General features: G+C 74.1%; 197 protein-coding genes, 3 tRNA genes and 3 pseudogenes (2 of these 203 running past the window's edge). 65 read left to right on the top strand and 138 right to left on the bottom strand.

Going from position 1 to position 230,686, the window contains the following annotated elements; translation table 11 throughout:
* Positions 1–1,059: the 5' portion of a DNA polymerase IV gene (gene dinB / locus AC3AQ1_RS15195; protein ID WP_234417555.1), read on the bottom strand. It extends 315 nt beyond the left edge of the window; 1,059 of the gene's 1,374 nt are visible here — the first part of the coding sequence; it begins with the start codon at positions 1,057–1,059; its stop codon lies off the left edge, out of view.
* A gap of 117 nt (positions 1,060–1,176) precedes the next feature.
* Positions 1,177–1,695, bottom strand: a complete 519-nt coding sequence (locus tag AC3AQ1_RS15190; RefSeq protein WP_108719680.1) for a DinB family protein — start codon at positions 1,693–1,695, stop codon at positions 1,177–1,179.
* Between the two features lie 98 nt (positions 1,696–1,793).
* On the opposite strand from AC3AQ1_RS15190, the gene AC3AQ1_RS15185 reads away from it, so the two are divergent.
* Positions 1,794–2,645 (top strand): spermidine synthase, encoded by an 852-nt coding sequence (locus AC3AQ1_RS15185; RefSeq protein ID WP_108719679.1) that lies wholly within the window; start codon positions 1,794–1,796, stop codon positions 2,643–2,645.
* 51 nt (positions 2,646–2,696) lie between these two features.
* On the opposite strand, the gene AC3AQ1_RS15180 is transcribed toward AC3AQ1_RS15185, so the two are convergent.
* On the bottom strand, positions 2,697–2,900 hold the full coding sequence (locus AC3AQ1_RS15180; RefSeq protein ID WP_098468506.1) for a cold-shock protein: 204 nt from the start codon (positions 2,898–2,900) through the stop codon (positions 2,697–2,699).
* Between the two features lie 230 nt (positions 2,901–3,130).
* Positions 3,131–4,318, bottom strand: coding sequence for a proteasome assembly chaperone family protein (locus AC3AQ1_RS15175; RefSeq protein WP_234417554.1), 1,188 nt, complete (start codon positions 4,316–4,318; stop codon positions 3,131–3,133).
* A 207-nt stretch (positions 4,319–4,525) separates the two neighbouring features.
* Between AC3AQ1_RS15175 and AC3AQ1_RS15170 the strand changes: the two genes are divergently transcribed.
* Both AC3AQ1_RS15170 and serA read left to right on the top strand, forming a co-directional pair.
* The gene (locus tag AC3AQ1_RS15170) at positions 4,526–6,853 is read left to right on the top strand and encodes a HelD family protein (protein ID WP_234417553.1); all 2,328 of its coding nucleotides are present in this window, start codon (positions 4,526–4,528) and stop codon (positions 6,851–6,853) included.
* Positions 6,854–6,939: 86 nt separating this feature from the next.
* Positions 6,940–8,142, top strand: coding sequence for a phosphoglycerate dehydrogenase (gene serA, locus AC3AQ1_RS15165; RefSeq protein ID WP_108719678.1), 1,203 nt, complete (start codon positions 6,940–6,942; stop codon positions 8,140–8,142).
* A gap of 159 nt (positions 8,143–8,301) precedes the next feature.
* Here serA and AC3AQ1_RS15160 read toward each other — a convergent pair whose 3' ends face one another.
* From AC3AQ1_RS15160 to AC3AQ1_RS15150, 3 genes and pseudogenes are all read right to left on the bottom strand, one after another.
* Positions 8,302–8,490, bottom strand: coding sequence for a DUF5302 domain-containing protein (locus AC3AQ1_RS15160; RefSeq protein WP_108719677.1), 189 nt, complete (start codon positions 8,488–8,490; stop codon positions 8,302–8,304).
* Between the two features lie 424 nt (positions 8,491–8,914).
* A pseudogene (gene nrdR, locus AC3AQ1_RS15155) lies at positions 8,915–9,385 on the bottom strand (transcriptional regulator NrdR); the annotation flags it as partial.
* Between the two features lie 267 nt (positions 9,386–9,652).
* The gene (locus AC3AQ1_RS15150; protein WP_159096591.1) at positions 9,653–10,045 is read right to left on the bottom strand and encodes a LysM peptidoglycan-binding domain-containing protein; all 393 of its coding nucleotides are present in this window, start codon (positions 10,043–10,045) and stop codon (positions 9,653–9,655) included.
* A 236-nt stretch (positions 10,046–10,281) separates the two neighbouring features.
* On the opposite strand from AC3AQ1_RS15150, the gene lexA reads away from it, so the two are divergent.
* Positions 10,282–11,037 (top strand): transcriptional repressor LexA, encoded by a 756-nt coding sequence (gene lexA, locus AC3AQ1_RS15145; protein ID WP_108719674.1) that lies wholly within the window; start codon positions 10,282–10,284, stop codon positions 11,035–11,037.
* A 124-nt stretch (positions 11,038–11,161) separates the two neighbouring features.
* On the opposite strand, the gene AC3AQ1_RS15140 is transcribed toward lexA, so the two are convergent.
* The 3 genes from AC3AQ1_RS15140 to hflX form a co-directional block, all read right to left on the bottom strand.
* Positions 11,162–12,199, bottom strand: a complete 1,038-nt coding sequence (locus AC3AQ1_RS15140; RefSeq protein WP_108719673.1) for an L-lactate dehydrogenase — start codon at positions 12,197–12,199, stop codon at positions 11,162–11,164.
* Positions 12,200–12,208: 9 nt separating this feature from the next.
* Positions 12,209–14,212, bottom strand: coding sequence for an ATP-dependent DNA helicase (locus tag AC3AQ1_RS15135; RefSeq protein ID WP_370445363.1), 2,004 nt, complete (start codon positions 14,210–14,212; stop codon positions 12,209–12,211).
* A gap of 156 nt (positions 14,213–14,368) precedes the next feature.
* A complete protein-coding gene (gene hflX / locus AC3AQ1_RS15130; protein ID WP_108719672.1) occupies positions 14,369–15,889 on the bottom strand; it encodes a GTPase HflX in 1,521 nt (506 codons plus the stop codon).
* Positions 15,890–16,107: 218 nt separating this feature from the next.
* Between hflX and AC3AQ1_RS15125 the strand changes: the two genes are divergently transcribed.
* Positions 16,108–16,719, top strand: coding sequence for a class I SAM-dependent methyltransferase (locus tag AC3AQ1_RS15125; protein ID WP_108719671.1), 612 nt, complete (start codon positions 16,108–16,110; stop codon positions 16,717–16,719).
* A 67-nt stretch (positions 16,720–16,786) separates the two neighbouring features.
* Here the strand turns inward: AC3AQ1_RS15125 and dapF are convergent, their stop codons facing one another.
* The 3 genes from dapF to AC3AQ1_RS15110 all read right to left on the bottom strand — a co-directional run bounded on the left by dapF (position 16,787) and on the right by AC3AQ1_RS15110 (position 19,701).
* A complete protein-coding gene (gene dapF, locus AC3AQ1_RS15120) occupies positions 16,787–17,785 on the bottom strand; it encodes a diaminopimelate epimerase (protein ID WP_108719670.1) in 999 nt (332 codons plus the stop codon).
* Between the two features lie 276 nt (positions 17,786–18,061).
* Complete coding sequence (gene miaA, locus AC3AQ1_RS15115; RefSeq protein ID WP_108719669.1) at positions 18,062–18,997, bottom strand: tRNA (adenosine(37)-N6)-dimethylallyltransferase MiaA; 936 nt, start codon at positions 18,995–18,997, stop codon at positions 18,062–18,064.
* 11 nt (positions 18,998–19,008) lie between these two features.
* On the bottom strand, positions 19,009–19,701 hold the full coding sequence (locus tag AC3AQ1_RS15110; protein WP_108719668.1) for an endonuclease/exonuclease/phosphatase family protein: 693 nt from the start codon (positions 19,699–19,701) through the stop codon (positions 19,009–19,011).
* Between the two features lie 493 nt (positions 19,702–20,194).
* Between AC3AQ1_RS15110 and AC3AQ1_RS15105 the strand changes: the two genes are divergently transcribed.
* Together AC3AQ1_RS15105 and AC3AQ1_RS15100 are read left to right on the top strand one after the other, a co-directional pair.
* On the top strand, positions 20,195–20,611 hold the full coding sequence (locus AC3AQ1_RS15105; protein WP_159096590.1) for a YbjN domain-containing protein: 417 nt from the start codon (positions 20,195–20,197) through the stop codon (positions 20,609–20,611).
* Between the two features lie 8 nt (positions 20,612–20,619).
* A complete protein-coding gene (locus AC3AQ1_RS15100; protein ID WP_108719666.1) occupies positions 20,620–21,333 on the top strand; it encodes a type III secretion system chaperone family protein in 714 nt (237 codons plus the stop codon).
* Here the strand turns inward: AC3AQ1_RS15100 and miaB are convergent.
* Positions 21,330–22,904 (bottom strand): tRNA (N6-isopentenyl adenosine(37)-C2)-methylthiotransferase MiaB, encoded by a 1,575-nt coding sequence (miaB, locus tag AC3AQ1_RS15095; RefSeq protein WP_108720272.1) that lies wholly within the window; start codon positions 22,902–22,904, stop codon positions 21,330–21,332. The genes AC3AQ1_RS15100 and miaB overlap by 4 nt on opposite strands.
* A 279-nt stretch (positions 22,905–23,183) precedes the next feature.
* Between miaB and AC3AQ1_RS15090 the strand changes: the two genes are divergently transcribed.
* From AC3AQ1_RS15090 to AC3AQ1_RS15070, 5 genes are all read left to right on the top strand, one after another.
* A complete protein-coding gene (locus AC3AQ1_RS15090; protein ID WP_108719665.1) occupies positions 23,184–24,017 on the top strand; it encodes an amino acid ABC transporter ATP-binding protein in 834 nt (277 codons plus the stop codon).
* Between the two features lie 91 nt (positions 24,018–24,108).
* On the top strand, positions 24,109–25,023 hold the full coding sequence (locus AC3AQ1_RS15085) for a glutamate ABC transporter substrate-binding protein (RefSeq protein ID WP_108720271.1): 915 nt from the start codon (positions 24,109–24,111) through the stop codon (positions 25,021–25,023).
* An 82-nt stretch (positions 25,024–25,105) separates the two neighbouring features.
* The gene (locus AC3AQ1_RS15080; protein WP_108719664.1) at positions 25,106–25,792 is read left to right on the top strand and encodes an amino acid ABC transporter permease; all 687 of its coding nucleotides are present in this window, start codon (positions 25,106–25,108) and stop codon (positions 25,790–25,792) included.
* Positions 25,789–26,667: an amino acid ABC transporter permease gene (locus AC3AQ1_RS15075; RefSeq protein WP_108719663.1), complete on the top strand. Its 879-nt coding sequence runs from the start codon at positions 25,789–25,791 to the stop codon at positions 26,665–26,667. The genes AC3AQ1_RS15080 and AC3AQ1_RS15075 overlap by 4 nt, the downstream gene beginning before the upstream one ends.
* Positions 26,668–27,098: 431 nt before the next feature.
* On the top strand, positions 27,099–27,524 hold the full coding sequence (locus AC3AQ1_RS15070) for a hypothetical protein (protein ID WP_108719662.1): 426 nt from the start codon (positions 27,099–27,101) through the stop codon (positions 27,522–27,524).
* 82 nt (positions 27,525–27,606) lie between these two features.
* On the opposite strand, the gene AC3AQ1_RS15065 is transcribed toward AC3AQ1_RS15070, so the two are convergent.
* The 3 genes from AC3AQ1_RS15065 to AC3AQ1_RS15055 form a co-directional block, all read right to left on the bottom strand.
* The gene (locus tag AC3AQ1_RS15065; protein WP_108719661.1) at positions 27,607–28,341 is read right to left on the bottom strand and encodes a regulatory protein RecX; all 735 of its coding nucleotides are present in this window, start codon (positions 28,339–28,341) and stop codon (positions 27,607–27,609) included.
* Complete coding sequence (gene recA, locus AC3AQ1_RS15060; RefSeq protein WP_108719660.1) at positions 28,322–29,389, bottom strand: recombinase RecA; 1,068 nt, start codon at positions 29,387–29,389, stop codon at positions 28,322–28,324. Before recA ends, AC3AQ1_RS15065 begins: the two co-directional genes overlap by 20 nt.
* A gap of 238 nt (positions 29,390–29,627) precedes the next feature.
* Positions 29,628–29,867, bottom strand: a complete 240-nt coding sequence (locus tag AC3AQ1_RS15055; RefSeq protein ID WP_108719659.1) for a DUF3046 domain-containing protein — start codon at positions 29,865–29,867, stop codon at positions 29,628–29,630.
* 54 nt (positions 29,868–29,921) lie between these two features.
* Between AC3AQ1_RS15055 and AC3AQ1_RS15050 the strand changes: the two genes are divergently transcribed.
* On the top strand, positions 29,922–35,027 hold the full coding sequence (locus tag AC3AQ1_RS15050; RefSeq protein WP_108719658.1) for an Lhr family ATP-dependent helicase: 5,106 nt from the start codon (positions 29,922–29,924) through the stop codon (positions 35,025–35,027).
* Entirely contained in the window at positions 35,014–35,802 is a 789-nt protein-coding gene (locus AC3AQ1_RS15045) for a DNA-formamidopyrimidine glycosylase family protein (RefSeq protein WP_108719657.1), read from the top strand. Before AC3AQ1_RS15050 ends, AC3AQ1_RS15045 begins: the two co-directional genes overlap by 14 nt.
* Positions 35,803–35,898: 96 nt before the next feature.
* On the opposite strand, the gene AC3AQ1_RS15040 is transcribed toward AC3AQ1_RS15045, so the two are convergent.
* Complete coding sequence (locus AC3AQ1_RS15040) at positions 35,899–36,213, bottom strand: helix-turn-helix domain-containing protein (RefSeq protein ID WP_108719656.1); 315 nt, start codon at positions 36,211–36,213, stop codon at positions 35,899–35,901.
* 370 nt (positions 36,214–36,583) lie between these two features.
* Between AC3AQ1_RS15040 and AC3AQ1_RS15035 the strand changes: the two genes are divergently transcribed.
* The gene (locus AC3AQ1_RS15035; protein WP_234417551.1) at positions 36,584–37,918 is read left to right on the top strand and encodes a CapA family protein; all 1,335 of its coding nucleotides are present in this window, start codon (positions 36,584–36,586) and stop codon (positions 37,916–37,918) included.
* 13 nt (positions 37,919–37,931) lie between these two features.
* Here the strand turns inward: AC3AQ1_RS15035 and AC3AQ1_RS15030 are convergent, their stop codons facing one another.
* The 6 genes from AC3AQ1_RS15030 to AC3AQ1_RS15005 form a co-directional block, all read right to left on the bottom strand.
* Complete coding sequence (locus AC3AQ1_RS15030; protein ID WP_234417550.1) at positions 37,932–38,495, bottom strand: CinA family protein; 564 nt, start codon at positions 38,493–38,495, stop codon at positions 37,932–37,934.
* The gene (gene pgsA, locus AC3AQ1_RS15025) at positions 38,492–39,079 is read right to left on the bottom strand and encodes a CDP-diacylglycerol--glycerol-3-phosphate 3-phosphatidyltransferase (protein ID WP_234417549.1); all 588 of its coding nucleotides are present in this window, start codon (positions 39,077–39,079) and stop codon (positions 38,492–38,494) included. Before pgsA ends, AC3AQ1_RS15030 begins: the two co-directional genes overlap by 4 nt.
* Before the next feature lie 65 nt (positions 39,080–39,144).
* Positions 39,145–42,174, bottom strand: a complete 3,030-nt coding sequence (locus AC3AQ1_RS15020; RefSeq protein WP_108719654.1) for an FtsK/SpoIIIE family DNA translocase — start codon at positions 42,172–42,174, stop codon at positions 39,145–39,147.
* Between the two features lie 157 nt (positions 42,175–42,331).
* Positions 42,332–44,017 carry a ribonuclease J gene (locus AC3AQ1_RS15015; RefSeq protein ID WP_108719653.1) on the bottom strand — a complete coding sequence of 562 codons (1,686 nt, stop codon included), beginning with the start codon at positions 44,015–44,017 and terminating at the stop codon, positions 42,332–42,334.
* Between the two features lie 59 nt (positions 44,018–44,076).
* Entirely contained in the window at positions 44,077–44,985 is a 909-nt protein-coding gene (gene dapA / locus AC3AQ1_RS15010) for a 4-hydroxy-tetrahydrodipicolinate synthase (RefSeq protein WP_108719652.1), read from the bottom strand.
* 76 nt (positions 44,986–45,061) lie between these two features.
* Positions 45,062–46,117 (bottom strand): M15 family metallopeptidase, encoded by a 1,056-nt coding sequence (locus AC3AQ1_RS15005; RefSeq protein ID WP_159096589.1) that lies wholly within the window; start codon positions 46,115–46,117, stop codon positions 45,062–45,064.
* Between the two features lie 163 nt (positions 46,118–46,280).
* Here AC3AQ1_RS15005 and AC3AQ1_RS15000 point away from each other — a divergent pair, with 163 nt between their 5' ends.
* Positions 46,281–46,925 carry a GNAT family N-acetyltransferase gene (locus AC3AQ1_RS15000; protein ID WP_199916483.1) on the top strand — a complete coding sequence of 215 codons (645 nt, stop codon included), beginning with the start codon at positions 46,281–46,283 and terminating at the stop codon, positions 46,923–46,925.
* A 95-nt stretch (positions 46,926–47,020) separates the two neighbouring features.
* Positions 47,021–47,650 (top strand): TIGR00645 family protein, encoded by a 630-nt coding sequence (locus tag AC3AQ1_RS14995; protein WP_108719649.1) that lies wholly within the window; start codon positions 47,021–47,023, stop codon positions 47,648–47,650.
* A 61-nt stretch (positions 47,651–47,711) separates the two neighbouring features.
* Here the strand turns inward: AC3AQ1_RS14995 and AC3AQ1_RS14990 are convergent, their stop codons facing one another.
* From AC3AQ1_RS14990 to AC3AQ1_RS14930, 13 genes are all read right to left on the bottom strand, one after another.
* Positions 47,712–48,182, bottom strand: a complete 471-nt coding sequence (locus AC3AQ1_RS14990; protein ID WP_108719648.1) for a tetratricopeptide repeat protein — start codon at positions 48,180–48,182, stop codon at positions 47,712–47,714.
* Entirely contained in the window at positions 48,179–48,922 is a 744-nt protein-coding gene (gene dapB, locus AC3AQ1_RS14985) for a 4-hydroxy-tetrahydrodipicolinate reductase (RefSeq protein ID WP_108719647.1), read from the bottom strand. The genes AC3AQ1_RS14990 and dapB overlap by 4 nt, the downstream gene beginning before the upstream one ends.
* Before the next feature lie 9 nt (positions 48,923–48,931).
* Positions 48,932–50,269, bottom strand: coding sequence for a M16 family metallopeptidase (locus AC3AQ1_RS14980; protein WP_108719646.1), 1,338 nt, complete (start codon positions 50,267–50,269; stop codon positions 48,932–48,934).
* Positions 50,270–50,271: 2 nt separating this feature from the next.
* Positions 50,272–52,500 (bottom strand): polyribonucleotide nucleotidyltransferase, encoded by a 2,229-nt coding sequence (locus AC3AQ1_RS14975; RefSeq protein ID WP_108719645.1) that lies wholly within the window; start codon positions 52,498–52,500, stop codon positions 50,272–50,274.
* 246 nt (positions 52,501–52,746) lie between these two features.
* A complete protein-coding gene (rpsO, locus tag AC3AQ1_RS14970) occupies positions 52,747–53,016 on the bottom strand; it encodes a 30S ribosomal protein S15 (protein WP_108719644.1) in 270 nt (89 codons plus the stop codon).
* A 123-nt stretch (positions 53,017–53,139) separates the two neighbouring features.
* Entirely contained in the window at positions 53,140–54,090 is a 951-nt protein-coding gene (locus AC3AQ1_RS14965) for a bifunctional riboflavin kinase/FAD synthetase (RefSeq protein ID WP_108720268.1), read from the bottom strand.
* 45 nt (positions 54,091–54,135) lie between these two features.
* Entirely contained in the window at positions 54,136–54,864 is a 729-nt protein-coding gene (locus AC3AQ1_RS14960; RefSeq protein ID WP_159096588.1) for an alpha/beta fold hydrolase, read from the bottom strand.
* 457 nt (positions 54,865–55,321) lie between these two features.
* A complete protein-coding gene (truB, locus tag AC3AQ1_RS14955) occupies positions 55,322–56,281 on the bottom strand; it encodes a tRNA pseudouridine(55) synthase TruB (protein WP_370445295.1) in 960 nt (319 codons plus the stop codon).
* Between the two features lie 62 nt (positions 56,282–56,343).
* Complete coding sequence (gene rbfA / locus AC3AQ1_RS14950; RefSeq protein WP_108719641.1) at positions 56,344–56,859, bottom strand: 30S ribosome-binding factor RbfA; 516 nt, start codon at positions 56,857–56,859, stop codon at positions 56,344–56,346.
* Positions 56,856–59,906 carry a translation initiation factor IF-2 gene (gene infB / locus AC3AQ1_RS14945; RefSeq protein ID WP_108719640.1) on the bottom strand — a complete coding sequence of 1,017 codons (3,051 nt, stop codon included), beginning with the start codon at positions 59,904–59,906 and terminating at the stop codon, positions 56,856–56,858. Before infB ends, rbfA begins: the two co-directional genes overlap by 4 nt.
* Positions 59,907–59,976: 70 nt before the next feature.
* A complete protein-coding gene (locus AC3AQ1_RS14940; protein WP_108719639.1) occupies positions 59,977–60,435 on the bottom strand; it encodes a YlxR family protein in 459 nt (152 codons plus the stop codon).
* A 4-nt stretch (positions 60,436–60,439) separates the two neighbouring features.
* A complete protein-coding gene (gene nusA, locus AC3AQ1_RS14935; protein ID WP_108719638.1) occupies positions 60,440–61,480 on the bottom strand; it encodes a transcription termination factor NusA in 1,041 nt (346 codons plus the stop codon).
* Positions 61,480–61,977, bottom strand: a complete 498-nt coding sequence (locus AC3AQ1_RS14930; protein WP_108719637.1) for a ribosome maturation factor RimP — start codon at positions 61,975–61,977, stop codon at positions 61,480–61,482. The genes nusA and AC3AQ1_RS14930 overlap by 1 nt, the downstream gene beginning before the upstream one ends.
* A 136-nt stretch (positions 61,978–62,113) precedes the next feature.
* On the opposite strand from AC3AQ1_RS14930, the gene AC3AQ1_RS14925 reads away from it, so the two are divergent.
* Complete coding sequence (locus AC3AQ1_RS14925; RefSeq protein WP_108719636.1) at positions 62,114–63,133, top strand: hypothetical protein; 1,020 nt, start codon at positions 62,114–62,116, stop codon at positions 63,131–63,133.
* Positions 63,134–63,161: 28 nt separating this feature from the next.
* On the opposite strand, the gene AC3AQ1_RS14920 is transcribed toward AC3AQ1_RS14925, so the two are convergent.
* The 10 genes from AC3AQ1_RS14920 to rpsB all read right to left on the bottom strand — a co-directional run bounded on the left by AC3AQ1_RS14920 (position 63,162) and on the right by rpsB (position 73,983).
* Positions 63,162–64,964 (bottom strand): proline--tRNA ligase, encoded by a 1,803-nt coding sequence (locus AC3AQ1_RS14920; protein ID WP_108719635.1) that lies wholly within the window; start codon positions 64,962–64,964, stop codon positions 63,162–63,164.
* Between the two features lie 288 nt (positions 64,965–65,252).
* Positions 65,253–66,101 carry a GNAT family N-acetyltransferase gene (locus AC3AQ1_RS14915; protein ID WP_234417548.1) on the bottom strand — a complete coding sequence of 283 codons (849 nt, stop codon included), beginning with the start codon at positions 66,099–66,101 and terminating at the stop codon, positions 65,253–65,255.
* Positions 66,102–66,116: 15 nt separating this feature from the next.
* Positions 66,117–67,424 carry a M50 family metallopeptidase gene (locus tag AC3AQ1_RS14910; RefSeq protein ID WP_108719633.1) on the bottom strand — a complete coding sequence of 436 codons (1,308 nt, stop codon included), beginning with the start codon at positions 67,422–67,424 and terminating at the stop codon, positions 66,117–66,119.
* Positions 67,424–67,978 carry a DivIVA domain-containing protein gene (locus AC3AQ1_RS14905; RefSeq protein ID WP_108719632.1) on the bottom strand — a complete coding sequence of 185 codons (555 nt, stop codon included), beginning with the start codon at positions 67,976–67,978 and terminating at the stop codon, positions 67,424–67,426. Before AC3AQ1_RS14905 ends, AC3AQ1_RS14910 begins: the two co-directional genes overlap by 1 nt.
* Positions 67,975–69,231 (bottom strand): dual-specificity RNA methyltransferase RlmN, encoded by a 1,257-nt coding sequence (gene rlmN / locus AC3AQ1_RS14900; RefSeq protein ID WP_108719631.1) that lies wholly within the window; start codon positions 69,229–69,231, stop codon positions 67,975–67,977. Before rlmN ends, AC3AQ1_RS14905 begins: the two co-directional genes overlap by 4 nt.
* Positions 69,232–69,242: 11 nt before the next feature.
* Positions 69,243–70,496, bottom strand: coding sequence for a phosphatidate cytidylyltransferase (locus AC3AQ1_RS14895; protein ID WP_488301219.1), 1,254 nt, complete (start codon positions 70,494–70,496; stop codon positions 69,243–69,245).
* An 8-nt stretch (positions 70,497–70,504) separates the two neighbouring features.
* The gene (frr, locus tag AC3AQ1_RS14890) at positions 70,505–71,062 is read right to left on the bottom strand and encodes a ribosome recycling factor (protein ID WP_108719630.1); all 558 of its coding nucleotides are present in this window, start codon (positions 71,060–71,062) and stop codon (positions 70,505–70,507) included.
* Positions 71,063–71,159: 97 nt separating this feature from the next.
* On the bottom strand, positions 71,160–71,879 hold the full coding sequence (gene pyrH, locus AC3AQ1_RS14885; protein WP_108719629.1) for a UMP kinase: 720 nt from the start codon (positions 71,877–71,879) through the stop codon (positions 71,160–71,162).
* Positions 71,880–72,027: 148 nt separating this feature from the next.
* On the bottom strand, positions 72,028–72,873 hold the full coding sequence (gene tsf, locus AC3AQ1_RS14880) for a translation elongation factor Ts (RefSeq protein WP_108719628.1): 846 nt from the start codon (positions 72,871–72,873) through the stop codon (positions 72,028–72,030).
* Positions 72,874–73,002: 129 nt separating this feature from the next.
* A complete protein-coding gene (rpsB, locus tag AC3AQ1_RS14875; RefSeq protein WP_108719627.1) occupies positions 73,003–73,983 on the bottom strand; it encodes a 30S ribosomal protein S2 in 981 nt (326 codons plus the stop codon).
* A 368-nt stretch (positions 73,984–74,351) separates the two neighbouring features.
* Between rpsB and AC3AQ1_RS14870 the strand changes: the two genes are divergently transcribed.
* Together AC3AQ1_RS14870 and AC3AQ1_RS14865 are read left to right on the top strand one after the other, a co-directional pair.
* Complete coding sequence (locus AC3AQ1_RS14870) at positions 74,352–75,020, top strand: M23 family metallopeptidase (protein WP_108719626.1); 669 nt, start codon at positions 74,352–74,354, stop codon at positions 75,018–75,020.
* Positions 75,021–75,127: 107 nt separating this feature from the next.
* Entirely contained in the window at positions 75,128–75,322 is a 195-nt protein-coding gene (locus tag AC3AQ1_RS14865) for a hypothetical protein (protein WP_108719625.1), read from the top strand.
* A 174-nt stretch (positions 75,323–75,496) separates the two neighbouring features.
* Here the strand turns inward: AC3AQ1_RS14865 and AC3AQ1_RS14860 are convergent, their stop codons facing one another.
* From AC3AQ1_RS14860 to AC3AQ1_RS14840, 5 genes are all read right to left on the bottom strand, one after another.
* Complete coding sequence (locus tag AC3AQ1_RS14860; RefSeq protein WP_304595667.1) at positions 75,497–76,618, bottom strand: tyrosine recombinase XerC; 1,122 nt, start codon at positions 76,616–76,618, stop codon at positions 75,497–75,499.
* 81 nt (positions 76,619–76,699) lie between these two features.
* Positions 76,700–77,878 (bottom strand): DNA-processing protein DprA, encoded by a 1,179-nt coding sequence (dprA, locus tag AC3AQ1_RS14855; RefSeq protein WP_108719624.1) that lies wholly within the window; start codon positions 77,876–77,878, stop codon positions 76,700–76,702.
* Positions 77,871–79,397, bottom strand: coding sequence for a YifB family Mg chelatase-like AAA ATPase (locus AC3AQ1_RS14850; RefSeq protein ID WP_108719623.1), 1,527 nt, complete (start codon positions 79,395–79,397; stop codon positions 77,871–77,873). The genes dprA and AC3AQ1_RS14850 overlap by 8 nt, the downstream gene beginning before the upstream one ends.
* Positions 79,397–79,753, bottom strand: coding sequence for a YraN family protein (locus tag AC3AQ1_RS14845; protein ID WP_108719622.1), 357 nt, complete (start codon positions 79,751–79,753; stop codon positions 79,397–79,399). The genes AC3AQ1_RS14850 and AC3AQ1_RS14845 overlap by 1 nt, the downstream gene beginning before the upstream one ends.
* A gap of 175 nt (positions 79,754–79,928) precedes the next feature.
* Positions 79,929–80,510 (bottom strand): CGNR zinc finger domain-containing protein, encoded by a 582-nt coding sequence (locus tag AC3AQ1_RS14840; protein ID WP_108719621.1) that lies wholly within the window; start codon positions 80,508–80,510, stop codon positions 79,929–79,931.
* A gap of 117 nt (positions 80,511–80,627) precedes the next feature.
* Here AC3AQ1_RS14840 and AC3AQ1_RS14835 point away from each other — a divergent pair, with 117 nt between their 5' ends.
* A complete protein-coding gene (locus AC3AQ1_RS14835; protein WP_108719620.1) occupies positions 80,628–81,776 on the top strand; it encodes an EamA family transporter in 1,149 nt (382 codons plus the stop codon).
* On the opposite strand, the gene AC3AQ1_RS14830 is transcribed toward AC3AQ1_RS14835, so the two are convergent.
* The 23 genes from AC3AQ1_RS14830 to ileS all read right to left on the bottom strand — a co-directional run bounded on the left by AC3AQ1_RS14830 (position 81,733) and on the right by ileS (position 107,571).
* Positions 81,733–82,035 carry a DUF2469 domain-containing protein gene (locus tag AC3AQ1_RS14830; RefSeq protein WP_108719619.1) on the bottom strand — a complete coding sequence of 101 codons (303 nt, stop codon included), beginning with the start codon at positions 82,033–82,035 and terminating at the stop codon, positions 81,733–81,735. The genes AC3AQ1_RS14835 and AC3AQ1_RS14830 overlap by 44 nt on opposite strands.
* On the bottom strand, positions 82,032–82,874 hold the full coding sequence (gene rnhB, locus AC3AQ1_RS14825; protein ID WP_370445294.1) for a ribonuclease HII: 843 nt from the start codon (positions 82,872–82,874) through the stop codon (positions 82,032–82,034). The genes AC3AQ1_RS14830 and rnhB overlap by 4 nt, the downstream gene beginning before the upstream one ends.
* A gap of 35 nt (positions 82,875–82,909) precedes the next feature.
* On the bottom strand, positions 82,910–83,713 hold the full coding sequence (gene lepB / locus AC3AQ1_RS14820) for a signal peptidase I (RefSeq protein WP_108719618.1): 804 nt from the start codon (positions 83,711–83,713) through the stop codon (positions 82,910–82,912).
* A 58-nt stretch (positions 83,714–83,771) separates the two neighbouring features.
* Positions 83,772–84,113 carry a 50S ribosomal protein L19 gene (rplS, locus tag AC3AQ1_RS14815; protein ID WP_108719617.1) on the bottom strand — a complete coding sequence of 114 codons (342 nt, stop codon included), beginning with the start codon at positions 84,111–84,113 and terminating at the stop codon, positions 83,772–83,774.
* Between the two features lie 156 nt (positions 84,114–84,269).
* Positions 84,270–85,667, bottom strand: a complete 1,398-nt coding sequence (gene trmD / locus AC3AQ1_RS14810; protein ID WP_108719616.1) for a tRNA (guanosine(37)-N1)-methyltransferase TrmD — start codon at positions 85,665–85,667, stop codon at positions 84,270–84,272.
* Entirely contained in the window at positions 85,664–86,269 is a 606-nt protein-coding gene (rimM, locus tag AC3AQ1_RS14805; RefSeq protein WP_108720264.1) for a ribosome maturation factor RimM, read from the bottom strand. Before rimM ends, trmD begins: the two co-directional genes overlap by 4 nt.
* Before the next feature lie 133 nt (positions 86,270–86,402).
* Positions 86,403–86,639: an RNA-binding protein gene (locus AC3AQ1_RS14800; protein WP_108719615.1), complete on the bottom strand. Its 237-nt coding sequence runs from the start codon at positions 86,637–86,639 to the stop codon at positions 86,403–86,405.
* Positions 86,640–86,644: 5 nt separating this feature from the next.
* Positions 86,645–87,091 carry a 30S ribosomal protein S16 gene (rpsP, locus tag AC3AQ1_RS14795; protein WP_108719614.1) on the bottom strand — a complete coding sequence of 149 codons (447 nt, stop codon included), beginning with the start codon at positions 87,089–87,091 and terminating at the stop codon, positions 86,645–86,647.
* A gap of 223 nt (positions 87,092–87,314) precedes the next feature.
* Positions 87,315–88,880 (bottom strand): signal recognition particle protein, encoded by a 1,566-nt coding sequence (ffh, locus tag AC3AQ1_RS14790; protein WP_108719613.1) that lies wholly within the window; start codon positions 88,878–88,880, stop codon positions 87,315–87,317.
* A gap of 47 nt (positions 88,881–88,927) precedes the next feature.
* Complete coding sequence (locus AC3AQ1_RS14785) at positions 88,928–90,847, bottom strand: [protein-PII] uridylyltransferase (RefSeq protein WP_234417546.1); 1,920 nt, start codon at positions 90,845–90,847, stop codon at positions 88,928–88,930.
* A 6-nt stretch (positions 90,848–90,853) separates the two neighbouring features.
* Positions 90,854–91,192, bottom strand: a complete 339-nt coding sequence (locus AC3AQ1_RS14780) for a P-II family nitrogen regulator (protein WP_108719612.1) — start codon at positions 91,190–91,192, stop codon at positions 90,854–90,856.
* 2 nt (positions 91,193–91,194) lie between these two features.
* Positions 91,195–92,505 carry an ammonium transporter gene (locus tag AC3AQ1_RS14775; RefSeq protein ID WP_108719611.1) on the bottom strand — a complete coding sequence of 437 codons (1,311 nt, stop codon included), beginning with the start codon at positions 92,503–92,505 and terminating at the stop codon, positions 91,195–91,197.
* Positions 92,506–92,749: 244 nt separating this feature from the next.
* Positions 92,750–93,916, bottom strand: coding sequence for a signal recognition particle-docking protein FtsY (gene ftsY, locus AC3AQ1_RS14770; RefSeq protein WP_108719610.1), 1,167 nt, complete (start codon positions 93,914–93,916; stop codon positions 92,750–92,752).
* Positions 93,916–94,263: a hypothetical protein gene (locus AC3AQ1_RS14765; RefSeq protein ID WP_108719609.1), complete on the bottom strand. Its 348-nt coding sequence runs from the start codon at positions 94,261–94,263 to the stop codon at positions 93,916–93,918. Before AC3AQ1_RS14765 ends, ftsY begins: the two co-directional genes overlap by 1 nt.
* Positions 94,264–94,373: 110 nt before the next feature.
* Positions 94,374–98,018 (bottom strand): chromosome segregation protein SMC, encoded by a 3,645-nt coding sequence (gene smc, locus AC3AQ1_RS14760; RefSeq protein WP_108719608.1) that lies wholly within the window; start codon positions 98,016–98,018, stop codon positions 94,374–94,376.
* 165 nt (positions 98,019–98,183) lie between these two features.
* Positions 98,184–98,606, bottom strand: a complete 423-nt coding sequence (ndk, locus tag AC3AQ1_RS14755; protein ID WP_108719607.1) for a nucleoside-diphosphate kinase — start codon at positions 98,604–98,606, stop codon at positions 98,184–98,186.
* Between the two features lie 11 nt (positions 98,607–98,617).
* Positions 98,618–99,166 (bottom strand): DUF4233 domain-containing protein, encoded by a 549-nt coding sequence (locus AC3AQ1_RS14750; RefSeq protein ID WP_159096587.1) that lies wholly within the window; start codon positions 99,164–99,166, stop codon positions 98,618–98,620.
* A gap of 25 nt (positions 99,167–99,191) precedes the next feature.
* Positions 99,192–99,953 carry a dihydroxyacetone kinase phosphoryl donor subunit DhaM gene (dhaM, locus tag AC3AQ1_RS14745; RefSeq protein WP_108719605.1) on the bottom strand — a complete coding sequence of 254 codons (762 nt, stop codon included), beginning with the start codon at positions 99,951–99,953 and terminating at the stop codon, positions 99,192–99,194.
* Complete coding sequence (dhaL, locus tag AC3AQ1_RS14740) at positions 99,950–100,588, bottom strand: dihydroxyacetone kinase subunit DhaL (protein WP_108719604.1); 639 nt, start codon at positions 100,586–100,588, stop codon at positions 99,950–99,952. Before dhaL ends, dhaM begins: the two co-directional genes overlap by 4 nt.
* Positions 100,585–101,583 carry a dihydroxyacetone kinase subunit DhaK gene (gene dhaK / locus AC3AQ1_RS14735; protein WP_108719603.1) on the bottom strand — a complete coding sequence of 333 codons (999 nt, stop codon included), beginning with the start codon at positions 101,581–101,583 and terminating at the stop codon, positions 100,585–100,587. The genes dhaL and dhaK overlap by 4 nt, the downstream gene beginning before the upstream one ends.
* A 277-nt stretch (positions 101,584–101,860) precedes the next feature.
* Positions 101,861–102,505 carry a nucleoside/nucleotide kinase family protein gene (locus AC3AQ1_RS14730; RefSeq protein WP_108719602.1) on the bottom strand — a complete coding sequence of 215 codons (645 nt, stop codon included), beginning with the start codon at positions 102,503–102,505 and terminating at the stop codon, positions 101,861–101,863.
* Positions 102,506–102,643: 138 nt separating this feature from the next.
* Positions 102,644–104,077 carry a bifunctional folylpolyglutamate synthase/dihydrofolate synthase gene (locus AC3AQ1_RS14725; protein WP_108719601.1) on the bottom strand — a complete coding sequence of 478 codons (1,434 nt, stop codon included), beginning with the start codon at positions 104,075–104,077 and terminating at the stop codon, positions 102,644–102,646.
* Positions 104,074–107,571, bottom strand: a complete 3,498-nt coding sequence (gene ileS, locus AC3AQ1_RS14720; protein WP_108719600.1) for an isoleucine--tRNA ligase — start codon at positions 107,569–107,571, stop codon at positions 104,074–104,076. Before ileS ends, AC3AQ1_RS14725 begins: the two co-directional genes overlap by 4 nt.
* Before the next feature lie 428 nt (positions 107,572–107,999).
* Here ileS and AC3AQ1_RS14715 point away from each other — a divergent pair, with 428 nt between their 5' ends.
* From AC3AQ1_RS14715 to AC3AQ1_RS14705, 3 genes are all read left to right on the top strand, one after another.
* Positions 108,000–108,680: an HAD hydrolase-like protein gene (locus tag AC3AQ1_RS14715; protein WP_108719598.1), complete on the top strand. Its 681-nt coding sequence runs from the start codon at positions 108,000–108,002 to the stop codon at positions 108,678–108,680.
* 156 nt (positions 108,681–108,836) lie between these two features.
* Positions 108,837–110,888, top strand: coding sequence for an ABC transporter ATP-binding protein (locus AC3AQ1_RS14710; protein ID WP_108719597.1), 2,052 nt, complete (start codon positions 108,837–108,839; stop codon positions 110,886–110,888).
* The gene (locus tag AC3AQ1_RS14705) at positions 110,885–112,699 is read left to right on the top strand and encodes an ABC transporter ATP-binding protein (RefSeq protein ID WP_108719596.1); all 1,815 of its coding nucleotides are present in this window, start codon (positions 110,885–110,887) and stop codon (positions 112,697–112,699) included. Before AC3AQ1_RS14710 ends, AC3AQ1_RS14705 begins: the two co-directional genes overlap by 4 nt.
* Before the next feature lie 30 nt (positions 112,700–112,729).
* On the opposite strand, the gene AC3AQ1_RS14700 is transcribed toward AC3AQ1_RS14705, so the two are convergent.
* The 4 genes from AC3AQ1_RS14700 to AC3AQ1_RS14685 form a co-directional block, all read right to left on the bottom strand.
* On the bottom strand, positions 112,730–114,712 hold the full coding sequence (locus AC3AQ1_RS14700) for a YhgE/Pip domain-containing protein (RefSeq protein WP_108719595.1): 1,983 nt from the start codon (positions 114,710–114,712) through the stop codon (positions 112,730–112,732).
* A complete protein-coding gene (locus AC3AQ1_RS14695) occupies positions 114,709–115,797 on the bottom strand; it encodes an ABC transporter ATP-binding protein (RefSeq protein WP_159096586.1) in 1,089 nt (362 codons plus the stop codon). Before AC3AQ1_RS14695 ends, AC3AQ1_RS14700 begins: the two co-directional genes overlap by 4 nt.
* A gap of 19 nt (positions 115,798–115,816) precedes the next feature.
* Positions 115,817–116,584: an SDR family NAD(P)-dependent oxidoreductase gene (locus tag AC3AQ1_RS14690; RefSeq protein ID WP_108720262.1), complete on the bottom strand. Its 768-nt coding sequence runs from the start codon at positions 116,582–116,584 to the stop codon at positions 115,817–115,819.
* 94 nt (positions 116,585–116,678) lie between these two features.
* Positions 116,679–118,037, bottom strand: coding sequence for an aspartate aminotransferase family protein (locus tag AC3AQ1_RS14685; RefSeq protein ID WP_370445293.1), 1,359 nt, complete (start codon positions 118,035–118,037; stop codon positions 116,679–116,681).
* A gap of 271 nt (positions 118,038–118,308) precedes the next feature.
* Between AC3AQ1_RS14685 and AC3AQ1_RS14680 the strand changes: the two genes are divergently transcribed.
* Genes AC3AQ1_RS14680 through AC3AQ1_RS14670 form a run of 3 tightly spaced genes read left to right on the top strand, consistent with a single transcriptional unit; the run spans position 118,309 to position 121,444 of the window.
* Entirely contained in the window at positions 118,309–119,442 is a 1,134-nt protein-coding gene (locus AC3AQ1_RS14680) for an ABC transporter substrate-binding protein (protein WP_108719592.1), read from the top strand.
* A gap of 50 nt (positions 119,443–119,492) precedes the next feature.
* Positions 119,493–120,572, top strand: a complete 1,080-nt coding sequence (locus AC3AQ1_RS14675) for a putative F420-0 ABC transporter permease subunit (protein ID WP_370445292.1) — start codon at positions 119,493–119,495, stop codon at positions 120,570–120,572.
* Complete coding sequence (locus tag AC3AQ1_RS14670; RefSeq protein WP_234417545.1) at positions 120,569–121,444, top strand: ABC transporter ATP-binding protein; 876 nt, start codon at positions 120,569–120,571, stop codon at positions 121,442–121,444. Before AC3AQ1_RS14675 ends, AC3AQ1_RS14670 begins: the two co-directional genes overlap by 4 nt.
* 177 nt (positions 121,445–121,621) lie before the next feature.
* On the opposite strand, the gene cofE is transcribed toward AC3AQ1_RS14670, so the two are convergent.
* Both cofE and AC3AQ1_RS14660 read right to left on the bottom strand, forming a co-directional pair.
* Positions 121,622–122,428, bottom strand: a complete 807-nt coding sequence (gene cofE, locus AC3AQ1_RS14665; protein WP_234417544.1) for a coenzyme F420-0:L-glutamate ligase — start codon at positions 122,426–122,428, stop codon at positions 121,622–121,624.
* Entirely contained in the window at positions 122,425–123,432 is a 1,008-nt protein-coding gene (locus AC3AQ1_RS14660) for a TIGR03557 family F420-dependent LLM class oxidoreductase (protein ID WP_108719590.1), read from the bottom strand. The genes cofE and AC3AQ1_RS14660 overlap by 4 nt, the downstream gene beginning before the upstream one ends.
* Positions 123,433–123,500: 68 nt before the next feature.
* Between AC3AQ1_RS14660 and AC3AQ1_RS14655 the strand changes: the two genes are divergently transcribed.
* On the top strand, positions 123,501–124,109 hold the full coding sequence (locus AC3AQ1_RS14655) for a helix-turn-helix domain-containing protein (RefSeq protein WP_108719589.1): 609 nt from the start codon (positions 123,501–123,503) through the stop codon (positions 124,107–124,109).
* Here the strand turns inward: AC3AQ1_RS14655 and AC3AQ1_RS14650 are convergent.
* Entirely contained in the window at positions 124,022–124,837 is an 816-nt protein-coding gene (locus AC3AQ1_RS14650) for a DUF1028 domain-containing protein (RefSeq protein ID WP_108719588.1), read from the bottom strand. The two genes, AC3AQ1_RS14655 and AC3AQ1_RS14650, sit on opposite strands and share 88 nt — an antisense overlap.
* Before the next feature lie 119 nt (positions 124,838–124,956).
* Here AC3AQ1_RS14650 and AC3AQ1_RS14645 point away from each other — a divergent pair, with 119 nt between their 5' ends.
* The 4 genes from AC3AQ1_RS14645 (at position 124,957) to AC3AQ1_RS14630 (ending at position 130,169) form a co-directional block, all read left to right on the top strand.
* Positions 124,957–126,528 carry an ABC transporter substrate-binding protein gene (locus AC3AQ1_RS14645; RefSeq protein ID WP_108719587.1) on the top strand — a complete coding sequence of 524 codons (1,572 nt, stop codon included), beginning with the start codon at positions 124,957–124,959 and terminating at the stop codon, positions 126,526–126,528.
* A gap of 97 nt (positions 126,529–126,625) precedes the next feature.
* Positions 126,626–127,594: an ABC transporter permease gene (locus AC3AQ1_RS14640; RefSeq protein ID WP_234417543.1), complete on the top strand. Its 969-nt coding sequence runs from the start codon at positions 126,626–126,628 to the stop codon at positions 127,592–127,594.
* Positions 127,591–128,544, top strand: a complete 954-nt coding sequence (locus tag AC3AQ1_RS14635) for an ABC transporter permease (protein ID WP_108719586.1) — start codon at positions 127,591–127,593, stop codon at positions 128,542–128,544. The genes AC3AQ1_RS14640 and AC3AQ1_RS14635 overlap by 4 nt, the downstream gene beginning before the upstream one ends.
* Positions 128,541–130,169 (top strand): ABC transporter ATP-binding protein, encoded by a 1,629-nt coding sequence (locus AC3AQ1_RS14630; RefSeq protein ID WP_108719585.1) that lies wholly within the window; start codon positions 128,541–128,543, stop codon positions 130,167–130,169. The genes AC3AQ1_RS14635 and AC3AQ1_RS14630 overlap by 4 nt, the downstream gene beginning before the upstream one ends.
* A gap of 49 nt (positions 130,170–130,218) precedes the next feature.
* On the opposite strand, the gene lysX is transcribed toward AC3AQ1_RS14630, so the two are convergent.
* The 9 genes from lysX to pnuC form a co-directional block, all read right to left on the bottom strand.
* Positions 130,219–133,593 (bottom strand): bifunctional lysylphosphatidylglycerol synthetase/lysine--tRNA ligase LysX, encoded by a 3,375-nt coding sequence (lysX, locus tag AC3AQ1_RS14625; protein ID WP_108719584.1) that lies wholly within the window; start codon positions 133,591–133,593, stop codon positions 130,219–130,221.
* Between the two features lie 64 nt (positions 133,594–133,657).
* Positions 133,658–135,379, bottom strand: coding sequence for an AMP-binding protein (locus AC3AQ1_RS14620; RefSeq protein WP_108719583.1), 1,722 nt, complete (start codon positions 135,377–135,379; stop codon positions 133,658–133,660).
* Positions 135,366–135,989 (bottom strand): hypothetical protein, encoded by a 624-nt coding sequence (locus AC3AQ1_RS14615; protein WP_159096585.1) that lies wholly within the window; start codon positions 135,987–135,989, stop codon positions 135,366–135,368. The genes AC3AQ1_RS14620 and AC3AQ1_RS14615 overlap by 14 nt, the downstream gene beginning before the upstream one ends.
* Positions 135,986–137,734 (bottom strand): DUF58 domain-containing protein, encoded by a 1,749-nt coding sequence (locus AC3AQ1_RS14610; protein WP_159096584.1) that lies wholly within the window; start codon positions 137,732–137,734, stop codon positions 135,986–135,988. The genes AC3AQ1_RS14615 and AC3AQ1_RS14610 overlap by 4 nt, the downstream gene beginning before the upstream one ends.
* Positions 137,731–138,996 (bottom strand): hypothetical protein, encoded by a 1,266-nt coding sequence (locus tag AC3AQ1_RS14605; protein WP_139985455.1) that lies wholly within the window; start codon positions 138,994–138,996, stop codon positions 137,731–137,733. The genes AC3AQ1_RS14610 and AC3AQ1_RS14605 overlap by 4 nt, the downstream gene beginning before the upstream one ends.
* Before the next feature lies 1 nt (position 138,997).
* Complete coding sequence (locus tag AC3AQ1_RS14600) at positions 138,998–140,593, bottom strand: AAA family ATPase (protein ID WP_234417542.1); 1,596 nt, start codon at positions 140,591–140,593, stop codon at positions 138,998–139,000.
* An 88-nt stretch (positions 140,594–140,681) separates the two neighbouring features.
* The gene (locus tag AC3AQ1_RS14595; RefSeq protein ID WP_159096583.1) at positions 140,682–140,819 is read right to left on the bottom strand and encodes a hypothetical protein; all 138 of its coding nucleotides are present in this window, start codon (positions 140,817–140,819) and stop codon (positions 140,682–140,684) included.
* Positions 140,820–140,969: 150 nt separating this feature from the next.
* Complete coding sequence (locus AC3AQ1_RS14590) at positions 140,970–142,058, bottom strand: AAA family ATPase (RefSeq protein WP_108719580.1); 1,089 nt, start codon at positions 142,056–142,058, stop codon at positions 140,970–140,972.
* A complete protein-coding gene (gene pnuC / locus AC3AQ1_RS14585) occupies positions 142,055–142,696 on the bottom strand; it encodes a nicotinamide riboside transporter PnuC (protein WP_108720257.1) in 642 nt (213 codons plus the stop codon). The genes AC3AQ1_RS14590 and pnuC overlap by 4 nt, the downstream gene beginning before the upstream one ends.
* A gap of 68 nt (positions 142,697–142,764) precedes the next feature.
* Between pnuC and valS the strand changes: the two genes are divergently transcribed.
* Both valS and AC3AQ1_RS14575 read left to right on the top strand, forming a co-directional pair.
* Entirely contained in the window at positions 142,765–145,563 is a 2,799-nt protein-coding gene (gene valS / locus AC3AQ1_RS14580) for a valine--tRNA ligase (RefSeq protein WP_108720256.1), read from the top strand.
* A 124-nt stretch (positions 145,564–145,687) separates the two neighbouring features.
* Positions 145,688–147,511 carry an AMP-dependent synthetase/ligase gene (locus tag AC3AQ1_RS14575; protein ID WP_108720255.1) on the top strand — a complete coding sequence of 608 codons (1,824 nt, stop codon included), beginning with the start codon at positions 145,688–145,690 and terminating at the stop codon, positions 147,509–147,511.
* Between the two features lie 6 nt (positions 147,512–147,517).
* Here AC3AQ1_RS14575 and AC3AQ1_RS14570 read toward each other — a convergent pair whose 3' ends face one another.
* The 3 genes from AC3AQ1_RS14570 to AC3AQ1_RS14560 are packed head-to-tail and all read right to left on the bottom strand — an operon-like array spanning position 147,518 to position 149,393.
* Positions 147,518–148,636, bottom strand: coding sequence for a CU044_5270 family protein (locus AC3AQ1_RS14570; protein ID WP_108719579.1), 1,119 nt, complete (start codon positions 148,634–148,636; stop codon positions 147,518–147,520).
* Positions 148,633–149,169, bottom strand: a complete 537-nt coding sequence (locus AC3AQ1_RS14565) for an RNA polymerase sigma factor (RefSeq protein ID WP_159096582.1) — start codon at positions 149,167–149,169, stop codon at positions 148,633–148,635. The genes AC3AQ1_RS14570 and AC3AQ1_RS14565 overlap by 4 nt, the downstream gene beginning before the upstream one ends.
* The gene (locus tag AC3AQ1_RS14560; protein WP_370445362.1) at positions 149,163–149,393 is read right to left on the bottom strand and encodes a peptidase inhibitor family I36 protein; all 231 of its coding nucleotides are present in this window, start codon (positions 149,391–149,393) and stop codon (positions 149,163–149,165) included. The genes AC3AQ1_RS14565 and AC3AQ1_RS14560 overlap by 7 nt, the downstream gene beginning before the upstream one ends.
* A 349-nt stretch (positions 149,394–149,742) precedes the next feature.
* Here AC3AQ1_RS14560 and AC3AQ1_RS14555 point away from each other — a divergent pair, with 349 nt between their 5' ends.
* Genes AC3AQ1_RS14555 through AC3AQ1_RS14545 form a run of 3 tightly spaced genes read left to right on the top strand, consistent with a single transcriptional unit; the run spans position 149,743 to position 153,278 of the window.
* Positions 149,743–150,138 (top strand): hypothetical protein, encoded by a 396-nt coding sequence (locus tag AC3AQ1_RS14555; RefSeq protein ID WP_159096581.1) that lies wholly within the window; start codon positions 149,743–149,745, stop codon positions 150,136–150,138.
* Positions 150,139–150,177: 39 nt separating this feature from the next.
* On the top strand, positions 150,178–150,861 hold the full coding sequence (locus tag AC3AQ1_RS14550; RefSeq protein ID WP_108719575.1) for an ABC transporter ATP-binding protein: 684 nt from the start codon (positions 150,178–150,180) through the stop codon (positions 150,859–150,861).
* On the top strand, positions 150,858–153,278 hold the full coding sequence (locus AC3AQ1_RS14545) for a hypothetical protein (protein WP_108719574.1): 2,421 nt from the start codon (positions 150,858–150,860) through the stop codon (positions 153,276–153,278). Before AC3AQ1_RS14550 ends, AC3AQ1_RS14545 begins: the two co-directional genes overlap by 4 nt.
* A gap of 149 nt (positions 153,279–153,427) precedes the next feature.
* On the opposite strand, the gene AC3AQ1_RS14540 is transcribed toward AC3AQ1_RS14545, so the two are convergent.
* The 6 genes from AC3AQ1_RS14540 to AC3AQ1_RS14515 form a co-directional block, all read right to left on the bottom strand.
* Complete coding sequence (locus tag AC3AQ1_RS14540; protein WP_108720254.1) at positions 153,428–153,709, bottom strand: chorismate mutase; 282 nt, start codon at positions 153,707–153,709, stop codon at positions 153,428–153,430.
* A gap of 107 nt (positions 153,710–153,816) precedes the next feature.
* Positions 153,817–155,109, bottom strand: coding sequence for an ATP-dependent Clp protease ATP-binding subunit ClpX (gene clpX, locus AC3AQ1_RS14535; RefSeq protein WP_108719573.1), 1,293 nt, complete (start codon positions 155,107–155,109; stop codon positions 153,817–153,819).
* 206 nt (positions 155,110–155,315) lie between these two features.
* The gene (locus tag AC3AQ1_RS14530; protein ID WP_281285377.1) at positions 155,316–155,981 is read right to left on the bottom strand and encodes an ATP-dependent Clp protease proteolytic subunit; all 666 of its coding nucleotides are present in this window, start codon (positions 155,979–155,981) and stop codon (positions 155,316–155,318) included.
* A 17-nt stretch (positions 155,982–155,998) separates the two neighbouring features.
* Entirely contained in the window at positions 155,999–156,604 is a 606-nt protein-coding gene (locus AC3AQ1_RS14525) for an ATP-dependent Clp protease proteolytic subunit (protein WP_108720252.1), read from the bottom strand.
* A 261-nt stretch (positions 156,605–156,865) separates the two neighbouring features.
* Positions 156,866–158,476: a trigger factor gene (gene tig / locus AC3AQ1_RS14520; RefSeq protein ID WP_108719572.1), complete on the bottom strand. Its 1,611-nt coding sequence runs from the start codon at positions 158,474–158,476 to the stop codon at positions 156,866–156,868.
* Between the two features lie 595 nt (positions 158,477–159,071).
* Positions 159,072–159,145: transfer RNA gene (locus AC3AQ1_RS14515), tRNA-Pro, on the bottom strand.
* Positions 159,146–159,285: 140 nt separating this feature from the next.
* On the opposite strand from AC3AQ1_RS14515, the gene AC3AQ1_RS14510 reads away from it, so the two are divergent.
* Positions 159,286–159,359 (top strand) — tRNA-Gly (locus AC3AQ1_RS14510).
* 140 nt (positions 159,360–159,499) lie between these two features.
* Here AC3AQ1_RS14510 and AC3AQ1_RS14505 read toward each other — a convergent pair.
* Together AC3AQ1_RS14505 and AC3AQ1_RS14500 are read right to left on the bottom strand one after the other, a co-directional pair.
* Positions 159,500–160,579, bottom strand: a complete 1,080-nt coding sequence (locus AC3AQ1_RS14505) for a ScyD/ScyE family protein (protein ID WP_108719571.1) — start codon at positions 160,577–160,579, stop codon at positions 159,500–159,502.
* 101 nt (positions 160,580–160,680) lie between these two features.
* Positions 160,681–161,442: an AfsR/SARP family transcriptional regulator gene (locus AC3AQ1_RS14500; protein ID WP_108719570.1), complete on the bottom strand. Its 762-nt coding sequence runs from the start codon at positions 161,440–161,442 to the stop codon at positions 160,681–160,683.
* Between the two features lie 388 nt (positions 161,443–161,830).
* On the opposite strand from AC3AQ1_RS14500, the gene cysK reads away from it, so the two are divergent.
* Together cysK and epsC are read left to right on the top strand one after the other, a co-directional pair.
* Positions 161,831–162,766: a cysteine synthase A gene (gene cysK / locus AC3AQ1_RS14495; RefSeq protein ID WP_108719569.1), complete on the top strand. Its 936-nt coding sequence runs from the start codon at positions 161,831–161,833 to the stop codon at positions 162,764–162,766.
* Positions 162,767–162,913: 147 nt separating this feature from the next.
* On the top strand, positions 162,914–163,513 hold the full coding sequence (gene epsC, locus AC3AQ1_RS14490) for a serine O-acetyltransferase EpsC (protein ID WP_108719568.1): 600 nt from the start codon (positions 162,914–162,916) through the stop codon (positions 163,511–163,513).
* A gap of 8 nt (positions 163,514–163,521) precedes the next feature.
* Here epsC and AC3AQ1_RS14485 read toward each other — a convergent pair whose 3' ends face one another.
* Complete coding sequence (locus tag AC3AQ1_RS14485) at positions 163,522–163,962, bottom strand: hypothetical protein (protein WP_159096580.1); 441 nt, start codon at positions 163,960–163,962, stop codon at positions 163,522–163,524.
* 258 nt (positions 163,963–164,220) lie between these two features.
* Between AC3AQ1_RS14485 and AC3AQ1_RS14480 the strand changes: the two genes are divergently transcribed.
* The 6 genes from AC3AQ1_RS14480 to AC3AQ1_RS14455 all read left to right on the top strand — a co-directional run bounded on the left by AC3AQ1_RS14480 (position 164,221) and on the right by AC3AQ1_RS14455 (position 171,298).
* On the top strand, positions 164,221–165,123 hold the full coding sequence (locus AC3AQ1_RS14480; RefSeq protein WP_108719566.1) for an ABC transporter ATP-binding protein: 903 nt from the start codon (positions 164,221–164,223) through the stop codon (positions 165,121–165,123).
* Between the two features lie 129 nt (positions 165,124–165,252).
* Positions 165,253–166,356 carry an aliphatic sulfonate ABC transporter substrate-binding protein gene (locus AC3AQ1_RS14475; RefSeq protein WP_108719565.1) on the top strand — a complete coding sequence of 368 codons (1,104 nt, stop codon included), beginning with the start codon at positions 165,253–165,255 and terminating at the stop codon, positions 166,354–166,356.
* Entirely contained in the window at positions 166,353–167,195 is an 843-nt protein-coding gene (locus AC3AQ1_RS14470) for an ABC transporter permease (RefSeq protein WP_108719564.1), read from the top strand. The genes AC3AQ1_RS14475 and AC3AQ1_RS14470 overlap by 4 nt, the downstream gene beginning before the upstream one ends.
* A 79-nt stretch (positions 167,196–167,274) precedes the next feature.
* Positions 167,275–169,443 carry an acetate--CoA ligase gene (gene acs / locus AC3AQ1_RS14465; protein ID WP_370445291.1) on the top strand — a complete coding sequence of 723 codons (2,169 nt, stop codon included), beginning with the start codon at positions 167,275–167,277 and terminating at the stop codon, positions 169,441–169,443.
* Positions 169,440–170,813 (top strand): O-acetylhomoserine aminocarboxypropyltransferase/cysteine synthase family protein, encoded by a 1,374-nt coding sequence (locus tag AC3AQ1_RS14460; RefSeq protein WP_108719563.1) that lies wholly within the window; start codon positions 169,440–169,442, stop codon positions 170,811–170,813. The genes acs and AC3AQ1_RS14460 overlap by 4 nt, the downstream gene beginning before the upstream one ends.
* On the top strand, positions 170,810–171,298 hold the full coding sequence (locus AC3AQ1_RS14455; protein WP_108719562.1) for a CoA-binding protein: 489 nt from the start codon (positions 170,810–170,812) through the stop codon (positions 171,296–171,298). The genes AC3AQ1_RS14460 and AC3AQ1_RS14455 overlap by 4 nt, the downstream gene beginning before the upstream one ends.
* Positions 171,299–171,329: 31 nt before the next feature.
* Here the strand turns inward: AC3AQ1_RS14455 and AC3AQ1_RS14450 are convergent, their stop codons facing one another.
* The 3 genes from AC3AQ1_RS14450 to AC3AQ1_RS14440 all read right to left on the bottom strand — a co-directional run bounded on the left by AC3AQ1_RS14450 (position 171,330) and on the right by AC3AQ1_RS14440 (position 173,386).
* On the bottom strand, positions 171,330–171,845 hold the full coding sequence (locus AC3AQ1_RS14450; RefSeq protein WP_159096579.1) for a GyrI-like domain-containing protein: 516 nt from the start codon (positions 171,843–171,845) through the stop codon (positions 171,330–171,332).
* A gap of 124 nt (positions 171,846–171,969) precedes the next feature.
* Positions 171,970–173,022 (bottom strand): Fpg/Nei family DNA glycosylase, encoded by a 1,053-nt coding sequence (locus AC3AQ1_RS14445; RefSeq protein WP_108719560.1) that lies wholly within the window; start codon positions 173,020–173,022, stop codon positions 171,970–171,972.
* Positions 173,015–173,386, bottom strand: coding sequence for an MGMT family protein (locus tag AC3AQ1_RS14440; protein ID WP_108719559.1), 372 nt, complete (start codon positions 173,384–173,386; stop codon positions 173,015–173,017). Before AC3AQ1_RS14440 ends, AC3AQ1_RS14445 begins: the two co-directional genes overlap by 8 nt.
* A 123-nt stretch (positions 173,387–173,509) precedes the next feature.
* Here AC3AQ1_RS14440 and AC3AQ1_RS14435 point away from each other — a divergent pair, with 123 nt between their 5' ends.
* Positions 173,510–174,358 carry a hypothetical protein gene (locus AC3AQ1_RS14435; protein WP_108719558.1) on the top strand — a complete coding sequence of 283 codons (849 nt, stop codon included), beginning with the start codon at positions 173,510–173,512 and terminating at the stop codon, positions 174,356–174,358.
* A gap of 198 nt (positions 174,359–174,556) precedes the next feature.
* Here the strand turns inward: AC3AQ1_RS14435 and AC3AQ1_RS14430 are convergent, their stop codons facing one another.
* From AC3AQ1_RS14430 to AC3AQ1_RS14415, 4 genes are all read right to left on the bottom strand, one after another.
* Positions 174,557–175,720 carry an HNH endonuclease signature motif containing protein gene (locus tag AC3AQ1_RS14430; RefSeq protein ID WP_234417540.1) on the bottom strand — a complete coding sequence of 388 codons (1,164 nt, stop codon included), beginning with the start codon at positions 175,718–175,720 and terminating at the stop codon, positions 174,557–174,559.
* Complete coding sequence (locus AC3AQ1_RS14425) at positions 175,717–176,517, bottom strand: DUF222 domain-containing protein (RefSeq protein WP_108719557.1); 801 nt, start codon at positions 176,515–176,517, stop codon at positions 175,717–175,719. Before AC3AQ1_RS14425 ends, AC3AQ1_RS14430 begins: the two co-directional genes overlap by 4 nt.
* Positions 176,518–176,877: 360 nt before the next feature.
* Complete coding sequence (locus AC3AQ1_RS14420; RefSeq protein WP_108719556.1) at positions 176,878–177,354, bottom strand: ribose-5-phosphate isomerase; 477 nt, start codon at positions 177,352–177,354, stop codon at positions 176,878–176,880.
* Positions 177,355–177,454: 100 nt separating this feature from the next.
* Positions 177,455–178,477, bottom strand: coding sequence for a GNAT family N-acetyltransferase (locus AC3AQ1_RS14415; protein ID WP_159096578.1), 1,023 nt, complete (start codon positions 178,475–178,477; stop codon positions 177,455–177,457).
* A gap of 238 nt (positions 178,478–178,715) precedes the next feature.
* Here AC3AQ1_RS14415 and AC3AQ1_RS14410 point away from each other — a divergent pair, with 238 nt between their 5' ends.
* Positions 178,716–180,761, top strand: coding sequence for a M13 family metallopeptidase (locus tag AC3AQ1_RS14410; protein WP_370445290.1), 2,046 nt, complete (start codon positions 178,716–178,718; stop codon positions 180,759–180,761).
* 77 nt (positions 180,762–180,838) lie between these two features.
* Positions 180,839–182,203 (top strand): GNAT family N-acetyltransferase, encoded by a 1,365-nt coding sequence (locus AC3AQ1_RS14405; RefSeq protein WP_108720249.1) that lies wholly within the window; start codon positions 180,839–180,841, stop codon positions 182,201–182,203.
* 7 nt (positions 182,204–182,210) lie between these two features.
* Here AC3AQ1_RS14405 and AC3AQ1_RS14400 read toward each other — a convergent pair whose 3' ends face one another.
* From AC3AQ1_RS14400 to AC3AQ1_RS14390, 3 genes are all read right to left on the bottom strand, one after another.
* Positions 182,211–182,816 carry a hypothetical protein gene (locus tag AC3AQ1_RS14400; RefSeq protein ID WP_108719553.1) on the bottom strand — a complete coding sequence of 202 codons (606 nt, stop codon included), beginning with the start codon at positions 182,814–182,816 and terminating at the stop codon, positions 182,211–182,213.
* Positions 182,817–182,826: 10 nt separating this feature from the next.
* Positions 182,827–183,375 carry a mycothiol-dependent nitroreductase Rv2466c family protein gene (locus tag AC3AQ1_RS14395; RefSeq protein ID WP_234417980.1) on the bottom strand — a complete coding sequence of 183 codons (549 nt, stop codon included), beginning with the start codon at positions 183,373–183,375 and terminating at the stop codon, positions 182,827–182,829.
* A 250-nt stretch (positions 183,376–183,625) separates the two neighbouring features.
* Positions 183,626–184,210, bottom strand: coding sequence for a MarR family winged helix-turn-helix transcriptional regulator (locus AC3AQ1_RS14390; protein WP_108719551.1), 585 nt, complete (start codon positions 184,208–184,210; stop codon positions 183,626–183,628).
* Between the two features lie 78 nt (positions 184,211–184,288).
* Here AC3AQ1_RS14390 and AC3AQ1_RS14385 point away from each other — a divergent pair, with 78 nt between their 5' ends.
* From AC3AQ1_RS14385 to pepN, 5 genes are all read left to right on the top strand, one after another.
* On the top strand, positions 184,289–185,149 hold the full coding sequence (locus AC3AQ1_RS14385; RefSeq protein WP_108719550.1) for a VOC family protein: 861 nt from the start codon (positions 184,289–184,291) through the stop codon (positions 185,147–185,149).
* Between the two features lie 29 nt (positions 185,150–185,178).
* Positions 185,179–185,742: a hypothetical protein gene (locus AC3AQ1_RS14380; RefSeq protein WP_159096577.1), complete on the top strand. Its 564-nt coding sequence runs from the start codon at positions 185,179–185,181 to the stop codon at positions 185,740–185,742.
* Between the two features lie 28 nt (positions 185,743–185,770).
* Entirely contained in the window at positions 185,771–186,415 is a 645-nt protein-coding gene (locus AC3AQ1_RS14375) for an alpha/beta hydrolase (protein ID WP_108719548.1), read from the top strand.
* Positions 186,416–186,457: 42 nt separating this feature from the next.
* A complete protein-coding gene (locus AC3AQ1_RS14370; protein ID WP_159096576.1) occupies positions 186,458–188,701 on the top strand; it encodes a DUF7507 domain-containing protein in 2,244 nt (747 codons plus the stop codon).
* Positions 188,702–188,986: 285 nt separating this feature from the next.
* Complete coding sequence (gene pepN / locus AC3AQ1_RS14365; protein ID WP_108719546.1) at positions 188,987–191,644, top strand: aminopeptidase N; 2,658 nt, start codon at positions 188,987–188,989, stop codon at positions 191,642–191,644.
* Positions 191,645–191,911: 267 nt separating this feature from the next.
* Here pepN and AC3AQ1_RS14360 read toward each other — a convergent pair whose 3' ends face one another.
* Both AC3AQ1_RS14360 and malQ read right to left on the bottom strand, forming a co-directional pair.
* Positions 191,912–192,373, bottom strand: coding sequence for a PTS sugar transporter subunit IIA (locus AC3AQ1_RS14360; RefSeq protein ID WP_108719545.1), 462 nt, complete (start codon positions 192,371–192,373; stop codon positions 191,912–191,914).
* Entirely contained in the window at positions 192,370–194,577 is a 2,208-nt protein-coding gene (gene malQ, locus AC3AQ1_RS14355) for a 4-alpha-glucanotransferase (RefSeq protein ID WP_108719544.1), read from the bottom strand. Before malQ ends, AC3AQ1_RS14360 begins: the two co-directional genes overlap by 4 nt.
* 59 nt (positions 194,578–194,636) lie before the next feature.
* Here malQ and AC3AQ1_RS14350 point away from each other — a divergent pair, with 59 nt between their 5' ends.
* Entirely contained in the window at positions 194,637–195,515 is an 879-nt protein-coding gene (locus AC3AQ1_RS14350; protein ID WP_108719543.1) for a mechanosensitive ion channel family protein, read from the top strand.
* Between the two features lie 9 nt (positions 195,516–195,524).
* Here the strand turns inward: AC3AQ1_RS14350 and AC3AQ1_RS14345 are convergent, their stop codons facing one another.
* Positions 195,525–195,755: a PTS sugar transporter subunit IIB gene (locus AC3AQ1_RS14345; protein ID WP_108719542.1), complete on the bottom strand. Its 231-nt coding sequence runs from the start codon at positions 195,753–195,755 to the stop codon at positions 195,525–195,527.
* Between the two features lie 114 nt (positions 195,756–195,869).
* On the opposite strand from AC3AQ1_RS14345, the gene AC3AQ1_RS14340 reads away from it, so the two are divergent.
* Positions 195,870–196,340 carry a globin gene (locus AC3AQ1_RS14340; RefSeq protein ID WP_108719541.1) on the top strand — a complete coding sequence of 157 codons (471 nt, stop codon included), beginning with the start codon at positions 195,870–195,872 and terminating at the stop codon, positions 196,338–196,340.
* Positions 196,337–197,266, top strand: coding sequence for an acyl-CoA thioesterase (locus AC3AQ1_RS14335; protein WP_234417539.1), 930 nt, complete (start codon positions 196,337–196,339; stop codon positions 197,264–197,266). Before AC3AQ1_RS14340 ends, AC3AQ1_RS14335 begins: the two co-directional genes overlap by 4 nt.
* Positions 197,267–197,371: 105 nt before the next feature.
* Here the strand turns inward: AC3AQ1_RS14335 and AC3AQ1_RS14330 are convergent, their stop codons facing one another.
* Positions 197,372–198,928 carry an Hsp70 family protein gene (locus tag AC3AQ1_RS14330; RefSeq protein WP_108719540.1) on the bottom strand — a complete coding sequence of 519 codons (1,557 nt, stop codon included), beginning with the start codon at positions 198,926–198,928 and terminating at the stop codon, positions 197,372–197,374.
* Between the two features lie 114 nt (positions 198,929–199,042).
* Here AC3AQ1_RS14330 and AC3AQ1_RS14325 point away from each other — a divergent pair, with 114 nt between their 5' ends.
* Entirely contained in the window at positions 199,043–199,534 is a 492-nt protein-coding gene (locus AC3AQ1_RS14325) for an acyl-CoA thioesterase (protein ID WP_108719539.1), read from the top strand.
* 80 nt (positions 199,535–199,614) lie between these two features.
* Here AC3AQ1_RS14325 and AC3AQ1_RS14320 read toward each other — a convergent pair whose 3' ends face one another.
* From AC3AQ1_RS14320 to AC3AQ1_RS14275, 10 genes and pseudogenes are all read right to left on the bottom strand, one after another.
* Entirely contained in the window at positions 199,615–201,285 is a 1,671-nt protein-coding gene (locus AC3AQ1_RS14320; protein ID WP_108719538.1) for a GTPase family protein, read from the bottom strand.
* Positions 201,282–203,546, bottom strand: a complete 2,265-nt coding sequence (locus tag AC3AQ1_RS14315) for a dynamin family protein (RefSeq protein ID WP_159096575.1) — start codon at positions 203,544–203,546, stop codon at positions 201,282–201,284. Before AC3AQ1_RS14315 ends, AC3AQ1_RS14320 begins: the two co-directional genes overlap by 4 nt.
* A 494-nt stretch (positions 203,547–204,040) precedes the next feature.
* Positions 204,041–205,267 (bottom strand): MFS transporter, encoded by a 1,227-nt coding sequence (locus AC3AQ1_RS14310; RefSeq protein WP_159096574.1) that lies wholly within the window; start codon positions 205,265–205,267, stop codon positions 204,041–204,043.
* A 122-nt stretch (positions 205,268–205,389) separates the two neighbouring features.
* Positions 205,390–207,072 carry an energy-dependent translational throttle protein EttA gene (ettA, locus tag AC3AQ1_RS14305; protein ID WP_108719536.1) on the bottom strand — a complete coding sequence of 561 codons (1,683 nt, stop codon included), beginning with the start codon at positions 207,070–207,072 and terminating at the stop codon, positions 205,390–205,392.
* A gap of 89 nt (positions 207,073–207,161) precedes the next feature.
* A complete protein-coding gene (locus AC3AQ1_RS14300) occupies positions 207,162–207,488 on the bottom strand; it encodes a hypothetical protein (protein WP_234417538.1) in 327 nt (108 codons plus the stop codon).
* Between the two features lie 65 nt (positions 207,489–207,553).
* Positions 207,554–208,018: pseudogene (locus tag AC3AQ1_RS14295) on the bottom strand (low temperature requirement protein A); the annotation flags it as partial.
* A complete protein-coding gene (locus tag AC3AQ1_RS14290; RefSeq protein WP_234417536.1) occupies positions 208,018–208,458 on the bottom strand; it encodes a low temperature requirement protein A in 441 nt (146 codons plus the stop codon). The pseudogene AC3AQ1_RS14295 and the gene AC3AQ1_RS14290, both read right to left, overlap by 1 nt.
* A 124-nt stretch (positions 208,459–208,582) precedes the next feature.
* Positions 208,583–209,242: a single-stranded DNA-binding protein gene (locus tag AC3AQ1_RS14285; RefSeq protein WP_159096573.1), complete on the bottom strand. Its 660-nt coding sequence runs from the start codon at positions 209,240–209,242 to the stop codon at positions 208,583–208,585.
* A gap of 108 nt (positions 209,243–209,350) precedes the next feature.
* Complete coding sequence (locus AC3AQ1_RS14280) at positions 209,351–210,760, bottom strand: GTPase (protein ID WP_108719534.1); 1,410 nt, start codon at positions 210,758–210,760, stop codon at positions 209,351–209,353.
* A complete protein-coding gene (locus tag AC3AQ1_RS14275) occupies positions 210,757–212,466 on the bottom strand; it encodes a dynamin family protein (RefSeq protein WP_159096572.1) in 1,710 nt (569 codons plus the stop codon). The genes AC3AQ1_RS14280 and AC3AQ1_RS14275 overlap by 4 nt, the downstream gene beginning before the upstream one ends.
* Positions 212,467–212,620: 154 nt before the next feature.
* Here AC3AQ1_RS14275 and AC3AQ1_RS14270 point away from each other — a divergent pair, with 154 nt between their 5' ends.
* Positions 212,621–213,892: a Glu/Leu/Phe/Val family dehydrogenase gene (locus AC3AQ1_RS14270; protein WP_108719532.1), complete on the top strand. Its 1,272-nt coding sequence runs from the start codon at positions 212,621–212,623 to the stop codon at positions 213,890–213,892.
* Between the two features lie 6 nt (positions 213,893–213,898).
* On the opposite strand, the gene AC3AQ1_RS14265 is transcribed toward AC3AQ1_RS14270, so the two are convergent.
* The gene (locus AC3AQ1_RS14265; RefSeq protein ID WP_159096571.1) at positions 213,899–215,194 is read right to left on the bottom strand and encodes a hypothetical protein; all 1,296 of its coding nucleotides are present in this window, start codon (positions 215,192–215,194) and stop codon (positions 213,899–213,901) included.
* Positions 215,195–215,338: 144 nt separating this feature from the next.
* Positions 215,339–215,411, bottom strand: a tRNA-Arg gene (locus AC3AQ1_RS14260).
* 97 nt (positions 215,412–215,508) lie between these two features.
* Here AC3AQ1_RS14260 and AC3AQ1_RS14255 point away from each other — a divergent pair.
* Entirely contained in the window at positions 215,509–215,817 is a 309-nt protein-coding gene (locus tag AC3AQ1_RS14255; RefSeq protein ID WP_108719530.1) for a DUF1905 domain-containing protein, read from the top strand.
* 384 nt (positions 215,818–216,201) lie between these two features.
* Here AC3AQ1_RS14255 and AC3AQ1_RS14250 read toward each other — a convergent pair.
* Positions 216,202–217,575 (bottom strand): annotated as a pseudogene (locus AC3AQ1_RS14250) (GH1 family beta-glucosidase); the annotation flags it as partial.
* Positions 217,572–219,203 (bottom strand): hypothetical protein, encoded by a 1,632-nt coding sequence (locus tag AC3AQ1_RS14245; protein ID WP_488301218.1) that lies wholly within the window; start codon positions 219,201–219,203, stop codon positions 217,572–217,574. The pseudogene AC3AQ1_RS14250 and the gene AC3AQ1_RS14245, both read right to left, overlap by 4 nt.
* 18 nt (positions 219,204–219,221) lie before the next feature.
* Here AC3AQ1_RS14245 and AC3AQ1_RS14240 point away from each other — a divergent pair, with 18 nt between their 5' ends.
* From AC3AQ1_RS14240 to AC3AQ1_RS14225, 4 genes are read left to right on the top strand one after another with little or no spacing between them, the layout of a single operon-like run.
* The gene (locus tag AC3AQ1_RS14240; protein WP_488301217.1) at positions 219,222–220,232 is read left to right on the top strand and encodes an ABC transporter permease; all 1,011 of its coding nucleotides are present in this window, start codon (positions 219,222–219,224) and stop codon (positions 220,230–220,232) included.
* 3 nt (positions 220,233–220,235) lie between these two features.
* A complete protein-coding gene (locus tag AC3AQ1_RS14235) occupies positions 220,236–221,228 on the top strand; it encodes an ABC transporter permease (RefSeq protein ID WP_108719528.1) in 993 nt (330 codons plus the stop codon).
* Complete coding sequence (locus AC3AQ1_RS14230) at positions 221,225–222,262, top strand: ABC transporter ATP-binding protein (RefSeq protein ID WP_199916482.1); 1,038 nt, start codon at positions 221,225–221,227, stop codon at positions 222,260–222,262. Before AC3AQ1_RS14235 ends, AC3AQ1_RS14230 begins: the two co-directional genes overlap by 4 nt.
* The gene (locus tag AC3AQ1_RS14225) at positions 222,259–223,158 is read left to right on the top strand and encodes an ABC transporter ATP-binding protein (protein WP_108719527.1); all 900 of its coding nucleotides are present in this window, start codon (positions 222,259–222,261) and stop codon (positions 223,156–223,158) included. The genes AC3AQ1_RS14230 and AC3AQ1_RS14225 overlap by 4 nt, the downstream gene beginning before the upstream one ends.
* A gap of 1,128 nt (positions 223,159–224,286) precedes the next feature.
* On the opposite strand, the gene AC3AQ1_RS14220 is transcribed toward AC3AQ1_RS14225, so the two are convergent.
* From AC3AQ1_RS14220 to AC3AQ1_RS14210, 3 genes are all read right to left on the bottom strand, one after another.
* On the bottom strand, positions 224,287–225,132 hold the full coding sequence (locus AC3AQ1_RS14220; protein ID WP_108719526.1) for a formate/nitrite transporter family protein: 846 nt from the start codon (positions 225,130–225,132) through the stop codon (positions 224,287–224,289).
* Positions 225,133–225,797: 665 nt separating this feature from the next.
* Complete coding sequence (locus tag AC3AQ1_RS14215) at positions 225,798–227,273, bottom strand: sensor histidine kinase (protein ID WP_108719525.1); 1,476 nt, start codon at positions 227,271–227,273, stop codon at positions 225,798–225,800.
* A gap of 39 nt (positions 227,274–227,312) precedes the next feature.
* Complete coding sequence (locus AC3AQ1_RS14210) at positions 227,313–227,657, bottom strand: hypothetical protein (RefSeq protein WP_108719524.1); 345 nt, start codon at positions 227,655–227,657, stop codon at positions 227,313–227,315.
* A gap of 155 nt (positions 227,658–227,812) precedes the next feature.
* Here AC3AQ1_RS14210 and AC3AQ1_RS14205 point away from each other — a divergent pair, with 155 nt between their 5' ends.
* A complete protein-coding gene (locus AC3AQ1_RS14205) occupies positions 227,813–228,517 on the top strand; it encodes a response regulator (RefSeq protein ID WP_234417535.1) in 705 nt (234 codons plus the stop codon).
* Positions 228,518–228,524: 7 nt separating this feature from the next.
* On the opposite strand, the gene AC3AQ1_RS14200 is transcribed toward AC3AQ1_RS14205, so the two are convergent.
* The 4 genes from AC3AQ1_RS14200 to AC3AQ1_RS14185 all read right to left on the bottom strand — a co-directional run.
* The gene (locus AC3AQ1_RS14200; RefSeq protein ID WP_234417534.1) at positions 228,525–228,923 is read right to left on the bottom strand and encodes a DUF1345 domain-containing protein; all 399 of its coding nucleotides are present in this window, start codon (positions 228,921–228,923) and stop codon (positions 228,525–228,527) included.
* 234 nt (positions 228,924–229,157) lie between these two features.
* The gene (locus AC3AQ1_RS14195) at positions 229,158–229,709 is read right to left on the bottom strand and encodes an SRPBCC family protein (RefSeq protein ID WP_108719523.1); all 552 of its coding nucleotides are present in this window, start codon (positions 229,707–229,709) and stop codon (positions 229,158–229,160) included.
* Between the two features lie 7 nt (positions 229,710–229,716).
* On the bottom strand, positions 229,717–230,166 hold the full coding sequence (locus AC3AQ1_RS14190) for a SufE family protein (RefSeq protein ID WP_108719522.1): 450 nt from the start codon (positions 230,164–230,166) through the stop codon (positions 229,717–229,719).
* Between the two features lie 39 nt (positions 230,167–230,205).
* On the bottom strand, positions 230,206–230,686 hold the 3' portion of the coding sequence (locus AC3AQ1_RS14185) for a sulfurtransferase (RefSeq protein WP_108719521.1). 437 nt of this gene lie beyond the right edge of the window; only the last 481 of its 918 coding nucleotides appear in the window; its start codon lies off the right edge, out of view — the gene reads right to left on this strand; it ends in the stop codon at positions 230,206–230,208.

The raw sequence follows: 230,686 nt of genomic DNA, 5'->3' as shown, positions 1-230,686 counted from the left end.
GTCGTCGGCGCGGACGCCGATGAGGCGCACCCCCGTCGCCGGGACGTCGACCGCGGCCAGCAGCGCACGCACCGTGCCGTGCAGCGCGGCCGCGACATCGGTCGGGACGTCGAGCCGGCGCGACCGCGTCAGCGTCGTGAAGTCCGCGAGACGGACCTTGAGCGTCACGCCGCGGGCGAGCATCCCCGCCTCACGCAGACGCCGCGCGCACGTGTGGGTCTGCGCGAGCGCCGTGCGGGCGAGCTCGGCCCGGTCGGTGACGTCGACGGGGAACGTGTGCTCGGCCGAGACCGAGCGCTCGGTGCGTTCGGGGGTCACGACGCGCGGGTCGCGACCCCACGCCAGGTCGTGCAGCCGATGCGCGGCAGCCGGCCCCAGCCGGGCCGCGAGGGAGGACCGTGGCGCCGTCGCCAGCTCGGCCACGGTCCGGATCCCGAGGTCGGCGAGCCGGCTCGCCGTCGACTCCCCCACACCCCACAGCGCGGCGACCGGAAGCGCGTGGAGGAAGTCGACCGTCGCGTGCTCGGGCACGAGGAGCATGCCGTCGGGCTTGGCGCGCGTGGAGGCGACCTTGGCGACGAACATCGTCGACGCGATGCCGACGGAGATCGGGAGCCCGACCTCGCGGCGCACGCGCTCACGCACGAGCGTGCCGATCCGTGCCGGCGAGCCCAGCCGTCGACGCGCGCCGCTGACGTCGAGGAAGGCCTCGTCGACGGACACCTGCTGCAGCTGCGGGGTGATCTCGGCCAGCACCGCCATGACCTGGCGGGAGACGCGGCGGTAGGACTCGTGGTCCGGCGGGACGACGATCACCGACGGGAGCCGGGCGATCGCCGTCGCCATCGGCATGCCCGAGCGGATGCCGAACGCACGCGCCTCGTAGGTCGCCGCGAGCACGACCCCGCGCTCACGGCCGCCGACCACCATGGCGCGGCCGCGCAGCCCGGGGCGGGCGGCCACCTCCACCGAGGCGAAGAACGCGTCCATGTCGACGTGCAGGATCGGAGTGCCGGAGTCGTCCTCCCCCCACCGCCAGGGCCCACCACGCTCGTCCACGACCTCAGCCTATCGAACGCTCGTTCGACGCGGGACGCTGCGACTCACCGCGCTGGATCACCCGGTCGCCGGACCGCGAGACCGCCGGACGGCTGGACCGCTGGACCGCTGGACGACTCACGCTCCGACGTCGCGCAGGTGGTGGTGCACGTCGTGCCAGAAGTACTGCCCGAGCGTCACGACGGTGAACTCCGAGCCGTTCGAGCGGATCCCGCGGCGCGCGTGGTCTGCCTCGGTGACCGCGTCGAACCGGGCGGCCACCCGCTCCCCCGCCTCCGTCAGCTCCGTGGCCACCGCACGAGGGTCCTGCCCGGCGTAGTCCTGCTCGAGCGCCGTGGCGTCCTGGTCCCAGTTCGCGAACGCCGCGCCGTCCGTCGCGAGCATCTGCGCGAGGCGTTCGTCGAAGACGCGGAACACGTCGCGCACGTGACAGGCGTACTCGAGGTCGGACCAGCGCTGCGGCGAGCGCCGCACCGACGCGTCCGGGCGGGCAAGTGCGGCCGTCCAGCGCGGCAGGCTCGCACGCACGAGCAAGCCGATCTCCGCCGGGGCCACCTCGCCCGCGGCGAGGCCGCACTCCGGGCACCGCTCGCGCAGCACCCACGTCCAGTCCTTGGTGTCCGGCTCGAGGCTCATGTTGTGAGTCTGGTGCAGGCACGTCTCCGCGTCATCGGTCCGCGGCCAGCCCGCCGCCGGCCCAGCGGCGTGCCGTCCTCGCGCACTAGGATCGCCCGATGGCGCGCCGTCGTTCCCTGCCAGGAGATCTTCCCGACGGAGTGGTCCTGATCGACACCGGGACGGTGGAGCTGGAGCCCGACCCGGACCGGCCGACGGCGGTCATGGTCTACGTCAACGGCGTCGAGTCCTCCTACATCGACCTCGCGGACCCGGGGCACCTCGAGTTCGAGTACATGCAGCAGATGCGCCTCGCGATGGCCGACCTGCTCGAGCCCTCGTCGACCGCACGCGTGCTCCACCTCGGCGGTGCCGCGTGCGCCTTCGCGCGCGCGATCCACCACCAGGCGCCGCACACCAGCCAGCTCGTCGTCGAGCTCGACGGCGAGCTCGCCCGCCTCTCGCGGGACTGGTTCGACCTGCCGCGCGCCCCTCGCCTGCGCATCCGCACGGCCGAGGCGCGTGCCGCGGTGGCGAGCCTGCAGCCGGACTCGTGGGACGCCGTCGTGCGCGACGCGTTCGCGGGCGCGCGCGTGCCCTCCCACCTCACGACCGTGGAGTTCCTCGAGCAGCTCGCGGCGATCCTGCGGCCGGGCGGGCGCTACCTCGGGAACCTGGTGGACAGCCCGCCGCTGCCGATCGCACGGCGAGAAGTGGCCACGGCCCGGGAGGTGTTCGCGCACGTGGCGCTCGCCGTCGAGCCGCCGATCCTCAAGGCGCGCCGGTTCGGCAATCTCGTGGTGATCGCGGGTGACACCCCGCCGGACGCTGGCCTGGCGCGGGAGCTGCTGGGGCTGCCGGCGCCGGTGCGGCTCGTGACCGGGCGCGAGCTCGACGACTTCGTCGGGACGTCGGCGCCGCTGCGGGACGTGGAGGTCGCCCCCGGCTGGGCGACGGAGAACGCCGGGTGAGACGGCGCGTGGCCCGCACCCCGAGGGGTGCGGGCCACGCGGAGGTGCGGGTCAGAGCGGGCGAACGCTCTCGGCCTGCGGACCCTTCGGGCCCTGCGTGATCTCGAACTCCACGCGCTGAGCCTCCTCGAGCGAGCGGTAGCCGTCCGACTGAATGGCCGAGTAGTGCACGAAGACGTCGGCGCCGCCGCCGTCCTGGGCGATGAACCCGTAGCCCTTCTCAGCGTTGAACCACTTGACGGTTCCCTGTGCCATGCGTGTCCTTCCGGGGAGTGGCACCCGACCCTGTGCCGGGCGCCCGGTGCTGCAGTGATCCCCACGCCGTGCTCGAAGAACATCAGACATTAGAGAAGCTGGTGCAACGGCTCCTAGTGTGTCAGAGCGGGGCGCCGGTGCGCCAGAAGCAGCGGCTGCGAGGTCGGCGTGTTCGCTCCGGGCGTTCCGGTGCGGGCCGGGGAGGGTGAGCGCGCGCGACGCGTCGAGCGTCAGGCGCGCTCGCCGTCGCCGGCCTCGTCGGGCCGGCCGTCCTCGACCGAGCCCTGCTCGGCGAGGAACGCCTCGAACTGCGCCGCGAGCTCGTCGGCCGTCGGTACCTCCTCGCTCGCAAGCAGGCTCCGACCGGCGGCCTCCTGGTAGGCGTCGTACTGGTTCTCCAGCGCCTGGACCACGGCCGCCACCTCGGGCGACTCCGCGATCTGCCGGTCGACCTCCGAGGCCACCTCGGCGGCGGCGCGCTCGAGCGCCGTGACGTCGAGGTGCGCGCCGGTGACCCGACCCACCCGTCGGACCAGCTCGACTGCTGCGGCCGGGTACTCGGCCTGCGCGAGGTAGTGCGGGACGTGGACGGCGAAGCCCATCGCGTCGTGACCCCAGGCACCGAGGCGGTACTCCAGCAGCGACGAGGCGCTGCCGGGGACCTGGACCGTCCCGAACACCGAGCCGTCTACGTCCACGAGGCCCTCGCGCGTGCCGTGCGAGGTGACCGCGATCGGGCGGGTGTGCGGGACGCCCATGGGGATGCCGTGCACGCCTACCGTGGTCCGCACGCCGAGGCGCTCGACGATCTCGCGCACCGCGCTGGCGAACTTCTCCCACCGCAGGTCCGGCTCCACGCCGTGCAGCAGGAGGACGCCGCCCTGGTCCGTGGCCAGGTAGTCGAGCGCGAGCTCGGGGTCGGAGTACTCGGTGAAGCTGGTCTTCTCGAACGTCATCGGCGGGCGGCGCGAGCGGTAGTCGAGCAGCTCGTCGACGTCGAAGGTCGCCACGCGCTCGGACGCGTGCGTGGCGAGCAGGTGCGAGACCACGAGCGCGCCGGCGTGGCCGGCGTCCATCGAGCCGCGCAGCGCGTGCACGAGCACGGGCACGTCGATCTCGGCGACGGCACGCGGCAGCCAGGGCGCGCTCGTCACGTCGTCGGGATGCAGTGCCTCGGCGCCGCCGGACGCGGGTCGCGCGGCGCCCTCTCCCGGCACGGTCTCGTCGAGCGTGGCCGCCTCGGGCGTGCCCGACGGCGAGGCACTGGCTCCGAGGTCGGGTGCGGCGGCGCTCTCGTCGCTCGCGCTGCCGCGTCCGGTGGTCTCGTCGCGCCCCTGATCGCCGTCGCCTCGCCCGCTCGGCACCCCGAGCGGTGGGTGATCGGCGAGGTCCCAGTGGAACAGTGCCGAGGGATCCATGTCGCCTCCCGTGCGTTCTCGTTCTTGCTCGTCCGTCGGCGCGGACCTCGTCCGCGCGGCCACCCCCGTGGCCTTCCAGGGACGACAACAGCCCCGTCGCCCCCCGCATTCCCGCCGCCGCGCCCCACCCTGTGCCGGCCCGCGCACGACCGGCCGAGCTGCGTGCGCCATAATGGACGGCCGGTCGAGACGCGAGCAGGAGGCTGGGTGGACGCAGCAGGATCCGACGACGCGCTTCTCGCCGCCCAGCTGCGCCACGAGCAGACGGTGGTCGACGGCGTGTACGCGCGCCTGGACGACCTGCGGGAGAACGCGCGGGCGCACCTGGAGCGCGTGCGCGGTGACGGCTCCAGCGGGACCCACCAGGCGCGCTCCGAGCGCGACTCGTTCGCCACGCTCTACTCCGAGCGCCTCGCGACGTACGACGCGGTGGAGCAGAAGCTGGTCTTCGGCCGCATCGACCTGCGCCCCGACGCCGAGCCCGCCGCTCGCGAGGACGGCACGCCGCCCGGCGGGACGCGCTACGTCGGGCGTATCGGGATCTCCGACGAGTTCCACTCCCCCGTGCTCACGGACTGGCGCGCCCCGGCCGCGCGTCCCTTCTACCAGGCCACCGCCGCGAACCCCGGCGGCGTCGTGCGGCGACGTCACCTCTCCACCCGGGACCGCGCCGTCGTGGGCATCGAGGACGACGTGCTCGACGCCGACGCACTGGACGAGGACTCCCGCGCGACGCTCGCCGGCGAGGGCGCGCTGCTCGCGGCGCTCGGCGAGCACCGCACCGGGCGGATGCACGACATCGTCGCCACGATCCAGGCCGAGCAGGACGAGATCATCCGGTCCGACGTCGAGGGCGTGCTCGTGGTCCAGGGCGGCCCCGGCACGGGGAAGACCGCCGTCGCGCTGCACCGCGCCGCCTACCTCCTCTACGCCCACCGTGAGCGCCTGGCGCGCTCGGGCGTGCTGCTTGTCGGGCCGTCCGACGCGTTCCTGCGGTACATCGAGCGCGTGCTCCCCGCGCTCGGCGAGACGGGCGTCGTGCCCACCACGATCGCGACCCTGCTCCCCGACGTCACCGCGACGGCGGTGGAGGAGCCGGCCGTCGCGCGCGTCAAGGGCCGCACCGCGATGGCGGGCGTGATCCAGCGCGCCGTGGCGGCGCGTCAGCGCGTGCCGGCCGAGGTGACCCGCTTCCGGCTGGGCTCGGTCGAGCTGGAGATCCGCCCGGACGACGTGGCGGCGGCGCGCGCGCGTGCCCGCCGCGCCCACCAGCCGCACAACGCCGCGCGCGTCGTGTTCGTCCGGCAGATGCTCCAGGTCCTGGCGCGGCAGTACGCCGAGGCGATCGGCGCCGACCTCGGTGGCAGCGACCTCGCCGAGGTGTCGGAGGACCTGCGCGCCCACCGCGACGTCCGCGTCGCGCTCAACCTCGCGTGGATGCCGCTGAGCCCCGAGGGGCTGCTGCGCGATCTCTGGGCGAAGCCGCACCGGCTCGCGGAGGTGGCCCCCGGGCTCGCCGCGCGCGACCGCGCACTGCTGCGCCGCGACCCCGACGCTCCGTGGACCGAGGCCGACATCCCCCTCCTGGACGAGGCCGCCGAGCTCATCGGCGAGCGGATCGACCCCGAGCGCCAGCGCGCCCAGCTGGCTGCGGCGGCGCAGGCCCGCGACGAGCTCGCGTACGCGCGGGCGACGCTGCGGTCCCTGGGCGGCTCCGGCGAGGGTCTGCCCGAGGTGACGGCCGAGATGCTCGCGTCCCGGATGGCCGAGTCCGGCCCGGCGCGGACCACCGCAGAGCGTGCGGCTGCCGACCGGGGCTGGACCTACGGCCACATCGTCGTCGACGAGGCGCAGGAGCTGTCCCCGATGGCGTGGCGCAGCCTGCTGCGGCGCTGCCCGAGCCGGTCCTTCACGGTGGTGGGAGACACCGGGCAGACCTCGTCGGCAGCGGGAACGACGCGGTGGCGGGACGTGTTCGACCGGCTCGACCGCGGGTGGCGCCTGGCGGAGCTGACGATCAACTACCGCACGCCCGCGTCCGTCATGGACGCCGCGACCGAGGTGCTGCGCGCCGCCGTCGCCCGCGAGGGGCTCGACGTCGACGTCGCACCCGTCGTGTCGGCGCGCGACGTCGAGGGCGCGCTGCAGCGCAGCGACGACCTGGCGACGGCCGTGGCCGACTCCCGCGCACTCGGCGGCACGACGTGCGTGGTCGCGCCGACCGCGGCGGTCCCGGCGCTGCGCGCCCGGCTCGGCGCGCCGCGGATCGACCTCACCCAGCCGCTCGTGGTGCTGGACCCCGTCGAGGTCAAGGGCCTGGAGTTCGACACCGTGGTGGCGCTCGACGTCGCACGGATGAGTCGCGGCGACGCGTACGTCGCGATGACGCGGGCCACGCGGCGGCTGACCCTCGTGGGCGACCTGCCCGAGGGGCTGCCCGACGGCGCGGGTGACGGCGTGCGTGACGGCCTGCGTGACGCCGCGCGTGACGGTCTGCCCGAGAGCGCGGCGGACGGTCTGCCCGAGAGCGCCTGAGGCGTCCCCCTCTCCCGCGCGACTGCGACCGCGCCCACCTGCCGGACCGATTTGGGACGCCGCGGAGGCCGCGCGAGAATGGTCCCGTGCCCCGCGCTCTGCTACTCGAGAACATCCACCCGCTCGCCACGACCCTCCTCGAGGAGTCCGGCTACGACGTCACCTCGCTCAAGGGAGCCCTCGACGAGTCCGAGCTCATCGAGGCCCTCGACGGCGTGTCGCTGCTCGGGATCCGTTCCAAGACCCAGGTGACCGACGCGGTCCTCGCGGCGTCGCACCTGGACGCGGTCGGAGCCTTCTGCATCGGGACCAACCAGATCGAGCTCGCCGCGGCGGCCCAGCGCGGCGTCGCGGTCTTCAACGCGCCGTTCTCCAACACCCGCTCGGTCGTCGAGCTCGTGCTCGGCGAGATCATCGCCCTGAGCCGACGACTCACCGTGCAGAACTCGGCGCTCCACAAGGGCACCTGGAACAAGTCCGCGAGCGGCGCCCACGAGGTGCGCGGCCGCACCCTCGGAATCGTCGGCTACGGCAACATCGGCACGCAGCTGTCGGTGGTCGCCGAGGCGCTCGGCATGCGCGTCGTGTTCTACGACACGGCCGAGAAGCTCGCGCTGGGCAACGCCCACCGGATGCCCTCGCTCGACGCCCTGCTCGAGGAGTCCGACGTCGTGACGCTCCACGTGGACGGACGACCCGGCAACGCCGGCATGTTCGGCGCGGCGCAGTTCGCGTCGATGCGCCCGGGTGCGCTCTTCCTCAACCTTTCCCGCGGGTTCCTCGTGGACTATGCCGCGCTGCGCGCGCGGATCGAGGACGGGTCGCTCGCGGGCGCGGCGGTCGACGTCTTCCCGACCGAGCCGAAGGCGCAGGGCGAGGCGTTCGAGAGCGACCTGCGCGGCCTGCCGAACGTGATCCTCACCCCGCACGTCGGCGGCTCCACCGAGGAGGCCCAGCACGACATCGGCCAGTTCGTGGCCGGCAAGCTGCGCGACTACCAGGAGCTGGGCGCCACGTACCTCTCGGTGAACGTGCCGGGTCTGGTGCTCGACCGCCCGCGGGAGGGGTCGCAGCGCGTGACGCTGCTGCACCAGAACGTGCCGGGCGTGATGGCCCAGCTCAACGAGGTCCTCTCCCAGCACGGTGCGAACGTGGAGTACCAGGTGCTCGGCACCTGGGGGCAGTTCGGCTACGCCGTCACCGATGTCTTCGGCACGCTCCCCGAGGGCGTCGTCGAGACGATCTCGAAGGAGTCGACGACGATCCGGGCGCGCGTCCTCGACGCCTGATCCGAGATCCGTCTCGGCGGGCTGCGCACGAGCAGGCGCTCCGGTCCTCCGGCACGCCCGCCGCGCTCCCACCCGCCTGCTCGCGGCGAGGGAGCGCGTGAGAACGAGAACGGGGACGGGCGGCTCGGAGCCGCCCGTCCCCGTTCTCACGTCGACCGCTCAGCCGGACTTGCGGCGGAAGACCTTGTGGCCGTGCCCGCCGTCGTTCGCGTGCCCCTCGAGCGCGTCGTGGCCGTGGCCCTTGGCGCCGGCGGCGTGCTGCCCGGCCTTCTTGGCCTCGAGCGCCTCGCGGAACTTGGCCTTCACGTCCTCCGGCACGGCGGCGGCCTCCTTGTCGGGGGTGGTCATCGACGACTCCTCTCCGCGCCGGTGGCGCCATTCGGTGCAGCGCACGGTGCGCTGACGTCCAGCATTCCCGACAACGCGCCCGTGGGCCAGGCCATTGCCGGGCGCGCCCGGCACGGCCGGGGCGGCGGGGCGGCGTCCTGGTGTGCGGGAACGCCGTGGGTGGCCGCGCGCCCAGGGCACTCACGGGGCGACCGTCCGCTTCGCCGACCGACCGGCCACCGTTCGCCGACCGACCATGCGCCGTCCGCCGACCGACCGGCCACCGTTCGCCGACCGACCGTCAGCCCCGAGAGGTGACGGTCTCGCCGATGGCCGGCTCGGCGCCGTCGACCGCGTCGCCGTCGACCGCGCGTTCGCCGTCGCGCTCCCGCCGGCTGTCCGCACCGAGGTCACCGAGCGCTGCAGAGGCACCCGCCTGCACGAGCTCCTCGGCCGTACCGGGGCGGCCCGCGCGCTCGGCGCGCAACGCGGCGATGGCGCTCTCGAAGTCGGCGAGCGAGCTGAAGTCCTGGTAGACGGAGGCGAACCGGAGGTACGCGACCTCGTCGAGCTCGCGGAGCGGTCCGAGGATCGCGAGGCCCACGTCGTGAGCATCGACCTCGGCCGTGCCGGTCGCACGCACCGCCTCCTCGACGCGCTGCGCGAGGACCGCCAGGCTGTCGTCGCTGACGGGCCGGCCCTGGCACGCCTTGCGCACCCCCGAGACGACCTTGTCGCGACTGAACGGCTCGACGACGCCGGACCGCTTCACGACCGAGAGGCTCGTGGTCTCCACCGTGGAGAACCGGCGACCGCACTGGGGGCACTGGCGGCGTCTGCGGATCGATGAACCGTCGTCACTCGTGCGCGAGTCGATGACGCGGGAGTCGGTGTGGCGGCAGTACGGGCAGTGCACGACGTCTCCGTCTGGTCGGCAGACCCCTCGGCGGGGCACGGGCCCCCATCCTCGCACGCAGACCCGGGCCGACCTCGAAGCGCCCGCCGGACCATGCTCAGCCCGAGGCGAGTCGCTCCAGGCCATGGCAGCCGCCCGTCCACGCCGCCGCCGGTGCGTCCCTGCCGCCGGTGCGTCCCTGCCGCCGGTGCACACCCGGCGACGACCCCGGCGCCGACGCCTCGGGCACCGCCGGCCGGCGCGCGACCTCGGCAGGCGTCAGCCGCGTCAGCTGCCGGAGGGCAGCCGGAGCTCCTGACCCGCGACCAGGTCGCTGCTCGCCATGCCGTTGAGGTTCTGGATGTCGGCGACGACCTCCCGCACGTCGCGGTCCCCCGCGATGCCGGTGGCGATGCTCCACAGCGTCTCGCCGGGGGCCACCACGACGACCACGGAGGGGTCGGGCTGCCAGGGCTGGTCGGCCACGGCCTGCACCGCGAACGACGCGGTGCCGAGCGTGAGCAGCGTCGCCAGGACCGTCAGGACGAGGCGCCCGCGTCGCGTGAGCCTCATCCGGTGGCTCCCCGCGGTGCTCCCGTCCGCTGCGCGGACGGTGCTCGACGCATGCCGAGCCGTCACGGAGCGGGTCTGCTGCGCTGCCGGGTACACGATCGTGCTCATCGGTTTCTCCCCTCGAACGCCTGTGCGGCGAACGTCTGTTCGAGAGCGTACGGCACGACCTCGGAGATGTCGACACACCGGTTCGAACAGATGTCGGACATTTCGTGCGGTCTCGTCGTACGCTTGTTCCACGCAGAGCACATCACCGACCACTGACATCCCCCCGGGCACCGCTGCCGGAGCCGTCAGGGGATCGGCCGGGACGCACCCCCAGGGGGCGTGGAGGGAGAGAACCGATGACCGTGAGGGACCCCCGCGTGCTCACCGTGCGTCAGCGCGCGGTGCTCGAGGTGATCCGACGCAGCGTGCAGGAGCGGGGCTACCCGCCGAGCATGCGAGAGATCGGGCTGGAGGTCGGGCTCACGTCACCCTCCAGCGTGAAGCACCAGCTCCAGCAGCTGGAGGAGAAGGGCTACCTGCGGCGCGACCCGCACCGCCCCCGTGCTATCGAGGTGGTCGCCGAGGCTCCGGTGATCTCCGCGGTGCCGGGGCGCACGCCTCGGGCCGACGCCGAGGCGGCCGCGTACGAGGACCGGCGTCAGACGTCCGGTCCGCTGCGTCCGCCGGCGCCCGGCGCGCTTCCGGCACAGGTCGTCCTGCCCGAGCCCACCGACGCACAGACGTCGTACGTCCCGGTGGTGGGCCGGATCGCGGCGGGTGGGCCGATCCTCGCCGAGCAGACCGTCGAGGACGTGTTCGCCCTGCCGCGCCGGATCGTCGGCGACGGTGAGCTGTTCCTGCTCCAGGTCGTCGGGGAGTCGATGATCGAAGCCGCGATCTGCGACGGCGACTGGGTCGTCGTCCGTCGTCAGAACGTCGCCGAGAACGGCGAGATCGTTGCCGCGATGATCGACGGCGAGGCCACCGTGAAGACGCTGCGACGCACCCCGGACGCCCTCTGGCTCCTGCCCGCGAACCCGCTCTACTCCCCCATCGACGGACGCGACGCGGAGATCCTCGGCCGCGTCGTCGCGGTGCTTCGTCGGCTCTGAGGCGCCGCGCGAGCCTCGGGGGTCGGGCCCGAACGGACCCGGCCCGACGTGCCCGCCCGGACGGCACCCGCACCGACGGCTCGGCGCCCGACCGGACTCCGGTCGAGCGCCGAGCCGATCGCGGTCAGAACCCGAGCTGGCGTGCCGCCTGGCGGATGTGCTCCGCGCTGCTGCGCAGCAGGTTGAGCTCCTGGGCGCTCATGGGGATCGCGAGCCGCGCGCCGGCGCCCGCGCGATCGACCACGGTCGGCATCGAGAGGCACACGTCCCCGACACCCGCCAGCTCGCCTGCGACCTGGGTGGAGATGGGCAGCACGCGGTGCTCGTTGCGCAGCACCGCCTCGATGATCCGGGTCACGGAGAGGCCGACCGCGTAGTTCGTCGCCCCCTTGCCCTCGATGATCGAGTACGCGGCGTGCACCACGTCGTGCCCGATGCGGCGCCGCAGCTCGTCGGTGAACACCGGCTCGCCGTCGGCCCCGAGCCACTCCAGGAGCGGGACGCCGGCGATCGAGGCCGAGCTCCACATCGGCACCTCGGAGTCGCCGTGCTCGCCGAGGATGTAGGCGTGCACGTTCTGCACGGCCACGCCGCACTCTCGGGAGATCTGGAACCGCAGGCGCGAGGAGTCCAGCACCGTGCCGGACCCGAACACCTGCGACGGCGGAAGGCCGGTGAGCTTCTGCGCGGCGTACGTCACGACGTCGACGGGGTTCGTCACCATGATCTGGATGGCGTGCGGCGCGATCTCGACGAGCGTCGGCAGCACCTTCTTCACGAGGCCGACGGTCTTGGACGCCAGCTCCATGCGGCTCTGGCCCGGGTCCTGCTTCGCCCCCGCCGTGAAGACCACGATGTCGGCGTCGCGGCAGATCTCGATGTCGTCGCTGCCCTCGATCGTGGCCTGCGGGATGAACTCGATCCCGTGGCCGATGTCGGCCGCCTCCGCCTTCACCTTGGGGGCGTTGACGTCGTAGAGCACCACCCGGCGGGCGGCCCCGCGGACGAGTGCGGTGTAGGCGAGGGTGGAGCCCACCGACCCTGCGCCCACGATCGCGACGGTGGAGTAACGACGGGACGGGTTCTCCAGACCGTCGTCGCCGAGGAAGGACACCGACGGGCTGGCCGGCGCTGACGTGGGGTCGTGCGGCTGGTCGCTCATGGGTTGATGCTAGTGAGACTCGGCGGCAAGTCGACGCAGCGCTCCGCGAGCGATCTCGCCGTCCCGGGTCGGCCACATCGGCGGCAGGGACCGCTCGAGGAACCCGCCGTAGCGCGCGCGGACGAGCCGGGAGTCCAGGATCGCGACGACGCCGCGGTCCTGTGTCGACCGGACCAGGCGTCCCACGCCCTGCGCGAGCAGCAGGGCGGCGTGCGCCGCCGAGACGGTGAGGAACTCGTTCTTCCCGCGCCGCGCCGCCACCTCCGAGCGTGCCTGCACGACGGGGTCGTCCGGTCTCGGGAACGGGATGCGGTCGATGACCACGAGGCGGTTCGTGCGGCCGGGGACGTCCACGCCCTGCCACAGCGACAGGGTGCCGAAGAGGCTCGTGGCGTCGTTCTCGCGGAACCGGGCCACCAGGGTCGCGAGCACGTCGTCGCCCTGGCAGAGCACCTCCAGCCCGGTCGCCGCCCGCACGTGCGCGGCCGCGAGCTCGGCCGCGCGCCGCGAGGAGAACAGGCCGAGCGCACCTCCGCCCGAGGCCGTGACGAGCGAGACCAGCTCCTCGAGCATCGCGTCGCTCGGCGTCGGACCCGGCGCCGGCAGGTGCGCCGCCACGTAGCGGATCGCCTGGCGCCGGTAGTCGAACGGGCCCGGCACGGTGAGCTCGCGGTAGGTGTCGGCCCCGTGCAGCCCGACGTCGTGCGCCGCCCCCTCGAACGTCCCGCCGATCCGCAGGGTCGCCGAGGTCAGGACCGCGCCGCGGTCGGTGAGCAGGTGCTCGGCGACGAGGCCGGCGACCTCGAGCGGCGCGACCCGCAGCCGCCGGGAGCCGTCGGTGAGCTCCTCGCACCACAGGACGTCGCGGCGCTGGGCGACGGCGTCGGACAGCAGGCGGTCCACGATCTCCACGCCCACCGTGAGCGCCGAGCGCGCCATCTGCAGAGCGCCGTCGGGCGCGGCCCCCGAGGCCGGCTTCGTGGCCGTCAGCGCCTCCCGGAGCGCGGCGCCCAGCAGCGTGACGATCCCCTCGAGCTCGACGCTCAGGCCCGACGGGAGCCGGCCGGGCGGTACCTCCGCGAGCGCCGCGGACAGCGCGTCCGCCGCGTCGTCGAGGCTCGCGACGACGGCGCCCGCGTGCCGGCGCACCATGCGCGCGGTGCGCCCCACGCTCGCGGCGGAGAGCTCGGCAGTCGCCGCCGCGCGGGCGCGCGCCGCCAGCTCGTGCGCCTCGTCGACCACGACGGCCTGGTGCTCGGGCAGCACCCCCGGCGAGCCAGAGGCCGCGATCCCCAGGATCGCGTGGTTGGTCACCACGACGTCGGCCGCGTGGGCGGCGACCTTGGCGCGCTCGGGGAAGCACTCGGCCAGCAGCGGGCAGCGTGGGCCGAGGCAGTCCATGGCAGGGACGGACACCTGCCGCCAAGCGCGGTCGCTCACGCCGGGCACCAGGTCGTCGCGGTCGCCGGTCTCGGTCTCCTCGGCCCACGTGCGCAGCCGGACGACCTGCTCCCCCAGCGACTCCTCCTCGGCGCCCGCGGGGTGCTCGGTCGCGAGATCGAGCGCGAAGAGGCCAGGCGCCTCGTCCGGGTACCCGCCGTCGAGCCGGTGCCGGCACAGGTAGTTGTGCCAGCCCTTGAGCAGGGCGACCTGCGGCGCCCGCGGCAGCAGCGGCTCGAGCGCACCGGACACGAGCGGGAGGTCCTTGATCAGCACCTGACGCTGGAGCGCGAGCGTCGCGGTCGAGACCACGACGCGCTCGTTGCGCGTCACCGCGTGCACGACGGCGGGCACGAGGTACGCGAGCGACTTGCCGGTCCCGGTCCCGGCCTCCACGAGCAGCGGCACGCGATCCTCGAGCGCGTCCCAGACCCCGTGCGCCATCGCGTGCTGACCCTCACGACGCTCACCGCCGAGCGCGGTCACGACGGCGTCGAGCGCCTCGTCGAGGTCGACGTCCGAGCCGGAGCCGCTCGCCGACCCGCTCGCCGACGAGGCCGCGGACGCGGCCACACCGCCCTCTGCCGTCTGGACGGCGGCGGCCTCGACGTCGGCCTCCGCGCCGGCAGCGGCAGCGCCAAGGCTCGAGCGCGTTCCGCTCACGCGCGTCTCACCCACGCGCCCTCACCGACCGTCCCTCGGCCACGTGCGCGGGCAGGACCCGCGCGGTCATCCGACGGCGGCGCGCAGCTGGGCGGCGAGCGCCTCGTCGACGCGCGCGCGCAGGCGGGTGCCGTCGGCGCCGTGCTCCTCGGTCAGCACCTCACCCGTGGTGTGCGCCTGGTGCACCAGGTCGCCGCGCGTGTAGGGCACGACGACGTCGACCTCCACGGCGGGTCGCGGCAGCAGCTCGGCGACGAGGCGGCGCAGCTCTTCGATGCCCGCACCCGTGCGGGCCGAGACCGCCACGGTGTGCGGTCCGGCCGAGCGCAGCCGGGCCAGCGTGTCCGGGTCGGCGAGGTCGGCCTTGTTGAGCACGAGCACCTCGGGCACCTGCGCGAGGTCGATGTCGGCCAGCACCTCCCGCACGGCCGCGATCTGGCTCTCCGGGTCCGGGTGGGCGGCGTCGACGACGTGCAGCAGCAGGTCGGCGTCCGCCACCTCCTCCAGCGTCGAGCGGAACGCCTCGACGAGCTGGTGCGGCAGCGACCGGACGAATCCGACGGTGTCGGCGATCGTGTAGGCGCGCCCGTCGGGCGTCTCGGCCCGGCGCACGGTCGGGTCGAGCGTGGCGAACAGCGCGTTCTCGACGAGCACGCCGGCACCGGTCAGCCGGTTGAGCAGCGAGGACTTCCCGGCGTTGGTGTAGCCGGCGATCGCGACCTGCGGGACCGTGGACGCCTGGCGCTGGGCGCGCTTGGCGCCGCGCGCCGGCGCCATCGCCTTGATCTCGCGGCGCAGCTTGGCCATCCGGTTGCGGATGCGGCGCCGGTCCAGCTCGATCTTCGTCTCGCCGGGACCGCGCGAGCCCATGCCCGCACCGGCGCCGCCGACCTGACCACCGGCCTGCCGGGACATCGACTCGCCCCAGCCGCGCAGGCGCGGCAGCAGGTACTCCAGCTGTGCGAGCTCGACCTGAGCCTTACCCTCGCGGGACTTCGCGTGCTGGGCGAAGATGTCGAGGATCAGCGCCGTCCGGTCGACGACCTTGACCTTGACCACGTCCTCGAGCGCACGACGCTGCGAGGGGGCGAGCTCGCCGTCGACCACCACGGTGTCCGCCCCGGTGTCGGCGACGATGCCCGCGAGCTCGGCGGCCTTGCCGGAGCCGAGGTAGGTGCCGGGGTCCGGCGTCTGACGACGCTGCAGCAGTCCGTCGAGCACCTGCGAGCCCGCGGTCTCGGCGAGCGCCGCGAGCTCGCGCAGCGAGATCTCGGCCGCCTCGGCGTCGGAGTGCCACAGCCCCACGAGCACGACCCGCTCGAGCCGCAGCTGGCGGTACTCGACCTCGGTGACGTCCTGGAGCTCGGTCGACAGCCCGGCGACGCGCCGCAGCGCGGAGCGCTCGGCGAGATCGAGCTGATCGCCGTCGGCGTCCGAGGGGGCTCCGGCACCCTGCGCCATCACGGCGGTTCCCGAGCGGGCGAGGATGCGCTCGACGACGCGTCGCGCCTCGTCGGACTCGCGGGTGGCACCGTGCGTCGCGCGCTGGTCCGACGTGTCGGCGCCGTGGGGGGTGAGCTCGTTCATGGTCTCCTTCGTGGTCGCCGGTCCTGTGTCGGCGGCCGCTGCACGGCGTTCCGTGCGGGCATCCATGGTCCCACGGGCGCCGCGCGACGGGCGAGGGATATACACAGGCCTTCGCCCAGGGCGCACCGCGCAACGCCCCGCGCGACGGCCGCGGCACCACGCCGCACCACGCGACGGCGAGCGGCCCTCCCGTCGCGGCCTCACCTACGCTGGCGGTCGTGACCGGCGACCACTACTTCACCGCGGCGCCCGCGTCCGAGCAGGAGCGGCGCACGATCGACGTCCACCTCGCGGGCCGCGACCTGCGGCTGACCACCGCGAGCGGGGTGTTCTCCGCCGACCACCTCGACTCCGCGACGCGGATCCTGCTCGGCGCGGTCCCGCCGCCCCCGCCCGAGGGCGTGCTCGTCGACCTGGGCTGCGGATGGGGCCCGCTCGCCCTCGCGCTCGCCCTCGCCGCGCCCGGGGCGCGCGTGCTCGCCGTCGACGTCAACGAGCGCGCGCTCGAGCTGACCCGGACCAACGCCGCGGCGGTCGGTGCGACGAACGTGACGGCAATGCGACCCGAGGACGTCGAGCCCGACGTCCGGGTCGACGCGCTCTGGTCCAACCCGCCGATCCGGATCGGCAAGGCGGCGCTGCACGACCTGCTGCGGCGGTGGTTGCCCCGCCTCGCGGACGACGGCGTCGCGCACCTCGTCGTGGCCAAGCAGCTGGGCGCGGACTCGCTCGCCCGCTGGCTCGTCGAGACGCTCGGCGCACCCGTCGAGCGGGTGACGAGCCAGGGCGGCTTCCGGGTGCTCCGGGTCGGACGGCCGACGACGGCGTAGCCGTCCGGGAGATCGGCCCGTGCAGCGGCCGGCTCGGCCCCTCGGTGCGGGCCCTCGGTGCGGACCCTCAGCGCGGTCGCACGTCCGCGACGAGCACCGCGGGACCGATGAGCTCGACCTCGCCGTCGGGCGCCAGCACGACGCGCACCGTCCCGCCCGGCACGTGCACGTCCCACACGTCGGGCGCGCCCGGCCCGGCCCACACGCGGGCGGCCACGGCGGCCGCGCACGCACCCGTGCCGCACGAGAGCGTCTCGCCGACGCCGCGCTCGTGCACCCGCATCCGGATCTCGCCCACCACCGTCCCCGCCTCGACGCGCTCGCCGAGCGCCTGGACGATCTCGACGTTGGTTCCCTGCGACGGCACGGGCACGACGGCGGGCGGCCGGGCGAGGTCCGCGGCCGCGAGCTCGGCGTCGCTCGCCACCGCGATGACCACGTGCGGGTTGGGCATCGTGATGCTGAGGCCCGGTCGCGCGCCCTCGACGCCGGCCACGCTCACCTCGGCGTCGAAGCCGGCCGCGAGCGCCCCGTCGCCCCCGGGGGCTCCCCAGCGCCCCATCGCGACGGCGACCAGGTCACCCTCGGCGCGCACGTCCAGCACGCCCGCCCGCGTCCCGACGGCGAGCGCCGCGCCGTCCGGGAGCGCTACGAGGCCCTGGTCCACGAGGTAGCGCACGTACACCCGGATCCCGTTGCCGCACATCTCCGCGACGGAGCCGTCGGCGTTGCGATAGTCCATGAACCACTCCGCGCGCGCCGCGTCCGCGCCGAGCACGTCGGCCAGCCCGGGCTCGACGGCGAGCAGCGCCTGCGTCCGCACGGCGCGGATCAGCCCGTCCGCGCCGAGGCCACGGTGCCGGTCCGTGAGCGAGGCGACCGCGACGGGGTCCAGGTCGAGCGCAGCGTCGGCGTCGGTGAGCAGCACGAAGTCGTTGCCCGTGCCGTGCCCCTTGACGAGGTCCGGCCAGCGCCGGACGGGCTCGGCGGAGCTCGACGCCGGGGCCGGGTTCGAGGCCGGGCCTGCGTACGACGCCGGACCCGGGTTCGTCGCCGGGCCCGGCATGGTGCCCGTCGGGGTGCTCGTCACCCGGGCAGGATACGCGGGGCGGCCCCGCGTGCCCGCGCCGGCCGTCCGGGCCGAGCCGGAACGGCGAGCGCGGCGAACCCAGCGATCTGTCCCGCGAACCGCCCCCGAACCGGCACGAATGACCGGCACCGCCGGACGCTCGGTCCGACCCCGGCCGCGAACCCAGCGATCCGTCCCGGTCTCAGCCCCCGACCCGGCACAGATCGCTGGCGCCGCCACGCGAGGGAACCCGAAGCGTCGGTCGGTCCGTCGTCAGCCGCGGTCAGCCGCCGCGGCCGCGAGCGCCCCGAGCGCGAGCTCGACCTGGCGGGCGAGCGGTTCCTCGCCGTCGAGGTGCACGATCCGTGGGTCGCGGCCGAACCAGCTCGTCTGACGGCGGGCGACCTGCCGGGTGGCGACCGTCGTCGCCTCGACGGCCTGCGCCGTCGTGAGCCGGCCGTCCAGGACCGCGAGGGCCTGCGCGTACCCGACCGCGCGCGAGGCCGTCACGCCGCGCTCGAGACCCGCCGCGCGCAGTGCGGCGGTCTCCCCGAGCAGGCCGCCCGCGAACATCGCCTCGGCGCGTCGTGCGATGCGTTCCACGAGGACGGGGCGCGGCACGTCGAGCGCGAGGTGCAGCGTGGGCACGAGATCGGCGTAGGTCGGCAGCTGCGCCGTGTAGGGGCGACCGGTGAGCTCGATGACCTCGAGCGCGCGGACGAGCCGGCGGGTGTTGTGCCGGCCGATGCTCTCGGCCGCCGCGGGGTCGAGCCGCTCGAGCTCGCGGTGCAGGAGTCCCGGCCCCTCGCGCTCGCCGCGCGCCTCCCAGCGGGCGCGAACCTCCGGGTCGGTGTCCGGGAAGTCGAGGGCGTCGAGCGCGGCACGCACGTAGAGCCCGGAGCCGCCCACGAGCAGCGGCTGCGCACCGCGCGCGGTGATGTCGGCGAGCGCCGCGCGCGAGTCGACCTGGTAGGCGGCGACCGAGGCCTCCTGCGTCACGTCGAGCACGTCGAGCAGGTGGTGGGGCACGCCGGCGCGCTCGGCGACGGGCGTCTTCGCGGTGCCGACGTCCATGCCGCGGTACAGCTGCATCGAGTCGGCGTTGACGATCTCCCCGCCGAGCCGCCGCGCGAGCTCGATCGCGAGTGCGCTCTTGCCGCTCGCCGTGGCGCCGACGACGGCGATCACGGGCGACGGCGAGGTGGGCACGAGCGGTGAGGCTACCGTGGCCGGACCTCGAGGAGCACGGCGCGGTGGTCCGAGACCGGGCGAGCGCCCGCTCCGTGGCCGGCGGCACCAGCCGGACCGGAACCCGCAACCTGCATCCCCCGCACGAGCACCGCGTCGAGGCGGTGCCGCGCGTGCCGCCCGGCGCCGACCGGGAACGTCGGTGCACCCGCAGGGTCGGCGTCCAGCAGCCCGCCGCCGAGCGCCGTCCAGGCGGGGCCGCCGGGCGGCTCGTTGAGGTCGCCGGCCAGCACGAGTCGGGGCGCGCCAGCGAACGCGGCCGCGAGGGCGTGCGCCTGGGCGGTGCGCGCGTGCGGCGCGACGTCGAGATGAGCGGACGCGACGACGAGAGTCACGCCGTCGTGCCGCACCCGGACCCACGTGGCGCCGCGCGGGTAGGACCACCACCACCCGCGACGCTCCCGCGGGAACCGGACCACCCCGGCGCGCCCGGCCTCCGGCGCCGACCGACCAGCCCTCAGGAGCACTGCGAGCCCGGACCGTCCGCCGCCCGAGGCGAGGCGCAGTCCGGCTGCCCGCGCGGCGAGCCGGAGCACGAGTCGGCCACCCGGCCAGCGCGGACACTCCTGCAGGCACACGACGTCGGCCCTCACCTCGCGCAGCGCGCGCACCACGCGGACGGGGCCGCCCCGCAGCCCCCACACGTTCCAGGTCAGCACCCGCACCCCGGCATTCTCGCCCCGACCGCCCCGACCGCCCCGGTCACCCGCGAGGCGCCGTGCCTACACTCCTGGGGTGGGACTCTGGGAGCGGTGGCGACGGCGGCCCGGCGTGCCCGCGCCCGCTCCGGGACCCGCGCACGAACCGCGGCCGGGCTCGGCGCGCGAGCCCGCGGCGTCCGAGGACCCCCAGCACCGCGCCGGCGCGAGCCCTCGCCCCGAGCAGCCCTCGACGCGTCCCGCGCGGGCCTCGTCCGACCCGCCCGGCCCCGGCACCGATCGTCCCGGCACCGATCGTCCGAGCGCCACCGATCCGCCCCCCGGCGTCGCCGAGCACCCCCGTCCTGTCGCGCGCCCCGTCCCCCCTGCGCGTCCCCAGGGCGCCGGCCCGGCGGGTGCGTCCGCCCCGCGTACGGCGAGGTCGGAGGTCGCGCACGCGTCGCCGTCGGACGTCTCGGCACGCGCCGGCGCGCCCGCGACGAGCGACCCCGTCCGCCCCGTGACGCGCGAGCGCCTCGCGGAGTCGATGCGCCGGCGGGAGTATCGCTACCTCACCGACGAGAACGGCGACGTCTGCGGGCTCTGGGCCTACCGGCTGTTCTCGTTCTACGTGGTGCGCGGCTCGATCCTGCAGGTCCGCGGCCGGTGGTCGCGTCAGGCCGGGATCGAGCGGCTGTGGGAGGTCCTCGCGTTCACCGACTCCTGGAACGCCACGCACGCCCACCCCAAGGTCTACGTGCGCGTCCTCGACGACGGCCGCGTGCACGTGCTGACGGAGACGTCCGTGACGATCACCAGCGGCCTCAACGACGCTCAGCTCGACCACCAGGTCGCCGTCGGCCTCGCGGCCGGCACCGCGGTGTTCGACGCGCTCGACCACCGCTACCCCGACCCCGTCCTCACGGCCGGCGGGTAGGGCCCGACGTGCCGCTGCCCCCGGTCACCCCGGTCACCCCCGAGCGCCTGCGCCGACTCGTCACGCAGCGCGGGGAGTTCGTGCGCGAGATCCCCGAGGGGGTGGTGGGCCAGCACGGCGGTCGCTCCTACCAGCTCGTCCTCATCGAGTCCGACCTCGTGCTGCGCACGCGGTGGTCGCGCCACCTGCCCCCGCAGGCGCGCCGCGGCGCGCTCCAGCTCGTCAACGACTGGAACCGGGACCGCATCCTGCCCACCCTGCACACCCAGGCGAGCGACGACGGCGTCGCACTCGTCGCCGTGCACACCACCAGCGTGGCCCTCGGACTCAGCCCGGCGCAGCTCGCCGAGCTCGTGGACGTCACGCTGTCCGTGACCGGCAACGCGATGTCCGCGCTGGACGGCTCCATCCCGCTCAGTGACGTCATGCCCGACGACGACGCCCCGATCGACGGGCGCGACGAGCCCGCCGATCTCGGCGACCTCGACGAGATCGGGGACCTCGACGGTCTGGACGACCTCGACATGCTCGACGGCGAGCACGAGTCGGGCGACGACGGCGGGCAGCGGGACGAGCCCGACCGGGACGGCACGGACGGGTACGGGCCCGACGAGCTCGAAGCCGACGGGTACGGGCCCGAACGGGGCGCGACCGGCACGGCGGACGGAAGCGGACCCGCGGACGGCTCGTCCGGCCCGGCCGCGTCGGACGAGCGGACCTAGCGCGGACCGACGCGGAGCGTCGGCAGACCGAGCGACACCGGCCCGACGGTCGCCGCGGCGGAGCCGTCGCTCGGCGTGCCGCACGCGTCCCCGCCGTCGCGTCGCAGCTGCCACGCGTCCCCCGACCGCGTGCGACGCACCCGCAGGGGCGCGCCGTCGGCGACGAGGTGGTGCGGCGCGGCGTGGGTGACCACGGTCGTCACGACGTCCCCGGGGCGCGGGCGATCCGCCTCTGCCAGGTCGCCGAGGCCCAGGTGCACGAGGCGGTTGTCCCGCGCCCGGCCGGAGACGCGACCCGAGCGGACGTCCTTGCGGCCGTCGTGCTCCGCGACGAGCACCTCGACCTCGCGCCCCACCAGGGCGTGGTTCTCCTCGGCGCTGACCCGCTCCTGGAGCTCGATCAGGCGTCCGTAGCGCTCGCTCACCACGGCCGGGTCCAGCGGCGGCAGGTCCGCCGCCGGCGTCCCCGGCCGCGGGGAGTACTGGAAGGTGAAGGCGGCGGAGAACCGCGACGCCTCGACGACGTCGAGCGTGGCCTGGAAGTCCTCCTCGGTCTCCCCCGGGAAGCCGACGATGAGGTCGGTGGTGATCGCGGCCTCGGGGATCGCGGCACGGACCCGGTCCAGGATGCCGAGGAACTTCGCGCTGCGGTAGGAGCGCCGCATGGCCCGCAGCACCCGGTCCGAGCCGGACTGCAGCGGCATGTGCAGGCTCGGCATGACGTTCGGGGTCTCGGCCATCGCCGCGATCACGTCGTCGGTGAACGCGGCCGGGTGCGGACTGGTGAACCGCACCCGCTCGAGGCCCTCGATGCGGCCGCACGCCCGCAGGAGCTTCGCGAACGCGTCCCGCTCGCCGAACGAGACGCCGTAGGAGTTGACGTTCTGGCCGAGCAGCGTGACCTCGATCGCGCCCGCGTCGACCACCGCCTGCACCTCGGCGAGCACGTCGCCGGGCCGGCGATCGCGCTCCTTGCCGCGCAGGTGCGGGACGATGCAGAACGTGCACGTGTTGTTGCAGCCCACCGAGATCGACACCCAGCCGGCGTAGACGCTTTCGCGCTTGGTCGGCAGCGTCGAGGGGAAGACCTGGAGCGACTCGTGGATCTCGACCTGTGCGCTCGCGTTGTGCCGGGCGCGCTCCAGCAGGACGGGCAGTGCGTCGATGTTGTGGGTGCCGAACACGACGTCGACCCACGGCGCACGCGCGACGATGCCGTCGCGGTCCTGCTGCGCCATGCAGCCGCCGACGGCGATCTGCAGCCCCGGGTTCTCGCGCTTGACGGCCGCGAGCCGGCCGAGGTTGCCGTACAGCCGGGTCGCGGCGTTCTCGCGGACGGCGCACGTGTTGATGACGACGACGTCGGCGCTCGCGGCGTCCGCGGCGACGTCCGTGCCCGCACCGCCCGGAAGCGCCGGGACCATCCCGGCGGCCTCGAGGAGGCCGGCCATCCGCTCCGAGTCGTGCACGTTCATCTGGCACCCGAGGGTGCGGATCACGTACGTCCGGGGCCGGGTCCAGCGCCCGTCGCGCGCGGCGGTGGTGGCGGGACCGGGTCCGACGGCGGGCACGGTCGCCTCGGCGGACGAGGCGGGCAGTGTCGAGCCGTCCGACCCGTTCGAGAGGGCCGAGAGCGCTGACAGGGCCGGCACGGCGTGCGGGAGCGCTGTCGGCGGCGCCGCGGTGGGCAGGGTGCTCGTCACGGGGAGACAGTCTAGGCCGCGACCCGGTCTGGCCCGCCCCGCGCTTTTACCACAGCGCGTGATCGGGCGCAGCCTGCGCGGGGATCGTTTCCGAAATGTGACCGCGGCGCAACTCACCCCGTAACGAACGCCGGTTAGGTTGCATGAATGACGACAGAGCAGACGCCCGAGCACGCGCCCGAGCAGACGCCCGCCCCGAGCACCTCGCCGAGCCCGGCCCCGAGCACGAGTCAGGACGCACCGGCGCGGCCGCTCGTGCACCTCGCCCGGGTGAACAAGCACTTCGGCTCGCTGCACGTGCTGCGGGACATCGACCTCGACGTCGCCAAGGGCGAGGTCGTCGTCGTGATCGGGCCGTCGGGCTCGGGCAAGTCCACGCTGTGCCGCGCCATCAACCGGCTGGAGACGATCGACGACGGCGTGATCGAGCTGGACGGGAAGCCGCTCCCCGCGGAGGGCAAGGAGCTCGCCCGGCTGCGCTCCGACGTCGGGATGGTGTTCCAGTCCTTCAACCTGTTCGCACACCGGTCGATCCTCGAGAACGTCACGCTCGGGCCGATCAAGGTCCGCAAGGTCAAGCCGAAGGAGGCCAAGGAGCAGGCGATGGCGCTGCTCGAGCGCGTGGGCGTGGCCTCCCAGGCGGACAAGATGCCGGCGCAGCTGTCCGGCGGGCAGCAGCAGCGCGTCGCGATCGCGCGGGCGCTGGCGATGCGGCCGAAGGTCATCCTGTTCGACGAGCCGACGTCGGCGCTGGACCCGGAGATGGTCAACGAGGTCCTCGACGTGATGGTGGCCCTGGCCAAGGAGGGCATGACGATGATCGTCGTGACCCACGAGATGGGCTTCGCGCGCAAGGCCGCGGACCGCGTGGTGTTCATGTCGGACGGGCAGATCGTCGAGCAGGCCGATCCGGAGAGCTTCTTCACGAACCCGCAGTCGGGCCGCGCCCGCGACTTCCTCGGCAAGATCCTCACCCACTGACCACCGGTCGACGACCTGACCCGTCGACCGGTCGCCCCGGGAGAACCCCCAGGGCGCCCGTTGCACCGATTGGCACACGAAGGAGCACATGATGCGCAACACCCGAGTGACGATCGTCGGCCTGGCCGCGGTCGCCGCGATGACTCTCGCGGCCTGTACGTCCGACGCAGGAACCACCCCCGAGGAGACCTCAGCCGCCGGTGAGGCGACGGCCGCCGCCACCGACGACGCGAGCGGCGACGCCGCCGCTGCCGACTGCTCCGGCGGGGACGGGACGCTTCGGATCGGCATCAAGTTCGACCAGCCCGGTCTCGGCTTCCAGGACGGCTCGACGTACACCGGCTTCGACGTCGACGTCGCGAAGTACGTCGCCTGCCAGCTCGGCTACGCCGAGGACCAGATCGAGTTCGTCTCCTCGCCGTCGGCCCAGCGCGAGAACCTGTTGCAGACGGGCCAGGTCGACATGATCTTCGCGACCTACTCGATCACGGACGCCCGCAAGGAGGTCGTCGACTTCGCCGGCCCGTACTTCGTCGCAGGCCAGGACCTGCTCGTGCGCGCGGACGACGACTCGATCACCGGCCCGGAGGACCTCGAGGGCAAGAACCTCTGCTCGGTCACCGGCTCGACGTCGGCGCAGAAGATCAAGGACAACTACGCCACGGGCGTCAACCTGCTCGAGCAGCCCGGCTACGCCGACTGCGTCACCGTGCTCGAGTCGGGCCAGGTCGACGCCGTGACGACGGACGACATCATCCTCGCCGGCCTCGCCGCAACGCCCGCCAACCAGGGCAAGTTCAAGGTCGTCGGCAACCCGTTCTCCGAGGAGAACTACGGCGTCGGCCTGCCCAAGGGCAGCACCGAGCGGTGCGAGGAGATCAACGCCGCGATCACCGAGATGATCGACTCCGGCGCGTGGGAGGAGGCGGTCACGGCCAACACCGAGGGCACGGGCTACACGCCCAACGCGGACCTCAACCCGCCGACCCCGGCTGCCTGCGCCTGACCTGACCCGTCCGGGGTCGGGGCGCGCGCCGTCGACCGGCAGCGCGCCCCGGCCCCGGACCCCCGCCTGACCAGGAGGGCACGTGAGCCTGTTCGAGCAGATCGGCTTCCTCTTCACGAGCTACGACATCCCCGCCGCGTTCTGGGTGAACATCCAGCTCTCGTTCTGGGCCGCCATCGGCGCGCTCGTGATCGGGACCGTGCTCGGGCTCATGCGCGTCTCCCCCGTGCCCTCGCTGCGCTGGCTGGGCACGAGCTACGTCACACTGCTGCGCAACACCCCGCTCACGGTGATCATGCTGTTCCTCGTGCTCGGCGTCTGGGGTCAGCTCAAGATCGAGCTCGCGCCGGACTTCAACACGAACTTCTTCCTGTTCGCGATCGTGGGCCTGGCGATCTACCACGCGGCCTTCGTCTGTGAGGCCGTGCGGTCCGGCATCAACACCGTGCCCCTCGGCCAGGCGGAGGCTGCGCGGGCGATCGGCCTGTCGTTCCTGCCCGCGGCGCGACTGGTGCTGCTTCCCCAGGCCGTCCGCGGCGCCGTCGCCCCGCTGGGAAACGTCCTCATCGCCCTGATCAAGAACTCGACCGTCGCCGCCGCGGCGAGCGTGGCCACGGAGACCTCCTCGGTGATGAAGACGATGATCGAGTTCAACGGCAACATGACGGTGCTGATCTTCATGATCTTCGCCCTCGGCTACGTCATCCTCGTGGTCCCGATCGGCCTGCTCACCACCTGGGGCTCGCGTCGGCTGGCGGTGTCCCGATGAGCGGCGCGGTCCTCTTGGACACCCCGGGTCCCCGCGCCCGGCGCAACACCCTCGTCGCGAACGCCGTCGGCGGCGTCGTGCTGGTCGGCATCGTCGTCCTCGTGCTGTGGAAGCTCGGGCAGGAGGGCCAGCTCGAGGCCAGCCGCTGGACGTCGCTGCTCACCTCCGCCGCGTGGGTCAACTACTTCCTCCCCGGACTGCAGAACACGGTCGTCGCGGCGCTGTACGCCGTCGTGCTGTCCATGGCGTTCGGCCTGTTCTTCGGCCTGGGCCGGCTCGCCCCCTACGCGTGGGTGCGGTGGGTCGCGGGCACCGTCGTGGAGTTCTTCCGCGCGGTCCCGGTGCTGCTCATGATGATCGCGCTGTGGCTCGGCCTGGGCTTCGCCAAGGTCGTGCCCGCCCCGCAGATCCCGCTCGTCGCCGTCGTCGTCGCGCTCACGCTCTACAACGGCTCGGTGATCGCCGAGCTCGTGCGCTCGGGCGTGCACGGCCTGCCGAAGGGTCAGCGGGAGGCCGCGGCCGCGATCGGCATGACCCACACCCAGTCGCTGCGCCTCGTGGAACTGCCGCAGGCCCTCATCGCGATGCTGCCGTCGCTGGTCTCCCAGTTCGTCATCATCCTCAAGGACTCCGCGCTGGGGTACATCGTCACGTTCAACGAGCTGCTGCAGCTGTCCCGCCAGTTCGGCGCCGCGAACGGCAACATGCTGCAGTCGCTCGCGCTGTGCGCGGCGATCTTCATCGCCATCAACTGGCTGCTGACCCGGTTCGCCGACTGGGTCGCCACGCGGCTCTCCCACCGCACGTCCGGCCGCACGACGCCGCACGTGGCCCCGCCGCCCGGCGCCGAGCGCGAGGAGCCGGTCGCGGCCTGAGCGGGCCGGCCCGCGGTCCGGCCGGCCCATCACCGGCACCCGGGCGCCACCGCCACTCGACGTCCACACGTCCGTGTCGAGGCCCGATCGTGCGCCCCTCGACGTCCGTTCGCCACCGCCGCCGCGTCAGCCCCGCGCCCGCAGCTCGCGCCACCGCGTGCGCAGCACGTGTGCCGCCGACTTGGGCCGCCGGTCGCGCGTGAACACGCCCTTCTTGTTCTACCCCACCGGCGCGACGAACGCGACAACCGGTTGCCAGGTGTTGCCCGGCGCGGGGCACGACGCACCGGCGTGCACCGCGCGGAAGTCCCGTCGCCCGAACTCGTTCTCACAGGTCTCGACTCTGCCCGAAAGGCGCTGGAACGGACCGGGTGGGGCTCCTACTCTCGGTCTGCCTCACCTTCGCCTCCCTGTCACGGAAGAGTCTGCTCATGGTGACGACCACCTGGCTCTCACGCCGGCCGCGATCCGCTCGGTCCGCCCGCACCGCCGCGCGGACCTCCGTCGCCGCGGCCTGTGCCGTGCTGATCCTGGCGGGCTGCAGCTCGCCGTCGGGCTCGGACACCGAACCCACCGCGACCGCGGCCGCGCCGACCTCCGCCGCCTCGGGCTCGGGTGAGGCGGACTGCTCGGCCGAGTCGATCGCCTCGGCGCTTCCGGAGGGTTCGGAGGTGGTGAAGTTCGACTGCGCCGACGCCAGCGGCACCGAGTGGGCCGCGGCGAGCGTCAACCCCGGACCGACCGTGTTCTTCCTGCAGTGGTCGGGCGGCGCATGGGAGGCGGAGACCTCCGACGAGGTCTGCGGCACCGCGTCCGCCGGCCTGCCCGAGGTGCTCCTGTCCTACTGCCCGAGCTAGCTCCGTGGGGTCGGTGGCTCGATCCCGGGGATGCCGGTAGCGGCGCGAGCGGTCCGGCGACCTCCGCGCCGAGGATCTCGCGTCAGCGCGACTCGTCGACCTCGTCCGGCCAGGCGTCGTCGGCTCGCTCGAGGTCGACGGCGAGCGCGGGCTCGCCCGCCGCCTGCTCGTCGAGCACCTCGGCCACGATCCGCAGCGCCGCCCCGGGCGGGTGCCCCTTGCGCGCCAGCACGCCCACCAGGCGACGCATCCGGGTCTCTCGCGGCAGGTGTGCGGTGGCCCGTGCTCGGCGTCGCACGAGGTCTCGCGCCACGGCGCCCTCGTCCTCCCGATCGACGGCGGCGAGGGCGACCTCCGCCGTCTCCCGGTCGATGCCCTTGCGGGCGAGCTCCTGCGCGAGCGCGAGCCGGGCAAGGCCACGCTCGGTGTGCCGGGTCCGCACGAGGATCGCGGCGTACTCGGCGTCGTCGATCAGGCCGACCTCCTCGAACCGGTCGAGCACCCGCTCGGCGACGCCCTCCGGGACGTCCTTGCGCGCCATCGCCTCGGCGAGCTGCGCCCGGGACCGGGGCGAGGTGGTCAGCAGCCGCAGGGCGATCGACCGGGCGACCTGCTCCTGGTCCGGCTCGGGGTCCTCGGCCGCCGCACCGACGGTCGGCGGCTCGGGGGCGCGGCGGGAGGTGCCGCGGCCACCGTGCCCGCCCCGGCCGCCACGCCTCGTGGCGGCCGCGGGGCGGTCGGCTGTTCGGGCGGCGACCCGGGCGGGTGGGCCGGGAGCACCCGGCCCACCCGTGGGCTCAGAAGTCGACGGGTGCACCGTCGAGCTCGGAGGCGTCGTCGGGCACGGCCACGCCGATCCCCAGCTTGGTCTTGATCTTCTGCTCGATCTCGTTCGCGAGCTCGGGGTTGTCGATGAGGAACTTGCGGGCGTTCTCCTTGCCCTGACCCAGCTGGTCGCCCTCGTACGTGTACCAGGCGCCGGACTTGCGCACGATGCCCTCGTCCACGCCCATGTCGATGATGCCGCCCTCACGGGAGATGCCGCGCCCGTAGAGGATGTCGAACTCGGCCTGCTTGAAGGGCGGGGCCATCTTGTTCTTCACGACCTTGACCCGCGTGCGGTTGCCGACCGGCTCGCTGCCCTCCTTGAGGGTCTCGATCCGGCGGACGTCCAGGCGCACGGAGGCGTAGAACTTCAGCGCCTTGCCGCCCGTGGTGGTCTCGGGCGAGCCGAAGAACACGCCGATCTTCTCGCGGAGCTGGTTGATGAAGATCGCCGTGGTGCCCGAGGAGGACAGCGCACCGGTGAGCTTGCGCAGCGCCTGCGACATGAGGCGCGCCTGCAGGCCGACGTGGCTGTCCCCCATCTCGCCCTCGATCTCGGCCTTCGGCACGAGGGCCGCGACCGAGTCGATGACGATGACGTCGAGGGCACCCGAGCGGATGAGGGAGTCGGCGATCTCGAGCGCCTGCTCGCCCGTGTCCGGCTGGGACACGTACAGCGAGTCGGTGTCGACGCCGAGCTTCTTCGCGTACTCGGGGTCCAGCGCGTGCTCGGCGTCGATGAACGCCGCGATGCCGCCGAGTCGCTGGGCGTTGGCGACGGCGTGCAGCGCCACCGTGGTCTTTCCCGAGCTCTCCGGACCGTAGATCTCGATGATCCGGCCACGCGGCAGTCCGCCGATGCCGAGCGCGACGTCCAGCGCGATGGAGCTCGTCGGGATGACGGCGACGGGCGGGCGCGTGTCGTCACCCAGCTGCATCACCGAGCCCTTGCCGAACTGGCGCTCGATCTGGCCGAGCGCGGCCTCGAGGGCCTTGAGCTTGTCGGGGGCACCCGACCGGTTACCGGGCTGAGCGGGCATGGTCACTCCTTCGCTGACGCCCCGGCGGGGCGGGTGGACAGGTCTGGCCTCGGCCAGCTCCTCCCTCACCGGGAGGACCTGCGGGTGACGCTATGCCCGGCCACTGACATCGCCCACCGGAGCTCCCGGACCTGGGGAGAGGGTGCCCCGGTGGTCACCCGGGGACAACTCTAGGTCGTACGCGTGTTCGACGCGCGCACGACGCGCCGACGGCGTGTCGCCCGCGTGGAACGCACCCTCAGCCGCGCGGGGGCCGGCGACGCGCGGGGCGACCGCGGTGCAGCCACCGCACCGACTCGGGCTGGCCGGTGGCGTCGCAGAGCGCCTCCCAGACCACCCGCGGCTGCTCGCCGTCGGCCAGCGCCTGCTCGGCGGTGCGGCCGCCGAGCTGGGTCATCACGAGGTCAGCGGCGATGCTCCGCGCATAGGCCGCCCCGAAGACGTCGTCCATCACGGACCAGAACTCGGAGTGGCGCACCCTCCGACGCTACCCGCCGCACCGGATGTCGGTGGCGGGCAGCACAATGACCGGGTGCCCGACGTCGACCCCCTCGCGAGCTTCCAGGACGCCACGCGCGCCTGGTTCACCGAGGCGTTCGAGGCGCCCACGGCCGCGCAGGCCGGCGCTTGGGCCGCGATCGAGGCGGGCGACCACGCGCTCGTCGTCGCGCCCACGGGGAGCGGCAAGACCCTCTCGGCCTTCCTGTGGTCGCTCGACCGCCTCCTGCACGCCGAGCCGGTGGCGCCCGAGCGGCGCTGCCGGATCCTCTACGTCTCGCCGCTCAAAGCCCTGGCGGCGGACGTCGAGCGCAACCTGCGCTCGCCCCTCGTCGGCATCGCCCGCACCGCCGCGCGCCTGGGCCGCACGGCACCGGACGTCCGCGTCGGCGTGCGCACCGGCGACACGCCGGCCGCCGAACGCCGCCGCCTGGCCGGCACGCCGCCGGACATCCTCATCACCACACCCGAGTCCCTCTTCCTCGTGCTCACGTCGGCGGCGCGCGCCGGGCTGGCCGGCGTGGAGACGGTGATCCTCGACGAGGTGCACGTCATGGCCGGGAGCAAGCGCGGCGCGCACCTCGCCGTGAGCCTCGAGCGGCTCGACGCGATGCTGGCCCGACCGGCGCAGCGCATCGGGCTGTCCGCCACCGTCCGGCCCGTCGAGACGGTGATGGGCTTCCTCGCCGGCACGCGTGCGATCGCCGACGGCGGGCGCCCGGTCACGCTCGTGCAGCCGCCCGCCACGAAGCAGCTCCAGATCGAGGTCCGCGTGCCCGTGCCGGACCTCACCGATCTCGCGCCCCCGCTGGCCGTGCCCGCACCGGCCCGCACGCGCGCCACCGATCCGGTCGACGACAACCCGGTCGACGACAATCCGGAGCTCGGGCCGGGACGGTCTGGCGAGCCCGACCTCTCGGGCGACGCGTCCGGCGCGGTGCCCGGCGCCGAGCGCACCCCCTCGATCTGGCCGCACGTCACGCGTGAGCTCACCGACCTCATCGCCGCCCACCGCACGACGCTCGTGTTCACGAATTCCCGCCGCACGGCCGAACGCCTCACGGCTCGGCTCAACGAGGAGTGGGAGCGGCGCCTCGCCGAGCGCGACGGCGAGACCGTCCCCCCGCGCGGCGCCCCCGGCGAGGTGTGGCCCGCCCAGGCCCAGGCGCAGTCCGGCGCCTCGCTCGGTGCGCCCGGCGTCATCGCCCGCGCCCACCACGGCTCGATGAGCCGCGAGGCGAGGACCCAGGTGGAGGACGACCTCAAGGCGGGTCGGCTGCCCGCCGTCGTCGCGACGTCCTCGCTCGAGCTGGGCATCGACATGGGCACGATCGACGTGGTCGTGCAGATCGGTTCGCCCCCGTCGGTCGCGGGTGCGCTGCAGCGGATCGGGCGCGCCGGCCACCAGGTCGGCGCCGTCTCCCGCGGCGTCGTCGTGCCTACGCACCGGGGCGACCTGCTGCCCGCCGTCGTGACCACGCAGCGGGCCCGCGAGGGACGCATCGAGCAGGTCCACCCGCCCGCGAACCCCCTCGACGTGCTGGCCCAGCAGATCGTGGCGATGCTCGCCGTCGAGGACTGGACCGTGGCCGACCTGGCGGCGCTGCTGCGCCGCGCGTCGCCGTTCGCCACGCTCGGCGAGGCGTCACTCGTCTCGGTCCTGGACATGCTGGCCGGCCGCTACCCCAGCGAGGACTTCGCGTCGCTGCGCGCCCGAATCGTGTGGGACCGCGAGGCGGGTACGCTCTCGGGTCGCCCGGGCGCGCTCCGGCTCGCCGCGACGTCGGGCGGCACGATCCCGGACCGCGGCCTGTTCGGGGTCTACCTCGTGGGTGAGGACGGCGTCGCGGACCAGGTCGCGGCCCGCGGCGGGCGCCGCGTCGGCGAGCTGGACGAGGAGATGGTGTTCGAGTCGCGCGTGGGCGACACGTTCACGCTCGGCACGTCGACGTGGCGGATCGAGCAGATCACCCCCGATCGCGTGCTCGTCTCCCCCGCGCCCGGGATGCCCGGTCGGCTGCCGTTCTGGAAGGGCGACCAGCCCGGTCGGCCGGCGGAGCTCGGCGTCGCGCTCGGCTCTCTCGTCCGGGAGATCACCACGGCGCACGGCACCGACGCCCGTGCCCTCACCCGCACGTTCGCCTCGCTCGACCTGCCCGACTGGACGCGGGACAACCTCGCCGCCTACCTCGCCGAGCAGGCCGCCGCGACCGGCTACCTGCCCACCGACGCGACGCTGGTCGTCGAGCGGTTCCGCGACGACATCGGGGACTGGCGGCTCGTCCTGCACTCCCCCTACGGCTCGCGCGTGCACGCGCCCTGGGCGCTCGTCATCGCCGACCGGCTCCGGGAGCGGCTCGGCACCGACGTGGGCGTCATGCACGCCGACGACGGCATCGTCCTGCGCGTGCCGGACATGACCGGCGACCCGATGGCGATCTGGGACCCCCCGACCGCACCGGCGCCGCCTGCGCCGGGCGCACCCGAGTCGTCCGCCCCGGCCGGCAGCGCCGCCCCCGGCGCCACGGGCCTCGCTGACCTCGGCGGGTTCCCGGAGCACGACGGCGAGCGACCCTCGCGCGCGGACGGCGGGGTCAGCCTCGCGGACCTTCTCATCGAGCCCGACGACGTGCGACGCAGCGTCGTGGACGCCGTCGGCTCGTCCGCGCACTTCGCGGCGCGGTTCCGGGAGGCCGCCGCACGGTCGCTGCTGCTGCCGCGACGCCGGCCGGACGGCCGCCAGCCGCTGTGGCAGCAGCGTCAGCGCGCCAGCCAGCTGCTCGCCGTCGCGGCGCGCTACCCCGACTTCCCGGTGGTGCTCGAGGCGGTCCGGGAGTGCCTCCAGGACGACTTCGACACGGCCGCGCTGTCCGACCTCATGCGCCGGATCGGGACGCGCGAGGTGCGGATCGTCGAGGTGACCACCGCGAGCCCGTCGCCGTTCGCGCGGTCGCTGCTGTTCTCCTACGTCGGCACGTTCCTCTACGACGGCGACGCCCCCCTCGCCGAGCGACGCGCGGCCGCGCTCACCCTCGATCCCGAACTGCTCGCGGAGCTGCTCGGCGAGGGCATGAGCGACCTGGCGGACCTGCTCGACCCCGCCGCCGTGCTCGCGGTCGAGGACGAGGTGGGGCTGCGCACCGAGCGCTACGCCGCGCGCGACGCCGAACGGCTCGTGGACGTGCTCGCGCGGCTCGGACCGCTCGACCTCGCAGGGCTGCAGAACCGCGCGGCGGAACCGGACGCCGTCGCCGACTGGCTCACCGAGCTCGAGGCGGCCCGCCGCGTCCTGCGGGTGCGGGTCGCAGGCCGCGAGCAGTGGGCCGTGGTCGAGGACGCCGCCCGGCTGCGCGACGCGCTCGGTGTGGCGCTCCCGGTCGGCCTGCCGGAGGCGTTCCTCGCCCGCGTGCCGGACCCGCTCGGTGACCTGGTGCGACGTCACGCGCGCAGCCACGGGCCGTTCGAGGTCGCCGACCTCGCCGCGCGGTTCGGGCTCGCGCCCGGCACGCTCACGCCGACGCTCACGCTGCTCGAGCGGGCGGGCACGCTCGTCACGGGTCGCCTGCGGCCCGTGGGCGCGGTGCGGACGCGGCCGGCCGCCGATGTCGGCACTGCCGGTGCCGGTGACGCCGAGACTGCCGAGAGCACGACGAGCAGCTCGCCGACCGCCTCGGCGCCGGACGCACCGGCCCTCGACGCCACCGTGCCCGACGGCGCGTTCACGGACGACGCCCGCTCGGGCGCGCTGGAGTACTGCGACGCGGACATCCTGCGCCGGATGCGGCGCCGCTCGCTCGCCGCGGCACGCGCCGACGTCGAGGCGGTGCCCGCGCGTGCCCTCGGCGTGTTCGCGCCGCGGTGGCACCAGCTCGGCCAGCTGCGCGGCGCCGACGGGCTGCTCACCGCGATCGACCAGCTCGCGGGCGCGCGGCTCGACGTCGCCGACCTGGAGACGTCGATCCTGCCCGCGCGCGTCGTGGACTACACGCCGGCGCTGCTCGACGAGCTGACGAGCGCGGGCGAGGTGGTCTGGGTCGGCGCGGGACGGTCGGCCTCCGGCGGCAGCGTCGTCCTGCTGCCCGCCGATGCCGTCTCGACGCTCGCCCCCGAGCCGCTCGAACCCGCGCACCGGCTCACGCCCGCGGTGCTGGAGGCGCTTGCCGACGGCGGACGCTTCTTCCGTGACGTCGTCGCCGCGGTGCGCGGCGCGGCCGAGGCGGACGGGGAGGACGCCCCGAGCCCGGCCGACGTCGAGGAGGCGCTGTGGGACGCGGCCTGGTCCGGGCTCGTCACCAACGACACGATCGGCGCGCTCCGGGCGCGGGGGGCGCCGTCGGGCACCGGCTCCCGGCCCAGCGCCCGGCCGCGCCGACCGAGCCGGCGCGCTCTGCTCTCCCCCGCGCTCGGCGCGTCGCAGGCGCGGGTCGCGACGCCGCCCACCGCCGCCGGGCGGTGGAGCCTCGTCGAGCCGCGCCACCCCGACCCGACCGTGCGCCGCGCCGCGCTCGTCGCCAGCATGCTCGAGCGACACGGCGTGCTCCTGCGCGGGGTCGCGTCCGCCGAGGACGTCTCGGGCGGCTTCGCCGCGCTCTACCCGGTGCTCGCGCGCCTGGAGGAGACGGGCGCCGTGCGGCGCGGCTACCTCGTGGAGGGCCAGGGCGCCGCGCAGTTCGCGCTGCCCGAGTGCGTGGACCGGCTGCGCGCCGACGCGCAGCTCACACCCGGCGCCGTCGTGATCGCCGCCACCGACCCGGCCAACCCCTACGGCGCGCTGCTGCCCTGGCCCGCGGCGGTGGGCGAGGAGAGTGCGGGTCGGCCGCGGCGCGTCGCGGGCGCCGACGTCGTGCTCGTGGACGGCGAGCTCGCCCTCTTCCTCGAGCGCGGCGGGGGCAGCGTCGTGGGCCTGACCGCCGACGGCGACACGCTGGGTCGCGCGGCCGGAGCCCTGGCCGAGGCCGCCCCCACCCGGTACGCGGGCCTCACGCTGCGCCGGGTCGACGGCGAGAACGCGCTGTCCTCGACGTCGGCCACGCGTACCGCGCTCGTCGAGGCGGGGTTCGTCCCGACGCCGCGCGGGCTGCGCCTGCGCGCCCCCGGCCCGCGCACCCCGAGCCCGCGGACGTTCCGTGCCCGAGGGTGACGTCCTGCTGCGCGCGGCGCGCCGGCTGACCGCCGCGCTCGCCGACGAGCCCCTCGTGCGCGGCGAGCTGCGCTGGCCCGCCTACGGCGGCCTCGACCTCGCCGGCCTGCGCAGCCTCGGCACGGTGAGCTACGGCAAGCACCTGCTCACGCGGTTCGACGACGGCTCCACGCTGCACACTCACCTGCGGATGGACGGCACGTGGCGCGTCGAGCACGCGCCCGGCCTGCGTTCGCGGGACCGGGACCCGAAAGTCCGCGCCGTGCTGGCGACCACGCGCTGGACGTGCCGGGGCTACCTGCTGGGGATGGTCGACGTGGTGCGCACGCGCGACGAGCGCGACCTCATCGGTCACCTCGGCCCGCACCTGCTCGCGGACGACGCCGAGGAGCACGTCCCTGCCGCTGCGGCAGTCCTCGTCACGCGCGCCCCCGCGACGGTCGGAGCGGCGCTGCTGGACCAGACGGTCGCCGCCGGGATCGGCACGATCTGGATGGCCGAGACCCTGTTCCGGCACCGGATCAACCCGTGGCGCCCCGTCACCGACCTCACAGTGGACGAGGCGACGGCGCTGCTCACGACCGCCAGCCGCCTCATGCTCACGTCAGCCAACTCCCCGGCGGCGCCGGGTACGCGCGGGTCGGTGCCGATCGCGGCGTACGGTCGCGAGGGTCGGCCCTGCCCCCGGTGCGGCACGCCCATCGCGGTCGGTCGCGTGGGCACGCCGCCGCAGGATCGACCCGCCTTCTACTGCCCCGCCTGCCAGCCGCGCTGACGCGGCCCGAGATCACAGACCCAGCGCAAAGACGCGGAGACGACGAACGGGCCGCCCCCGAAGGAGCGGCCCGTTCGTGCAGGCGGAGCGGAGCGGTCAGGCGACCCCGGCGAGCGGCGAGCGGCGGCGGACCGAGGCCTCGAGCTCGACCGGGACGGTGTCCGGGATGCCGGCGCCCTCGGCGACGGCGATGCGGTCGCTGACCTCGCGCAGGAGGGACCAGAGCGGCACGTCGAGGGCGTCGCAGACCGAGCTGAGGAGCTCGGAGGACGCCTCCTTCTGGCCACGCTCGATCTCGGAGAGGTAGCCGAGGGAGACTCGGGCCTGGGCCGACACCTCGCGGAGGGTCTTGCCCTGAGCCAGGCGCACGTCGCGGAGGACGTCACCGAGCTCGCGTCGCAGGAGCACCATGGCTCGTCCCTCCTTCCCGACCGCAGACACCGGCCGTGTCGTTGCCTTAGCCCTACTGTCACCGTACCCCGGTTGTGTGACACGGATGCGTCGAGGAAGTGTCGTTGTCCGAACAGCGGTCAGATCGCGGACCGGGCGCGCCGCCGGGCGGCGGAAGGAGTCGTTCATCACTGGGTGCAACGCCGACGGGTGGCTGCGTGTTCCCGCGGCCACCGCGGCAGGGTGAGCGCCCGAGTGCGGGACGCGCGCCGCTGCGCGTGGGACGATTGCGGCGCAGGGCGCAGCGCCCGGTGCGACGGCCCCCGGGGCGCCGGCCGCAACCCGGTTCGCCGGCCGCCCGCCTCGTGCTCGTTCCGCCAAGGAGACCCCTGTGTCACGCCGATCCACGCACGCCTGGGTGCTCGGACTGCTCGTCCTCCTCGTCGCCGCCCTCGCGACCGCGTCGGCGCTGGCCGGCGGCCTGCACTCCTCGCCCGGAGGTGCGGCCCCCGTCGACCCGGACACGTCGGCGTCCACACCGTCCGCCGACGCCGCAGCGTCCGCCGGAGCCGGCGCGGCGACGCCGACGAGCGCGGCACCCGAGACACCGTCGCCCGCGCCGACGCCCACGACCGAGGACGCCACGTTCACGATCGTCGCGGCGGGCGACGTCCTGCCCCACACGACGGTGCTGAAGAACGCCGAGGACGGCAGCGGCGGCTGGGACTTCACACCGCTGTGGGACGCCGTGACCCCCTGGATCTCCGCGGCAGACCTGGCGATCTGTCACCTCGAGGTGCCGGTCGTCGCGCCGGGCACCCAGCCGATCGGGTACCCGGTGTTCGGAGCCCCGACAACGATCGCCCGTGACCTGCAGGAGGCGGGCTGGGACGGCTGCTCCACCGCGTCCAACCACGCCGTCGACCAGGGCTGGCCCGGCATCGTGGCGACGCTGGACGCCCTGGACGCCGCGGGCCTCGGTCACGCCGGCACCGCCCGGACCGCCGAGGAGGCGACGCAGCCGCAGCTGTACCGGCTCAGCCGCGGCGGTCGCGACATCACGGTCGCGCACCTCGCCGCCACCTACGGCACGAACGGGCTGCCGATCCCCGCGCAGGAGCCGTGGAGCGTGCAGCTCATCGACCCGAGCCGGCTGATCGCGCAGGCGCAGGCCGCTCGAGCGGCCGGCGCGGACCTGGTGATCGCCTCGATCCACTGGGGCGTCGAGTACCAGGACGCGCCGAACGCCGACCAGACGACGCTCGCGCAGCAGCTCGCCGACTCGGGGGCGGTCGACCTCGTCATCGGGAACCACCCGCACGTCCCGCAGCCCGTCGCGCTGCTCGACGGCGGTCCGTCCGGCGAGGGCATGTGGGTCGCCTACTCGCTCGGCAACTTCATCTCCAACCAGGACTCGAAGTGCTGCCGCGCCCAGACGGCGACCGGCGCGCTGCTCTCGGTCTCGGTGTCGAGCACCGACGCGGACCCTGCGCGCGTCACCGGCCTGGAGTGGTCGGGCGTCACCGTGGACCGGCTCGGCGCGCAGCGCGTGTACCCGCTCCCGGACCTGATCGCCGGGCGACTGGACGCGCCGGCGATCACGCTGTCGCCGACCGAGATCGCCACGCGCGAGCAGCTGCTCACCGAAGTGATGGCACCCGCTCCCGAACGGACCGCGCCTCCGGTGCCGACCGGGGACCCCGCCGTCGTCGTCCCGCGGAGCTGACCGCAGCGCGAGATCAGCCGCCGAGCACGCCGTCGGCGAGGGCGATCGCGAGGCTCGCCGCGCTCGCCCTCAGCGCGGGGCGCGGGCCGGCGAGCCGCCAGGTCCGGGTCGCCTCGCCGTCGGGCCACACGACGGCGAGCACCACCGTGCCGGTCGGCACGCCGTCGGCGGGACCCGGCCCCGCCACACCGGTCGTCGCGATGCCGACGTCCGCGTGCAGCAGCGCGCACGCCCCCCGCGCCATCGCGCGCGCTACGTGCCCCGTCACGACCCCGTCGCGTGCGACGAGGTCACCGGGCACGCCGAGCACGCCGACCTTGACGTCGGCCGCGTAGGCGGTGACGCCGCCCCGGAGCACCGCGCTGGCGCCCGGAACGCGCACGAGCGCATCGGTGACGAGTCCGGCCGTCAGCGACTCCGCGACCGCCACGGTCCACGAGCGTCGGCGCAGCGCCGCGACCACGCGCACCGCGGCCGGCGACGCCGCGAGGGCGCTCGCACCGGACCCGGAACCGGCGCGCGAGGCCATCAGCGCGGACGAGTCCGCGCCGGGCGCCGATCGCCCGGCGTCGCTCACGAGGCCGCCGGCTGCCGCGCGAGGCGCCAGCCCCGAACGCAGTAGTCCACGCCCGTGACCACCGTGACGGCGAGCGCGGCGTAGAGCACGACGAGCGCGACGGCGTGCGGCGCCACCGCAGCGGTGAACGCTGCCCAGGGCACCACGAGCAGCACGATGGCCAGCATCTGCAGCACCGTCTTCACCTTGCCGCCCATCGAGGCGGGCATGATCGAGCGGCGCACGAGCGCCGCGCGCAGCGCCGTGATCCCGAGCTCGCGGACCGCGATCAGGATCGTCACCCACCACGGCACCTCGCCGAGCACCGACAGCGCGACGAACGCCCCGAGCGTGAGCGCCTTGTCCGCGATCGGGTCCATGAGGATGCCGAACGGCGTCACGATGTCGCGCGCCCGCGCGATGTGCCCGTCGAGCTGGTCGGTCACCGACGCCGCGACGAAGACCACCACGGCCCACCACCGGCTCGCCGTCGTGTCCTGGAGCAGCAGCACGAGGAACACGGGGACCAACGCGATCCGCACCATCGTGAGCGCGTTGGGCAGGTTCCACACCCCCCACGCGCGGGGGGTCCGCTGTTCCGCCACGCTGCTCACCCTAGGCCTTGCTCACAGGTGCCCCACCCGGGCCGGCACGCGCCCGACGGCGAGGCTCACCGTCCCGTGAGGCTCCAGGCGTCCTCGGTGTCGGAGTCGTCGCCGTAGTCCACGGCCGTCGGGTAGGAGTCGAGGTCGTCCCCGACGAGGTCGACGCCGCCGCCCCCGCCGCCCCCGCCGCCCCCTGCGCCCACCGGCGCGTCCTCGCCGCGCAGCAGCGCGAGCGTGCCCGGCAGCTCCTCCGGCGTCACGAGGACGTCGCGCGCCTTGGACCCCTCGGACGGGCCGACGATCTCGCGTGACTCCAGGAGGTCCATGAGCCGCCCGGCCTTCGCGAACCCGACGCGCAGTTTGCGCTGCAGCATCGACGTCGAGCCGAACTGGGTGGTCACCACGAGCTCAGCGGCCTGGAGCAGCAGGTCCAGGTCGTCGCCGATGTCCTCGTCGACCTGCTTCTTCGCGACCGTGACGGCCACGTCCTCGCGGTAGGTCGGCTGCAGCTGGCTCTTCACGTGCTCGACGACGAGATGCACCTCGGCCTCGGACACCCACGCACCCTGCACGCGCATCGGCTTGGCCGCGCCCATGGGCAGGAACAGCGCGTCGCCCTGACCGATGAGCTTCTCGGCGCCCGGCTGGTCCAGCACCACGCGGCTGTCCGCGAGCGAGGAGGTCGCGAAGGCGAGCCGGCTCGGCACGTTGGCCTTGATGAGGCCGGTGACGACGTCGACCGAGGGCCGCTGGGTCGCGAGCACGAGGTGGATGCCCGCGGCGCGCGCGAGCTGGGTGATGCGCTGGATCGAGGCCTCGACGTCGCGCGGGGCCACCATCATGAGGTCGGCGAGCTCGTCGACCACCACGAGGAGGTAGGGGTAGGGCACGAGGACGCGCTCGCTGCCCGGCGGCGGCTGCACGCGACCGGCACGGACCGCCTTGTTGAAGTCGTCGATGTGCTTGAAGCCGAAGTTCGCGAGGTCGTCGTAGCGCGCGTCCATCTCGCGCACCACCCAGTCCAGCGCCTCGGCGGCCTTCTTCGGGTTCGTGATGATCGGCGTGATGAGGTGGGGGATCCCCTCGTACATCGTCAGCTCGACCCGCTTGGGGTCGACGAGGATCATCCGCACCTCCTCCGGGGTGGCGCGCATCATGATCGAGACGATCATCGAGTTCACGAAGCTCGACTTGCCGGCTCCCGTGGCACCCGCGACGAGGAGGTGCGGCATCTTGGCGAGGTTCGCCGTGACGTACCCACCTTCGACGTCCTTGCCTACACCCATCACCATCGGGTGCTCGTCGCGGCGCGCGACGGCGGAGCGCAGCACGTCGCCCAGCACCACGATCTCGCGGTCGGTGTTGGGGATCTCGATGCCGATCGCGGACTTGCCCGGGATCGGGGACAGGATGCGCACGTCCGCGCTCGCGACGGCGTACGCGATGTTCTTGCTCAGCGCGGTCACGCGCTCGACCTTCGTACCCGAGCCCAGCTCGACCTCGTAGCGGGTGACGGTCGGCCCGCGGGTGAACCCGGTGACGGTCGCGTCGACGTCGAACTGCTCGAGCACGTCGGTGAGCGAGTCGACCACGCGGTCGTTCGCGGCGCTGCGGGTCTTGTGCGGAGCGCCCTCGACGAGCACGTCGGAGGCGGGCAGGTTGTACGTGAGGCCGGGATCCAGCGCGAGCTGCTCGGCGCGGGGCGGCAGCTGCTGCGTCGGCGGGGCGAGCAGCTCGAGCGGCTCGGTGATCGGCTCGCTCTCGTCCACGCCCGCCACCGCCGACGTCGCCGAGCCCGCCACCGAGCCCGCCACCGAGCCCGCCGCCGGGGCCGGGCGCGGGGGCCGCACCGGCTGCACCGGGCGGGCGCCGTCGCTCGAGAGCGCCGACGGCGCGATCTGGTCGGCGTCGGTCGACGCGTCGTCCGCGAGCGCAGCGTCCGCGCCGCCCGCCAGCGCGTCGGCCGACAGGACGCGCGTGCGCCGGGCGCCCTTGCGGCGGCGGGGCGCGTCGACCGGCTCGGTCTCGATCCGGTCCTCGCGCTCCTCCGGGTGGTCGTACGGCACGGCACGACCCCCGAAGCCGCCGACGCCATCGGCGTCGAGGTCGTCGGGATCGTGCGCGTCCTCGCCCCCGAGGCCGTGCCGCAGCCGCCGACGGCGAGGCATCGCCGGGCGGTCGGGGTCGCCGTCGTCGTGGGCGTCGTCGTCGTGGTGCCCACGACCCACCAGCGCGCGCACTCGGTCGGGGATGGCGCTCACGGGCGTGGCGGTGAGGACGAGGATGCCGAAGAAGGCGACGAGCAGCAGGAGCGGTACGGCGACGACCACCGAGACCGCGGCGCTCAGCGGGTTGGCCGCCGCCCAGCCGACGATGCCGCCGGCGTCCCGCAAGCCCGCCCAGCCGTCGTGGTAGTCCGGCAGGCCGGCCTGCGCCGCCAGCAGCCCGCACACCGCAACAGTGAGGATCGCCAGAGCGATCGTGATCCGGCCGTTGGCCGGGCCGAGGTCGGGGTGGCGCATGAGCCGGACGGCGAGCGCGGCGAGCACGACGGGCAGCACGACGGCGAGCCGACCTACCGTGCCCGCGGCGGCGGCGTGCACGAGGTCCATGCCCACGCCCTCGACCGGGAACCACTCGCTCGCGGCGACCACGATCGCGAGGCCGAGGAGGAACAGCGCGAGGCCGTCGCGGCGCAGCGCGGGGTCGATGTCGCGGGCGCCCGTGCCGACCGAGCGTGCCGTGCCGGCGACGCCACGGGCGACGCCCATCCACGCACCGCGGACCATGCGCACGGGGACCGGCGGCGTGGCGGGCGTGCTGCCCGCACCGCCCCGTCCCCGGCCCGGGGACGTCTTGCCCGAGGTGGACCTGCTGCCCGACGTGGTCGCGGTGGCCCTGCTGCTCGTGGCCTTGCTCGCGCTGGTCTTGCTCGCGCCGGTCTTGCCGGACGCCTTGCCGGCGGCGGACCGGCTCGCGGACGACGTGCTCGGCGCGGCGGTGGCGCGCGACGTGCTGGCAGTCCGGGCCGCGCCGGCCTGTCGGGCGCGGGCGGCCGAGGCCGTCCGTCCCGGGGACGGTCGCGGGTCAGCCATGGTGGTCCTCCTTGCAGCAGCACGTCGCAAGGCAGCGGTCATGGCGGCACACCTCGCTCGTCCACTCAACCACGCCCGCCGGAGGCAACCTTGGAGCGACACTCGACGGTTGGTCCGTGGCCCCCGTCACGCAGACGGGCCCGGCCGGTCGACCCGACTACGCCTCGACGACCACCGGGATGATCATCGGGCGGCGCTTGAGCCGCGTGCCGGCCCAGCGACCGACGACGCGCCGCATCACCTGCTGGAGCTGGTGCGTGTCCACCGCGCCCTCGCGCGTCGCGTCGTTGAGCGCCTGGCGCACCTGCGGCACGATCTCCTCGAGCACGGCGGCCGACTCCGCGAGGCCGCGGGTGTGGACCTGCGGCCCGGCCACCACGCTGCCGTCCTCGGCCGAGATGACGACGAACACGGAGATGAAGCCCTCCTCCGCGAGGATGCGCCGGTCCTTGAGGTCGGCCTCGCCGATCTCGCCCACCGACGAACCGTCGACGTACACGTACCCGCACGGCACGGCGCCCACGATGCGCGCCTTGCCGTCGATGAGGTCGACGACGACGCCGTCCTCGGCGAGCACGACCCGCTCGGGCGGCACGCCGGTCCGCACGGCGAGCGCGCCGTTGGCCACGAGGTGGCGGATCTCCCCGTGCACGGGCATGACGTTGCGCGGACGCAGGATGTTGTAGCAGTAGAGCAGCTCGCCGGCGCTGGCGTGGCCGGACACGTGCACGCGGGCGTTGCCCTGGTGCACGACCTTCGCGCCGAGCCGGGTGAGGCCGTTGATGACACGGTAGACGGAGTTCTCGTTGCCCGGGATGAGGGACGAGGCGAACACGACGGTGTCCCCCGGTCCGACCGAGACGCGGTGGTCGTGGTTCGCGATCCTCGACAGGGCGGCCATCGGCTCCCCCTGCGAGCCCGTGCACATGAGCACGATCTCGTCCGGCGGGTAGTCGTCGATCCGCTTGACGTCGACGAGCACGTCGCCCGGCAGCGTGAGGTACCCCAGGTCGACGGCGATCGTCATGTTCCGCACCATCGACCGGCCGACCAGGGCGACCTTGCGGTCGTTCGCCCACGCGGCGTCGATCACCTGCTGCACCCGGTGGACGTGCGAGGAGAAGCTCGCGACGACGATCTTGCCGGGCGCGGCCGCGAAGACCCGGTCGAGCACGGGACCGATCTCAGCCTCCGCCGTCGTGAAGCCCGGCACCTCCGCGTTGGTGGAGTCCGGCAGGAACAGGTCGACGCCGCGCTCCCCCAGCCGCGCGAAGGCGCGCAGGTCGGTGATGCGCCCGTCCAGCGGGAGCTGGTCCATCTTGAAGTCGCCGGTGTGCAGCAACGTGCCCGCGCCGGTGGTGACGGCGACGGCGAGCGCGTCCGGGATCGAGTGGTTGACGGCCACGAACTCGAGCGCGAACGGACCCACGGTGAGCTCGTCGCCCTCCTTGACCTCCCGCAGCACCGGGGAGATCCGGTGCTCCTTGAGCTTCGCGGCGACGAACGCCAGCGTGAGGCGCGAGCCGATGAGCGGGATGTCGCCCCGCAGCCGCAGGAGATAGGGCACGGCGCCGATGTGGTCCTCGTGGCCGTGCGTGAGGACCACCGCCTCGATGTCCTGCAGACGGCCGGCGATGGCGGAGAAGTCCGGGAGGATCAGGTCCACGCCGGGCTGGTGGTCCTCGGGGAACAGCACGCCGCAGTCGATGACGAGCAGGCGGCCGTCGAACTCCAGCACGGTCATGTTGCGGCCGACCTCGCCGAGGCCGCCGAGCGGGATCACGCGGAGCGCCCCGGCAGGGAGCGGGCCGGGCAGGTCGAGCTCGGGATGGGGGTGGGACATCAGGTTCCTTCCGTCGGTGAGTCCGCACCCGCGGGACGCGGACGCGGACTGCCCGCGGCTCAGGCCGCGAGGATGCCGGCGGCGCGCAGCGCGTCGGCGAGGTCTGCGAGCTCGGTCTCGTCCGCCTCCACGAGGGGCGAGCGGACCGAGCGGTGCGGGATGGCGCCGAGCAGCTCGAGCGCGGCCTTGGCGTACACCGCGCCCTGCCCGGTGCCCAGGAGTGCCTCGCACACGGGGGCGAGCTCGACCGAGAGGTCCTGGGCGCGGGGCAGGTCGCCCGCGCTGATGCTCGCGACCATCTCGGCGCAGGCGCCGGCGACGACGTGCCCGGCGACGCTCACGACGCCCACGGCGCCGTGTGTCAGCCAGGCGAGGTTGAGCGCGTCGTCGCCGGAGTAGAACGCCAGGCCGGTGCGCCGCATGCGGGTGAACCCGGCCGGAACGTTCCCGGTGGCGTCCTTGACCGCGAGGACGCGGTCGTGCTCGGCGAGCCGGTCGAGCACGCCGTCGCCGATCGCGACGCCCGTGCGGCCGGGGATGTCGTAGAGCATGACGGGCAGGTCGACCGCGTCGGTGATGCTGCGGATGTGCCGGTAGACGCCCTCCTGCGAGGGCCGGTTGTAGTACGGCGACACCACGAGCAGGCCGTGCGCCCCGGTCCGCTCGGCGCTGCGAGCGATCCGGACGGCGTGCTGGGTGTCGTTGGAGCCCGCTCCGGCGACGATCCGCGCACGGTCGCCCACGGCGTCCACGACGGCACGCACGAGGGCGTCCTTCTCCGGCTGGTGGGTGGTGGGCGACTCCCCGGTGGTGCCGTTCAGCACGAGGCCGTTCGCGCCGTCGTCGACGAGACGCTCGGCCAGGGAGCACGCGGCGTCGATGTCGACGCGACCGTCGGGGTCCATCGGGGTGACCATCGCCACGAGCACGGATCCGAACGTCGCCAGTGCCTCGGCGTTGCGCGTCATGGCACCGAACCTACCGCGCCACCCCTGCTCGCGGCGCATCGGGGACGCGGCACGAGACGCCCACGGACGGGCGTGCTCACGCGTCGGGTGTGTACCGCGAGGTCACGTTGAGGTACTCCTCGAGCGTGAGGCCCTGCTGCGTGAGCGACGTCGCCAGGTCGACGCCGAGGTAGCGCACGTGCCAGGGCTCGTACTTGTAGCCCGTCACGTCCTGCTTGCCGTCGGGGAACCGGATGACGAAGCCGTACTCCGGGGCGTGCTGCGCGAGCCACGTCGCCGCGGCGGTGCCGCCGAAGTCGGGGTGGGCGTTGTTGATGTCGAGCGCGAGCCCGGTCTGGTGCTCGGAGTGGCCGGGCCGCGAGGAGAACGTGTCGGCGTAGTCGACGCTGAACTTGCTCACGTAGCCCTGGTAGGTGATCTCCTGGTCCGCGGAGGACCGGAAGCCCGAGTCGATCCACAGCGTGACCCCGTCGTTCCACGCCGCGGCCTGCATCTGGGTCCAGGCGGCGTCCACCTCGGGCAGGATCCCGGGCGCGTAGCTCGCCGGCATCGCGAACGTCTTGTTCGCGATCACGACCCCGCCGATCGTGGTCGGCCCCTCGGTGGACGTCACGATCTCGGGTACGGCGGCGGTCTCGGTCCGCACGCGCTCGGCGAGCGCGGCGAGGTCGGCCTCGCTCGCCGTCGAGCCCTCCGCGAGGGCTGCCGCGGCGTCGTCCACTGCCGCGCGGAGCGCGTCGAGCCGGCTCGCGTCGAGCACCACGGGGTCCCACTGCGCCAGTCGGGCCGTGCCTGCGGAGGCTGCCGCGGTGAGGTCGTCGACCACCGCCTGGCTCACGGCGGGCGAGCCCGGCGCCGACGGCGCGGCCGATGCGGTGCTCGCGGCCGTCGCCGCGCCGACCGGGGCCGCCGCGTCCGGCACGGCCTCGCCCCGGTGGGAGAGGCCGGCGACCAGCCACCACACGAGCGCGACCACGAGGAGCAGGCCGAGCCCGACGGCCAGTCTGCGGCGCCGGTACACGGCCGGGCTGACGGCGTGGGGGCTCGAGCCGCGTGGCGGACGGGGGGTGGGGTCCGGCCCGGGTCGGAGCTGTCCGGACCGGGTGGGCGGCGGGGTCACGACGCCTGGCACGGACACGAGGGTAGCAACCGAGCCTGGGGACGCCCCGGCGACACCCGGGCGACACGAGGCGACACCCACGCGGCGCCGGACGGCACGCCCGCGACACGGGGCGTCCGCGCTGCGCCACGCGCCCGTGGGAGTGCCGAGCACGAATGTGACGAACAATGGCGGGGTGACCCTCGCCGACGTCTCCGTCCGTCCCGCCCAGCCCGCCGACGCCGAGGCGATCGCGCGCATCCAGCTCGCCGCCTGGCGGGCGACGCTGGGCGAGCAGGTCGTCGACGGCCTCGACGCCGACGCGGTCGCCGAGACCTGGCGGCGCGCCGCCGGCGCCGCACCCGACCCGCGCGCCCGCGTCCTCGTGGCCGTGGCGGGACCGACGGTGGTGGGCTTCGCGGCGTGCGCGCCGTCGTCGGGCTCGCTGCGGGTGCCCGACGGCGAGGCTTTCGACGGCGAGCGGCCCGCGCACGGCGAGCCCGCCACGGGCGAACGGCCCACCGGCGACCACCGCGACGGCGAGCCGAGCAGCGACGGCGGCGGCTGGACCGCCGAGCTCCTCGCGCTCGAGGTGGCGCCCGACGCGCGCCGCGCGGGGCACGGCTCACGCCTCCTGGCGGCCGTCGCGGACCTCGCCCGCGAGCGCGGCGCGCACCACCTCGCGACGTGGACGGTGCGCAGCGACGCCGAGCGCACGGCGTTCCTCGAGGCGGCGGGTCTCGGGGAGGCGGGACTGCGCCGTCGGCTCGACGTGCCGGGCGGCGAGGTCGAGGAGATCCTGCTCACGGCGGTGCTCCCGGCGCACGGGAGCGCCCGGTAGCACCCGTGAGGACGCGAGCAACTTTCGAGCGGCCGGATACGTTAGGACGTTCGTCCCGGACCAGACCGTCCCAGCCCTAGGAGTCAAGGAACCCCGTGAGCACCTCCACGAGCCCGACCGCGGCGCCCGCGCGTGCCTTCTCGTCCCTCATCTTCGCGTCGCGGTGGCTCCAGGCCCCGCTCTACCTGGGCCTGATCATCGCCCAGATCGTCTACGTGGTGCAGTTCGCCAAGGAGCTCGTGCACCTCATCGACTACGCGATCGACAACCACCACGTGCCGGAGCAGTACGTGGGCTTCTCCGGCGAGGCGATCACCATGCTCATGGTGCTCGGACTCGTCGACGTGGTGATGATCAGCAACCTCCTCATCATGGTCATCATCGGCGGCTACGAGACGTTCGTCTCCCGGATGAACCTCGACGGCCACCCCGACCAGCCCGAGTGGCTGAACCACGTGAACGCCAACGTGCTCAAGACCAAGCTCGCGATGAGCATCATCGGGATCTCCTCGATCCACCTGCTGCGCACGTTCATCGAGTCCGCCTCGCGCGACGTCGACACCGACGAGATGATGTGGCAGACGTTCATCCACCTCGCGTTCGTGGCCTCCGCGCTCGCGCTCGCGCTCATCGACCGGATGACGCTCAGCCCGCGTCAGCGTGCCGCGAACGCCGAGCGCGGCGACGAGGGCGTGGCCTACCGCGTGGACGAGCCCGCCCACTGAGGACCCGACCGACGACAACGGATCCCCCGGCCGGCGCACGTGCGCGCTGGCAACTGACCGCTCAGCCGCGCCGTCCGGCGCGCTCGACCCGCTCGAGCCGGACGGCGCGGCGCAGCGACTCGCGCGCGTGCCGCCGGTCGCCCGCCGCGTCGTAGGCCCAGCCCAGGTGGAACCACGCGCGCCAGCTGTCCGGCTCGGCCGCGACCGCGTCCCGGGCCGCGAGGAACTGCTCGGCGGCCACGCTGCGGTCGATCCGCCCACCGGGCGAGCGGGGCAGGTCGTCCTCGTGCAGCCCGCCCTCGTCGGCGAGCCGCTTCGTGAGCGCGTCCACGGCCATCGCCTGGCCGACCTCGCGCACCACGAACCACACCACGAGCAGCGGGATGATCAGCACGGCGAGGCCCAGGGCCACGCCGACCGCGCGGCCGCTCGTCACGAGCGCCCAGCCGCGCCACGCGACGGCCCACACGTAGAGCAGCAGGAGCGCCACGGCGATCGCCGCGACTCCGATCCCCCGCGCGCGCCGGCTCACAGGTCGAGGTAGGCGTCGAGCCCGACGGCGAGCCCCGGCCGGGTACCGATCTCGCGGATCGCGAGGAGCACCCCGGGCATGAAGCTGCTGCGGTCGAAGGAGTCCGTGCGGATCGTGAGCAGCTCCCCGGGGTTGGACAGGAAGACCTGCTCGTGCGCCACCAGCCCCTCCAGCCGCAACGCGTGCACGTGGACGCCGTCGACGTCGGCGCCGCGGGCACCGTCGGGGTCGAGCTCGGTGGCGTCCGGCATCGGGGGTGCACCCGCGGCCGCACGGGCCTGAGCGACGCCGCGGGCGGTGTGCACCGCGGTGCCCGACGGCGCGTCGACCTTGCGGGGGTGGTGCATCTCGACGACCTCGACCGAGGCGAACAGCGGGGCGGCGATGGCGGCGAACCGCATCGCGAGCACCGCCGAGAGCGCGAAGTTCGGGGCCACGAGCACCCCGAGGTCGGGGGTCTGTGCGAGGTGGGTGCGCACCCGCGCGAGGGCGGCGTCGTCCCAACCGGTCGTGCCCACGACGGCGTGCACCCCGGAGTCGAGCAGCGCGTGCACGTTGCCCTCGGTCACCGAGGGGACCGTGAAGTCGACCGCGACGTCGGCCGCGCCTGCGAGGGCGGTGACGTCGTCACCCGCGTCGAGCTCCGCGACGAGCTCGAGGCCCTGCGCCGCGCGGACGGCCTGCGCCGTCGTCGTCCCCATCCGTCCCGCCGCGCCGAGCACGGCCACCCTGATCGTCACGGGGCAACCCTAGGCGAGGGACGCGAGCACCTCGCCCGCGACGTCGTGGGTCGCCGGGCCGACGACGACGAGCGAGCGCGGCCGGGCGAGCAGGTCGACGGCGAGCGCTCGCACGTCCTCGGCCGTCACCGCGCGGATGGCGGCGAGCGTCTCGTCGACGTCCCACCACTGCCCCAGCGTGACCTCGGCGCGGGACAGCCGCGACATCCGCGAGCCGGTGTCCTCCAGGCCGAGCACGAGCGAGCCGACGAGCTGGCCGATCGCCCGGTCGAGCTCCTCGGGTGTGACGCCGTCGGTCGCGAGCGAGCGCCACTCCTGCGCCATGAGCGTGGCGACCTCGGCCACGCGCGCGGGCTGACAGCCGGCCGCGAGGCCGAAGTACCCGGCCTCGGTGTAGCTGGTCGCGAACGAGTAGACGGAGTAGGCGAGGCCACGCTTCTCGCGGATCTCCTGGAACAGGCGCGAGGACATCCCCCCGCCGAGCACCGCGTTGAGGACGGAGAGCGCGAACCGGCGCTCGTCGTCGGCGGCGATCGCGCGGCCGCCGAGCACCACGGTCGCCTGCTCGGTCGAGCGGTGCACGGTGAGCGCCGTCCCCGGCGCCTCGGCGGGCGGCTGCTCGGTGCGCCGCGGCGCGGGCCGCGCGCCGCGGGCGAGCTCCCACCCGCCGTCGAGCGCGCCCTGGCGCACCATGGCGCACAGCGCGTCGTGGTCGACGGCGCCCGCGGCCGTGACGACCAGCTCGGCCGGGGTGTAGGTGCGCCGGTAGTGGTCCCAGACCGCGTCACGCGGGACCGCGCGGATCGTCTCGGGGGTGCCGCCGATCGGGCGGCCGAGCGGGTGGCCGGCCAGCACCGCGGCGGCGAAGGCCTCGTGCGCGACGTCGTTCGGGTCGTCGTCGGCCATCGCGAGCTCCTCGAGGATCACGCCGCGCTCGAGCTCGACGTCCTCGACGTCGAGCGTCGCCGAGGTGACCATGTCCAGGAGCACGTCGGTCGCCATGGCCTGGTCGGCCTGGAGCACGCGCGCGTAGTAGGAGGTGCTCTCCTTGCCGGTGACGGCATTCGCCTCGCCACCCACGGCGTCGAAGGCGGCGGCGATGTCGAGCGCGTCCCGGCGGTGGGTGCCCTTGAAGAGCAGGTGCTCGAGGAAGTGCGTGGAGCCGTGGTGGCCGTCGCGCTCGTCTCGCGAGCCGACGGCGACCGTGGCCGAGATCGAGACCGACCGCGTCGCGGGGATGGTCTCGGAGAGGACGCGGACCCCGCCCTCCAGGACGGTGCGGCGCAGCCGCGAGCCGTCCTGGAGGGTGAGGTCGAGCTCCTCGGTGGAACCGAGGGGCAGGGGCATGCTCAGGCGTCCGCGCCCACGGGCGCCTCGGCGCCGGCGGCCTTCTCGTCCTCGTCGATCACCGCGTGCAGCGACAGCTTGCCGCGCGGGTCGATCTCGGCGAGCTCGACCTGGACCTTCTGGCCGATCGAGAGGACGTCCTCCACGTTCTCCACCCGCTTGCCGCCGACGAGGCGACGGATCTGGCTGATGTGCAGCAGACCGTCCTTGCCGGGGCTGAGCGAGATGAACGCGCCGAAGGTCGTCGTCTTCACCACGGTGCCGACGAAGCGCTCGCCGACCTCGGGCATGTGCGGGTTCGCGATCGCGTTGATCGCCGCCCGCGCGGCCTCGGCGGACGGCCCGTCCGTCGCGCCGATGAACACGGTGCCGTCGTCCTCGATGGAGATGTCGGCGCCCGTGTCGTCCTGGATCTGGTTGATCATCTTGCCCTTCGGACCGATGACCTCGCCGATCTTGTCGACGGGGACCTGGACCGTGATGACGCGCGGCGCGGTGGCCGCCATCTCGTCGGGCGCGTCGATCGCCTCGGCCATGACGTCGAGGATCGTCAGGCGCGCCTCCTTGGCCTGCCCGAGGGCGCCGGCCAGGACGTGCGCGGGGATGCCGTCGAGCTTGGTGTCCAGCTGGATGGCGGTGACGAACTCGCGCGTACCGGCGACCTTGAAGTCCATGTCGCCGAACGCGTCCTCGGCACCGAGGATGTCGGTGAGCGCCGCGTAGCGGGTCTCCCCGTCGACCTCGTCCGAGACCAGGCCCATCGCGATGCCCGCGACGGCGGCACGCAGCGGCACACCGGCGTTGAGCAGCGAGAGCGTGGACGCGCAGACCGAGCCCATCGACGTCGAGCCGTTGGACCCGAGCGCCTCGGAGACCTGACGGATCGCGTAGGGGAACTCCTCGCGGCTGGGCAGCACCGGCACGATGGCGCGCTCGGCGAGCGCGCCGTGGCCGATCTCGCGGCGCTTGGGGCTGCCGACGCGACCGGTCTCACCGGTGGAGTAGGGCGGGAAGTTGTAGTTGTGCATGTAGCGCTTCTTGGTGACGGGCGACAGCGTGTCCAGCTGCTGCTCCATCTTCAGCATGTTCAGCGTGGTGACACCCAGGATCTGGGTCTCACCGCGCTCGAACAGCGCCGAGCCGTGCACGCGCGGGAGCACCTCGACCTCGGCCGAGAGCGGGCGGATGTCCCGCAGGCCGCGGCCGTCGATGCGGAAGGAGTCCGTGAGGATCCGACGGCGGATCGCGGCCTTGGTGAGGGAGCGGTACGCGGCGTGCAGCTCCTTCTCGCGGCCGTCGAAGCCGGCCTGCAGGGCGCCGACCGCGGCGTCGCGGACCTCGTCGAGGCGAGTCTCGCGGGTCTGCTTGTCCGCGATCGTGAGCGCCTCCTCGAGGGCGTTGCCGACCTCGGCCTTGACGGCCTCGAGGGCGTCGGCCTCGTAGTCGGGGAACAGCGGGAAGCTGCGCACCTCCTTGGCGGCGCGCGACGCGAGGTCGAGCTGCGCCTCGCAGAGCGCCCGGATGAACGGCTTCGCGGCCTCGAGACCGCCGGCGACGACGTCCTCGGTGGGCGCCTGCTGACCCTCGTTCTTGATGAGCTGCCAGGCGTTGTCGGTCGCCTCGGCCTCGATCATGGCGATCGCGACGTCGTCACCGACGATCCGCCCCGCCACGACCATCTCGAAGACGGCGGTCGCGGACTCGCTGTAGCGCGGGAACGCGACCCACTGGCCGTCGATGAGGGAGATGCGCACGGCGCCGACCGGGCCGGAGAACGGCAGGCCGGAGATCTGCGTGGACGCGGACGCGGCGTTGATCGCCAGCACGTCGTAGGTGTCGTCCGGGTGGATCGCCAGGACGGTCTCGACGACCTGGACCTCGTTGCGCAGGCCCTTGACGAACAGGGGGCGCAGCGGGCGGTCGATGAGGCGGCACGCGAGGATGGCCTCGGTGCTGGGGCGACCCTCGCGGCGGAAGAACGAGCCGGGGATCTTGCCCGCGGCGTACTGCCGCTCCTCGACGTCGACGGTCAGCGGGAAGAAGTCGAAGCCCTCGCGGGGGTGCTTGCCCGCGGTGGTGGTGGACAGCACGACGGTGTCCTCGTCGAGCGTGGCCAGCACGGCGCCGGCGGCCTGCTTGGCCAGCCGACCCGTCTCGAAGCGGATCGTGCGGGTGCCGTGGCGCCCGTTGTCGATGGTGGCCTCGGCGAACGTGATCTCGGGACCCTCCATGGGTGCCCTCCTTGTCGGTTCGTGCGCCGCGCCCGACGGAGGTCTTCGATCGAGGCCCACGCCTCGCCGTCGGACGTGCCGACCCGCGAGCCCGGGGGCCACTACCGAGGACCGACGGCGGAGCGCCGGCGCGGTGGTGAGGTGTTCAGTTGTGCACTGCGCCGGCCCGCTCGTCCAGGACGCGCGGAGCCGCGCAGCATGCGGCACCGGCCCGGTCCCTGGCGGGTCCGGGCCGGTGCGCGGGGTTCAGCGACGCAGACCGAGGCGCTCGATGATCGAGCGGTAGCGGTCGATGTCGATCTTCTGCAGGTAACCGAGCAGGCGACGACGCTGACCGACCAGGAGCATCAGGCCCCGGCGGCTGTGGTGGTCGTGCTTGTGGGTCTTGAGGTGCTCGGTCAGGTCCTTGATGCGCTGCGAGAGCATCGCGATCTGGACCTCCGGCGAACCGGTGTCACCCTCATGGGTCGCGTACTCGGCGATGATGGACTGCTTCACGGCGGCGTCGAGGGCCACGGTTCTCCTTCGTTGTTCGTTGCGCGGCGCGCCCGGGCTTGTTCACCGGGGCATGGGTTGTCCGCGGCCGTTCTGACGGCTCCCCCACCTTACACCAGCGGGCGCACGACGGCGTGGACCGCGTCAGCGCGCGACGCCGAGGATCGCCAGCGCGCGGGCGCAGTCGGCGTGCATCTGCGCGACGAGCGGGTCGATCCCGTCGAACCGGAGCGTCGGGCGCAGCAGCGCGACGAACTCCACGACGACCTCCTCGCCGTACAGGTCCAGGTCGGTGCGGCCGATGACGTGCGCCTCGACCTGGCGCGTCTCGCCGTCGAACGTCGGGTTGGTGCCCACGGAGATGGCGGCGGGCAGGCGGTCCCCCGCGCCGCCGTCGCGCACGAGCCAGCCCGCGTAGACGCCGTCCGCGGGGACCGCGCCGGCCGAGGCCGGGTCGAGGTTCGCCGTCGGGAAGCCCAGCTGACGCCCGCGCGCCTCGCCGTGCACGACGGCGCCGCGCATGTGGTGCGGTCGGCCGAGCAGCTCGGCGAGCTCCTCGACGTTGCCCTCGGCGAGCAGGGCCCGTGCCCAGGTGGAGGACCAGCGGCGCTGCTCGTCGGGGTCCAGGACGTCCTCGAGCACGTCGACCTCGAAGCCGAACCGCTCCCCGAGCTGCGCCATCGTGGCGCGGTCGCCCGCGTTGCCGGCGCCGAACCGCACGTCGTGGCCCACCACCACGAGGACGGGGGCGAGCGAGTCGACGAGGTAGCGCCGGACGAACCGCTCCGCCGGCTGCGCCGCGAAGTCGGCCGTGTACGCCACGACGAGCACGGCGTCCAGGCCGGTCTCGGCGAGGAGCGTGAGCTTGTCGGCGAGGCCGGTGAGCTGGGGCGGCGCCTCGCCGGGACGGTGCACGACGGCGGGGTGCGGGTCGAACGTCATCGCGACGGCGAGCGCACCCCGCGTGCGAGCCTCGCTCACCACGCGAGCGAGCACCTCGCGGTGGCCGGCGTGCACGCCGTCGAAGTTCCCGATCGTCACGACGCTCGGACCCGTGCCCGGCGGCACCTGCCCGAGTCCCTGCCAGACCTGCACGCTCGCTCCGCCTCCGTCCACCGCGCCGGCGGCGCGGACCGACGTCTAGCCTGCCACGCCCGCCAGGTGCTGACGCACGAGGACCGCAAGGACCTCCGGGGCGTCGCGCGGCACCATGTGGCCGACGCCGGGCACGATCTCCACGCGGGCGTGCGGCAGGGCCGCGCCGATGAGCGCGGTGTGCTCGGGCCGGATGACGTCCCGCTCGCCCGCGACGACGAGCGTCGGCACCTCGACCGTGTGCAGCGCGAGGGGATCGATGTCGGGGTCGTAGACCATGAGCCCGAGGCGCTCGGCGAGCGGGCGCAACGCCGGCAGGAACCGGGCGCCGAACGCCGACACGGCGTGGGCGGCGTCCGTGCTGGCTTTCGACACGGGCTTCAGCCCCGCCGGGAACAGGTTCGCACCGACGACGACGAGCGAGGAGACCGCACCCGGGTGCCGCAGCGCCAGCTCGAGCGCCATGTTGCCGCCGTCGCTGAACCCGAGCACGGGGACGCCGTGCAGGCCGAGGCGCCTCAGCACCTCGGCGACGTCGTCGGCCATGGACGCAATCCGCAGCAGGCCGTCGCCGTGCGGGGAGTGCCCGTGCGCGCGCGAGTCCAGGCCGACCAGGGTGTGGTGCGGTGCGAGGAGCGGAACGAGCCGGTCGAACAGGTGGTGGGTCTCGGAGTTGCCGTGCAGCACCACGAGGGGCGTCCCGGTGCCCGTGGCGACCGCCCAGAGCGGACCGATCAGCCGGCCGGGGTGGTGCAGCGTGGCGAGATCCGTCATGGCGCTGACTGTGCCACGGGTGACGGTCATCGAGTGAGCATGCGCGCGGCGGCTGGGACCGCCCTGTGCGCGCGGGCGGAGCCACCCGTGTGCTCTGCCCGCGCCGGGCGCGGGCACCCTGCGGGCCGCCGGGCGCAACTGCGGGCCGCCGGGCGCAACTGCGGGCCGCCGAGCGCAGCCGCGGGCCGCCGGGCACAGCCGCGGATCGCCGAGCGCAACTGCGGACGGCAGTGCACCGGTGCGGACAGCCGCCCCCGGCCCCCGGCGTGTCCTCCCCGACACGCCGCGCCGACGGGCTCCAGCCGCGTACCCGTCCGCAGTTGCGTACGACCCGTCCGCGGCTGGGCGGCGCCCGTGCTGGTCAGAGCGGCTCGGCCGGCTCAGGCGCCCTGCTGATCAGGCAGCTCAGGCGGCTCAGGCGGCCAGGCGGCCAGGCGGCTCAGGCGGATCGGGCAGCTCAGGCGAGCACGATCACCGGGCGCGCGAGCATTTCCCCGCGGCGCGACTGGTCCTCCAGCACCGCGAGGAGCCGCCCGGTCCCGTCGATCGCGGCCACGGCACCCAGCGATCCCGTGGGCGCGAGCCACCGTCCGAACGCGAGGTCCGCGGCCTCGGCGTCGTCGACCGGACGCACCGGCATCACGGCCGCCGCGGCCCGGGCCGGCGGCAGCAGGGCAGGCGCCAGCCCGGCGTCGGACTCCGACAGCGCGGCCGCCTCCTCGAGCGTGAGCGCGTCGGCGAGCGTGAACCCGCCCACGCGCGTGCGGCGCAGCGCGGTGAGGTGGCCGCCGCAGCCGAGCGACGCCCCGAGATCGCGCGCGAGGGCGCGGACGTAGGTGCCCGACGAGCACGTCACGGTGACGTCGACGTCGAGCACCTCGACCGGACCGCTTGGACCGAACGAGCCGCCCGGGGAGCTCGAGCCGCCCGAGCCGTCGCCGGCGTCGGCAACCGGAGCGACACCCCGCCGGATCGCGTGCACGTCGAACGCCGAGACCGTCACGGGCCGCGCGGCGAGCGCGACCTCCTCCCCCGAGCGGACGCGCGCGTAGGAGCGCTTGCCGTCCACCTTGATCGCGCTCACGGCGCTGGGCACCTGCTGGAGCGCTCCCGTGAGGCGAGCGACGCCGTCGTGCACCGCGGCGTCGGTGACGACCGTGGCACCGACGGCAGCGGTCACCTCGCCCTCGGCGTCGTCCGTCACGGTCGCCTGGCCCAGGCGGATGGTGGCGTCGTAGGTCTTGTCGGCGCCCACCACGTAGGTGAGCAGCCGGGTCGAGCGCCCGACGCCGAGCACCAGCACGCCGGTCGCCATCGGGTCGAGCGTGCCGGCATGGCCCACCTTGCGCGTGCGCAGCAGCCGGCGGGAGCGGGCGACGACGTCGTGCGACGTCCAGCCCGCGGGCTTGTCCAGCACGAGGAGGCCGTCCGGCTCCGCGGGTGCGGAGCCGGACGGCCTCGGTGTGCTCGTGTGCTCGGTCAGCGGGACGCCTCGTCGTGCGCGGGCCCGACGGCGTCGCTCACGTCCGCGTCGCTCTCGCCGTCGGCCTCGCCGTCGGTCTCGTCGACGGACGCGTCCTCGGGTCGGCGGTACGGGTCGGCGTCGCCCGCGTAGGTGGCGCCCTCGGCGAGAGCGCGCACCTCCGCGTCACGCGCGGCGGCGATCCGCAGCGCCTCGGCGATGTCGGCCGCCGTCTGCGGCGTGTGGTCGAGCTGGAACGCGAGGGTCGGCGTGAGCCGCACCCCGGTCCGCTTCCCGACCTCCGAGCGCAGCAGGCCCTTGGCCGACTCGAGCGCGGCGGCCGTGGCCGTCGCCTCCTCCTCGGTCCCGAGCACCGTGTAGAACACCGTGGCGTTCTGCAGGTCGCCGGTCACGTTGACGTCGGTGACGGTGACGAACCCGAGCCGCGGATCCTTGATCCGCTGCTCGAGCATCGTCGCCACGATCGTCTTGATCGCCTCGCCGAGCCGGATCGCGCGTGAGTTGTCGCTCATGCGCGCTCCTTCTCGCGGGTCTCGAACGTCTCGACGACGTCACCCTCGCGGATGTCGTTGAACGAGCCGAGCCCGATACCGCACTCGAAGCCGTCGCGCACCTCGGTGACGTCGTCCTTCTCGCGGCGCAGCGACTCGATGCGCAGGTTGTCCCCGACCACGACGCCGTCGCGCAGCACTCGCGCGGACGCGTTGCGCCGGATGAGACCGGAGCGCACGCGCGAACCCGCGATGTTGCCGAACTTGGAGCTGCGGAAGATCTGCAGGATCTCCGCCGTCCCGAGCTGGACCTCCTCGTAGATGGGCTTGAGCATGCCCTTGAGGGAGTTCTCGACGTCCTCGATGGCCGCGTAGATGACCGAGTAGTAGCGGATGTCGACGCCCTCGCGGTCGGCCAGCTCGGACACCCGGACGTCCGGGCGCACGTTGAAGCCGATGATGACGGCGTTGTCCACCGTCGCCAGGTTGACGTCGTTCTGCGTGATCGCACCGACACCGCGGTGGATGATCCGCAGGTCGACCTCGTCGCCCACGTCGATCTTGAGCAGCGCGTCCTCGAGTGCCTCGACGGCACCGGACACGTCGCCCTTGATGATGAGGTTGAGCGTGTCGACCTTGCCCTGCTCGACGGCCGCGTTGAAGTCCTCGAGGCTCATGCGCTTGCGACGCTTGGCCAGGAGGGCAGCACGCTCGGCGGCGTCACGCTTGTCGGCGATCTGCCGGGCCGTGCGGTCGTCCGGCGCCACCAGGAAGGAGTCGCCGGCCCGCGGGACCGAGGTCAGACCCAGCACCTGGACGGGCGCGGACGGGCCGGCCTCGCTCAGGTTGTCGCCGCGGTCGTCGAACATCGCCCGGACTCGGCCGTAGGCCGTGCCCGCCACGATGGAGTCGCCGACCTTGAGCGTGCCGGACTGGACCAGGACGGTCGCGACCGAGCCGCGACCCTTGTCCAGGTTCGCCTCGATGGCCACGCCGCGCGCGTCCTTGTTCGGGTTCGCCCGCAGGTCCAGGGCCGCGTCCGCGGTGAGCAGGACGGCCTCGAGCAGCTCGTCGATGCCCGTGCGGTTCTTGGCGGACACGTTGACGAACATCGTGTCGCCGCCGTACGCCTCGGCCACCAGGTTGTACTCGGTGAGCTGCTGCATCACCTTGTCGGGGTTCGCCCCCTCCTTGTCGACCTTGTTGACGGCGACGACGATCGGCACGTTGGCGGCCTGGGCGTGGTTGAGCGCCTCGACCGTCTGCGGCATCACGCCGTCGTCGGCCGCGACCACGAGGATCGCGATGTCGGTGACGTCGGCACCACGCGCACGCATGGCGGTGAACGCCTCGTGACCCGGGGTGTCGATGAAGGTGATCGCGCGGTCCTCGCCCTCGTGCTCCACCGACACCTGGTAGGCGCCGATGTGCTGGGTGATGCCGCCGGCCTCGCCCGCGACGACGTCCGTGGACCGGATGGCGTCGAGGAGCTTGGTCTTTCCGTGGTCGACGTGACCCATGACGGTGACGACCGGCGGGCGTGCCACCAGGTCCTCGTCGCCCTCGGCCTCGAGCTCGGCGTCCAGGTCGATGTCGAACTGGCCGAGCAGCTCGCGGTCCTCGTCCTCCGGGGACACGATCTCGACGACGTAGCCGAGCTCGACGCCCAGCGCCTCGAGGGTGCCCTCGTCGAGCGCCTGCGTGACAGTGGCCATCTCACCGAGGTGGAATAGCACCGTCACGAGGCTCGCGGGGTTCGCGTCGATCCGGTCGGCGAAGTCCGTCAGGCTCGCGCCACGACGGATCCGCACCACGGTGGTGCCGTCGCCGCGGGGAACCTGCACGCCGCCGATCGACGGCGCGGACATCTGCTCGAACTCCTGGCGCTTCGCCCGACGCGACTTGCGTGCGCGGACCGGCTTGCCCCCGGCGCGACCGAACGCGCCCTGGGTGCCGCCGCGACCACCACGGCCCGCGGGACCGCCGCCACCGGGACGACTCCCGCCGCCGGCGCCACCAGCACCGCCGCCGGGACCGCCGAAGCCGCCACCGCCGCCGGGACGACCACCGCCGCCGCCGCCGTAACCGCCGCCGCCACCGGGACGACCGCGTCCGGGCGCGCCGGCGCCACCGCGTGCCGGGGCACCGGGACGGCCGACGGCGCTGCGGCCGGGCATCGAGGAGGGTGAGGGGCGGGGACCGCCGGGACGCGGGCCGGCCGCACCCGTGCCGCCGGGACGCGGACCGGCGGTGCCGCCGGGACGGGGCCCGGCGCTGCCACCGGAACCACCGGGACGAGGCATGCCCTGCGAGGCCGCGAACGGGTTGTTGCCCGGACGCGCGCCGGGACGCGGACCGGCAGCGCCACCGCCGCCGCCCGAGCCGCCGGAGCGCGGCATGCCCTGCGAGGGCGCGAACGGGTTGTTGCCCGGTCGCGTGGACTGACGCGGCCCGGGGGTCGCGCCGCGTGCGCCGTCGGGGCGCATCTGACCGCCACCCTCGGCGCGCCGCTGGTCACCCGGACGCGGGGTGCTCGCGGGACGCGGAGCCGGGCGAGCCGGCGCGGGCCGGAACTCGGCCGACGAGGAGCCCTCGGTCGGAGCCGGGGCCGTGGACGCGGCCGACCCAGCGGGGGCGGCCGGACGCTCGGACTCGGCCAGGCGCGGGGCGGTCTGCCCGGCCGGCGCGGCCGGGGCTGCGGCTGCGGGTGCCTGGGGCGCCGACGGAGCGGGAGCCTGAGGCGCTGCGGGCGCGGGTGCCTGGGGTGCCGCCGTGGCGGGCGCCTCGGCGGGGGCGGCGCTCGTCGCGCTCGCGTCGGCCGGACGTGCCGTCGGACGGCTCGTGCGGGGTGCGGGGGCCGAGCCCCCGGCGGTCGGGGCGCCACCGGCCGGAGCACCCGCGGGTGCTCCGGAACCGGCGAGCTGCTCGCGAACGCGCCGCACCACGGGCGGCTCGATCGTCGAGGACGCCGACTTCGCGTACTCCCCCATCTCTTGCAGACGGGAGAGCATCGTCTTGCTGTCTATCCCGAGCTCTCGTGCCAGCTCGTGGACTCGGACCTTGGCCACAACACTCCTTCTCCGGGTCCACCCGGGAAGGGGGGACCGCGTTCAGTGGGTCGAGCTCATTGCTGAGTACTCATCGGGTGCCCATCGGCGTGTCAACCCGCTCTCGTCGCTCGTTGCTCTGCTCGATGCTCCTGCCTGGTGCAGGAGCTGATGCGGCGCCGTGCACCGCCCCCGACTCGAACCACGCGACCACCGCCGTCGTGTCCACCGGTCCCTGCAGACGCAGGGCTCGGACGACACCGCCGCGGCGGAGCGCCAGCTCGAGGCAGGACTGCAACGGGTGAAGCCACCCGCCACGCCCCGGTGCGCTGCGGCCCTCGTCGACGACCACCCGGGGGTGGTCGCCCTCGCGGACCAGGCGCACCAGCTCGGTTCGTGCCCCCTTGCCGCGGCACCCGACGCACGTGCGGACCGGGCCACCTGGACCCGGCGCGGGCCGCGCGTCAGCGCGGCTCGAGGTCGGGGCGGAGGTGGTCACGGACTCGCGGACGTCGGGTGCGGACGAGCGTGGGGATACGGAACCGTCCATCAGTCTACCCCCGGGGCTGCCCGGCGGGCGACGGGGGGTCGCTCGGACCCTGCTCGCCCTCGCCCTCGGCGTCGGACCGGATGTCGATCCGCCAGCCCGTCAGCCGCGCCGCGAGCCGCGCGTTCTGGCCCTCCTTGCCGATGGCGAGGGACAGCTGGTAGTCCGGCACGACGACGCGCGCGGCGCGCGCCTCGAGGTCCACCACCGTCACGCTGCTCACCCGCGCCGGCGACAGCGCCGCCGCGACGAACCGCGCCGGGTCGGTGTGGAAGTCGACGATGTCGATCTTCTCCCCCCGCAGCTCCGCCATGACGGCGCGCACGCGCTGACCCATCGGACCGATGCACGCCCCCTTGGCGTTCAGCCCGGCGACGCGCGAGGCGACGGCGACCTTGCTGCGGTGACCCGCCTCCCGAGCAAGGGCGATGATCTCCACGCTCCCGTCGGCGACCTCGGGCACCTCGTGCTCGAACAGCTTGCGGACGAAGTTGGGGTGCGTGCGCGAGAGCGTGATGAGGGGGCCGCGCGGACCGCGGGCCACCTCGGTCACGTACGCCCGGATGCGCTCGCCGTGCTCGAAGACCTCGCCCGGCACCTGCTCGTGCGCCGGCAGCGTGGCCTCCACGCCCTTGGCGAGCTCCACGAGCACCGCGCCCTGGCGGCCGCCCTGCTGCACCACGCCCGACACGAGCTGGAGCTTCGTCCCGCGGAAGTCGCCCAGCACGCGCTCGTCCTCGGCGTCGCGCAGCCGCTGCACGATGACGCTGCGCGCCGTCGCGGCGGCCATCCGGCCGAACCCCTCGGGAGTGTCCTCGTAGGTCTGCGTCACGGGCGGCTCGCCGTCGTCGCCCTCCGAGACGACCTCCGTGACGAGCACCGCCACATGGCCCGTGGACCGGTCGAGCTCGACGCGCGCACCCGGCTTCGCACCCGGCGTGCGCTCGTACGCGGTGAGCAGCGCCTGCTCGATCGCGCCGATCAGCACGTCGAGGGGAATCTCGTTCTCGCGGCCGATCAGCCGCAGTCCTGCCATGTCGACGTCCATCAGTCCTCCTCCAGCCGTCGCAGCTCGAGCTCGACGACCGCGTTCTCGATCGTGGAATAGGGCACGACGGCGTCGCTCCCGTCCACGCGCAGGGTCACCCCGGTCTCGTCGGCACCGACCACGCGGCCGGTCACCGAGCGCGGCGCACCGTCCGCGATCGCGGCCGCGGTGCGCCGGGCGGTCACCAGCCGACCCTCGGCGCGACGGTAGTGCCGTGGCGTGGTGAGCGGGCGCTCCACGCCGGGCGTGGTGACCTCGAGCGTGTAGGCGCCGGGGATCACATCGTGCTCGTCGAGCGCGGCGGAGATGGCCCGCGAGGCCTCACCGAGCAGGTCCGACCCGAGGGACCCGGGTCCGTCGGCGAGGTCGAGCACCACGCGAACGAGACGCCGCTTGCCGACCGAGCGCACCTCCACGGCCTCCAGAGCGAGGTCGTGGAGTCGGACGACCGGCTCGACCACGGCTCCGATGCGTCGGTCCAGGGTGTCGCTCGCCATCTCGTCTCCAGTTGTCGCCGTGCCCAGTCGCCCCGCGCGGGGCGCCCCCGGCGGACCGGCGCGCGGCGATCGAGACTCAGGTCCGATCGGCACGGCGTGGTCACCACCGGGGCCGCACAAGACTACCCTCGACCGCGTGCCAGGCCGTCCCCGCGCTCCGATCGCGCGCGCTCTCGCGGTGGCGAGCCTCGCCGTCGGGCTCTGCGTCGGACTCTCGGGCTGCGGGGTCCGGCTCGACGTCCCGCCCCCCGCGATCCCGACGGCGGACGCCGCCGAGCAGGCACGTGCGGACGCCGTCGCGACGGCCGACGCGATCGCCGCACAGGCGACCGCGCTGGCGGGCCTCGGCGTGGCGGACCCGACCCTGGTGACCCAGATCGCGGCGGGCAGCACGGCCCAGGCCGGCGCCCTCGGCGGCACGTGGACGCCGCCGGCGCGGCCGAGCGCGAGCGCCGATCCGAGTGACGACGGGGCGAGTGCCACCGACGACGCCACCGGCGCGCCCACCTCGGCGGATCCGACCGTGGACCTCGTGAACGCCCTCGTCACCGGTGCCGCACAGGCGCGCGCCGGCGCGGGTGCGACCTCGGGCGACACCGCGACGCTGCTGGGCTCGATCGCCGTCTGGCGCTCGCTCGCGGCGCACCAGCTCGCCTCGACCCTGCCCGCGGAGACGCTCACGGGAGTCGCGCCCACCCTCCCGGCCGGGGGCATCGACCTCACCGCCGTCGGCCTGTCGAGCCTCTCCGACGTCGACGACCTGATCCGCGGCCTGGACGCCGCGGCGTTCGGCTACGAGACGCTCGCGGCCCGCACCGACGACGACGCCCGGGCGGCCGACTGGGCCGCGCGCGCCACGGCGCTGCGCCGCGCGGGCGAGGCCGTGGCGAGCGCGGCCGACGTCTCGAGGACCGCGGCCGATCCGCGCGAGGCGCTGTACAACGTCGCCGATCTCGTCGCGCTCGACCCGTCCGCCGCGGCCGCCTCGCTCGAGACCGAGGTGGCCGGGCTCTGGCTCACGGCGCCGCTGCCCGCGGGCCTGCGCCCGGCGGGCGTCGACGCCGCCGTCGAGGCGCTCCTGCGTGCCCGCGAGCTGGGCCCGCTCGCGGCGCTCGACTCCCCCGCCGCCGTGCTGCCGGGCCTCGCGGCGCCCTGACGCCGAGCCCGCTGCCGCCCGACCCGACTCAGCGCAGCGAGTCGACCGTCTCGGCGACCACGCCCACGGCCTCGGCCACCGGGACCTCGCGGGTCACGCCCGAGGCGCGCTGACGCACCTCGACCACGCCGTCCGCGAGGCCGCGGCCGACGACGACCACCACGGGCACGCCGAGCAGCTCGGCGTCGGCGAACTTCACGCCCGGTGACACCTTGCGCCGGTCGTCGTAGAGCACCTCGATGCCCGCGAGCTCGGCACCGGCAGCGATCGCCTCGGCCGCCTCGAACACGGCCTCGTCGCGGCCGGTGGCCACGACGTGCACGTGCGCGGGCGCGACGGCGACGGGCCAGGTCAGGCCCTTGTCGTCGTGGTAGGCCTCGGCCAGGGCGGCGACGGCGCGGGAGACCCCGACCCCGTAGGAGCCCATGTGGACCAGGCGCGCCTTGCCGTTCTGGTCCAGGACCGTCAGGCCGAGGGCCTGGGAGTACTTCGTGCCCAGGTCGAACACGTGGCCCATCTCGATCCCGCGGGCGAGCTCGAGCGGTCCCGACCCGTCCGGCGCGGAGTCGCCGGCGCGCACGTCCGCGGCCTCGACCGTGCCGTCCGCGGTGAAGTCCCGGCCGGCGACGAGGTCGAACACGTGCCGGCCCGGCTGGTCCGCGCCGGTGATCCAGCGCGTGCCGGGCACGATGCGCGGGTCGAGCAGGTAGCGCACGGCGCCGGCCGTGATCGTGCCGTCCTCGGCGAGCGTGCGGGGCGCACCGTTCGGTCCCAGCGCGCCCGGGCCGATGTAGCCCTTGACGAGCTCGGGGTGCGCGGCGAAGTCAGCCTCGCCCGCCTGCTCGACCTCGGCCGGCGCGAGCGACGCCTCGAGCCGCTTCATGTCGACCTCGCGGTCGCCGGGCACGCCGATCACCACGACCTCGCGGCGGCCGTCCGGCCAGGTGAGCGCCACGACGACGTTCTTGAGCGTGTCCGCGGCGGTCCAGGCGCGGTCGGGCCGGGGGAACCGCTCGTTGGCGACGGCCACGAGGGTCGCGATCGTCGGGGTGTCGGGCGTGTCCTCGACGTGCGCGGCCGGCACGTCGGAGGCGTCCACGTCCGGCGGAACCGGGGTCGTGACGGCCTCGACGTTCGCGGCGTACCCGCCGGGCGAGCGCACGAAGGTGTCCTCGCCGATCGGCGAGGGCACGAGGAACTCCTCGCTGCGCGACCCGCCCATCGCGCCCGACGTCGCCGTCACGATCACGTACGGCAGGCCGAGCCGGGTGAAGATCCGCTCGTACGCGTCGCGCTGCGCCTGGTAGGAGGCGCGGTGGCTCTCGGCGTCGAGATCGAACGTGTAGGCGTCCTTCATGATGAACTCGCGCCCACGCAGCAGGCCCGCACGCGGACGGGCCTCGTCGCGGTACTTCGTCTGGATCTGGAACAGCGTGAGCGGCAGATCCTTGTAGGAGGAGTACAGGTCCTTCACCACCAGGGTGAACATCTCCTCGTGCGTGGGCGCGAGGAGGTAGTCGTTCTCGCGGCGGTCCTTGAGCCGGAACAGGTTGGGTCCGTACTCGGTCCACCGGTTCGTCGCCTCGTAGGGCTCGCGCGGCAGCAGCGCCGGGAAGTGGATCTCCTGGGCCCCCGCAGCGGCCATCTCCTCGCGCACGACTGCCTCGACCTTCGCGAGCACCCGCAGACCCAGCGGCAGCCAGGTGTAGATGCCGGGGGCCGCGCGCCGGATATACCCGGCGCGCACCAGCAGCTTGTGGGAGTCGACCTCGGCGTCGACCGGGTCGTCGCGCAGGGTGCGCAGGAACAGGGAGGACATCCGCATCAGCACGCGAACCAGCCTAGTTCGCTGCGGGTGCGGCCCGTGCACGAAGGCGAGCCGGCCTCGCGCGGGCGGGTGGCACCCGCGCGGGAGCGCCGGGTGGCGACGACGGGCCACGCCGAGCGCTGGGTTACGGCTACGCGGCGACACCGAGCGCCTGGTTGTGGTCACGAGGGAGCGCCGTGGTGACCACAGCTCAGCGCTCGCCGAAGCCCGGTGACCACAGCTCAGCGTTCGCGAATGCCGAGACGCCGAACGCCGGCTCCGGCTCCCTCCGGCTCCACCGGCTCCCTCCGGCTACAGCACGATCGTCGTGTACCCGCCGACCTGGTCGAACCCCACCCGGCGGTACGTGCGCCGCGCTGCGGTGTTGTAGTCGTTGACGTACAGCGAGACGGTGCGCGCACCCAGCTCCCGGGCGCGCTCGACCACGGCGGCGGTGCCGGCCGCGCCGAGGCCACGCCCGCGCGCGTCGGGCGCCACCCAGACGCCCTGGATCTGCGCCACGCCGAGCGACATCGCGCCGATCTCCGCCTTGAACAGCACCCGCGCCGTCGGACCCTCGCCCTCCATCACCACGAACGAGCGGCCCGCCTCGAGCAGCTGACGCACCCGAGCGGCGTACCCGCCGCCGGCGGACAGCGGGGAGTACCCGTACTCCTCGGTGAACATCGCCACGCTGGCGGGGAGCATGACGTCGATCTCGTCGGGGCGGGCCGGGCGCACCCGGACGTCGCCGGGGATCCGGGGTGGCGTGGCGAGCGCGAGCGAGGGCTGCTCACGCACCTGGCGCGGCTCGGGCCACGCGAGCGCGAGCCGGTTCCACACGGCGTGCACGGCGGTGGCGTCGCCGACGAGCGACGCGAACCGCCGGCCCTGCTCGATCACGGCGCCGGCGATCTGGTCGAGCCCGCGTCCGCTCGGGCTCACCGGCACGATGTTCGGGCCGACCCAGGCGAGCGCCTGCAGCTCACCGTGCTCGAACGTCCCCCAGGCGCCGGCCCCCGCGTAGGAGCGCACACCGGACTCGTCCAGGCGCAGCGACGCGAGCACCGCGGCGACGGGGTCGCGCGCGCACAAGGCGTAGGCCGCGCCGAGGTCCTCGGGACGCAGCGGTCGCGCGCCGTTCGCGGCTGCCCACCTCACGCCGGCCACCTCACGTCAGCCGCCAAGGGTGACGGGCGCGACGAGGTCGCCGACGGTGAGCAGCACGAAGATCAGCAGGAACACGCCGACCACGACGTACGTGAGCGGCAGGAGGCGCGAGGTGTCCACGGGCCCGGGGTCGGGCCGTCCGCGCAGCCGGGCGATCCATCGCCGCGCGCCCTCCCACAGCGCCCCCGCGACGTGCCCGCCGTCGAGCGGCAGCAGCGGGATGAGGTTGAACACGAACAGTGCAAGGTTGAGCGACGCGAGGAGCTGCAGCTGCGTGAGGGCGAAGCCCGCGACTCCGAAGTCGGTCGGGGTCGCCGCGGCCTCGCCCGCGATGCGCCCGACCCCCACGATGCCGATGACGCCGGCGTCGCGCTCGCCGCCGCCGAAGGTCGCCGAGGCGATCGACACGAGGTGAGCGGGCAGCGACGCGACCCCCTGGAACGTCAGCCCGAGCATCGTGCCGAAGTCGCCGACGAGCTCCCCCACGCTCGCGGGCTCGAGCTCCGAGCGCGGGCTCACCCCGACCGTGGGCACCTCGCGCGTGACCGTGGCACCGTCGGCGTCCAGGACCTCCCGCTCGACCAGCTCGGGCGTCACCTCGAGCGTGACCTGCGCGCCGTCGCGCTCGACCACGACGGCGGTCGGTCCCGTCGAGGCGGCGATCGCCGCCTGGGCGTCGGCCCAGGAGGCGATCGGCGTGCCGCCCCACGACACGAGCGTGTCGCCGGGCTGCAGGCCGGCCGCCTGCGCGGGCGACGCGGGGTCTGACGCCGTGCACTCCTGCCCGGCGGCGGGCAGGCAGGGCGACACGGCGCCGAGGGTCGTGGTCGAGGTCGGGAGCCCGATGCCGAGGTAGCACACGGCGAGAAGGACGAACGCGAGGACGAGGTTGGCGACCGGTCCGCCGAGCATGACGACGATGCGGCGCGGCACCGCGAGGGCGGTGAAGGTCCGGGACAGGCCGCCGGGCGGGATCTCGCTCGCGGAGAACTCCCGGGCGTCGGCTGCGGCCTCGCGCGCCCACCGACGCAGGCCGCGGGTGCCGGCCAGCTCGCGGCGGGAGGCCTTGGCCGGCGAGAGCTGCTCGGCCGTGGGGTACATGCCGACCATCCGGATGTACCCGCCGAGCGGGATCGCCTTGACGCCGTACTCGGTCTCGCCGCGCCGGCGGGACCACAGCGTCGGGCCGAACCCGACCATGTACTGGGTGACCAGCACCCCGAACCTCTTCGCGGGGACGAGGTGGCCCAGCTCATGCCAGGCGATCGAGCCCAGCAGGCCGAGCACGAAGACGAGGACGCCGAGCCAGAACATCACTCGACGGCGAGCAGGACGTCCACCACGCGGTCGAGGTAGGCGTCCACCGGTCCCTCGGCGTAGGCGCGCGGGCGCGGCGCGCTGCCGAACGTGGCGGCGCGGACCTCGGCCGCGGTGAGGGGCGTGCCGTCGTCGAAGTACGCGACGAGGCGGTCCAGGAGCGCGTCGACCGCGGCGGCGTCGTACCCGCGGCCGCGCTCGGGCGGGGCGAATCGCGACCCCGCGGGGCGGGTCAGGCGCTCGTAGAGCACGGTCGCCCGCTCGACGACCCCGGACAGCCACGCCCCCTGGCCGTTGTCCGCGATGAACTCGGCACGCTCGGCGGAGACGAAGGCGGCCTCGAGCCGGTCGAGCGCGGCGTCGACGCTGGAGGCCCGGTAGCCGCGCCGGACGAGGTCGAACGCCGCGCTGCGCACGGCGTGCGCGTCGATGTCCGCGGCGCCGTCGTCGGTGGCCTCGTAGGCCTTCCTCGCGCGGGCGAAGAACTCGTCGACCTGCTCGGTGTCGTACCCCCGATGGGTCGGGGCGACCCGGGGGAAGAGCTGGGTCACGCCGTCGCCTCCTTCAGTCCTGAACCGCGCCGCGGCCGGCCCGGCTGCTCGTCTGCACCCGCGGCGAGCTGACCGCACGCCCCGTCGATGTCACTGCCCCTGGTGTCACGGATCGTGGTCGGGATCCCTGCCCTGCGCAACCGTGCCACGAACTCGGCCTCGACCTCGGGAGCGCTCGCCGTCCAGCGGGAACCGGGCGTCGGGTTGAGCGGGATGGGGTTGACGTGCACCCAGCCCCGCCCGCGCTTGACGAGCTCGTCCGCGAGCAGCGACGCCCGCCACGCGTGGTCGTTGACGTCCCGGATCAGCGCGTACTCGATGGAGACGCGTCGGCCGGTGATCTCGAAGTAGCGGCGGGCGGCGTCCAGCGCCTCGCCCACCTTCCACCGCGCGTTGATCGGGATGAGCTCGTCGCGCAGCGCGTCGTCGGGCGCGTGCAGCGACAGCGCCAGCGTCACGGGGATGCCCTCGTCCGCGAGCTTGTTCATCGCGGGGACGAGCCCGACCGTGGAGACGGTGACGTTGCGCGCGGACAGCCCGAGGCCGGCCGGCGCGGGCTCGATCATCCGGCGCACCGCCCCGACCACCGCCTTGTAGTTCGCGAGCGGCTCCCCCATCCCCATGAAGACGACGTTGGACAGCCGGGTCGGTCCGCCGGGCAGGTCGCCGTCGCGGCTGGCACGTGCGGCGAGGCGGACCTGCTCGACGATCTCCGCCGTCGAGAGGTTGCGGGTCAGACCCATCTGGCCGGTGGCGCAGAACGGGCACGCCATCCCGCACCCGGCCTGGCTGGAAACGCACAGCGTGGTGCGGTCGCGGTAGCGCATGAGGACCGACTCGACCTTCGAGCCGTCGTGCATCGACCAGAGCGTCTTGACGGTGTCGCCGCCGTCGGCCTCGAGCGTGCGCACGGGCGTGACGAGCTCGGGCAGCAGCGCGTCGACGAGCTCGCCGCGGGCACCCGACGGCAGGTCGGACATGTCGCCGACGTCGCGCGTGAGGTGCGTGAAGTAGTGCCGCGAGAGCTGGTCGGCACGGAAGGCGGGCACGCCGAGCTCCGCGACGGCGGCCTTGCGGCCCGCGACGTCGAGGTCGGCGAGGTGGCGCGGCGGCTTGCCGCGCCGCGGTGCGGCCATCTGCAGGCGGGGACGGCCGCCGGGCGCGGGCCGGTCGGCGGTCGCGGTCGTCGGGGCGCCCGGTCCGGTCGGGTCGGTGGGTCCGACGGTCGGGGTGGGCAGCGGGGTCTCGGTCATCACATCTCCAGTCAGCTCGCCGGCACGAGCACGGCGAGGAGCGTCACGGCGACGGGGGCGACCATGAGGAGCGAGTCGACCCGGTCCAGGACCCCGCCGTGACCGGGCAGCAGCGAGCCCATGTCCTTCATGCCGAGGTCACGTTTGATGAGGGACTCGCCGAGGTCGCCCACGAGCGCGGCGAACACGCCGACGATCGCCACCACGACACCGACCCACCAGTGCGCGCCGAGCAGCGAGGTGGCCATCGGCCACGCCACCAGCACCCCCGCGAGCAGTGAGCCGGCGAGGCCCTCCCACGACTTCTTGGGGCTCACCGACGGGGCGATCGGGTGGCGGCCGAACGCGACGCCCGCGGCGTACCCGCCCGTGTCGCACGCCACGGCCAGGGCGACGACGAGCAGGACGCGCCACACGCCGTCGTCGGCGGACAGGGCCAGAGCCAGGAACGAGGCGAGGAACGGCACGTAGGCCGTGACCAGCAGCGCGGCCGAGGCGTTGCGCAGGGCGCGCACACCGGGCACGTCGATGACGGTCCACACCACGACGCCACCCGCGGTGAGGATGAACGCGACGAGCAGCGCCTCGGCGCCCACGAGGTACGCGGACACGAGCATGCCGACCGAGCCGACGAGGATCGGCAGCAGCGGGACCTCGATCCGCACGCGCGCCAGCGCACCGCGCAGCTCGACCAGCGCGCCGACGACGCCGGCCATCACCAGCAGGCCGAACAGCTCCTTCTGCAGGAAGAGGCTGAGCAGGAGCGCCGCGCCGAGGCCGACGCCCACGCCGATCGCGACCGGGAGGTTCCGGCCGGCCCGCGACGGCGGTGCCGTCAGCACCTCGCTCGGCGTCGGGTGGTCCACGAGCGGCTCGCGCGACGCCGAGTCGACGTCGGACACCGTCGCCCCCTCGGGCAGGGCGTCGGGCGCGACGTCGCCGACGGTCTCGTCCCCGCCGTCGCGCACGACGGCGGGCACCGCCTCGGGCGCGAGGGCCGGCTCCGCGTCAGGCTCGGCCGTGCGCACGACGGCGGACGCCGCCTCGGGCGCGGCCGGCACCGTCGCGGGTGGCTCGGCCGTGTGCTCGACGGCGACGCCTGCCTGCTCGGGCTCGGCGAGGGGTGCGGGCGTCCGCCCGAGGCGAGGCTCGCCGTCGGGCGCGACCGCCGCAAGCACGCCGCTCTCCCGGAGCCGGCGCAGCTCGCGCCGGGTCAGAGGGGCGCCGACGGGGGCGGTGTCGCCCTCGCGCGGGGTGTCCGTCACGTCCTGGCTCACACCTCGAGGAGCTCGCGCTCCTTGTGCGAGAGCAGGGAGTCGATCGTGTCCACGTGGGCCTTGGTGAGGGACTCGAGCTCCTTCTCGGCGCGCACGACCTCGTCCTCGCCGCTCTCGCCGTCCTTCACGAGACGGTCCAGCTCGTCCTTGGCCTTGCGGCGCACGGCGCGCACGGACACGCGCGCCTCCTCGCCCTTGTGCTTGGCGACCTTGACGTACTCCCGGCGCCGCTCCTCGGTGAGGGCGGGCAGGTTGACGCGGATGACGTTGCCGTCGTCGGTCGGGTTGACGCCGAGGTCGGACTCGCGCAGCGCCTTGATGATCTCGTTGGTCGCGGAGCGGTCGTACGGGTTGATGAGCACCACGCGCGCCTCGGGGATGGTGACACCCGCGAGCTGCTGCAGCGGCGTCGGGGATCCGTAGTAGTCCACGAGCACCTTGTGGAAGAGGCCCGCGTTGGCGCGACCGGTGCGGATCGAGCCGAGCTCGTCGCGCGCGACCTCCACGGCCTTGTCCATCTTGTCCTCGGCCTCGAGGAGAATGTCGTCGATCACTGGAACTGCTCCTTCGTGCGCCGCAGCGCGTCGTGGTGAGGCGTGGACCGCCCGAAACCTGTTCACCCCCGCACGCGTGCGCGGCGGGCTCGGCACCTCAGGCGGTCACCACCGTGCCGATACTCTCACCCCGGAGCGCGCGGGTGACATTGCCGCGCTCGCTCATGCCGAAGACCCGCATCGTCATGCCGTTGTCGCGGCACAGGCTGAAGGCGGTGGCGTCGAGCACCTTGAGGTCGCGCTGCAGGGCCTCGTCGAAGGTCAGGTGGTCGAGCTTCACCGCGGTGGGGTCGAGCCGGGGGTCGGCGGTGTACACGCCGTCGACCCCGTTCTTGCCGACGAGCACCTCGTCGCAGTGCACCTCGAGCGCCCGCTGGATCGAGACGGTGTCGGTGGAGAAGTACGGCATGCCGGCGCCGGCGCCGAAGATGACGGCGCGACCCTTCTCCATGTGCCGGATGGCGCGCAGCGGGATGTACGGCTCGGCCACCTGGCCCATCGCGATCGCGGTCTGGACGCGGGTGCTGACGCCGGCCTTCTCGAGGAAGTCCTGCAGCGCGAGGCAGTTCATCACCGTGCCGAGCATGCCCATGTAGTCGGCGCGGGCGCGGTCCATGCCGCGCTGGGAGAGCTCGGCGCCGCGGAAGAAGTTCCCGCCGCCCACGACGATGGCGACCTGCACGCCGTCGGCCACGGCCTCGGCGATCTCCGCGGCGGTGCGGGCGACCACGTCGGGGTCGAGCCCGATCGAACCGCCGCCGAACACCTCGCCGGACAGCTTCAGGAGCACGCGGCGGGGCTTGGTCGCGCTGGTCATGATCGCGTTCCTCTCGTTCCTACGGCTCGGGTGTGCGGCTCGGGTCCTGCGGCTCGGGTGCGGCTCTGACGGGCAGCGCTGCTGGGCCCTGGTGTGCATGCGGCCCCGCACCGTCGGAGTCCGACGGCGCGGGGCCGCACGTGGGAGGTCAGGCGCCGACGCGGTAGCGAACGAAGCCGGTGAGCTCGCCACCCGACTCCTTCACGACCTGACCGACGGTCTTCTTCGGGTCGCGCGCGTAGGCCTGCTCGAGGAGGACCTGGTCCTTGAAGAACCCGTTGAGGCGACCCTCGACGATCTTCGGCAGAGCGGCCTCCGGCTTGCCTTCGTTGCGCGAGATCTCCTCGGCGATCCGGCGCTCGTCGGCGACCGTCTGCTCCGGGACGTCCTCGCGCGAGAGGTACAGCGGGGAGTACGCGGCGATGTGCATCGCGACGTCGGACGCCACCTGGGCCGCCGCCGCGTCGCTCGCCACGATGACGCCGACCTGCGGGGGCAGGTCCTTCGCCGTCTTGTGCAGGTAGACCGCGACCCGCTCGCCGGGGACCCGGTGCACGCGGCGCACCACGATCTTCTCGCCGAGCGTCGCGGCGGCCTCGTCCACGACCTCCTGGACGGAGCGGTCGCCCACGAAGGCCGCGAGCAGCGCCTCGGTGTCGGCGGCCTCGGAGGCGACGGCCGCACCGAGGACGGTGTCGGCGAGGGCGAGGAACCTCTCGTTCTTCGCCACGAAGTCGGTCTCGGCGTTGACCTCCACGAGGACACCGACCTGACCGTCGGCGTCGGGCGCGTCGACCACGGCGGCGGCGACGAGGCCCTCCGAGGCGGAGCGACCCTCACGCTTCGCGACGCCCTTGAGGCCCTTGACGCGGATGATCTCCATCGCCTTGTCGACGTTGCCGTCGGCCTCGTCCAGCGCCTTCTTGACGTCGAGCATGCCAGCGCCCGACTTCTCCCGCAGTGCCTTGATGTCGGCGGCGGTGTAGTTCGCCATCTGTTCCGTCTCTCTTTCGTCCGTACTGACGTGCGTGCTGCGTGCGTGCTGTGCGCGGCTGCGGGTGCTGCCTGCGGCCGCGTGCGTGCGACCGCCCCGGGACGCGAGGCGTCCCGGCGCGGAGCGACGTCAGGCCTGCGTGTCCTCGGCGGTATCGGCCTCGGCGGTCTCGGCGGCAACCTCGGCCTCGAGCTCCTCGGCGACCTCCTGGGTGGCGACGGCCTCGGCGACAGCCTCGACCGCCACGGCCTCCGCCTCGACGGCGAGCTCCTCGGCCACCTCGGCGGCGGCGGCGGCCTCACCGGCGGTGACCTCGGACTCGACCGCGGCGGCCTCGGCGGCGGCCTCACCGGCGAGCAGCTCCTGCTCCCACTCGGCAAGGGGCTCGGCGGTCTCGGCGCCGGCCGCGGCACCACCCGAGTGGCGCGCGATGGTGCCCTCGGCGACGGCGTCAGCGACCACGCGGGTCAGCAGCGCGACGGCGCGGATCGCGTCGTCGTTGCCCGGGATCGGGAAGTCGACCTCGTCGGGGTCGCAGTTGGTGTCGAGGATCGCGACGACCGGGATGTTGAGCTTGCGGGCCTCGGCGATCGCGAGGTGCTCCTTCTTCGTGTCGACCACCCACACGGCGGAGGGGACCTTCGCCATCGTGCGGATGCCGCCAAGGGTGCGCTCGAGCTTGTCCTTCTCGCGGCGCATCATGAGGAGCTCCTTCTTCGTGCGGCCGGACGCGGCCACGTCGTCGAAGTCGATCTCCTCGAGCTCCGCGAGGCGCGCGAGGCGCTTGCTCACGGTCTGGAAGTTGGTGAGCATGCCACCCAGCCAGCGCTGGTTGACGTAGGGCATCCCGACGCGCGCGGCCTGCTCGGCCACGGCCTCCTGGGCCTGCTTCTTCGTGCCGACGAACAGGATCGTGCCGCCGTGGGCGACCGTCTCCTTGACGAAGGAGTACGCGCGGTCGATGTCCGCGAGCGACTTCTGCAGGTCGATGATGTAGATGCCGTTGCGCTCGGTGAAGATGAAGCGCTTCATCTTGGGGTTCCAGCGACGGGTCTGGTGCCCGAAGTGGACGCCGCTCTCGAGGAGCTGGCGCATGGTGACGACGGCCATGGCTCGTCCTTCCGGCGCGGATCGCTCCGCGCGTCGGGCGGGCCGCACGAGCGACCCGCGTAACGGTTCTCCGCCGGTACGGCGGCCTGGTGCTCACGACGCGTCGCGACCACCCGGAGGTGGACCGTGGACGGCGCGTCCCGGGGGCGCACTCCGTCGCGCGAGGCGACGGCTGCCGACCGGTGTGTGGGCACGCGATGTCAACCGGCACGGACCGGTTGCACCGAGAATCCTACCCCGTCCGCGGCGGGCCCCCCACCCGATCTCCTGGCGCCCCGGCTTGTCCCCCGCGGGCGCTCGCGCCGCGTCGTCCACCACCCGGCGGCGGCGGCCATGCGGACCCGATCGGACCGGCGCACGCTCGGGTGATGAGCTCCCTGCTGTTGCGCTCGGGCGCGGCGATCCTCGCCGTCGGCGGTCTGCTCGCGACGGCGCACGCCGCGACGCACGACGGCGAGCGCGCGGACACCCTCGACTCGCCCGCGGCCGTGGCGGGCGAGGCGGCGGGCGCGACGGCCGGCGCGACGGCCGGCGCGACGGCCGGCGCGGGAACCCCGGCTGGTGGCGCTGCGGGAAGCGGGGCCGCACGCCCCCAGGCCGGGGGTGCGGCCGAGCTGCCCGGCCGCGTGACGTACGGGTGGCCGATCGAGCCCGCCGACGTCGTGCGCCCGTTCGACGACCCGGCGCAGCCCTGGCTCGCCGGCCACCGCGGCGTCGACCTCGCCGGGTCGGTCGGCGTACCGGTGCGCGCGGCGGCCGACGGCGTGGTCGCGTTCGCCGGCACGGTCGCCGGGCGCGGGGTCGTCTCGGTCGACCACGCCGACGGCATCCGCACGACGTACGAGCCGGTGACGGCGAGCGTCGTCGCGGGTCAGGCGGTGGCGGCGGGCGACGCGCTCGGGACGCTGGACGCCGGGCACGGGCGCGGGTCCGACCTGCACTGGGGCGCCCGGCGCGGACGGGACGACTACCTGGACCCGACACTGCTGGTCACCGGCGACGTCGTGATCCGGCTCCTCCCGCTCGAGGCGGGGTGACCGAGCACCCGCACGTCAATCCACGTTGACATGCTCGCCCACGCGCGTCATCCTGGGTTGACACGCGGGACGCGAGATCGCGACCCGACCGGATCGGAGGTGACGCGATGACAATGGCGATGGAGGACGACGGTCCCCTCGGCGAGCTGCGACGGATCACGCAGACGCGGCGCGAGCTCGATCGTCGGGAGGAGATCGCGGTGCGCCGAGCCCGCTCTGCCGGCTTCTCGTGGGCCGCGATCGCGACCATGCTCGGCGTCACCCGCCAGGCGGTGCACAAGCGGTACGGCCGCCGCACCTGAGCCGCGATCTCGGTCGAGCGCACGGACGGGGCTCCACGCCCTCCTCCCCAGGACCAGACAGGTGCACCCTCACGAGTCGGGGGGGCGACCGCGGCGCCGGGAGTCACGCGCGGGGGTGTGCCTGGCGAACCGTTCTCCGTCAGGAACCGGGCCGTCCACACCGAGCGCCGGGAGTCACGCGCGGGGGTGTGCCTGGCGAAAGGCCGCGAGCAACCGCTCCGAGCTGACATGGGTGTAGCGCTGCGTCGTCGCGAGCGAGGCGTGGCCGAGCATCTCCTGGATCGACCGCAGGTCGGAGCCACCCTCGAGCAGGTGCGTGGCAGCCGAGTGCCGCAGACCGTGCGGTGCGAGGTCGGGCAGGCCGGCTCCGCCGGTGACCCGGTGGACCAGGGTCCGCACCGTGCGGGGATCGATCCGACGACCGCGAGCCCCGACGAACAGTGCTCGCCCCGCGGCCTCGCTCGCGAGCTCGGAGCGCAGGTCCAGCCAGGCGCGCAGCGCCTGCGCGGCGGGTCGGCCGAACGGCACGACGCGCTCCTTGTCCCCTTTGCCCACGACGCGCACGAGGCGCTCACCCAGGTCGAGCGACGTCACGTCGAGCGCGCACGCCTCCGAGACGCGCAGCGCCGCGCCGTAGAGCAGCTCGACGATGGCCTGGTCGCGGGCCGCGAGCGCACGATCGTGGGCCGACGGCGCGACCGGGGGCTCGCCGTCGGGCGCGGGATCGAGGAGCCATTCGCGCTGGTCCCGGGAGCCCGCGACGTCGGGCCCTGGCGGGGCAGCGGGCGGACGGTCACCCGCACCAGCCCGTTCCCCCCGCGGGGCGGGCGGCGCAACGGCGGGTTCGGCACCGCGCGCCCGGGCGTCGAGGCCGGCGAGCGCCGTCCGGGCCTGCTCGGGCGTCAGCACGGCGGGCAGGGTGCGGTCGGCCTTCGGGCTGCGCAGCCGCAGCGCGGGATCGTGCGCCAGATGCCCGCTGCGGACGGCCCACGCGGAGAAGGTGCGCGCGGCGGCGCTGCGGCGAGCCGTCGTCGCGCGCGACAGCCCACGGGCGTTCTGGCGGGCGAGCCACTGCCGCAGGACCGCCAGGTCCAGGCGCGACAGGTCCGCCCCGGACGGTCCGCCCGGCACCTCGGCCAGCAGGTCGAGGACGTCGCCCACGTACGCGCGGACCGTGTGCACCGAGCGCGCGCGCTGCAGCCGCAGGTGCGCCGCGAACTCCTCCACAAGCGCGGCGTCCCCCGGGCGGGTGCCGTCGGGCACCACGATCCCCGCGTCCTGCGCGCTGGTCGTCACCGTGCCACCGTCGTCGTCGCACGCCCCCGGGGCAAGCCGCCACACCGCGGGCCGTTCCTCCCGCTGTCACCTGCGACCCGATCACCGGGCCACCCGGCGCACGCGGTCGCCGTCGCGCACCGCGTGCCCGCGCAGCTCGAGCAGCCCGAGCGCGGCAAGGACCTCGCCGTGGGCGAGCCCGCACACGCGCACCACGGAGTCCGGGTGCGCCGCCCCGCGCGCGGGCAGCGCCTCCCAGACCAGCGCCTCCCGGGGCGCGAGCCCGGGCGGCACGTCGTCGAGTCGCACCGCGGAGTCGTCCCGCTCCCGGTCGCGCCCCATCCCCGCCGTCGCGGCCGGCCCGAGCTCGGCCACGAGCTCGCGCACCTCCTCGGCGTCCGTCACGCAGACCGCGAGCTGCTCACGCAGCAGGCGGTGACAGCCGGCCGAGGACGCCGAGGTGACCGGCCCGGGTACGGCCCCGACCGGCCGCAGCAGCCGCGCCGCGTGCTGCGCCGTCGACATCGTGCCGGACCGCCAGCCCGCCTCGACCACGACGCACGCCGCCGCGAGCGCGGCGATGAGGCGGTTGCGGGTGAGGAACCGGCTCCGGCTCGGTGCGCTTCCCGGGCCGAGCTCGGACACCACCGCGCCCTCGCGCGCGACCCGGGTCAGCAGCTCCGTGTGGCCGGTCGGGTAGAACCGGTCGAGGCCGCCGGCCATGACGGCGACGGTCGGGCCGTTCACCGCGAGGCTCGCCCGGTGCGCGACGGCGTCGATCCCGTACGCGCCGCCCGACACGACCACGCGCCCGTCCCCCGCAAGTGCCGCCGCGAGCTCGAACGCCACGTGCTCCCCGTACGGCGTCGCGGCCCGCGCCCCGACGATCGCGACGCCGCCCTCGATCGCGTGCGCCGCGAGCTCCGGGTCGCCCCGCACCCACAGGCACTGCGGGGCGCGCGGCCCGAGGTCGTCGAACGCGCGCGGCCACCGGCGGTCGGCCGGGTGCAGCACGGTGCCGCCGAGTCTCGTGATCTGCGCCAGCTCGCGCGCGGGGTCGAGCCCGTCGAGCCGCGGTCGCCACCGGGCACGCGCCCGTTCCCAAGGCTCTCGCTCCCCCGCCGGCGGGTCCCAGGCCTCGCGGCGCAGCCAGGCGAGCGCCGCCACGGGACCCAGCGCGGCGACGAGACCCACGGCGAGCTCGTCCCCCGGTTCCGCGAGCCGTGCCCAGGCGACGGCCGCGAGCCGCGGGTCCTCGACGTCGGCCGTCGGCTCAGCCATGACGGCCCCGCATCCGCAGCGTCATCGCACGGCCCACGTCGTCCGCGCCCGGCTGGTCCCGGCCCGCAAGGTCGGCGAGCGTCCAGGCCACCCTCTGCACGCGTTCGGCGCCGCGCAACGAGAGGTGCCCGTGCTCGACGGCGCGCGTCAGGTCCGCCCGCGCCTCGCGGGGCAGCGGGTGGTGCTTGCGCAGCCACGCCCCCGGCACGCCCGCGTTCGTGCGCCACGGGCAGCCCGCCCACCGCACCCGCATGCGCTCGCGAGCCTCCAGGACGCGCGCGGCGATCGGCGCCGAGGGCTCCCCGCCCGGACCCGCGAGCGCCGCCATCCGCGCGGCCGGCACGTCGACCTGCAGGTCGACCCGGTCCAGCAGCGGACCGCTGAGCCGGGCCAGGTAGCGGCGCCGCGCGAGCGGCGAGCACTCGCAGTCGACACCCTTGCCCGCCGACATCCCGCACGGGCACGGGTTCGCGGCGAGGACCAGCTGGAAACGCGCCGGATAGCGAGCCGAGGCGTCCGCGCGGTCGATCACCAGCTCACCGCTCTCGAGCGGCTGACGCAGCGTGTCCAGCACGCGCGGCGCGTACTCCGGGGCCTCGTCCAGGAGAAGCACGCCCAGGTGCGCGCGGCTCGCGGCCCCCGGACGAGGCACCCCGGCGCCCCCGCCGACGACGGCCGCGGCGCTCGCCGTGTGGTGCGGCGCCTCGAGCGGGGGCCGACGAATGAGGCCCTGGCGCGGATCGAGCGTGCCGGCCACCGAGTGCAGCGCCGTCACCTCGACCGCCTCGGCCTCGGTGAGGTCGGGCAGCAGACCGGGCAGCCGGGCCGCGAGCATCGTCTTGCCCGTCCCGGGAGGTCCGACGAGAAACAGGTGGTGGCCGCCCGCCGCCGCCACCTCGAGCGCGAACCGCGCCTCGGGCTGCCCGACGACGTCGGCCATGTCGAGCGCGCCCGCCTCCCGAGGCTCGAGGTAGGACCTGGGGACCGCCGGCAGGTCGGGCACCGCGACCTGTCCGCCGTAGGAGTGCAGCAGCTCGGCGAGGTGACGCACGCCCACCACCTCGGCGCCCGGCACCATGCTCGCCTCGGCGACGTCGGCCTCGGGCACCACGACGTGCCGCAGGCCTGCTCCGACCGCCGCGTGCACCATGGGCAGCACCCCCCGGACCGGGTGCAGGCGGCCGTCGAGGCCGAGCTCGCCGAGGTGGACGGCGTCGGGTCGCCCGTCGCCCGCGACCCCCGCGGCCGCGAGGATCGCGACGGCGATGGCGAGGTCGAACGCCGTGCCGAACTTCGGCAGCCCGGCGGGCCAGAGGTTGACGGTGACGCGCTTCTGCGGGAACGCGACCGCGCACGACGACACCGCGGAACGCACCCGCTCGCGCGCCTCCATGAGCGTCCGGTCCGGCCGACCCACGAGGCCGAACGCCGGCAGCCCGGGGGCGAGGTGCGCCTCGACCTCGACGACGTGCCCGACCAGACCCTGCAGCGAGATCGCACGCGTGCTCCCCAGGCCCATCAGCCCACCGCCTGCAGGTGCGACAGCCGGACGGGCCCGACGGCGGGCAGGAGCACCGCGACGACGTCCAGCCGGACGTCGCTCGCCCGCGTCTCGTGCGTCGCGAGCCACTCCCCCGCCAGACGCCGCAGGCGGGCGAGCTTCACCGGTGTGACCGCCTCCGCGGGGTGTCCCATCACCGTGCCGGTGCGCGTCTTCACCTCGACGACCACGATCGTCGCGCCGTCGCGCGCCACGAGGTCGAGCTCGCCTGCGCGGCAGCGCCAGTTCCGGTCGAGCACCTCCCAGCCGCGGCGGTGCGCCCACTGTGCCGCGATGTCCTCCCCGCGACGCCCGACGTCGTCCTTGTGCGCCATGGCCCACCTCCTCGCGCCCAGCGTCGGCGCGCGGGGTCGAGCGCACCAGGCCGGGTGTGCACGGCGCACCCGGCGTCGACGCGCGAGAGGGCCGGGGACAACTGGCGCGCGGGCCGGGCCGCAGGACGACGAGTCGTGCGCCGAGGGCAGCCGCGCGCTGCGCGCCGCAGCCGACTCAGCTGCGCGCCGACTCAGCCGCGCGCCGCAACAGCTCAGCCGCGCGCCGCGCGCGGTAGGCCTCCACGTGGGCCCGGTTCGCGCAGTTGTTGACGTCGCAGAACCGCCGCGAGGAGTTGCGCGAGAGGTCCACGAGCACGGCGGCGCAGTCGGCGCCCTCGCACCGCCGCAGGCGGTCGAACGCACCGGACCGGATCACGTCGACCATCGCCATCCCGGTCTCGACGAGCATCTGCACGTCGAGCGGGGCGTCCATCGGCACGGCGTGCAGGTGCCAGTCCCAGCTGTCGTGCCGCATGAGCCGCGGCGTCGCGTCGCCGTCGGCGAGCATCGCGTTGACGAGCGCGACCGCCTCGTCGCGGCAGACGTCCCACAGGGGCGCGATCCGGTCGCGCACGGCGCGGACCGCCGCCACCTCCGCCTCGTCCCCGTCGCGGCGGCCGCTGTAGCCGTGCGAGGCGTAGAAGGACTCGAGTGCGGCGACCGAGGCCATCCGGTCGACGCCGTCGCGCATCCGAGCCGTGTTGACGAGCGCCAAGGCCGCCACGAGCGCCGACGTGGTGTCAGGGCTGAACAGCATGTTGACTCCTGACTGGATTCGGGCCTACGGTCAGCAGCATCCTAGGCAGACGCTCCTGACCACGTCCCGAGCGCACCGCTCCACCCGCACCTCCGGTGCCCCGTCGCGAAGGCCGTCATGTCGTCTGCCCTGCCGACCCCGACCGGCCCGTCCGCCGGCCCCGCGACCGGCCCGACCGGCGCCGCGACCGGCCCCGCGACCGGCCCCGTGATCCCCGGCGCCACGCCGTCCGCGGCGCTGCACCCGGGTCGGGACCGCGCCGTCGGGCTCGCGATCGGACTCGCCGCGGCTGCGGCCTTCGCGACGAGCGGACCGTTCGTGAAGCCGCTCCTGCAGGCGGGCTGGACCCCCGGCGGCGCGATCGTGGTGCGGCTCCTGATCGGGGCGGCGCTGCTCAGCGTCCCGACCGCGCTGGCACTGCGCGGGCGGTTCGCGTCGGTGCGCGCCAACTGGCGCTGGATCCTCGCGTTCGGCCTCACCGGCGTCGCGGCGCCGTCGACCCTGTACTTCCTCGCCGTGGAGCGGCTTCCGGTGGCCGTCGCGCTGCTGATCGAGTACACCGGCCCGCTGCTGCTCATCGCGTGGTCGTGGCTGCGCACCCGGCGGATGCCCGCACCGGGCGTGCTCGTCGGCGCGAGCCTCGCGATGCTCGGCCTCGTCGGCGTGCTCGACGTCACGGGCGCCGTTGCCCTCGACCCGGTCGGCCTGGTCTTCGCGGTGTGCTCGGCCCTGGGCAACGCGGCCTACTTCGCGCTCTCCGCCCGTCCGCTGACGATCCCGCCGCTCGCGATGGCGGGGCTGGGGATGTGGGTGGGCGCCGTCGCCGTCGTCCTGCTCGGCCTCGTCGGCCTGCTGCCGGTCGCGATGGTCGCCGGCGACGTCCCGATGCTCGGCGGTGAGGTCCCGGTCTGGGTGCCGCTGCTCGTCATCGGCGTCCTGCCGACCGCGGTGGCGTACGGGCTCTCGGTGATCTCGGTGCGCAAGCTGGGTGAGCGCGTCGCGTCGTTCGTCGCGCTCGCCGAGGTGCTGTTCGCCGTCGTGCTCGCGTGGCTGCTGCTGCGCGAGGCGCCGACGCTTGTGCAGTGGCTCGGCGGCGCCGCCGTCGTGGCGGGCGTGGCGCTCGTGCGGCGGTTCGCGGAGGTGAGCCCGGACGACCTGCCGCCCGCCGCCGCGCACGCCGAGCCGGTCGATGAAGCCGCCTGCCGGACGCCCGACGCGCGCGTCACGGCATCTGCAGATCGGCCTTCGCCAGCTCCTCGACGTTGACGTCCTTGAACGTCACGACCCGCACCTGCTTGACGAACCGCGCCGAGCGGTAGACGTCCCACACCCACGCGTCCGTCAGCGTCAGCTCGAAGAAGACCTCCCCGCCCGCGGACCGCACCTGCAGGTCGACGTTGTTGGCGAGGTAGAAGCGGCGCTCGGTCTCCACGACGTAGGAGAACAGCCCCACGACGTCGCGGTACTCGCGGTAGAGCGCGAGCTCCATCTCGGTCTCGTAGTTCTCCAGGTCCTCGGCACTCACGAGACCATCATGCCGTCCGACGGCGAGTCCTGCGTCCGTGGCACCCTCGGCACCGCCGGCATCCCCGTGGCGTGCGCGGCGGCCTCCCCGGAACCGGCCTCGGCACCGGCGACACCGGGAAGCGACCACGACCGGCGGTGCAGCGCGCTCGGACCGTGCTGCGCGAGCGCCGCGATGTGCGACGGCGAGGCGTAGCCCTTGTTCTCGGCCCAGTCGAAACGCGGGTCGCGCGCGTGCTCCGCGCGCATGAGGCCGTCCCGCTCGACCTTCGCGAGGATGCTCGCGGCGGCGACGCCCGTGCACGTCATGTCCGCCTTGATCCGGGTCCGGACGCGAGGCACGACGGCGAGCACCGGCTCGGGTGCGGCGGCGAACCCCGAGAACAGGTCGTCCGGCGGCGTCAGCCAGTCGTGGTTGCCGTCGAGCAGCACCACGTGCGGTGGGAGCGGCAGGGCCGCCAGCGCCCGGTGCCCGGCCAGGCGCAGAGCGGCGATGATGCCGATCGCGTCGATCTCCGCGGGGCTCGCGTGCCCGACGGCGCACGCCACCGCCCAGCGCCGGATCGGCGCGACGAGCGCCTCGCGGCGCGGCGGAGGCAGGAGCTTGGAGTCGCGCAGGCCCGACGGCGCCCGGCGGTCCAGGCAGGACACCACGACGCCGACCGACACCGGGCCGGCGAGGCAGCCGCGGCCGACCTCGTCCATCCCGGCGACCACGAGGCCGCCCTCGGCGAGCTCGCGCTCGACGCGGCGCGACGGCGTCACGGTGCGCGGCGGCGGGACGGGGCGCGACCCTCGGCGCGGGGGCGCGGTCGCAGGGGCAGACACGGTGGCGGTCACGGCACCACGCTAGGACGGCGCGGTGGCAGGGCGGGTCAGGACGGGTCCGGGACGTCCGCGAACGTCGCCCCGGGGCTGCGCAGGATCGTCCACCGGTCGGCTGGCCAGATCGTCACCTTGGCGACGCCGACGACGTTGTCGATCGGGACCATGCCGCCGCCCGGGTCGCCGAGGTGGTAGCGCGAGTCCCGGGAGTCCGAGCGGTTGTCGCCCATCACCCAGACGCTGCCCTCGGGCACCGTGACGTCGAACGTGATCTCGCTGGGGACCGCGCCGTCGATCACGTACGGCTCGTCGATGCCGACGCCGTTCACGGTGATCCGACCCGACGTGTCGCAGCACGTGACGTGGTCGCCGGGCATGCCGATGACGCGCTTGATGAGGTGCGAGCCGGTGTTGGCGGGCAGCAGCCCGACGAACTCCCCGACCCGCACGAGCGCCGAGCGCACCGGGTCCGTCTCGGTCTGGGCGTCGTCGAGCCAGCCACCGGGATCGACGAACACGACGATGTCCCCGCGGTTGAGGTCGAGGGGCCCGGGGACGAGGCGCGAGACGAGCACGCGATCCCCGATGTCGAGCGTCGTCTCCATCGACTGGCTGGGGATGTAGAACGCCTGGACCAGGAACGTCTTGATGAGGAGGGAGAGCACGAGCGCCGAGCCGAGGACCACGACGGTCTCGCGCAGCGCCGACAGCCCGCGTCGGCCCTTCGCGGGACGGCCCGGCTGGGCCGATGCGTCGGTGCGTCGCCGCGCCTGCGCTCGTTCGCCGTCGGACGTCCCGTGCCCGTCGTTCGCGGAGCCGGACGCGCCGGAGCCCGGCTCGTCAAGGTCGGTCATGGTCCTCCCTCGTCGGCCGGGCTCCGGTGCGGTGCTCAGGGTCGCGCGCCGCGGACGGTCAGCGCTTCTCCTTGATCTTCGCGGCCTTACCGCGCAGGTTACGCAGGTAGTAGAGCTTGGCGCGACGCACGTCACCGCGGGTGACGACGTCGATGTGGTCGATCGACGGCGTGTGCAGCGGGAAGATGCGCTCCACGCCGACGCCGAAGCTCACCTTGCGGACCGTGAAGGTCTCGCTCACGCCGCCGTTGGCGCGCGCGATGACGACGCCCTGGAAGACCTGGATGCGGGAACGGGTGCCCTCGACGACCTTCACGTGCACCTTGACGGTGTCACCGGGCCGGAAGGACGGGATGTCGTCGCGCAGCGAGGCTGCGTCGACGGAGTCGAGCTTCTGCATGTCTGCTCCTCGTCGTGGGCCACAGGACCCACGATGAATCGTGGCGCGCGATGGCGCCTGTGTCTCGATCGGGAAGGTCACGGAACGATCGGGCGGAGCCCCGCACGCCTCCCCTGTGGCAGAGACAACGGGTGCCGCCTGGCGCGACCCAGCGTCCTAGTCTGCCACACCGCCCGGCGTCGGGCCGAACCGGGTGAGCATCACCACGTCGGAGTGCTCTGCGCCGCCCACGACGTACGTGCGCGTGCCGACGACGGCGAACCCGTGCCGTGCGTAGCGCCGCTGCGCCGCGGCGTTGGCCGCGTTGGTGCCGAGCCAGACCGCGGCCACGCCACGTCCACGCGCCGCGGCGAGCGCGGCGTCCATGAGCGTCCCCGCGAGGCCGGTGCCGCGCGCCCGCGGCAGCAGGTAGAGCTTGGAGAGCTCGGCGAGGCAGTCCTGACCGTCGACGCCCACCGGGGCGCCGTCGCCCTGCGCCGCGCCGACCAGCACGAGCGCGTAGCCCAGCAGCTCGCCGTCGTGGTCCTCGAGCACGAGCACGAGGTGCTCGGGGTCGGCGAGGTGGGCCTCGAACGACGCGACCGACAGGTGCTCGGCGACGTGCGCCCGCACCTCGCCGAGCGTCGTGGAGTCCGGGCACGCGAGCGGGAACGTGATCGCGGCGACGTCGGCGAGGCGCGCCGCGTCGTCGGGCGCCGCGGGGCGCACCCGCACGGGACCGAGCAGCCGCCCGTCGCGCCCGACGACGACACCCGCCTCGGCGAGCACCGCACGGTCGCGCACATCGAGATCGGCGACGGCGAGCTCGCGCAGCAGCGCGGGCCGGCGCCGCGCGGTGCGGGTCAGCGCGACGTCGCGTCGCCAGCGCTGCACCGCGCCGTGGTGGCCGGACGTGAGCACGGCCGGCACCTCGAAGCCGTCCCAGTCCGCGGGCCGGGTGTAGACCGGGTACTCCAGCAGGGGCTGGGAGAACGACTCCTCGACCACCGACTCGGGGTTGCCCAGGACGCCGGGCAGCAGCCGCACGACCCCCTCGATCATCGCGAGCGCGGCGACCTCGCCGCCGTTGAGCACGTAGTCGCCGAGGGAGAGCTCGTGCACCGCGCGCACGCCCGGGGTGTCGGCGAGGCGCTCCACGAGTCGCGCGTCGATGCCCTCGTACCGGCCGCACGTGATCACCGCACGCACGTCGGGGCTGGCGAGGGTGGTCGCCAGGTCGGCCAGCGTCGCCTGCGTCAGCGGGACGCCCGACGGCGTGGGCACCAGCACGAGCACCTCGCGCGGGTCGGTCGTCGGCTCCGCGGAGGGGTCCGGCCGGTGCTGCGCCGTGGCCTCGATCGCCCGCAGCCACACGTCCGGACGCATCACCATGCCGGCGCCGCCGCCGAACGGCGCGTCGTCCACGGTGCGGTGCCGGTCGGTCGTGACGTCGCGCAGGTCGTGCACGCGCAGGTCCACGAGCCCGCTCGTGCGGGCCTTGCCGACCAGCGACAGGTCCAGGGGCGCCAGGTACTCGGGGAAGATCGAGACGACGTCGATCCGGGGCGTGCTCACGCGTCCGACCCGGGCGTCGGTGCCTCGGGACCGCCCGCCGGAGCCTCGTCGTCGGGGTCGTCCGGGTCGTCGTCGAGGTCGTCGTCCTCGGGCTGGGGCTCGTCGGCGAGCAGCCCGCCGGGCGGGTCGAGCACGACGAACCCGCCTGCGACGTCGACCTCGGGCACGATCGCCGTCACGAACGGCACGAGGGTGCGCGCCCCGGACGGCTCGCGCACCACGAGCACGTCGTGCGCGGGCATCGACTCGACGGCGAGCACCGCCCCGAGCACGCGGCCGTCGCGAGCGCGCGCCTCCAGCCCGACGAGGTCGGCCGGGTACCAGGCGTCGTCCTCGAGCACCGCCGGCCCCAGCAGGAGCAGGCCGGACATCGCCTCGGCGTCGGTGCGGTCGGTGACCTGCTCGAAGGCGATGAGCGCGGCGGACCCGCTCGTGCGCCGTCGGGCGATCGTGAGCTCACCCACGCGCGGGTCGTCGGTGACGACCCGCTGACCCGGCGCGAGGCGGGACGGGTCGTCGGTGCGGATCTCCAGGCGGACGTCACCGCGCAGCCCGTTGGCCGCGCCGAGCCGGGCGAGGATGACGTAGCCGTCGGGGATCATGCGCTTCTCCTGGTCGGTCGGGCGGAACGTGCTGGTCGGCCGCACCGCGTGGATCGGCAGGTGGGCCGGAGACGCCGCAGGGCCGCCCGAGACGGACGGCCCTGCGGGGTGCTGCGGTGCTGCGCCCGAGTCCTCAGCGCCGGTCGACGTCGACGACGTCGATGCGCACGGGACCCTCGGCGATCGCGCCGACCACGGTGCGCAGCGCGCGCGCCGTGCGGCCGGACCGGCCGATCACCCGGCCGAGGTCGGCCGGGTTGACGCGGAGCTCGAGGTAGTCGCCGCGTCGCGCGGAGCGCGCGGTGACCTGCACGTCGTCGGGGTTGTCGACGATCCCCCGGACCAGGTGCTCGAGCGCGTCGGCCAGCATGGGGCTCAGGACTCCGTGCTCTCGGCGTCCTCCGCGGCCTCGGCCGCGGGCTCCTGCGCCGCGGCGGCGGCCTTGGCCTCGGACGCCTTGGCCTTGCGGAGCTCGGCGTCGGCCTCGACGGCGGCGATCGCCTCGGCGGTCTTGTCGGCGCTCACGGCGCCGTCCTTCGTGCGCAGGGTGCCCTCGGCGCCCGGGAGGCCCTTGAACTTCTGCCAGTCGCCGGTCACCTTGAGGAGCGCGAGGACCTGCTCGGTCGGCTGCGCGCCGACACCGAGCCAGTACTGCGCGCGGTCGGAGGAGATGTCGATGACCGACGGCTCCTCGGTCGGGTGGTACTTCCCGATCTCCTCGATGACGCGGCCGTCCCGGCGGGTGCGGGAGTCGGCGACGACGACGCGGTAGTACGGCGCGCGGATCTTGCCCAGGCGCTTGAGGCGAATCTTGACAGCCACGGTGGTGGTTACTCCTATGTCGGTGGTGAGCGCGGCCGGCCCTGGGCGTGGGGACACCCGCCGGGGCGCTCGGGACACGACGTCCACCGGAGAGAGGGCCGGAGTCGTCGGGTTCAGCGGACCATTGTGCCAGACTCGCGGGCCCGTTCCGACATCGCACCGGTGCCGGCGCGAGCGCCCGGTCCGGGCGGCCCGCGTCGAGAGGCCTCGGCCGGCCCGGCTGCTAGCGCCCGAGGTACTTCGTCAGGTCCTCGGGCAGGTCGAGCGACGGCGGCGCCGACGGGTCGGTGAGGCCGAACGCGGAACCCTTGCTCGCCGTCGGACGCTCGAGCGCCGCTCGCTCCGCGGCGGCGCGCTTGGCGGGGTTGCCGCTGCGGGACTTCTTGCCGCGCTGCACGGGCGGGGCCATCTTGCCCTTGGACTTCTTGCCCATCCCGGGCATCGAGCCGAGCCCGAAGCCGCCCCCGGCCATGTTCGGCGCGCCGCCGCCGCGGGCCATCGACCGCATCATCGTCTTGGCCTGCTCGAACCGGTCGAGCAGCTGGTTGACCTCGGTCACCGTGGTGCCCGAGCCGCGCGCGATGCGCGAGCGGCGGGAGCCGTTGATGATCTTCGGGGTGTCGCGCTCAGCGGGCGTCATGGACCGCACGATCGCCTCGACGCGGTCCACCTCGCGCTCGTCGAAGTTCTCCAGCTGCTCGCGGATCTGGGCCATCCCGGGCAGCATCCCGAGCATCTTCTTCATCGACCCGAGCTGCCGCATCTGCTGCATCTGGGTGAGGAAGTCCTGGAGGGTGAAGTCGCCGTCGCCCGCGATCTTGTTCGCGAGCTCGGCCGCCTGGTCCTCGTCGAAGGCGCGCTCGGCCTGCTCGATGAGCGTGAGCATGTCGCCCATGTCGAGGATCCGCGACGCCATCCGGTCGGCGTGGAACCGCTCGAAGTCGCCGACCTTCTCCCCCGTCGAGGCGAACATCACGGGTACGCCCGTGACGGAGGCCACCGACAGGGCGGCACCACCGCGCGCGTCACCGTCGAGCTTGGACAGCACGACACCGGTGAAGCCGACGCCCTCGGCGAACGCGTTCGCGGTGGTAACGGCGTCCTGGCCGATCATGGCGTCGATGACGAAGAGGATCTCGTCGGGCTGCGTGGCGTCGCGGATGTCCGCGGCCTGCTGCATCATCTCGGCGTCGACACCGAGGCGGCCCGCGGTGTCGACCACGACGACGTCGTAGAACTGCTCCTTCGCGTGCGCGACGCCGGAGCGCGCCACCTCGACCGGGTTGCCCACCCCGTTGCCCGGCTCGGGCGCCCAGACCGCGACGCCGGCGCCCTGGCCGACGATCTGCAGCTGCTGGACGGCGTTCGGACGCTGCAGGTCGGCGGCGACGAGGAGCGGGGTGTGGCCCTGCTCGGTGAGCCAGCGGCCGAGCTTGCCGGCGAGCGTCGTCTTGCCCGCACCCTGCAGACCGGCGAGCAGGAACACCGTCGGGGGCCGCTTGGCAAACCGCAGCTCGCGGGCCTGCCCGCCGAGGATCCGGGTGAGCTCCTCGTGGACGATCTTGACGATCTGCTGCGCGGGGTTGAGCGCCTTCGACAGCTCGGCCGCCTCGGCCCGCTCGCGCACCGTGGCGGTGAAGTCGCGCACCACCGGAAGGGCGACGTCGGCGTCCAGGAGCGCACGGCGGATCTCGGAGATCGACGCCGCGATGTCGGCGTCGGAGAGGCGGCCGCGGCCACGCAGGGACGAGACGGCGGCGTTGATGCGGTCGGACAGGCTGGCGAACACGTGACCTCGCTGGTTCGGGGGGAACGGCCCTCAGGGTATCGCGGGCGTCAGTCCACCAGCTGCGCGAGGGCCCGCCGGTACAGCGCCTCGACGAGCTGCGCGCGCCACGGCGTCCACGCCTTCGGCCCGGCCGCGCGCGCGTCCGCCTCGGTGAGCACCCGCAGGAGGGTGAGCGTCTCGCGGTCGTGGCCCACGCCGTCGAGCAGGCGCGCCGTGGTCGCGGGGTCCTCGAGGTCCGCCCGGGTCGCGAGGTCGGCGAGCAGCAGGTGGTGGCGCACGAGGCCCACCACGGCGTCGGCGTCCGGGGCGGGGACGCCGAGGGTGCGCAGCAGCGGCGCGACGCGGCGGGCTCCCTCGACGCTGTGGTCGGCGACGCCGGACACCTTGCCGAGGTCGTGGAAGATCGCGGTGAGCAGGAGGACGTCGCGCCGCGGCACGTCCTTGCCCAGCTGGGAGGCGTTCGCCGCGGTCTCGACCATGTGCCGGTCCACGGTCCAGGTGTGGATCGGGTTGCGCTGCGGACGGTTGCGCACCTCGCGCCACTGCGGGAACCAGGTCGTCACGACGCCGGCGAGGTCGAGCGCCTCCCACACGTCGACCTGCGAGGCGCCGGAGCCGAGCAGCGCGAGCAGGTGCTGGCGGGCCAGGGCCGGCCACGGCTCGGGCGGCGGCGGAGCGGTGGCGAGCGAGGCGACCGTGACGGGCGAGAGCGGCAGGCCCGTGCGCGCCGAGGTCGCGGCGGCGCGCAGCGGGAGGAGCGGATCCTCCTCGGGCCGCACCTGCGCGGCCAGGACGACCTCGCCGTCGTGCTCCACGAGGCCGTCTGCGAGCGCGCGCAGGCGCGGCGCGACCCGGCGGCCGCGGACGAGGAACGGTGCGCGCACCGAGGGCCGGCGCAGCGCCTGACGCGCGCTGCGCACCGTGATGTCGAGCGTGTAGGAGACCGTGCGGGCCGACTCGGCGATGGAGGCGAGCAGGTCGTCGCGGTCGGCGTAGCCGCAGCGCGCCGCGACGGCGTCCGCGTCCACCTGGAGCAGGCGACTGGTGTGCCGGCCGGTCTCCAGCGCGACGGCGTCGCGCACCGTGAGCAGGTGGTCGTGCGCGCGGTCGAACGCGCCGTGCGGGCGGTCGGTGAGCCACGTCGCGACGAGCGCCTCGACCACGACGGCGTCGCGGATCCCGCCGCGCGCCTCCTTGAGGTCGGGCTCGATGAGGTAGGCGAGCTCACCGCTGCGCTCGGCACGCGTGCGGGTCGAGGTGAGCAGCTCCGGCAGGCGCCGGCGGGCGGCGCCGCGCCAGTCCTCGAGCACCGCGGTGCGCGCGCGGCTCACGACCACCGGGTCGCCGGCGACCCCGCGCAGGTCGAGCAGGCCGACGGCGGCGACGAGGTCCTTGGAGGCGATCTGGCGGCACTGCGCGAGCGTGCGCACCGAGTGGTCCAGGTCCAGGCCCGCGTCCCACACGGGGTACCAGAGCGCGCTCGCGAGCGCCTCGACCTGGTCAGGGGTGAACGTGCGGCCGTCGTGCACGAGCAGGCAGTCCAGGTCCGACGTGGGCCCGGCGTCGCGCCGCCCCTGCGAGCCCACGACGGCGAGCGCGGCACCCTGGGACAGGTCGAGTCCCAGCTTCTCCCCCGCATCGCGCCACAGCGCGGCGAGCGCCTCGTCGACGACGTCGGCCAACGCCCGACGGTAGGCCTGACCCTCGAGCAGGTCGGAGTCCTCCTCGGCCGCGAACGGCGCGACCGCCGGCCGCACGCCGTCGGCGAGGCCCGCCGTCGGGCCCTGGCCTGGGCTCGCCGTCGGGCCCTGCCCTGGGCTCGCCGTCGGGCCCTGCCCCTGGCTCGCTGCCGTGCTGGCTGTGCTGGAGCCCGGTCCGCCGGGCAGCTCGAGCCGGACGCGGCGGAGGTCCCGCACCGTGCGGTGCGGGACCTCCCCCGGCACGTCCGCTCCGGTCTGAGCGGTCACGCGCTGCTACAGGGCGCCGGGGCCGTGCTCGCCGGTCCGGACGCGCACGACGTCGTCGACCGGGACCACCCACACCTTGCCGTCACCGATCTTGCCGGTCTGCGCCGCCTGCACGACGACGTCCGCCACCGTGCCGGCCGCCTCGTCCTCGACGAGCACCTCGACGCGGACCTTCGGCACGAGGTCGACGGTGTACTCGGCGCCGCGGTAGACCTCGGTGTGACCGCGCTGACGGCCGTAGCCGCTCGCCTCGCTCACGGTCATGCCGCGGATCCCGGCGGCCTCGAGGGCCGCCTTCACGTCGTCGAGCCGGTGCGGCTGGATGACTGCGGTGACAAGCTTCATGCTCACGCCTCCCCGAAGTTGCGGGACGTACCCAGGGTCTCGTACGCGGTCTCGCCGTGGGTGACGAGGTCGATGCCGCTGACCTCGACATCCTGGCTGATCCGCAGACCCATCGTCGCCTTGATGATGGAACCGATCACGAACGTCAGCACGCCGGAGAACACCACCGCGAAGAGCGCCACGATGATCTGCGCGAGCAGCTGGTTGACGCCGCCGCCGTAGAACAGACCGTTCATCGCGCCGTCCGGGATCCAGGTGCCGTTGACGTTGTCGCCGACGTGCGCGAACAGCCCGATGAGCACCGTACCCGTGAGGCCGCCCACGAGGTGGACGCCGACCACGTCGAGCGAGTCGTCGTAGCCGTACTTGTACTTGAGCCCGACGGCGAGCGCGCACAGGATGCCGGCGATGATGCCGATGGCCAGGGCGCCCACCGTGTCCACCGCGGCGGCGGCCGGCGTGATGGCCACGAGGCCCGCGACGATGCCCGAGGCGGCGCCGAGGGACGTGGCGTGTCCGTCGCGGACCTTCTCCGTGGCGAGCCAGGCGATCATCGCGATCGCGGCGGCCGCCGTCGTGTTCACCCAGGCACGTCCGGCGGTGCCGTCGGCCGCGAGCTCGGAGCCCGCGTTGAAGCCGAACCAGCCGAACCACAGCAGGGCGGCGCCCAGCATGACGAACGGCAGGTTGTGCGGACGCATCGGCTCCTTGCCGAAGCCCTTGCGCCGGCCGAGCAGGATCGCCAGCACAAGGCCTGCGACACCGGCGTTGATGTGGACGACCGTGCCGCCCGCGAAGTCGATCGGCGTGGCGATGGACGACGTGATGCCGTCCGCGCCCAGGAGGCCGCCGCCCCAGACCATGTGCGCCATCGGGATGTACACGAAGGTGACCCACACGGCGGCGAACACGAGCCAGGACGAGAACTTCATCCGGTCCGCGACCGAGCCGGAGATCAGCGCGACCGTGATGATCGCGAACGTCGCCTGGAACCCGATGAACACGAGGACCGGCAGGCCCACCGCGGAGACGAAGCTCGTCGCGTCGTCCAGGTTGTTCGACCCGAAGAACTCGAACGGGTTGCCGATGATCCCCCCGATATCGGTCCCGAATGCGCCGGAGTAGCCGTACAGGAACCAGATCGGCGCGATCAGTCCCATGGCTCCGAAGCTCATCATCATCATGTTGAGCACGGACTTGCCCCGCACCATGCCGCCGTAGAAGAACGCCAGACCCGGCGTCATCAGCAGCACGAGAGCGGAGGAGGCCAGCATCCAGGCGGTGTTGCCCGTATCCAGCACGAACTCTTCCATCCACGTCCCCTCTCCTCACCAGCCGGGTGGCTGGGTCCGGGAAGGAATCTCGCGGAGCCATGTCACGCGCCGCGGCGCGCGACGTTACGGGAACGTGACAGCGGCCCTGGCCACGTGAACTTCTCGTTGCGCGGGCTGCGAAAGCGGCCCACGCCGTCCGGATCGTGGGACAGCGCGCCCATGACGTGGCGCGACGGCGGCACGCCGAGGCGCTGGGACGGCGCTGGAAGAGCTCGCGGCCGTCTCAGCCGAGCAGGGCGTCGACGAACGACTCCGGGTCGAACGGTGCGAGGTCGTCCGGGCCCTCGCCCAGGCCGACGAGCTTCACGGGGATGCCGAGCTCGCGCTGGACCGCGACGACGATGCCGCCCTTGGCGCTCCCGTCGAGCTTGGTGAGCACGATGCCGGTGAGCTGGGCGACCTCGGCGAACACGCGTGCCTGACGCAGCCCGTTCTGCCCGGTCGTCGCGTCCAGGACGAGGAGCGACTCGGTGATCGGCGCGCGCCGGCTCGCCACACGGGCGATCTTGCCGAGCTCGTCCATGAGGCCGGCCTTGTTCTGCAGGCGACCGGCGGTGTCGATGATGACGACGTCCACGCCGTCGGCGACGCCGCGGTCCACCGCGTCGTGGGCCACGCTCGCCGGGTCCGCGCCGTCACGGTCGCTGCGCACGACCTCGACGCCGACCCGCTGGGCCCACGTGGCAAGCTGGTCGGCCGCGGCCGCGCGGAAGGTGTCGGCGGCGCCGAGGAGAACGGTCTGGTCCTGCGCCACGAGCAGGCGCGCCAGCTTGCCGACGGTGGTGGTCTTGCCGGTCCCGTTGACGCCGACCATGAGCACGGTCGCGGGCAGCCAGGTGCCGTCCACCTCGCGGCGCGCCGTCGCGAGCGTGCGGTCCATCGTGGGGTCGACCTGGGCCAGGAGCAGCTCGCGCAGCGTGGCCCGGATCGCGACGGGGTCCCGCGTGCCGTCCACGCGCAGGCGGGTGCGCAGCTCGGTGAGCAGCGCCGTGGTCGGCTCGAGGCCGAGGTCGGCCTGCAGCAGGGTCTCCTCGAGCTCCTCCCACGCCGCCTCGTCGAGCCGGTCGCGGCCGAGCACGGCGAGCAGGGCCTGGCCGAGCGCGCCGGACCGTGCCAGCCGCGAGCGGAGGCGGACCAGCCGGCTCGGCACGCTCTCCGGGGCGGTGAGCTCCGGCGCGGTGGCGGCGGGTGGTGCGCGGGACGGCTCGGCCGTCTCGACCGGTTCCTCGCCCGAGGGCGGCGCCGGCCCGGTCGGCGGGGTGGTGGGCTCCGCGACGGGCGGGGCCGCAGGCGGGAGCGCGCGACGGCGGCGGCGCGGGACGAGCAGCGCCAGCGAGCCGACGACGAGGACGACGACGCCGATGAGGACCGGCAGGACCCAGTCGGCCATCAGGAGTGGGAGTCTCCCCGCACACGGCCCGCGAGGGCGCGCGAGGAGCTGACGATCGACTCCAGGCCGTGCTCGATCCCGTGCTCGACGCGGGCCGGGACCGTCACGTACCCGTCGGCCTGCTCGGCGTCCGCGAGGAGGTCGGCGATGCCCACCGTCTCGCCGTCCGCGGCGGCGCGATGCTCCTCGACGATGCCGGGACCACCCACGCGTTCACCGCGCACGAGGTCCGACAGACGGTTGCGCCAGCCCTCCTCGGGGCGCCGCACGACCATCATGACGGCGAGCAGACCCCCGGCGAGCAGGACGGCCAGGACGATGGCCCAGACGGCGGAGAAGGCAGGCATGCGTCCAGTATCGCCCGGGCGTCCCGGCGCGTCGGGGGCGCCACGCCCGTCGAGAAGCGAAGGGGTCGTGAAGGTGCGTGAGGTCGCTCACCCGCGCGGAGCGGGGCCGGTCAGACGTCGGGATCGCCGGGCTCGCCGTCGCGCTCGATGCGCTGACCGATGACGGCGGACACGCCGTCGCCCCGCATGGTCACCCCGTACAGGGCGTCCGCGATCTCCATCGTGCGCTTCTGGTGCGTGATGACGATGAGCTGGGAGCTGCTGCGCAGCTCGGCGAAGATCTCCAGGAGCCGACCGAGGTTGACGTCGTCGAGCGCGGCCTCGACCTCGTCCATGACGTAGAACGGGCTCGGGCGGGCGCGGAAGATCGCGACCAGCAGCGCCACGGCCGTCAGCGAGCGCTCGCCACCGGACAGCAGCGACAGCCGCTTGACCTTCTTGCCCGGCGGGCGAGCCTCGACCTCGATCCCGGTGGTGAGCATGTCGTCGGGCTCGGTGAGCAGCAGCCGCCCCTCGCCGCCGGGGAAGAGCCGCGCGAACACGCCGCGGAACTCGCGCTCGGTGTCGACCCACGCCTCGGTGAACACCTGCTCGACGCGCGCGTCGATCTCCTTGACGATCTCGAGCAGATCCGCGCGGGACTTGCGCACGTCGGCGAGCTGCTCCACGAGGAACGCGTGCCGCTCCTCCAGGGCCGCGTGCTCCTCCAGGGCCAGCGGGTTGACCTTGCCCAACAGCGCCAGGGCGCGTTCGGCCGATCGCAGGCGCTTCGTCTGCCGGTCGCGGTCGTAGGGCTCGGTGGGGGTGCTCGCGTCCGGGTCGTCGGGGGCGTCGGTGGCTTCGGTGGCGTCGGATCCCGCGACCCCGAGCAGCGGCACCGGCACGTCGGGTCCGAACTCGGCCAGCAGGATCTCGGGGTCTAGTGCGAGCTCGTCCAGGCTGCGCTGCTCGAGGGCCTCCACCCGCATCCGCTGCTCGGCGCGCGCGAGCTCGTCGCGGTGGAACGCGTCGGTGAGCTCCGCCAGGCGCCGCGCGAGCACGTCGACCCGCGTGCGAGTCGTCGCGATCCGCTCGTCCACCTCGGCCCGCTGCTGCTGGGCGGCGTCGCGGTCCTCCGCCGCGCGCGCGAGCGAGGTCTCCAGCAGCACGAGCGTGGCCGACGCCGCCTGCCGCACGCGGTCGGCCACCGCGGCGCGACGCTGCCGGGCCGCCTCGAGGCTCGCCGCCCGCGCCCGGGCGTCCCGCTCGACCCGGGCGGCCCGCTCGAGGCTCGCCGCGCGGCCGGCGGCCGCCCGCGTGCGCTCCTCGACGGTGCGCATGGCGAGGCGTGCGTCGGTCTCCGCGGAGCGGGCCGCGCGCGCCGCGTCGGCGCACGCGTCCCGGTGCTCGGTGGCGCGGTCGAGGTCGGCCGCCGCGTCGGCGGGCTCGGCCTGGGCCACCTCCAGGCGCGCGAGCAGGTCCGCGAGCTCGCTCTCGCGCTCCTCGCGGCCTGCCTCGGCGGCGGCGATCGCGGCCTCGGCCCGCTGCGCCTCGCCGCGCGCGCCGCGGATCGCGGCGCTCAGCCGGCCCAGCCGCTCGGCGACGGCGGTGAACGCGGCGTCGGACGCGTGCAGGTCCGCCAGGGTGGCGTCGTAAGCCGCCTGCGCCGATGCGGCGTCCTCCCGCTTCGCCTGGAGCGCGAACCTCGCCCGGTCGCCGCGCTCACGCGCCGCGTCCCGCTCCCGCGCCGCCTCCTCGCGCGCCGCCGTGATCGCGAGCAGGTTGGCCTCGCCCGACACCCCGCCGCTCGCGTGCGTCGCGGTCAGCACGTCGCCCTCGCGGGTCGCCACCACGCGCACCCCGGGTGCGGCGAGCGCCGCACGGCCCGCGCCGAGGTCCTCGACCAGCGCCACGCCGTCGAGCAGGCCGACGACGGCGGAGCGCACGTCCGCGCGGATCGTCACCTCCGCGAGGGCCCAGGTCGCCCCGGGGGGCGCGGCGGGCGCGGCGGGCGCGGCGGGCGCGGCGGCGGCGGCGCTCGCCTCGGGCTCGCCGTCGGCCGCGTCCTGGGCGAGCACGAGCCGGGCTCGGCCGGCGTCGGTCTCGCGCACGCGGCGCAGCGCGTCGACCGCGGCGCCCACGCCGTCGACCACGGCCGCGTGCACCAGCTCACCGAGGGCCGCCGCGACGGCGGCCTCCCACCCGGGTGCGACCGCGAGGGCGTCGGCGAGCGGTCCGCGCAGGCCGGCCACGCCGTCGTCCGCGAGCAGGGCACCCGTGCCGTCACCGCGCTCGGCCGAGAGGGCGAGGGCGTCGTGCCGCGCGGTCCAGCGGTCCGCGTCCCCGGTCGCGGTGCGCAGCTCGGCCTCGAGCCGCGCGATCCCCTCGCGCGCCTGCTCCAGCCGCGCGCTCGCGGACTCGTGCGCGGCGTCCAGGCCCTCCTCGCCGTCCTGCACACCGGCGGCGGTGAGCTCGAGCTCGGCGAACTCGACCTCGGCCTCGCTCGCGCGGCGGGACGCGTCGGTGAGCACCGCGCCGAGCCGCTCGAGCTCGGCCTGCTGGGCCTCGACGCGGCTGCGGACGGCGCCGACCTTGCCCGCGAGCCGAGCCAGGCCCTCGCGGCGGTCGGCGACGCCCCGGTGCACGGCGGCGAGCTCCTTCTCGGCCGCCGCCGCCGCCTCCTCCGCGACCCGCCGGGCGCCGAGCGCGGCCTCGAGCGCCGCCGTCGCCGCCGCGAGCTCGGCGCGGGTCAGCCGCTCCGCCTCCCGCGCGCGCTCGGCCTGCGCGTCCAGGTCGTCCGGGTCGGGCCCGTCGTGCTGCGCGACCGCCGTGCCGAGCAGCCGGCACCGCTCGTCGGCGAGCGTCGCCGTGCCGCGCAGCCGCTCGCGCACCCCGGACAGCCGGTACCAGACCTCGGTCGCCTCGGCGACGGCGGGTGCGAGCCGCGCGCCCTCGGCCTCCGTCCGGGCGAGCTCGGCGCGCGCCGTCTCGAGCGCGGCCTCGACCTCCTCACGGGCGGCCTCCAGCGCCGTGACGTCGGCGACCTCGGCGGCGTGCGCGGCCCGCGCCTGGGCGAGGTCGTCGGCGAGGAGGCGGGCGCGTGCGTCGCGCAGGTCGGCCTGGACGGTCGCGGCACGCCGGGCGACCTCGGCCTGCCGGGCGAGCGGGCCGAGCTGACGCCGGATCTCGCCCACGAGGTCGGTGAGCCGGGCGAGGTTCGCCGCCGTCGACTCGAGCTTGCGCAGCGCCTTCTCCTTGCGCTTGCGGTGCTTGAGGATGCCCGCGGCCTCCTCGATGAAGCCGCGGCGCTCCTCGGGCGTGGCGCGCAGCACGGCGTCGAGCTGGCCCTGCCCCACGATGACGTGCATCTGCCGGCCGAGCCCGGAGTCGGAGAGCAGGTCCTGGATGTCGAGCAGCCGGCACGGCGTGCCGTTGATCGCGTACTCCGAGCCGCCGGAGGAGAACATGGTCCGCGAGATCGTGACCTCGGCGTAGTCGATCGGCAGCGCGCCGTCGGAGTTGTCGATCGTGAGGGCGACCTCGGCGCGCCCTAGCGGGGGGCGCGAGGAGGTGCCGGCGAAGATCACGTCGGACATCTGTCCGCCGCGCAGCGACTTCGCGCCCTGCTCCCCCATCACCCACGCGAGGGCGTCGACGACGTTCGACTTGCCCGAGCCGTTGGGGCCCACGACGCACGTGATGCCCGGCTCGAGGTGCAGGGTGGTCGCGGACGCGAACGACTTGAAGCCGCGCAGCGTCAACGTCCGCAGGTACACGCCTGGAACTCTATGGGGTCGTGCGAGCGCGGCCGGGCAGCCCGCGACCTGCGGTGGCGTCGAAGTGGCCGGCCGGCGCGGTCTCCGGCGCGGTCATCGGCGCGGCGCTCGGCGCCGTGCTCGGCGGCGTCCGTGCCGTGCGTGCCGACCACGCGCGCCGATCCGTCAGGACGGGAACCAGAGCGCGATCTCGCGCTCGGCGGACTCCGGGGAGTCGGAGGCGTGCACAAGGTTGCGCTGCACCTTCTCGCCCGTGTCGGCGCCGAGGTCGCCGCGGATCGAGCCGGGCGCGGCGGCCGTGGGGTCGGTCGCGCCGATGATCGTGCGCACGCCCTCGATCACCCGGAAGCCCTCCACGACCACGGCCACGAGCGGACCGGAGCCCATGAACTGCAGGAGCGGGGCGTAGAACGGCTTGCCGACGTGCTCGGCGTAGTGCGCCTCGAGCAGCAGCGTGTCCGCCGTGCGCAGGTCGAGGGCGGTGAGGCGGTACCCCTTGGCCTCGATGCGGCGGAGGATCTCGCCGGTGAGGCTGCGGGCGACGCCGTCGGGCTTGACGAGGACGAGGGTGCGCTGAACGTCGGTCACGGGTCGTGACCCTACCGCCCGGGCTCGGTCGCGCTCGTCCTGCCCGGGTCTCCGGCGGACCCGGTGTCGGCGGGGGTGCCGCGCTCGGCGTCGGCGTCGCCGTCGGCCGTGCCGTCGACCCCGCCGGCGGCACGCCAGTGCGCCAGCTCGGCGACGTGCCGCTCGGCCCGCTCGCGGTCGATCCGCGCCCCGACCCGCAGCGACACGACCCACACCACCCCGAACACCACCGCGACGGTGAGCAGGTGCGCGCGGAGGTCGGCCATGAGCAGGCCGGCCACCAGGAGCGCCACCTGGATCGCCGAGCCGAGCACGTAGCCCGCCCGCGAGCGCAGCGACCCGGCCGCGACGAGGCACAGCACGGCCGCGCCCGCGCCGACGGCGAGGATCGCCGGCGTCGGCGCGGAGCGCAGCCCGTAGGCGGCCACGGCCGCGAAGAACACCACGAAGGCCTCGAGCCCGAGCACGGTCGAGCAGAACATCCGCAGCGCCGACCGGGGCGCACGCGGCGGCGGGCCGGGGTCGGTGGCGTCGGGACTGGTCGCGTCGGGATCGGTCACCGCGCCCACTCCCTCCTGCGTCGGGCTAGAGCTCACCGAAACCGCTCTCGAACGTATGCGCGACGGCGTCGATCGCCTCGTGCGCCTCGGGTCCGGTCGCGGCGAGGGTCACCTCGAGCCCCTGGGTGAGCCCCAGACCCATGAGCGAGAGCAGGCTGCCTGCGTCCACGCCGTCGATCGTGACCTCGGCGTCGAACGACGCCGCGAGCTGGGCGAGCGTGGCGGCCGGGCGAGCGTGCAGGCCCTGCGGGTTCGTCACCCTGACCCGCCGGCTCACTGCTCCCGAGGCGGTCGGGACCGCAGCGCGGTCGTGCGAGGCGTCCGAGCAGGTGACCCCGCGGGGCTGCTCCGGGTCGAGCTCGTCCTGCACCTGCCGGGTCGCGGCGGCCGCGGCGGCCACGACGTCGCGCACCGAGCCGCCGGTCTGCGCGGCCACGGCGGCCGCGACCGCACCCTCGACGAACGCGCCCCCGGCGAGCACCACGCGGGAGTCCTCGAGCGCCTCGACGACCGACTCGGCCGTCATCCGGGCCGAGCCGATGTCGGCGAGGATCACCACGCCGTCGCAGCCCGCGTCCAGCTCGGCCGCGACGGCGCGCTCGACGACGTCGAAGCTCGTGCCGAGCCGCGCGTCGTCGGTGCCGCCCGCGGGGCGAAGCACGACGTCGGGCGCCATCTGGGCGGCGAGCTCGACGACCCCGGCGGCGAGCAGCGCGGAGTGCGAGACGAGGACGAGGCCGGTGGTGCTCTCGGTCCGGCCCGGACCGCCGGGGCGGCGCAGGCTCATGCCTGCGCCGCCCGGGCGGCCGCATCGAGCAGGAGCGCGCTGGAGGCCGCACCCGGGTCGCGGTGGCCGACGCTGCGCTCGCCGAGGTAGCTCGCGCGGCCCTTGAGCGCGACGAGCGGATCGGTGTCCACGGCGCCCTGCCGCGCCGCGTCGGCGGCGGCGCGCAGGACCTCCGCCGGGCTCGCTCCCGAGGCGGCCGACGCCTGGGCCGCGGCGACGGCGGGGGTCCACGCGTCGACCATCGTCTTGTCACCCACGTTGGCCTTGCCGCGCGCGACGATGCCCTCGAGCCCGGCGTCGAGCAGGGTGTGCACGCCCTCCGCGTCGATCTCCGGCGCGTCGCTCACCTTGGCCGCACGCAGGAACGCCGTGCCGTAGAGCGGTCCGGCGGCGCCGCCGACGGTCGACATCAGGGTGGTCGCGACGAGCTTGAGCACCCCGCCGACCGTCTCGGCGCTGGAGCCGTCGACCGCGGCGGCCACCGCGGTGAAGCCGCGGGCGAGGTTCTCGCCGTGGTCGCCGTCGCCGATCTCGCGGTCGAGCTCGGACAGCTCGACCCGGTGCTCGACGACGGTCTCGGTGGCCAGGGTGACGAATCGCCGCGCCCACGCGACGTCGAGGGTGGCTGCGCTCACAGCTCCCACCGTAGTGCCGCCGTACGGACGGGCGCGTCGTAGAGGGCGGTGAGCTCGTCGTCGAGGACGAGCACGGTGACGCTCGCGCCCTGCATCTCCAGCGACGTGACGTAGTTGCCCACGAGGGACCGCGCCACCGTGACGCCGCGCGCCTCGAGCTGCTTGCGCGCGTGCCGGTAGACGATCGACAGCTCCGACGCCGGGGTGCCGCCCATGCCGTTGACCAGCAGCAGGACGTTCTCGCCGCCGGACAGGCCGAGGTCCTCGACCACCGGTTCGAGCAGCAGGTCCGTGATCTCGTCCGCGCTCGCGAGCGGGATGCGCCGCCGGCCGGGCTCGCCGTGGATGCCGATGCCGATCTCGATCTCGTCCTCGGCCAGGTCGAACGACGGCTTGCCCGCGTGCGGCACGGTGCACGCCGTGAGGGCCACGCCCATCGAGCGCACCTGCGCGTTCACCTTCTGCGCGACGGCGAGCACCGCCTGCAGGTCGTCGCCTCGCTCGGCCGCGGCGCCGGCGATCTTCTCGACCAGGACGGTGCCGGCCACGCCGCGCCGTCCGGCTGTGTAGAGCGAGTCCTCGACGGCCACGTCGTCGTTCACCACGACGGTCGCCACCTCGATGTCCTCGGCGTCGGCGAGCTCCGCGGCGGTCTCGAAGTTGAGCACGTCGCCGGTGTAGTTCTTCACGATGTGCAGGACGCCCGTGCCGCCGTCGGCCGCCTTCGTGGCGACGAGGATCGGGTCCGGGGTCGGCGAGGTGAACATCGCGCCGGGGACCGCGGCGTCGAGCATGCCGACGCCCACGAACCCGGCGTGCAGCGGCTCGTGGCCGCTCCCACCGCCGGAGACGAGGCCCACCTTGCCCTGCACCGCGCCGCCCTTGCGCGCCACCACGAGGCCGTCCAGCTGGACGACGATGTCCTCATGGGCGGCGACGAAGCCCTCCACCGCCTCCTGCGTGACGGTCGAGGGGTCGTTGATCAGCTTCTTCACGTCGAGCTCCTTCGCTGCGTGTCTTGCTCCGCCGGGTCTCCCCCGACCCACGCGCCGGAGCACGCGTGGGCCACGTCCCACTCTGCACCCGCGCGGTCATCCGTGCGAGCAGTGTGCACGGGAGTGCCGACGCGGTGCCTCGCGGTGGCCGTCCGTGCGCCCACTCCGTTCGCGAGGTACTTTCCGTCCTTTCGCGAGGTACTTTCCGTCCTTTCGCGAGAGGATCTCCGTCCTTTCGCGAGAGGATCTTCGTCGCCCGCCTGCGCGGAGCGACCTCTCAGGCGAGCGATCCCGGCACGACGAGGTCGGCGCGGTCCCGGGTCGACTCGACCACGACGGCGTTGGGCCCGTCGACCTCGGCGGCCCACGCCGTCGCCGCCTCCACCGAACGCTGCCGGGAGTGCCGCGCGACGAGGCGGCGGGTGCGCTCGCCGTCGGGCGTGCTGACGAACCACACCTCGTCGAGCGCGGCACGCACCTCGTCCCAGGGCGCCTGCGCGACGAGGAGGTAGTTGCCCTCGGTGACGACGATCCGGTGCGCGGGCTCGACGGCGATCTCCGCCGCGATCGGTTCGCCCACCTCGCGGCGGTAGCTGGGCGCGTACACCGTCCGGTCGACCTCGTGGCGCAGTCGGGTGAGCAGCGCGAGGTAGCCCCAGCCGTCGAAGGTGTCGAGCGCGCCCTTGCGGCCGCTCCGCCCGAGCGCCGCGAGGGTCCGGTTCGCCAGGTGGAAGCCGTCCATCGGCACGTGCACGGCGTCGGGTCCGAGCTCGGCCACGAGCCGGGTCGCGAGGGTCGTCTTGCCCGCACCCGGGCTCCCGGTCAGGCCGAGAAGCACGCGACCCGGCGGCGTGCCGGGCGACGACGGCGTGCCGAACGTCCGCACGCGGGCCACGAGTGCGTCGAGAGAGTCGGCGATCACGCCGACAGCCTGACACGGGGCGGCGGGCGTCGCCGATCGACCGTGCCGACGACCGGGACCCTCTCGCGAAAGGACGGACTTCCTCTCGCGAAAGGACGGAAAGCACCTCGCGAAAGGACGGAAAGTACCTCGCGAACGTCAGGGGCGGCCGAACAGCGCGCGCACCTCCGCCGCCAGCACCACGGACCCCAGCGCGATGACGCCGGCCCCCGTCCCCACGCCCATGGCCTCGGACTCCGCCAGCTCGGCGGCCAGCGTCAACGCGTCGGAGAGCCGGTCGGCCACGTGCACGCGGTCCTCCCCGAACACGTCGCGGGCCAGCTCGGCGAGGTCCTCCAGCTCCATGGACCGCACGGAGGAGGAGTGCGTCACGACGATCTCGTCCAGCACCGGCTCGAGCTCGGCGAGGATCCCCTCGACGTCCTTGTCCCCCATCACGCCGAACACGCCGACGAGCCGCTCGAACGCGAACGCCTCCTCGAGCGTGGCGACGGCGGCCCGCGCCCCCGCGGGGTTGTGCGCCGCGTCGACCAGCACGGTCGGCGAGGAGCGCACCAGCTCCATCCGCCCGGGCGAGGTCACGCCGGCGAACGCCGCCTCGACCACCTCCCCCGGCAGCGCGACGCCGCCCAGGAAGGCCTCGACGGCGGCGACGGCGAGCAGTGCGTTGTGCGCCTGGTGCTCGCCGTGCAGCGGGACGAACACGTCCTCGTACACCGCACCGATGCCGCGCAGCGTGACGACCTGACCGCCGACGGCGACCGACCGCGCGAGCACCGCGAGCCCGGGCGTGAGCAGCAGCTCCTCGCCCTCGACGTCGTCGGGCACCTCGACCACGACCCGCGCGCCGACCGCCTCGGCCCGGTCGAGCACCACGGCGAGCGCCTCGTCGCTCTGGCGGGCGAGGACCGCCGTCGCGCCCGGTTTGATGATCCCGGACTTCACGCCCGCGATCTCGGCGACGGTGTGCCCGAGCCAGCGCTCGTGGTCCAGCGCGATCGGGGTGAGCACGGCGACCTCGGCGTCCACGACGTTCGTGGAGTCCCACTCCCCGCCCATCCCGACCTCGAGCACCGCGACGTCCACCGGCGCATCCGCGAACGCGGCGAACGCCATGGCCGTGAGCACCTCGAAGAACGACAGGATCCCGGTCGCGCCGTACTTCCCCGACGCGACGAGCTCGTCGTCGACCAGCCCGACGTACGGCGCGATGTCGTCCCACGTGCGCACCCAGGCCTCGGCGCTGATCGGCTCGCCGTCGATCGCGATGCGCTCACGCACGTTCGCCAGGTGCGGCGACGTGAACCGCCCGGTGCGCAGGTTCAGCTCGCGCAGCAGCGCGTCGATCATCCGCGCGGTCGACGTCTTGCCGTTCGTCCCCGTGAGGTGGATGGCCCGGAAGGAGCGCTGCGGCTCCCCCAGCAGGTCCACGATCCGGCGCACCCGGTCGATCGTCGGGTCGAAGTCGTGCTCCGGAGTGCGGCGCAGGATCTCGTGGTAGATCTCCCGCGCCCGCGCCTCGATCGCGCGGTCCTCCTCGCGGCGCGACGCGTCCGCACCGCCCCGGCTCACTCGATCACCTCCGCCGTCGCACGCTCGGCGTCGCCGGTCTCGGCGTCGGCCTCGGCCCGCGCGAGCTCCACGACGGCGACGCCCCCCTTGGGCACGTCGACCTCCGGCACGACGTCGAGCTCGAGCGCGACGGCGAGCGTCTCCTTCGCGATGAACGCGCGGTGGGCCTGAGCCGCGGCGCGATGGTGCTCGGCGACCCCGAGGCGCAGCACGATCCGGTCGGTGACGTGCAGGTCCGCGGCCTTGCGCGCGTCCTGCACCTGCCGCACGACGTCGCGCGCGTACCCCTCGGCGCGCAGCTCGGCGTCCAGCGCCAGGTCGAGCACCACGAACCCGCCGCCGGGCAGCACCGCGACAGCGAGCTCGCCCTCGCCGGTCCCCGCGGCCTGCGTGACGAGCTCGTACTCGCCCTCCACGAGGGCGACCCCGCCGGCGGTGACCGTGCCGTCGGCGTCCTGCGCCCAGTCACCCTCGCGGGCCGCCCGGATCACCTGCTGCACCTGCTTGCCCAGGCGCGGTCCGGCCGCCCGGGCGTTCACGGTGAGCCGCGTGACGACGCCGTAGCGCGCCGCGGCGTCGGAGCCGAGGTCCTCCAGGCGCACCTCCTTGAGGTTCACCTCGCTCGCCACGATCGGCGCGAAGGGCTCGAACGCGGCGGCCTCGGCCTCGTCGGCCAGCACGACGGCGAGCGAGCGGAGCGGTTGACGGACCCGGACCTTCGCGGCCTTGCGCAGCGCGTGCGCCGTGGAGACCACCTCGCGCACGCGGTCCATCGCCGCGACCAGGTCGGGGTCGGGCACGAGCGCGGGCTCGACGTCGTACTGCGTGCTCGCGAGCCGGGAGGTGAACGCGTCCTCGTGCGATGCGTTCTCCGCGCGCGCCTCGGTCCGCACCGTCACCGGCCAGTCGGTGAGGTGCACCGACTCCTCGCCGGTCAGGCCGCGCCAGATCTCCTCGGTCAGCAGCGGGGCGAACGGCGCCATGATCCGGGTGAGCGCCTCCAGGGCCGTCCACAGCGTGTCGTAGGCGGTCGTGTCCTCGTCCCAGAACCGCTGCCGCTGCGTGCGGACGTACCAGTTCGTCAGCAGGTCGATGTGCTCGCGGATGAGCTGGCACGCGCCGGCGATGTCGTACCCGTCGGCCGCCCGCGTGACGTCGCGCGCGAGGTCGTGCGTGCGCGCGAGGAGGTAGCGGTCCATCTCGGTGTACCCGGCCAGCCGGCCATCGGCGTCGGGCGAGACGCGCTGCGCGCGGTAGCCCTCGCCGTCGTGCATGGTGTTGGCGTAGAGCGCGAAGAAGTACCACGCGTTCCACAGCGGCAGCAGCACGCCGCGCACCTCGGCGCGGATGCCCTCCTCGGTGACGACGAGGTTGCCCCCGCGCAGGATCGGGCTGGCCATGAGGAACCAGCGCATCGCGTCCGAGCCGTCGCGGTCCAGCACCTCGGTCACGTCGGGGTAGTTGCGCAGCGACTTCGACATCTTGCGCCCGTCGGAGCCGAGCACGATGCCGTGGCTGATCGCGCTGCGGAACGCGGGCCGGTCGAACAGCGCGGTGGCCAGCACGTGCAGCGTGTAGAACCAGCCGCGGGTCTGGCCGATGTACTCCACGATGAAGTCGCCCGGGTAGTGATGCTCGAACCAGTCCGCGTTCTCGAACGGGTAGTGCACCTGGGCGAACGGCATCGAGCCGGAGTCGAACCAGACGTCCAGCACGTCGGGGATGCGGCGCATCGTGGACCGCTGGTCGTCGGGTCGAGGATCGTCCGGGTTGGGCCGGGTCAGCTGGTCGACCCACGGCCGGTGCAGGTCGGGCTGGCCGAGGTCGTTGCGCGGCACGTCGCCGAAGTCGCGTGCGAGCTCCTCGAGCGAACCGTAGACGTCGATCCGCGGGTACGCGGGGTCGTCGCTCACCCACACGGGGATGGGCGTGCCCCAGTAGCGGTTGCGGCTGATCGACCAGTCCCGCGCGCCCGCGAGCCACTTGCCGAACTGGCCGTCGCGGATGTGCTCGGGCGTCCAGGCGATCTCCTGGTTGAGCTCGACCATCCGGTCGCGGAACTGCGTGACCCGGACGAACCAGCTCGACACCGCCTTGTAGATGAGCGGGTTCCGGCACCGCCAGCAGTGCGGGTAGGAGTGGTCGTAGGTCTCGTGGCGCAGCACGATCGGCCGCGCGTCCGCCGGCACCGCGGCGAGCGGGCCGGAGCCCGCCTTGAGGTCGGCGATGATCGCGGCGTTGGCGTCGAAGACCTGGACGCCTTCGTAGTCCGGCACGAGCGCCGTGAAGCGCCCACCGGAGTCGACGGTCACGACGGGCGTAATCCCGACGGCGTCGCACGCCGCCATGTCGTCCTCACCGAACGCGGGGGCCATGTGCACGAGGCCCGTGCCGTCCTCGGTGGTGACGAAGTCGCCCGCGATCACTCCGAAGGCGTGCGGGTTGTCCTCCGGCGCGACGCCGAGCGCGTCCCGGGCGGCCTGGTCCCGCTCCGCGTAGGCCGCCTCGTCGGCGAAGAACGGGAACGGCGGGTGGTAGTGCGCGCCCACGAGGTCGCTGCCCTGGATGGTCTCGACCACGCGCGCGTCCTCGCCCAGCTCGCGCGCGTAGGCGGCGAGGCGCGCCTCGGCGAGGATCACGCGGGGCGGTGCCTCGCCGTCGGGCACGGACGTCGCGAGCGGGGAACCCTCGGCGGGCTCGACGACGACGTAGGCCACGTCCGGGTTCACCGCCACCGCCTGGTGGCTGGGCAGGGTCCACGGCGTCGTGGTCCAGATCAGCAGGTACTCCCCGCTCAGCAGCCGCAGGCCGACCGTGAGCGCCGGGTCCTGGCGCATCTGGTAGACGTCGTCGTCCATCCGCAGCTCGTGGTTGGACAGCGGCGTCTCGTCGCGCCAGCAGTAGGGCAGCACGCGGAAGCCCTCGTACGCCAGGCCCTTGTCGTAGAGCTGCTTGAACGCCCAGATCACCGACTCCATGAACGTGGGATCGAGCGTCTTGTAGTCGTTATCGAAGTCCACCCACCGCGCCTGGCGGGTGACGTACTCCTGCCACTCCTTGGTGTAGCGCAGCACCGACTCGCGGCAGGCGGCGTTGAACGCCTCGATGCCCATCGCCTCGATCTGGGACTTGTCCGTGATGCCGAGGATGCGCTCGGCCTCGAGCTCGGCGGGCAGGCCGTGGGTGTCCCAGCCGAACCGGCGCTCCACGTGCTTGCCGCGCATCGTCTGGTACCGCGGCACCACGTCCTTGACGTAGCCGGTGAGCAGGTGGCCGTAGTGCGGCAGGCCGTTGGCGAAGGGCGGGCCGTCGTAGAAGACGAACTCGTTACCGCCGTTCTCGCCCGCGTCGCGGTTCGTGACGCTCCTGCGGAAGGTGTCGCCGGCCTCCCACGAGGCCAGCACGGCGCGCTCGATCGCCGGGATCGACGGCGAGGCCACGAGCGGGGTCGAGGGCGCGGCGTCGCGGCTGAGGGGGTAGTGCGAGCTGGTCAACGGTGCTCCTGCGGGGTGCGGGTGGTGCGGCCGGCCGCGCGGTGCCGGGGCGTCGCGCGGGTCGTGCGTGCCACCGGCCTCCTCTGCTGGCCGGCGACGGGCACGAGGACGACCTCCCGGCGCTGGCCGGTGGACCGCGGTACCACCCCGCTTGCCACGCGCTGCACCGCATCCCGGACGTGGCGTCCGAGGCCCGGCCCGCTGCGCGCGGCCACTCGTTGACGGCTGTGACGGGCCTGCCCGTCCGGTTCTACTGAGGTCCGCGCTGCGCCGTCCGCGCACCTCGAGCGCGGCCGGGCCGTCGGTGCCCGTTCTTCCGGAGGCTCGCCGGTGATGGCCGGGTCGACGCCTGTGGCTGAAGCCTAGCGGCCCGGGTCCGGGGCGGTCACGGTGGTGCACCTGGGAGCGCACCTGGGAGACTGGAGGCGATGACCTCCCGCCGCTCCCCCCTCGTCCTGCTCGACCTCGACGGCACGCTCGTCGACTCCGCCCCCGGCATCACCGCCTCCGTGGTCACCGCCTTCACCGCGATGGGTCTGCCGGTCCCCGACGCGGCCGGCCTGCGTTCGTTCGTCGGGCCGCCGCTGCCCGCGTCGATGACGGCGCACGGCGTCGCGGCGGAGCGGATGTCGGAGGCGATCGGCTCCTACCGCCGCGCGTTCGAGGACGGCGGGATGTGGAACTCCCAGGTCTTCCCCGGGATCCCCGACCAGCTGCGCCGCCTGCGCGCGGCCGGCGCGACGCTCGCCGTCGCGACGTCGAAGCCCGAGGTGTACGCGCGACCGATCTGCGAGCGGTTCGGGCTCGCGGAGCTGGTCGACGGCGTGTACGGCGCCCCTCTGGACCACGTCCCGTCCACCAAGGCGACCGTGATCGCGCACGCCCTCGAGGAGCTCCCGCTGCTCGGCGTCGAGGTGCCGCCGGTCGAGCAGATCCTCATGGTCGGCGACCGCCACCACGACGTCACGGGCGCGGCGGAGCACGGCATCGCGTGCCTGGGCGTGGCATGGGGCTACGCCGAGCCGGGTGAGCTCGACGACGCCGCCGGGCTCGTGCCCGCCGTCGGGGTGCTCGCGGACACCGTGCTCGCGCAGCTCGCGCGCCACTGACGCGCCAGTCCGATCGGGTTCGCGCGGGGATCGCGCGCAACCGGCCGCTGGCCGCTCCTCGACCGCCACCCGACCTGTTGCACCACGAGCAACGGCCGTCCCGCCTGGCGAACACCCCCTCCCGCGCGGAGAGACGCGCGACGTACAATCGATTCGATGACTGGCGCCGAGGCCCCCACCCCGAAGGACCACGGCCGGGAACGAAACCCGGCCCAGGCGGGGAGTACCCGCAGACCGGCAGCCTCGCCGCCGCCCGCACAGTCCGGACCCGAGCGCCCCCGCTCCACCCCCGCGACGCTCGCGCAGCTCGTCCGCTGGGCCCGCCCCGCCATCCCCCGGATCGCGATGGGCGGCGTCGCCGCCCTGCTCGCCAGCCTCCTCGCGCTCGCGATCCCCCAGGTGCTGCGCGCGCTGGTCAACGGGCCGCTGCTCACCTCCGGCTCGACGCGGGGCGTGGTCCAGGCCGCCGGCCTCGTGCTCGTCCTCGGCGTCACCGAGGCGGTCCTGGTCTGGTCCCGCCGCGTGTTCGTCGCCACCCCCGCCACGCTCGCCGAGCACGAGATGCGCGTCTCGCTCTTCGACCACCTGCTCGACCTGCCCGCCTCGTTCCACGACCGCTGGTCCGGCGGTCAGCTCCTCTCCCGGATCATGGGCGACCTCTCGGCCGTGCGCCGGTGGCTCGCATTCGGCTTCGTCATGCTCGTGGTCTCGAGCGTCACCGTGGTCGTGGGCCTCGGACTCATGGTCGCGACGGCTTGGCAGCTCGGCCTGCTCTACCTCGCCGGCGCCATCCCGATGGTCGTGCTGACCTTCCGCTTCCGCACCGCCTACGCCCGCGCCGCGCGCCGTGCCCGCGACCAGGCGGGCGACCTCGCCACCACGGTCGAGGAGTCCGTGCACGGGATCCGCGTCATCAAGGCCTTCGGCCGCGGCGACGAGGCCCACGAGGACTTCGTGCGCCAGGCCGACGAGCTGCGCGAGACCGAGGTGATGAAGGCCCGCACGCTCGCGCGGGTGTCCTTCTCCCTCACCACGATCCCCGAGGCCGTCACGGCCCTGTGCCTGGGCACCGGCGTGTGGCTCGTGGTCGAGGGCCAGGCCAGCGTCGGCGCGCTCGTCGCGTTCTTCGCCACCGCGGCCGTGGTCAACCGACCCGTCGAGGCGATCGGCAACCTCCTGGCGATGACGCTCGACGCGCGCGCGGCGACCGACCGGTACCTCGAGGTCATCGACGAGCCCAACACGCTGGCCGACCCCGCCGCGCCCGCCCCCCGTCCGGCGCCCGCGTCGCGCGAGGGCTCCACGGTCGAGCTGCGCGACGTCGTCGTGCACTTCCCGGGGTCCGCCGACCCCGTCCTCGACGGCGTGACGCTGAGCCTTCCGCCCGGCCGCACCACCGCGCTGGTCGGCGTGACGGGCAGCGGCAAGTCGACGCTCCTCGGCCTCGTCCCGCGTCTCACCGACGTCACGTCGGGTGCCGTCCTCGTCGACGGCGTGGACGTGCGCGACCTGCGCCGCACCGACCTGCGCGCCCTCGTCGCCCCGGCGTTCGAGGACAGCGTGCTGTTCTCGGCGAGCGTGCGCGAGAACGTGCTGCTCGGCGTCGGGAACGACGCGGACCCACGCGACGGCGAGCCCGCCGAGGCGGTCGACGCCACCGACGTCACCGCCGATGACGCGCGCCTCGCGGACGCCCTCGCGGCCGCGCAGGCGACGTTCGTGCAGGACCTGCCCGACGGCGTCGACACGGTGATCGGCGAGGAGGGTATGAGCCTGTCCGGCGGGCAGCGCCAGCGGCTGGCGCTCGCCCGCGCGATCGCGGCTCGACCCCGCGTCCTCGTGCTGGACGACCCGCTCTCGGCCGTCGACGTGACCACCGAGACCGCCGCCACCGAGGCGCTGCGCACGCTGCTGCCGGGGACCACGACGCTCGTGGTCGCTCACCGGCCCTCCACCGTTGCGCTCGCCGACCACGTCGCGGTGCTCGAGAACGGCCGCATCACCGGCGCCGGGACGCACGCCGAGCTGCTGCGCGACCACCCCCACTACCGCTACGTGCTCACGGCGCTGGCCGAGGAGCACGGCGAGCACGTGGCCGACGCCGACACCGCACCCGACGCCGCGCCCGACGGCGAGGCACTGCCTCCCTACGGGGGCGGCAGCCTCGCCGGGCTGCGGTCCGGCACGCCGACGGGAGGCCGCCGATGACCACCACGACGCCCGCGAGCGCGACCCCCGACCTGCCGGACAGCTCCGACCGCGCCCCGGCGCACGAGGGCGCCAACCCCTCCCTCGCCCTGCTCGGCTCGCTCGTGCGACCCGTGCGTGGGCGCGCGATCCGGCTGGCGCTCACCGTCGCCGTCGCGCAGCTCGCGCTCGTGTCGGGCCCGGCGCTGGTCGCCTACGGCATCGACACCGGGATCCCGGCGCTGGTCGACGGCTCCCCGACCCCCGCCCTGGTGGCGACGTTCGGCTACCTCGGCGTCGCCGTCGTGGGCGGCCTGCTCTCGGCCGAGACCGTGCGGCTCGCCGCGCGGGTGAGTCAGGCGATGCTGCTGGACCTGCGCTCGCGGCTGTTCCGGCACACCCAGCGCCTGGACCTGGAGTTCCACGAGCGCTACACGTCGGGCCGGATCATCTCGCGCCAGACCTCCGACACCGAGGCGCTGCGCGAGCTCCTCGACGGCGGCGTCACGGCGCTCGCCGCGAGCGGGCTGTCGATGATCCTCACCGCGGCGTCGCTGGTCCTGCTGGACTGGCGCAGCGGACTCGTGCTCATCGCGGCGCTCGTGCCCGGTGCGATCGTGACGCGCTGGTTCCAGCTGCGCAGCCAGGTGCAGTACCGCCGCCAGCGCAACGCCGCGGCCCGCGTGATCGTCCGGTTCGTCGAGTCCATGACCGGCATCCGCGCGCTCCAGGCGTTCCGCCGCGAGCGCGCGACGTCGAAGGAGTACTCCACGCTCGCGCTGGAGTACCGCCAGGCGAACCTCGAGGGAATCCGCCTGTTTGGCGTCTTCGACACGAGCCTCACGCTCATCGGGAACGTCTCGGTGGCCGCCGTGCTGCTGGTGGGCGGCCTGCGCGTGCTCGACGGCGGGATGGACGTCGGCGTGCTCGCCGCGGCGGTCCTGTACTCCAAGCGGTTCTTCGCACCGCTGCAGCAGATCGGGACGTTCTACAACTCGATGCAGTCCGCGGTCGCGGCGCTGGAGAAGCTCGCGTCGCTGCTCGGCGAGGAGCCCACGGTGCCCGAGCCGACGCGTCCCGTCCCGCTCCCCCGCCCGCGCGGCGAGCTGCGCCTCGACCACGTCGAGTTCGGCTACGGCACCCACCCGAGCGTGCTGCCCAACCTGGACCTGCGCATCCCCGCGGGGCAGAACCTCGCGCTCGTCGGCACGACCGGCGCGGGCAAGTCCACGATCGCCAAGCTCGTCGCGCGGTTCTACGACGTGCGCCAGGGCGCCGTGCGCCTGGACGGGGTGGACGTGCGCGAGCTGACCACGCGCGACCTGCGCCGCGCCGTCGTGATGGTCACGCAGGAGTCCTACCTGTTCTCCGGGTCCGTGGCCGCGAACATCGCGATCGGTGACCCGGGCGCGAGCCGCGAGCGGATCGAGGCGGCCGCACGCGCCGTCGGCGTGCACGACGCGGTGCTGGCGCTCCCCCAGGGCTACGACACCCCGGTGGACACGCGCGGCGTACGGCTGTCCGCGGGCCAGCGCCAGCTCGTGAGCTTCGCGCGCGCGCTTCTCGCCGACCCGGCGGTGCTCGTGCTCGACGAGGCGACGAGCGCGCTCGACGTGCCCGGCGAGCAGCAGGTCCAGGAGGGCCTGCGCACGCTGCTCGCGGGGCGCACCGCGATCGTCATCGCGCACCGGCTCTCCACCGTCATGGCGTCGGACCGCGTGATCGTGGTGGAGCACGGCGCGATCCTCGAGGACGGCACGCCGCCCGAGCTCGTCGCGGCCGGCGGCCGGTTCTCCGACCTCTACCACGACTGGCAGGCCACGCTCGCCTGAGCGCTTCTGCGCTCCCCGCGGTCCCGCCGCTCAGTCCTCCAGCGGCGGGTGCACGTCCGCCATCGTCCACGTGCGCCGCCGCGCTGCGACCGCCCACGTCCCCACGAACGCCGCGACGCCGACGCCGACCAGGACGAGGACCGCGCGCTGCAGCGTCTGCGGCGAGCCACCGGTGAACGTCACCCGCAGCCCCTCGATGAGGTAGGTCATCGGCAGGTACGGGTGCAGCGCGAGCAGCGCGGGCGGCAGCGTCTGAGCCGGGTAGATCCCCGCCGACGCGGCCAGCTGCAGCATGAGCAGCACGAGCAGTACCGCCGAGCCCACGAGCCCCAGCGCGCTGCGGCACAGGTGCGCTATGAGCGTGAAAACGGCGACGGCCAGGGAGATCAGCCCCACCGACGCCCAGGCGTGCACGGGGTCGAGCCCGAGGGCGACGTCCGCGACGGCGAGCAGCAGCCACGACCCCGCCAGCCCGACGCCGAGGATCGGCAGCCAGCCCGCGAGCGCGACCCGCCACGACGGCGAGCGCGAGACGAGCGCGCGGCCCGACGTCGGGCGCAGCACGAGGAACACGACGATGCCGAACACCCAGAGGGCGATCGAGAAGAAGAACGGCGCGAGGCCGCGGCCGTAGACCTCGGCGGGGTTGTCCACCGTGAGCGTGACGTCGGTCGGGTCGCCGAGGATCGCGGCGTTCGCCTCGCGCTGGTCGGGGTCGAGGGCGGGGACCGCGGCCACGAGCTGGTCCAACCCGGAGGCGAGGTCGGTGGCGCCGGTGTGCGCCGTGGTCACGCCGGAGGAGAGCTCGGCCGCGCCGTCCTTCGCCTCGGTGAGCTTGGTGGCGAGCTCGGCGGCGCCGTCGCGCACCTCCCCCGCCCCGGTCGCGACCTCGTGCGCGCCGTCGTTGAGCTCGTTCACCTGCGACTGCGCGTCACGCACGGTGTTCTGCAGGTCCGGCACCGAGCTCTGCAGCGCCTGCGCGTCGCTCTGCAGGGCCTGGGCGTCGGTGTGGATCCCGTCGAGCGTCGTGCTCACCTCGGTCACCCGAGTGTCCACGCGCCCGACGGCGGAGGCGAGCGCCTCGTAGGCCGGGTCGCCAGCGAGCTCGGGGTGCGCCGCGAGCAGGTCCGCGAGTGCCTGGTTGCCGGCGTCGACCCGCGCCGTGAGGGAGTCGGCGCCGGTCGAGACGGTGCCCGTGAGGTCGGCCACGGCAGTGGTGAGGTCCGCGGCGCCGTCGGCGACGGCGGGGATCGCGGGCACGAGGTCGTCCGCGATCGGGTTCACGACGTCGGCGATCTGCTGCGTGCCGTCCGCCACCTGCGTCGCGCCGTCGGCCACCTGCGTCGCGCCGTCGGCGAGCTGGGACGCGCCGTCCTGGGCGTCGACGAGGCCGGACGCGAGCGCCGCGGCACCCGTGTCAGCGGTCGCGAGGCCGTCGCGCAGCTGTGCGGCGCCGTTGTCCGCCTGGGCGATCCCGTCGCGCAGGGTCGCGAGGTTGCCGTAGACCGACTCGAAGTACGCCTCGGTCGCCGCAGAGTTGATCTGCTCGTGCAGCGTGGCCTGGACCGTCTCGGCCATCACGCCGATCACGTACCCGTTGGCGTCGTTGCGGCGCATCTCGACCTCGGCGCGCTGCGGCGTCGCGTCGGCTCCCGAGGCCAACCGTGCCGAGAAGTCCTCGGGCACGGTGATCGTGAGGTAGTAGTCACCGTTCTCGAGGCCGGTGGCGGCGTCCGCCGCGTCGGTGAAGACCCAGTCGAAGATGGGGTCGTCCTTGAGGTTCTGCACGACCATCTCGCCGGCGTCGACGGTGCGGCCGTCGACCTCGACCGGCTGGTCCTCGTTCACGACCGCGACGGGGATCTGGTCGAGCTTGCCGTACGGGTCCCAGTTCGACCACAGGTACAGCGCCCCGTAGAGCGTGGGGACGATGAGGAGGAAGACCAGCGCGATCCGGTGCAGCGGGCGGTGGTGGCGGGCGATCTCGGCCCACGCCAGGCGGACGGTCCTCACGGCTGCGGCTCCTCGGGGGTCTCGCGGATCGACTGACGGCGGGTCGGTGGGGGGTCCTGCGGCCCGCTGTCGGGCGCGGTCCGAGGCTGCTCGGCGTGCGCGCCGTCGGGCGGATCGGACTGGTCGCGGTGTGCGGCGTGCCGTGGCTGGTCGCGGGAGAGGCGAATCACGGTGTCGGCCCCGAGGGTGAGCTCGTCCAGGGTGGCGGCCACGACGACCGGCCCGGAGCTCGCGACCTCACGCGCGATCTCCCAGATCCGACGACGATCGTCGACCTGCAGGTCGGCCGTGACGTCGTCGATCACGACGAGCTCGGGTGCACCGAGGGTTGCGAGGACGAGGTGCGCGGCGCGCTGCTCGAGCGCCGGGAGCTCCGAGACCCGCGCGTGGGGGTCGAACGAGAAGTCCAGTCGGTCCCACCACCCCTCGACGTGGTCGAGCGCGCGGTGCCGGTCGACCCGGGCCCAGTCCGCGGCGTCGCGCACGTTGTGTCGCAGGGTGAGCTCGGGGTCGAGTCCGACGTGGCCACCGATCAGCGCGACGGCGACTCGCGAGCGGTACCCGCGCAGCGCCGTGCCCCGCGTGCCCGCCGCGATCCGGCGCTGGCCGAGCGTCACGCTGCCGGCGGTCACGCGCATCCGTCCGGCGATCGTGAGCAGGAGGCTCGTGCGCCCGCTCCCGGCCGCCCCGACCACGGCCGCGACCGAGCGCGGGGCGAGCTGCGCGTGGACGCCGCGGAACACCCAGTGCCGCGGCGTGCGGACACCGAGCGCCTCGACCACGACAGCGGGCCTCGCCTCGTCCTCGCTCGCACCGCCGGAGGGCTCGTGCCCCGCGGCGTGCCGGTGCGCGGGCGGCGCCTCGAGCACCGTGGTGCGCGCGCGGTCATCGCCCTCGTCCGGCCGCGCGGGAGGCGCCGCGACGGCGGTGGCGCGCTCGGCGGTGGGCGGCTCGCCGTCGGGCGCCGCGACGGCAGTGGCGCGCCCGGCGGTGGCGGGCTCGCCGTCGGGCGACCCGCTCTCGAGTGCGACGGGCGTCTCGTCGGACTCGTCGGTCGGCTGCGTGGGCTCGGGCGAGGAAGTCACGCAGGCGAGGCTACGACTCTCAGGGCCCCTCGGACCGCGCCACGAGCGTGTTCGTGGCCTGGGCCACAGGACGGATCATCAGCAGGTCGACGTTCACGTGCGCGGGACGGGTGAGTGTCCAGGCGATCGCGTCCGCGATGTCGGCGGCCACGAGCGGTTCGTCGACGCCCGCGTACACCCTCTCGGCGCGCTCGGCGTCGCCGTCGAACCGGTTGAGGGCGAACTCCTCGGTCTTCACCATGCCGGGCGCGATCTCGATGATCCGCACGGGGCGACCGACGAGCTCCTGGCGCAGCGTGAGCGCGATCTCCCGCTCCGCCCGCTTGGCCCCGGTGTACCCGCCGCCGCCCGGGTAGGCGCCGTGCGCGGCGGTGGAGGTGACGAACACGAGGTCGCCTCCGTCGTCGGACTCGAGCGCGGGCAGCAGCGCCTGCGTGAGGCGCAGCGTCGCGAGGACGTTCATCTCGTACATCCCGAGCCAGTCGGCGACGTCGGCGTCCGCGACGGGGTCGAGCCCGATCGCGCCCCCGGCGTTGTTGACGAGCGCCCGGAGCGGGCCGCCCGCGGTCGCACGGGCGGCGAGTGCCGCGACCTGCGCGGGGTCGGTGAGGTCGGCCGCGAACACGGCGCAGCCGGTCTCCTGCGCGAGCGCCTCGAGGCGGTCCGTCCGGCGTGCGGTCGCCAGCACGTCCCAGCCCTGCTCGCGCAGGGCGCGCACGGTCGCGGCGCCGATGCCGGTCGAGGCGCCGGTCACGACGGCGCGGGGCGGGCTGGTCTGCTCGGTCACGGTCACTCCTGGGTCGGGTCGGTCGAGCTTGGTCGGTGGGGCGAGGTCGGGTCGGGTGACGTCGGGTGCGGTCAGGTCGAGTGCGGCCGGAGCGTCACAGCGCCGCGAGCGCGTCGTCGATGATCGCGAGGCCCTCACGCGCCTCGTCGGGCGTGATGACGCAGGGCGGCACGACGTGCAGGCGGTTCTCCGCCACCATCGGGAGCACCCCGCGCGCCACCAGGTCCTTCTTCAGCGCACCCATCGCGCTCGCGGGCAGCGGCTCGCGCGTGGCGCGGTCGGCGACGAGCTCGACGGCCCAGAAGACCCCGCGGCCGCGGACCTCCCCGACGACGTCGTGCCGCTCGGCGAGCGCGGCGAGGCCCGGGCCGAGGACGTCGGCGCCGATCGCGGCGGCGTGCTCGACGATGCCCTCGCGCTCCATCGCCTCGATCGTCGCGACGATCGAGGCCATCGCGAGCGGGTGGCCGGAGTACGTGAGCCCGCCGGGGAACACCCGCTCGTCGAACGCCGCCGCGATCGGCTCGGACACGAGCACGCCGCCGGCGGGCACGTACCCGGAGTTCACGCCCTTGGCGAAGGTCACGAGGTCGGCCGCCACGCCGTCGGCGGTGTGGGCGAACCAGTCCCCCGCCCGCCCGAACCCGGCCATCACCTCGTCGAGGATGAGGACGATGCCGTGCTCGCGCGCGAGCGCGCCGACGCCCGCGAGGTAGCCCGGCGGCGGGACGAGGACGCCCGCGGTCCCGGGAATCGTCTCCAGCAGGATCGCGGCGATCGTGCCCGGGCCCTCGGCCTCGATCGTGCGACGCAGGTGGCGCAGCGCGCGCTCGGACTCCTCCTGGGGTGTCGTGGCCCAGAACTCCGAGCGGTACAGGTACGGCCCGAACACGTGCACGTGCCCGCGGGCGTACTCGTTCGGCATCCGCCGCCAGTCGCCGGTCGCGACGATCGCGGCGCCGGTGTTGCCGTGGTAGCTGCGGTAGTGGCTCACCACCTTCTCGCGCCCCGTCACGAGGCGGGCCATCCGGATGGCGTTCTCGTTCGCGTCCGCGCCCGCGTTCGTGAAGAACACCTTCGCGAACCCCTCGGGTGCGTGCCGGAGCACCGCCTGCGCCGCCCGGCCGCGCACCAGCACCGCGTTGGCCGGGGCGGCCGTGGTGAGCACGTCGGCCTGCGCCTTGATCCCGGCGACGACGGCGGGGTGCTGGTGCCCGATGTTCGTGTTCACGAGCTGGCTCGACAGGTCGAGCAGCGTGCGCCCGGCGTGGTCCCACACCCGGCTGCCGGCACCGCCGGCGATGACGAGCGGGTTGAGCGACGCCTGGGCGGACCACGAGTGCAGGACCTGCCGGTCGAGCCGGCGGGTCAGCGCGTCCAGGTCCTCGTCACGGCCCGGGACGTCGGCGGCGTCCGCCTCGCCCGTCACGGCTGCGGTCTCGGGAGAACTCACGATCCACCTCTCGTCGGTGTGCGCCGGGTGGGGCACGGACGCCTCCATCGTGCCGCACGGCGCGCCCCGCGGAGTGCGGACCGGGGCGACGGCGAGCCAGGCGGACGACGGTCGGCCGGCACCCGTGCGCGGCGGCGGTCGGGCCGCGCCCCGGCGTAGGATCGAGCTGCGGGGCCGGTGCTCGCCCCGATGCACCTCGTGTGCCGCACACCCGTGCACCCTGGTCCACCTGACCTCGGCTCCCCCTCGCTCGACCGCCCCTGGAGCTCCCGTGCGCCGCCCCGCCGCCCTGCCCGTCCTGTGCGTCCTCACCGCCACGCTCGCGCTCGCCTCCTGCGCGGGCGGCACCTCGTCCGGCGGGTCCACGCCCGGGGCGACCACCGCCGACGGCGAGGCGACCTCGGGGACGCTGGCGTCGCCGTCGGGCACGGACGCGGCCTACGCGCCGTTCGAGGCGGACAACTGCGGCACCACGGTGACGCGCGAGGACGCACCGGAGCGGATCGTCACGGTCAAGTCCGCGATGACCGACCTCGTGCTCGCGCTCGGCGTGGGCGACCGGCTCGTCGGGACGGCCTACCAGGACGGCACGCCCGACCCCGCGGACCCGATCACGTCGGGCGAGGTCGCGACCGGCACGGCGCAGGACTCCGCCGCGATCCTCGCGGCCGTGCCCGCCCTGGGCGACCGGATGCCCGCCCGCGAGGCCGTCCTCTCGGTCGAGCCCGACCTCGTCCTGGCGGGCTGGGAGTCGACGTTCGCCGCGGACGCCGCCGGCGAGCGGTCCTCCTACGCCGACCTCGGCATCACGACGTTCGTCGCGCCGTCCGCGTGCACGCAGGCGCCGTACACGCCCGACCCGCTGACGTGGGACGACGTGTTCGGCGAGGTCGAGCAGGTCGGCGCGCTGCTGGGCCGCACGAGCGAGGCCGACGCGCTGGTCGACCGGCTCGACGCCGACCTCGCGAGCGTCGAGCAGGACGTCCAGGCCGACGACGCGGGTGCCGAGCCGAGCGACGGCCCGACGGCGCTGTGGTGGTCCTCGGGCACCGACACGCCGTTCGTGGGCGCCGGAGCGGGAGCGCCGCAGCTCGTCATGGAGACGGCCGGCCTGCTCAACGTCGCCGTCGACCTGCCCGGCGGGTGGGGCCCGTACTCGTGGGAGGCGTCCGCGGCCGCCGACCCCGACGTCATCGTGCTCGTGGACTCCGTCTGGAACTCGGCGGAGAAGAAGAAGGCGTTTCTCGCCGAGAACCCCGTGACCTCCGCGATGACCGCCGTGCAGCAGCAGCGCTACCTCGTCGTGCCGTTCGCGGCCACCGAGGCGGGCGTGCGCAACGTCGAGGCCGTGACGACGCTGCACGAGCAGCTCACCGCGCTCGACACGCAGCCCCAGCAGGGCTGAGCCGGCAACGTCGCGTGGTCGAGCCCGAACCAGTGCCGCCGACCGTGCCCGTGACCTCGCCGCCGCCCGTGCCGACGCCGTCCGGTCCGCGCCCGCGCCGCTCGGCCACCCCCTGGCTCGTCGTCGGCGGGGCCCTCGTGCTGATCGCGTCCGCGGTGCTCGCGCTCGGCGTCGGGCCGGCGGACCTGTCGCCCGCGCAGATCCTCGGCTCGGTGCGCGTGTACGTGGTGGGCTGGTTCGGCGGCGACGCCGGGCCCTCGCCCCTCTCGCCCGTGCAGGAGGCGATCCTGTGGCAGGGGCGGTTGCCGCGGCTGCTCACCGCGGTCGGCGTGGGCGCCGGGCTCGCGATCGCGGGCACCGTGATGCAGGCGGTGCTGCGCAACCCGCTCGCCGACCCCTACCTCCTCGGACTGTCCTCGGGCGCCACCCTCGGCGCGGTCGCGGTGCTGGTCCTCGGCCTCTCGCTGCTGCTGCCGGTCGCCGCGTTCGGCGGCGCCGTGCTCGCCCTCGCGGCCACGCTCGCGCTCGCCGGGGCGGTGTCCGGCGGGCGGCTCACCCCGGGGCGCACCGTGCTCGCCGGGGTGGCGGTCGCGCAGGCGTGCTCGGCCGTCACGTCGTTCGTCCTGTTCACCGGTACCCAGGGGGACTCCTACCGGGAGGTGCTCGGGTGGCTCATGGGCACGCTCGCCGCGGCGACCTGGACGTCGGTCGCGATCGTGTGGATCGCCGTCGCCGTCGTGGGCACGCTGCTGCTCACGTCGGGCCGCACGCTGGACGCGTTCGCCTTCGGCGACACCGCGGCCGCGGCGCTCGGGGTCGACGTCGCGCGGACCCGCTGGGTGCTGCTCGGGCTCGTCGCGCTGCTGGTCGGGGCGCTCGTGAGCGTGAGCGGGGCGATCGGGTTCGTCGGCCTGGTGGTGCCGCACGCGGTCCGGCTGCTCGTCGGCGCGCGCCACGCGCGCGTCCTCCCGCTCGCCGCGCTCGCCGGCGCGGTGGTGCTGCTGTGGGCGGACACGGCTGCGCGCGTGGTCATCTCGCCGCGCGAGCTGCCCGTCGGGATCCTCACCGCGGCGATCGGCGCGCCCGTCTTCGCGGTGCTGCTGGCGCGGCGGCGCGGGGGTGTTGCGTGAGCGGCGGGGCCGGGGTCGGCGTCGACGGCGGGCCCGGGCTGCCGGGTGACCTGCCGGTGGGGTGCGCCGTCGACGCGGAGGTGGGGTTCGCCGTCGACGGCGTGCGGTGGCGGGTCGGCGACCGCGCGATCCTCGCGGACGTCGGCCTCCTCGCGCCTGCCGGGCGCCTCACGGCCGTCCTGGGGCCGAACGGGTCGGGCAAGTCCTCGCTGCTGCGGGCCGTGGTCGGGGCGCTCGACGTCGACTCAGGCGCCTGGTCGCTCGACGGCGAGGACCTGCGAGCGATGGGCCGGCGCGAGCGAGCCCGTCGCGTGGCGCTCGTGGAGCAGGAGGCGCCGACCGACGTCGCGCTCACGGTGCTCGACGTCGTGCTGCTCGGCCGCTCACCGCACCGCTCGCGCTGGCAGGGCGACACGCCGCAGGACGTCGCGCTCGCGCACGCGCTGCTCGCCCGGTGCGGCGCCGCGCACCTCGCGGCCCGCGACGTCGCGACGCTGTCGGGGGGCGAGCGGCAGCGCGTGCACGTGGCCCGGGCGCTCGCGCAGGAGCCGCGCCTGCTGCTGCTCGACGAGCCGACGAACCACCTCGACGTCGCGGCGCAGCTCGACCTGCTCGCGCTCGTGCGCGACGTCGCCGACGCCGACGGCGTGACCGCGGTCCTCGTGCTGCACGACCTCAACCAGGCGCTGCGGTGGTGCGACCACGCCGTCGTGCTCGACGCGGGGCGCGTGGTGGCAGCGGGCCACCCGCACGACGTCGTCACGCCGGCGCTCGTCGCCCGCGTGTACGGCGTGCGGGCGGAGGTGCTCGTCGCGGGCGACGGCACCCCGACGCTGGCGTACCTCGGGACGGGCGTCGACGCCGAACGCTGAGCCCTGGCTACCGGGCCGCGCCGAACGCCGCGTTGTGGTCACCGGCTCGCGCCGAACGCTGAGATGTGGTCATCAGGGAGCCCCACGGTGACCGAAGCCCAGCGCTCGGCGCAGCCGCTTGACCGGAACCCAGCGCTCGACGTCGCCGCATGACCGAAACCAGCGCTCGGCGCCACGTCAGCCGAGCGGCTGCCCGGCCCTCCCGCGCTCCCACGCCTCCCGCGCGCCGAGCGCGAACAGGTCCTCGGGCCCGGTGCGGTTGAGCGACCGGGCGCCGGGGCCGTCGTCGGTCGTCACGAGGTGCCCCACGCCGCGCAGCACCGCGACGGGTCGCCCGCCGGTGGGCCGCTTGAGCAGGTCCGCCGTGGCCGCGATCTCGTCCGCAGCCGCCACGACCGTCGCCTCGAGCGCGCGCCCGGCGTCGTCGGTGCTGCCGCGCAGGTCGTCAAGCACGACGATGCCCGCGGCCCCGATCGCGAGGTCCGTGATCCCCGCGCGCCACGGCCGGCCGGCCGAGTCGGTGAGGACCACGCCGGGCCGCACCCCGCCCAGGCGCGCGGCGAGCCCGCGGCGCAGCCGGCGCGCGGACTCGTCGGGGTCGACGGGCAGCAGCAGGATCGTTCCGGGCAGCGTGTTGGAGGCGTCGACGCCGGCGGCGGCCATCACGATGCCCTGCCGGTTCTCCACGATGCGCAGCGGCGGACGTCCGTCGTCGTAGGCGCGAGTGGCCACGACGCGCACGCTCTCGCCGTCGATCGCCGCCTCGCGGTCGGCCGCCCGCACCAGGCGGCCCTCCGCCTTCGAGACGATCTTCGAGGACACGACCACGACGTCGTCGCTCCCGATCCCGACGCTGCCGTCGGGCCAGCGCAGGTTCGCCAGCACGGGGGTGAGCACCGCCGCGAGGTCGACGCCCGACGTGATGGTGGGCACGCCGTCGGGCGCCACGAGCTGCAGCGCGCTCGTGGCGGGCAGACCCGTCACCGGTGGAGCTTCGGGAGCACGTCGCGGCCGAACACCTCGACCCACTCGGCCTGGTTGCGCCCCACGTTGTGCAGGTACACGCGGTCGAAGCCGAGGTCGACGTAGCGCTGGATCTCGGCGCGGTGCACGTCCGGGTCCTCGGAGATCACCATGCGGCCCTCGAAGTCCTCGGGCCGCACGAGCTTGGCCATCGCCGCGAAGTCGAAGGGCGAGCGGATGTCGCCCTTGGGGAACTTCATGCCGCCGTTCGGCCACTGCGTGACGGCGTTGTCGAGCGCCTCCTCGTACGTGGGCGCCCAGGACAGGTGCAGCTGCAGCACGCGCGGCATCGTCGAGGGGTCCTTACCGGCCTCGCGCGCACCGGCCTCGAACTTCTCGAACAGGCCGCCGATCTTCTCCAGCGGGGCGCCCACGGTGATGAGGCCGTCCACGGTCCGGCCCGCACGCTTGGCGGTGACGGGACCGGCGGTCGCGACGAGGATCTCCGGCGGCACCTCGGGCATCGTCCACAGCCGCATCGACTCCAGGTGAAAGAACTCCCCGCGGTGCTTGACGTCCTTGCCCGCGAGCGAGCCCGTGAACAGCTTCTGGATGATCTCGATCGCCTCGAACATGCGGTTGATCCGCTCCGGCGCCTCGGGCCAGTACCCGGCCACGACGTGCTCGTTGAGCGCCTCGCCGCTGCCCAGGCCCAGCCAGTGCCGGCCCGGGTACATCGCCGCGAGCGTCGCCGACGCCTGCGCCACCATCGCCGGGTGCCAGCGCATGCTCGGGCACGTCACGCCCGGGCCGATGTCGCCGCTCGTGCGCTCCCCCAGCGCCGCCAGCACGTTCCACACGAACGCCGCCTCGCCCTGCGCGGGCACCCAGGGCTGCACGTGGTCGGCGGCCATCACGCCGGAGAAGCCGTGCTGCTCGGCCTGAGCCGCGAGGGCGACGATCTCGTTCGGGGGGAACTGCTCGAGGGCGGCCGCGAGGCCGACGGTCAGACCGGTCGAAGGCATGTCCCCATCCTCGCACCGGCGTGCCCGACGGCGCCCCTCGAGTCGCTGCCCTGGCTAGGCTCCCCATCATGAGCGGACAGCCCACGTCGCCCGAGCGCGTCGAGGATGAGGACGCCTCGCTCGTCGTCATCGGTCACACCGTGCGCGTGGAGCGCAAGCGCCGCGGCTGGTCCGTGGCCAGCCTCAGCGAGCGCGCGGGCGTGAGCTTCGGCCTGCTTTCGGGCCTGGAGCGCGGACAGGGCAACCCCAGCTATCGCGCGCTGCACCGCATCGCGGCCGCCCTGGAGATCCCCACGACGAAGCTGCTCACCGCCGACAGCGCCACCGACCTCGTGGTCCGCGCCGGAACCGGACGGCTGCTGCCGGTGGACCCCGCCGCCCCCGCGCACCAGCGCGTGCGCCGCGAGCTGCTCACCCCGCACCAGCAGACGACCCTGCAGCTCATCCGCTCGACCATCCCGCCCGGCTTCAGCAACGAGCACAGCCCGTTCCGCCACCTCGGCACCGAGGTCGTCACCGTGGAGTCGGGCCGGCTTCTCGTGGTGCACGGCGAGCGCCGCGCCACGCTCGAGGTCGGCGACAGCGCGACCTACGGCTGCTCCACGCCCCACTGGTGGGCGAACGAGTCCGACGGCGTCACGGTGGTCCTCGGCGCGGTCACCCCGTTCGAGGGCTGAGCCAGGTCGCGCTCGCGCAGCGCGAGAAGGCGCGCGAGCGCGCCGAGGGGATCCTCGCCGTCGTCCACGCGCAGGTCGAGGACGAGCTGGGGCGGGGCGATCGACACCGGCTGCACGCGCGCGACGAGCAGCGCCGCGGACTGCCGGCCGCGGCGGTCGCCCCCGACGCGCTCCCCCGCGCGCAGCGCGTCCAGCAGTCGCCGGCCGAGCGCGGCGGCCGCGGGGTCGTCGGCGTCGGGCGCGCCGACCGTCATCCCGTCCGGATGGACGGCCACGCCCGGGGCGGGCACCGCGGCGTCGGTCGCGACCCGCACTGGCGGCCGCGGGCGGTGGAACGCCTCCACCATCGCGTCGAGCACGTCCGGTCCCGCCAGCAGGTTCCCGACGGCGAGCCACCCCTCTCCCGTGCGGTGGCCCGCCCAGGGGGTCGTCTCGGCACCGGTGAACACGCCGACCGAGCCGTCGAGACCGACGGCGCCGACCTGACGGAAACGTGCGCCGCCGTCGCGAGCGACGGCGAGATCGACCGCCGCCGGCGCCCCGACGCCCGCGCGCAACCTCTCGAGCACGAGCGCGCGCAGCACGCGGTTGGTCCAGGCCTGGCTCACGACGACGCCGGCAGCGGGGTCGAGCCCGGGCACGCCGGCGCCGACGGCGAGCGACCGGGAGGCCGTGGCCACGCCGAGCACACCGAGGGTCCGGTCGAGCGCGAGGAACGAGAACGTCATGCCCGCCCTTCCTCATCATGTGACGAGTTGGTTACGAGGTGCGCCGAGACCTTGCCTCGCCTCCACGATCGTGTCACATTCTGATCAAACAATCATCTGACCGATGGTGGGAGCCCGACATGATGCGACGAATCCTCACGGCGACGGGTGCGGTGGCTGCGGTCCTCGCGCTGGCGGCGTGCTCCGGTGGCGGTGACGCCGTGGACATCGACGGCTCGGCCGATGCGACCGCGGCCGAGGGCGGTGGCAGCGACGGCGGCAGCGGCGGCAGTGATGACGTCTTGATCGCCGCGATCGGCGGCGAGCCGGACCAGCTCGACCCGCACAAGTCCTCGGCGTACTTCACGTTCGAGGTGCTGGAGAACGTCTACGACACGCTCGTCGAGCCCGACGACGACCTGAAGATGCAGCCCGCGCTCGCCGAGTCCTGGGACCTGTCCGAGGACCAGCTGACGTGGACGTTCCACCTGCGCGACGGCGTGACGTTCCAGGACGGCTCGCCGTTCACGTCGGCCGACGTCGTGTACTCCTACAACCGGATCATCGACGAGGACCTCTCGCCCGCGTGGCGGTTCTCCGCCGTCGAGAGCGTCGAGGCGCCCGACGACGACACGGTCGTCATCACGGTGAGCCAGCCGACGCCGAACCTGCTCTCGAGCCTCGGCTCCTACAAGGGCCTGGCGATCGTCAAGGAGGACAACGTCACCTCGGGCGACATCACGACGGCGCCCATCGGGACGGGCCCGTTCAGCCTCACCGAGTACGTGAGCGGCGACCACATCACGCTCGAGGCCAACCCCGACTACTGGGGCGGTGCACCGAAGATCGGCGGGGTCCGCTTCACGTTCATCTCCGAGCCGGCCACGGCGCTCGCGGCGCTGCGCAGCGGCGAGATCGACTGGACCGACACCATCCCGCCGCAGCAGGTCGAGACCCTCGAGGGCGACGCGGACGTGACGTTGGGCGTGGGCCCGAGCAACGACTACTGGTACCTCGCGCTCAACCAGCACCGCGAGCCGTGGAACGACGTTCGGGTGCGCCAGGCGGTCGCGTACGCGATCGACCGGGACTCGATCCTGCAGGCGACGAGCTACGGCACGGCCGTGGCCAACCAGCTCGCGATCCCCGAGACGTCCGGCTGGTTCACCGCGTACGACACCTACAGCTACGACCCCGACAAGGCCCGGGAGCTGCTCGCCGAGGCCGGCGTCACCTCGGCGACCATCGACATGCTCGCGACCTCGGACTACCCCGAGACCTCGACGGCGTCGCAGATCATCGCGGCCAACCTCGCCGACGTCGGCATCACGATGAACATCCGCACCCCCGACTTCGCGACGTGGCTCGACGAGCAGAACACCGGCAACTTCGACATGCTCATGATGAGCTGGATCGGGAACCTCGACCCGGACGACTTCTACTACAGCCAGCACCACTCCGGCGGCGGCTCGAACGCGCAGGGCTACTCCAACCCCGAGGTCGACGCACTCCTCGACGCCGGCCGCACCGAGACCGACGAGGCTGCACGCAAGGACATCTACGCCCAGGCCGCCACGAAGATCGCCGACGACGCGAGCTACATCTACCTTTACAACCCCGCCGTCATCCAGGCCTGGAGCCCCGACCTGGTCGACTACGTGGCGCGCGGCGACAAGGCGATCCGGTTCCGCGGCGTGTCGTTCGCGCAGTGAGCGTGAGCGAGGTGTCCTGACGATCACCGCCGGGCGCGTGTCCCGCGGGCCGACCGGCCCGTGGGACACGCAACCGGCTCGAGCACCCGGGAGCGCCGTGCCCGCCTTCCTCGCCCACCCCGTGGCACGCTTCCTCGCGCGCCGCGTCGTCTACTCCGCGATCGTGCTGCTCGGTGTCATGGTCGTGACGTTCTCGATCGTCCACCTCGTGCCGGGCGACCCGGTGCGGATCGCGCTCGGCACCCGGTACACCGAGGAGGCCTACACCGCCCTGCGCGCCGCGTCGGGTCTGGACCGCCCGCTCCCGGCGCAGTTCGTCTCCTACGTCGGGAGTGCGCTGACCGGCGACCTCGGGGTGAGCTTCCGCACCGGCCAGCCGGTCGCGGTCAGCCTCGCCGACCGGCTGCCGGCGACGGCGTCGCTCGCCGTCGTCGGTCTCGTCATCGCCCTCGTCATCGCGCTACCCCTGGGCATCTGGGCGGCCCTGCACGAAGGGCGCGTGTCCGACGCCGTGATCCGCGTCGGCAGCCAGCTCGGCGTCTCGGTCCCGGACTTCTGGCTCGGCATCCTGCTCATCACGCTGTTCGCCGCCACGCTCGGCTGGCTGCCCTCCAGCGGGTACACGCCGTTCCTCGAGGACCCCGGCGGGTGGCTCAGCCACGTGCTGCTGCCCGGGCTCACGGTCGGGCTCGTGGCGGGCGCGATCATGACCCGCTACATCCGGGCCGCGGTGCTCGAGGTGGTCTCCATGTCGTACGTGCGCACCGCGCGCTCGAAGGGCCTCCCACCGCGGATCGTCACGCTGCGCCACATCCTGCGCAACGCCCTCGTCCCGGTGCTCACGATCGCGGGCATCCAGCTCGCGACCATCCTCGGCGGCGTCATCGTGGTCGAGGTGGTCTTCGCGTGGCCCGGGCTCGGCCGCCTCGTCTACGACGCCGTGGCCGCGCGCGACTACCCGCTGATCCAGGGCGCGGTGCTCCTCATCGCGGCGATGTTCCTCCTGGTGAACCTCGTCGTCGACGTGCTCTACGCCGCCATCGACCCGAGGATCCGGCTCTCATGACGCTCGTCGACCCCTCCCTGCCCGACCCGCTCCCGCACGAGCCGGGCGTCGCCGAACCCGCCGACGGCGCCCCGGTGCCCCCCGAGCCCGCCGGCCGCCTGTCCGCGGTGCGGCTCCTGGCGACCAACCCCGTGACGGTCGCGGCCGCCGTCGTGCTCGTCGTCGTCGTGGTGCTCGCCGTGCTCGGCCGATGGATCGCGCCGTACGGCGAGAACGAGGTCGACGTCGTCAACGCGCTGCAGCCGCCGTCGGGCGCCCACTGGTTCGGGACCGACGAGCTCGGGCGGGACGTGCTCTCCCGGGTGGTCCTCGCCACCGGGGTCTCGCTGCAGGTGGCCCTCGTGTCGGTGACGTTCGCGTTCGTCGTCGGGGTGACGGTCGGCATCGTCTCGGGCTTCACCCGCGGCTGGCTCGACACCGTGCTCATGCGCCTCGTCGACGTGATGTTCGCCTTCCCCGTGCTGCTGCTCGCCCTGGCGATCGTGGCGGTGCTGGGGCCCGGGCTGCTGACGACCATGCTCGCGATCGGCGTCGTCTACACCCCGATCTTCGCCCGGGTGGCGCGCGCCTCGACGCTCTCGGTCGCCGTCGAGCCCTACGTGCAGGCCTCGCGCACGATGGGCACGCCGTCGTGGTTCACCCTCGGCCGGCACGTCCTGCCCAACATCTCCGGGCCCCTCATCGTCCAGACCTCGCTCTCGCTGGCCTTCGCGATCCTGTCCGAGGCGGCGCTGTCCTTCCTCGGGCTCGGCGTGCAGCCGCCGTCGCCGTCGTGGGGCCGCATGCTGTCCGAGGCCCAGGGGTTCCTCGGCCAGGCGTGGTGGATGAGCGTGTTCCCGGGCCTGGCGATCTTCGTCACCGCGCTCGCGTTCAACCTGCTCGGCGACGGGATGCGCGACGTGCTCGACCCCAAGCAGCGCACCGTCATCGAGGCGAGGAGGAAGCGATGAGCCCCGAGACCGCCGACGGCCCCGTCATCGAGGTCACCGACCTGCGGGTGGCGATCGGCCGCCGCGAGATCGTGCACGGCGTCTCGTTCGCGCTGCACCGCGGGCAGACGCTCGGCCTGGTCGGGGAGTCCGGGTCGGGCAAGTCGATGACCGTGCTCGCGGCGACCGGGCTCCTGGACGCCCCCGCCTCGCGCGTGACCGGGTCGAGCGTGCTGCGCGGAGCCGGCACCACGCAGCTGGTCGGCGCCTCCCCGCGCACGCTGCGCGCGGTGCACGGCAACGAGATCGGGTTCGTCTTCCAGGACCCGTCCACGTCGCTCAACCCGCTGCTCACGCTCGGCCGGCAGATCACCGAGCCGCTCGAGGTGCACCGCCACCTGACCCGGCGCGCCGCGCGCAGCCGCGCGCTCGAGCTGCTCACCGCCGTCGGGATCCCCCACCCCGAGACGCGGCTGGACGGCTACCCGCACCAGCTCTCGGGCGGCCAGCGCCAGCGCGTCATGATCGCCGTGGCGCTCGCCTGCGACCCCCTGATGCTCGTGGCCGACGAGCCGACCACGGCGCTCGACGTCACGACGCAGGCCCAGATCATCGAGCTGGTCCGGGACCTGCAGGAGCGCACCGGCACCGCCGTCGTCTGGATCAGTCACGACCTCGGGGTGATCGGCCAGGTCGCCGACGACGTCGTCGTGCTGCGCGAGGGCGCGGCCGTCGAGCAGGCGCCGATCCTCGACGTCGTGGACCGCCCCCGGCACCCGTACACCCGCGAGCTGCTCGCCGCACGCCCCGTGCTCGGCCACCCCGGCCCCGCGCCGGCGGACGCCGACACGCCGGTCCTCCTGCGGGCCGAGGAGCTCGACGTGCACTTCCCCGTGACGACGCCCACGGGCCGCTCGACGGTGCACGCCGTGGACCACGTCTCCTTCGCCGTGCGGCGCGGCTGCACACTCGGCATCGTCGGGGAGTCCGGCTCGGGCAAGTCGACGATCGCCAACGTGCTCACCGGTCTCGTCCGTGCATCGTCCGGCTCCGTGCACCTCGAGGACACCGACGTGCTCGCGGCGCGCGGATCAGCGCTGCGCGCGCTGCGCCGGCGCATCGCGATGGTGTTCCAGGACCCGTTCTCCTCGCTCGACCCGCGGGTCCGGGTGGACGGCGCGATCGGCGAGCCCCTGCGCGTGCACCGCCTCGCGGCGCGGCACGGCGGGCGTGACGCCCGGGTGCGCGAGCTCCTCGACCTCGTGGGCCTGCCCGAGGCGTTCGCGTCGCGCTACCCGCACGAGCTCTCCGGCGGGCAGCGCCAGCGCGTCTCGATCGCCCGCGCCCTCGCGCTCGACCCCGAGGTCGTCATCCTGGACGAGTCGACGGCGTCGCTCGACGTCTCGATCCAGGCCAAGGTGCTCGACCTGCTCGCGGACCTGCAGCGCGAGCTGGGGCTGACCTACCTGTTCATCGCGCACGACCTCGCGGTGGTGCAGCAGATGAGCCACGACGTCCTCGTCATGCAGCACGGCCGGACGGTCGAGCAGCGCCCGGCCGCCGCGCTCTTCGAGGCGCCCGAGGCGGACTACACGCGCCGGCTGCTCGCGGCGATCCCGCCCGCACGCCCGCGCGTGGCCGGCTGAGCCCGCGGCGTCGTCCACTCGGCGACGACGGACGACGGCGAACCCCGCGTCAGGTGCGGCTCTGCGGCTTCGTGAACGGGAACGTCAGGGTCTCCCGGATCGTCGCGCCCACGACGAACATGTAGCACCGGTCGACGCCCAGCCCGAGTCCGCCCGTGGGCGGCAGCCCGAACTCGAGCGCGGAGAGGAACTCCTCGTCGATCTCCATCGCCTCGGGGTCACCCAGCGCCGCGAGCATCGACTGCCGGGTGAGCCGGTCCCGCTGGTCCACGGGGTTGACGAGCTCGGAGTACGCGGTGCCGAGCTCGGAGCCGAACGCCACGAGGTCCCAGCGCTCGGCGAGGCGCGGGTCGGTGCGGTGCTCGCGGGTCAGCGGCGAGGTCTCCTTGGGGAAGTCGGTGTAGAAGGTCGGGAACGTGGTCTGGCCCTCGACCAGCTCGTCGTACAGCTCGGCGACGAGCAGGCCGTGCGTCTCGTCGGGGCCGAACGCGATGTCGTGGAGCTCGCACAGCTCGCGCACCCGCTCGATCGGCGTGTCCGGCGTGACCTCCTCGCCGACCGCGCGGGAGACGGCCTCGTGGCACGTCACCACGGGCCACTCGACGTCGAGGTCGATCTCCGAGCCGTCCGGCGCGATCGCGATCGGCCGCCCGTGCACCGCGACGGCCGCGGCGATGATGACCTCGCGGGTGAGGTGGCGCATCACGGTGTAGTCCGCGTACGCCTGGTAAGCCTCGAGCGAGGTGAACTCGGGGTTGTGCTTGTAGTCCACGCCCTCGTTGCGGAAGTTCCGGCCGATCTCGAACACGCGCTGGAAACCGCCCACCGCGAGCCGCTTGAGGAACAGCTCGGGCGCGATGCGCAGGTAGAGGTCCATGTCGTAGGCGTTGATGTGGGTGAGGAACGGCCGTGCGTTGGCGCCACCGTGCACCGTCTGCAGGATCGGCGTCTCCACCTCGAGGTAGTCGTGCGCCGCGAACACGTCGCGCATCGCCCGCACGGCGACGGACCGCCCCACCAGCAACCGGGTGGGCGCCGCGTTGAGCGCGAGGTCCACGTGGCGCAGCCGGGCCTTGGAGTCGGCGTCGACGAGGCCGCGGAACTTGTCCGGCGGCGGGGTCAGCGCCTTGGACGCCATGGTCCACGCGCTGGCGTGCAGCGAGAGCTCCCCCGTCCGGCTGCGGGTGACGTCCCCCGTGACGGAGATCGTGTCGGCGAGGTCGACGGTGCGGCGGAAGAGGTCCGGCCGGGACTCCGCGCGGTCGGCGGTGACGATGACCTGAAGCTCGCGGGAGTTCTCGCGGAGCACGGCGAACACCACCCCGCCGAGGTCGCGCAGCCGCACCACGCGGCCCGCGACCGACACGTGCTGCCCCAGCAGCTCCTCGGTCACCTCGCCCACCTGGTGCGTGCGCGGGACGCCGACCGGGTAGGGCTCCATGCCCGCGGCGCGCAACGTCTCGAGCTTGTCCACGCGCGCCCGCTGCTGGTCGGTGAGGCGCCGGGCGGGCGGGTCCGGCATGCGCAGCCGGGACTCCTGCTCGAGCACGGCCGCGACCACCTCGCGGCTCATCGACCGGTTCAGCTCGGGCGCCCGGTCCCGCCGGCGCGTCCAGCTGGGCCCCTCGGGGACGAAGCCCTCGGCACGCCCGTACGCGATGAGTGCCGCGGTGCGCTGGCTGACCGTCCCCGTCGCGAGGTAGCGCGTGAGCCACTGCGGGTCGTACTTCTGGTTGGACTTGTAGAGCGAGTCCAGCTGCCACCAGCGCGACCCGAGGAGCAGCACGCGTCGCTGCAGCCGGGCTCCGAACGAGGCGCCGACGCGCTCGCCCTGCTCGAACACGCCGCGCAGCATCGCGAAGTTGAGCGAGATCTTCTCGACGCCGAGCGCCCGGCCGCGGGTGGCGAGCTGGGACACCATGAGCTCGGTGACCCCGTTCACCGCCTCGGGCGAGCGCCGCATCACGTCCAGCGAGACTCCCGTGCGGCCCCACGGCACGAAGCCGAGCACGCCGCGCAGCCGCCCCTCGGCGTCGTAGGCGGACACGATGAGCTGGCGCGGGTCACGCGGGTCGCCGAACCGCGACAGCGACATCGAGTAGCCGCGCTCCTCCCCGTGCCGCCACTCCTCCGCCTCGTGCACGAGCTGTGCCAGGTCCTCGGGGTCGATCTCCGCGGCGCGAGAGATCCGCACGGTGTAGCCCTCACGATGCGGCTTCGCGATCGCGTGCCGCACGGGCGCGAGGGCGGGCGCGTCGAGCGAGAACGTCCGCGTGTCGATCACCGACTCGTCCCCGAGCACCACCACGCTCATGCCGAGCTTGGCGTAGGCCCGGGCACCGCGCTCGCTGAGCGCGGTGGCGGCGGGCACCCACCCGTACCGACGCACGCGGTCCAGCCAGTGCGCGATGGCGTCGTCCCAGTGCTGCGGGTCCCCGATCGGGTCGCCCGCCGCGAGCGCCACGCTGCCGACCACGCGGTAGGAGACGGCGGCCTCTCCGTTCGCGGAGTACGCCTCGGACCGGTCGTCGCGGGTCGCGAAGTATGCCAGGGAGTCCTCGCTCGGGTACTGCAGGAGCAGGCGCCGCGTGTGCAGCTCGTCCTCGAGGTCCTCGGTCGCGTTGCGGGAGCGCCCGCGCAGGAACACCACGATCGCGGCGATGAGGGCCAGCGTCGAGATGACGCTGGCCACGAGAACCAACCAGTGCGGGCCGTGCGCGTCGGTCGCGAACGGCGGTTCGTGCGGCGACGTCCCGGTCGCCACGGACAACGCCCAGTTCACCCGGTCCGCGGTGTCGTCGCTCGTGTCGTCCATCACGTCGAGCAGGAGGTAGGAGACGAGGACGGACACGGCCAGGCCGGCCAGCAGCACGAGCACGGCACGCCACCAGGCACCGGGTCGGACCCGGGCCACGAACGCGCGGCGCGCCGAGATCAGGATCACCGCCACGACCGTCGCGAACACCGCGCTCGCGATGGCGACCGTGGTCGAGCCCGTGTCGGCCGTGTCGTCGAGCACCGAGCCGCCGATGCCGAGGCCGATGGCGACCACCGCGCCGACGACCGCGGTCGGCACGACCCACACGAGCACGATGAACCAGAGCGCCGCCCGCAGTCGGCGCATCACCGCGCCGGCGATGACCGCCGTCAGCACCACGGAGAACAGCGTGGGGTGCGGCAGCGAGACGAACCCGAGGGTCATGTCGATCGCGCGAGTGAGGCGGGGCGCCGCGGGCCGCAGGAGGAACGACACGAGCATGACCAGGCTCGCGACGACGAGGACGCGTCCGGTCCAGACCGCGACGCCCTCGGCCCACGGGCTCGGCGGTGCCGCGAGACGGTTCTCGTTCTTCGTGGCGCGAGGCTCGGGGTGGGGGTCGGCGGCCCCGTCCGCGTGCGGCGCGCCGACGTCCGTCTGGGTCATGGATCCTCCGTCCCGATGTCGGGCAGGCCGATCGTACGGGTGAACCCCCCTGCCACGCGCGCGTTCACACCGCCCGGTCCGCGGCCGAGAACCGCCGCGGCTTGCCCGGCGGGAACGCGGCCACGGTCGGCGCGAGGGTGAGCTCGACGTCGCGCCCCAGCCAGTCCGCGACGGCGTCGCGCGCCTCCTCCGCACCCGCTCGGCCCACGCCGGGGCTGGGCAGCGCGAGCAGCGTCAGGCCGCCGTCGGCGTCCTGGTGGAGGTGCCACGCGAGCAGCCCGCACGCCTGCAGCAGCTGGGTCGCCTCGACGGACGGCCGCTGCCGGCCCGCCGCGTCGCGGTACAGGACGACGTGGCGACCCTCGAGCGCGACCAGCAGCACGCCGTCGGACCCGCGGCGCAGGGCCGCGGTGTCCCCGGTCCGGTAGCGCAGCAGCGGGAGGTAGGGGTTCTCCTCGACCGTCACCACGACCTCGCCGCGTACGCCGTCGGGGACGGGCCGGCCGGCCTCGTCGACCACCTCGACGTGCACCCGGCGCGGCAGCACGCGGTGCACGCCCTCGCGCGCCTCGTCCGGTCCGGCCCACGCGACGAGGCCGACCTCGCGCAGGCCGTACACGTCCACGACGGGTGCGCCCCACCGGTCCAGGACGAGGTCGCGCGCGGCAGGCGTGAGGTGGGTGGCGCCGTTGACCACGGCCAGCGGCCGCACGGCGAGCCCCCGCTCGGCGAGCGCGAGCAGGGTGAGGAGCGGGAGGGTCGACGTGGACACGACCTGGGGGTCGTGCCGGGCGAGCCAGGCGTCCCGGTCCGACGCCGACGCCCACGCCCGCGGGTCCAGGTTCACGCGGGCCATGAGCGGCGGCGAGGCGAGGCCGACTCCACCCGCGGCGGCGGACGAGCCCGGGAACGCCTGCATGAGCGAGGCGTACGTGAAGGCGCGCTCCTGGTCCACCAGCAGCGCCAGCGCGAGCCGGTCCGGCTCCGCGCGCCACGGCACGCCCACGCGCTCGACGAGCGCGTGCAGCGCGAGGAGGTCGGCCGCGACCGGCACGGGGTGCAGCGGGACGTGGATCGCGGCGCCGACCGAGCCCGAGCTCGACCCCTCGAGCACGCGGTCCAGGGGCACGTCGATCGGCACGTACGACGCCACGTCGCGCACCAGGTCCTCCCGCGAGACGAGCGGGAGGTCGCGCAACGCGCTCGACGGCCCCGTCAGCCCGGCGCGCTCGGACGCGCGGTAGCGGGGCACGACGGCGTGCGCGCGCTCCACGAGGGCGCGCACCCAGGCGGGTTCGCCGTCGGGCGTCGGCGCACCGCCCGAGTGCCGCTCGCCGTCGGGCGTCGTGCTGGTCGGGCCGTCGGGCGGGCCCGTCGTGGCGCCCGGTGCGAGCGAGCCGATCAGCGCGGCCTCGTCCCGGCGTGCGAGGGCCGCGAGGTCGGCGGCGGTGAGCCGGTCCCCCGTGCGGTGCGTCCAGCGCGGCGCCCCGGGCTCGGCGAGGAGCGCGGTCAGGTGCGCCCGGTCGCCGTCGCCCGCCCCGGGCCAGCGCTCGTCGTCGGTGAGGGCGATCGAGCCCATCGCCTCGTACTCCGCGGCGAGCTGGGCGAGCGCTCCCGTGGCGGGCCGTGCCTCGGCCCCGCCCCTGCCCGTCGTTCCGGGAGCCCTGTCCTCCCCATCGCTCGGGCCGCTCGTGCCCACCGGTCCGCGCGCGTCGCTCGCGCCGCCCGGGTCGCTCGCCTCGTGCGCCTCACCGGCGCGGGGAGCCGAGGCGTCAGTAGTTCGCATACTGCGCCGCCGCCTCTCGCGCCCGCTTCTCGGCGAGTGCGCGAGCGAGCTCCTCCGCCCGTGCCCGCTCGAGCGCCACGTCGCGGGCGACGACGCGCTGGTAGCGCGTGCTCGCCGTCGCCCAGGCGTCGGCCGACACGGCCGCGCTCTCCCCGGCCGGCTGCAGACCGCCGATCGCGAGGAAGGCGCGCGTCAGCTCCTCCGCGCCGTCGGTGCGCCACGCGGCGGCCGGACGCAGGCCCTCGAGCTCACCCGCGAGCTGGGTGAGCACCAGCACCGCCCAGGGTGCGGCGTCCTCGGCCGCCGCGCGGAGGGCGTCGCGCACCCCGGCGGTGCGCGCGAGCTGGCGGCCGAGCGCCACGACGGCGCGCCGGTCCGCGGGCGCTGGCGCACCCACGAGGGTGTCGAGGTGTCGCAGCCAGTCGGCGGGCAGCGGTGCGCCACCCAGCTCGACCGCGAGGTCGGCGACCAGCGCGGGCACGTCGGTCTGCGGGGCGAGCAGGTCGACGGGCGCGTCCGCGAGCGCCCGCCGCAGCTCGGCCAGCGACGGCCCGGGTACACGAGGCCCGGGCCGGACGGCCTGCGGGATCGCCCCGGAGCGCCGACTCATCGCGCCCTCCCCCACCAGCGCCGCGCAAAGTCGGCCGCGAACGGGACCAGGTCGTCGGCGGAGCTGACGACGTACCGGTCGAACGGCGCGACGTCGGGCGCGACGCGCACCGAGGAGACGTTGAGCACGGCGGACCCGCCGCCGCCCGCGGCCTCCAGCGCACGCGCCGCGATGCCGACGTCCTCGCCCTGGCGCGGGAACATCGTGCTCACCCCGGCGTCGGACACGACCGCGACGTGCACCGGCCCGGTCGGGCGGCGATCGACGCCGTCGAGGTAGGTGCGCCGCAGCACGTGGAGCGGGAACGACGTGCCGCCGCCGTAGTGCGTCATGAGGGCCATCATCGCCTCGTCGGGCCGGCGCACGAAGCCGGGCGTGCTCGCCACCTGACCCGGACCGCTCCAGATCGTGACGCGCACGCTCGCCCCCGCACGCAGCGCCGACAGCGCCAGCACCGCGCCGGCGAGGACCACGGGCGCGAGCGCGCGGGTCGGGTCGGGCATCGAGCCGGAGCTGTCCAGGAACAGGTCGAGGTGCACCGGCTCGTCGGTGTGCTGCGTCGAGGTGTCCTCGTCCATGACCCGCCGCCGGGTCGTGACGCCGGGGAGCACGACCGGGGAGGCGAGCACGGTCGCGGACCAGTCGATGTCGCCGATCTCCTCGCCGGGCTGCCACGGCTCGAGCGCCCCCAGCAGCGGCTCGCTCGCCCGGGCGGTGGGCCGCGCCGGGAACCGGACGAGGTACGGCGCCGCGTGCTCGCGGTACAACGTGGCGGCGACCGCGCGCGGGTCCGCCGCCATCCCGAGCGCCCGCATGGTCTCGGCGAGGTCGGCGGGGGTCGCCCCGTCCCGCGAGCTGCCGACGATGCCGTGCTCGGCGGCCTGCGGGGGCGGCTGCCCGCCCTGGCTCGTGCCGGTGCCGTCCCCGGCCACGTCGGTCTCGAGATCCCCGACCACCGCCGGGTCGAGCGCGGGATGCCTCACGGGGCCGGTGAGCCGGGGATCGGTCGCGATGCCGGCCGGGACGCCGTCGACGCGGGTGACGTCGGAGCAGCCGACCGGGCGCACCGAGGCCAGGTCCTCCCCCAGGTAGGTGCGCACGAGCGCAGCGAAGCCCGCGGCCCCGCCCACGGGGTCGGTCCGGTAGGCGCGCACGAGGCGGGAGAGCAGCAGCGCGTACGCCTCGCGGTCGGCCCGGCCGGACCCGCTCCGCGGTGTGAGGTCACCCGCGGGCAGGCGCCACAGCAGCTCGTCGGCGCGCAGTATCAGATCCATGAGCGGCTCGGGCGCTCCCGGGCCGTCGGGTCGGCGCAGCGCGCGCCACACCGCGGCCATGGACGCGCCGCCGGTGCGCTCGAGCCGGTCGTTGATGAGCATGTCCTGCCAGAGGTTCGCCACGGTGGCCACGAGGTCGGGCTGGTCGATCAGCCCGAGCCGGGTGCGGTGCGCGACGGCGACCCGGGTGCGCGCGTCGCCCGGCGCGAGGACGTGGTGGCCGATCTCGTGCCCGAGGACCGCGACGGCGTGGTCCTGCAGGCCGAACCGCTCGACCTGCACGAGGTCGACGTGCACCCGCACCGCCGCGCCGTCGAACCACGCGAACGACCTCGCCGGGTGGCGCGTGGCGCGCACGTGCAGGACCGGGTCGGCCACGCGCGTGGTCGTGCCCCACGCCCTCAGCGCATCGGGCCAGCTCGCGAGCCATCGCGCAGCCAGGGCGGCCCGTCGCTCCTCGGCGCGGCTCACGCGGGTCGCCGCACGGGGCGCACGACGTCGAGCACGTAGGAGTGCCGCCGGCTCACCAGGAGCACCTCGCCCTGGGCGGCGAGGCCCGTGATCGCGTCGTCCCAGGGCACGCTGCCCACGACGAGTCCGCGCAGGTCGACGTCGGCTGTGTCCGCTGTGTCGGCAGCGCCGGCGGCGTCGGCAGCGCCGGCGGCGTCGCCGCCACCCTCGCGGTCGGCGCCGGACGCGGGGACGAGCTCGGCGCCGAGCGCGTCGCCGAGCACGGTCCAGCGGGTGCCGTCGGCGGTGTCGCGCACGACCCACGCCGCGGGGTGGGGACCGGCGGGCGCCCAGGCCGCTTGGACGACCTGCGGGAGCCCGAGGCAGCGACCACCGTCGCCGCGGAACGTCGGGATCCGGGCGAGCACGCCGTGCTCGGGTGCGCCAGGCCACCACCAGGGGTCGGTCGCGGCGCGCGTCAGCACGCCGGGCACCCGGTCGGCCGGGACGCCCAGCGCGGCCTCGGCCACCGGCCCGGGCAGCGCGCCCGCGGCGTCGAGCGCCGCCGCCCGCAGTCGCACCGCGCCCGACCGCCACGCGCACACCGCGATCGCCTCCCGTGCGCGCTCGCCGGGGTCGGGCAGCCCCGCGAGGCGGTCCGCCCAGGCCCGGGCGGTGGGCGTGGGGGCCAGCACCTCCGCGGCCGCGACGAGGTCGCGCAGGCGGGCGGCCGACGCGCCGCCGACGGCGTGCCACCAGTCCAGCCGCGGGCCCACCTCGCGGACGGCCCACCGTGCCGCAGAACCCTCGCGCCACCGGGCCTGCCCGGCGAGGCGCAGCGCGAGCGTCACGACGGCGACGGCGAGCGCCGCGGCCTGGTCGGTGGCGTCACCGCCGGCCGACGCGCCCGCGGGGCCCGGGGTGCCGGGGACGCCCGAGGTTCCCGACGTGCCCGAGGAGCCGGCCACGGGCCGTTCCCCCGGCGCGCCCGCGGCACGCGTCGCACCGGCCACGACCGACTCCCACGGCTCGAGGTCGGCGACGACCTCGGCGGGATCGCGCACGCCGGCGGCGTGCGCGAAGGCGAGCGCCGCGTCCACCTCGTCGGCGCGGGTGCGCAGCGCCCGCGCGAACGCGGGCATCCGCTCGGCGAGCGAGGGAGGCCGACCACCCGACCCGGGCGACGCCGTCGTGCCTCCCGACCCCGTCGTACGGCCCAGCGGTGGCGACGTCACCGGCTGCGCGGTGCTCGGCGTCGGCTGCGCGGCGCTCGGCGTCGGCACCTCAGCGCACCTCGAGCCAGCGCAGGTAGGAGGAGTAGCGCTGGTGTGCGTACTTGAGCGCGAGCGCGTCGTCCACGACGTGGCCGTGCGGCTTCGTCGCGTGCGCCCACGCCCGCAGGATGCCCTCGATGCGCGACAGGCGACGGCGGACCTCCTCGGCCGGGACGCCGTCGAGCCCGCGGTCGAGCGTCGCGAGGATCTCCCCGACGGGGTCGATGTCGTCGAGCGACTCACGCTCGTACTCGCGGCACGCCGTCGCGAACAGGTCCCGGATCCAGGAGACGCGGTCGGTGCGCAGGGCGGCTCGACCCTCCTCCTCGAACGCGACGGCGTCCAGGTCGGGCTGGAGCTTGTCGTGCAGCACGAACGGCAGCACGGCGGCGACGTCCTCGACGCTCACCTCGGCGTTGCCGCGGAAGAACGCCATCGCCTTGGCGTAGACGACGAGCGACTGCAGCGCGCGCACCGACAGACCGGTCAGCGTCTGCATGCCGATGTCGGCGTACGGGTCGCGCGCGCCGCCGGAGGCCAGGAGGTCGTGCACGTCCACCGCGGCCAGGCGCGCGGTGTCCTTCGTGCGGTACTCCACCTGCCACCCCGCCTCGGGGAGCACCTCGAGCTGGGAGGCGAAGTACTCCAGCCGACGGCGCACCGGCCTCGGGAGCGGAACGGCCAGGACGGCGCGGTGCAGCGCGTCGTGCTCGGCGTGGGAGAAGATCACCGACTCCGGGACGGCGGCCTCCGGGTGGCGCCCGGTCTCGAGCCGCTCGACGAGGTCGCCGAGGAAGCGCGGGTTGAACGAGAGCGCCCGGACGACGACGTCGATGCGGTCACGCAGCGCGTCCACCACCTGGTACGTGCCGCCCCCGGCGTCGTCGTTGGCCGTGAGGTACCACGCGGCGGGCGGCGTCTCGTAGAGCTGGTCGAAGACCTCGACGTAGGAGTCCGCGAGCACGGTGAGCAGGGCGGACTGCGTGCGGGTGGGGATCCGGTTGTACTCGTCGACGATCTTCACCCGCATGCCGAGCCACGTGCGCCAGGCGACGTCGATCTCCGCCAGCGACTCCGCGGCGACGAGGTCGCGCGGCAGCGGCGTGCCGAACATGTCCTGCACGGTCAGCTGCGGGTGACCGTGCTGCACCGCGCGGCGCACCTCCTGCAGCGAGTAGCCCGCGAGCAGGCCCATGAGCAGCGCCGAGGAGGTCTTGCCGCGCCCCGGTCCGCCCACGAGCAGGCACCGGCCGCGGACCGCGAACGTGAGCAGCGGAAGCAGCACGAACGAGGAGTAGGACTGATCGCTCGGCAGCGTGACGCGCAGGCCCGAGTCGCCGATCGGCAGGTCGAGCCCGGGCCGGGTGGGGTCGGTGAACTCCACGTCGTAGTGCGGGGAGATGATCGCGTGGTTGACCATCCAGAAGTAGGCCTGACGCAACTTCTCGTCGAGCCCCTCGACCGTGCCCGCCTCGGCGCCGTCGCCGAACAGCTCGGCGAGCGTCATCGCGTGCGCGGGCGCGGCCGCGGCATCCCCCTCGGCCACGGGTCGGCCCGCTCCCGGGCGGGTCGGGGCGGACGGGACGTGGCCGTGGTCGTCGTTCACGCCGTCAGTCTGCCTGCTCCGGGTCCCCGGCCCGGCGCCCGGGCCGGCGTCCCGGGCCGGCCCGCGGCGCCGCCCCGACGCGCGCGCGTCAGTTCTTCTCCTCGGTCTCTCCGTTCGTGCCGTAGAAGCCCTTGCCCTCGACCGTCTCGCCGTCGGTGGCGGGCGGCTGGGTGGCCTCGTCGTCGTCGCCTGCGAGCTGCTGCGGCTGCGCGTTCTTGATGCGCATGGTGGGTCGTCCTCTCGTGCTGCCGGCCGCCCGGTGCGGCGGCGGGTCGGTGCTCCCAGCATCCTCCCAGGGACCGACATCCGGAACGCCCCTCGCGCGTCGACGTTCGAACCGCACCCGCCGCAGCACCGCACGGCGACGCAACCGCCGCTACCCCCGACCGGGACCGTCCGGCGGCCACGCCCCTGCTCCCGCCACTGCGGCGAAGTCCTCCCCGCCCACCTGCGGCAACGGGTCCGCGAGCGCGCGAGGGGTGGCCAGGAGCGGCTCGACGAGCGCGACGGCCGCCGCGAGCCGCTCCCCCGGGTCGCCGCGCAGCTCCACCCACGCCACCCCGCTCACCTGGAGCACCTCACGGAACCGCGCCTGCATCGCGTGCCGGATGTGCTCGCCGTCGCGCAGCCCGTCCTGCACGAACGGGATCTCGTCGCCGGTCAGGAGGTAGAGGTCCGGCCGGCGCGGCTCGGCGAGCGCGAGGACCGACGGCGAGGGGCCGCCCACGTAGCGCTCGTGCCACAGCGCGGTCGCGAGCGCGTCGGTGTCGGCGACGACGAGCGGGACCGGCGTGCGCCGGGCGGCGTCCTCCTCGAGTCGCGCCTGCTCGCGGGCGATGAGGTCGAACTCCGCGGAGTGCCACGGCGTCGCCAGGCCGCCGGGGCGGATCTCGCTCCAGGTCCGGCCGTACTCGGGCACCGGCGGGGTGCCGAAGTGCTCCTGGAGCGCGAGCGCCAGCGTGGTGGTGCCCGTCGACTCGGCGCCCGTCACGACCACGCGGCGTGCGTACCAGGCGCGCACCGCGGGCGGCAGGGCCCACCACCAGCGCGCGGGATCGGCGCGCACGGCGCGGCCGCTCACGGGGGTGCCGAGCCGACCCGGGTCGACCCGCAGCCACGTCGCACCGAACCGGCGGGCGAGCTCCTCGCCGTAGGCGTCGGACGTCACGACGGCGTCGACGGGGGCGTCGAGCAGGTCCCGCATCACCTGGACGTGCGCCTGCCACGCCGCTTCGCTCGTGTAGTCGACCGGGTGGTCGTCGCGGCCGACCACGACGTGCGCCGTCGGGCACTCCTCGCGCAGCCACGCGGCACGCAGCTCGCCGTCGAGACTCTCCACGTTCGAGACGTGCACCTGGACCGTGACCCGGTCGCACTGCGCGAGGGCGGCGCGGATGAGGGCGAGGTGGCCGACGTGCAGCGGGTAGAACTTGCCGATCACGAGACCGTGGGCGAACTGTCTCACGCGCGCGCCTCGGCGGCTGCGAACCGCCCGCCCGGGTCGCGGGCGCTCGCTCTCGTCCGCGCGGCCTGCCGCCAGCCGACCCAGCCGGAGACGGCGATCCCCGTGAACACCACGTAGAGCGCCGCCGTGAGCCACAGCCCGACGCTCGCGTACAGCCCGACGAGCGCGACGTCGGTGGCCACCCACACCGGCCACGAACCGACCCACCGCCGGTTGAGGAACACCTGCGCGAGCAGGCTCGACGCCGTGGTCACCGCATCCCACACGGGCTGCGTCGAGGCCCCCGTGCTGCGCAGCAGAAGCACGAGCCCCACGGCGACGGCGAGCGCCGCCGGGATCCCGACCCACCACGCGAGGCGAGGCGCCGGACGGACGGGGACCTCGCCGTCGTGCGCCCCTCCGTTCGCTGGGGCGCGGTTCCGGGCGCGCGCCCAGTCGACCCAGCCCGCGACGCCGAGCGCGAGGAACACGATCTGGAGCGCAGCGTTGGCGTAGATGCCGGTGCGCGCGAACAGCACGAGGAAGAGCGTGGAGTTGACGATCCCGACCGGGAAGTTCCACACGGCGCGGCGGGCAGCGAGCAGGACGCACGCCAGACCCGAGACGAAGCCGGCGATCTCCCACCACGTGAACGGCACGCGGGCCACCGTATCCGTGGACAGGACTGCGCTCGGTACGTGAGCGTCGTTCTGGGATGATGGGCACCATGACCGACGCCACCCCGGGCACACCGCTGCCCGCCGCCGCCCTGCCCGACGACGCGCCCACGGGCACCGTCGTCGTACCGGACAAGGTGGGCGTGGAAGGTCTCGAGGACCGCTGGGCTGCGGCCTGGGAGGCCGACCAGTTGCACGCGTTCGACCGCACCGCCACCCGTGAGCAGGTGTTCTCGATCGACACCCCGCCGCCCACGGCGTCCGGCAGCCTGCACATCGGCCACGTCTTCTCCTACACGCACACCGACGTCGTGGCGCGGTTCCAGCGCATGCGCGGCGCCAAGGTGTTCTACCCGATGGGCTGGGACGACAACGGCCTGCCCACCGAGCGGCGCGTGCAGAACTACTTCGGGGTGCGGTGCGACCCGTCGCTGCCGTTCGAGGGCGAGGACTTCGTGCCCCCGCACGCGGGCGGCGCCGCGAGCGTCAAGGCCGCGGACCAGGTGCCCGTCTCCCGGCGCACGTTCGTGCGCCTGTGCGAGCAGCTCACCGCCGAGGACGAGAAGCAGTTCGAGGCGCTGTGGCGCCACCTGGGCCTGTCCGTGGACTGGAACCACCAGTACCAGACCATCGGTGAGACCGCGCGCCGGACGGCGCAGACCGCGTTCCTGCGCAACCTCGCCCGCGGCGAGGCCTACCAGGCGCAGGCGCCGGGCCTGTGGGATGTGACGTTCCAGACGGCCGTGGCGCAGGCCGAGCTCGAGGCCCGCGACTACCCCGGGCACTACCACTCCCTCGCCTTCCACCGGTCCGACGCCGACGGTGCGGCAGGCCTGCCCGACGGCGAGCGCGACGTGGTCATCGAGACCACCCGCCCGGAGCTGCTCGCGGCGTGCGTCGCGCTCGTGGCCCACCCCGACGACGAGCGCTACCAGCACCTGTTCGGCACGACGGTGACGACGCCGGTGTTCGGCGTCGAGGTGCCCGTGCTGCCGCACGAGGCCGCCGAGGCCGACAAGGGCTCGGGCATCGCGATGTGCTGCACGTTCGGCGACCTCACCGACGTGCAGTGGTGGCGCGAGCTCAACCTGCCCACGCGCTCGGTCGTGCAGCGCGACGGCCGCCTCGTGCGCGAGGTGCCGGACTGGATCACGACCCCCGCGGGCATCGACGCGTTCGCCGAGATCGCCGGCAAGACGACGTTCTCGGCGCGCGCCGCCGTCGTGGACCGCCTGCGCGAGACCGGTGAGATGCTGGGCGAGCCGCGCGCCACGCAGCGCAAGGCGAACTTCTTCGAGAAGGGCGACAAGCCGCTCGAGATCGTCACGTCCAGGCAGTGGTACATCCGCAACGGCGGGCGCGAGTGGCAGCTCCCGGATGGAACGATCCGCGATCTGCGCAAGGAGCTGCTCGCTCGCGGCGACGAGCTCGACTTCCACCCCGACTTCATGCGTGTGCGCTACGCGAACTGGGTCGGCGGCCTCAACGGCGACTGGCTCATCTCGCGTCAGCGGTTCTTCGGCGTGCCCATCCCGGTCTGGTACCCGGTCGACGCCGACGGCGAGCCGGACTACGACCACCCGCTCGTGCCGGCCGAGTCCGCGCTGCCGATCGACCCGTCCGCCGACGTGCCCGAGGGCTACACCGCCGACCAGCGCGGCGTGCCGGGCGGGTTCGTGGGCGACCCCGACATCATGGACACCTGGGCGACGAGCTCCCTGACGCCGCAGATCGCGGGCGGCTGGCTGAGCGACCCGGACCTCTTCGAGCGGGTGTTCCCGATGGACGTGCGCCCCCAGGGCCAGGACATCATCCGGACCTGGTTGTTCTCCACCGTGGTGCGCAGCCACCTCGAGCAAGGCGCGCTGCCGTGGCGGCACGCCGCGATCTCCGGCTGGATCCTCGACCCGGACCGCAAGAAGATGAGCAAGTCCAAGGGCAACGTCGTGACGCCGATGGACCTGCTGGTCGAGCACGGGTCCGACGCCGTGCGGTACTGGGCGGCCTCGGCGCGCCTGGGCACGGACGCCGCGTTCGAGATCGGCCAGATGAAGATCGGCCGGCGCCTGGCGATCAAGGTGCTCAACGCGAGCAAGTTCGCGCTCACCGCGGCGCCCGACGCCGAGGTGGTCCTCGACCCGTCCGCCGTCACCGAGCCCATCGACCGCGCGCTGCTGGCCGACCTCGCCGACGTGGTGGACGCCGCGACCGCCGCGTTCGTGGACTTCGACCACGCGCGCGCCCTCGAGCTGACCGAGTCCTTCTTCTGGACGTTCTGCGACGACTACCTCGAGCTGGTCAAGGACCGCGCGTACGGCCGGGGCGCGACGGCGGACGACGGCTCGGTCGACGACCTCACCCCCGAGGCGGTCGCCTCGGCCCGGGCGACCCTGTGGCTCGCGCTCGACGTACTGCTGCGCCTGTTCGCGCCGTTCCTGCCGTTCGCGACGGCGGAGGTGTGGTCGTGGTGGCGGCGCGGCTCGGTGCACGCCGCGTCGTGGCCGACGAGCGAGGCGCTGCGTGCGGCATCCGGGTCCGAGGGCTCGGCGGACGACGGCGAGCTCGCCCTGCGCGGTCTCGTCGCCACGGCCGGGGCCGCGCTCTCCGCGCTGCGCAAGGTCAAGAGCGAGGCGAAGGCGTCCCAGCGCACACCGCTGCTCGCCGTCGTGCTCCTGGCGACGCCCGAGGCCGCGGACCAGGTCTCGCTCGTCGAGGGCGACCTGCGCGCGGCCGGCAAGGTGACGGGCGCGCTCACGATCGAGGTCGGTGCGCCGCAGGCCACCGACGGTGAGGCGCTGAGCGTGGTCGTGACGTCGGCGGAGCTCGGCGAGGCCGCACCCCGCGGCTGACGCCCGGGCCCGGTCCGTACGGACGCAAGCACGCCGACCCGGCTGCGCGTGTACCCGCCCCGGCACGCGGCCGCGCGGTGCGCCGAGTCGCCGTTGTGCGCCCCCGCCCGCGACAATGTCCGGCATGTCGTCCGTGTCCGAGTCGCCCGCCGTCGTCCCCTACCAGCCCGAGGTCTCGATCCCCGGCGCGCTGCGCGACCGGGCGGTGGCGCACGCGCACCAGGTGATCGTCGAGCGCCGGGTCGGCGGCCAGTGGCGCGGCGTGACCGCGGCGACGTTCCACCAGGAGGTCGTCGAGCTCGCGCGGGCGCTCGTCGCGTGGGGCCTGCAGCCGGGTGAGACCGTGGCGATCATGGGCCACACGAGCTACGAGTGGACGCTCGTCGACTTCGCCGTGTGGACCGCGGGCGGCCGGCCGGTCCCGGTCTACGAGACCTCCTCCACCGAGCAGGTGCAGTGGATCGCGAGCGACTCCGGCGCGGTGCTCGCATTCGTCGAGAGCGACCAGCACGCCGCCGTGGTGGCCGAGGCCGCCGTGGACAGCATCCGCGAGATCGTGACGTTCGCGAAGCTCGCGGCGTTCACCGCGCAGGGCGGGTCCGTCGACCCGACCGAGGTCGCCAATCGCACGGCGGCCCTGACCGGCGACGACGTCGCGACGATCATCTACACCTCCGGCACGACCGGCCGCCCGAAGGGCGTCCAGCTCACCCACGGCAACTTCATCTACCTGGCGCGCAACGGCGCGCGCTCGGACCTGCGCGAGGTCGTCGGCCTGCCCGGGCAGCGCACGCTGCTCTTCATGCCGCTCGCGCACGTGTTCGCGCGGTTCATCGAGGTCCTGTGCATCACCGAGGCGGGCGTCCTGGGCCACTCCCCCGACACCCGCAACCTCGTGGCCGACCTGCAGTCCTTCCGCCCGACGTTCCTGCTCGCCGTCCCGCGCGTGTTCGAGAAGGTGTTCAACTCCGCGGCGCAGAAGGCCGCGAGTGGCGTGAAGAAGCGCGTGTTCGGGTGGGCCACGCGGGTGGCGATCGCATACTCGCGGGCGCTCGAGACGCCGTCGGGCCCCTCGCGGGCGCTGCGCGGCCAGCTCGGCCTCGCCCACCGCCTGGTGCTGGGAAAGATCGCCGAGGCGATGGGCGGCTCGCTGCAGTACGCGATCTCCGGCGGAGCACCGCTGGGCGCGCGGCTCGGCCACTTCTACCGCGGCCTCGGCGTCACGGTGCTCGAGGGGTACGGGATGACCGAGACGACGGCGCCCACCACGGTCAACCGACCCGTCGACATCCGGATCGGCACCGTCGGCCCGGCCTACCCGGGCACGAAGGTCCGGATCGCGGACGACGGCGAGATCCAGGTCGCGGGACCGCACGTCTTCCGGGGCTACCACGGCGACGAGGGCGCCACGGCCGAGGCGTTCACCGAGGACGGGTGGCTGCGCTCGGGTGACCTCGGGTCGCTCGACGACGGCGGCTACCTCACGATCACCGGCCGGCGGAAGGAGATCATCATCACCGCCGGCGGCAAGAACGTCGCGCCCGCGGTGCTCGAGGACCGCTTCCGCGGTCATCCGCTCGTCTCGCAGGTCGTCGTGGTGGGCGACCAGCGCCCGTTCATCGGGGCGCTCGTCACGCTGGACCCGGAGATGCTGCCCGGCTGGCTGGCCGGCAAGGGGCTGCCCGCGATGTCGGTGAGCCAGGCGGTGCAGAACCCGCAGGTGCAGGCGTCGCTGGTGAAGGCGGCGCAGCGCGCCAACCGCGCCGTCTCGCGCGCGGAGTCGATCCGACGGATCCGGGTGCTCGACGTCGACCTCACCGAGGCGAACGGCTACCTCACGCCCTCCCTCAAGGTGAAGCGGTCCCTCGTGCACCACGACTTCGCCGGGCCGATCGAGGAGATCTACGCCTCCGGCGGCGCCTCGCTGGACGTGCCGACCGTCGCGTAGCGGGACCTAGGCAGTGTCACCGATCTCCGCCACCCACCGGGCGTCGGTGATCGTGACGAACCCCGTGACGGTCGGCCCGTCGATCTCCATCAGGTCCGTCTCGAGCGCGACGGTCTCGGAGCCCACCACCTGGCCGGACGTCGGGTCGACGAGCAGGATCCGCACCGTGGTGTCGTACCCCGAGCCGTGGGGCGGCGTCGTGACGGTCTCGACGGCGCGTCCCTTCCGGTCCACCGCCGAGCCAAGGGTGCGGACTCCGGGTTCGCCCGCCAGCATCTCCCAGACCGCCGCCATGAGGTCAGGCGGAAGCAGATAGGTGGTGGTGAGGGCGTTCACCTGGTCCAGCAGGCACCAGGCGCGCTCGGCCTGGCTGTCCTCGCACGTCGGCGGCATGCCGACGAGCAGCTGGTCGACCAGCACGGCGGGGTCCCGGGAGAGTTCTGCCGGTTTGTCGGGAACAGTGCCGGGCGGTGTCTCGTCGGTGGAGTCCACGATGCCCGCGGTGACGGGGGCCGGGTCGATCGTTCCGTCGGGGCGCAGCTCGGTTCCTTGGCGCTGCGTGAGCGTCGCGGCCCCCGTGAGACTCAGCCACCACTGCTGCTCGAACGGGCGGATGGTCGCGTGCGGATCGTCGAGGTTGGCCGGACTGTTCCAGCCCCGGCTCTCGACGTACTGCACGTCCCCGCTGCCAACGGGCGTGGACGCGGCGGCAGCCGTGGACAGCTCGTGCAGCACGCCGGCCGCCTCGGGCGCCCGGTCCGCGTGCTCCGGGTCCTCCAGCGTGTAGTGCAGGCTCGGGGGCGACGCGATCGCCGATCCCGACGGCAGCAGGCTGAACACCACCGCGATCCCGAGTACGAGCACCGCAGCGACGGCGAGCAGCCACCGAGCCCGGTCCCGACGCGCGCGAGACGCGGGCTTCGCCGGCGCGGCGTCAGGGGCGTCGGCATCGGCGTCGCCGTTGCCATCGATGCGGTTCAGCACGCGCGCGAGAACCCTCACCTCGGGCTCGACCCGGCTCAAGTCCAGCCCGAGCAGGTCTCGGATGCGGGCCGCCTCGAGCTCCGCGTCCCGTTCGACGGCGAGCTCGCGATCGTCCGCCGTGTTCCGTTCCTCGCGGCTCATCGGTCACCTCCCTCCGACTCGATCAGTCGGCGCAGGCGCCGACGAGCCCGGTACAGCCGCGAGCCGATCGCGCTCGGGCTCACGCCGAGCCGGTCCGACACCTCCGACATGCTCAACCCGTCGATAGCGACGAGGCGCACGACCTGTTGCTCGTCTCCCGGCAGCGACTCGACGAGATCTTCGGCCCAGAGCGTCGCAACCACGAGAGTGTCGGCGGGCGCACCTGGGGCCGGCCGCTCACTCGTCAGCACAGCCAACCGGTTGCGGGACAGCGCCTGCTCGTGCTCGTGCCGCCGCACCATGTTCTTCGCGATCCCGTACACCCAACGGCGCCGGGCCTCGACGCCGTCCGGGACATCCGCCCACCGTCGCCACAGCACAAGGAGTGTCTCAGCCAGTACGTCCTCGGCGGCCTGCGCACCCAACCTGGACGCGATGAACCGCAACAGCTCCGCCGAGACGCTGCGAGCAAACTGCTCGAAGTCACGCCGAACTGCCTCCCTCGTCCCGGCGACACCGGGATTCGTCAGCACGACGTCGTGAGGATGACCATCTTCCCCGTGGCGAGAAGCGTCGTCGACAGCTGCGTCCCCGCCGCCAGACACGTGCTCGACCCGCTTCCACTCGCCGATGCGTACACCCGCACGGCCTTGCCCGTCCGGTTCCACGCCGACCGTGCCGTGGACGCGGCGAGCGTACCCGTCGTGGATCGCCCGTACATCTGGCCGCCGTACTGCACGCTCGTCCAGAAGCACATCTGGCCCGCCGGGCAGTCACTCGAAGCCTGAGGTGACACGATCTCGTCCTCTGCCGCCGCAGGTTGTGCAAGCGCGGCCCCCATGAGCGCCACCGCGCCGACGACGGCGAAGAAACGCCGGCCCTTTCCTCCACCTCCCATGCCTGTCATCGCGTCAGGCCCGGGGCTCGTCACGAGATGTGATCTAGATCACATTCGGGGACGAACCGGCCTCCTCTCGTGATGTCTTGTCGAAGGCACAGCGGAACGGCGCTGTCCGGATGTGTCCTTCAACGACCGGGCAACCGCTCGGTCGCAACCGGCGGACGTTGCGCCGCCACGCGACCGAACCGCGCACGAAGGAGTGGGCATGGGTGCTGTAGGAAGTTCGGGAGCGCGCTCCCGGAGGCTCAAGGCCGCGATCGTCGCGGGGATCCTCACCATGGGGGCGATCGGTCTTCCGATGGCCTCGGCGCAGGCGGGATCGAACCTCTGCGGTTCATCGTTGGCCTGCATCTACATCGATCCCGCCTGGGTCGGTCTCCTTGGCACAAAGTCGGGCGGAAGCGGCCTGTCGAACGTGAGCAGTGGCGCCGACAACAAGACGTCGGCGTGGGAGAACAAGACGGGCTCGAACGGCGCATGGTACACGCTCGCAAACGGCACCGGTTCGTGCTTCGCGATGCCGAAAGGCTCGGAGGTCTCGAGCATTCCCTTTCCGAACTACGACAAGCTGACGTCGTGGAAGGTGAACGGCGGTTGCTGACCCGATGAGCACAGCGCACGGTCTGTGCCGGGTGGTGCAGTGAGCCGGGTCGTGCTGGCCGGCGCCGGCAAGTGCTACGGCGAGGGCGAGTCGCAGGTGTGGGCGGTCCGGGACGCATCCCATGTGTTCGAGACGGGTTCGTTCACGGTGATCCAGGGCGTATCGGGCTCGGGTAAGTCGACGCTGCTCAACCTCATGAGCGGGCTCGACGTCCCGTCCCGCGGCCAGGTCCACGTGGACGGGCTCGATCTCGGCCACATGAGCGACCCGGCCCGCGCTGACTTCCGACTCCGACGCGTTGGGTGCGTCTTCCAGGAGCACCTGCTGATCGAGGAGTTCTCGGCGCTCGAGAACGTGATGCTCCCCCTCGAGGCAGTCGGCTCGGCGGCGAGCACGGCGCGCACCGCCGCTGGGAGCGCGCTGGGCGACGTCGGGCTCGCAAGGCTCGAGGATCGCCTACCGGCGCACCTCTCGGGCGGCCAGCGGCAACGGGTCGGGATCGCGCGTGCTCTTGTCGGTGACCGCACCCTCCTGCTCGCGGACGAGCCCTCGGGTGCGCTCGACTCCGTGACGTCGCGGGAGGTGTACCTGCTGCTCCGGGCGGCCGCGGACCGAGGAGTGACGGTCGTGGTGGCCACCCACGATCCCGCTCTGCAGGCTTTTGCCGACGTCGTGCTCGACATCATCGATGGCCGGCTGCACGCGCATGAGGTGAGTTTGTGAGCTCCGGGCTCCACCTGCCCGCGCTGTGGCGCACGTTCGCGCGGAGCGGCGCGGCGCGGCGTTCGGGGATGCTGATCGCCGCGGTCGCCAGCGTCCTCGTGCTGGCGTACAGCGTCCTGATCGCGCTGAGCCCGACTCCTGAACAGGTCGCCGACCGTGAGCTGGGCGGGTACGACGGCGGGGTCCAAGTGGAGGCGGACGTGCGCGAGGACCCCGAACCAGCGGTTCGGGTCCGTGACGCCGCACGCAATGCGGGGGCAACGGCGCAGGCGTCCCTGCTCGAGTCGCTGGACCTGCGAGTCACCGGCGGGCTCTACACCGCGCTGTACTACGCCGAGACGGACTGGTCGGACGCACTGTTCGACCGGTACACGCTGGAGTCCGGCCACTGGCCGAGGCAGCCGGCGCAAGTGGTGGTGACGGAACGCCTGGCGCGGGAGCTCGATGGAGAAGCACTCGAGGTGCTGTCGGGAACGGAGCGCCTCCAGGTGGTCGGTGTGGTGCGCGATGCCTACGGCCTGGACTCACGCCAGGTGCTCGCAGCGGAGGGGACGTGGAACGCGTTCGACTGGTCCTCCCTGAGTCGGACGTTCCCGAACGTCGCCGCCTCGCTCACGGTGTTCTGGGCCGGGACCTCGGCAGACGAGGTCGTCTCAGCCCTGGCCGAGGCCGGGCTCGTCGCGTCGCTCCCCTCGCTCGAAACTCGGGAGGATCTGCTCACGAACCCGTCGCCCACGCTCGTGGACCAGTACCCGTTCGCGTTCACGATCCCTGCGATCCTCGCGCCCGCCGGGCTCGCAGCAGTCGTGGTTCTGACCGCGGAGCGCCGGCTCCGCCGCTCGATCGGCGTGCTCCGGGTCCTCGGCATCGCGAGTGGCCCCGCCGTCGGTGCGGCCGTCGGGGCGTGGGCGACCTGGGTGGCGATCGGCGCAGGAGGGGGGAGCGTGGTCGGCGCTGGCCTGGGACTCCTGGCACGCCCGCTCACCGCGGCAGTCGCCCCCCACGTCCTGGCGCCGCCCGTCGTGCCGTGGGCGGGTGTCGCCACCGTGGTGGCGTCCACGCTGCTGGCGCTGGCCTTGACCGTGGTGGGCCTCGCGCTTCGCCGACCCGCGCGTGCACTGGCCGAGCTCGGTCACCGTGTACCGGCGAGGACGATGAGCTACCTCCGGCTCGTCGCGATCGCGCTGAGTGTCGTGGCGATACTCTGGCTCGGGGCCTCACTCCGCACCATGTTCGACATCGTCTGGCTCACGGCAGCGTGCGTGGCATGTGCGGCGCTCATCGCGCCCTCGGCCGTTCGCGTCGTCGTCGATCACCTGCCGGATCGACGGCCGTCGATCCGGCTCGCGAAGCGGCAGCTGGCCGGGGACCGCACCCGAGTCGGGATCGCCGTCGCCCTCCTGACCGCAACCCTCGCACCGTCGCTCGTCATGGCGACGCTCGTCGCGTCGGTTCAGTCCAGCGGCTCCGCGCTGATGCGCACGAACGCGGGACGCGACCAGCTCGTGATCGCGACGAACAACGCGTTCGTCGCACCGCCCTCCGAGGCCCTCGCCATCGCGCGGGAGAGCGCGCCGGACGCCTGGGAGGTCGAGCAGTACGCGGTGGTCAGCGCGGAGCAATACGTCACGGTGAACGAGCCGGGGCTCGGCTATCTCGTCGCCCTCGGGTCGGCGGCCGACGCGGCGCGGATGTGCGGAGCGCTGGATGACGGCGCCGCTCAGGTCCTGGACCGGGGTGGGGTCCTCCTCCTGAACGGCGGTACCGGGCCGCTACAGACCCTCTGGTTCAACGACGGCAGCAAGACCGCACCGGTTCCGGCTGGTGCTGTGGCGTGCCCAGATTGGGGGAACGCGCTGGCGGGCGTCATGCTCACGTCGGGAGCTCACGAACTAGGCCTGGAGACCGCTCCTGAGGCAACCGTGTTCGGCCCTGTGACGGCGGACCAGTTCGCGCTGGTTCGCGATCGGCTCGAGGAGGCCGGCTTGGACGTCACACTCGCCCAGTTCGGTGGGGAGCGCCGAACGCCCTCGATTCCGCCCCCCGTCTGGATCGCACTCGTCGTCACGTCGAGCCTCGCGATCGGTGCTGCTCTCCTCGCCACCAGGTCCCAAGCGCGCATCCTGGACCTCTACAGGCCAACCCTGAGCGCCGTAGGTCTGAACAGGTCGTGGGCCTCCCGCGTCCTTCGGACCCAGGTCATGGTCATCACCGTCCTCGGCGCCCTGCTGGCCTTGGTCACGACGGCGGTTCCGCTCATGATCGGCGCGTTGACCTTCCCGGGCATCGTGGTCGTCGTTCCGTGGCCGGTCATCTCGGCACTGGTGCTCGCGATCCTCGCCACCGCGTGGCTCGCATCTCCGGTTCGCACCGACGCGCGAAGCAACCGCGGAGTCGACAACGGACGGCGCTCGTAGACCAAAGCCACGCGCGCACGAGTGACTTCCAAGCCACCCGTAGTCGACGACCCAGTCTCTTCGCACGATCTCAGTCCGTGCGGGCCTGACCGCTGCCAACAGCGGCAGATCGACCGATGACGGTCTTGCGGACCGCAGTCCTGCGCGGCTCAGCCCTGGGCGGCGATGGCCTCGTGGTGCCGGATCACCTCGGCCACGATGAACGCGAAGAACTTCTCCGCGAACACCGGGTCGAGCCCGGACTCCTCCGCCAGCGCCCGCAGCCGGGCGACCTGCTCGGCCTCGCGGGCCGGGTCGGAGGCGGGCAGCTCCAGATCGGCCTTGAGCACGCCGACCTGCTGCGTCGCGCGGAAGCGCTCGGCCATGAGGTGCACGAGCGCGGAGTCGATGTTGTCGATCGAGTGGCGCAGCCGGGCGAGCTCGGGCGGCACGGGCGAAGCGGTCGTGGCAGCTGAGGCTGCCGACGCGGAAGGCGACGTCGCCGCCGCGACGGACGCGACGCCGTCGTGCGTCTCGCCGTGGTGCTGGAGCGCCTCGCTCACGCGGGCTTCTTCTCCCGGGTGGCGCGCGAACGCGCGGCGGTCGACGGCGAGCGCAGCACGAGCGTCGGGTCCAGCCGGTCCACGACGCACTCCCGCGTCACGACGACGCGCTCGACGTCCTCACGCCCGGGCACGTCGAACATGACCGGCATGAGCACCTCCTCGAGGATGGCGCGCAGCCCGCGCGCACCGGTCCCGCGGGCGAGAGCCTGGTCCGCGATCGCGCCGATCGCCTCGTCTGTGAGCTCGAGCTCCACGCCGTCCAGCTCGAACATCCGCTGGTACTGCCGCACGAGCGCGTTCTTGGGCTCGGTGAGGATGCCGGCGAGGGCCTCCTGGTCGAGCTTGCTCACCGTCGCGACGACCGGGAGACGCCCGATGAACTCCGGGATGAGGCCGAACTTGTGCAGGTCCTCGGGCCGGACCTTGGCGAACAGGTCCTCCTTGTCCCGCTCGTTCAGCGGGGCGTTGAAGCCCACGCCGCGGCGGTGCGTGCGCGAGGCGATGATGTCCTCGAGGCCGGCGAACGCGCCCGCGACGATGAACAGCACGTTCGCGGTGTCGATCTGGAGGAACTCCTGGTGCGGATGCTTGCGCCCGCCCTGCGGCGGCACCGAGGCGACGGTGCCCTCGATGATCTTGAGCAGCGCCTGCTGCACGCCCTCCCCGGAGACGTCACGGGTGATGGAGGGGTTCTCGGCCTTGCGCGCGATCTTGTCGATCTCGTCGATGTAGATGATCCCGGTCTCGGCCTTCTTGGTGTCGAAGTCCGCGGCCTGGATGAGCTTGAGGAGGATGTTCTCCACGTCCTCACCGACGTAGCCCGCCTCGGTGAGGGCCGTGGCGTCGGCGATCGCGAACGGCACGTCGAGCATGCGCGCGAGGGTCTGCGCGAGGTAGGTCTTGCCCGTGCCGGTCGGGCCGATGAGCAGCACGTTGGACTTGGCGATCTCGATGCCGTCGTCGTGCAGCCGGGCCGGACCCTGGGCGGCCTGGACGCGCTTGTAGTGGTTGTAGACCGCCACCGAGAGCGACTTCTTCGCGCGCTCCTGGCCGACGATGTACTGCTCGAGGTGGGCGAAGATGTCGCGCGGGGTGGGCAGCGCGGTCAGCACGGTGGGGGCGCTCTCGCTCTCGGCGAGCTCCTCCTCCACGATCTCGTTGCACAGCTCGATGCACTCGGTGCAGATGTACACGCCGTGACCGGCGATGAGCCGCTTGACCTGCTTCTGGCTCTTGCCGCAGAACGAGCACTTGAGCAGCTCGGTCCCGTCGGTGGGGTGGGCCATGCCTACTCCTCCCCTCCAGGGCGGTCCGCACCGCCGTCGTCCGATGTTCTGCCGGCTCGCACCGGGCCACTCCACCTTAAGCGGGCAGGGCCTGTCACGTGCGAAGCGGCGGGGCAGGCGTGTCGCCCACCCCGCCGCCCCCGACGGTCCAACCCTCACCCCGCCGTGCGCTGAGCACGGCCTGAGCACGGCCTGAGCGCGTGCGCTCAGCGAGCGGGCAGCTGCGCCTTCTTGCGGCTCTCGAGGACCTGGTCCACGAGGCCGTACTCCAGTGCCTGCGCGGCCGTGAGGATCTTGTCGCGCTCGATGTCGCGACGGATCTCCTCCACCGGCTTGCCGGTGTGCTCGGCCAGCGTCTCCTCGAGCCACTCCCGCATGCGCAGGATCTCGTTCGCCTGGATCTCGATGTCCGACGCCTGCCCGTACCCGCCGCCCGACATCGCCGGCTGGTGGATGAGGACGCGAGCGTTGGGCAGCGCGAGGCGCTTGCCCGGCGTGCCGGCGGCGAGCAGCACGGCCGCAGCGGACGCCGCCTGGCCGAGGCAGACCGTCTGCACCTGGGGGGAGATGTACTGCATCGTGTCGTAGATCGCCGTGAGCGCCGTGAAGGAGCCGCCGGGCGAGTTGATGTACATCGTGATGAGGCCGTCGGGGTCCTGGCTCTCCAGGACCAGGAGCTGCGCCATCACGTCGTCGGCCGAGGCGTCGTCCACCTGCACGCCGAGGAAGATGATGCGGTCCTCGAACAGCTTCGTGTAGGGGTCCTGGCGCTTGAAGCCGTAGGCGGTGCGCTCCTCGAACTGTGGCAGGACGTACCGGGCCGACGGCGCGCCGGCCGAGTGCCCGAACGCGCGGGACTCGATGAGGTTCACGTGGTTCTCCTTGCCGTTCAGTCGGTCGTCCCGCCGCCGCCGCGGACCGCGGCAGCGTGCGACACGACGTGGTCGATGAAGCCGTACTCCAGGGCCTCCTGCGCCGTGAACCACCGGTCCCGGTCGGCGTCGGCGTTGATCTGCTCCACCGTGTTGCCCGTCTGCTGAGCGGTCAGCTCGGCCATGACGCGCTTCATGTGCAGGATCAGCTCGGCGTTGATGCGGATGTCCGTGGCCGTCCCACCGATGCCGCCCGAGGGCTGGTGCATCATGACGCGGGCGTGGGGGGTCGCGTAGCGCTTGCCCTTCGCCCCCGAGGCGAGCAGGAACTGGCCCATCGAGGCCGCCATCCCCATCGCGACGGTCGCCACGTCCGGCTGCACGAACTGCATCGTGTCGTAGATCGCCATGCCCGCGGTCACCGAGCCGCCGGGCGAGTTGATGTAGAGCCAGATGTCCTTGTCCGGGTCCTCGGCTGCCAGGAGGAGCATCTGCGCGCAGATCGCGTTGGCGTTCTCGTCCCGCACCTCCGACCCGAGCCAGATGATGCGCTCCTTCAGGAGCCGGTTGTAGACGTGGTCACCCAGTCCGAACCCCTTCGGGTCCGAGTTCGCCTGCGGCATGTCGCTCACGTGGCACTCCCGTTCTCTCCTCGGCGCCACCGCCCGCGGCGGCAGCGCGTGTTCATCGACCCTAACGTTCCGGGATCGGGCTCCCATGCCCGCGAACGTGCCGTTTCGCTGACGGCGCACTCTCGCGCGAACCGGTGCTCGCCGTCGTGCGTGTTCTCGTCCTCGCCGTCCTTCGGGACGCCCCGACGACGGCGAAGGGCCGCCCCTGCCGGGACGGCCCTTCGCGCTGGGGTGCTTCGCGCACCGCGGATGTCACTCGGCGGCGTCGGCCCTCTTCTTGGCGGGCGCCTTGCGGGTGCGGGCCGGCTTGGCGGGCGCCTCGTCCCCGGCCTTCGCGTCGTCGGCCTTGGCGTCGGTCGTCGCCTCCTCGTCAGCCTTCGCGGCCTTCTTGGCGGGCGTCTTGCGGGCGCGCGCCGGCTTGGCGGGCGCCTCGTCAGCGTCGGCAGCGTCGGCAGCGGCCGGAGCCTCGGTCGCCTCGACGGAGGCGAGCTCGTCGGCCAGGTCGGCCTCGGCGGGCGTGGCCACCTCGACGACCTCGACACCCTCGTCAGCCACGTCGAGCTCGACGTCGGCGCCCGCCTCGGCGTCGTCCTCGTCGGCCCCGATGAACGGCGTGAGGTCGACGGCGAGCCCGTCGGCGTCCACGACGGTCACCTTGCGCAGCGCGAGGGCGAGCGACTTGTTGCGCGCGATCTCGCCGACGAACACGGGGATCTGACCCGTCCGGTCGGCGTTCTGGACGAACTCGTTCGGGTCGACGCGGTACTGCTGCGCCGTACGAACCAGGAAGTCGAGGAGCTCGTTCTGGGAGACCTGCACGGAGAGGCTCTCGGCGAGCGCGTCGAGCAGCAGCTGACGGCGCAGGGCGTCGGTCGCCTCGACCTGGACCTCGGCGCGGTGCTCGTCGTCCTCGAGGCGGTCCTCGCTCTCGAGGTGGCGGACCACCTCGGCCTCGACGACGGCGGCCGGGACCGGGAAGTCGACGGCCTCGAGCAGCGCGTCGAGCAGCTTGTCGCGGGCCTGGACGGCCTGGCCGTTCACCTTGCCGGTGGACGCCTGGGCGCGCAGGTCCGCGCGGAGCTCCTCGAGCGTGTCGAACTCGGAGGCCAGCTGGGCGAACTCGTCGTCGACGTCGGGCAGCTCCTGCTCCTTGACGCCGGTGACCGTGACGGTGACCTCGGCCTCCTCGCCCGCGCGGTCGCCACCGGCGAGCGGCGCGGTGAAGGTGGCGGTCTCGCCCGCGGCGAGGCCGGTGACGGCCTCGTCCAGACCCTCGAGCATGTTGCCCGAGCCGATCTGGTAGGAGATGCCGGAGACCGTGTCGACCTCCTCGCCGTCGATCACGGCGGTGAGGTCGAGGACCACGAAGTCGGTGTCGGCGGCCGCGCGCTCCACGCCCTGGAGGGTCGCGAACCGCTGGCGCAGCACCTCGAGGCGCTCCTCGATCTCGTCGTCGTCGACGTCGACCGGGTCGACCTCGAGGGTGAGGGAGGAGAGCTCCGGCAGCTCGAACTCGGGGCGCACGTCGACCTCGGCCGTAAAAGTGAGGTCGCCCGCCTTGTCCACGGGGACAGCCGTGACCTCCACGTCGGGCTGACCGAGCGGGCTCACGCCGGACTCGCGAACGGCGTCGCGGTAGAAGCCCGGCAGCGCGTCGTTGACCGCGTGCTCGAGCACCGCGCCGAAACCGATGCGCTGGTCGATGATGCGCGGGGGCACCTTGCCCTTGCGGAAGCCGGGGATCGAGACGTCCTTGGCGATGTGCTGGTACGCGTGGTCGATGCTGGGGGTCAGCTCCTCGTAGGAGACCTCCACGGTCAGCTTGACGCGCGTGGGCTCGAGGGTCTCGACGGCACTCTTCACGGTGACTCTCTCTGGTCGAACGGATGACCGGTGCGGTCATGGCACATCGGCCCTCGGCACGCGGGAGCGGGGCGGGGCCGACCGTTGGGGGCGCGGGCGTTGCGCCGCACACTGGCGTCCATGGTACTCGCGCGCCGCCCTCGGCCGATTCGGGGGGTGCGCGGCGGGCGGGGCCGGTGGGGCAGGGTCTGCCGGTGGGCAGGTCTGCCGGAGCGAGCGGGGCGGGGCCGGTGGGGCAGGGTCTGCCGGAGCGACCGGGGCGTGCGCAACTGCGGATGACCGGGCACAGCTGCGGACGACCGGCGGCGTCCCCGCCCTTCGCCCCGGCGTGTCCGGCGCAACACGCCGGGCGCCAGAGACTGTCGTCCGCAGCTGTGCACCAGGCGTCCGCAGCTGCGCACCGGGAGCGCGGGCGGCGCCGCCCTCTTCAGCAAGCGAAGGCCCGCACGGCTGGCGCCGGCGGGCCTCACGTGTGTCGGGATGACAGGAACCACCGCTGCGCGAGGCTCGTTCCTCGCCGCCCACAGCGGCTCCCGGCATCTCGTCCCCCGACACCGAAGGCCCGCACGGCTGGCGCCGGCGGGCCTCACGTGTGTCGGGATGACAGGATTTGAACCTGCGACCCTCCGCTCCCAAAGCGGATGCGCTACCAAGCTGCGCCACATCCCGGAGCGCACACCCGGTGCGCCGAGGCGATTCTAGGTGGCTGGTGGGTGCGCCGCCGCAGCGGGCGGAGGACGGGGAGCGGCTACACTCGACGTCGGCGAGGCAAGCGCTGGTCAGCCCAGACAAGCCCTGGGCAGCCTCTCGCGGATGTAGCTCAATGGTAGAGCCTCTGCCTTCCAAGCAGATGGTGCGGGTTCGATTCCCGTCATCCGCTCCACACGAACGACGGCGGGCTCCCCTCGGGTGGGGAGCCCGCCGTCATGCGTTCGCGACCAGGCCTAGAAGCACCGCTGTCCGTCGACGCACGACGGCGAGCTCACCTCGCGAGGTGAGCTCGCCGTCGTGCCTCAACGTGCGTCAGGGCACGGGCACCGACACGATCGCGCCGGACGGCCCGAATGCCCCCGTGCTCACGTACAGCGTGCCGCGCTGGTACTCGACGGCCGCGGGCGAGTCGAGTCCGGTGAGGAACGGCGACGGCGCCGCACCGCTGCGTGCTGAGGAGACGGTCCCCGGGAAGATCTCCGCGACGTACCCGGTGCCGTCGCGCCCGATAGCCAGACCGGACGCGGAGAACAGCCCCGAGACCGCCACCGACGCACGTCCCGAGATCGGGTTCACCTTGTAGACCGTCGCGGCACCCGGGATGGACTCCCCCGGCGCGCCGGGGAGGGAGGTGACGTAGAGCATCCCGTCGCCGCCGAGCTCGATGTCGGTGGGCACGCCCTCGGCCAGGAACTCCTTCCCCACCACGCAGTCCGGCGCGCCGAGCGCCGCGGCGATCTCTGCCGTGACCACGTGCGGCGAGGGCGGCAGCACCCAGAGGGGCTTCACCTTCCCGCCGACGATGCGCCAGACCGTGTTGGCCCCGGCGTCCGCCACCACCGTCACGAGCCCGGGCAGCGCCACGCTGCCGTACGGGTGCGAGAAGACCTCCCCCGAGTGGACGGCCGGAGCGCCCACCGTCTCCTCGAACTCGGCCGCGCACGCCTCGTCGAGCGGGTCGTTCACGAAGCCGTAAAGCTGTCCGCCATCGGGGTTGAGCCTCGCCTCGGCCGCACCGAGGTCGGCCACCGTGGTCGTGCTGCCCCACGGGGAGAGTCTCTTCATGAGCGTCGAGGAGCCGGCCTCGCTCACGGTGGTCTCGGCGTAGGTCACGTAGCCGGCGAGCACGCTGACGGCGCCGAGCTCGCCGCTCACGGTCGCGAGGTCGGTCCGCGCCCCGGAGTGCTTGATCCTCGTCAACACCGACGGAGTCGACGGGTCGAACGACACCTGGGCGACGTAGATCGTCCGGTCGAGATCGACGCCGAACGAGAGGGGCGCCGCGAGCCCGGTCGCGACGGTGGTGGGTGTGGGCTCCGCGGCCGCCGGGACCGCGGGCGCGAGCGCGAGCAGTCCTCCGATCGCGGCGACAGCAGCAAGTGAACGACGCATTCGATCCCCCGACCTGTGAGTGGCGCCCCTGCCGCGCACAGCGTGGCGAGTGCGGGTTCACGGCATCGTCACCGGACGGTCACTGCGGCCTCACTGCCACCTCATGGCAACCGGTCCTGTGGGGGGTCGGGCCCGTCGAGCGCCAGGGCTCGCAGCGCCCAGACCCCCGGCCCCGGCGAGATCCTCAGCTCCGTCTCGAGAAGCGCCGCGCAGCGCTCGAACTGCCGCAGCGCCTCCGCCCGATTGCCCTCCGCCAGGTGCGCGGCCATCAGGGCGGCGTGCGCCGACTCGCGCAACGCGTCGCCGGCCAGCGCCACCTGCGCGGCCTGGACCGCCTGCCAGTGCCGGCCCGCGTCGGACAACGCGGCGGACGCGGCCTCGAGGGCGTGCAGGCGCAGCTGGCGGTAGGAGTCTCGGTGCGGGTCGAGCCACGGCTCGTCCTCGTCCTCGGCGATGTCGAGGGACAAGCGCTCGGCGGCGGCCAGGAGGTCGGTGAGGTCGGCGTGCCCATCGAGGATGCGGCGGGCGAGCAGGCGCAGCTCGCGCAGGTCGAGCCCGACGCGCGGTGCGAGTGCGACGCGGTGCGCCTCCAGCGCGATGACGTGCGTCCGCTCGGGCACCAGCCAGAGCGTCGAGGACAGGTTGGACGTCGCGCGGCCGAGCGGTGAGTCCGGCCAGAGCGCACCCGCGAGCGCGTGGCGCGCTGCGGCGCCGTCGTGCACCGCGAGGAGGGCGAGCAGGCGCCGCACGCGGCTCGGGATCGCGAGGGGTCGGGAGTCGACCTCGAGTGCGAGGCTCGGAACGACCCGGAGCACGACGGCGGGCACGGTACAGTCCGCGACGTCCGTGTCCGCATCTGCCATGGGACCTCCGAGGTGGCATCTCGGAGGCTATCGGCCCCGACGGCCCGTGCTCCAGGGCATTGCCCGCAGAGGTCGGACAAGACCGGCCACGGTGACCGCCCACACAGACCGGCCACAGAGACCGTCCATCGAGAACCTCCACCGGGGACGTCGACCGAGTACGGGTGAGGCCCCGCGCAACGCTCGTCGTCGAGCGATAAGTTCAGCCGTAGCCGAACGGTCCCCGCCGTTATAGTTGTCAGGGCAACAACGCGACGCGGGGAGTCGCGACCAGCCTGCGAGGTCGCCACTGGTCGACCCCGCGCAGGACCTGAACAGGACCCAAGCAGGAACCAAGCAGGCCCCAAGCAGGACCCAGACCTCGCACCATCGGAAAGGACCGACACCCATGGCACGCATCTACGAGGACGTCACACAGCTCATCGGCAACACCCCGCTGGTCCGGCTCAACCGCCTCACCGAGGGCGCCGGCGCCACCGTGCTGGCGAAGCTCGAGTTCTACAACCCCGCCAACTCCGTCAAGGACCGCATCGGCGTCTCGATCGTCGACGCGGCCGAGGCGAGCGGCGACCTCAAGCCGGGCGGCACGATCGTCGAGGCCACCTCGGGCAACACGGGCATCGCGCTGGCGATGGTCGGCGCGGCGCGCGGCTACGACGTCGTCCTCACGATGCCGGAGTCGATGTCCAAGGAGCGGCGCGCACTGCTGCGCGCGTTCGGCGCCGAGCTCATCCTCACCCCGGCCTCCGAGGGCATGAAGGGCGCCGTGAACCGCGCCGACCAGGTCGCCGCGGAGCGCCCCGGTGCGATCCTCGCGCGCCAGTTCGCGAACGAGGCGAACCCGGCGATCCACCGCCGCACCACGGCCGAGGAGATCTGGGCCGACACCGACGGCGAGGTCGACATCTTCGTCGCGGGCATCGGCACCGGCGGCACGATCACGGGCGTCGGCCAGGTGCTCAAGGAGCGCAAGCCGGAGATCACGATCGTCGCGGTCGAGCCGGCGGAGTCCCCGATCCTCAACGGCGGCGCGCCCGGCCCGCACAAGATCCAGGGCATCGGCGCGAACTTCGTGCCCGAGATCCTCGACACCTCGATCTACGACGAGGTCATCGACGTCAACGCCGAGAAGGCCGTGGAGGTCGCCCGCCGCGCCGCCGCCGAGGAGGGCCTGCTCGTCGGCATCTCCTCCGGCGCCGCGATCGAGGCCGCGCTGCAGCTCGCCAACCGCCCGGAGAACGCCGGCAAGACGATCGTCGTCATCGTGCCGTCGTTCGGTGAGCGCTACCTCTCCACCATCCTGTACGCCGACCTGCTCGACTGACGCCTCGTTCGTCAGCACCACGAAGACCGTGCCCGACGGCGTGGCGCGCCTCCTCCGGGAGGCTCGCCACGCCGTCGGGCACGTCCGGCGGCGGGCGCGCGTCCGCTCCCCCGCCGCCGAACCCAGCCCTCTCCCGATCGGAGCGTCATGACCGCCGCAGCCCGCCCTCGCGCCCTCGACGCCGTGCGCGAGGACATCGCCGCGGCCCGGCGCAGCGACCCGGCCGCCCGCAGCGACCTCGAGGTCGCGCTCGTCTACTCGGGGCTGCACGCGGTATGGCTGCACCGGCTCTCGCACCGGCTCTGGACCGCGTCGGTGGTGCTGCGTCCCGCCGCGCGCGCCCTGTCCCAGTTCGGCCGGTTCCTCACCGGCATCGAGATCCACCCCGGCGCCACCATCGGCCCGCGGCTCTTCATCGACCACGGCATGGGCGTGGTGATCGGCGAGACGGCCGAGGTCGGCGCCGACGTCATGCTCTACCACGGGGTCACGCTCGGGGGGCGGACCTCGTCGCACGGCAAGCGCCACCCCACGCTCGGGGACCGCGTGGTCGTGGGCGCCGGCGCGAAGGTGCTCGGCCCGGTCACGATCGGCGAGGACGCCCGGATCGGGGCCAACGCGGTCGTGGTGCACGACGTGCCGGCCGGCGCCGTCGCCGTCGGCGTGCCCGCCACGGTGCGCCAGGTGACGCGCACGACCGAGGAGGTCGACGCCTCGCTCTACCTCGACCCCGCGATCTACATCTAGGCCGGCGGCTACCCCACCCCGGCGCCGTGGAACAGCCAGCGACCGCCCTGCCTGACGAGCTGGAAGGCCCAGCTGGTCTCGACGCCCTCCTGCATCGAGGCGTCGACTCCCCACGGCACGAAGTCGACGACCACACCCACGATCTCGGGCCCGGACGCATCGGCTTGGCTCTCGGGGTCCTCGTACACGGCGCCGATCCGCGCGTCCCGCATCGTGGCCCCGTGCTCGACCCACCAGTCCAGCTGCGACGACCCGTCCTCGCTGAGGTTCCGCACGAGCTCCGCGTCCCCGGCCTTCACCGCGTCGACGAGCGCCTGGACCACCTGGGCGGGCTCCGCGTCGGGCGCCGGCGACGCGATGACCGAGCCCGACGGCGAGGAGCACGACACACAGAGCGCGGCCGTCCCGACGGTGACGACGAGGCCGGCCACACGCATCCGGAGACCCATCCTCGCAACGTAGCGCGCGGCGCGGCGCGGATCGGCGGGAACGCCGCGACACAGCCGGACCGACTGCGCGCGGCGCGTCGCAGCTCGGCGAGAGCGCCGCTACCCCAGCCGGACCGCCGACTCGTGGCCGCGTCCGTGCCGCGCCACCTCGTGGACCGCGGGTCCGAGGAGTGAGACGCGCAAGGGTCGGTTTGTGGCCGGTACCCCCGCTCGGCACGGTAGGCACGCCCCGCCCGCCGATCCCCGAGGATGCCGGAGATGTCCGCCGCCACCGCGCTGCCCGTCACGATCACGGGCGTCCGCCGGGCCTTCCCCGTCCCCGCCTCACGCGGCGGACGCGCCGACCGAGCCTCTCGCAGCGTCCGACGCGGCACCACCGGCGGCACGGTCCCCGCGGAGCGGATCGTCCTGGACCAGGTCGACCTCACGGTCGAGCCGGGCGAGATCGTGGCCGTCATCGGCCCGTCGGGCTGCGGCAAGTCCACGCTGCTGCGCCTCCTCGGCGGCCTCGACACCCCGTCCGCCGGCACGTTGCGGATCGGCGACCAGATCGTCACGGGCACCGACACCCGCACCGCGATCGGCTTCCAGGAGCCGCGGCTGCTGCCGTGGCGCACGGTCGCGCAGAACGTCGCGCTCGGCCTGCCCCGCGGCACCCCGCGCAGCGAGCGCGCCACCCGCGTCGCCGAGCTGCTCGAGCTCGTGGGCCTCACCGCCTCGGCCGACCTGCGTCCCCGGCAAATCTCCGGCGGCATGGCCCAGCGCGTGTCGCTCGCGCGCGCCCTCGCCCGCCGCCCCGGGGTCCTGCTCCTGGACGAGCCGTTCGGCGCCCTCGACGCCCTGACCCGGCTGCGCATGCAGGAGGAGCTCCTGCGCGTGCACGCCGCGCGCCCTACCACCGTTCTGCTCGTCACGCACGACGTCGAGGAGGCCCTCTACCTCGCCGACCGCGTGGTCGCCCTGCGCACGGTGTCCGACGGCGAGCACTCCCCCGTCTCCGACGTCGCCCCCTCGGTCGTGCGCGTCCTCGACGTGCCGGGCGCGCGTCCGCGCGACCGCGCCGACGCACGCCTCGCGGAGTTGCGCGTCGAGCTGCTCGAGGGGCTCGGCGTCGTGACCCACCACGTGTCGGGGGCAAGCGAGCCCTACCCCGCGATCTAGCCGCGGCCACCCGCATCGCCGGGTCGGCCCAGCCCAGAACGACCCGGCCCCCGCACCACCACCAGAACGACTCAGACCCGCACCACCCAGATCCAGCACCACACAGACCCCCCGACCGAAGGACATCCCATGACCTCGCCCCGCCTCGCCCTGCGCGGCCTCGCCCTGGTCGCCGGCGCCGCGCTCCTGCTCACCGGCTGCGTCGCCGGCGAGGGCTCCGACCAGGCCGACAACGCTGCGACCGACGTCGCTGACGGCGCCACGTCGGACGCCGCGACGGACGCGGCCACCGACGCGGCCGACGGCGCCGCGACCGAGTGGTCGGCCGACACCCTGAGCATCGACTGGGCCACGTACAACCCGCTCAGCCTCGTGGTGAAGGAGAACCACTACCTCGAGGACACCCTCGGCGACGCCGTGACCGTGGAGTGGGTGCAGTCGGCCGGCTCGAACAAGGCGAACGAGGCGCTGCGCGCCGGCGCGATCGACGTCGGCTCGACGGCCGGCTCGGCCGCGCTGCTCGCCCGCGCCAACGGCAGCCCCATCCACACGATCGCGATCTACAGCCAGCCCGAGTGGTCCGCCCTCGTGGTCCCCGCCGGCTCGGACATCACGAGCGTGGCGGACCTCAAGGGCAAGAGCGTCGCCGTCACCAAGGGCACCGACCCGTACTTCTTCCTGCTCCAGGCGCTGGAGACGGCCGGGCTGACGGCCGACGACATCACGATCCAGAACCTCCAGCACGCCGACGGCAAGGCGGCGCTGGAGAACGGCTCGGTGGACGCGTGGTCGGGGCTCGACCCGCTCATGGCGGCGAGCGAGGAGACCGCGGGCAGCACCCTCATCTACCGCAACATCGACTTCAACACCTACGGGTTCCTCAACGCGACCCAGGACTTCCTGGACGCGAGCCCCGACCTCGCCCAGATCGTCGTCGACGCCTACGCCAAGGCGCAGGAGTGGGCCGCGGAGAATCCCGACGAGCTCGTGAACCTCCTCGCCGAGGCCGCCCAGATCGACCCGGCCGTCGCCAGCACGGTGATCACCGAGCGGACCAACCTCGAGGTGTCCCAGGTGCCCGGCCAGGCGCAGCTCGACGTCCTGACGATCGTCGCCCCGATCCTCGTGAGCAACGGCGACGTCGCGACCCAGGACGCTGTCGACGACGCGCTCGACGCCCTCATCGACCCGACGTTCGCCGAGAAGGCCGACCCGAGCACCATCACCGAATGACGACGGTGTCCGACCAGCAGACGGCAGCGAGCACCCGTTCGCAGCGCGCGGCGACGACGGCGAGCACCCCGCGCCGGTCCCTCCTGGACCGGCGCGGGGCCGCCGTCGTCGGGGGACTGCTGCTGCCGGCGCTGCTGCTGCTCGTCTGGCAGCTCGTCACCACCACCGGCCTGGTGCCGGCGTACAAGCTGCCCACTCCCGCGAGCGTCTGGGCGGCCGCGGTGGATCTCGCCTCGAACGGCGACCTCTACCTCTACACCGCGATCTCCACGCAGCGCGTGCTGCTGGGGTTCGCGATCGGCTCGGCGCTCGGGCTCGTCGTCGGGGCCGTCGTCGGACTCTCCCGGCTGGGCGACGTCCTGCTGTCCACCACGCTCGGCGCGATCCGCGCCGTGCCGTCGCTCGCCTGGGTGCCGCTGCTCATCCTGTGGCTCAAGATCGGCGAGGAGTCCAAGATCACGCTCATCGCAATCGGCGCGTTCTTCCCGGTCTACACGACGGTGTCGGCCGCGCTGCGGCACGTCGACCCGCACCTCGTCGAGGCCGGCCGGGTCTACGGCCTGCGAGGCGTCAGCCTTCTCACCGGCGTGCAGCTGCCGGCCGTGCTGCCCAGCGTGGTCTCCGGGCTGCGCCTCGCGCTCGCGCAGTCCTGGCTGTTCCTCGTGGCCGCCGAACTGATCGCCTCCTCGATGGGCCTGGGCTTCCTGCTCGTGGACTCCGGCAACAACGGCCGCGTCGACCGGATGATCCTCGCGATCGTCATGCTCGCGCTGATGGGCAAGCTCACGGACGCCCTCATCGGCCTGCTGGAGCGGCGCGTGCTGCGCCGCTGGACATGAGCCCCGCCCGGTCCGAGCACGCCGCACCCGAGCCCACCCCGATCCGCAGCTGAACGATCCCCACCCGACAGAAGGCGCAGTGACCACGACCCGCATCAACGCCCTGGCCCCCGCGAGCGTGGCGGCCGACTCCGCGACGTTCGCTCCGCCGTCGGGCCTCGCGGCGACCGCGAACGTCACCGCGGAGGCCTACGCGCGAGCGGAGGCCGACCCGCTGGCCTTCTGGGCGCAGGCCGCCGAGCGGCTGGACTGGGCCACGCCCTGGGAGCGCGTCCTGGACTGGACGCCCCCGCAGCCCGGGCCCGACGGCGAGCTCGCCCCGCCGAGCGCGGCCTGGTTCGTCGGGGGTCGGCTCAACGCCGCGGTGAACTGCGTCGACCGCCACGTCGCGGCCGGGCGCAGGGACAAGGTCGCACTGCACTGGGAGGGCGAGCCCGGTGACCGGCGCACGCTGACGTACGCGGACCTGCAGCGCGAGGTCGCGCGCACAGCGCACGCGCTGACGGCGCTCGGCGTCGAACCCGGCGACCGGGTGGTGATCTACCTCCCGGTGATCGTGGAGACGATCGTCGTGACGCTCGCCGTCGCGCGCCTCGGCGCGGTGCACTCGCTCGTGTTCGGCGGCTTCTCGGCCGAGGCCGTGCGCTTCCGCGTGCAGGACACCCGCGCGAAGGTGCTCGTCACGTCCGACGGGCAGTTCCGCCGCGGCCGCGCCGTGCCCGTCAAGCACGCCGCCGACGAGGCCGTGGCGGGGCTCGACCACGTGGAGCACGTGCTGGTCGTGCGCCGCACGGGCGAGGCCACCCCCGACGTGCCGTGGACGCCGGGCCGCGACGTCTGGCTGCACGAGGCGACCGCCGGCGTCCCGGACGTCCACGAGGCGCAGCCGTTCGACGCCGAGCACCCGCTGTTCGTCATCTACACGTCCGGCACCACGGGCAAGCCCAAGGGTCTCGTGCACACGACCGGCGGCTACCTCACGCACGCGGGGTGGGCGCACTGGGCGCACTTCGACGCGCGCGAGGACGACGTGCACTGGTGCACCGCCGACCTCGCGTGGGTCACGGCGCACACCTACGAGATCTACGGCCCGCTGCTGGGTGGCCTCACGCAGGTGATCTACGAGGGCACGCCCGACACGCCGCACCGCGAGCGCCACCTCGAGATCATCGAGCGGTACGGCGTCACCGTGTACTACACGGCGCCCACGCTCCTGCGGTCGCTGCACGCGTGGTGGGGCGAGGAGCTCCCGGCCGGGTACGACGTCTCGAGCCTGCGCCTGCTCGGCACCGTCGGGGAGTCGATCAACCCCGAGACGTGGCTGTGGTTCCGCCGCACGTTCGGCCGGGGCGAGCTGCCGATCGTGGACACCTGGTGGCAGTCGGAGACCGGCGCCGCGATGGTCGCGCCGCTGCCCGGCGCCACGACGCTCAAGCCCGGCTCGGCCACCCGCGCGCTGCCCGGCATCGCGATCGACGTGGTGGACGACGGCGGCGCCTCGCTCCCGCGCGGCACCGGCGGCACGCTCGTGGTCACCCGGCCGTGGCCCGGCATGGCGCGCACGGTGTGGGGCGACCCGCAGCGCTACCTCGACTCCTACTGGCGCGAGTTCGCGGGCGCGGGCGAGTGGGGCGGCTACTTCAAGGCGGGCGACGGCGCGGTGATCGACGCCGACGGCGACCTCTGGCTGCTCGGGCGACTCGACGACGTCGTGAACGTCTCCGGCCACCGGCTGTCCACGATCGAGGTCGAGTCCGCGCTCGTCGCGCACCCGCTGGTGGCCGAGGCGGGCGTGGCGGGGGTGCACGACCCCGTCACCGGCCAGGCCATCGCGGCGTTCGTCGTGCCGGTCTCCGCGCCAGCCGACGGGGCGGACCTCGCCGCGTGGCACGCGGCCGCCGACGACGTGGCCGGGGCGCTGCGCGAGCAGGTCGCCCGGACGATCGGCCCGGTGGCCAAGCCGCGTCACGTGGTGCTCGTGCCCGAGGTACCGAAGACCCGCTCGGGCAAGATCCTGCGCCGCCTGCTCGCCCAGCTGCACGACGGCGAGCGGCTCGGCGACACGACCTCGCTGCAGAACCCATGGGCGGTCGAGCGCATCGGGGCCGCCGTCGCGTACCGTGCCACCGCCGCCTCGCGGGATGCCGGGCCGGGCCGCGCGCCCGTCGACCCGGGTGCCCGTGCCAACTGCCAGCCCGACCGCCAGCCCGACCGCCAGCCCGACCTCGCCGACCAGGGAGCCCGATGACCGCCGTCCAGGAGAACCCGTCCCCCGAGGGAGCAGCCGAACGCTCGACGGGTCGACCCAGCGAGCGCCGGTTCGGGTTCCGCACCCGCGCGCTGCACGCGGGTGGCATCCCCGACGCCACCACCGGCGCGAGGGCCGTGCCGATCTACCAGACGACGTCGTTCGTGTTCGACTCGACCACCGACGCCGCGAACCTCTTCGCGCTGCAGAAGTACGGCAACATCTACAGCCGCATCGGCAACCCGACGGTCGCCGCGTTCGAGGAGCGGATCGCCTCGCTCGAGGGCGGCATCGGCGCGGTCGCGACGGCGAGCGGCATGGCCGCGGAGTTCCTCACCTTCGCGGCGCTCGCCGGGGCCGGGGACCACGTCGTCGCCTCCGCGCAGCTGTACGGCGGGACCGTGACGCAGCTCGACGTGACGCTGCGCCGGTTCGGCGTCGACACGACGTTCGTGCCCGGCACCGACCCGGCCGACTACGCCGCGGCGATCCGGCCCGAGACGAAGGTGTTGTACACCGAGGTGGTGGCCAACCCCTCGGGCGAGGTCGCGGACCTGGCGGGACTGGCCGCCGTCGCGCACGAGGCCGGCATCCCGCTCGTCGTGGACTCCACGCTCACCACGCCCTACCTCGTGCGGCCGTTCGAGCACGGCGCCGACCTCGTCATCCACTCGGCCACGAAGTTCCTCGGCGGCCACGGCACCACCCTCGGCGGCGTGGTGGTGGACCGCGGCACGTTCGACTGGGGCAACGGCAAGTTCCCCACGATGACCGAGCCGGTCGCCTCCTACGGGGGCGTGCAGTGGTGGGGCAACTTCGGCGAGTACGGCTTCCTCACCAAGCTGCGTTCGGAGCAGCTGCGGGACATCGGTCCCGCGCTGTCGGCGCAGTCGGCGTTCCAGCTGCTGCAGGGCGTGGAGACGCTCCCGCACCGGATGGACGCGCACCTGGCGAACGCCCGCGCCGTCGCGACGTGGCTCGACGAGGACCCACGCGTGACGTCCGTGGCGTGGGCCGGGCTGCCCAGCCACCCGCACCACGCGCGCGCCGCGGCGCTCACACCGCTCGGGCCCGGGTCGGTGTTCTCGTTCCGGCTCGCGGACGCCCCGGACGGCCGGTCCGGCCGCGAGGTCGGCGAGCGGTTCATCTCCGAGCTCCGGCTCGCGAGCCACCTGGCGAACGTGGGCGACTCGCGCACGCTCGTCATCCACCCCGGGTCCACCACCCACCGCCAGCTCTCGGCCGAGCAGCTCGCCGCGGCCGGCGTCCCCGACGACCTCGTGCGGCTCTCGGTGGGTCTCGAGGACGCCGAGGACATCCTGTGGGACCTCGACCAGGCCCTCGAGGCCGCGACGGGAGTGACGCGATGACCGCGCAGCGCACCTGGGTGGGCCCGACGGCGCCCGAACGACTCGCGATCCTGCGCCGCACCCGCAGCGTGGCGATCGTGGGCGCGAGCGACAACCCGTCGCGCGCGTCGTTCTTCGTGGCGACCTACCTGCTGTCGAGCTCGCCGTACGACGTGTACTTCGTGAACCCGCGCGCCAAGGAGATCCTCGGCCGGCCGGTGTACGCCTCGCTCGCGGACCTGCCGGTGGTGCCCGACGTCGTCGACGTCTTCCGTCGCCACGACGACCTGCCGGGCGTGCTGGACGAGACGCTCGCCGTCGGCGCGAGGACGCTGTGGCTGCAGCTGGGTTCGTGGCACGAGGACGTCGCGCGGCGCGGCGAGGAGGCGGGGCTCGAGGTCGTGATGGACCGCTGCCTCAAGATCGAGCACGCGCGCTTCCACGGCGGGCTGCACCTCGCGGGCTTCAACACGGGGGTCATCGACTCGCGCCGCCCTCGGCACTGACCTCGCCGAGGGCTGACCCGACGGGCCGGCGTCAGACCGTGTCGGTCACCACGACCTGCACGAACAGGTCTGTGCGCAGGTCCTCCGGCGCGGTGCTCGTCGGGTCGGACACGTAGACCTCGAGCCAGCGCGGCTCCGTCTCGGCGCCTCCGCCGCGCACGTCCTCGACCAGCGTCTGCCAGGACGCGCCGAGCCCGTCGTAGGAACCGAGGTGGCTCAGCGTCGCGTACTCCCCTGCCGCCAGGTGCGAGGGTCGGACCACCAGCTCGCCCACCGTGACCTCCTCGGGCAGCGGCTCGCGCAGCGTGCAGCCCACCTCGAGGTCGAACGTCGCCTGCGGGTCACCGTGATAGACGGCGAGGGCCGGGACGTCGAAGGTGAGCCCGGCCTGCTCGAGCGCCTGCATGACGGCCGGGAACGCGCCGTCGAACGCCTGCCCCACGGTTGCCATCGTCGCGCCCTCGTACCGCACGACGGCGGTCGGCACCTCCTCCAACGTCACCCACGCGACGGTCCGGCGGGGCTCCTCGGGAATCTCCAGCGTCATCGGTCGGCCTCTCTGCGCGGCGGTGCGGGGCGGGTCGTGCGACGGGACCGTCTCCGGCATCCGGACGAGGTCACGCGTCTTCCGCCATCGTGGCACCGCGCGTCGGCGCGGGCCAGACAGCTGCTCACCTCCGGCGCTGGCACCCCGGGCACCAGTACACGCGCCGGGTCGCGAGGTCGTCGACCATCACGCGCCGCCCGCACCGCAGGCACGGCCGCCCGTCGCGGTGGTAGACGTACCAGGCGTCCTCGGGGACGACGCGGTCGGCGGGATCCGTCGTGACGATCCGGCCGGTGGCAGCGCCGTCGGCCATGAGCACCACGGCGTCGTCCCACAACGCGCGCAGCGTGCGCGCCGCGATGCCGGTGCCCGGCCGCAGCGGGTGCAGCCGTGCGCGGTAGAGCAGCTCGGCGCGGTAGATGTTGCCGACGCCTGCGAGCACGCCCTGGTCCATGAGCTGCGCGCCCACCACGGCCCGCGAGCGCCGCACCGCGGCGACGAACCGCTCGCGACCCGCGCCGTCGGGGTCGGGTCGCAGCGGGTCGGGGCCGAGCGCGGCCTCCACGGCGACCTTCTCCGGCGTCGTGATCACCTCGCACCGCGTCGGTCCGGTGAGGTCGGCGACGCCGTGCTCACCCACGATCCGTGCGCGTACCTGGCCGCGGGGCGGCGGCGGGACGAACGTGCCCGACGGCGGGGGCGAGCGATCCGCCATCGGCTCGCGTTCGCCGTCGGGCGCCTCGCCGGAGGTGGACTGTGCGGAGGTGGACTGTCCGGCTCGTGCGGCCGAGGCGGCGGTCTCGGGCGGCTCGACGGGGTCGGCGCCGAGGAGCGGGCGCTCCTCCTCCGCGACGCGCACGCGCGGCGCACCGATCGCGTGAGGTCCGGCGAACGCATCGTCGCCGGCGAACGTCCAGGCGCCGTAGAGGCCGAGGTGGACGTGCAGCCAGTGTGGCTCACCTGACGACGCCGAGCCCCGCGGCAAGGGAGCCGGCTCGGGCTCGACGCCGAGGAACAGGTTCTTGCCCCAGGCGTCGGTCGCCACGAGCCGGCCGCCGTCCAGGAGCGCGGCACCCGCGGCGAAGCGTCCCTGGGGCGAGGTCACCCGCAGCCGCTGGCCGCCGAACCCGTCGAGGAACGCGCGGGCGAGGCGGTGGATGGAGTGACCCTCAGGCATCGTCGACCTCCTCGTCCTCGTGGTCGTGCGGCACGACGTCGAGCACGAACGCGTGCAGCGCCGCACCGAGGTCGACGCGTGCGCCGCGCAGCGCGACCCCCTCGGCCCGGAGCCGCTCGAGCTGGCGGGTCGCGACACGCTCGGCCGGAGCGCCCGACGCGGTGACGACCCGCCACCACGGCACCTGGTCGCCGTGCAGCGCCATGATCCGCCCGACCTGGCGCGCGCTCCCCCGCCCGCACCGCAGCCGGGCCTCGACGGCGAGCCGGCCGTAGGTGGTCACCCGACCGGGCGGGACCTCGGCGGCCAGGTCGAGGACGCACTCGACGAGGTCGGGCGCGACGGCGCGGGGTGTGGGGACCATCCGCCCATCCTGCCCCGACATCGCCGACGACAACTGCCCCGACAACGGCGACGCTTGCGGAGCCCTGCGCTCCGTAATCGTCGCCATCAACGGCGCGAGAGTGCGCACGTAGACTGGATCGCCGTGACCGCCACTCCCGAGCCCGCACCGCAGCCCGCCGAGAGGGATGCGGTCCCAGGCGCACAGCAGGCGACTCCCGCACCCCAGGCTCCCTCCGCCGTCGAGCACTCGTGCGAGCACTGCTCCGGTGCGGGCCACGGCGAGACCGCCACGCCGGGCGACCGCGCGGCAGAGCACATCGCCCTCGCCCGCCGCCGCCTCGTGCCGCGTCTCGTGCTCGGGGTGCTCGGGCTGCTCGCGTCTCTCGTCCTGGCGCAGCGCCACGACATCGCGATCGGCACGACGACGCTCGTCTTCCTCGCCGCGGGCGTTGCCTGGCTCGTTGCCGCGTGGGGCGGCCTCCTGCTGGGCGCGCTGCTCACGCGCCGCGGCGTGCGGGTGCAGCTCGCGCTCGGTCAGGTCATCGCCGCCGCGCTCGCGCCGCTCACCGCGCTTGTCCTCGCCCTGCCCCTCGCGCGCGGCACGGGCCGCGCAGTCCTCGACGGCGACGCCTCCCTCTCGACCCTGCTCCCCGCGATCGTCGCTGCCGCGTCGGGCTGGTTCCTGGCCGCGTCGATCGGCGAGCTCGTGCGCGTCCTCGCCCTCGGCCGGGAGGTGCACGAGCAGGACGACCGCGGGCTCCTCGCCCGCGCCGAGGCGGGGCGCCTCACGCTGCCCGCGATCCAGCGCGCCGAGGTGCTCGCGCTCGGGCTCGCGGTGGTCTACGGCGTGATCGTCGCCGCCATCGCGGTGCTGCCGTGGCTGGTGCTCGTGCTGGTGCCGCTCACGGCCGCCGGTGCGGCCTACCTGGGGCTGCGGCCGGCGGCCGCCGAGGCACAGCGCAGCACAGCCGCTGGAACTGCAGCGCGCTAGTCACTGACGCCGACACCATCCTGCAGGCTGCTCCCCGTTCGCCGAACGGCCGCCCGAAACTTCCGGGACGGATCGCCCGCGTCGCCGACGCACTGGTGGTCATCCGGCCGAACGCCACGACCTGCTCATCGTGGTGTTCGCTACGGCGCTGCTCGTCATCCTCTGGCGCCGCACACCGTCGCCGCTTGGCGAGACCCCTCAGCAGCGGTGGTAGTGGTTGGTGTGCTGGGTGGTAGGTGTCCAGGTGGTGCGGTAGGTGAGGGTGGGGCCGGGGGTGATGGTGGGTCTCGCGCCGGGTCGCGGCGAAACGATGGCCCAGTCGCCGGTGTGGATGAGGTGGTGGTGGTAGGGGCAGAGGAGAGCTGCATTGTCGGTGCTGGTGGTGCCGCCGAGGTACCAGGGGATGATGTGGTGGGCGTCGCACCAGGTCGCGGGGATGGTGCAGCCGGGGAAGAGGCAGCCGCCGTCGCGTGCGATCAGCGCGGTGCGCATCCAGGCGGGGACGAGACGGTGGGTGCGGCCGAGGTCGAGGACGCGCGAGTCGGTGCCCAGAACGACGGGGACGAGGTCGGCGTCGCACGCCAGGCGTCGCACGGAACGCAGGGATACGGGACCGGAGTGGATGAGCCAGGCGACGCCGTCGAGATCCTGCTCGCCGTGCGCGGACGCGTCGGTGTGCGTGGTCGGCGGCCGGGCGGGTGCGGCGGGGCCGGATCGCCTGCGCGGGTCGGACCGTTCATCCGGCTCTCCGACATCGCGTGTGGCTGACTGCGCCCTGTCTCGAGCGTTCGGGGCGTTCGGAGCGTTCGGAGCGTTCGGAGCGTTCGGAGCGTTCGGGGCGTTCGGGGCGTTCGGGGCGTTCGGAGCGTTCGGGGCGTTCGGAGCGTTCGGGGCGTTCGGGGCGTTCCCCGCTTCAGCGGAGGCTCGGGTCCGGTCACGGAGGGCGGCGAGCAGGTCGGCGCCGTCGAGGGTGACGATGACCTGGGTGGGTGCTCCGCCGGTGGCCGGGAGGGCTCGGGTGCGCAGGGCGCACGTGCTCGCGGCGATGAGGGTGTCGAGCATGATCTGGGCGCGGGTGCGCTGCTCCGTCGGCACGAGCACAGGCGTCCCGACCGTCTCACTCCGACGGGATGCGCCGCTCAAGCCGGTCCCGGCGTGGCCGTCGACCGTCTCACCCACGCCGCGGCTGTCATCCTCGGCCGTCGTGCCCTCGCTGACCGGGACGTCTGGCGTGCCGTCGTTCGAGGCGGCGGACACGTCGCCCGAGCTCACGGGAACGCTCGTGCGGGGGTTGGTGCCGGTGTCGAAGACGGTCTTCAGGACCTCCAGCTGAACGGCGTCGACGAGGCGGATGGTCGTCAACCCCTGGCGGGTGGGTCCTGGACGCCCTGCTGGATGTGCTTGAGGCTTTCGCTGGGCGCTGCCCCGTCGGGATCGGCCACGGCCACGGCGTGGGTGGCGATCCGGCGCAGCTGGTCGGGGTCGAACGTGGTGGCGTGGCTGGTGAGGACCTGTTCGAGCTCGGTGACGTCCTCGTGGTCCAGCACGGCGGCGACGCGTTCGAGGGCGCGCAGGACCCCGGTGGTGGCTTCCCGGTCCAGGTGCGGCAGCGCCGACGCAAGGACGGGGCGCTCGGCAGGAACGACCTCCCCGCTGAGAGTGGTGCGAGGGGTCAGGGCGTGGCCGAGGCGGATGCGGCGGCCGGCCTCGGCGCCACTGATCCGCAACCGCATCCGCAGCAGGTCCCGCGCCCGCGCATAGCGGGTACGCGGGCCGGGACCCGGGGCGGAATCGACGCCGCCGGTGTCGCCCGAGCACCCCACGATGTCGGCGCGGTCGCCGGCACGGCAGGAACCGTCACTGGTGTCAGCCGGGTCGGGCACGAGGGCGGGTCCCGGGAGAGTTCCGCCGTGGTCGACGAGGAGGCCCTGCCCGGAGGGGACGTCGGTGGTGGCGTGCTCGAGAGCGGCGGCGAGATGGAGCTGCAGGCGGGTCGGGCGCCGGGTGGTGGCCTCGACGAGCTCGGCGAAGTGGAGGGTTCGTTCGGTCGTGGGGGCGGTGAGGGTCTCGTGCTCGACGATGGTCTCGAGGGTGGCCAGGGCAGCGTCCAGGTCGGCCTGCGCGTGGTGCGCGGGGTCGAGGAGGAGCGGGGCGGCCATGTAGCGAGTCTAGGACACACTTGTGCGATCTACAAGACCTGAACTGCGCAAACATATCCACAAGGAGAGTCTCGGGTCGACTCCGGGAGTGCCTGGGGACAACCCGCGAAGTCCCCCCTGTCGAGCCCCGCGGCGCGCCGCGACCGCCACCTCGCCGCAACCCTCAGCGCGCCGCGACCGCCACCTCGCCGCAACCCTCAGCGCGCCGCGACCGACCTCCCCGCAACCCTCGGCGGACCCGTCAGCCCACCTCGCCGAGTCCCCGGCGAGTGCCGACACCGTCAGCTCCATCGACGGTCGGTCTCGGTGGACATGAGGCGCGGCCACCAGTCGCCGCGCGATCGCCCGCGATGCGGAGCTTCAGCCCCGCGCGCCCTCGTACTCGGTGAGCTGGGCGATCCGGCGCGCGTGCCGCGGGTCCTGCGAGAACGGCTCGGCCACGAACGCGTCGACGAACGACGTCGCCTCCTCGACCGTGTGCATCCGACCACCGATCGCGAGCACGTTGGCGTCGTTGTGCTGGCGCGCCAGCCGCGCGGTGTCGAGGTTCCAGGCCAGGGCCGCCCGCACGCCGCGCACCTTGTTCGCGGCGATCTGCTCGCCGTTGCCGCTCCCGCCGATCACGATGCCCAGGGCGGGCGCGACGGCGGACCCGTCCCCTCCGCCGTCGGCCACCGTAGCCTCGGCGGCCGCGATGCAGAACGCGGGGTAGTCGTCCTGCGGGTCGTAGGTGAGGGCCCCGTGGTTCACGACGTCGTGACCGGCGGCGACGAGGTGCTCCACGAGCGCCTCCTTCAGCTCGAAACCGGCGTGGTCGGAGGCGATGTGGATGCGCATGGGCCCATCGTGGCACGGCCCCCCTCGGGTCGGGAGCCCGCGGGAGTCCGCCTGGCGCGCGCCGACCACCCGCACCCTCAGACCTCGCGCACGCGCACCCTCAGACCTCGAGCACGTACTCCACGGAGCGGTTCGTCGCCACGAACCCCGCGCGCTCGTACAGCCCGAGCGCGCCGGAGGGGTTGGCCGTGTCGACGTCGAGCACCGCCCGGTCCAGCCCCGCGTCGCGCGTGGCCCGCAGGTAGCGCGCGAGCAGCGCCGGCGCGATCCCGCGCCGACGGCCCGCCCGGACCACGCCGAGCACGCCCAGATAGCTGCTCGTGTAGCCCTGGAGCTCCCAGTCCTCGGGGTTGGCGCTGACGAGGGCGAACCCGAGCACGACGTCCGCCTCGTCGACGGCGAGCCACGACAGGTCCTCGCGGAACAGCTCCCCGCCCACGAACGTCGCCCACTCCTGGGGCGTGCGCGGCTGGCTGCCCCAGTGGTCGCGGAAGGCGTCGTTGCGGGCGTCGAGCGCGTCCTGCGCGCGGTCGGCCGAGTACGGGACGAGCCGCACGCCGTCGGGCACGGGCGGCTCGACCACCGCGAGCGCCTCGCCCGACTCCCCCGCCGCACCGACGAGGTCGCGCTCCATGGTCGTGAAGTACCGCTCGGGGACGAACCCGAGCCGCTCGTGCAGCGCCATGCCGCCCCGGTTGCGCTCGTCCGCGCCGCTGCGCACCCACGCGGGCAGCGCCTCCTCGCACGTGGCGATCTGCTGCACGCCGCGCGCCGTCAGCCACGCGAGCAGCACGCGCCCGATGCCGCGCCCGCGCGCCCGCGGGTGCACACCCCCGTTCGCGTACGCCTGCACGCGCGTCTCGCGCCCCGGCATGAGCTCGATCAGTCCCCAGGCGAGCGCCTCGCCGTCGTGCCCGACGGCGAGCACCGAGTCGCGCGTCAGCGTCACGTGGGGCGCGTCCAGCTCGTCCTCGACGTCCTCGCGCGGCGTGGTCCAGTCGGGATGGTCGACGGCGTCCATCGCCTTCTGCAGCGCCGTCACCACATCGACGTCGGTCAGCTCGACCGGGCGCCACGTCGCGACATCGGGGTGCGCGAGAGTCGGCAGCCGCGGCGGGGACACGCGGTCGCACAGCCGCGCGAGACCGGCGCGTGCGCCGGGTGCGCCTGCACCGTCGGCGGCAGACGCAGACGCAGTGGCAGAGGCGGGGGCAGTACCGCGGTCAGCGGCGCGGTCAGTGGCACGGTCAGTGGCATCGCCGTCGTCGACGCGCGGCGTCTCGCTCGTGGTGGCCATGCGCCCAGTGCACCATCGGGGCACCAGATCGGGCCAGCCGATTCTCTCGCCTAGCATCGACATCGTGCCCGCCGAGAACATCGCAGCCGCCTCCCCCGCCACCACCCCGGAGCCCGCCGCCACCGACGCCGCCTACCACGCGCACCTGATCGCGACCGGCGGCGACCCCACGGTCCGGCCGCAGGACGACCTCTACCGCCACGTCAACGGGCGCTGGCTCGCCGAGGCGGAGATCCCCGCCGACCGCGCCCGCTACGGGGAGTTCCACCGCCTCGCCGAGGAGGCCGAACGGGACGTCCGCGCGATCGTCGAGGCCGCGGACGGCTCCCCCGAGGCCTCGCTGGAGTCCCGCCAGGTCGCCACGCTGTACGCCTCCTTCATGGACACCGCCGCGATCGAGGCCGCGGGCACGCAGCCACTCGAGGAGGACCTCGCGCTGGTGGCGGGTGCCGCCGGCCGCACCGAGCTGGCCCGCGTGATCGGCGCGCTGGCCGCGATCGGCGTGGGCGGTCCGTTCGGGCTCTACGTCGACACCGATGCGGGCGACCCGGACTCCTACGCGCTCCACCTCTACCAGTCCGGACTGGGCCTGCCCGACGAGTCCTACTACCGCGACGAGGCGAACGCCGCGCTGCGCGAGGCCTACCCCGGACACGTCGCCCGCCAGCTCGTCCTGGCGACCGAGGCGGACGAGCCCACGGCGCACGCCCGGGCGACGGCGATCCTCGCCCTGGAGACCCGCCTCGCCGCGGGGCACTGGGACCGCGTGAAGGACCGCGACGCCGTCGCGACCTACAACCCGACGACGCGGGCCGAGCTCGCCGTCGCGCTCGACGGTTTCGACCTCGCCGCGTACGCCGAGGGCCTCGGGCTGACCGACGCGATGCTCGAGCACGTCGTGGTCCGCGAGCCCGACTACCTCCAGGCGTTCGCGCAGGCGTGGCGCGAGGTCGACCTCGAGACGTGGCGCACGTGGCTCGCGTGGCGCGTGGTCCGCTCCCGCGCGCCCTACCTCACGGACGCGATCTCCGCGGAGAACTTCGACTTCTACGGCCGCCGGCTCACCGGCGCCCCGCAGCAGCGCGAGCGGTGGAAGCGCGGCGTCGGGTTCGTCGAGGGCGCCGTCGGCGACGCCGTCGCGCGCCTCTACGTCGCCGAGCACTTCCCGCCCGAGCACAAGGCAAGGATGGACGCGCTCGTCCAGCGGCTGGTCGAGGCCTACCGCGTCTCGATCCAGGACCTGGAGTGGATGACGCCCGCGACACGCGAGAAGGCTCTCGAGAAGCTCGCCGCGTTCACGCCGAAGATCGGCTACCCGGCGCGCTGGAAGGACTACTCCGACCTCGCCGTCGGGCCCGACCTGCTTGCCAACGTGCGCGCCGCGAACCGGCACGAGACGGCGCGCGAGCTCGCGAAGCTCGGCGGGCCGGTGGACCGCGACGAGTGGTTCATGACCCCGCAGACGGTCAACGCCTACTACAACCCGGGGATGAACGAGATCGTGTTCCCCGCGGCGATCCTCCAGCCGCCGTTCTTCTCCCCCAACGCCTCCGACGCCGCGAACTTCGGCGGCATCGGCGCCGTGATCGGGCACGAGATCGGCCACGGCTTCGACGATCACGGCAGCGAGTACGACGGCGCAGGTCGCCTCGTGAACTGGTGGTCACCCGAGGACAAGGTCGAGTTCGAGCGACGCACCCGGGCGCTGGTGGACCAGTACGACGCCGTGCGCCCGACGCAGCTCGTCGAGGGACCGCACGTGAACGGGCAGCTCACGCTCGGGGAGAACATCGGCGACCTCGGCGGGCTCGGGATCGCGATCACCGCGTACCGGCTGGCGCGCGCGGACCGGGCGGCCTCGCCCGAGGGCACGACGGACGACGACGAGGCGGCCGGCCTGCGCGAGCTGTTCGAGGCGTGGGGCCTGATCTGGCGGTGCAAGGGACGCGACGCCGAGGTGCTGCGGCTCCTCACGGTCGACCCGCACTCGCCGGAGGAGTTCCGCTGCAACGGCGTGGTCCGCAACCTCGACGAGTTCCACGAGGTCTACGGCGTCCAGCCCGGCGACGCGCTGTGGCTCGAGCCGAGCGAGCGCGTCCGCATCTGGTAGCCGGCGGGGTCTCCGGGCCCGCGCGCCCGCGGGAAATCCCTGGCCCGCGCGCGCGCCGCGGTGCTGGGATGTCGGCCATGACCCTCACCGAGGTACCCGCCGCCGAGCAGGAGCAGCGCCCCGACGCGAGCAGCGCCGCATCCGTGCCCGCATCCGCACCCACCGCGAGCGTCCTCGTGCAGCCGGGAGCGCCCGGCTACACCACGGTCGAGCTCGACCCGACCGACGACGCCGACAAGGCGGCGATGATCGACGTCGACGAGTGGGCCTTCTCGTTCGTCTACCCCACCGAGGCGCTCGAGAACACACACTTCGTGCCCGAGAAGGGCCGCACCGTCGGGGTGCGGCACGAGCGCGACGGTCTCGTCGCCGTCCACGCCTCCTACGAGGCGGATCTGCGGGTCCCGGGCGGCGCGGTGCCGGCCGCCGGCCTCACCTGGGTCGGCGTGCACCCGGGCCACCGCCGGCGCGGACTCGCGACGGCGATGCTCACCACCCACCTGCAGCGCACCGCCGAGCGGGGCGAGCCGGTCTCGGCACTGTTCGCCGCCGAGCCCGAGATCTACGGCCGGTACGGCTACGGCCTCGCGGCGCGCTCGGTCGACGTGCAGCTGGGCCGCGGCGTCGCGCTGCGTGACGTCCCCGGGACCGAAGGGCTGACGTGCTCGCTCGAGCGTGCGTCCGAGGACCGTCACCTCGCCCTGGTCGCCGACCTGCTCGACCGGGCCGCCCGGCCCGGAGAGCTGTTCCCTCGCCGCGACGCGCACCTGCGCAACTACTTCGCCGAGGTCCCGGACTGGCGCGAGGGTGCCGAGCTGCGCCGGATCGCCGTCGTGCGCGACGCCGACGGCGACCCGCGCGCCTTCTGCCTGTTCCGCCGCAAGGAGTCCTGGGGTCCGACCGGCCCCGAGGGGACCGTGCGCGCGGGCCTGTGGGCCGCCGTCGACGGCGCCGCGAACCGCGCGCTCTGGGGCACGCTCACCGACCTCGACCTCATGGGCACGGTGCGCCTGGGCGGGCTCGCCGTCGACGCTCCCCTGCTGGGACAGCTGGTCAACCTGCGCTCGGCGAAGCTCCGCACGGCCGACAACGTCTGGGTGCGGATCGTGGACCTCCCGGCCGCGCTGTCGGCCCGCGCCTACGCCGCACCGGTCGACGTCGTCCTCGAGGTCACCGACACCGTGCTGCCCGCGAACGCCGGACGGTGGCGGGTCGAGGGCGGGCCGAGCGGCGCGCGGGTGACGCGACTGGCCGACGGTGACCCCACGCCGTCGGGCCTCGCGCTCGACGTCGCGGAGCTGGGCGCCGCCTACCTCGGCGGCATCGGGCTCGCGTCGCTCGTGGCAGCGGGGCTCGTGCGCGAGGTCACGCCGGGTGCGGGCGCCGCCGCCGCGGCGGCGTTCGGCTGGCCGCTCGCGCCGGTCTGCATGGCTGACTTCTGACGCCCTCTCAGGCGAGGCGGCCTGGCCCGTAGCTCGTGAAGCTGGCGCGCGCGAGCGTGAAGCCCGTGCCGTCGGCGAGCGAGCTGCACTCCAGCCCGGAGTCGCTCGAGGTGCACATCCAGGGACCGACCACGGTGGTCTGGCCGTACTCCAGGACGGCCACGCCGTCCGCGCCCGGTCCCGGTGCGGCGTCGGGGCACGGCATCGCGACGCCGTCGCTCGTCATGACGACGAGCTGACCGCGCCACTCGCACGCGTCGCCCGCGGGCGGCGTGAACGTGGCCTCGGCGATCCAGCAGTCGGCCTGCTCGTCCGTGAGCGCGCACGAGATGTTGCGGCTCGGCAGCGTGAAGTCGGCGAGGGCGAGCGCGCCCTCGGGCGGGGTGAACTCCTGGGTGCCGCTCGCCGTCGCGTCGGCGGACGGAGCCGGGGAGGCGTCCGTCCCGTCCGTCGCGCCGGCAGCGGGCGTCGACGAGCTGGTCGCGGTCGCCGTGGCGTCCGCGTCGTCGCTGCCGCCCGGCCCCTGGCTGACCAGGAGGACGAGGAGGGTGGCGAACAGGACGACGTCGAGCACGGCGAACCCGATGAGCCACCGCTTCATGGTCGCGCTCACGGCCGGCTCCTCAGTCGAACACCGGGCCGGACGTGCGGGTGCGCTTGAGCTCGTACAGGCCGTCCACCGAGGTGAGCAGGACGAGACCGTCGAACAGGCGCAGCGCCGCCTCACCCTTGGGCGCCGGGGTGACCACGGGACCGAAGTAGGCCGTGCCGTTGATCGAGACGACCGGCGTGCCGACGTCCTCGCCGACCAGCGAGATGCCCTCGCCGTGCGAGGCGCGCAGGCTCTCGTCGAGCTCGTCGGAGTCGGCGAACCGTGCGAGGTCCGCGGGAAGGCCGACGTCCTCGAGCGCGCCGGCGATGGCGGGCTCGAACTCCTCGCCACCGGGGTGGATGCGCGTGCCGATCGCGGTGTAGAACTCCCCGACCACAGCGTCACCGTGCTGCTCGCGGACGGCGTTCGCGACGCGCGCGGGACCCCAGGCGCGGTCCATCAGCGCGCGGTAGTTCTCGGGCAGGTCGCGGCCCTCGTTGAGGACGGCGAGCGACATCACGTGCCACGTCAGGTCGACGTCGCGCTGCCGGGCGACCTCGACCATCCACCGGGACGTCATCCACGCCCAGGGGCAGATCGGGTCGAACCAGAAGTCGACGCGCGGCCGGGTGAGCAGCTCCTGCTCGGTCGGCGTCAGCTCGGGGGTGGCACTCGCGTCGGCGGCCGCGCCGGCGGTGGTCTCTGCGGTCATCGGGAACCTCCTCGGCGCCCACCTTGTCACGGATCGCCGCGACGGCGCACGCCGGGCGCGGGACAAGGCGGTGCTCCCAGCGATGCTCGCGGCGGTGCGAGCGGGCGGGGACGCGCCGTCAGGCTCCCGGGTCGGTCATCCGGCCCTCGGGGTCCAGGCGGGTGAGGATCTGCGCCGCGATCTCGCCGAGCGCGGCCACCTGGGCCGGGCTGAGCGCGTCCAGCACGGCCTCGCGCGCGGTGCGCACGTGGCCGGGAGCGGCACCCACGACGGCGGCCCATCCGTCGTCCGTGAGGATCACGTTCGTGGCACGTCCGTCGGTCGGACACGCGGCACGCTCGACGAGGCCGCGCTCGGCGAGGCGGGTCACCACGTGGGACAGACGCGGCAGCGTCGCGTTCGTCCGCTCCGCGAGGGCCGTCATCCGCAGGGTGCGCTCGGGCGCCTCGGAGAGCATCGCGAGCGTCTGGTACTCGAAGTGGGAGAACCCGGAGTCCTTGCGCAGCTGGGTGTCCAGCACACCGGGGAGGAGCTCGACGACGGCGAGCAGGCGCAGCCAGGCGGCGCGCTCCACGGGCGAGAGCCAGCGCGGCTCCTCGTCGCGGCGCGCCGGGCCGGCCGGGGCGGCTGTGCCGGCCGGGGCTGCTACGGCTGACGGGTCTGCTGCGGGCGGGGCGACGACGGCGTCGGCGAGGTCGGTCATGGTGCCCTCCTTTAGTTGACACAACAACTATAGCGCACTAATTTGGTTGCCAGATCAACTACTTCACCTGGAGACCCGATGCCCGAGATCCTCGCCGACGCGACCCACATGGACACGCTCACCCTGCACGTCGAGGACCTGGCGGGGATGGAGTCCTACTACACCAGCGCCCTCGCGCTCACTCCGATCGAGCAGGGCGGCGGCTCCGTGCTGCTCGGGCGCCGCGGCACGGGAGTGATCCGGCTCGTGCACACCCCGGGCCTGCCGCGGCCGGCGCGCAACCAGGCCGGCCTGTTCCACACCGCGATGCTGCTGCCGGACGAGGCGACGCTCGCGGCGACCGTGCTCGCCGCCGCGAAGGACCCGCGCTCCCGATTCGCGGGCAGCTCGGACCACCACGTGTCCGAGGCGTTCTACTTCACCGACCCCGAGGGCAACGGCATCGAGCTGTACCGGGACCGGCCGCGGTCGGGCTGGACCGACGCCGACGGCACGATCGTCATGACCACCGTGCACCTGGACCCGCAGGCCTACCTCGACGCCCACCTGCGCGAGGACGTGGTGGCGGACCTCGCGGACCGCGGCGGCGCCGTCGGGCACGTGCACCTGCAGGTCGGCGACCTCGCGACGGCGCGCACGTTCTACGCCGACCACCTCGGCTTCACCCCGACCGTGAGCGACTACCCCGGGGCGCTGTTCGTCAGCGCGGGCGGCTACCACCACCACATCGGCATGAACGTGTGGAACTCCGCGGGCGCTCCGGCGCGCGCGGCGACCCTCGGGCTCGGCGAGGTGACGGTCACGGTGCCCTCGCGCGACGACGTCGAGGCGGCCGCGGCCCGGCTGCGCCACCACGGACACGCCGTCGCCGACGACGGTCGGGCGATCACCGTGGCCGACCCGTGGGGGTCGGTGGTCCGGCTCGCTCCCGCCGCCTGAGCAGGCTCGAGCGCTGGCAGGATGACGCGGTGTCCTCCTTGCCACCGCCCCCGGTGCCCTCGTTCGGCTCGAGCCCGACCGGCGACCACCTGACGATCAGCCGCGCGCTCGCGGCCGAGGAGATCACGGCCGGGGCGCGCGCCCTGCGCCGGACCGCCCTGTTCCCCACGCTGTGGATCGGCATGGGCGTCGCCGTCGTGGTCCTCGTGCTGTTCACCGGTGCGATCAGCGACTGGTCGGTGCCCGGGATGGTGGGCGTGGGCGTCGTCGTGCTCGTGGTGCTCGGGATCGGGATCGGGATCGGTCTCCCGCTCGGCAACGCGCTGGCGGCCTCGCGCGCGCGGCACGAGCTCGGGCCGACCGGGACGCTCACGGTGACCTGGGACGCGACCGGGATGCAAGTCGCCGGCGCCAATCTCTCGCGCACCGCGGCCTACGGCGACGTGCGTCGGGTGCGCCGACGCGGCGGCACCGTGGTGCTCCGCCTGCGGATCAGCTCCCTCGTCGCGCCGTACGTCGTGGCGCTCCCGGCGGACTTCGTGCCCCCGGTCGCGCTCGAGCGGATCGCTGCCGCCGGTGCCCGGATCGGGTGAGGTCTGGCGGCGCGGCTAGGTTGATCCGGTGAGGATCGACGACGCGGCCACGCTCCGCGCACCGGGCGAGGACCCCGAGGACACCAGGACCCCGCTGCTGCTCGTGCTGCACGGGTACGGCGCCAACGAGCACGACCTCCTCCCCCTCCTGCCGCACCTCGCCCACCCCGGCGAGACCGCCGTGCTGCGCGCGCCCCTCGCGCTCGGGCCGAACCAGTGGGCGTGGTTCCCGCTCACGTTCGCCGGCCCCCTGCTCGGGGCCGAGCGCGGGGATCTGGAGGAGGCGGCGCAGGCGGTGCTGGCGTGGCTGGACGAGCACGCCGACGGACGCACCGCCGTCGCGCTCGGCTTCTCCCAGGGCGCGGCCGTCGCGCTCCAGGCGCTGCGCGCCGACCCCGACCGGTTCGCCGGCGTCGTGGCGCTGTCGGGGTTCATCGGCGTCGGGCACCCCGACGACGCCGCGGCCGACGAGCGCCTCGCGGGCGAGGGCGTACCGGTGTTCTTCGGACACGGGACGGCCGACCCGGTCATCCCGGCGGCGGCGACGGCGGCGACCTCGGCGTGGCTCGCGACGCACGCCTCGCTCACCGAGCGCATCTACGCGGGGCTCCCGCACGCCGTCGGCGGCGAGGAGATCGCGGACGTGCGCGCCTTCCTGCGCACGCTGCTCTGACTGCGCGCTAGCCTCCACTCGTCATCGACGACGGAGGCTGGGATGCGCGCACGCGGCGGGCGAGTGGTGGTGGCCGCCCTCACGGCCTTCGGGCTGGGGCTGCTGGGAGCGTCCGCGACCGCCGCGGGTGAGGACTCCCCCGGTCCGAGCGGTCCCGACGTCTCCGCGGAGGCGAGCGACGCTCCCTCGGCGGACGCCCCCGCGACGGACCCCGCGAGCGGTGACGCGGACGAGGCGACGGATCCGGGCGAGCCGGAGCTCGCCGTCGTGCCGCTCACGAACGGGCTCCAGGTCGCCGACGCCCCCGGCCCGCTCGTGGCCACCGGGTCGACCGTGACGTGGACCTACCTCGTGGCCAACACGGGGACCGTTGACCTCGTGCTCGACTCCGTGCAGGACGCCTGGACCGCGGGCGACGGCGCCAACGGCATCCGGGACGTGCCGCTGCCCGACCCGCCGGAGGGGTCCGACCTGCTCGTGCTCGAGCCGGGCGACGAGGTCGTCCTCGAGGCCACCGGCACGGCCCTCGCGGGCCAGTTCGAGAACACCGTCACGGCGAGCTCGACGCCGATCGTGCTGCCGGGCCCGCCGTCGGGCGATCCGGTGACGGCGAGCGACACCTCCTGGTACACGGGCGGCGACACCGGTCTCACCGTGACCGCCCTGGTGGACGGCGCCGCGGTGACCGGACCGCCGGGGCCGGGCTTCGCCGTCGGGGACACGGTCCCGCTGCGCGTGGAGGTGACCAACACGGGCTCGGTCGCGCTGACCGACGTGGCGCTCGACGTCGTGGGCACCGTCCGCGGCGAGACGCCCGTCCGCGCGGAGCAGTCCTGGGACTCCCTCGACCCGGGCCAGACCCAGGCGTACGAGACGAGCGTGACGGTCGTGGCGGGTCAGCTCTCGCTCGTCGCGGGCGCCACGGCGTCGAGTGATCTGGGCCCGGTGGCCGGGGCGGACACGTCGGCGCTGTACGGGGGGACGCCGTCGTTCACCGTGGCGGTGGCCGCGAACGGCGTGAGCGCCGGCGCGGCGCCCGGACCCCTGGTGGCGAGCGGGGCGCCTGTCTCGGCGGACGTCACGGTGACGAACACCGGGGACACCTTCCTCGCCACGATCGCGCCGACGATCACGCTCGCCGCGACCGGCGGCGGATCGGAGCCGGTCCAGGCGTCCGGGTCCGACGACCGTCCGCTGGCCCCCGGCGCCACCCGGACGTTCACGGCCGACGTGACGGCGGGCGCCGGGCAGTGGTCGCTGCAGGCCGACGTGACCGCGGTGGCCGTGACCGGCGACGGCACCGGGCTCGAGCAGCAGCCGGGCGCCGTCTCCGCGACGACATGGTTCCAGGCGGGCGATGCGGGACTCACGGTGGTCAAGCAGGTCAACGGGAGCACCACCGACTCCGCGCCGGGCCTCGCGGTGGCCGCGGGCGACGACCTGACGTGGACCTACACCGTCCGCAACACCGGAACGCTGCCGCTGACGGGGCTCACGGTGACCGACCGCGAGACCACGAGCGCGACCGACGGCCCCGTGGTGTTCTCGGGCGAGATCGAGTCGCTGGCGCCTGGCGCCGAGACCGCGCTGACGGCCACCGGACGGGCGCGGGCGGGCGACTACCGCAACACCGTCACGGTGACCGGCCAGTCGAGCGCCGGAGAGATCTCGGCGGCCGACGACGCGTACTACGTCGGCGGAACCGGCGCGCTGACGGTGACGAAGCAGGTCGCCGCCGCGGACGACCTCGGTCAGGCGACCGGCGACTTCGCCGACTCGGCCGAGGTGCCGCAGGGCGAGAACGTGGTGTGGCAGGTGGTGGTGACGAACAACGGCGACGCGGCGCTCACCGATCTCGTCGCGGTCGACGCGGGCATCGGGCGCACGGCACGCGAGGAGTCGCTCGCGCCGGGTGGCTCGATCACGGTGCTGCTGGCCGGGACCGCGGACGCGGACCTCGAGAACGAGGTGCTCGTGTCCGCGGTGACGACGGCGGGCGAGGTGGTCGAGGGGTCGGCGACGGCGACCCTCACGGTCGTCGCGGCGGAGGAGGCGACCGACGAGGGGTCGGCCACCGCGGAGGCTGCTCCGGTGGCCGACGACGGCGGCGGCTCGAGCGCGGCGCTGTGGTGGACGCTCGGCACGCTCGCGGCCGCGGGGCTGGTGGCTGCGCTGATCGTGGGGCTGCGCCGCCGACAGGCTGCGCTCGCGGGCGCTGGGGCTGGCGCCGGCGAGCCGGGCGCCGGCGAGGGCACGGACGGCCCTCCCACCCCGTCCGCGAGGTGAAGTCCGTCCTTTCGCGAGAGGAAGTCCGTCCTTTCGCGAGAGGAAGTCCGTCCTTTCGCGAGAGGAAGTCCATCCTTTCGCGGGGTGATGTCTGCGGTCCGCTCGACAGCTCGATTCTCCCAGCGAGGACCAAGATCCTCTCGCGAAAGGACGAAAAACCTCTCGCGAAAGGACCAAGATCCTCTCGCGGGGGTGGGCGCTGATGATGTCCGTGCCCGGTGCGAGGATGGTTCCCGGCCCAGCGACGCCGTGACCCGGCGCCGCACCCACGTCGAAGGAGAGTCCGTGCCCGGGGAGAACCTCACCCGCTCCGAGGCGGCCACGCGCGCCGCCGTCCTGACCACTGAGAGCTACGCCGTCGCGCTCGACCTCGCGCAGGACGACAAGACCTTCCGGTCCGTCTCCACCGTGACGTTCGGCGCGACGCCCGGCGCGAGCACGTTCATCGACCTCATCGCACCCCAGGTGCACGCGGTCACGCTGAACGGACGCGAGCTCGACGTCGCCGACGTGTTCGCCGACTCGCGGATCCGGCTGGACGACCTGGCCGAGCACAACGTGCTCGTCGTGGACGCGGCGTGCGAGTACATGCACACCGGCGAGGGTCTGCACCGGTTCGTGGACCCCGTCGACGGCGAGGTCTATCTCTACAGCCAGTTCGAGGTCGCCGACACCCGCCGCGTGTTCGCGGTCTTCGAGCAGCCCGACCTCAAGGCCACGTTCCAGTTCACGATCACCGCGCCGGCGCACTGGACCGTCGTGTCCAACTCCCCCACGCCCGAGCCCGTCCCGGCAAGCGCCGACGCGACCGACACGGAAACCGCCGACGCCACCGACGCGCGCGGCGCCGTCGCCACCTGGACGTTCGAGCCCACCGACGTGCTGCCCTGCTACGTCACGGCGGTCATCGCCGGTCCGTACCGCGGCGGTGAGGGCACGATCGCGAGCTCCGACGGCCGCGCCGTCCCCGCGCGCGTCCTGTGCCGCGCCAGCCTGGCGCAGCACCTCGACGTCGAGGAGATCCTCGACATCACCCAGCGCGGCTTCGCCTTCTACGAGGCCGCGTTCGAGCTGCCCTACCCGTTCGCGAAGTACGACCAGGTGTTCGTCCCGGAGTTCAACGCGGGCGCGATGGAGAACGCCGGCGCCGTGACCTTCCTCGAGCGCTACGTGTTCCGCAGCAAGGTACCCGAGGCCACGATCGAGCGGCGCGCCGTGACGATCCTGCACGAGCTCGCGCACATGTGGTTTGGCGACCTCGTCACGATGCGCTGGTGGAACGACCTGTGGCTCAACGAGTCGTTCGCGGAGTACGCCTCCACGCTCGCCGCTGCCGAGGCCACACGCTGGAGCAACGCCTGGACCACGTTCAACTCGCTGGAGAAGTCCTGGGCCTACCGCCAGGACCAGCTCCCCTCGACCCACCCGATCGTCGCCGAGATCCGCGACCTCGAGGACGTCGAGGTCAACTTCGACGGCATCACCTATGCCAAGGGCGCGTCGGTGCTGCGCCAGCTCGTTGCATGGGTGGGCACCGAGCACTTCCTCGCGGGGGTCGCCGCCTACTTCCGCAAGCACGCGCACGGCAACACCGAGCTGGGCGACCTGCTCGCCGAGCTCGAGGCGACGTCGGGGCGCGACCTGTCGGGCTGGTCCGGGGTGTGGCTCGAGCAGGCGGGCGTCACCACGCTCTCCCCCGAGATCGAGACCGACGGCGAGACCATCGCGCGGCTGGCCATCAGGCAGACCGCACCGGAGCAGTGGCCCACGCTGCGCCCGCACCGCGTCGGGGTGGGCTTCTACGACCTCGTCGACGGTGCGCTCGAGCGCACCGAGTACCTCGAGTACGACATCGACGGCGCGCTCACCGAGCTCCCGCTGCCGCGTCCGCTCACCCGCCCGGACCTCCTTCTCGTGAACGACGGCGACCTCGCCTACGCGAAGATCCGGCTCGACGAGCGGTCGCTCGCCACCGCGCTCGGCTCGCTCCGGCTGTTCCCCGACTCCCTGCCGCGTGCGCTCGTGTGGAGCGCGGCCTGGGACATGACGCGCGACGGCGAGTGGCCGGCTCGTGCGTTCGTCGACCTCGTCCTGGCGAACGTCACCGCCGAGACCGACTCCACCGTGGTGATGGTGCTCCTGCGTCAGCTGCACCAGGCGATCAGCCAGCTCGTCGACCCCGCAGCCCGCGATCAGGTCGCGGCCGACGCGGCCGAGCGGCTCTGGATCCTCGTCACCGAGGCCGCGCCCGGCTCGGACATCCAGCTGCAGCTGCTGAAGTCCTACGCGCTGCGGGCCCGTACGTCGGAGCAGCTCGCGCGGCTCGCCGACCTGCGGGACGGCACGACGACGCTGGCCGGCCTCACGCTCGACGTCGACCTGCGGTGGGAGCTGCTGATCGCGCTCGCGGCCGGCGGCGCCGTCGGCGAGTCGGAGCTCGACGCCGAGCTCGCCGCGGACAACACGGCCACCGGCGCCGAGGCGGTCGCCGCCGCGCGCGCCGCGCTCCCGACGGCGGAGGCGAAGGAGCTCGTGTGGCAGCAGGTCGTCGACACCGACGCCCTGCCGAACGCGCAGCAGCTCGCGGCGATCGGAGGCTTCGGTCGCAGCCACGACCCGGCGCTGCTCGTGCCGTTCGTGGAGCGCTACTTCGCCGCACTCGAGACGGTCTGGGCGGACAAGACGGGCGAGATGGCGCAGAACGTCGTCGTCGGGCTCTACCCCGCCGCGCTCGCCGACCTCGACGCCCCGTACGGCGTGGACGTCCTGGCCCTCACCGACGCGTTCCTCGCCTCGCTCGGCGAGCGCACGCCGGCGCTGCGCCGGCTCGTGGTCGAGGCCGCCGACGGCGTGCGCCGCCAGCTCCGCGCCCAGGCGGCGGACCGCGCCGCGGGTGCCGCGGGTGCCGCGGGCGCCGCGGGCGCCGCGGGCGCCGTCGGCTGAGCCCCGGCTGAGCCGACACACCGAAGGGGCCGCCTCCGTCCGACCGGAGGCGGCCCCTTCGTCGTCGGTGCGGTCAGTGCGCCGGCCGCGCCGGGCGGGTGGCGCGCGCTCTCCGCGCGGCGCGCGCCGAGCGGGTGGCGCGCGCTCTCCGCGCGGCGCGCGCCGAGCGGGTGGCGCGCACCGGGAGGGCGGCGCGCACCGGGCGGGCTGCGCACATCGGGCAGGGCGACGCACCGCGAGACGACGAGCGACCCGCCCCTTCGGGCGTCAGCGCTTCGCGCGGAACAGCGGGTCCCCCGCCGCGACGACGTGTCCGAGCGGGACGAGCGGGGTGACGTCGAGCTCGGACAGCTCGAACACCGCGACGGGCGTGACCAGCGGCAGCCCGGCTGCGGCGGCCACGCCGACGTCCCACCGCGTGAGCAGCTGACCGGCCTCGACGGTGGTCCCACCGACCGCGAGCAGCTCCGATCCTCGGCCGTGCAGCGTCACGGTGTCCACGCCGAGGTGCACGAGCACCCCGAACGACCCCGCCTCGACCACGAGGGCGTGCGGCTTCGCCGAGGCGAGCAGCCCCGCGCAGGGTGCGACGACGTCGAGGACCCCGGCCTCGCCGTCGGGCACGATCGCGAGACCGGGCCCGGTGGTGCCCGAGGCGAAGACCTCGTCCGGCACGTCGGCGAGTGCGACCACGCGCCCGGCGACCGGAGCGACGACGTCGAGCGTCACGCGAGCCCCCGCTCCTGCGACCAGCGGTGCAGCGCGGTGTCGACGGCGGCCGTGAGCGACTGGAACCGGACGACGTCGTCGAGCTCGTCCACGAGCACGGCGTGACCGGAGGAGTCGGCGAGCGGGATCTGCCAGTTGGGGTACTCGCGGAACGTGCCCGGCTGGTTCTGTGCGCGACGCTCGCCCACCGCGTCGACGAGCGCGACGCCGATGAGCAACGAGTCGGAGGCGACGAGGTGCACGTGCAACGCCTCGACGATCTCCCGCTCCGAGGGGTACTCCCCGATGAGCCCGCGCTCGCGCAGGATCCCGAGCATCTGGTCGCGCTCTCGCTCCGCCTCGGCGCGCACGTGCTCCACCGGCTCGGTGAGCAGGCCGAGCCGCGCGCGCAGGTCGACGTGCTCGCCCGCGAGGTAGCCGGCGGTCGGCGGCAGGTCGTGCGTGTTGACGGTGGCGAGCAGCAGCCGGCGGTAGTGCTCCGGCGGCGCCGGGTGACCGTCCTCGTACTCGAACCACAGCACCGAGGTACCGAGGATCCCGCGGGAGGACAGGTACTCGCGCACCCACGGCTCCACGTTGCCGAGGTCCTCGCCGATGATGACGGCGCCCGCGCGGTGCGCCTCGAGCGCGAGCACGCCGATCATCGCCTCGTGGTCGTAGCGCACGTACGCGCCGTTGCCCGCGCCCTGGCCGGCCGGGATCCACCACAGCCGGAAGAACCCGATGATGTGGTCGATCCGCAGCGCGCCCGCGTGCCGCAGCAGCGAGCGGATCATGTCGCGCAGGGGTGCGTACGCCTCCCGCGCGAGGGCGTCGGGCCGCCACGGCGGCTGCGACCAGTCCTGCCCTTGCTGGTTGTACATGTCCGGGGGCGCGCCGACGGTGATGCCGGTGGCGTACATCCGGCGCAGCGACCACGCGTCCGAGCCCTCCGGGTGCACCCCGACCGCGAGGTCGTGCATGACCCCGACGCTCATGCCCGCCTCGTGCGCGCTGGCCTGCGCGGCGGCGAGCTGCTCGTCCGCGATCCACTGCAGCCACTCGTAGAACTCGACCCGCTCCGCGAGCTCGGTGCGCAGCCGGGCGACGAGCGGCGAGGTGACGTCGTGCGCCTCCTCCGGCTCGACCGTGCCCTCGAAGTGCTCCTGCAGCGCGCACCACAGCGCGAAGTCGGCGAGGGGCCGGCCCTCCCGAGCCACGTACGCCTCGAACGCGCGTTGGCGCCCGGCCGAGCGCGGCGCCGCGAACACGACCTCGAGCGCGGCCTTCTTGGCGCTCCAGGCGGCGTCGCGGTCGATGCGCGCGGCATCGGTGTTGGACGCGCGGACGGAGTCGTGCGCCCACTCCACCAGCGCGCGCTGGCTGCTGGGCAGGTACGCGGCCTCCCGGATGTCCTCGGGACGCAGGTAGAGCGGGTTCACGAACCGCCGCGACGTGGGCAGGTACGGGGAGGGCTCGATCGGGCCGGCCACCTCGGCGGCGTGGATCGGGTTGACCAGGACGAAGTCACCGCCCCGCTCGCCCACGAGGCGCGCGATGTCGGCGAGGTCGGCGAAGTCGCCGATCCCCCAGGAGGCGCGGGAGCGCACCGAGTACAGCTGGGCCATGAGCCCCCAGCCCCGGCCGCCGAGGCCGGGGCGCAGGGTGGGCTCGGGCAGGCGCTGGGGCGTGATCGCCACGACGCAGGTCGCCTCGCGCACCGCCTCACCGCCCGCGTCGCCGCCCGTCTCTCCGCCCCTGAGGCGGTGCTCGACGGCGTGCACCGCGTGCCAGCCGAGCGGCAGGTCCGCGGGGAGCGGGGCACGCAGCCCCCACACGGTCCCGGTGTCGAGGTCACGTCGCTCCGGCTCCTGGTCGGGCAGCTCGAGCGTGCGCTCGGTGCCGTCCTCCAGCCGCAGCGTGAGGGTGACGTCGTGCCCGTCGCGCACCCGCACGTCGACGGCGTGCTCGGCGCCCTCGCGCAGCACGAGCGAGGGGGGCACGAGCTCACGCCACGGCTGCGCGTCGCGCTCGGCCAGGGCGGTGTGCACCTGCTCCTCGGTGAAGGTCGCCACTCCCATGGCCTCGAGCACGGCTCGCAGGGTGGCCGCGGGCACGTGCACGCGATCGCCGAAGAACGACCAGTACTCGGTGGAGATGCCGTACCGCTCTGCGAGGTCGCGCAGCTGCTCCGACGGAGCTGCCCGATCGGCGTCGTTTGTCATCCATCTGCCCTTTCTCTCGCGCTGATCCTGCCAGATCGAGCGCCACCTACCCTGTAGTTGTGGCAGAGGATCAGATCAACGACGCGTGGGCCTGGCTCACGGGCGCCCCCCTGAGGGCGCTCATCATCGCCCTGTTCGGCCTGCTGACGGTCATCGTGCTGCGCTGGATGCTCACGCGCGTGATGAACCGGCTGCAGCGGGCACCGTTGCCCACCGTGGACACGACCGGCCGGGTCACCCTGACGCTGGGGGACGTGCCCGCCGATCACGCGCGGATCCGCCGGCTGCGCACGCTGCACCAGCTGCTCGCCTCGACGATCGGGGTGGTCGTCGGGGTCGTCACGCTCATCATGATCCTCGGCACCTTCGGCGTGAACATCGCGCCGCTCATCGCGTCCGCCGGGGTGGTCGGCATCGCGGTCGCGTTCGGCGCTCAGTCTCTCGTCTCCGACGTCGTCACAGGCCTGTTCATGCTGGTGGAGAACCAGTACAACGTCGGTGACCGCGTCGAGCTCGGCGCGCTCGGAAACATCCTCGCCGCGGGCACGATCGAGGAGGTCGGCCTGCGCGTCACGACGCTGCGCGACGACGACGGCCGGCTCTGGTACGTCCGCAACGGCCAGATCCTGCGGGTGGCGAACGAGTCGCAGGGCTGGTCGCTCGCCGTCGTGGAGGTCGCCCTCGCCCCCGACACGGACCTCAGCACGGTGCGCGAGGACGTGCAGGCCTTCGTCGGGCAGCAACTGACCGACCCGGCACTCGCCGCCGTGGCCCTGACGGACCGCGACCCGGTGGTGCGGGTGTCGGACATCTCCGGCGGCGCGGCGGTGCTCCAGGTGCGGGTGCACGCGCAGCCCGGGCAGAACCAGCAGCTCGCCTCGATCCTGCGGCGGCGGCTCTACGCGGAGTTCACCCGCACCGGGATCAAGCTGGCGTGAGGGGCGTGGCTAGCGCAGCGCGTCGATCCGCGCCGCGAGCTCGTCGGCCTCGGGCCCGACGACGACCTGGACCACTCGGCCGGACCGGACCACGCCGAACGCACCGTGGGACTTCAGGGCGGCGTCGTCGACGAGCGCCGGGTCGGCGACCTCGACCCGCAGCCGCGTGATGCAGGGCTCGATCTCGAGCACGTTCGCGGCTCCGCCCAGGTCGGTGAGGAACTCGTTCTCCTTGGCCATGGCGGACCTCCGGGTGCGTGACGTGAACGGGACGGGGACAAGGCCTGTGACGCGCGATGTACCTCCGGTCACTCTAGTCCGCGACCCGGCCGGACGGCCGACTACCCTGCTGAGGTGACCTCCCCGCCGCAGCGATCCGCCGCGTTCCCCCGGCCCGCCGCGACGTTCTTCGAGGAGGTCGGCGGACACGAGACGTTCGTCCGCCTCGTCGACCGGTTCTACGAGGGTGTGCGCACCGACGACGTGCTCGCCCCGATGTACCCGCAGCAGGACTGGGACGGTGCCCGCTGGCGGCTCACCGCGTTCCTCGAGCAGTACTGGGGCGGCCCGACCATCTACTCCGAGCAGCGCGGCCACCCGCGCCTGCGGATGCGGCACGCCCCGTTCGCGGTCACGCCGACCGCACGCGACCGCTGGCTCGCGCACATGCGCGCCGCGCTGCTTTCGCTCGACCTCGCCCCGCTCGCCGAGGCCACGTTGTGGGACTACCTCGAGCGCGCCGCGCACGCGATGCTCAACGCGCCCGACGACAGGCACGACCACTCGCCCGTCGACCCGACCACGCCGCGGAGGAGCCTGCTGTGACCGACGAGTCCGTGCCCACCGGCGCCGAGGCCTTCGCGCTGATCGGCCGCGTGCTCGACGTCGAGCGCACCGGCGAGACCACCTTCGCCGCGCAGTCCCACCCCCACGTGAACCGCCGCATCTACGGCGGCCAGGTCCTCGCGCAGTCGCTGATCGCCGCAGGCCGCACGGTCGCGTCGGACAGGTACGTGCACTCGCTGCACGGCTACTTCCTGCGCCCGGGCGACCCGGACGTCCCGCTCGAGCTCGCCGTCGAGGTCCTGCACGACGGTCGCTCGTTCTCCGCGCGCCGCACGCACGCGGTGCAGGACGGCGTGCCGATCCTCTCCCTCATCGCCTCCTTCCAGGAGGACCAGGAGGGCTTCGAGCACGCGATCGAGGTCCCGCCGGACGTTCCCGCGCCCGAGGAGCTGCCGAGCAGCGACGACGTGTTCCGCTCCGACCCCGCGATCATCCGTCGCTACCTCGCCCCGAAGACGGCGTTCGACATCCGCTCGGTCGAGCCGCAGATCTACCTCGGGCCTGACCCGTCCGGCTCGCCCGTGCAGGCGACCTGGGTACGCGCGCACGGCGAGCTGCCCGCGTGGGCGGAGCGCAGCGCGCGCGCCGCGCTGCTCGCCTACGCGTGCGACCAGGTCGTGCTCGAGCCAGTGCTGCGCGCGCACGGGATGTCGTGGAGCACGCCCGGTCTGTCGGTCGCGAGCCTGGACCACGCGATGTGGTGGCGGCGCGACGTGGACGTCACCCAGTGGCTGCTCTTCGTGCAGGCCTCCCCCACCGCCTCGGGCGGGCGCGGCCTGGGCACCATTCGGGTGTACGACGGCGAGAGTCGCCTCGTCGCGACCATCGCCCAGGAGGGCATGGTGCGACTGCGCGACGCCGCTGCGCGCGCGGCTCGGTCGCCGCAGGGTCCGACCGAGCCCTGAGGCCGGCTGCTCCGGCGCCGGACCGGTTCGGTGCCGAGAGCGGGAACTCCCTCAGCGCGCCGAACGCTGAGTCACGGTCACGGATCGGTTGCGCCGCAACCCGCGTCAGCGCGCCGAGAGCCCGTACGTCCGCGCGTACCCCGTCGTGAGGTCCGTGATCGTCACCTCGACGATCCCGCGCGCGTCGATCGTGTAGCGCTCCTCCACCTGCGGACCACCCTCGCGCCGCTCGACGGCCACGTCGGCGAGGTCGCCGTGGTGGCGCAGCGACGAGTCGTACGGGAACAGCACCTCCGCGAACGGGACGAGCTCACCGCGGGGCTCGCCCTCGCCGTCGACCTCGGTGTACTCCACGTACCGGAACCAGCCGACGTTGTGCGCGGCCACGTACCGCCGGGTTGCCGTGGCGACTCCGTCCACGGGCACCTCGTGATCGGGCGAGAAGATCTGGTCGAACGCGAGCCCGCGGCCGGCGTCGCGCTCGCGGAACACCCCGAACCCGCGGGAGAGTCGGTCGGTGAGCGTGAACCCCGAGGCCGGGTCGGCTGCGATCGCGAGCCCGATCGCGGTGGCCGCACCGGGGTACGGCGAACGGTGAACGCGGCGGCCGAACCGCTCGCGCAGCACACGCGGCACGAGCGGCAGCCCGGATCCACCTCCGACGAGGTAGATGCCGGCCACGTTCGCGAGGCTCTGGCCGATCGAGCCGACGTCGAGCCGGCCGACGAGCGGCTCCATCGCCGCCACGGACTGCTCCACGAGCGGGGACGCGGCCTCGTAGAAGTCCTCCACGCCCACGACGACGCTCTGGCCGCCGACCTCGAGTGCGATCCGCCGGGTCTGCGGCGTGAGGCGCTCCTTGGCCTCGCGGCAGTCCTCCACGAGCGCGCGCCAGTCCGCGCGGCGCAGCCCCTCGGCCGCAGTGCCGGCGGTGCGCACCGCGACGTCGGCGAGCACCTCGTCGAAGTCGTCGCCGCCAAGGCGGTTCACGCCGGTGGAGCCGAGCACCTCGTGCCGGGTGCCGTCGGCCCGCACGAGGGACGCGTCGAACGTGCCGCCGCCGAGGTCGTAGACGATCACCTGGGTGCGCCGCGAGGACAGCGACCGCGGCTGGCGGTGGGTGAACTCGAAGCCCGCCGCGGACGGCTCGTTGACCATCCCGAGCACGTCGAACCCGGCCCGGCGGAACGCCTCGAGCGTCGCGAACCGCTGCGCGCTGTGGGCGTGCGCCGGGACGGAGACGACCACCTCCAGGGGCGGGACGGCGGGTGAGGCGGGCTCGCCGTCGGGCGCGTCCTCGCCGTCGAGGCCGTCGCCCTCCTCGACGAGGGCCCGCGCGATCTCCTCGCGCAGCGCGGCGAGGAAGCCGGTGAGGAGGTCGAGGAGGAGCACCGAGCGACCACCGAAGTCGACCTGCGTCGCGGGCGTCGTCTCCGGGTCGCCGAGCACGCGCTTGAACGAGCGCAGGACCGGGGCGCCGGCGTGACCCGCGGCCTCGGCGGCGTAGCCGTAGACGAGCTCGTCGCCCTCCAGCGCGACGACGGAGGGGACGAACTCGTGCGGGTCGCCGTGCGCGTCGGGGAACGACAGGACCGGGTAGTTGCCTCGGTCCACCCGAGCCACCACGGTGCGGGTCGTGCCGAGGTCGATTCCGAGACGCATGGCCCGACCCTACTGCGGGCGCGGACGCCCCCGGCGGGACACTCGTCTGCGGCGGCGGGGACCGGCGTGGTAGAACCGGGGGGCGGCGTGGGCCGCCCGATCCGAGGAGGAACCGTGCGGCTGCGCGTTCAGATCCCGGTCCGCTGGGCGGACCTCGACGCCTACGGTCACGTCAACAACGCCGCGGCGTTCACGCTTCTGGAGGAGGCGCGGATCCAGGCGTTCTGGGCCGACGCGCACACCCGCTCGCCGTGGTCCACCGCGGTGCTCACGATGGGCCCGGGCGCCGCGACGCAGACCCTCGTGGCTCGTCAGGAGATCGAGTACCTGCGGCCCGTGCCCTACCTGCGCGGCGGTCTCACCGTGCAGCTGTGGATCGGTCGGCTCGGCGGGTCCTCGCTCGAACTGTGCTACTCGGTGCACGACGGCGACCCCGAGCTCGAGCGCACCGGCCCGCCCCTGGAGACGCCCGCCTACACGATCGCGGCGACCACGCTCGTCATGGTGACGACGGCGACCGGCGCCCCGACCCGCCTCACCCGCGCCCAGCGCGCGGCGTGGGAGCCGATCGTCGACGAGCCGCTCGTCTTCCGGCACCGGCGCTGACGCGCGGCGCTCGTTCGGCCACCGAGCGGACGACGGCGAGCACGGCTCCGGCGCGCAGCGTTCCCGACGGCGTGCCGCACCTACGCGGCGGCGACCACTGCGGCGGCGCGCAGGTTCTCCGCGGCGGTGAGCTCGCCGTCGACCTCCGCGAGCAGCCGCCGCTGCGCGACGTCCTCGACCGCTCGACGCAGACGTGCCCCCACGGCACGCGCCCGACGCGCGGCACCCACCCGCGCCCCGATCCGCGCGATCGCCGCGACGGCGATGCCCAGCAGCGCCCCGCCCAGGGAGAGCAGCGTGGGCCACGGCACGACGAGCTCACCCACCGTGAGCACCGGGTCGGGGAGCTGCGGCAGGCGCAGGTAGTCCACGAGCGCCAGGCCCGCGAGCCAGAGCAGGCCGACCACGAGCACCGCGAGCAGCAGCCACTGCAGACTGCCCACCGCGCGCCACCAGCGCGCGGGCCGCAGGCGGACGCCGCGGGCGACGGCGACGTCGAGCGCGTCGGTGATGAGCGCGGCGCGGCCCACGACGGCCGCGTTCAGCCGCTCGCCCCACGCCGCCGGCAGCGCCGCGGCGGCCGCCTGCACGTACGCGCGCGCCGCCGTCGCGACCTGGGCGCGCACCGCGGGCGAGGCCGGCGGGACCGAGGTCCGCACGAGCGCGTCCTCGTCGGCGGGCAGACCGGCGGAGGAGGCTGCGCCGTCGTCGGTCCCGCCCGGACGACCGACGCGGCCCGACCCGCGCAGCCCGAGCGTGCGCAGCGGGTCCGCGCGCAGGCGCTGCACCCACCGCGTGGGCGGCCACCCGGTGTGCGCGACGGCGTCGCGGACGCTCGAGACCCGCACCGCCTCGACGACGAGCGGCACCCCGGCCGCCTGCTCGAGCGTGTCGACGAGCCGGCCGCGGGCCGCGCGGGCGGCTCGTGCGGAGTCCGTGGCCGGCGGGACGGCGGCGGCGAGCTCGTTCGCCACGCCACGGATGTCGGCGACGAGCCGGCCGGTCGCGACCTGGCGGCGCTCGACGGCTTTCACCACGAGCCGCCGCAGCGCGGGCAGGCCGGCACCGGTCCGCGCGGACACGCCGAGCACCGTCGCCGAGAGCCCGTCGGCGCGCACGAGTCGCTCGAGGTCGTCGAGGCACGCGGCGGCCTCGGGCGCGGAGAGCCGGTCGATCTGGTTGAGCACGACGACGACGTCACCGCCGTGCCCCGCGAGGGGTGCGAGGTAACGCTCGTGCAGCACCGCGTCGGCGTACTTCTGCGGGTTCGTCACCCACACCAGCAGGTCGGCGCGCTGGGTGACGTGGTCGGCGCGCTCGCGGTGCGCCCGGACCACGGAGTCGTGGTCGGGCAGGTCGAGCAGGACGAGCCCGTCGGGGTGGTCCTCGTCGATCGGACGCTCGTGCCGGGCGGGCACCTCGAGCCATGCGAGCAGCTCGTCCGAGCCCGCGCGCAGCTCGGCCCGCTCGGCGACCACCGCGAGGGCGTGCGCCGTGGTCGGGCGCTGCTCGCTCGTGCGCGCCACCTCGGAGCCGACGAGGGCGTTGAAGACGGAGGACTTCCCGGCGCCCGTCGCGCCCGCCAGCGCGACGACGGTGTGCTCGGACGAGAGCTCCGCGCGCTCGCTCGCCCGCGCCAGCACGCCGCGAGCACGCTCGAGGAGCGGCTCGGGCAGGCGGCCCTCCGCCGCCTCGATCGCGGACGCGAGCGCCCGGGTGCGGCTGGCCAGGTCCAGGGACGCGGCCCTCACCGGCGCTGCCCCGGATCGCCCCAGCCGCTCTCGTTGCGGGTGTCGCCCGAGCCGCCGGGGTCACCGGAGCCGCCGAACAGCCGGCGCCAGAACCCGGGCCGCCGGGGCGCCTCCCCCGCCGCCGCACCACCTGCCGCCGGTCCGCCCAGGCCGGGCTCGCCGTCGGGCGCGTGGCTCGGGTGTGCACCGCCGTAGGGCGACAGCGCTGCGTCGGCGACGCCGCGCAGGTGCGCGCCGCGGAGCGCGGGACCGGGGGCGGTGAGCGCCTCGGGCCGCGCGTGGTCCACCCGCACCGCGCGCTCGGCGGCGGCCGCGGACGCGACCTCCTGCGCTGCGCGGCGCAGCGCGGGGCCGTCGGCGTCGGAGACGCCGAGCGCGGTCACGGCGGTGAGGGCGATCGCGGCGTCGGCGGTGAGGAGGGACCCGAGTCGCTCCTCCAGCCGGGCCTGCGCCTGCTCGGTGAGCCGGCGCACGGCGTCGTCGCCGAACGCGGCCTCGAGCACCTTCTGCGCGAGCACGGCCGTGCCACCGGCGATCCCGAGCTCGACACCGGTCACGCCACCGGTGCCGGCGAACACCACGAGCATGAGCGAGACGCCGAGCCCGTTGACGCCGAAGCTCAGCGCGCGGGCGAGGCCGCGACGGTCCTCCCCCTGGTCGCGCACGACGGCGAGGACGTCCTCCTGCCAGCCGCGGATCTGCTGGGCGATCGCCGCGCGCAGGTCCGCGGTGCTCGCACCGGTGACGCCCGCCGTCGCGCTCGCGTCCACGAGAATCGTGGCTCCGGCCGGGTCGGCGCGCCACGCGGACCGGACGCGCTCGCGCGCCCCCTCCAGCGCGTCCATCGTCACGGCCTCGAGGCCGTGCGCGATCGCCGTCTCCACCGGCTGCGCGCTCGGCCGGCCGCCGCGGAAGAACGCCGCGACGCTGTCGCGCACCTTGCCGACGCCGCGCTCGACCGAGCGCATCACGTCGCTCGCGCCGACGAAGTCCTGCCAGCGCGTGAGCACCTCGCCGCGCAGCATCGCGCCGTCCGACGTCGCACGCCGCACCTGGGTGCGCGCGTCGGCGTAGGCCGTGGTGACGACGGCGGTGAGCCGGGCCGCCGACTCGGCCTGCGCGTCGGCCGCGTCTGCGATCTGCTCGACGGCGTGGACCAGGTCCATGACGACGCCGTCGCGGGTCGCGAGGGCGACGACGTCCCGTGCGTGCGAGGAGCCGCCGAGGTCGGTGAGCCAGCCCGCGACGTCCGCGACGGCGCGCTCCGGCAGCATGCCGCTCGCGTCCAGCTCCGCCTCGGGCACGACGAACAGCGGCGCGTCCCCGAGCCCCTGCTCGCGGGCCAGGCGGGCAAGGTCGGCGACCACGAGGTCGGAGCCGGGGTCCACCCGGTCGAGGACGAGCGCGACCTGGGCGCGTCGGGCGGCCGCACCGCGCAGCAGCTCCCACGGCACGGCGTCGGCGTAGCGCGCGGCGGTCGTGGTGAACAGCCACAGGTCGGCGGCGGCGAGCAGCTGGGTGGCGAGCTCGCGGTTGGCCTGCTCGATCGAGTCGATGTCGGGGGCGTCGAGCAGCGCGAGGCCGGGCGGCATGCCGGCGTAGGGGGCCAGGCGCAGCGCGCGGGCGCCGCCCGGCGTCGAGCGGTCGGTGGGTGCCGGCGCTGTGGCTGCGGTGCCTGCGGTGCCTGCGGTGCCGCCGGGCGTCGTCGGCGGGCCCGTCGTCGTCGCGACCCGCGCCAAGGTCGGCAGGATCCGCTCTGGCGCGAACCACGGGCCGTCGCTCGGGTGGTGCACCAGGACAGGCGAGCGGGTGGTGGGGCGCAGCACCCCGGGCGTGGTGAGCGGGGCCCCGAGCAGGGAGTTCACGAGGGTCGACTTGCCCGCGCCCGTGGAGCCGCCGACCACGACGAGCAGCGGTGCGCCGTCGGTGCGCAGGCGGGGCAGGAGGTAGTCATCGATCTGGTCGAGGAGCTCGCGGCGGCGCGCGCGCTGCTCGGGGACGCCGACGCCGTCGAGCGGGAGGGTCGTCGCGGTGAGCCGGCCCCGCACGACGTCGACGGCTCCGACCAGGCGCGCGCGGGCGTTGGCCTCGTCCGCCGCGAGGTCCGCGGCCGGCGCGGGCGGCGCGGCGGGCTCCGGGGTCTGCGTAGCCATCGACTGCGAGGGGGCTGACGCGGGGGCCGGCGACGGCAACGGCGACGGCAGAGCCGTCCAGTCCGCCGTCGGCTCCGGCGGTGGCTGCGTCGCCCGCTCGTCGCTCATCGCCCCATCCTGCCCGACGGCGCGGGGAGAGCCCGAGAGCCACGAGCGGCCGGGCCGAACGCGGGGCGCGTCGTTCCCGACGGATTGACTGGTCCACCCGACGGATTGACTGGTCAGATGCCTTCTCGGCGTGATCGACGGAGAGTCCTCGCAGGTCACAGCGAAACGGCACGGGCGCGAGAAGATCTGACCAGTCAATGTGCACGCGCGACCAGTCAATGCGTCCACGCCGTCAACCGAACCTGTGTGCCCGGCCCGCTCGCACCGCCCGCTCGCACCGCCCGCTCGCACCGCCCGCTCGCACCGCCCGCTCGCACCGCCCGCTCGCACCGCCCGCTCGCACCGCCCGCTCCCACCGCCCGCTCGCACCGGCCCGCTCGCACCGGCCCGCTCCCACCCTGCACGCGCCTACGCCGTTCCGGCCGGCGCGCACCCCCGGCCAGCACTCGCTCGACCGGGACGAGCGTCCGCGCTCGTCCGAGAGCCGGAGGAGGCTAGAGCGCGGGTCCCGGCACCGGAGCCGCAGGTGGCAGCGCGTGACGCACCCCCGTCAGACGCAACGCCAGGGCGCTGACCACGAGCCCGCCCGCACACAGGGCGAGCACCAGGACGACGACGGGCGCGAAGTCGCTGCTCCGCGTGCCCACGATCACCGAGGCGAACAGGGGCGGGCCGACCGTCGAGCCGAGGTTGCCCAGCTGCGTGAGCACGCCGTTGGCGTGCGCCGTGACGCGCGGATCGCGCGAGAGGGTGGGGATGAGGCCGAACGTCGCGCCCTGGATCAGGCCGGAGAAGACCATGAGCGCGAGCGCTGCCACGACGACCGTCCCCTCTCCCACGAGCACCGACCACGTCACCACGATCAGCGCCGCCACGCCGAGGTAGCCCGCGAGCAGGACGACGGGTGGCGTCGTCGCGTACTGACCCACGAAGCCGGCGACGACGGTGCCGAGGATGCTCACCAGGGGCATCCACACGAGCAGCGCTCCACGTGCGTCAGACGTCGCGAAGAGCGGGACGAACGTGATGAGCGAGACGTACATCGTGGTGTGGAAGACGAACACCAGGCCCGGCAGGAAGGTCCGCGGTGACCGGTACGCGGCGAGGTGCGCCTGCAGGAAGCCCACGGCCTCGCCGTCGCGCTGCGGGCCGTCGCCCGGCACGCGAGGCAGGGCGAACGCCACGACCAGCAGCAGCACCGCGAGCAGCGCGGCGTGCCCGAGGAACACGGCGCCCACACCGCTCGCCTCCTCCAGCGCCGGTGCGAGCCAGCCGGCGATCGCGAACGCGAGCCCGAAGAACGTGCCCCAGATGCTCATCGCGAGCGCGACGTGCCGCGGCGCGCTGAGCAGGATGATGAGCACCGGGCACGCCACGACGAGACCCAGGTGCGCCACGCCCTCGAGGACGCGAGTGCCGATGAAGATCGGCAGCGGCGGCAGGACCGCCTGCACGAGCCCGAGCACGGTCCCGATCCCGAGGCACCACAGCAGCACGCGCCGGAACCCGAGCCGGGCGACGTAGACGCCGGCCGTGAGGCCGAGCACGAGCCCGACGAAGGCGGGCGCCGACAGCAGCAGCGCAGTGGCCGTGTCGCTCGCGTCGTACACGGCGGCCACGGGGACGAAGATCGCCGCGACCTTGGCGAACTGCATCGCAGCCGCGATCCCGACGACCACGAGCAGGCCGACGGGGATCCAGCGGGTCCGCTCCAGCGACACGGCGACACCTCCGAGATCGGCGGTGCGCACGGCACCGTGACGACTGACGGGTCCAGCATCGCCGATCAGCCGGTAGGTGCGCAGCGGTACGCGCCCGGGCCCGGGCGCGTGCCGCCGCCGCGTCAGTCGCGCGTGAGCTTGCGGTAGGTGACCCGGTGCGGACGGGCCGCCTCCGGGCCGAGCCGCTCGACCTTGTTCTCCTCGTACGCCGCGAAGTTGCCCTCGAACCAGTACCAGCTCGACGGGTTCTCCTCGGTGCCCTCGTAGGCCAGGATGTGCGTCGCGACGCGGTCGAGGAACCATCGGTCGTGCGAGACGACCACGGCGCAGCCCGGGAACTCCAGCAGCGCGTTCTCCAGCGAGCCGAGCGTCTCGACGTCGAGGTCGTTGGTCGGCTCGTCCAGGAGCAGGAGGTTGCCGCCCTGCTTGAGGGTGAGCGCCAGGTTCAGCCGGTTGCGCTCCCCACCGGAGAGCACCCCCGCGGGCTTCTGCTGGTCGGGCCCCTTGAACCCGAACTGCGACACGTACGCGCGCGAGGGGATCTCGACGTTGCCGACCTGGATGTAGTCCAGGCCGTCGGAGACGACCTCCCACAGCGTCTTCTTCGGGTCCAGGCCGGTGCGGGACTGGTCGACGTAGGAGATCTTGACCGTCTCGCCGATCTTGAGGTCGCCGCCGTCGAGCGGCTCGAGCCCGACGATCGTCTTGAAGAGCGTCGTCTTGCCGACGCCGTTCGGCCCGATCACACCGACGATGCCGTTGCGCGGCAGGTCGAAGGAGAGTCCGTCGATGAGGACCCGCTCGCCGAATCCCTTGCGCAGGTTCTTCGCCTCGATGACCACCGAGCCCAGCCGCGGGCCCGGCGGGATCTGGATCTCCTCGAAGTCCAGCTTGCGGGTGCGCTCGGCCTCCGCCGCCATCTCCTCGTAGCGGGCCAGACGCGACTTCGACTTGGCCTGGCGACCCTTGGCGTTCTGCCGCACCCACTCGAGCTCGGACGCGAGCCGCTTGGCGAGCTTGGCGTCCTTCTTGCCCTGGATCTGCAGGCGCTCGGCCTTCTTCTCCAGGTACGTGGAGTAGTTGCCCTCGTACGGGTAGAGCCGGCCGCGGTCGACCTCGGCGATCCACTGCGCGACGTTGTCGAGGAAGTACCGGTCGTGCGTGACGGCGATGACGGCGCCGGGGTAGCGCGCGAGGTGCTGCTCCAGCCACTGCACGCTCTCGGCGTCGAGGTGGTTGGTGGGCTCGTCGAGCAGCAGCAGGTCCGGCGCCTCGAGCAGCAGCTTGCACAGCGCCACCCGGCGACGCTCACCACCGGAGAGCACCGCGACGTCCGCGTCCGGCGGCGGGCAACGCAGCGCGTCCATCGCCTGCTCGAGGCGGGCGTCGACGTCCCAGCCGTCTTGAGCGTCGATCTGCTCCTGCAGCGTGCCCATCTCGGCCATGAGCGCGTCGTAGTCGGCGTCGGGGTTCGCGAACTCCTCGCCGATCTCGTCGAACCGCTGCTTCTTGGCGAGCAGGTCGGCGACGGCGTCCTGCACGTTCCCGAGCACCGTCTTGGAGTCGTCCAGCGGCGGCTCCTGGAGCAGGATCCCCACGGTGTAGCCCGGCGAGAGCCGCGCCTCACCGTTGGAGGGGGTCTCGAGTCCCGCCATGATCTTCAGGATCGTCGACTTGCCGGCCCCGTTCGGACCCACCATGCCGATCTTGGCTCCGGGCAGGAACGCCATCGTCACGTCGTCGAGGATGACCTTGTCCCCGTGCGCCTTGCGGGCGCGGACCATCGAGTAGATGTACTCGGCCACAGCTCTCCTAGGGAGTTGATTGGGGGGTTTCCGGCCCCCAGCCTACGCGGACGCGCGCCGCGCCCGAGCGGGGGCTGGCGGCCTCGCCCTCATCCGCGGGCGCGCAGGGACGCGACGTGCTCCGCCGCGTGCCGGTGGCCGGCCATCTCGTAGCCCACCACCACGACTGCGGGCGCGACCGCGAGGATCGCCACGCTCGCGCCGAAGGAGAGTCCGCCACGGGAGAGCGCGACGGCGAGCACCAGCACCGCGACGACGCCCGCCAGGAGCGCGACGTGCAGCGCGTCGACGCGCCGGACGAGCAGCGCGTAGATCGCGAACAGTGCGACGAGAAACACCCCGACCGGGATCGCGACGGCCTGCACCGCCACGGGGAACCCGACGTGGGCCTCACCCTCGACGACGTACGCCGCCACGTGCGTCCCGCGCCGACGGCGGCGATCGCCGCGAACAAGGGGATGTGGCCGTAGCCGAACACGGACGACACCCAGCCCGAGCGTCCCGCGGCGTGCAGGATCTCCCCGAACGGCGCCGAGAAGTACACCCACCACAGGCCGAAGGTGAGCACGGTGCCACCAGCGACGACCATGATCGCGTCGCTCGTCCAGCCCTGCTCACCGATGATCGGCTCGACCGCCGCGACCGTCCCGATCACTCCCTCGCCCAGCGCGATGATCGTGAGCAGGGAGTACCGCTCCGCGATGTGGTGCGGGTGCCACGGGGTGCCGGCGCCGCGCAGCTCGGCGACCACGGGTCCGCCGAGCTCCACGAGGTAGAGGACGGCCGCGGCGAGGAGCATCGGCCCGAGCGCCAGGTGGGCGATCGCTGCCAGCACCCACCCGACCTGCGCGACGGCGACGAACGCCACGTAGGTCAGCGCGGTCGTGCGGTGCGCGGGTGAGGAGCGCGCCACACGCAGCCACTGCGCCAGCAGCGCGACCCGCATCACGACGTAGCCCGCGACCACGACGCCGTTGCGATCACCCCGCCCTCGTCCACCGACCGGAACAGGGCCGGCAGCCCGAGCGCGAGCACGAGGACTCCCGCCATCTGCACCATGGTCGTGACGCGGAAGAGCCAGTCGTCGGTGTCGAAGGCGGACGCGAACCACGTGAAGTTGATCCATGCCCAGACGATCGCCATCATCGCGAAGGCGAACGCGCCGACAGCCTGGGCCTGGTGACCGAGCTCGAGCAGGTGCGTCATCTGGTTCCCTGCGACGCCGAACGCGGCCGCGAACGTGAGGTCGAAGAGCAGCTCGAGCGGCGTGGCCACGCGGTGCGCCTCGTGCGGGTCGCGACCGCCGTGGCGGCGGATCCGGTGGGCCACGCCGCGGCGCGCCCCCGGTCCGAGCGCGTCGCCGGCGTCCTCGTGCGCTGTCGTCACCCGTGACCCTCCTGATCGCCGCGGACAGGCCGGCCCGGGACCGACCGGCCCGACCCGGCACGCGGCACCCGCCCCGTCCGGGCGCCAGGATGGCACACCGTCCGTCACGTCACGGCGGTCCACCTCAGAACGGCGGCTCGACGACCACCTCCTCGTCCTCCTCGACGATCTCGAACCCGCTGACGTCCACGGGCATCCGCTCGCCGTCGACCCCGTTCCCGCCGCCAGCCTCCGGTCCGGCGTACGACGCGGCGCCCGCCGCCGGCCCGTCCGGCCCGTCGGCGCCAGTTCCGTCCGACGCGTACGCCGCGTCCGCGCCGCTGGACGCGCGTGCGCCGTCGGCCATCCCGCCCCACCCGTCCGACGAGCGGTGCTCGCCCGCGTCGGGCGCGGGGCTCCACGTGAGGATGCCGCGACCGGCGAGGTCCACCGCCACGGCCGACGCGTTGAGGGCGAGCTGCGTGCGGGCCGTGCCGTGCTGGTCGGTCCAGGAGCTCTCCACCACCTTCGCGTGGACGAGGACGGGTGTGCCCTTGCGGATCGTCTTGCACACGCGGTGCGCGAGGTCACCGAACGCGGACACCGAGAACCACACGGTGCTGCCGTCGACCCAGGTGCCCTCGGCGCTGCGGCGCCGCGGCGTACTGCCCACGCGGAACCGCGTCCACACGGTGCCGCTCGCGCTCTGGTTGAGGGACGGCACCGTCCCGACGAAACCGCGCACCGTCAGGTGCGTCTCGTAGCTCATCTGCTGCCTCCGCTCCCGGCCGGAGGGTCCGGCCACGCGCCCAGGCTGGCCCGCAGAGGTGGGCGAGCGCGCGGGGGGTGGGGAGAACGCGCGGATCGGCGACGCCGTGACGCGCTGGGGGCAACTGCCGCGTGTGCCGACGCGCTACCGCGCCCCGTCGAGCACGCGGTGCGCCTCGGCGAGCGAGGCGCGGACGTCCTGCGCCGGCGCGAGCAGCTTCTGCACGCACGACTCGAGGGCCGGCGTCGTCGCGGCGAGGTAGCCGTCGCGCGCCTGGTCCGCCGCCGCGGCCACCGCCCCCGACCGCAGCCGCGCGAACAGTCCGGGCCGCGCGACGGCAGGCACCGGCACCTCGCGCAGCGCCGCGGTCACGGCCTCGCCGATCGCCCGGGCCGGGGGCACGGCCCCCGCGACGGCGTCGCGCCAGGCGGGTGCCAGCCCGTCGGTGAGCGTCGCGACCCACTCGTGCCGGATCGCCTCCAGCCGCGCCTGGGGCACGTCGCGCACCGCCGTCACGGCCACGCCGCCGCGCACCGCGGCCGCCAGGGAGTCGGCCACCACGCCCACACCTGCGGCCTCGGCGAGCCGCGCGGCCGCAGCCGGCACGTCGACGTCGGCGCCCGGGCGCGGACCCAGTCCAGCCGTCAGGGCCCGTGAGACCGAGTCCAGCTGGTCCCAGGCGGCCGTGCGGTTGACCGACGCCCGCTGGGACACCCGCTGCACGGCCTCACGCAGCTCCGCCACGCCGTCGCCGGTCCGGGCCGAGGTGGTGAGCACCTCGACGCCACCCAGCCCCTCGGCCACGAGCAGGCGCGCGACGTCGAGCCGCAGCTCGGTCAGGCCCTCCGGGGTCAGCGTGTCGATCTGGTTGACGACGACGAGCATCGCGTCCTGCCGGCCCGCCAGGCCACGCAGGTACCCGGCGTGCAGGCGCTCGTCGGCGTACTTCTGGGGGTCGAGCACCCACACGAGGAGGTCGACGAGCGGCACGAGCCGGTCGACCTGATCGCGGTGGCCCGCGGCGACGGAGTCGTGGTCGGGCACGTCGAGCAGCACGACGCCGTCGAGCTGGCCGGGCTCCGGGCCGGCAAGCGCGGTCTCGCCGCGGTAGCGACGATCGCGCGGGACGTCGAGGTGATCCAGGAGGGCGGTGGCGTCAGAGCCCCACATGCAGGCTGTCGGCAGCGCCGTCGTCGGGCGCACCACGCCGACGTCGGCCACCTCGAGCCCGGTGACGGCGTTGAACAGCGAGGACTTGCCCGAACCCGTGCCGCCGACCAGGGCGACCACCCGGTGCGCGACGCCGAGCGCGAGCCTCCCGCCCACGGCGTCCAGCTCCGCGCGGGCTCGCGCCGCGACGTCGGCGGGCAGCCGGGTCCCGAACGCCCCGAGCACGTCGAGCAGCTCGGCCCGCCGCGCGACCTCGCGGGCGTCGCCGCCCGCGTGCGCCGCGTGGGTCGCGCGAGCCCGGGACGCGTCGGTCACCTGGGTCGAGGGCGGCTCGGCGCCACCCCCCTCGTCGGGCGCGCCGCCCGTGATCTCCGACTCGCTCACTGCTCCTCCCCCGCCAGCGCCCGCAGCTCCCCGACCCGCACCCGCAGCGCCGTCGCGGCCTCGATCGACAGCTGCGCGGAGACCGTGTCGCCGTAGGCCCGCACCTCGTCCGCCAGCACCCCGGCCGCGGCCTCCTGCAGCGAGGTGCGCGCGGCCGCGACGGCGTCGTCCGCACCACCTGCGCCCAGGCGCCGCGCAGCCTGCTCGGCGGCGGGCAGCCCGGCCGCTGCGAGCGCGACCAGGGCGCGCTCGCCGTCGGGATCGAGCAGGGGCGGACGGGCGTCCTGCCCGCCCGTGGCCGAGGCGAGTCCGAGCGTGCCGAGCCCGGACACCCACCCGGTCCACGCACTCGAGAGCCGCTCGCGGCGCTCACCCACCACGTCGTCGGGGCGCCGCGCCTCGGCGAGCGCCGCGCCCGCGGCGGAGTGGCCGGTCCACGCGTGCACGACGTCCGCGTCGGTGCGCCGCGCGGCGTCTCCGACGACGTCGACGAACGCCGAACGCAGCTCCTCCACGAGCGCGGCCAGCGCGGCGCCGCGGGCCTCCCGCCCGCGCTCGACCCGCCGTCGGCCGAAGAACCCGGTCACCTCGTGGGCGAGAGGCTCCAACGGGCCGCGGAAGCCGGCGCCGGCCACCCACCGCGTGGTCGGCGCGCCCTCGGTGAGCACGCCGGTGGCGATCGCCTCCGACAGCGCGGCGACGGCGGGCGGCAGCACCGCGGATGCCGCGCCGAGCAGGGCGTCGGCCTCCTCGACCTGGGCGGTCGCGGCGTCGACGAGCTCCCGGACCTCCGCGCGCAGCGGGTTCCAGACGCCGCGCAGCGTGCGCGCGACGACCTCGCGGGACGCCGCGCGAGAGGCCAGCAGGCGCAGCCAGCGATCCACCTCGCTCACGTGGGCGGGGTCCAGCGGTCCGGCGAGCGGGCCGGCGTCGGGTACCACGAACAGCGGCAGCGACCCGAAGCCGGCGTCCTGGAGCCGGCCCAGGAGGTCGCGCCGGACGATGTCGAGCGACTCGCGCGGCACGCGGTCCAGCACCACCCCGAGCGTGATGCCACGCCGGCGGACCTGGTCCAGCACCGCCCACGGCAGGGCGTCGCCGTACCGGTTGGCGGTCGTCACGAAGAGCCAGACGTCGGCCACCTCGACGAGCTCGACGGCGAGCGCCCGGTTGGCCTCGTCGACCGAGTCCAGGTCGGGCGCGTCCAGGAGCGCGAGCCCACGCGGCACGTCGCCGTGCACGAGCGCGGCGCGGGCGGCGACGGGGTGCTCGGCCATGGGCTCGGCGTCGTCGGGGTGCACGACGAGGACGGGTCGCCGCGTCGTCGGGCGTACCACGCCGGCGGGACTGACGCTCTCCCCCGCGATCGCGTTGACGAGCGTGGACTTGCCCGCACCGGTCGGGCCGCCGACGACCACGACGGCGGGCAGGCTCGCCTCCCGCAGCCGCGGGACGAGGTGGGTGGCGAGCTGGACGGACACCCGGTGCCGCAGCTCGCGGGCGCGCTCGGCGCCGGGCAGGTCGAGGGGGAACGCGACGTCCTCGAGCTGGGCCTGCAGGTCGAGCACGACGTCGAGCGCCGGCGAGGTCGCGCGGCGCGCCTCCTCCCGGGGTGCTGCGGCGGGGGCGTCGTCGTGCGTAGAGGTCGCCGGCTCGTCTTCCGGGGCAGCGGGCACGCCGGGTGTCCCGTCGCTCGTCGTGATCACTGCGCCAGCCTGCCCCAGCGGCAGGCGTGCGCCAACCATCCGCGCCGGAGGGAGCACCGGTCGCACGCCTGGGTAGGGTGGGCGCGCGGCAACCGCCGCAGGTCGAGGAGGACCGCGCCACCCATCGTCGGTCCCCGCTGTCAGGGAGGTCGGCATGGCTGTGGAGGTCGTCGCGGAGTCCGCGACCACGGGACCGCTCGACGACGCGCGCGCGCAGCTCGCGTTCGCGATCGAGCACCTCGGCTACGGCGAGGGCATTCACACGCTGCTGGCCACGCCGCGCCGCGAGCTCACCGTGAGCGTGCCGCTGCGCCGCGACGACGGCGGGACCGAGGTGTTCATCGGCCACCGCGTCCAGCACAACTTCTCCCGCGGACCCGCGAAGGGCGGCCTGCGCTACTCCGCGTTCGTCGACCTGGACGAGGTGCGCGCGCTGGCGATGTGGATGACGTGGAAGTGCGCCCTGGTCGACGTGCCCTACGGCGGCGCGAAGGGCGGCATCACCATCGACCCCACCCGGTACTCCGACGCCGAGCTCGAGCGCGTCACCCGGCGCTACACCAGCGAGATCATGCCGCTGATCGGCCCGACGCAGGACATTCCCGCGCCCGACGTCGGCACCGACGAGCGCACGATGGCGTGGATCATGGACACCTACTCGGTCAACGTGGGGCACACGGTGCCCGGCGTCGTGACGGGCAAGCCGCTCGCGCTCGGCGGGTCGCTCGGCCGCGCCAGCGCGACGTCGCGCGGCGTGTCCCACGTCGCGCTTCTCGCGCTCGAGCACCGCGGCCGCGCCGCGTCCCGCAGCACTGCCGCGGTGCAGGGCTTCGGCAAGGTCGGCCGCGACACCGCCCGGTTCCTGGCCGAGGCCGGCGTCCGGGTGCGTGCGGTCTCCGACGTCACGGGCGCCGTGTTCCGCGAGGACGGCCTCGACATCCGCGCGCTCATGCGGCACGTCGACACCACGGGTCACGTCGCCGGCTTCAGCGGGGGCGAGGCGATCGACGGCGAGGAGCTGCTCGAGCTCGACGTCGACGTGCTCGTCCCGGCCGCCCTCGAGGGCGTGCTGACGGAGGCGAACGCGGACCGGGTGCGCGCGGGGATCGTGGTCGAGGGCGCGAACGGCCCGACCACGAAGGCGGCCGACGCCGTGCTGCGTGAGCGGGACGTGCTCGTCGTGCCGGACATCCTCGCGAACGCGGGCGGCGTCGTCGTGTCCTACTTCGAGTGGGTGCAGGCGAACCAGGCGTACTGGTGGACCGAGGCCGAGGTGGACGACAAGCTGCGACGCCGCATGACGTCCTCGTGGCGCGCCGTGCTGGAGTACGCCGACCGGGCGCACCTCTCCCTCCGCGAGGCCGCGACCTGCATGGGTGTCGAGCGCGTCTGGGAGGCGCACCGGCTGCGCGGCCTCTACCCCTGACGGGCGCTAGCGCTCGGCGGGCTCCTCCGGCGGCGCGACCTCGGCGGGGTCGACCGGGTCGACCACCGCGGTACCCTCGGCGATCGGCGCGGTCGGCGCCTCGCCGTCGGGCGCTCGGAGCATCTCCAGGAGCGCCAGGAGCAGGACCGTCCCGACCACGACGGCGAGCGCGACGAGCGGCGTCGGCCGGTCCACGAACACGAGCACGAGCAGCCCGAGCACGAGGACCACGGCGCGCAGCATCCGGACGTTGTCCGCCACGAACCGGCCGAGCCCACCCCGCGCGACGGGCAGTGTGCCGCGCAGCCGCGCGGCAGCGTTCCGGATGCCGGCACGCGCGCCGCGCTGCGTGAGCGCTGCGACGAGCGCGACGACGAGCGCCACGAGGGCAGCGCCGCGCAGCAGGCCGCGCGGGACGGCGATGAGCTGGGCGACCACGGCGGCGGCCGCGTCGGGGTAGTGCTGCGCGCCGCCCGCGGCGTCCTGCACGACGGCGAGCGCCACCAGGCCGGCCACGAGCGCGCCCGCGACGGCCAGCCCCACGACGATGACCATGCGGTGGTGTCGCCGCGCGAGCGCGACCGCGCCGATCAGCAGGGCAAGCGTGACCCACGGCAGCCACGGCGCGGCCGAGTTCAGCAGGGAGAGCGCGGTCTGCACGCTGCCCAGCGAGTCGGAGGAGACGAGCACGAGCTCGCGGTCGACGTCGGGAATCGCGCCGGCTCCGGGCACGCCACGGTCCACGAGCCGGTCCCGCAGCGTGGCGACGAGCGGCTGGAGGTCGACCGTGACGACGCCGTCCGCCACCTCGACCGCGCCGGTGCGCTCGCCGGTGAGGCGATCGACGATCTGGTCGTGCGCCACCCGGTTGGCTTCCTCCCACGCCGTGGCGAACTGTGGCGAGGCGACCGCCCTGTCGATGAGGCCGGCGACGCGGGCCTCCGCGGCGCCCGCGAGGGCCGTCGCCGCGGTCTCGGTGAGGTCGGAGATCCGGGGGCCGAGGCCGAGCGACTGCGCGAGCTGGTCGGCGCCGTTGGCCGCGCGGGTCTGCAGGTCGAGGGTGTCGAGCGTGCCCTCGGTGGCGGCGTCGGCCACGGCGGCCTGGACGGCGGGGTCGTCGATGAGCGGCGCGACCGTCTGGACGTACCGGTCGGTGTCGCGCACGAGCCCGTTCACCCAGACCGCGAGCACCGACACGAGCGCGAGGATCGCGCCCAGCGTGACCAGGAGGCCCGCAAGCACGGAACGCACTCGGCCCCACACGCGGTGACGCGTGGGCGGGTCCGCAGTGGCAGTGGCCATGGTGGCGATGCTAGGGGGCATCGGCGTGCCGCTACGGCGTATCACCCGGCGGCGAGGATGCTCGTCATGGGCACGACGACGACCGTGGAGGTGCGCGATGTCCAGGCGATTCCGACCCCGCCGACCCTGAGGCGGGCGCGAGAGCGCCCCCGGCAGGACTCGAACCTGCAACCGACGGATTAGAAGGCCGTTGCTCTATCCATTGAGCTACGAGGGCTGAACCTTCAGCGTACCGACGGCTCGAGCGTCGGCCCGCCGCCCGTCGCCCACCGACACTCCCCGAGGGTGTCGCACCCCCGCCCTACCCTGATCGCGTGCCCTACCGCTTCGACGCCCCGATCTGGCAGACCCCGCCACCCGGCTCGTGGCACTTCCTCACCGTGCCGGAGGAGATGGCGGACGAGATCGACCGGCGGACCACGGGCGTCCAGGGCGGCTTCGGCTCGGTCAAGGTCGAGGTCACGATCGGCGGAAGCACCTGGCTCACGTCGATCTTCCCGAGCAAGCAGGTGGCGAGCTACATCCTCCCGCTGAAGAGGTCCGTGCGCTCGGCCGAGGGCTGCGGCGCGGGCGACATGGTCGCCGTCGGGCTCGTGCTCGTCGGGCTGGAGCCGCACAGCTGACGCCGCCGACCCGGGCCGCGCGGCGCTACTCCTCAAGCACCCGCGTCCGCGCGAGCGCGGCGTGGCAGTGCGCACTCGCGTTCGCCGTGCGCGCCCGGGTGAGCATCCGGGCGATCTCCTCGACGGCGAGCCCCCGGGTCCGGCTGCCTCGGGCGCCGAGTGTGATGCTGGGCGCGGCTGGCGGGGTCGGGCCGCGAGGAGCGTCACAGTGGCGGCCGGGGTGGTGGCCAGAGCTGGCGAGGGCCGCGCTGGAGCCGCGCGGCTGACGCGACGGACGCGAGCTACGACTCGAGCACCCGCGTCCGCGCGAGCGTGGCGTACCAGTGCGGCGCTCGCCTTCGGTGTGCGCGCGAGGGTCTCCCGGTCCACGTGGACGAGGCCGAACGCCTTGGTGTACCCGTAGGCCCACTCGAAGTTGTCCAGGAACGTCCACAGCAGGTACGCCCGCACGTCGGCGCCGCGCTCGATCGCCTCGTGCAGCCCGCTCAGGTGCTCGCGCAGGTAGGTGATCCGCTCGGGGTCCTGCACCACGCCGTCGACCAGCACGTCGTCGTCGTACGCGCAGCCGTTCTCGGTCACGATCAGGTGCGTACCCCGCGGGCCGGCCAGCGCCTGCAGCTCCAGCAGCAGGTCCCGGAACGCGCCCGGGTGGTTCTCCCAGTCCATCGCCGTGCGCGGCGCCTGCGTCGGGACCCAGCGCGACTCCCGCGCGGTGAGCCACGGCGAGGTCCCGGCGTCGTCGGAGGCACCCGAGGGCGCGACCGCCCCGGACCCGTCCGGCGCGGCGATGACCCACGAGTTGTAGTAGTTGACCCCGAGCACGTCGATCGGCGTCGCGATGACGTCGAGGTCGCCGTCGCGCACGAGATCCTCGGGCCACAGGTCGGCGACGTCGGCGAGGAAGGACTCGGGGTAGGCACCACGCAGCAGCGGCTCGACGAAGCAGCCCCACTGCGCGTCCCGCAGCCGCCGCGCAGTGTCGACGTCCGCGGCCGAGGCGGGGTCGAGCGGCGCGTAGAGCGAGAAGTTCGGCGCGATGCCGAGGGTCAGCGGTGCGGCGTCCGGCCCGGCGACCGAAGGGTCGGCCGCGCGCAGCGCCCGCACCGCTTCGCCGTGCGCGAGCAGCAGGTGGTGCAGCGCCCGGAGCGCGCCGACGTCGTCCTGCACGCCCGGCGCGTGCTGCCCGCCCGCGTAGCCGAGGAACGCCGTGCACCACGGCTCGTTGAGCGTGAGCCAGTGCCGCACGCGGTCCCCGAGCGCCTCGTGCATCGTGAGCGCGTACTCCACGAACCGCGGCACGATGTCGCGCGAGCGCCAGCCGCCCGCGTCCTCCAGGGCCTGCGGCAGGTCCCAGTGGTAGAGCGTGACCCACGGCGTGATGCCCGCCTCGAGCTGCGCGTCGACGAGCCGCGAGTAGAAGTCCAGGCCCTCGGGGTCGGGCGCGCCGCCGTCGGGACGCACCCGCGCCCACGACGTCGAGAACCGGTACCCGCCCACGCCCAGCTCACGCATCAGCGCCACGTCCTCACCGAAGCGGTGGTAGTGATCCACCGCCACCTCACCCGTGCTCGCGTCGGCGATCGTGCCGGGCCGGCGCGCGAACGTGTCCCAGATCGAGTCGGTCCGCCCGCCCACGTGCGCGGCGCCCTCGATCTGGTAGGCCGAGGTCGCGACGCCGAACCTGAAGTCGGCCGGGAACTCCCGACGCCGCGCCTGCGGCGCCGGCCACGGCGAGGGCGGGCGGAGCAGCTCGCTCACGCGTCGACCTCCTGCGTCGCGAACGCCGGCAGCGGCGTCCCCACGGGCGCGCCCTTGAGCTGGTTGGCGCTGCGCAGCACGTGCGGCGCGAGCACGGCGTCGGCCTCGATCGGCCCGTCGCCCGTGAGCGCGAACGTGGCGCTCGCCCCCGCGAGCAGGCTCACCAGCGCACGATCCACCGCGGCGGAGGCGTCCGCGCGGTCCGCGAGCACGACGACGTCGCGCACGTACGTCCGCGCCGTCACCGTGAGCACGGCACCGGTCGCGGTGGGCTCGACGCGCGCGTCGAGCGCTTCGGGGTCCAGGTCCTGCCCGACGACGTCGGCCAGGTCGTGCACGACCCGCGCGAAACCCTTGCCCAGCGCGTCGAGGTCCGCCACCAGCACCTCACGCGCGCCGTCGCCGGTCGCCACGTGGTCCGGCAGGGCCACGCGCGCCGCGCCGCGGGCGGGGACCACGACGGCGAGCCGCGCCTCGGCGCGCACCTCGCCGTCGAACATCTCGCGCCGTACGCGCACCTCGCCGTCGCACGCCTCGTCGGTGTCGTTGAGCACGACGAGGTCGAGCCGGTGGTCGCCCGTCAGCGGCGGCTGCAGCGTGGCCAGGCGTGGCGCGTAGACGTCGCGCAGCGCGTACCAGAGCGGCTTGCGGCGCTCGGCGTAGTCGACCGCGGCCCACGAGACGACGGGCCAGTCGTCGTTGAGCTGCCACACCACGGTGCCGGTGTTGTACGGCGCGAGCGAGCGGAAGTAGGAGATCCCGAAGGCGATCGCGTGTGCCTGGTTGAGCTGCGTGACGAAGTGCCAGTCGTCGATCGTGCGCGGCGCGGGCAGGTGCGGGGTGTACCCGCGCTCGAGCTTGAGGTTGCCCTGGTTGGCCTTCTGGTGGACGAGCATCTCGTGCCCGAACGGGTCGGCCGGGACGTCGTGGACGACGTCGAACAGCGTGGTCCACGCGGCCGGCCCCTGGAACCCGAACTCCGCGACGAACCGGGGACGCCACTCGCGGTAGCTCGTGTCGTCCTTCTCGTTCCACACGTCCCAGACGTGGACGGTGCCGTCCGTGTCCTTGTTCGGGTCCAGCAGCGTGGACGCGGAGAACGGGCTGCCGGGGATGTAGGGGCGGGTGGGGTCGAGCTCGGCGACGATCGCCGGGAACGTCTCGAGGTAGTAGCCGCCGCCCCACGTGCGGCCCTGCAGCGACGCGCGCCAGCCCCAGTCGGCCCAGCCCACGAGGTTCTCGTTGTTGCCGCACCACAGCGCGAGCGCCGCGTGCTTCGAGAGTCGGGTGACCGCCTCGCGCGCCTCGGCCTCGATCTCGTCCGCGAGCCACGGCTCCTCGGCGTACGCGGCGCACGCGAGGAGGAAGTCCTGCCACACGAGGATGCCCTCGCGCGAGCAGATCTCGTAGAGCTCGTCGGACTCGTACATCCCGCCGCCCCAGATCCGCAGCAGGTTCATGTTCGCCTCGACGGCGTCGGCCACGCGGCGCTTCAGGCGTGCGGCGTCGACCCGGGTGACGAACGCGTCGTCGGGGATCCAGTTCGCTCCGCGCACCTGCACGTCGCGGCCGTTGACCCGCAGCACGAACGGCGTGCCGTGCTCGTCGGGGGCGGTGTGGACCGTCACCGTGCGGAAGCCGACGGGGTGGGACCAGGTGGGGCTCGCCGTCGGGCGCTCGCCGGGCTCGCAGGGCTCGACGGCGACCGTCACCTCGTAGCGCGGCTGCGCGCCTTCCTCATTCCCCGGATGCTCCCGGGCAACCCCGTCGACATCCTGCTCGCCAAGCTCCAGCAGCGCGGCGGCACGGTGACCGACGACACCCGGAAGGCCTACGCCCTTCTGCTCGGGGGCGACGACGACACCCCGCTGATCCAGCAGTACTGGCAGTACCTCGTCCGTCTCGTGCACGGCGACCTCGGTGTCTCCGTCACGTACTACCCCGCCCGGGTCAGCGACGTCATCGCGACGTCGCTGCCCTGGACGATCGCCCTGGTCGGGATCTCCACGATCCTGGCCGCCTCGATCGGCGTGGCGCTCGGCATGATCGCCGGCTGGCGGCCCGGCACCTGGCTCGACTCGCTCGTCCCGGCGACCACCCTGCTGGCCGCGGTGCCCTACTTCTGGCTCGCGCTCATCCTCGTGTACCTGCTCTCGCGGGTCCTGGGCTGGCTGCCGGGCCAGGGCGGCTACGACGTCGTGCTGGATCCCGGATGGAGCTGGGAGTTCATCTCCTCGGCGATCTACTACGGGATCCTGCCGGCGCTCACGATCGTCATCGCCTCGCTCGGCGGCTGGCTCCTGGGCATGCGCAACATGATGGTCTCCACGCTCTCGGAGGACTACATCCTCACCGCCCGCGCGAAGGGCCTGCGGGAGCGCCGGATCCAGCTGCACTACGCGGCGCGCAACGCCGTGCTCCCCTCGATCGCGGGCTTCGCGATCTCCCTCGGGTTCGTGGTCTCCGGGTCGGTCGTCACGGAGCAGGTGTTCTCCTACCCCGGGATCGGCTCGCGCCTGCTGCAGGCCGTCACCAACAACGACTACGCGCTCATGCAGGGGGTCTTCCTCGTCATCACGCTTGCCGTGCTGGGCGCCAACCTCGCCGTGGACCTGCTCTACGGCCTCATCGACCCGCGCACCCGGGCGAAGGGCTGAGTCATGACGAACATCACCCCCCTCAACGAGCCCGACATCTCCGAGGCGCCCGAGCTGCTCGCCCAGGAGGCCGAGGAGGTCGGGGCGCCGCGCCGATCGTCGCTGCGCCCGCTGCTGCCGACGATGGCAGGGTGGCTCGCCGTCGGGATCGGTCTGGTCGTGCTCATCATCGCGTTCGCCGTCGTGGGCCCGTGGCTGGTCAGCGACCCGACCGTGATCCGCGACATGGGGCTCACCGCGCCCTCGTCGGAGCACCTGCTCGGCACCACGCAGACCGGCCAGGACGTGCTGGCCCAGCTGGCCTTCGCGACCCGGGGCTCGCTGCAGATCGGCATCCTCGTCGGCGTGCTCGCCACGGCGCTGTCGGTCGGCTTCGGCATCTACGGCGCCTACGCGGGCGGCGTCGCCGACGAGGCGTTCTCGCTGCTGTCGAACGTCTTCCTCGTCATCCCCGGCCTGCTGCTGGTCATCGTCATCGCGGCGTTCGTGCCGCGCGAGGCGCGCGGCTGGTGGACCATCGCCGTCGTCCTCGCGATCACGAGCTGGGCCGGCTCGGCCCGCGTGCTGCGCGCGCAGACGCTCTCGGTGCGCGGTCGTGACTACGTCTCGGCCTCCCGGGTCTCGGGCGAACCCGCCTGGCGCGTGATCGCCGTCGAGATCCTGCCGAACCTGCTCCCGGTGATCGCGTCGCAGTTCGTGTTCGCGGTGATCGCGGCGATCCTGTCCGAGGCCGGCCTGTCGTTTATCGGCCTCGGCGCCGCGAACTCCTGGACGCTCGGCACGATGCTCTTCTACGCGCAGAACGGCTTCGCCCTCTCGCTCGGCGCCTGGTGGTGGTTCGTCCCGCCCGGCCTCATGATCGCGCTGTTCGGGATGGGCCTGTCGCTCATCAACTTCTCGATCGACGAGGTCATCAACCCCAAGCTCAAGAACGTCCGGCTGCACCGCCGCCGCGCCCGTAAGATCCGCCGACTCGAGGAGGCGGCCCGCGCATGACCACCACCACGTCCTTCGACCCCACCACGTCGGCGCGCACGCGGCGCACCGTCCTCACGGTCGACGACCTCTCGGTCGTCTACGAGGTGGAGCCATCCGTCGAGGCCGTCAAGCACGCCTCCTTCGAGCTCGCCGCGGGCGAGATCCTCGGCCTCGCGGGCGAGTCCGGCTGCGGCAAGACGACGCTGGCGTACGCCGTGAACCGGCTGCACGAGCCGCCCGCGCGCATCTCCTCGGGCCGGATCACGTTCCACGACCGCTCGGGTGACGACGTCGGCGTCCTCACTCTCTCCGACGAGGCCCTGCGTACGTTCCGCTGGTCCAAGCTCTCGATGGTGTTCCAGGGCGCCATGAACGCGCTCAACCCCGTGATCAGCGTGCGCAAGCAGCTGCGCGACACGATCCTCGCGCACCGCCCCCGCACCCCGCGCAAGGAGATCGAGGCGCGCTCGGTGGACGTGCTGGAGCGCGTCGGCGTCGACCCCGCGCGGCTCTCGTCCTTCCCGCACGAGCTCTCCGGGGGAATGCGCCAGCGCGTGATGATCGCGATGGCGATGCTCCTCGAGCCGCAGGTCATGATCATGGACGAGCCCACCACGGCGCTCGACGTCGTCGTGCAGCGCGACATCCTGCGCGAGATCGTGCGGCTGAAGGACGAGCTCGACTTCGCCGTCATCTTCATCACGCACGACCTGCCGCTCCTGCTCGAGATCTCCGACCGCATCGCGGTGATGCTCAAGGGCGAGATCATCGAGCTCGAGACCGCCGACCAGCTGTTCCGCCACGCGCGCCACCCCTACACCCGCACGCTGCTCAGCTCGTTCCCGAGCCTGTCCGGCGAGCGCGGCGACTTCATCCGCACGGGCGTGCTCGACGCGCAGTTCGACGACGTGCTCGCCCAGGAGGCCGGCGCCCTCGTCGAGGAGGTCGCGGCCTACGTCCACGAGCACGAGCCCGACGGCGAACCCGAGCCCGAGGGCCCCTCGCCCGACGCGTCGGCCGAGTCCGCTGAGTCTCCCGAGGAGGACCGATGAGCAGCGCCGAGGTCGTGCACCTGACCAAGGACTACCCGATCCGCAACGGGCTGCGGCGCACCACGCTGCGCGCCGTCGACGACGTGAGCTTCGACCTCGTGCCGCGGCGCACGGTCGCCCTGGTCGGCGAGTCCGGGTCGGGCAAGTCCACGATCGCCAAGCTCCTCACCCGTCTCGAGAAGCCGACGTCGGGCGAGATCAACGTGCTCCTGGACGACCGGACGCCCGTCCACGGATCCGACTACCGCCGGCACGTGCAGATGGTGTTCCAGGACCCGTTCGCCTCGCTCAACCCGTTCCACACGATCGAGCACCACATCGCGCGACCGCTGCTGCTGCACCAGCGCACGAAGGGGTCGACCGAGACGCGCGAGCGGGTCGCGCAGATGCTCGAGCGGGTGAACCTCACGCCGGCGTCGCACTACGCGCAGCGCCGACCCCACGAGCTGTCGGGCGGTCAGCGCCAGCGGGTCGCGATCGCCCGAGCGCTCGCGCCCGGCGCGCAGATCCTCATCGCCGACGAGCCGGTCTCGATGCTCGACGTCTCGATCCGCCTCGGCGTGCTCAACCTGCTCGCCCGGCTGCAGCGCGAGGACAACCTTGCGGTCCTCTACATCACGCACGACCTGGCCACCGCGCGGCACTTCTCCGACGAGATCCTCGTGCTCTACAAGGGGCGCGTGGTCGAGCGTGGGCCGTCCGACGCCGTCATCCTCGACGCCCACCACGACTACACGAAGCTCCTCGCCCAGGCGGCGCCGGACCCGGAGCGGCTGGGCAAGGTCGTGGCGAGCGAGCAGGGCTTCGACCGCAGCACCATCGACAACTCCGTCTGCTACGACCACTTCCGAGGCGAGTGGGTGCAGCACCGCGGCGCCGCGGCCGGCGCGGCCTGACGGGGCGCACGACGGCGAGCCCATACCTCCGCGTCCGCCGCGCCTCGCGCTTGCCCAGCTCTCGCGCGCCCGGCTCGCGCTCGCCACGCCCCGAGAACGGCCCGCTGCGGACCGTCTTCGTCGCCACGGGCCGTTCCCGCCGAACGCGGGCTGGTCCGCCGCAGCCGGTGAAGGCCCCCGGCGGACCGTCTTCGTCGCCAGAGGCCGTTCTCGACGCACGCGAGCTGGTCAGCCGCGGCCGATGAGCCCCGACGGGGCGCACGACGGCGAGCTCAGACCTTCGCGTCCACCGCGCCTCGCGGACTCAGCACCTAGACCCGGCGCCCGCACTACGCCTCCAGAACGGCCTGCTGCGACGAGAACGGCCCCCAGCGGGCCGTTCTCGCCGCCACGGGCCGTTCTCGACGCACGCGAGCTGGTCAGCCGCGGCCCGTGGAGGCCCCCAGCGGGCCGTTCTCGCCGCCACGGGCCGTTCTCGACGCACGCGAGCTGGTCAGCCGCGGCCCGTGGAGGCCGCGACGGGCCGTTCTCGCCGCCAGGGGCCGTTCTCGACGCACGTGAACTGGTCTGCCGCGGCCGATTCGCTCTGACGGGATGCGCGACGGCGAGCTCAGACCTTCGCGTCCACCGCGCCTCGCGGACTCAGCACCTAGACCCGGCGCCCGCACTACGCCTCCAGAACGGCCTGCTGCGACGAGAACGGCCCCCAGCGGGCCGTTCTCGTCGCCACGGGCCGTTCTCGACGCACGCGAGCTGGTCAGCCGCGGCCCGTGGAGGCCGCCACGGGCCGTTCTCGCCGCCACGGGCCGTTCTCGACGCACGCGAGCTGGTCAGCCGCGGCCGATTCGCTCTGACGGAATGCGCGACGGCGAGCTCAGACCTTCGCGTCCACCGCGCCTCGCGGACTCAGCACCTAGACCCGGCGCCCGCACTACGCCTCCAGAACGGCCTGCTGCGACGAGAACGGCCCCCAGCGGGCCGTTCTCGTCGCCACGGGCCGTTCTCGACGAACGCGAGCTGGTCAGCCGCGGCCCGTGGAGGCCGCGACGGGCCGTTCTCGCCGCCAGGGGCCGTTCTCGACGCACGTGAACTGGTCTGCCGCGGCCGGTGAAGGCCCCCGGCGGACCGTCAGCCGACGCGGACCGGAACCCCCACCCGGTCGACCTGCTCCTGCGCGAGGGCGACGTCCGGAGAGGCGGTGCTCGCCGTCGGGCGCGTGGTGCCGAGGCGACCGGAGACGACGAGGTAGCTGACGCCGATCACGACGGCGCCGCCCACGAGGTTGCCGAGACCGACGACCGCGAGGTTGCGGGCCATGTGCGCGAGGTCGGTCATGCCGCCCTGGAACAGCGCGATCGAGAACGTGGTCATGTTGGCCACGACGTGCTCGAAGCCCGAGGCGATGAACGCCAGGATGCACCAGAAGATGATGATGGCCTTGCCCGCCTCCGACTGCAGGCGGTTCGCCGCCCAGATCGCCACGCAGACGAGCACGTTGCACAGGACGCCGCGGAAGAACATCTCCCCGAACCCCTCGACGTTCTTGTGCTCGATCATCGCGGCGAGCATCTCGCCGCCGGCGTTCCCGTCCAGGACGCGGGACTGCACGATCATCCACGCGAAGACGACGGACCCGACCAGGTTGCCGAAGAAGCAGAACAGCAGCGTCCCGATCGCCCGGCCCCAGCCGATCGACCGCGTGATCGCCGCCTGCGGCAGGATCATCATGGCGCTCGTGACGAGCTCAGCCCCGGCGAACACCACGAGCGTGAGGGCGACGCCGAACACGGCGCCTGCGACGAGCGGGCTGTTGCCCAGCGGACCGGCCGTCATCACCATGAGGACGACACCGATGCCGATGTACATGCCCGCGAGCATGGAGGCGACGAGGTAGCGCCACGGGTGCGCGGCGGACTCGACCTTGTGCTGCGCCTGGTCGAGCTGGACGTCGATGGTGGTGGGAAGATCGAGCACGGGACAAGCCTTCCGTGTCGTCTGCGGCGCCACGAGGGGGCGAAGGTCCCGAGCGGACGTGGGCTCGTTCACATCGTTGAGACCGTGCGGTTCGCGACGCGCGTGAGGTCTAGACGAAAGTATCTACCACCCCCCGTCACCGTTCTGGTTTCCTCTTCATGTCGAGCTCTGGGGAGAGCCGCGAGGGAGGGATGAAGCCATGACACACACGTCGTCGACTTCGACCTTCGCGCACTCTCTGAGCCACGACGCACCTGCTGCAGCACGGGCTCTGCCCGGCGCTGCTCGTACGCCGACCCGCTGGGCCGCCGAGGCGGGGGTGGGAACCAACCCCCCTGCCCCCACCCCCGGAAGCCTCCGCGGAGCCCCAGGTCGGCCGCGCACCGGTCAAACCCCCAACTGACCGGAGCGCCCAGCAGCCGCGACGCCGAAACCCCCCCCACCTCGGCGTCGCGGCTGCTGACTATCTCAGGACCTTCACGTCTGGCCCTTCGTGCCTCGCACGGAGGGCCTTCGTCGTGCCGGCGCGCTGGTGGCGCGCATGCTGGCACTCAGGGGCTCGGCGACGCGTCGGCGAGACGACGACGGAGCAGGCTCGACGACGCGTCAGCGACCGAAGACGGAGCGGCTCGGCTGGACGATGACAGAGCGGGCGCGGCGACGTGTCAGCGAGACGACGACGGAGCGGCCTCGGCGGGCGCGGCGGGCGCGGCGTTCCGGACGACGGCCTCGTCGCTCTCGACGTGGTGCTGCGGGGCGGGTGCGCCGTGCCGAGGCGCGCGCGACGCCGAGCTCCGGCCGGAAGCGGCGCCTCCGGACACGTGGGGCGAGTGAGACGAAGGGCTCTCGCCCGCGTCGCTGCGGGGCGGGCGACGCGCGTCGTCCTCGTCGGCGAGCTCGGATCGATCGGGGCGCAGGGCCACCGGGATGGTCGCCTCGACGACCCACTGGTCACCCCGTCGGCCGGCGTCGAACTCGCCGCCGAGCGACTCGACCCGCTCCCTCATCGACAGCAGGCCCAGGTGCACGCGCCGCGGGTCGCCGGTGCTCGCCCGATCGGGACGCGAGGTCCGCGGCATCTCGCTCACCACGCGCAGCGCAGCCACTCCCTGCGGGGCCTCGCCGGTCACCTCGATCGTGATCGCACACGAGGAGCCGTCGGGAGCGTGCTTGAGCACGTTGGTCGTCGCCTCCTGGAGCACGCGGTGCAGCGTGATCTCGGCACCGCGGGTGAGCATCGACGTCCGCGAGCCGATGTCCAGTGTGGTGCGAAAACCGAGCTCCTCGAGAACCTCGCGGAACTGCGGACCGGTGATCTCCAGGCGCAGCGTGCTGGCGTCGGGCGGCCCGAGGGGCGTCTCGCCGTCGTCGGTCGGTTCCTGCAGCAGCTTGAGCATGATGCGCAGGTCGGTGAGCGCCTGGTGGGACGCGTCGGAGATGCGCCCGAGCGCGTCGTGCGCCTTGTCGAGGTCCCGGGTGAAGACCGCGACGTCGGACTGCATCGCGATGACGGTGAGCCCGTGCGCGACGACGTCGTGCAGGTCGCGAGCCACCGACCGCCGGACACCCTCGACCGCCTCGCGCTCGAGCCGCTGCTGCGCCTCGAGCGCCTCACGCGTGGCATCGAGCCGGCCGCGGTCCATCTCGTGACGCACTGCACGAAACCGGAACGACGCACCGATGACGACCGCGGCCAGCAGCGCCAGGATCAACGGCGTGATGATGACGGTGTCGTCCGGCGAGAGCCAGCGGATCGAGACTGCCCACGCGGTTGCCGCCAGCGAGGTCGCGACGATGAACGGACCGCTCGACGCCGCGGCAACCACGCCCAGCATCGCCGGGACGAAGACGATCCCGGCGAACCAGCCGTCCACCCATGCCGTCACGATCATCGCGGCGACGAACCCGATCGCGAGCACGTCGAACGAGATCCAGCACAGCAGTGCGGCAGCCGAGAACGCCACCATCGCGATCAGATTCTCGGTCTTGCCCGCATCCTGCCTCGCGATGAGGGAGATGCCACTGTCAGCGAGGAAAGCGGTAGCGGCGAGCGTCAGAACCCAGCGAAGCACGCGTGGGTCACGCGCCCGCCACAGTTCGGGCGAGGAGACCGTTTGGCGGATCTGCGTGGCGACGCCCACGGCACCTTCCTCAGTCGGTCCGCGCGACGCCCTCGGGCGTCAGCAGAACAGTCCGAGCCGCTTGCACGCCCACCGCGCCGTGTCACCGAAGATCGACTGCGTGCTCACGCCCGGGTTGCCCGTGCTGGGAGCCTGCGGCGCGAGGGCAGCGCTGCTCGAACCGCCCAGCCCAGCGGCCAGGACGCCCGTGAACCCGGACACCGGCGCCGCAGCGCTCACAGGCGCCGCCTCGGCGCTCACCGACGCGGCCGGCGTGTCGAGGCTGCTCGCGCTCGCGGCGGGCACGACGACGGCGGTGAGTGCCGCGACGGAGAGGACTGCGGACAGGCGGAGAACGAGGGCGGCGCGGCGGCGCGCGGGCAGGGGGGAGGTCGACGACGTCATGGGACAAGCGCACCATCTCGAGGCGATCTTCGCAAGCCAATCGTCGCTTGTGTGACGAAAAAGAAGGGGATAAGAGCACCTTTCGTCCCTCACGCCGCGTCTCGAGGCGGTCACAGGTCTCCAGGAGCGCCGCCGCAGCCCACTACGATCAAGCCGTGGGGGTCATTCGCGTGCTTGTCGTCGAGGACGACCCGATGGTGCGGAACGCGCTCGAGATGCTCCTCGACGCCGCCGACGGTTACGAGCTGGCGGGGCTCGCCCGGCACGGTGGCGAGGCACTTCCGCTCTTTCGGGAGACTCGACCCGACGTCGTGCTGCTGGACATCCAGATGCCCGTCAAGGACGGCATCGCAGCCACCCGGGAGCTCCTTCAGGAGGATCCCGGAGCGCGGATCCTCACGCTCACCGCGTTCTCCTCGCAGGAGTTCGTGATCCCCGCACTGCGCGCCGGCACGGCCGGGTACCTCCTCAAGGACGCCCGCCCACGCGAGATCCTCGACGCGATCGAGGCCGTCCACCGCGGCGAGGCGGTCCTCTCCCCCGCTGTGACGCGCGAGCTCATCGCCACCGTGAAGTCCGAGGACGAGCACCCCGGCGGTATCGCGACGTCATCCAGCCCGGGCGCGGCCGAGTCGTCGCCACCGCCGGCGGACCCGGGTCTCACGCCACGCGAGCTCGACGTGCTCCGCTGCCTCGCGGAGGGCAACAGCAACCGCGAGATCGCGGACACGCTCTTCGTCTCGGAGGCCACGGTCAAGGCCACCCTGGGCCGCATCGCCCAGAAGTTCCAGGTGCGCGACCGTGTTCAGGTCCTGATCCACGCCGTGCGCCTCGGCATCGTGGACGTCGGCCACACCTGAGCCGAGCTCAGCCCGCCAGCCCCGCGACGAGGTTGACGGTGAGCGCGACGATCACGGTGCCCAGCACGTAGGCCTGCAGCGCGTGCAGGAGCGCACGCTGCCGCATCCGCGAGGACGCCAGGTCGGTGTCCGAGATCGCGAAGCTCATCCCCACCGTGAACGCCATGTAGGCGAAGTCGGTGTACCGGGGCGGCTCGCTCTGGTGGAAGTCCACCCCGCCCACCGGCGGCACGTAGTACAGGCGCGCGTAGCGCAGCGCCGCGGACGTGTGCACCGCGAGCCACGAGACGACGACGGCGAGCAGCGCCGCCACCACGCTCCCGGCTCGCTGGTGCGCCACGAGCAGCACCCCGGCCCCCACGACGCTGGCGAGCGACGCCACCCCGACGACCAGGTGCGCGCCCACCCGGGTGGGTTCCTCGCGGGTGGCGTGCGACGCCGTCGCGCCCGCGTCATCGGGAGCACGACGGCGAGCGTCCAGCCGCAGTACAGCGCACCGCACACCGCCCACCCGCCCAGGAGCGCGCCGACCAGCGTCTGCCAGGTCGGCAGCAACGCGGCCACGACCCCCGCGACGACCGACACCGCGAGCCGGACGCTCGCGGGGACGTCCGCCCTCCTGCGCACACTCATCGCACACTCATCGGCCCAGTGAACCCCACGAGCGCGTGGCCGTCAGGTGCGCTCGGAGCCCGCGCTCACCGCGGTCCATCACGACGGCGTGGCTCGCCTCGAGCACGCGCGGCGCCCGGAGCGCCGCACGCCGCAGCAGGGCGCCCGTGGGTCGGACCCGCCAGTCGATGGTGAGCACGGTGGCGGTGGTGACCTCAGCGCCGGCGGCTTCGTCCGGGCGCAGGACGGCGAGGGCGCGGCCACGCAGATCGCCTACGGCGCGCAGCACGACCCCGCCGCAGCCGCCCCGCCCAGCACCCGGCGGCAGCGCCGCGACGACCTCGAGCCCGACGCGGATGACGTACCCCGGTGCGAGGTAGGCGAGCGAGCCTCGCGTGCCCACGCCGTCGTGCGCACCCTGCCGCACGACCGTGGACCGCAGCCCCTTCCACCACAGCGGCCAGGAGGTCGGGTCGGCGAGCACGTCCCACGTCCGGTCCGGCGGCGCGGGCAGCCGCCACGTGGAGTGCAGGGTGAGCACGGTCGCGCCGTCGCGATCGGGCCTGCGGGCGGCGGTCACGGCGACGCTAGGAGGCGAGCCGCTCGGCGACCTGCCGCTTGGCGCGGGTGAGCAGCGCCGTCATGCCGCGCAGCCGCAGCGGCGAGACCGCCTCGGCGAGGCCGAGGGTGAGTGGGTAGTCGGCGGGGATGGCCACGACCTGGTCGGGCGTCAGCCCGTCGAGCCCCTGGGCGAGGATCGAGGCGAACCCGCGCGAGGTCGGCGCCCCGGGCGGGGCCGAGGCGTAGAAGTGGACGCGAGGCTCGCCGTCGGACGTCTCGATCTCGGTGATGAACGCGATCGGTGCCTGACACTCCGGAACCGGCTCGAGCAGCTCCGGCCGCGCCGCGAAGCGTTCGGGGACCTCCGGCAGCTCGTTCGAGAACTCCAGGAGGAGCTGGAGCCGGTCGCGCACGTCGAGCGCGAGGAAGTCCTCGCGGATGGCGACGAGGGCGTCGGGCAGGGCGGCGTCGGTCACCCCGCCATCCTCCCACCGGCACCGAGTGGGGGCCGGGGCTCAGCGCACGGGCGCGAGCCCCGGCTCGGCGCCCTTGACGATCGGCACCCGCACGGCGTTGCCCCACTCGGTCCACGAGCCGTCGTAGTTGCGCACGTCGGGGATGCCGAGCAGGTGGGTGAGCACGAACCACGTGTGGCTCGAGCGCTCGCCGATGCGGCAGTACGTGATGATCGAGTCGTCCGCACCGAGGCCAAGGCCGGAGCCGTCACCGCCGTCGCCGTAGATCCCCTCGAGCTCGGCGCGCGGGCGGAAGCTGGCGTCCTCCGCGACGGCGCGGGCCCACGGCACGTTCCGCGCCGTCGGGATGTGGCCGCCGCGCAGCGCCCCCTCCTCGGGGTAGTCCGGCATGTGCGTGCGCTCGCCCGTGTACTCCTGGGGCGAGCGGATGTCGACGAGCGGGTTGCCCAGGTGCTCGAGCACATCCTCCTTGAAGGCCCGGATGGCGCCGTCCTCGCGCGGCACGACCGGGTAGGGCACG

It is taken from the genome of Miniimonas sp. S16 (genome assembly GCF_057748195.1).
This window is presented reverse-complemented; position numbering and strand designations above follow the sequence as displayed.

Excerpts from the sequence above, each read along its gene's own strand:
- AC3AQ1_RS14635 (WP_108719586.1), top strand. The coding sequence starts at position 127,591 with ATGACGCTCGTCGACCCCTCCCTGCCCGACCCGCTCCCGCACGAGCCG.
- AC3AQ1_RS14780 (WP_108719612.1), bottom strand. The coding sequence starts at position 91,192 with ATGAAGCTTGTCACCGCAGTCATCCAGCCGCACCGGCTCGACGACGTG.
- AC3AQ1_RS14345 (WP_108719542.1), bottom strand. The coding sequence starts at position 195,755 with ATGGCCAAGGAGAACGAGTTCCTCACCGACCTGGGCGGAGCCGCGAAC.
- AC3AQ1_RS14390 (WP_108719551.1), bottom strand. The coding sequence starts at position 184,210 with ATGACCGACCTCGCCGACGCCGTCGTCGCCCCGCCCGCAGCAGACCCG.
- AC3AQ1_RS15180 (WP_098468506.1), bottom strand. The coding sequence starts at position 2,900 with ATGGCACAGGGAACCGTCAAGTGGTTCAACGCTGAGAAGGGCTACGGG.
- AC3AQ1_RS14225 (WP_108719527.1), top strand. The coding sequence starts at position 222,259 with ATGAGCAGCGCCGAGGTCGTGCACCTGACCAAGGACTACCCGATCCGC.
- AC3AQ1_RS14910 (WP_108719633.1), bottom strand. The coding sequence starts at position 67,424 with ATGTTCTGGCTCGGCGTCCTCGTCTTCGTGCTCGGCCTGCTGGGCTCG.
- AC3AQ1_RS14835 (WP_108719620.1), top strand. The coding sequence starts at position 80,628 with ATGTCGTCTGCCCTGCCGACCCCGACCGGCCCGTCCGCCGGCCCCGCG.
- recA (WP_108719660.1), bottom strand. The coding sequence starts at position 29,389 with ATGCCCGCTCAGCCCGGTAACCGGTCGGGTGCCCCCGACAAGCTCAAG.
- AC3AQ1_RS14800 (WP_108719615.1), bottom strand. The coding sequence starts at position 86,639 with ATGCTGGCCGACGCGCTCGAGCACCTGGTCCGGGGGATCGTCGACAAC.
- AC3AQ1_RS15185 (WP_108719679.1), top strand. The coding sequence starts at position 1,794 with ATGGCGCGCCGTCGTTCCCTGCCAGGAGATCTTCCCGACGGAGTGGTC.
- lepB (WP_108719618.1), bottom strand. The coding sequence starts at position 83,713 with ATGACCGACCTTGACGAGCCGGGCTCCGGCGCGTCCGGCTCCGCGAAC.
- AC3AQ1_RS14710 (WP_108719597.1), top strand. The coding sequence starts at position 108,837 with ATGACTGGCGCCGAGGCCCCCACCCCGAAGGACCACGGCCGGGAACGA.
- clpX (WP_108719573.1), bottom strand. The coding sequence starts at position 155,109 with ATGGCCCACCCCACCGACGGGACCGAGCTGCTCAAGTGCTCGTTCTGC.
- AC3AQ1_RS14445 (WP_108719560.1), bottom strand. The coding sequence starts at position 173,022 with ATGCCTGAGGGTCACTCCATCCACCGCCTCGCCCGCGCGTTCCTCGAC.
- cysK (WP_108719569.1), top strand. The coding sequence starts at position 161,831 with ATGGCACGCATCTACGAGGACGTCACACAGCTCATCGGCAACACCCCG.
- AC3AQ1_RS15150 (WP_159096591.1), bottom strand. The coding sequence starts at position 10,045 with ATGAGCACGATCGTGTACCCGGCAGCGCAGCAGACCCGCTCCGTGACG.
- AC3AQ1_RS14630 (WP_108719585.1), top strand. The coding sequence starts at position 128,541 with ATGAGCCCCGAGACCGCCGACGGCCCCGTCATCGAGGTCACCGACCTG.
- AC3AQ1_RS14450 (WP_159096579.1), bottom strand. The coding sequence starts at position 171,845 with ATGACGCTGGAGATTCCCGAGGAGCCCCGCCGGACCGTCGCGTGGGTG.
- AC3AQ1_RS14595 (WP_159096583.1), bottom strand. The coding sequence starts at position 140,819 with ATGCGCATCAAGAACGCGCAGCCGCAGCAGCTCGCAGGCGACGACGAC.
- tsf (WP_108719628.1), bottom strand. The coding sequence starts at position 72,873 with ATGGCGAACTACACCGCCGCCGACATCAAGGCACTGCGGGAGAAGTCG.
- pyrH (WP_108719629.1), bottom strand. The coding sequence starts at position 71,879 with ATGACCAGCGCGACCAAGCCCCGCCGCGTGCTCCTGAAGCTGTCCGGC.
- AC3AQ1_RS14975 (WP_108719645.1), bottom strand. The coding sequence starts at position 52,500 with ATGGAGGGTCCCGAGATCACGTTCGCCGAGGCCACCATCGACAACGGG.
- AC3AQ1_RS14230 (WP_199916482.1), top strand. The coding sequence starts at position 221,225 with ATGACCACCACCACGTCCTTCGACCCCACCACGTCGGCGCGCACGCGG.
- AC3AQ1_RS14440 (WP_108719559.1), bottom strand. The coding sequence starts at position 173,386 with ATGGTCCCCACACCCCGCGCCGTCGCGCCCGACCTCGTCGAGTGCGTC.
- AC3AQ1_RS14570 (WP_108719579.1), bottom strand. The coding sequence starts at position 148,636 with ATGAGCCGCGAGGAACGGAACACGGCGGACGATCGCGAGCTCGCCGTC.
- AC3AQ1_RS15015 (WP_108719653.1), bottom strand. The coding sequence starts at position 44,017 with ATGTCCCACCCCCATCCCGAGCTCGACCTGCCCGGCCCGCTCCCTGCC.
- AC3AQ1_RS14660 (WP_108719590.1), bottom strand. The coding sequence starts at position 123,432 with ATGCCTTCGACCGGTCTGACCGTCGGCCTCGCGGCCGCCCTCGAGCAG.
- lexA (WP_108719674.1), top strand. The coding sequence starts at position 10,282 with ATGACCGTGAGGGACCCCCGCGTGCTCACCGTGCGTCAGCGCGCGGTG.
- AC3AQ1_RS14395 (WP_234417980.1), bottom strand. The coding sequence starts at position 183,375 with ATGACGTCCCGGTGGATGGTCGAGGTCGCCCGGCAGCGCGACGTCGAC.
- AC3AQ1_RS14525 (WP_108720252.1), bottom strand. The coding sequence starts at position 156,604 with ATGCCGCAGGCGAACTCGGACCCGAAGGGGTTCGGACTGGGTGACCAC.
- AC3AQ1_RS15140 (WP_108719673.1), bottom strand. The coding sequence starts at position 12,199 with ATGAGCGACCAGCCGCACGACCCCACGTCAGCGCCGGCCAGCCCGTCG.
- AC3AQ1_RS14405 (WP_108720249.1), top strand. The coding sequence starts at position 180,839 with ATGACCCTCACCGAGGTACCCGCCGCCGAGCAGGAGCAGCGCCCCGAC.
- malQ (WP_108719544.1), bottom strand. The coding sequence starts at position 194,577 with ATGACAAACGACGCCGATCGGGCAGCTCCGTCGGAGCAGCTGCGCGAC.
- AC3AQ1_RS15085 (WP_108720271.1), top strand. The coding sequence starts at position 24,109 with ATGCGCAACACCCGAGTGACGATCGTCGGCCTGGCCGCGGTCGCCGCG.
- AC3AQ1_RS14270 (WP_108719532.1), top strand. The coding sequence starts at position 212,621 with ATGGCTGTGGAGGTCGTCGCGGAGTCCGCGACCACGGGACCGCTCGAC.
- AC3AQ1_RS15020 (WP_108719654.1), bottom strand. The coding sequence starts at position 42,174 with ATGGCTGACCCGCGACCGTCCCCGGGACGGACGGCCTCGGCCGCCCGC.
- AC3AQ1_RS15160 (WP_108719677.1), bottom strand. The coding sequence starts at position 8,490 with ATGACCACCCCCGACAAGGAGGCCGCCGCCGTGCCGGAGGACGTGAAG.
- rbfA (WP_108719641.1), bottom strand. The coding sequence starts at position 56,859 with ATGAGCGACAACTCACGCGCGATCCGGCTCGGCGAGGCGATCAAGACG.
- lysX (WP_108719584.1), bottom strand. The coding sequence starts at position 133,593 with ATGACCCAGACGGACGTCGGCGCGCCGCACGCGGACGGGGCCGCCGAC.
- AC3AQ1_RS14650 (WP_108719588.1), bottom strand. The coding sequence starts at position 124,837 with ATGACGTTCTCGTTCCTCGCGCTCGACCGGACCCTCGGTGTGCTCGGC.
- AC3AQ1_RS14655 (WP_108719589.1), top strand. The coding sequence starts at position 123,501 with ATGAGCGGACAGCCCACGTCGCCCGAGCGCGTCGAGGATGAGGACGCC.
- AC3AQ1_RS14840 (WP_108719621.1), bottom strand. The coding sequence starts at position 80,510 with ATGCTGTTCAGCCCTGACACCACGTCGGCGCTCGTGGCGGCCTTGGCG.
- AC3AQ1_RS14620 (WP_108719583.1), bottom strand. The coding sequence starts at position 135,379 with ATGCGAACTACTGACGCCTCGGCTCCCCGCGCCGGTGAGGCGCACGAG.
- dapF (WP_108719670.1), bottom strand. The coding sequence starts at position 17,785 with ATGCCGGGCCCGGCGACGAACCCGGGTCCGGCGTCGTACGCAGGCCCG.
- AC3AQ1_RS14420 (WP_108719556.1), bottom strand. The coding sequence starts at position 177,354 with ATGCGCATCCACATCGCCTCCGACCACGCCGGTTTCGAGCTGAAGGAG.
- dprA (WP_108719624.1), bottom strand. The coding sequence starts at position 77,878 with ATGGCTGAGCCGACGGCCGACGTCGAGGACCCGCGGCTCGCGGCCGTC.
- AC3AQ1_RS14425 (WP_108719557.1), bottom strand. The coding sequence starts at position 176,517 with ATGGCCGCCCCGCTCCTCCTCGACCCCGCGCACCACGCGCAGGCCGAC.
- AC3AQ1_RS14315 (WP_159096575.1), bottom strand. The coding sequence starts at position 203,546 with ATGAGCGACGAGCGGGCGACGCAGCCACCGCCGGAGCCGACGGCGGAC.
- valS (WP_108720256.1), top strand. The coding sequence starts at position 142,765 with ATGACCGACGCCACCCCGGGCACACCGCTGCCCGCCGCCGCCCTGCCC.
- AC3AQ1_RS14455 (WP_108719562.1), top strand. The coding sequence starts at position 170,810 with ATGACCGCGCAGCGCACCTGGGTGGGCCCGACGGCGCCCGAACGACTC.
- rplS (WP_108719617.1), bottom strand. The coding sequence starts at position 84,113 with ATGCAGAAGCTCGACTCCGTCGACGCAGCCTCGCTGCGCGACGACATC.
- AC3AQ1_RS14575 (WP_108720255.1), top strand. The coding sequence starts at position 145,688 with ATGTCGTCCGTGTCCGAGTCGCCCGCCGTCGTCCCCTACCAGCCCGAG.
- AC3AQ1_RS14480 (WP_108719566.1), top strand. The coding sequence starts at position 164,221 with ATGTCCGCCGCCACCGCGCTGCCCGTCACGATCACGGGCGTCCGCCGG.
- dapA (WP_108719652.1), bottom strand. The coding sequence starts at position 44,985 with ATGACGCGCAACGCCGAGGCACTGGCGACGTTCGGATCCGTGCTCGTG.
- nusA (WP_108719638.1), bottom strand. The coding sequence starts at position 61,480 with ATGGACGTCGACATGGCAGGACTGCGGCTGATCGGCCGCGAGAACGAG.
- AC3AQ1_RS14980 (WP_108719646.1), bottom strand. The coding sequence starts at position 50,269 with ATGCCCCTGCCCCTCGGTTCCACCGAGGAGCTCGACCTCACCCTCCAG.
- AC3AQ1_RS14210 (WP_108719524.1), bottom strand. The coding sequence starts at position 227,657 with ATGACGTCGTCGACCTCCCCCCTGCCCGCGCGCCGCCGCGCCGCCCTC.
- AC3AQ1_RS14265 (WP_159096571.1), bottom strand. The coding sequence starts at position 215,194 with ATGGCCACTGCCACTGCGGACCCGCCCACGCGTCACCGCGTGTGGGGC.
- AC3AQ1_RS14485 (WP_159096580.1), bottom strand. The coding sequence starts at position 163,962 with ATGGGTCTCCGGATGCGTGTGGCCGGCCTCGTCGTCACCGTCGGGACG.
- AC3AQ1_RS14870 (WP_108719626.1), top strand. The coding sequence starts at position 74,352 with ATGAGCTCCCTGCTGTTGCGCTCGGGCGCGGCGATCCTCGCCGTCGGC.
- AC3AQ1_RS14865 (WP_108719625.1), top strand. The coding sequence starts at position 75,128 with ATGACAATGGCGATGGAGGACGACGGTCCCCTCGGCGAGCTGCGACGG.
- AC3AQ1_RS14560 (WP_370445362.1), bottom strand. The coding sequence starts at position 149,393 with ATGTGCTTCTGGACGAGCGTGCAGTACGGCGGCCAGATGTACGGGCGA.
- AC3AQ1_RS14940 (WP_108719639.1), bottom strand. The coding sequence starts at position 60,435 with ATGGACGGTTCCGTATCCCCACGCTCGTCCGCACCCGACGTCCGCGAG.
- AC3AQ1_RS14475 (WP_108719565.1), top strand. The coding sequence starts at position 165,253 with ATGACCTCGCCCCGCCTCGCCCTGCGCGGCCTCGCCCTGGTCGCCGGC.
- AC3AQ1_RS15040 (WP_108719656.1), bottom strand. The coding sequence starts at position 36,213 with ATGGTGCTCCTGCGACGCGAGCTCGGTGACGTCCTCCGCGACGTGCGC.
- hflX (WP_108719672.1), bottom strand. The coding sequence starts at position 15,889 with ATGAACGAGCTCACCCCCCACGGCGCCGACACGTCGGACCAGCGCGCG.
- AC3AQ1_RS14470 (WP_108719564.1), top strand. The coding sequence starts at position 166,353 with ATGACGACGGTGTCCGACCAGCAGACGGCAGCGAGCACCCGTTCGCAG.
- epsC (WP_108719568.1), top strand. The coding sequence starts at position 162,914 with ATGACCGCCGCAGCCCGCCCTCGCGCCCTCGACGCCGTGCGCGAGGAC.
- AC3AQ1_RS14555 (WP_159096581.1), top strand. The coding sequence starts at position 149,743 with ATGGGTGCTGTAGGAAGTTCGGGAGCGCGCTCCCGGAGGCTCAAGGCC.
- AC3AQ1_RS14330 (WP_108719540.1), bottom strand. The coding sequence starts at position 198,928 with ATGCGTCTCGGAATCGACCTCGGCACGACCCGCACCGTGGTGGCTCGG.
- ftsY (WP_108719610.1), bottom strand. The coding sequence starts at position 93,916 with ATGGCCGACTGGGTCCTGCCGGTCCTCATCGGCGTCGTCGTCCTCGTC.
- AC3AQ1_RS15175 (WP_234417554.1), bottom strand. The coding sequence starts at position 4,318 with ATGGATCCCTCGGCACTGTTCCACTGGGACCTCGCCGATCACCCACCG.
- AC3AQ1_RS15070 (WP_108719662.1), top strand. The coding sequence starts at position 27,099 with ATGGTGACGACCACCTGGCTCTCACGCCGGCCGCGATCCGCTCGGTCC.
- AC3AQ1_RS14500 (WP_108719570.1), bottom strand. The coding sequence starts at position 161,442 with ATGGCAGATGCGGACACGGACGTCGCGGACTGTACCGTGCCCGCCGTC.
- AC3AQ1_RS14930 (WP_108719637.1), bottom strand. The coding sequence starts at position 61,977 with ATGGCGAGCGACACCCTGGACCGACGCATCGGAGCCGTGGTCGAGCCG.
- AC3AQ1_RS14715 (WP_108719598.1), top strand. The coding sequence starts at position 108,000 with ATGACCTCCCGCCGCTCCCCCCTCGTCCTGCTCGACCTCGACGGCACG.
- dhaM (WP_108719605.1), bottom strand. The coding sequence starts at position 99,953 with ATGAGCCTGCGCCGCCCCGGCGGTCCGGGCCGGACCGAGAGCACCACC.
- AC3AQ1_RS14235 (WP_108719528.1), top strand. The coding sequence starts at position 220,236 with ATGACGAACATCACCCCCCTCAACGAGCCCGACATCTCCGAGGCGCCC.
- AC3AQ1_RS14705 (WP_108719596.1), top strand. The coding sequence starts at position 110,885 with ATGACCACCACGACGCCCGCGAGCGCGACCCCCGACCTGCCGGACAGC.
- AC3AQ1_RS15090 (WP_108719665.1), top strand. The coding sequence starts at position 23,184 with ATGACGACAGAGCAGACGCCCGAGCACGCGCCCGAGCAGACGCCCGCC.
- rimM (WP_108720264.1), bottom strand. The coding sequence starts at position 86,269 with ATGATCCCCGACGGCTACGTCATCCTCGCCCGGCTCGGCGCGGCCAAC.
- AC3AQ1_RS14775 (WP_108719611.1), bottom strand. The coding sequence starts at position 92,505 with ATGGAAGAGTTCGTGCTGGATACGGGCAACACCGCCTGGATGCTGGCC.
- rpsB (WP_108719627.1), bottom strand. The coding sequence starts at position 73,983 with ATGGCCGTCGTCACCATGCGCCAGCTCCTCGAGAGCGGCGTCCACTTC.
- AC3AQ1_RS14960 (WP_159096588.1), bottom strand. The coding sequence starts at position 54,864 with ATGACGGATCTCGCCACGCTGCACCACCCCGGCCGGCTGATCGGTCCG.
- AC3AQ1_RS14765 (WP_108719609.1), bottom strand. The coding sequence starts at position 94,263 with ATGCCTGCCTTCTCCGCCGTCTGGGCCATCGTCCTGGCCGTCCTGCTC.
- AC3AQ1_RS14615 (WP_159096585.1), bottom strand. The coding sequence starts at position 135,989 with ATGAGTCGGCGCTCCGGGGCGATCCCGCAGGCCGTCCGGCCCGGGCCT.
- AC3AQ1_RS14505 (WP_108719571.1), bottom strand. The coding sequence starts at position 160,579 with ATGCGTCGTTCACTTGCTGCTGTCGCCGCGATCGGAGGACTGCTCGCG.
- AC3AQ1_RS14370 (WP_159096576.1), top strand. The coding sequence starts at position 186,458 with ATGCGCGCACGCGGCGGGCGAGTGGTGGTGGCCGCCCTCACGGCCTTC.
- AC3AQ1_RS14460 (WP_108719563.1), top strand. The coding sequence starts at position 169,440 with ATGACCGCCGTCCAGGAGAACCCGTCCCCCGAGGGAGCAGCCGAACGC.
- AC3AQ1_RS14850 (WP_108719623.1), bottom strand. The coding sequence starts at position 79,397 with ATGGGCCTGGGGAGCACGCGTGCGATCTCGCTGCAGGGTCTGGTCGGG.
- rlmN (WP_108719631.1), bottom strand. The coding sequence starts at position 69,231 with ATGACCGAGACCCCGCTGCCCACCCCGACCGTCGGACCCACCGACCCG.
- AC3AQ1_RS14385 (WP_108719550.1), top strand. The coding sequence starts at position 184,289 with ATGCCCGAGATCCTCGCCGACGCGACCCACATGGACACGCTCACCCTG.
- AC3AQ1_RS15190 (WP_108719680.1), bottom strand. The coding sequence starts at position 1,695 with ATGAGCCTCGAGCCGGACACCAAGGACTGGACGTGGGTGCTGCGCGAG.
- AC3AQ1_RS15075 (WP_108719663.1), top strand. The coding sequence starts at position 25,789 with ATGAGCGGCGCGGTCCTCTTGGACACCCCGGGTCCCCGCGCCCGGCGC.
- AC3AQ1_RS14645 (WP_108719587.1), top strand. The coding sequence starts at position 124,957 with ATGATGCGACGAATCCTCACGGCGACGGGTGCGGTGGCTGCGGTCCTC.
- AC3AQ1_RS14845 (WP_108719622.1), bottom strand. The coding sequence starts at position 79,753 with ATGGCGCACAAGGACGACGTCGGGCGTCGCGGGGAGGACATCGCGGCA.